The organism is Pseudomonas sp. ASL9 (assembly GCF_056680335.1).
Window position 1 is genome coordinate 865079 of record NZ_CM155277.1, and the last position, 230686, is coordinate 1095764.

193 protein-coding genes, 1 tRNA gene and 7 pseudogenes (1 of these 201 only partly in view) are annotated in these 230686 nt (G+C 56.4%); 101 read left to right on the top strand and 100 right to left on the bottom strand.

Annotated elements, in window-relative coordinates; genetic code table 11:
* The 3 genes from AC1ME2_RS04090 to AC1ME2_RS04100 form a co-directional block, all read right to left on the bottom strand.
* Positions 1-528: the 5' end (the start) of a lipoprotein-releasing ABC transporter permease subunit gene (locus tag AC1ME2_RS04090; RefSeq protein ID WP_480439480.1), read on the bottom strand. Its footprint begins 717 nt before the window's first position; the window shows 528 of its 1245 coding nt (coding positions 1-528); it begins with the start codon at positions 526-528; its stop codon lies off the left edge, out of view.
* A 65-nt stretch (positions 529-593) separates the two neighbouring features.
* The gene (gene lolD, locus AC1ME2_RS04095; RefSeq protein WP_480439481.1) at positions 594-1277 is read right to left on the bottom strand and encodes a lipoprotein-releasing ABC transporter ATP-binding protein LolD; all 684 of its coding nucleotides are present in this window, start codon (positions 1275-1277) and stop codon (positions 594-596) included.
* Positions 1278-1284: 7 nt separating this feature from the next.
* Positions 1285-2535 carry a lipoprotein-releasing ABC transporter permease subunit gene (locus tag AC1ME2_RS04100; RefSeq protein WP_480439482.1) on the bottom strand — a complete coding sequence of 417 codons (1251 nt, stop codon included), beginning with the start codon at positions 2533-2535 and terminating at the stop codon, positions 1285-1287.
* A 93-nt stretch (positions 2536-2628) separates the two neighbouring features.
* Here AC1ME2_RS04100 and AC1ME2_RS04105 point away from each other — a divergent pair, with 93 nt between their 5' ends.
* Positions 2629-3216 (top strand): PilZ domain-containing protein, encoded by a 588-nt coding sequence (locus AC1ME2_RS04105; RefSeq protein WP_480439483.1) that lies wholly within the window; start codon positions 2629-2631, stop codon positions 3214-3216.
* A gap of 95 nt (positions 3217-3311) precedes the next feature.
* The gene (locus tag AC1ME2_RS04110; protein ID WP_480439485.1) at positions 3312-4034 is read left to right on the top strand and encodes a glycerophosphodiester phosphodiesterase; all 723 of its coding nucleotides are present in this window, start codon (positions 3312-3314) and stop codon (positions 4032-4034) included.
* Between the two features lie 42 nt (positions 4035-4076).
* On the opposite strand, the gene sthA is transcribed toward AC1ME2_RS04110, so the two are convergent.
* Both sthA and AC1ME2_RS04120 read right to left on the bottom strand, forming a co-directional pair.
* Positions 4077-5471: a Si-specific NAD(P)(+) transhydrogenase gene (gene sthA, locus AC1ME2_RS04115; protein WP_480439486.1), complete on the bottom strand. Its 1395-nt coding sequence runs from the start codon at positions 5469-5471 to the stop codon at positions 4077-4079.
* Between the two features lie 196 nt (positions 5472-5667).
* Entirely contained in the window at positions 5668-6639 is a 972-nt protein-coding gene (locus AC1ME2_RS04120) for an FAD:protein FMN transferase (RefSeq protein ID WP_480441993.1), read from the bottom strand.
* A gap of 156 nt (positions 6640-6795) precedes the next feature.
* On the opposite strand from AC1ME2_RS04120, the gene AC1ME2_RS04125 reads away from it, so the two are divergent.
* Together AC1ME2_RS04125 and tcuC are read left to right on the top strand one after the other, a co-directional pair.
* Positions 6796-7356: a chalcone isomerase family protein gene (locus AC1ME2_RS04125; RefSeq protein ID WP_480439488.1), complete on the top strand. Its 561-nt coding sequence runs from the start codon at positions 6796-6798 to the stop codon at positions 7354-7356.
* Between the two features lie 134 nt (positions 7357-7490).
* A complete protein-coding gene (tcuC, locus tag AC1ME2_RS04130) occupies positions 7491-8786 on the top strand; it encodes a tricarballylate/proton symporter TcuC (RefSeq protein ID WP_480441995.1) in 1296 nt (431 codons plus the stop codon).
* A gap of 59 nt (positions 8787-8845) precedes the next feature.
* Here tcuC and AC1ME2_RS04135 read toward each other — a convergent pair whose 3' ends face one another.
* A complete protein-coding gene (locus tag AC1ME2_RS04135; protein ID WP_480439490.1) occupies positions 8846-10309 on the bottom strand; it encodes a glyceraldehyde-3-phosphate dehydrogenase in 1464 nt (487 codons plus the stop codon).
* A 169-nt stretch (positions 10310-10478) separates the two neighbouring features.
* On the opposite strand from AC1ME2_RS04135, the gene mfd reads away from it, so the two are divergent.
* From mfd to AC1ME2_RS04150, 3 genes are all read left to right on the top strand, one after another.
* On the top strand, positions 10479-13931 hold the full coding sequence (gene mfd, locus AC1ME2_RS04140; RefSeq protein ID WP_480439491.1) for a transcription-repair coupling factor: 3453 nt from the start codon (positions 10479-10481) through the stop codon (positions 13929-13931).
* A 10-nt stretch (positions 13932-13941) separates the two neighbouring features.
* Positions 13942-14466, top strand: coding sequence for a CsiV family protein (locus AC1ME2_RS04145; RefSeq protein ID WP_480439492.1), 525 nt, complete (start codon positions 13942-13944; stop codon positions 14464-14466).
* A gap of 67 nt (positions 14467-14533) precedes the next feature.
* Positions 14534-17227 (top strand): DEAD/DEAH box helicase, encoded by a 2694-nt coding sequence (locus tag AC1ME2_RS04150; protein WP_480439493.1) that lies wholly within the window; start codon positions 14534-14536, stop codon positions 17225-17227.
* A 336-nt stretch (positions 17228-17563) separates the two neighbouring features.
* Here AC1ME2_RS04150 and AC1ME2_RS04155 read toward each other — a convergent pair whose 3' ends face one another.
* The 3 genes from AC1ME2_RS04155 to AC1ME2_RS04165 all read right to left on the bottom strand — a co-directional run bounded on the left by AC1ME2_RS04155 (position 17564) and on the right by AC1ME2_RS04165 (position 20234).
* A complete protein-coding gene (locus AC1ME2_RS04155; RefSeq protein ID WP_480439494.1) occupies positions 17564-18304 on the bottom strand; it encodes an S-methyl-5'-thioinosine phosphorylase in 741 nt (246 codons plus the stop codon).
* A gap of 11 nt (positions 18305-18315) precedes the next feature.
* Positions 18316-19314: a beta-N-acetylhexosaminidase gene (gene nagZ, locus AC1ME2_RS04160; RefSeq protein ID WP_480441997.1), complete on the bottom strand. Its 999-nt coding sequence runs from the start codon at positions 19312-19314 to the stop codon at positions 18316-18318.
* Positions 19315-19526: 212 nt separating this feature from the next.
* Positions 19527-20234 carry a TetR/AcrR family transcriptional regulator gene (locus AC1ME2_RS04165; RefSeq protein ID WP_480439495.1) on the bottom strand — a complete coding sequence of 236 codons (708 nt, stop codon included), beginning with the start codon at positions 20232-20234 and terminating at the stop codon, positions 19527-19529.
* Between the two features lie 264 nt (positions 20235-20498).
* Here AC1ME2_RS04165 and lexA point away from each other — a divergent pair, with 264 nt between their 5' ends.
* Positions 20499-21107, top strand: a complete 609-nt coding sequence (gene lexA / locus AC1ME2_RS04170) for a transcriptional repressor LexA (protein ID WP_480439497.1) — start codon at positions 20499-20501, stop codon at positions 21105-21107.
* 10 nt (positions 21108-21117) lie between these two features.
* Entirely contained in the window at positions 21118-21588 is a 471-nt protein-coding gene (gene sulA / locus AC1ME2_RS04175; RefSeq protein ID WP_480439498.1) for an SOS-induced cell division inhibitor SulA, read from the top strand.
* Between the two features lie 14 nt (positions 21589-21602).
* Here sulA and AC1ME2_RS04180 read toward each other — a convergent pair whose 3' ends face one another.
* The 7 genes from AC1ME2_RS04180 to AC1ME2_RS04210 form a co-directional block, all read right to left on the bottom strand.
* On the bottom strand, positions 21603-21836 hold the full coding sequence (locus AC1ME2_RS04180) for a hypothetical protein (RefSeq protein ID WP_219063182.1): 234 nt from the start codon (positions 21834-21836) through the stop codon (positions 21603-21605).
* Positions 21837-21958: 122 nt separating this feature from the next.
* A complete protein-coding gene (locus tag AC1ME2_RS04185; protein WP_480439499.1) occupies positions 21959-22480 on the bottom strand; it encodes a DUF6586 family protein in 522 nt (173 codons plus the stop codon).
* A 136-nt stretch (positions 22481-22616) separates the two neighbouring features.
* On the bottom strand, positions 22617-25229 hold the full coding sequence (gene topA, locus AC1ME2_RS04190) for a type I DNA topoisomerase (RefSeq protein ID WP_480439500.1): 2613 nt from the start codon (positions 25227-25229) through the stop codon (positions 22617-22619).
* A gap of 114 nt (positions 25230-25343) precedes the next feature.
* Entirely contained in the window at positions 25344-25580 is a 237-nt protein-coding gene (locus AC1ME2_RS04195; protein ID WP_480439501.1) for a DUF1653 domain-containing protein, read from the bottom strand.
* 105 nt (positions 25581-25685) lie between these two features.
* Complete coding sequence (gene fadA, locus AC1ME2_RS04200; RefSeq protein WP_480439502.1) at positions 25686-26861, bottom strand: acetyl-CoA C-acyltransferase FadA; 1176 nt, start codon at positions 26859-26861, stop codon at positions 25686-25688.
* 24 nt (positions 26862-26885) lie between these two features.
* Positions 26886-29033, bottom strand: a complete 2148-nt coding sequence (gene fadB, locus AC1ME2_RS04205) for a fatty acid oxidation complex subunit alpha FadB (RefSeq protein ID WP_480439503.1) — start codon at positions 29031-29033, stop codon at positions 26886-26888.
* 635 nt (positions 29034-29668) lie between these two features.
* On the bottom strand, positions 29669-30106 hold the full coding sequence (locus AC1ME2_RS04210) for a hypothetical protein (RefSeq protein ID WP_480439505.1): 438 nt from the start codon (positions 30104-30106) through the stop codon (positions 29669-29671).
* A gap of 101 nt (positions 30107-30207) precedes the next feature.
* Here AC1ME2_RS04210 and AC1ME2_RS04215 point away from each other — a divergent pair, with 101 nt between their 5' ends.
* Positions 30208-30648, top strand: a complete 441-nt coding sequence (locus tag AC1ME2_RS04215; protein WP_480439506.1) for a universal stress protein — start codon at positions 30208-30210, stop codon at positions 30646-30648.
* Positions 30649-30755: 107 nt separating this feature from the next.
* Here the strand turns inward: AC1ME2_RS04215 and AC1ME2_RS04220 are convergent, their stop codons facing one another.
* A complete protein-coding gene (locus AC1ME2_RS04220) occupies positions 30756-32666 on the bottom strand; it encodes an ATP-binding cassette domain-containing protein (RefSeq protein ID WP_480439508.1) in 1911 nt (636 codons plus the stop codon).
* 231 nt (positions 32667-32897) lie between these two features.
* On the opposite strand from AC1ME2_RS04220, the gene AC1ME2_RS04225 reads away from it, so the two are divergent.
* Positions 32898-34826 carry a transglycosylase SLT domain-containing protein gene (locus tag AC1ME2_RS04225; protein ID WP_480439509.1) on the top strand — a complete coding sequence of 643 codons (1929 nt, stop codon included), beginning with the start codon at positions 32898-32900 and terminating at the stop codon, positions 34824-34826.
* A 57-nt stretch (positions 34827-34883) separates the two neighbouring features.
* Here the strand turns inward: AC1ME2_RS04225 and AC1ME2_RS04230 are convergent, their stop codons facing one another.
* On the bottom strand, positions 34884-35693 hold the full coding sequence (locus AC1ME2_RS04230; protein ID WP_480439510.1) for an MOSC domain-containing protein: 810 nt from the start codon (positions 35691-35693) through the stop codon (positions 34884-34886).
* A gap of 99 nt (positions 35694-35792) precedes the next feature.
* Positions 35793-36722, bottom strand: a complete 930-nt coding sequence (locus tag AC1ME2_RS04235) for a chemotaxis protein CheV (RefSeq protein ID WP_480439511.1) — start codon at positions 36720-36722, stop codon at positions 35793-35795.
* Between the two features lie 297 nt (positions 36723-37019).
* On the opposite strand from AC1ME2_RS04235, the gene AC1ME2_RS04240 reads away from it, so the two are divergent.
* From AC1ME2_RS04240 to AC1ME2_RS04250, 3 genes are all read left to right on the top strand, one after another.
* Positions 37020-37487 carry a hypothetical protein gene (locus AC1ME2_RS04240; RefSeq protein WP_480439513.1) on the top strand — a complete coding sequence of 156 codons (468 nt, stop codon included), beginning with the start codon at positions 37020-37022 and terminating at the stop codon, positions 37485-37487.
* Between the two features lie 348 nt (positions 37488-37835).
* Positions 37836-39272, top strand: coding sequence for an undecaprenyl-phosphate glucose phosphotransferase (locus tag AC1ME2_RS04245; protein ID WP_480439514.1), 1437 nt, complete (start codon positions 37836-37838; stop codon positions 39270-39272).
* The gene (locus AC1ME2_RS04250) at positions 39272-40729 is read left to right on the top strand and encodes a mannose-1-phosphate guanylyltransferase/mannose-6-phosphate isomerase (RefSeq protein WP_480439516.1); all 1458 of its coding nucleotides are present in this window, start codon (positions 39272-39274) and stop codon (positions 40727-40729) included. The genes AC1ME2_RS04245 and AC1ME2_RS04250 overlap by 1 nt, the downstream gene beginning before the upstream one ends.
* A 61-nt stretch (positions 40730-40790) precedes the next feature.
* Here the strand turns inward: AC1ME2_RS04250 and AC1ME2_RS04255 are convergent, their stop codons facing one another.
* Together AC1ME2_RS04255 and AC1ME2_RS04260 are read right to left on the bottom strand one after the other, a co-directional pair.
* Complete coding sequence (locus AC1ME2_RS04255; RefSeq protein ID WP_480439517.1) at positions 40791-41186, bottom strand: VOC family protein; 396 nt, start codon at positions 41184-41186, stop codon at positions 40791-40793.
* Positions 41187-41222: 36 nt separating this feature from the next.
* Positions 41223-42113: a LysR family transcriptional regulator gene (locus AC1ME2_RS04260; RefSeq protein WP_480439518.1), complete on the bottom strand. Its 891-nt coding sequence runs from the start codon at positions 42111-42113 to the stop codon at positions 41223-41225.
* 120 nt (positions 42114-42233) lie between these two features.
* On the opposite strand from AC1ME2_RS04260, the gene AC1ME2_RS04265 reads away from it, so the two are divergent.
* Both AC1ME2_RS04265 and AC1ME2_RS04270 read left to right on the top strand, forming a co-directional pair.
* Positions 42234-43763 carry an MFS transporter gene (locus AC1ME2_RS04265; protein WP_480439519.1) on the top strand — a complete coding sequence of 510 codons (1530 nt, stop codon included), beginning with the start codon at positions 42234-42236 and terminating at the stop codon, positions 43761-43763.
* Between the two features lie 283 nt (positions 43764-44046).
* On the top strand, positions 44047-44514 hold the full coding sequence (locus tag AC1ME2_RS04270) for an AraC family transcriptional regulator (protein WP_480439521.1): 468 nt from the start codon (positions 44047-44049) through the stop codon (positions 44512-44514).
* 248 nt (positions 44515-44762) lie between these two features.
* On the opposite strand, the gene AC1ME2_RS04275 is transcribed toward AC1ME2_RS04270, so the two are convergent.
* The 3 genes from AC1ME2_RS04275 to AC1ME2_RS04285 all read right to left on the bottom strand — a co-directional run bounded on the left by AC1ME2_RS04275 (position 44763) and on the right by AC1ME2_RS04285 (position 48000).
* Positions 44763-45917, bottom strand: a complete 1155-nt coding sequence (locus AC1ME2_RS04275; RefSeq protein WP_480439523.1) for a glycerate kinase — start codon at positions 45915-45917, stop codon at positions 44763-44765.
* Between the two features lie 119 nt (positions 45918-46036).
* Positions 46037-47140: a sugar diacid recognition domain-containing protein gene (locus tag AC1ME2_RS04280; RefSeq protein ID WP_480439525.1), complete on the bottom strand. Its 1104-nt coding sequence runs from the start codon at positions 47138-47140 to the stop codon at positions 46037-46039.
* A gap of 146 nt (positions 47141-47286) precedes the next feature.
* Positions 47287-48000 carry a FadR/GntR family transcriptional regulator gene (locus AC1ME2_RS04285; protein WP_480439527.1) on the bottom strand — a complete coding sequence of 238 codons (714 nt, stop codon included), beginning with the start codon at positions 47998-48000 and terminating at the stop codon, positions 47287-47289.
* A 338-nt stretch (positions 48001-48338) separates the two neighbouring features.
* Here AC1ME2_RS04285 and AC1ME2_RS04290 point away from each other — a divergent pair, with 338 nt between their 5' ends.
* The 4 genes from AC1ME2_RS04290 (at position 48339) to AC1ME2_RS04305 (ending at position 52955) form a co-directional block, all read left to right on the top strand.
* Positions 48339-49667, top strand: coding sequence for an MFS transporter (locus AC1ME2_RS04290; RefSeq protein ID WP_480441998.1), 1329 nt, complete (start codon positions 48339-48341; stop codon positions 49665-49667).
* A gap of 87 nt (positions 49668-49754) precedes the next feature.
* Positions 49755-51107, top strand: coding sequence for a glucarate dehydratase (gudD, locus tag AC1ME2_RS04295; protein ID WP_480439528.1), 1353 nt, complete (start codon positions 49755-49757; stop codon positions 51105-51107).
* 140 nt (positions 51108-51247) lie between these two features.
* Positions 51248-51901, top strand: coding sequence for a DUF1345 domain-containing protein (locus tag AC1ME2_RS04300; protein WP_480439529.1), 654 nt, complete (start codon positions 51248-51250; stop codon positions 51899-51901).
* 88 nt (positions 51902-51989) lie between these two features.
* On the top strand, positions 51990-52955 hold the full coding sequence (locus AC1ME2_RS04305; protein WP_480439530.1) for a D-2-hydroxyacid dehydrogenase family protein: 966 nt from the start codon (positions 51990-51992) through the stop codon (positions 52953-52955).
* Between the two features lie 31 nt (positions 52956-52986).
* On the opposite strand, the gene AC1ME2_RS04310 is transcribed toward AC1ME2_RS04305, so the two are convergent.
* Positions 52987-53469: an N-acetyltransferase family protein gene (locus AC1ME2_RS04310; RefSeq protein ID WP_480439531.1), complete on the bottom strand. Its 483-nt coding sequence runs from the start codon at positions 53467-53469 to the stop codon at positions 52987-52989.
* Positions 53470-53610: 141 nt separating this feature from the next.
* On the opposite strand from AC1ME2_RS04310, the gene AC1ME2_RS04315 reads away from it, so the two are divergent.
* The 3 genes from AC1ME2_RS04315 (at position 53611) to AC1ME2_RS04325 (ending at position 56738) form a co-directional block, all read left to right on the top strand.
* Positions 53611-54516 carry a formate/nitrite transporter family protein gene (locus tag AC1ME2_RS04315; protein WP_480439532.1) on the top strand — a complete coding sequence of 302 codons (906 nt, stop codon included), beginning with the start codon at positions 53611-53613 and terminating at the stop codon, positions 54514-54516.
* 169 nt (positions 54517-54685) lie between these two features.
* Positions 54686-55369, top strand: a complete 684-nt coding sequence (locus tag AC1ME2_RS04320; RefSeq protein WP_480439533.1) for a response regulator transcription factor — start codon at positions 54686-54688, stop codon at positions 55367-55369.
* Complete coding sequence (locus AC1ME2_RS04325) at positions 55347-56738, top strand: sensor histidine kinase (protein WP_480439534.1); 1392 nt, start codon at positions 55347-55349, stop codon at positions 56736-56738. The genes AC1ME2_RS04320 and AC1ME2_RS04325 overlap by 23 nt, the downstream gene beginning before the upstream one ends.
* Before the next feature lie 104 nt (positions 56739-56842).
* Here the strand turns inward: AC1ME2_RS04325 and AC1ME2_RS04330 are convergent, their stop codons facing one another.
* Positions 56843-57256, bottom strand: coding sequence for a PA0061/PA0062 family lipoprotein (locus AC1ME2_RS04330; protein ID WP_480439535.1), 414 nt, complete (start codon positions 57254-57256; stop codon positions 56843-56845).
* A gap of 207 nt (positions 57257-57463) precedes the next feature.
* Between AC1ME2_RS04330 and AC1ME2_RS04335 the strand changes: the two genes are divergently transcribed.
* From AC1ME2_RS04335 to AC1ME2_RS04345, 3 genes are read left to right on the top strand one after another with little or no spacing between them, the layout of a single operon-like run.
* Positions 57464-60685 (top strand): efflux RND transporter permease subunit, encoded by a 3222-nt coding sequence (locus tag AC1ME2_RS04335; protein WP_480439536.1) that lies wholly within the window; start codon positions 57464-57466, stop codon positions 60683-60685.
* The gene (locus AC1ME2_RS04340; protein WP_480439538.1) at positions 60675-61841 is read left to right on the top strand and encodes an efflux RND transporter periplasmic adaptor subunit; all 1167 of its coding nucleotides are present in this window, start codon (positions 60675-60677) and stop codon (positions 61839-61841) included. The genes AC1ME2_RS04335 and AC1ME2_RS04340 overlap by 11 nt, the downstream gene beginning before the upstream one ends.
* Positions 61825-63252, top strand: coding sequence for an efflux transporter outer membrane subunit (locus AC1ME2_RS04345; RefSeq protein ID WP_480439540.1), 1428 nt, complete (start codon positions 61825-61827; stop codon positions 63250-63252). Before AC1ME2_RS04340 ends, AC1ME2_RS04345 begins: the two co-directional genes overlap by 17 nt.
* A 640-nt stretch (positions 63253-63892) precedes the next feature.
* Here the strand turns inward: AC1ME2_RS04345 and AC1ME2_RS04350 are convergent.
* From AC1ME2_RS04350 to AC1ME2_RS04395, 10 genes are all read right to left on the bottom strand, one after another.
* Positions 63893-64744, bottom strand: a complete 852-nt coding sequence (locus tag AC1ME2_RS04350; protein WP_480439541.1) for an amidohydrolase family protein — start codon at positions 64742-64744, stop codon at positions 63893-63895.
* A 56-nt stretch (positions 64745-64800) separates the two neighbouring features.
* Positions 64801-66093 (bottom strand): MFS transporter, encoded by a 1293-nt coding sequence (locus AC1ME2_RS04355; RefSeq protein WP_480439542.1) that lies wholly within the window; start codon positions 66091-66093, stop codon positions 64801-64803.
* Positions 66094-66141: 48 nt separating this feature from the next.
* Positions 66142-66873, bottom strand: a complete 732-nt coding sequence (locus tag AC1ME2_RS04360) for a GntR family transcriptional regulator (protein ID WP_480439544.1) — start codon at positions 66871-66873, stop codon at positions 66142-66144.
* Between the two features lie 128 nt (positions 66874-67001).
* Positions 67002-68300, bottom strand: coding sequence for an MSMEG_0569 family flavin-dependent oxidoreductase (locus AC1ME2_RS04365; RefSeq protein ID WP_480439545.1), 1299 nt, complete (start codon positions 68298-68300; stop codon positions 67002-67004).
* A gap of 53 nt (positions 68301-68353) precedes the next feature.
* Complete coding sequence (locus AC1ME2_RS04370; protein WP_480439546.1) at positions 68354-68674, bottom strand: MSMEG_0570 family nitrogen starvation response protein; 321 nt, start codon at positions 68672-68674, stop codon at positions 68354-68356.
* A gap of 1 nt (position 68675) precedes the next feature.
* On the bottom strand, positions 68676-69707 hold the full coding sequence (locus AC1ME2_RS04375; protein WP_480439547.1) for a sll0787 family AIR synthase-like protein: 1032 nt from the start codon (positions 69705-69707) through the stop codon (positions 68676-68678).
* Positions 69700-70260, bottom strand: coding sequence for an MSMEG_0567/Sll0786 family nitrogen starvation N-acetyltransferase (locus AC1ME2_RS04380; RefSeq protein WP_480439548.1), 561 nt, complete (start codon positions 70258-70260; stop codon positions 69700-69702). The genes AC1ME2_RS04375 and AC1ME2_RS04380 overlap by 8 nt, the downstream gene beginning before the upstream one ends.
* Before the next feature lie 14 nt (positions 70261-70274).
* Positions 70275-71357, bottom strand: coding sequence for an MSMEG_0568 family radical SAM protein (locus AC1ME2_RS04385; protein ID WP_480439549.1), 1083 nt, complete (start codon positions 71355-71357; stop codon positions 70275-70277).
* On the bottom strand, positions 71344-72324 hold the full coding sequence (locus AC1ME2_RS04390) for a Nit6803 family nitrilase (protein ID WP_480439550.1): 981 nt from the start codon (positions 72322-72324) through the stop codon (positions 71344-71346). The genes AC1ME2_RS04385 and AC1ME2_RS04390 overlap by 14 nt, the downstream gene beginning before the upstream one ends.
* A gap of 144 nt (positions 72325-72468) precedes the next feature.
* Positions 72469-72951, bottom strand: a complete 483-nt coding sequence (locus tag AC1ME2_RS04395; protein WP_397452632.1) for an MSMEG_0572/Sll0783 family nitrogen starvation response protein — start codon at positions 72949-72951, stop codon at positions 72469-72471.
* Positions 72952-73193: 242 nt separating this feature from the next.
* Here AC1ME2_RS04395 and AC1ME2_RS04400 point away from each other — a divergent pair, with 242 nt between their 5' ends.
* On the top strand, positions 73194-75098 hold the full coding sequence (locus AC1ME2_RS04400) for a sigma 54-interacting transcriptional regulator (RefSeq protein WP_480439552.1): 1905 nt from the start codon (positions 73194-73196) through the stop codon (positions 75096-75098).
* 27 nt (positions 75099-75125) lie between these two features.
* Here the strand turns inward: AC1ME2_RS04400 and AC1ME2_RS04405 are convergent, their stop codons facing one another.
* Positions 75126-75767: an HNH endonuclease family protein gene (locus tag AC1ME2_RS04405; protein WP_480439553.1), complete on the bottom strand. Its 642-nt coding sequence runs from the start codon at positions 75765-75767 to the stop codon at positions 75126-75128.
* On the bottom strand, positions 75760-77124 hold the full coding sequence (locus AC1ME2_RS04410; protein WP_480439556.1) for an AAA family ATPase: 1365 nt from the start codon (positions 77122-77124) through the stop codon (positions 75760-75762). The genes AC1ME2_RS04405 and AC1ME2_RS04410 overlap by 8 nt, the downstream gene beginning before the upstream one ends.
* A 263-nt stretch (positions 77125-77387) precedes the next feature.
* On the opposite strand from AC1ME2_RS04410, the gene AC1ME2_RS04415 reads away from it, so the two are divergent.
* Complete coding sequence (locus tag AC1ME2_RS04415) at positions 77388-78599, top strand: MFS transporter (protein ID WP_480439558.1); 1212 nt, start codon at positions 77388-77390, stop codon at positions 78597-78599.
* A gap of 89 nt (positions 78600-78688) precedes the next feature.
* Here the strand turns inward: AC1ME2_RS04415 and lpdA are convergent, their stop codons facing one another.
* Genes lpdA through AC1ME2_RS04435 form a run of 4 tightly spaced genes read right to left on the bottom strand, consistent with a single transcriptional unit; the run spans position 78689 to position 83647 of the window.
* Entirely contained in the window at positions 78689-80080 is a 1392-nt protein-coding gene (lpdA, locus tag AC1ME2_RS04420) for a dihydrolipoyl dehydrogenase (protein WP_480439559.1), read from the bottom strand.
* A 2-nt stretch (positions 80081-80082) separates the two neighbouring features.
* Positions 80083-81354, bottom strand: a complete 1272-nt coding sequence (locus AC1ME2_RS04425; protein WP_480439560.1) for a dihydrolipoamide acetyltransferase family protein — start codon at positions 81352-81354, stop codon at positions 80083-80085.
* A complete protein-coding gene (locus tag AC1ME2_RS04430; RefSeq protein WP_480439561.1) occupies positions 81355-82413 on the bottom strand; it encodes an alpha-ketoacid dehydrogenase subunit beta in 1059 nt (352 codons plus the stop codon).
* 1 nt (position 82414) lies between these two features.
* Positions 82415-83647 (bottom strand): thiamine pyrophosphate-dependent enzyme, encoded by a 1233-nt coding sequence (locus AC1ME2_RS04435; RefSeq protein WP_480439563.1) that lies wholly within the window; start codon positions 83645-83647, stop codon positions 82415-82417.
* Positions 83648-83856: 209 nt separating this feature from the next.
* On the opposite strand from AC1ME2_RS04435, the gene bkdR reads away from it, so the two are divergent.
* The 23 genes from bkdR to AC1ME2_RS04550 all read left to right on the top strand — a co-directional run bounded on the left by bkdR (position 83857) and on the right by AC1ME2_RS04550 (position 105992).
* A complete protein-coding gene (gene bkdR / locus AC1ME2_RS04440; protein ID WP_480439564.1) occupies positions 83857-84345 on the top strand; it encodes a Bkd operon transcriptional regulator BkdR in 489 nt (162 codons plus the stop codon).
* Positions 84346-84484: 139 nt separating this feature from the next.
* Positions 84485-85948, top strand: coding sequence for a sigma-54-dependent transcriptional regulator (locus AC1ME2_RS04445; RefSeq protein ID WP_480439565.1), 1464 nt, complete (start codon positions 84485-84487; stop codon positions 85946-85948).
* The gene (locus tag AC1ME2_RS04450; protein ID WP_480439566.1) at positions 85948-86955 is read left to right on the top strand and encodes an NADH-quinone oxidoreductase subunit B family protein; all 1008 of its coding nucleotides are present in this window, start codon (positions 85948-85950) and stop codon (positions 86953-86955) included. The genes AC1ME2_RS04445 and AC1ME2_RS04450 overlap by 1 nt, the downstream gene beginning before the upstream one ends.
* Before the next feature lie 9 nt (positions 86956-86964).
* Positions 86965-88422 (top strand): nickel-dependent hydrogenase large subunit, encoded by a 1458-nt coding sequence (locus tag AC1ME2_RS04455; protein ID WP_480439568.1) that lies wholly within the window; start codon positions 86965-86967, stop codon positions 88420-88422.
* A 14-nt stretch (positions 88423-88436) separates the two neighbouring features.
* Positions 88437-89762 carry a PAS domain-containing sensor histidine kinase gene (locus AC1ME2_RS04460; RefSeq protein ID WP_480439569.1) on the top strand — a complete coding sequence of 442 codons (1326 nt, stop codon included), beginning with the start codon at positions 88437-88439 and terminating at the stop codon, positions 89760-89762.
* Positions 89763-89942: 180 nt separating this feature from the next.
* Entirely contained in the window at positions 89943-91013 is a 1071-nt protein-coding gene (locus AC1ME2_RS04465; RefSeq protein WP_480439570.1) for a HoxN/HupN/NixA family nickel/cobalt transporter, read from the top strand.
* A 967-nt stretch (positions 91014-91980) separates the two neighbouring features.
* On the top strand, positions 91981-93084 hold the full coding sequence (locus AC1ME2_RS04470) for a hydrogenase small subunit (protein ID WP_480439571.1): 1104 nt from the start codon (positions 91981-91983) through the stop codon (positions 93082-93084).
* Positions 93085-93090: 6 nt separating this feature from the next.
* Positions 93091-94947 (top strand): nickel-dependent hydrogenase large subunit, encoded by a 1857-nt coding sequence (locus AC1ME2_RS04475; protein WP_480439572.1) that lies wholly within the window; start codon positions 93091-93093, stop codon positions 94945-94947.
* A gap of 59 nt (positions 94948-95006) precedes the next feature.
* The gene (cybH, locus tag AC1ME2_RS04480; protein WP_480439573.1) at positions 95007-95690 is read left to right on the top strand and encodes a Ni/Fe-hydrogenase, b-type cytochrome subunit; all 684 of its coding nucleotides are present in this window, start codon (positions 95007-95009) and stop codon (positions 95688-95690) included.
* 20 nt (positions 95691-95710) lie between these two features.
* On the top strand, positions 95711-96346 hold the full coding sequence (locus tag AC1ME2_RS04485; protein ID WP_480439574.1) for a HyaD/HybD family hydrogenase maturation endopeptidase: 636 nt from the start codon (positions 95711-95713) through the stop codon (positions 96344-96346).
* A 1-nt stretch (position 96347) separates the two neighbouring features.
* A complete protein-coding gene (locus AC1ME2_RS04490; protein WP_480439575.1) occupies positions 96348-96707 on the top strand; it encodes a HypC/HybG/HupF family hydrogenase formation chaperone in 360 nt (119 codons plus the stop codon).
* A complete protein-coding gene (locus AC1ME2_RS04495; protein ID WP_480439576.1) occupies positions 96704-97186 on the top strand; it encodes a hydrogenase in 483 nt (160 codons plus the stop codon). The genes AC1ME2_RS04490 and AC1ME2_RS04495 overlap by 4 nt, the downstream gene beginning before the upstream one ends.
* A gap of 14 nt (positions 97187-97200) precedes the next feature.
* On the top strand, positions 97201-98043 hold the full coding sequence (locus AC1ME2_RS04500) for a hydrogenase expression/formation protein (RefSeq protein WP_480439577.1): 843 nt from the start codon (positions 97201-97203) through the stop codon (positions 98041-98043).
* Between the two features lies 1 nt (position 98044).
* Positions 98045-98275, top strand: a complete 231-nt coding sequence (locus AC1ME2_RS04505) for a rubredoxin (RefSeq protein WP_219063226.1) — start codon at positions 98045-98047, stop codon at positions 98273-98275.
* Entirely contained in the window at positions 98262-98768 is a 507-nt protein-coding gene (hybE, locus tag AC1ME2_RS04510) for a [NiFe]-hydrogenase assembly chaperone HybE (RefSeq protein ID WP_480439579.1), read from the top strand. Before AC1ME2_RS04505 ends, hybE begins: the two co-directional genes overlap by 14 nt.
* Positions 98765-99874 (top strand): nickel-dependent hydrogenase large subunit, encoded by a 1110-nt coding sequence (locus AC1ME2_RS04515; protein ID WP_480439581.1) that lies wholly within the window; start codon positions 98765-98767, stop codon positions 99872-99874. The genes hybE and AC1ME2_RS04515 overlap by 4 nt, the downstream gene beginning before the upstream one ends.
* Positions 99867-100214 carry a hydrogenase maturation nickel metallochaperone HypA/HybF gene (locus AC1ME2_RS04520; protein ID WP_480439583.1) on the top strand — a complete coding sequence of 116 codons (348 nt, stop codon included), beginning with the start codon at positions 99867-99869 and terminating at the stop codon, positions 100212-100214. The genes AC1ME2_RS04515 and AC1ME2_RS04520 overlap by 8 nt, the downstream gene beginning before the upstream one ends.
* Before the next feature lie 35 nt (positions 100215-100249).
* Positions 100250-101248: a hydrogenase nickel incorporation protein HypB gene (gene hypB / locus AC1ME2_RS04525; RefSeq protein WP_480439585.1), complete on the top strand. Its 999-nt coding sequence runs from the start codon at positions 100250-100252 to the stop codon at positions 101246-101248.
* Position 101249: 1 nt separating this feature from the next.
* Positions 101250-102413 (top strand): Kae1-like domain-containing protein, encoded by a 1164-nt coding sequence (locus AC1ME2_RS04530; RefSeq protein WP_480439586.1) that lies wholly within the window; start codon positions 101250-101252, stop codon positions 102411-102413.
* The gene (locus AC1ME2_RS04535; protein ID WP_480439587.1) at positions 102404-102637 is read left to right on the top strand and encodes a HypC/HybG/HupF family hydrogenase formation chaperone; all 234 of its coding nucleotides are present in this window, start codon (positions 102404-102406) and stop codon (positions 102635-102637) included. The genes AC1ME2_RS04530 and AC1ME2_RS04535 overlap by 10 nt, the downstream gene beginning before the upstream one ends.
* Positions 102634-103773: a hydrogenase formation protein HypD gene (gene hypD, locus AC1ME2_RS04540; protein WP_480439589.1), complete on the top strand. Its 1140-nt coding sequence runs from the start codon at positions 102634-102636 to the stop codon at positions 103771-103773. The genes AC1ME2_RS04535 and hypD overlap by 4 nt, the downstream gene beginning before the upstream one ends.
* Positions 103770-104837 (top strand): hydrogenase expression/formation protein HypE, encoded by a 1068-nt coding sequence (gene hypE, locus AC1ME2_RS04545; protein ID WP_480439591.1) that lies wholly within the window; start codon positions 103770-103772, stop codon positions 104835-104837. Before hypD ends, hypE begins: the two co-directional genes overlap by 4 nt.
* Before the next feature lie 75 nt (positions 104838-104912).
* Positions 104913-105992, top strand: coding sequence for an FUSC family protein (locus AC1ME2_RS04550; protein ID WP_480439592.1), 1080 nt, complete (start codon positions 104913-104915; stop codon positions 105990-105992).
* Between the two features lie 59 nt (positions 105993-106051).
* On the opposite strand, the pseudogene AC1ME2_RS04555 reads toward AC1ME2_RS04550, so the two are convergent.
* Positions 106052-106192 (bottom strand): annotated as a pseudogene (locus tag AC1ME2_RS04555) (heat-shock protein); the annotation flags it as partial.
* Positions 106193-106418: 226 nt separating this feature from the next.
* On the opposite strand from AC1ME2_RS04555, the gene AC1ME2_RS04560 reads away from it, so the two are divergent.
* The 4 genes from AC1ME2_RS04560 (at position 106419) to AC1ME2_RS04575 (ending at position 110536) form a co-directional block, all read left to right on the top strand.
* Positions 106419-107435 carry an iron ABC transporter substrate-binding protein gene (locus tag AC1ME2_RS04560; protein ID WP_480439593.1) on the top strand — a complete coding sequence of 339 codons (1017 nt, stop codon included), beginning with the start codon at positions 106419-106421 and terminating at the stop codon, positions 107433-107435.
* A 4-nt stretch (positions 107436-107439) separates the two neighbouring features.
* Positions 107440-109074 carry an ABC transporter permease gene (locus tag AC1ME2_RS04565; protein ID WP_480441999.1) on the top strand — a complete coding sequence of 545 codons (1635 nt, stop codon included), beginning with the start codon at positions 107440-107442 and terminating at the stop codon, positions 109072-109074.
* Positions 109071-110156 (top strand): ABC transporter ATP-binding protein, encoded by a 1086-nt coding sequence (locus AC1ME2_RS04570; protein ID WP_480439595.1) that lies wholly within the window; start codon positions 109071-109073, stop codon positions 110154-110156. The genes AC1ME2_RS04565 and AC1ME2_RS04570 overlap by 4 nt, the downstream gene beginning before the upstream one ends.
* Positions 110157-110296: 140 nt before the next feature.
* Positions 110297-110536: a CopG family ribbon-helix-helix protein gene (locus AC1ME2_RS04575; protein ID WP_480439597.1), complete on the top strand. Its 240-nt coding sequence runs from the start codon at positions 110297-110299 to the stop codon at positions 110534-110536.
* Between the two features lie 167 nt (positions 110537-110703).
* Here AC1ME2_RS04575 and betA read toward each other — a convergent pair whose 3' ends face one another.
* From betA to speB, 4 genes are all read right to left on the bottom strand, one after another.
* Positions 110704-112392, bottom strand: coding sequence for a choline dehydrogenase (betA, locus tag AC1ME2_RS04580; protein WP_480439599.1), 1689 nt, complete (start codon positions 112390-112392; stop codon positions 110704-110706).
* A 2-nt stretch (positions 112393-112394) separates the two neighbouring features.
* Positions 112395-113963, bottom strand: a complete 1569-nt coding sequence (locus AC1ME2_RS04585) for a purine-cytosine permease family protein (RefSeq protein WP_480439601.1) — start codon at positions 113961-113963, stop codon at positions 112395-112397.
* 137 nt (positions 113964-114100) lie between these two features.
* Complete coding sequence (locus AC1ME2_RS04590; RefSeq protein ID WP_480439602.1) at positions 114101-115609, bottom strand: aldehyde dehydrogenase family protein; 1509 nt, start codon at positions 115607-115609, stop codon at positions 114101-114103.
* A 98-nt stretch (positions 115610-115707) separates the two neighbouring features.
* On the bottom strand, positions 115708-116685 hold the full coding sequence (speB, locus tag AC1ME2_RS04595; protein WP_480439604.1) for an agmatinase: 978 nt from the start codon (positions 116683-116685) through the stop codon (positions 115708-115710).
* Positions 116686-117124: 439 nt separating this feature from the next.
* On the opposite strand from speB, the gene AC1ME2_RS04600 reads away from it, so the two are divergent.
* The 4 genes from AC1ME2_RS04600 (at position 117125) to glyA (ending at position 121749) form a co-directional block, all read left to right on the top strand.
* A complete protein-coding gene (locus AC1ME2_RS04600) occupies positions 117125-118039 on the top strand; it encodes a LysR family transcriptional regulator (protein ID WP_480439605.1) in 915 nt (304 codons plus the stop codon).
* A 142-nt stretch (positions 118040-118181) separates the two neighbouring features.
* Positions 118182-119717 carry a sigma-54-dependent transcriptional regulator gene (locus tag AC1ME2_RS04605; RefSeq protein ID WP_480439607.1) on the top strand — a complete coding sequence of 512 codons (1536 nt, stop codon included), beginning with the start codon at positions 118182-118184 and terminating at the stop codon, positions 119715-119717.
* Positions 119718-120033: 316 nt separating this feature from the next.
* Positions 120034-120417 (top strand): glycine cleavage system protein GcvH, encoded by a 384-nt coding sequence (gcvH, locus tag AC1ME2_RS04610; RefSeq protein ID WP_480439608.1) that lies wholly within the window; start codon positions 120034-120036, stop codon positions 120415-120417.
* Between the two features lie 75 nt (positions 120418-120492).
* Complete coding sequence (glyA, locus tag AC1ME2_RS04615) at positions 120493-121749, top strand: serine hydroxymethyltransferase (protein ID WP_480439609.1); 1257 nt, start codon at positions 120493-120495, stop codon at positions 121747-121749.
* A 112-nt stretch (positions 121750-121861) separates the two neighbouring features.
* On the opposite strand, the gene AC1ME2_RS04620 is transcribed toward glyA, so the two are convergent.
* Positions 121862-122188 carry a hypothetical protein gene (locus AC1ME2_RS04620; RefSeq protein ID WP_480439610.1) on the bottom strand — a complete coding sequence of 109 codons (327 nt, stop codon included), beginning with the start codon at positions 122186-122188 and terminating at the stop codon, positions 121862-121864.
* Positions 122189-123234: 1046 nt separating this feature from the next.
* Here AC1ME2_RS04620 and AC1ME2_RS04625 point away from each other — a divergent pair.
* From AC1ME2_RS04625 to AC1ME2_RS04645, 5 genes are all read left to right on the top strand, one after another.
* Positions 123235-123942 carry a methyl-accepting chemotaxis protein gene (locus AC1ME2_RS04625; RefSeq protein ID WP_480442000.1) on the top strand — a complete coding sequence of 236 codons (708 nt, stop codon included), beginning with the start codon at positions 123235-123237 and terminating at the stop codon, positions 123940-123942.
* Positions 123939-124358, top strand: a complete 420-nt coding sequence (locus tag AC1ME2_RS04630; protein WP_480439612.1) for a hypothetical protein — start codon at positions 123939-123941, stop codon at positions 124356-124358. Before AC1ME2_RS04625 ends, AC1ME2_RS04630 begins: the two co-directional genes overlap by 4 nt.
* An 82-nt stretch (positions 124359-124440) precedes the next feature.
* Positions 124441-124800: an IS66 family insertion sequence element accessory protein TnpB gene (gene tnpB, locus AC1ME2_RS04635; RefSeq protein ID WP_323569419.1), complete on the top strand. Its 360-nt coding sequence runs from the start codon at positions 124441-124443 to the stop codon at positions 124798-124800.
* Between the two features lie 17 nt (positions 124801-124817).
* Positions 124818-126350 carry an IS66 family transposase gene (tnpC, locus tag AC1ME2_RS04640; RefSeq protein ID WP_480437053.1) on the top strand — a complete coding sequence of 511 codons (1533 nt, stop codon included), beginning with the start codon at positions 124818-124820 and terminating at the stop codon, positions 126348-126350.
* Between the two features lie 84 nt (positions 126351-126434).
* The gene (locus AC1ME2_RS04645) at positions 126435-126635 is read left to right on the top strand and encodes a hypothetical protein (protein ID WP_480439613.1); all 201 of its coding nucleotides are present in this window, start codon (positions 126435-126437) and stop codon (positions 126633-126635) included.
* Positions 126636-126705: 70 nt separating this feature from the next.
* Here the strand turns inward: AC1ME2_RS04645 and AC1ME2_RS04650 are convergent, their stop codons facing one another.
* The 8 genes from AC1ME2_RS04650 to AC1ME2_RS04685 all read right to left on the bottom strand — a co-directional run bounded on the left by AC1ME2_RS04650 (position 126706) and on the right by AC1ME2_RS04685 (position 133941).
* Complete coding sequence (locus AC1ME2_RS04650; protein ID WP_480439614.1) at positions 126706-128202, bottom strand: class I SAM-dependent methyltransferase; 1497 nt, start codon at positions 128200-128202, stop codon at positions 126706-126708.
* 289 nt (positions 128203-128491) lie between these two features.
* A complete protein-coding gene (locus tag AC1ME2_RS04655; protein WP_480439615.1) occupies positions 128492-129475 on the bottom strand; it encodes an IS5 family transposase in 984 nt (327 codons plus the stop codon).
* A gap of 84 nt (positions 129476-129559) precedes the next feature.
* Positions 129560-130051, bottom strand: a complete 492-nt coding sequence (locus AC1ME2_RS04660; protein ID WP_480439616.1) for a hypothetical protein — start codon at positions 130049-130051, stop codon at positions 129560-129562.
* Complete coding sequence (locus AC1ME2_RS04665) at positions 129999-130814, bottom strand: hypothetical protein (protein ID WP_480439618.1); 816 nt, start codon at positions 130812-130814, stop codon at positions 129999-130001. Before AC1ME2_RS04665 ends, AC1ME2_RS04660 begins: the two co-directional genes overlap by 53 nt.
* A gap of 282 nt (positions 130815-131096) precedes the next feature.
* Entirely contained in the window at positions 131097-131714 is a 618-nt protein-coding gene (locus AC1ME2_RS04670; RefSeq protein ID WP_480439620.1) for a hypothetical protein, read from the bottom strand.
* Between the two features lie 53 nt (positions 131715-131767).
* Positions 131768-132049 carry a hypothetical protein gene (locus tag AC1ME2_RS04675; RefSeq protein ID WP_480439622.1) on the bottom strand — a complete coding sequence of 94 codons (282 nt, stop codon included), beginning with the start codon at positions 132047-132049 and terminating at the stop codon, positions 131768-131770.
* A 496-nt stretch (positions 132050-132545) separates the two neighbouring features.
* On the bottom strand, positions 132546-133523 hold the full coding sequence (locus AC1ME2_RS04680) for an IS5 family transposase (protein ID WP_463938938.1): 978 nt from the start codon (positions 133521-133523) through the stop codon (positions 132546-132548).
* Positions 133524-133593: 70 nt separating this feature from the next.
* The gene (locus tag AC1ME2_RS04685; RefSeq protein ID WP_480439624.1) at positions 133594-133941 is read right to left on the bottom strand and encodes a winged helix-turn-helix transcriptional regulator; all 348 of its coding nucleotides are present in this window, start codon (positions 133939-133941) and stop codon (positions 133594-133596) included.
* Between the two features lie 186 nt (positions 133942-134127).
* Between AC1ME2_RS04685 and AC1ME2_RS04690 the strand changes: the two are divergent.
* A pseudogene (locus AC1ME2_RS04690) lies at positions 134128-134652 on the top strand (transposase); the annotation flags it as partial.
* Positions 134653-134663: 11 nt separating this feature from the next.
* Here AC1ME2_RS04690 and AC1ME2_RS04695 read toward each other — a convergent pair.
* The 6 genes from AC1ME2_RS04695 to AC1ME2_RS04720 all read right to left on the bottom strand — a co-directional run bounded on the left by AC1ME2_RS04695 (position 134664) and on the right by AC1ME2_RS04720 (position 137322).
* Complete coding sequence (locus AC1ME2_RS04695) at positions 134664-135104, bottom strand: PRC-barrel domain-containing protein (protein WP_480439626.1); 441 nt, start codon at positions 135102-135104, stop codon at positions 134664-134666.
* Between the two features lie 373 nt (positions 135105-135477).
* Positions 135478-136251, bottom strand: coding sequence for a hypothetical protein (locus AC1ME2_RS04700; protein ID WP_480442421.1), 774 nt, complete (start codon positions 136249-136251; stop codon positions 135478-135480).
* Positions 136214-136462 carry a CRISPR-associated endonuclease Cas3'' gene (locus tag AC1ME2_RS04705; RefSeq protein WP_480439628.1) on the bottom strand — a complete coding sequence of 83 codons (249 nt, stop codon included), beginning with the start codon at positions 136460-136462 and terminating at the stop codon, positions 136214-136216. Before AC1ME2_RS04705 ends, AC1ME2_RS04700 begins: the two co-directional genes overlap by 38 nt.
* 233 nt (positions 136463-136695) lie before the next feature.
* On the bottom strand, positions 136696-136839 hold the full coding sequence (locus tag AC1ME2_RS04710; protein WP_480439630.1) for a hypothetical protein: 144 nt from the start codon (positions 136837-136839) through the stop codon (positions 136696-136698).
* Positions 136833-136982, bottom strand: a complete 150-nt coding sequence (locus AC1ME2_RS04715; RefSeq protein ID WP_480439632.1) for a hypothetical protein — start codon at positions 136980-136982, stop codon at positions 136833-136835. The genes AC1ME2_RS04710 and AC1ME2_RS04715 overlap by 7 nt, the downstream gene beginning before the upstream one ends.
* Positions 136969-137322, bottom strand: a complete 354-nt coding sequence (locus AC1ME2_RS04720) for a TolC family protein (RefSeq protein WP_480439634.1) — start codon at positions 137320-137322, stop codon at positions 136969-136971. The genes AC1ME2_RS04715 and AC1ME2_RS04720 overlap by 14 nt, the downstream gene beginning before the upstream one ends.
* 1355 nt (positions 137323-138677) lie before the next feature.
* On the opposite strand from AC1ME2_RS04720, the gene AC1ME2_RS04725 reads away from it, so the two are divergent.
* From AC1ME2_RS04725 to AC1ME2_RS04760, 8 genes are all read left to right on the top strand, one after another.
* On the top strand, positions 138678-139367 hold the full coding sequence (locus AC1ME2_RS04725; protein ID WP_480439635.1) for a TetR/AcrR family transcriptional regulator: 690 nt from the start codon (positions 138678-138680) through the stop codon (positions 139365-139367).
* Positions 139368-139878: 511 nt separating this feature from the next.
* The gene (locus AC1ME2_RS04730) at positions 139879-141324 is read left to right on the top strand and encodes a tyrosine-type recombinase/integrase (RefSeq protein WP_480439637.1); all 1446 of its coding nucleotides are present in this window, start codon (positions 139879-139881) and stop codon (positions 141322-141324) included.
* Entirely contained in the window at positions 141321-144704 is a 3384-nt protein-coding gene (locus AC1ME2_RS04735; RefSeq protein ID WP_480439639.1) for a hypothetical protein, read from the top strand. Before AC1ME2_RS04730 ends, AC1ME2_RS04735 begins: the two co-directional genes overlap by 4 nt.
* A 17-nt stretch (positions 144705-144721) precedes the next feature.
* A complete protein-coding gene (locus tag AC1ME2_RS04740; RefSeq protein WP_480439641.1) occupies positions 144722-145411 on the top strand; it encodes a hypothetical protein in 690 nt (229 codons plus the stop codon).
* A 1001-nt stretch (positions 145412-146412) separates the two neighbouring features.
* Positions 146413-146742: a hypothetical protein gene (locus AC1ME2_RS04745; protein WP_480439643.1), complete on the top strand. Its 330-nt coding sequence runs from the start codon at positions 146413-146415 to the stop codon at positions 146740-146742.
* Between the two features lie 32 nt (positions 146743-146774).
* A complete protein-coding gene (locus AC1ME2_RS04750; RefSeq protein ID WP_480439645.1) occupies positions 146775-147983 on the top strand; it encodes a PfkB family carbohydrate kinase in 1209 nt (402 codons plus the stop codon).
* Positions 147980-148585 carry a 7-cyano-7-deazaguanine synthase gene (locus AC1ME2_RS04755; protein WP_480439647.1) on the top strand — a complete coding sequence of 202 codons (606 nt, stop codon included), beginning with the start codon at positions 147980-147982 and terminating at the stop codon, positions 148583-148585. The genes AC1ME2_RS04750 and AC1ME2_RS04755 overlap by 4 nt, the downstream gene beginning before the upstream one ends.
* 355 nt (positions 148586-148940) lie before the next feature.
* Positions 148941-149264, top strand: coding sequence for a hypothetical protein (locus tag AC1ME2_RS04760; protein WP_480439649.1), 324 nt, complete (start codon positions 148941-148943; stop codon positions 149262-149264).
* 179 nt (positions 149265-149443) lie between these two features.
* Here AC1ME2_RS04760 and AC1ME2_RS04765 read toward each other — a convergent pair whose 3' ends face one another.
* Together AC1ME2_RS04765 and AC1ME2_RS04770 are read right to left on the bottom strand one after the other, a co-directional pair.
* On the bottom strand, positions 149444-150214 hold the full coding sequence (locus tag AC1ME2_RS04765) for an 8-oxoguanine DNA glycosylase (RefSeq protein ID WP_480442002.1): 771 nt from the start codon (positions 150212-150214) through the stop codon (positions 149444-149446).
* Entirely contained in the window at positions 150214-150894 is a 681-nt protein-coding gene (locus AC1ME2_RS04770; protein ID WP_480439651.1) for a DNA adenine methylase, read from the bottom strand. The genes AC1ME2_RS04765 and AC1ME2_RS04770 overlap by 1 nt, the downstream gene beginning before the upstream one ends.
* A 481-nt stretch (positions 150895-151375) precedes the next feature.
* Between AC1ME2_RS04770 and AC1ME2_RS04775 the strand changes: the two genes are divergently transcribed.
* Positions 151376-151813 (top strand): hypothetical protein, encoded by a 438-nt coding sequence (locus tag AC1ME2_RS04775; protein WP_480439653.1) that lies wholly within the window; start codon positions 151376-151378, stop codon positions 151811-151813.
* A 177-nt stretch (positions 151814-151990) separates the two neighbouring features.
* On the top strand, positions 151991-153118 hold the full coding sequence (locus AC1ME2_RS04780) for a nucleotide-binding protein (protein WP_480439656.1): 1128 nt from the start codon (positions 151991-151993) through the stop codon (positions 153116-153118).
* A 404-nt stretch (positions 153119-153522) separates the two neighbouring features.
* Here AC1ME2_RS04780 and AC1ME2_RS04785 read toward each other — a convergent pair whose 3' ends face one another.
* From AC1ME2_RS04785 to AC1ME2_RS04795, 3 genes are all read right to left on the bottom strand, one after another.
* The gene (locus tag AC1ME2_RS04785; protein WP_480439658.1) at positions 153523-154572 is read right to left on the bottom strand and encodes a hypothetical protein; all 1050 of its coding nucleotides are present in this window, start codon (positions 154570-154572) and stop codon (positions 153523-153525) included.
* A gap of 327 nt (positions 154573-154899) precedes the next feature.
* Positions 154900-155886: an HNH endonuclease gene (locus tag AC1ME2_RS04790; RefSeq protein ID WP_447108071.1), complete on the bottom strand. Its 987-nt coding sequence runs from the start codon at positions 155884-155886 to the stop codon at positions 154900-154902.
* Positions 155887-156074: 188 nt separating this feature from the next.
* Entirely contained in the window at positions 156075-157058 is a 984-nt protein-coding gene (locus tag AC1ME2_RS04795; protein ID WP_447108072.1) for a 5'-nucleotidase, read from the bottom strand.
* A 163-nt stretch (positions 157059-157221) separates the two neighbouring features.
* Here AC1ME2_RS04795 and AC1ME2_RS04800 point away from each other — a divergent pair, with 163 nt between their 5' ends.
* Positions 157222-157521 carry a DUF7693 family protein gene (locus AC1ME2_RS04800; protein ID WP_447108073.1) on the top strand — a complete coding sequence of 100 codons (300 nt, stop codon included), beginning with the start codon at positions 157222-157224 and terminating at the stop codon, positions 157519-157521.
* A gap of 115 nt (positions 157522-157636) precedes the next feature.
* Here AC1ME2_RS04800 and AC1ME2_RS04805 read toward each other — a convergent pair whose 3' ends face one another.
* A complete protein-coding gene (locus AC1ME2_RS04805; protein ID WP_480439661.1) occupies positions 157637-158473 on the bottom strand; it encodes a hypothetical protein in 837 nt (278 codons plus the stop codon).
* A gap of 794 nt (positions 158474-159267) precedes the next feature.
* Here AC1ME2_RS04805 and AC1ME2_RS04810 point away from each other — a divergent pair.
* Both AC1ME2_RS04810 and AC1ME2_RS04815 read left to right on the top strand, forming a co-directional pair.
* A complete protein-coding gene (locus tag AC1ME2_RS04810) occupies positions 159268-159459 on the top strand; it encodes an antitoxin Xre/MbcA/ParS toxin-binding domain-containing protein (protein WP_480439662.1) in 192 nt (63 codons plus the stop codon).
* A gap of 887 nt (positions 159460-160346) precedes the next feature.
* Complete coding sequence (locus AC1ME2_RS04815; protein WP_480439663.1) at positions 160347-161045, top strand: GIY-YIG nuclease family protein; 699 nt, start codon at positions 160347-160349, stop codon at positions 161043-161045.
* Between the two features lie 730 nt (positions 161046-161775).
* Here AC1ME2_RS04815 and AC1ME2_RS04820 read toward each other — a convergent pair.
* Positions 161776-164568: a UvrD-helicase domain-containing protein gene (locus AC1ME2_RS04820; protein WP_480439665.1), complete on the bottom strand. Its 2793-nt coding sequence runs from the start codon at positions 164566-164568 to the stop codon at positions 161776-161778.
* Positions 164569-164880: 312 nt separating this feature from the next.
* Here AC1ME2_RS04820 and AC1ME2_RS04825 point away from each other — a divergent pair.
* Positions 164881-165198 (top strand): annotated as a pseudogene (locus tag AC1ME2_RS04825) (inositol monophosphatase family protein); the annotation flags it as partial.
* 174 nt (positions 165199-165372) lie between these two features.
* Here AC1ME2_RS04825 and AC1ME2_RS04830 read toward each other — a convergent pair.
* The 8 genes and pseudogenes from AC1ME2_RS04830 to AC1ME2_RS04865 all read right to left on the bottom strand — a co-directional run.
* Entirely contained in the window at positions 165373-165576 is a 204-nt protein-coding gene (locus AC1ME2_RS04830; protein ID WP_480439666.1) for a hypothetical protein, read from the bottom strand.
* Positions 165577-165720: 144 nt separating this feature from the next.
* On the bottom strand, positions 165721-166170 hold the full coding sequence (locus AC1ME2_RS04835) for a hypothetical protein (RefSeq protein WP_480439667.1): 450 nt from the start codon (positions 166168-166170) through the stop codon (positions 165721-165723).
* Positions 166171-166425: 255 nt separating this feature from the next.
* The gene (locus AC1ME2_RS04840) at positions 166426-185124 is read right to left on the bottom strand and encodes a calcium-binding protein (protein ID WP_480439668.1); all 18699 of its coding nucleotides are present in this window, start codon (positions 185122-185124) and stop codon (positions 166426-166428) included.
* Between the two features lie 29 nt (positions 185125-185153).
* Positions 185154-185600, bottom strand: coding sequence for a hypothetical protein (locus AC1ME2_RS04845; protein WP_480439669.1), 447 nt, complete (start codon positions 185598-185600; stop codon positions 185154-185156).
* Positions 185601-185827: 227 nt separating this feature from the next.
* Complete coding sequence (locus tag AC1ME2_RS04850) at positions 185828-187249, bottom strand: HlyD family type I secretion periplasmic adaptor subunit (RefSeq protein WP_480439671.1); 1422 nt, start codon at positions 187247-187249, stop codon at positions 185828-185830.
* The gene (locus AC1ME2_RS04855) at positions 187242-189398 is read right to left on the bottom strand and encodes a type I secretion system permease/ATPase (protein ID WP_480439672.1); all 2157 of its coding nucleotides are present in this window, start codon (positions 189396-189398) and stop codon (positions 187242-187244) included. Before AC1ME2_RS04855 ends, AC1ME2_RS04850 begins: the two co-directional genes overlap by 8 nt.
* Positions 189399-189533: 135 nt before the next feature.
* Entirely contained in the window at positions 189534-190934 is a 1401-nt protein-coding gene (locus tag AC1ME2_RS04860) for a TolC family outer membrane protein (RefSeq protein WP_480439673.1), read from the bottom strand.
* A gap of 510 nt (positions 190935-191444) precedes the next feature.
* Positions 191445-191824 (bottom strand): annotated as a pseudogene (locus AC1ME2_RS04865) (restriction endonuclease); the annotation flags it as partial.
* Positions 191825-191839: 15 nt separating this feature from the next.
* Between AC1ME2_RS04865 and AC1ME2_RS04870 the strand changes: the two are divergent.
* The 3 genes from AC1ME2_RS04870 to AC1ME2_RS04880 all read left to right on the top strand — a co-directional run bounded on the left by AC1ME2_RS04870 (position 191840) and on the right by AC1ME2_RS04880 (position 193540).
* On the top strand, positions 191840-191905 hold the full coding sequence (locus AC1ME2_RS04870) for a hypothetical protein (protein ID WP_480442004.1): 66 nt from the start codon (positions 191840-191842) through the stop codon (positions 191903-191905).
* 430 nt (positions 191906-192335) lie between these two features.
* Positions 192336-192932, top strand: coding sequence for a Kelch repeat-containing protein (locus tag AC1ME2_RS04875; protein WP_480442005.1), 597 nt, complete (start codon positions 192336-192338; stop codon positions 192930-192932).
* A gap of 224 nt (positions 192933-193156) precedes the next feature.
* Positions 193157-193540: a hypothetical protein gene (locus tag AC1ME2_RS04880; RefSeq protein WP_480439674.1), complete on the top strand. Its 384-nt coding sequence runs from the start codon at positions 193157-193159 to the stop codon at positions 193538-193540.
* Between the two features lie 106 nt (positions 193541-193646).
* Here AC1ME2_RS04880 and AC1ME2_RS04885 read toward each other — a convergent pair whose 3' ends face one another.
* On the bottom strand, positions 193647-195944 hold the full coding sequence (locus AC1ME2_RS04885) for a hypothetical protein (RefSeq protein WP_480439675.1): 2298 nt from the start codon (positions 195942-195944) through the stop codon (positions 193647-193649).
* Between the two features lie 32 nt (positions 195945-195976).
* Entirely contained in the window at positions 195977-196150 is a 174-nt protein-coding gene (locus AC1ME2_RS04890) for a hypothetical protein (RefSeq protein ID WP_181015772.1), read from the bottom strand.
* An 836-nt stretch (positions 196151-196986) separates the two neighbouring features.
* Here AC1ME2_RS04890 and AC1ME2_RS04895 point away from each other — a divergent pair.
* The 3 genes and pseudogenes from AC1ME2_RS04895 to AC1ME2_RS04905 all read left to right on the top strand — a co-directional run.
* A pseudogene (locus AC1ME2_RS04895) lies at positions 196987-197442 on the top strand (MFS transporter); the annotation flags it as partial.
* A 643-nt stretch (positions 197443-198085) separates the two neighbouring features.
* Positions 198086-198439, top strand: coding sequence for a hypothetical protein (locus tag AC1ME2_RS04900; protein WP_480439676.1), 354 nt, complete (start codon positions 198086-198088; stop codon positions 198437-198439).
* Positions 198440-198748: 309 nt separating this feature from the next.
* Positions 198749-199063, top strand: a pseudogene (locus AC1ME2_RS04905) (transposase family protein); the annotation flags it as partial.
* Positions 199064-199206: 143 nt separating this feature from the next.
* Here AC1ME2_RS04905 and AC1ME2_RS04910 read toward each other — a convergent pair.
* The 8 genes from AC1ME2_RS04910 to AC1ME2_RS04945 all read right to left on the bottom strand — a co-directional run bounded on the left by AC1ME2_RS04910 (position 199207) and on the right by AC1ME2_RS04945 (position 202856).
* Complete coding sequence (locus AC1ME2_RS04910) at positions 199207-199407, bottom strand: hypothetical protein (protein ID WP_480439677.1); 201 nt, start codon at positions 199405-199407, stop codon at positions 199207-199209.
* A 78-nt stretch (positions 199408-199485) separates the two neighbouring features.
* A complete protein-coding gene (locus tag AC1ME2_RS04915) occupies positions 199486-199866 on the bottom strand; it encodes a hypothetical protein (RefSeq protein ID WP_480439678.1) in 381 nt (126 codons plus the stop codon).
* Positions 199867-199929: 63 nt separating this feature from the next.
* Positions 199930-200277 (bottom strand): hypothetical protein, encoded by a 348-nt coding sequence (locus AC1ME2_RS04920; protein WP_480439679.1) that lies wholly within the window; start codon positions 200275-200277, stop codon positions 199930-199932.
* A 66-nt stretch (positions 200278-200343) separates the two neighbouring features.
* Positions 200344-200727: a DUF6957 family protein gene (locus AC1ME2_RS04925; RefSeq protein WP_480442007.1), complete on the bottom strand. Its 384-nt coding sequence runs from the start codon at positions 200725-200727 to the stop codon at positions 200344-200346.
* 119 nt (positions 200728-200846) lie between these two features.
* Positions 200847-201251, bottom strand: a complete 405-nt coding sequence (locus AC1ME2_RS04930) for a DUF6957 family protein (protein ID WP_480439680.1) — start codon at positions 201249-201251, stop codon at positions 200847-200849.
* Positions 201252-201406: 155 nt separating this feature from the next.
* Positions 201407-201751 carry a hypothetical protein gene (locus tag AC1ME2_RS04935; protein ID WP_480439681.1) on the bottom strand — a complete coding sequence of 115 codons (345 nt, stop codon included), beginning with the start codon at positions 201749-201751 and terminating at the stop codon, positions 201407-201409.
* Positions 201751-202128: a hypothetical protein gene (locus tag AC1ME2_RS04940; protein WP_480439683.1), complete on the bottom strand. Its 378-nt coding sequence runs from the start codon at positions 202126-202128 to the stop codon at positions 201751-201753. Before AC1ME2_RS04940 ends, AC1ME2_RS04935 begins: the two co-directional genes overlap by 1 nt.
* Positions 202128-202856, bottom strand: coding sequence for a metallophosphoesterase (locus tag AC1ME2_RS04945; RefSeq protein ID WP_480439685.1), 729 nt, complete (start codon positions 202854-202856; stop codon positions 202128-202130). Before AC1ME2_RS04945 ends, AC1ME2_RS04940 begins: the two co-directional genes overlap by 1 nt.
* Positions 202857-203166: 310 nt before the next feature.
* Here AC1ME2_RS04945 and AC1ME2_RS04950 point away from each other — a divergent pair, with 310 nt between their 5' ends.
* Complete coding sequence (locus tag AC1ME2_RS04950) at positions 203167-203622, top strand: helix-turn-helix domain-containing protein (RefSeq protein ID WP_480439686.1); 456 nt, start codon at positions 203167-203169, stop codon at positions 203620-203622.
* A gap of 93 nt (positions 203623-203715) precedes the next feature.
* Here the strand turns inward: AC1ME2_RS04950 and AC1ME2_RS04955 are convergent, their stop codons facing one another.
* The gene (locus AC1ME2_RS04955) at positions 203716-204204 is read right to left on the bottom strand and encodes a hypothetical protein (RefSeq protein WP_480439688.1); all 489 of its coding nucleotides are present in this window, start codon (positions 204202-204204) and stop codon (positions 203716-203718) included.
* 122 nt (positions 204205-204326) lie between these two features.
* On the opposite strand from AC1ME2_RS04955, the gene AC1ME2_RS04960 reads away from it, so the two are divergent.
* Together AC1ME2_RS04960 and AC1ME2_RS04965 are read left to right on the top strand one after the other, a co-directional pair.
* The gene (locus tag AC1ME2_RS04960; protein ID WP_480439689.1) at positions 204327-204632 is read left to right on the top strand and encodes a helix-turn-helix domain-containing protein; all 306 of its coding nucleotides are present in this window, start codon (positions 204327-204329) and stop codon (positions 204630-204632) included.
* A gap of 656 nt (positions 204633-205288) precedes the next feature.
* A protein-coding gene (locus AC1ME2_RS04965) for an IS3 family transposase (RefSeq protein ID WP_480439690.1) occupies positions 205289-206451 on the top strand; the annotation gives its coding sequence in 2 pieces (ribosomal slippage) (positions 205289-205544 and positions 205544-206451; 1164 coding nt in all).
* Positions 206452-207014: 563 nt separating this feature from the next.
* On the opposite strand, the gene AC1ME2_RS04970 is transcribed toward AC1ME2_RS04965, so the two are convergent.
* The 3 genes from AC1ME2_RS04970 to AC1ME2_RS04980 form a co-directional block, all read right to left on the bottom strand.
* Positions 207015-207671 (bottom strand): Cap15 family cyclic dinucleotide receptor domain-containing protein, encoded by a 657-nt coding sequence (locus AC1ME2_RS04970; protein WP_480439691.1) that lies wholly within the window; start codon positions 207669-207671, stop codon positions 207015-207017.
* Positions 207672-208177: 506 nt separating this feature from the next.
* A complete protein-coding gene (locus AC1ME2_RS04975; RefSeq protein ID WP_480439692.1) occupies positions 208178-208738 on the bottom strand; it encodes a hypothetical protein in 561 nt (186 codons plus the stop codon).
* A 662-nt stretch (positions 208739-209400) separates the two neighbouring features.
* The gene (locus tag AC1ME2_RS04980; protein ID WP_480439693.1) at positions 209401-209745 is read right to left on the bottom strand and encodes a hypothetical protein; all 345 of its coding nucleotides are present in this window, start codon (positions 209743-209745) and stop codon (positions 209401-209403) included.
* A 687-nt stretch (positions 209746-210432) separates the two neighbouring features.
* On the opposite strand from AC1ME2_RS04980, the gene AC1ME2_RS04985 reads away from it, so the two are divergent.
* Complete coding sequence (locus tag AC1ME2_RS04985) at positions 210433-210741, top strand: hypothetical protein (protein ID WP_480439694.1); 309 nt, start codon at positions 210433-210435, stop codon at positions 210739-210741.
* 772 nt (positions 210742-211513) lie between these two features.
* Here the strand turns inward: AC1ME2_RS04985 and AC1ME2_RS04990 are convergent.
* Positions 211514-211604 (bottom strand) — tRNA-Ser (locus AC1ME2_RS04990).
* A 240-nt stretch (positions 211605-211844) separates the two neighbouring features.
* Between AC1ME2_RS04990 and AC1ME2_RS04995 the strand changes: the two genes are divergently transcribed.
* From AC1ME2_RS04995 to AC1ME2_RS05025, 7 genes are all read left to right on the top strand, one after another.
* A complete protein-coding gene (locus AC1ME2_RS04995; RefSeq protein WP_480439695.1) occupies positions 211845-212519 on the top strand; it encodes a Bax inhibitor-1/YccA family protein in 675 nt (224 codons plus the stop codon).
* Positions 212520-212613: 94 nt separating this feature from the next.
* Positions 212614-213006 (top strand): sulfurtransferase complex subunit TusD, encoded by a 393-nt coding sequence (gene tusD, locus AC1ME2_RS05000; RefSeq protein WP_480439696.1) that lies wholly within the window; start codon positions 212614-212616, stop codon positions 213004-213006.
* A gap of 1 nt (position 213007) precedes the next feature.
* A complete protein-coding gene (gene tusC, locus AC1ME2_RS05005) occupies positions 213008-213370 on the top strand; it encodes a sulfurtransferase complex subunit TusC (protein ID WP_480439697.1) in 363 nt (120 codons plus the stop codon).
* Positions 213370-213669, top strand: coding sequence for a sulfurtransferase complex subunit TusB (tusB, locus tag AC1ME2_RS05010; RefSeq protein ID WP_480439698.1), 300 nt, complete (start codon positions 213370-213372; stop codon positions 213667-213669). Before tusC ends, tusB begins: the two co-directional genes overlap by 1 nt.
* Entirely contained in the window at positions 213666-214001 is a 336-nt protein-coding gene (locus AC1ME2_RS05015) for a TusE/DsrC/DsvC family sulfur relay protein (protein WP_480439699.1), read from the top strand. Before tusB ends, AC1ME2_RS05015 begins: the two co-directional genes overlap by 4 nt.
* Complete coding sequence (locus AC1ME2_RS05020; RefSeq protein WP_480439700.1) at positions 213998-214999, top strand: glycosyl transferase family protein; 1002 nt, start codon at positions 213998-214000, stop codon at positions 214997-214999. The genes AC1ME2_RS05015 and AC1ME2_RS05020 overlap by 4 nt, the downstream gene beginning before the upstream one ends.
* Before the next feature lie 88 nt (positions 215000-215087).
* Positions 215088-216095 (top strand): glutathione S-transferase family protein, encoded by a 1008-nt coding sequence (locus AC1ME2_RS05025; RefSeq protein ID WP_480439701.1) that lies wholly within the window; start codon positions 215088-215090, stop codon positions 216093-216095.
* A gap of 72 nt (positions 216096-216167) precedes the next feature.
* Here the strand turns inward: AC1ME2_RS05025 and cysG are convergent, their stop codons facing one another.
* The 6 genes from cysG to ftsK are packed head-to-tail and all read right to left on the bottom strand — an operon-like array spanning position 216168 to position 223687.
* The gene (cysG, locus tag AC1ME2_RS05030; RefSeq protein WP_480439702.1) at positions 216168-217562 is read right to left on the bottom strand and encodes a siroheme synthase CysG; all 1395 of its coding nucleotides are present in this window, start codon (positions 217560-217562) and stop codon (positions 216168-216170) included.
* Positions 217563-218843, bottom strand: a complete 1281-nt coding sequence (gene serS / locus AC1ME2_RS05035; protein ID WP_480439703.1) for a serine--tRNA ligase — start codon at positions 218841-218843, stop codon at positions 217563-217565.
* 16 nt (positions 218844-218859) lie between these two features.
* Complete coding sequence (gene crcB / locus AC1ME2_RS05040) at positions 218860-219234, bottom strand: fluoride efflux transporter CrcB (protein WP_480439704.1); 375 nt, start codon at positions 219232-219234, stop codon at positions 218860-218862.
* Positions 219234-220556 carry a replication-associated recombination protein A gene (locus AC1ME2_RS05045; protein ID WP_480439705.1) on the bottom strand — a complete coding sequence of 441 codons (1323 nt, stop codon included), beginning with the start codon at positions 220554-220556 and terminating at the stop codon, positions 219234-219236. Before AC1ME2_RS05045 ends, crcB begins: the two co-directional genes overlap by 1 nt.
* Before the next feature lie 18 nt (positions 220557-220574).
* A complete protein-coding gene (lolA, locus tag AC1ME2_RS05050; protein ID WP_480439706.1) occupies positions 220575-221198 on the bottom strand; it encodes an outer membrane lipoprotein periplasmic chaperone LolA in 624 nt (207 codons plus the stop codon).
* A 56-nt stretch (positions 221199-221254) separates the two neighbouring features.
* A complete protein-coding gene (ftsK, locus tag AC1ME2_RS05055) occupies positions 221255-223687 on the bottom strand; it encodes a DNA translocase FtsK (protein ID WP_480439707.1) in 2433 nt (810 codons plus the stop codon).
* Positions 223688-223926: 239 nt separating this feature from the next.
* Here ftsK and AC1ME2_RS05060 point away from each other — a divergent pair, with 239 nt between their 5' ends.
* The 5 genes and pseudogenes from AC1ME2_RS05060 to AC1ME2_RS05080 all read left to right on the top strand — a co-directional run bounded on the left by AC1ME2_RS05060 (position 223927) and on the right by AC1ME2_RS05080 (position 227239).
* Positions 223927-224109 (top strand): hypothetical protein, encoded by a 183-nt coding sequence (locus AC1ME2_RS05060; RefSeq protein ID WP_480439708.1) that lies wholly within the window; start codon positions 223927-223929, stop codon positions 224107-224109.
* A 4-nt stretch (positions 224110-224113) separates the two neighbouring features.
* Entirely contained in the window at positions 224114-224806 is a 693-nt protein-coding gene (gene aat / locus AC1ME2_RS05065; RefSeq protein WP_480439709.1) for a leucyl/phenylalanyl-tRNA--protein transferase, read from the top strand.
* A 44-nt stretch (positions 224807-224850) separates the two neighbouring features.
* On the top strand, positions 224851-225558 hold the full coding sequence (locus tag AC1ME2_RS05070; protein WP_480439710.1) for an arginyltransferase: 708 nt from the start codon (positions 224851-224853) through the stop codon (positions 225556-225558).
* 100 nt (positions 225559-225658) lie between these two features.
* Positions 225659-225877, top strand: a complete 219-nt coding sequence (gene infA / locus AC1ME2_RS05075) for a translation initiation factor IF-1 (RefSeq protein WP_219064427.1) — start codon at positions 225659-225661, stop codon at positions 225875-225877.
* Between the two features lie 204 nt (positions 225878-226081).
* A pseudogene (locus tag AC1ME2_RS05080) lies at positions 226082-227239 on the top strand (IS110 family RNA-guided transposase).
* Positions 227240-227919: 680 nt separating this feature from the next.
* Here the strand turns inward: AC1ME2_RS05080 and clpA are convergent.
* Together clpA and clpS are read right to left on the bottom strand one after the other, a co-directional pair.
* Positions 227920-230190, bottom strand: a complete 2271-nt coding sequence (clpA, locus tag AC1ME2_RS05085) for an ATP-dependent Clp protease ATP-binding subunit ClpA (protein WP_480439711.1) — start codon at positions 230188-230190, stop codon at positions 227920-227922.
* Between the two features lie 29 nt (positions 230191-230219).
* Entirely contained in the window at positions 230220-230579 is a 360-nt protein-coding gene (clpS, locus tag AC1ME2_RS05090) for an ATP-dependent Clp protease adapter ClpS (RefSeq protein ID WP_480439712.1), read from the bottom strand.
* Between the last annotated feature and the right edge of the window lie 107 nt (positions 230580-230686).

Consider the following 230686-nt stretch of genomic DNA (forward strand, 5'->3'; position numbering starts at 1 on the left):
CGGCGCACTGCTGACTTCCGGCACGATCAGGGTCAGTTTGTCGCCGACATTGACATGAAAGCGCCGAGCGGTGATCTCACCGATAACCACGCCGAATTCGCCGGCTTTCAGGTCTGTCAGGCGACCCTGGGTGATGTGCTGGGCAACAATCGATACTTCGTGCTCCAGCGCTGGATCAACGCCGCTGATCTGGATCGGCTGCATCAAACCCTTGTAGGAGAACATGCCTTCCATTTCAGTAAACGGAACGGCAGCGGTGACCTCGGGGTTCTTCATCGCCGTAGCGGCCACTGGCTTCCAGTTGTCGAGCGGGGTCACGCCAGCGATGACGGCGTGGGGCACCATGCCGAGAATGCGCGAACTCATTTCACGCTGAAAACCATTCATCACCGACAGCACCACGATCATTGCCAACACGCCCAGCGCGAGGCCAATCATCGAGGTCATCGAAATAAACGAGATGAAGTGATTACGGCGCTTGGCGCGGGTATAGCGCGCGCCAATAAAAATTGATAACGGTCTGAACATTCGCGGAGCACCGTAGAAAAAATAAAAACCCCGACGCAGCGACAACAGGCGCCGGGTTGATTGAATCAATCAGCGACCAAATGACCATCTTCCAGACGCAATACCCGATCCATCTGCCGGGCCAGGGTCATGTCGTGGGTCACCACCAGAAATGCCGTGCGCAATGAGGTGCTGAGCTCCAGCATCAAATCCTGAATGCCTTGTGCCGTGTGATGATCGAGGTTGCCGGTGGGTTCGTCGAGCATCACCAGACCCGGCTGGTTGACCAGCGCCCGGGCAATCGCCACGCGCTGACGCTCGCCGCCGGACAGTTCGGATGGCTTGTGCGCCAGTCTGTGCCCCAGCCCTACCCGCTGCAGCAACGCCGTGGCGCGCTGGCGGGCTTCCGGGATCGCCGTGCGGCCGATCAACAGCGGCATGCAGACGTTCTCCAAGGCGGTGAACTCAGGCAACAGGTGGTGGAATTGATACACAAACCCCAGCGCACGATTGCGTAACAGGCCACGGGCTTTTTCGCCCAACGCCGACAGTTCTTCACCCGCCAGCCACACGCTGCCTTGCGAAGGCGTATCCAGACCGCCAAGCAGATTGAGCAAGGTACTTTTACCGGAACCCGAACTGCCGACAATGGCGACGCGCTCGCCCGGATGCAACTCCAGTTGCAAGCCCGACAGGACCACCACCGACTCTGGGCCTTCCTCGTAGGATTTGCCCAGATTGCGGCAACTCAGTACTGCTTTATTACTCATGCCCGACTCACTCATAACGTAGCGCCTCCGCAGGCTGGGTGCGCGCCGCACGCCAGGCTGGATACAGGGTGGCGAGAAAACTCAGAATCAATGCAGCACCGCAGACCAGCAACACGTCTTCGGCCATCAATTGCGACGGTAGGTAGTCAATGAAGTAAACATCTGCATTGAGAAACTTGTGCCCGATCAGGCCTTCCAGGGCGGAGATCGCCGCGCTGACGTTGAGCGCCGCGAGAATCCCCACCACCGCACCGATCAGCGTCCCGACCACACCGATGACCGTGCCCTGCACCATGAAGATCGCCATGATCTGCCCAGGTGTAGCGCCCAGGGTGCGCAGGATCGCGATATCGCCCTTCTTGTCGTTGACCACCATCACCAGCGTGGAAATGATATTGAAGGCCGCGACCGCAACGATTAGCAACAGCAGCAAGCCGATCATGGCTTTTTCCATACGGATCGCCTGATACAGATTGCCTTGGGTTCGGGTCCAGTCACGGGCATAGAAATTATGATCACCCAACTTCTGGGCAATTTCCCACGCCACGCGTGGCGCCTGGAACAGATCATCGAACTTCAGACGCAGCCCTTGGACCTGGTCCGGTTTCCAGCGATGCAGGCGCGCCAGATCGGTGAGATTGGTCAGACCGAGGTAACCGTCCAGCTCACCGGCGCCGACGTGAAAGATGCCGACAACGGTGAAGCGCTTCATCCGCGGAAATATCCCGGCGGGGGTGACGGTCACTTCCGGGGCAACGAAGGTCAGCTTGTCACCGAGACCGACGCCCAGCTTGGTAGCCGCCTTGTCGCCGATAACGATACCGAAGCTACCAGGCGTCAGATCGTCGAGTTGCCCCTTCAGCATGAAGTTATCGATGATCGAAACCTTGCGCTCCTGCACCGGATCAATGGCATTGAGCAGCACCTTCTGCACCTGGCCGTTGTTGGTCAGTAACCCCTGCATCTGGGTGAATGGCGCAACGGCCACTACCTGAGGGTTGGCCTTGACCTTGTCGCCCAGGCTTTGCCAGTCGCTGATCGGCTGATCGGACTCGATGGTCGCGTGGGGCACCATGCCCAGCACGCGGGTGCGCATCTCATGATCGAAGCCATTCATGACCGATAACACGACAATCATCACGACAACGCCAAGGGCGAGACCGATCATCGACGTCAGGGAAATGAAGGAGACAAAATGATTGCGGCGTTTTGCACGGGTATAACGCGTGCCAATAAATACAAAAAGAGGTCTGAACATGTCGGGGCTTGTTCGGAGGAAAGGGAACGTCCTTGTGGCGGGGTTCAGCGAGCAGCTTTACACTCAGACCACCGCCGCTACCATGGGTTCGCCATGTCGACATTAGATGAAGAAGATCGCCGCGAATACTACCGTATCGAGGACACGATCGCACTGGAAATTAACCACCTGTCCGCCACTGATTCGACCCATCAGGCGCCTGCACAGGATACGTCCACGCTGTTCAACCTGCTCAGCGAACTGCACATCAGCGAGTTCGAGTCTCAGCATCTGCTACGCCAACTGGGTGACCATGACCGCGTGCTAGGCAGTTATCTGAAGACCCTGAACAAGCGCATCGATCTGCTCAGCGAGGTTGTCGCACACACCGTATTGGGCAAGATCGGCGAGCCACAACTGGTGATTCTCTCCGAAGGCGGCGTGCAGTTTCATCATCCGCTGCCGCTTCCTGCCGGCACGCTACTGTCCATCAAAATGGTTCTGATGCCACAAGCGCTGGGCTTGATGGTGAACGCCAAGGTCACTCATTGCGATGCTCGCGAAATCGGAAATTTCGAGATAGGCACCGAATTCGAGGACTTGTCGGATGCCCAGCGACAGTTGCTTGCCCGTTACATCCTGCAACGACAATCTCAGCAACGCCGCCTGGCGAAGGAGCAGAACGACGCCTCAGAGACCTGAGATTGACGAATTCGGCTCTCCCGCCAAAAACCTGCGAACCCAGGTCGCGAGAAGGCTTAAGCAGTAAACGGCGCTAAAACCCAAAAGGATTAAATGTGACCCTTATCTACGGCCACCGCGGCGCCAAAGGCGAAGCACCGGAAAATACCCTGACCAGTTTCCAGGAATGCCTCAAGCACGGCGTTCGCCGCTGCGAGCTGGACCTGCATCTGTCACGTGACGGCGAACTGATGGTGATCCATGACCCAACGCTCAAACGAACCACGGATCGGCGCGGCAAAGTCGTCGAACAGGATGCTGCGGACCTGGCCACCTATGACGCGCGCCAAGGCGGCCCTGGCTGGATCCAGCCTTGCCCGATTCCACGCCTGGAAGCATTGTTCGAGCAATGCGACTTCGATCACTGGCAACTGGAGGTCAAAAGCGCATCACGCACTCGCGCAGCAACCACCGTGCTGGCGATTCGTGAATTAGCCCAGCGCCACGGCCTGCTGGATAAAGTCACCGTTACGTCGAGTTCGCGGGAAGTATTGCGTGCGGCGCTAGACCTTACACCCGACCTGTCACGCGGACTGGTGGCTGAATACGCCTGGCTCGACCCACTGAAGGTCGCGCAAAGTTATGACTGCAAGATTCTGGCGTTGAACTGGACACTGTGCACCCCCGAGCGCTTGCAGAAAGCCCAGCGTCAGGGATTGCACGTGTCTGTCTGGACAGTCAACGAACCCGCGCTGATGCGCAGGCTCGCCGACTTCGGCGTAGATAGCCTGATTACAGACTTTCCCGGTTTGGCCATCGCCACTCTCGGGAATTGCTGAAATCGGTCTCCCCGGCCGGCTCAGGCCACCGGCCGGAGCCGCTCAAAAAAGCCGGTTGAGGCCATCGTAAGCGGCTACCCGATAGGCTTCGGCCATGGTCGGGTAGTTAAAGGTGGTGTTGACGAAGTATTTGAGGGTATTGGCCTCACCCGGCTGGTTCATGATCGCCTGACCGATATGCACGATCTCTGACGCCTGGTCACCGAAGCAATGCACGCCCAGCACTTGCAGCGTGTCGCGGTGGAACAAAATTTTCAGCATGCCGACCGGCTCGCCGGAGATCTGCGCTCGGGCCATGCCCTTGAAGAACGCCTTGCCCACTTCGTACGGTATTTTCGCTTGGGTCAGCTCGTGTTCGTTCTTGCCGATCGAACTGATCTCCGGAATGGTGTAGATCCCGGTCGGCACATCGTTGACGAAGCGCCAACTGCCATTGTCGACGAGGCTGCCCGCGGCTGAACGGCCTTGGTCATAGGCCGCACTGGCCAGGCTAGGCCAGCCGATCACATCGCCGGCACCATAAATGGTCGGGACGCTGGTACGGTAGTTTTCATCGACCTCGATCTGACCACGGCTATTGGCCTTGATCCCAATGTTTTCCAACCCAAGTTTGTCGGTGTTGCCGGTCCGGCCGTTGCACCAGAGCAAGGCGTCTGCCTTGATTTTTTTGCCGGACTTGAGGTGCAGAATCACACCATGATCCAGGCCTTCAACCCGCTCGTAATCTTCGTTGTGGCGAACCATCACGTTGTTGTTGCTGAAGTGATAGCTCAACGCCTGAGAGATTTCCGAGTCAAGGAAGCTCAGCAATTGCTCACGATTGTCCACCAACTCAACCATCACACCCAGGCCGCTGAAAATCGACGCGTATTCGCAACCGATAACACCGGCGCCGTAGATGATCAGCTTGCGCGGGGTATGCCCGAGACTGAGGATGGTGTCGCTATCGTAGATGCGCTGGTGGGTGAAATCGATATCGACCGGGCGATAGGGGCGTGAGCCGGTGGCGATGATGATCTGATTGGCCACCAGCTTTTCCACTGCACCGTTAGGGCATACCACGTCGATGCTGTGCTCATCGGCAAAACTGCCCGTACCGAAAAACACATCGACACGGTTACGAGCGTAATAGCCGGTACGCGATGTCACTTGCTTGGTGATGACTTTTTCAGCGTTTTTCAGTACGTCCGGGAACGAGAACCAACGCGGCTCGCCGATAGACCGGAACATAGGGTTGGTGTTGAAGTGAATGATCTGTTTGACCGAGTGACGCAGCGCCTTGGACGGGATGGTGCCCAGGTGAGTGCAGTTACCGCCGACCTGACGACGGCTATCAACCATCGCTACTTTGCGTCCTGCTTTAGCGGCATTCATCGCCGCGCCTTCTCCAGCTGGGCCTGAACCCAGCACCACTACGTCGTAGTTGTAGACAGCCATGCGTACTCCTTTAGAACAGGCCGAGGCGCCACTCTGGCGTCTCTGGCTAAATCATGCCGCGGCCAGCGGCATGAAGGATCGAAACAGGGGCGCAGTCTAACCAAGCGCGGAAGCGGCGAACATTAACCCTTGGTCGCGTCGTAGGCCAATACTGTCTGCACTACATCACACGCAAGGGCAATAAATCGCTGTCGGACTACAGCAGTTTGCCGGCAAACAGCCTGTCGAACTCCGAATTGCTGCGGATGATAAAGCGCTTATCGGCACGAATCACAAAAAAAGCGGCGATTTTATGCTGTTCTGCGAAAGCCCAGCCCCGTTCCGGTCCGAGAATCAGCAGCAAGGTAGAAAACCCATCGGCCATCAGCGTCGAATGATCAATCACCGTCACCGACGCCAAAGCATGATCAATGGGCGCCCCGGTCAGCGCATCAAAGGTATGGGAATAGCGCCGCCCATCCTGTTCGAAATAATTACGGTAATCGCCAGAGGTGGAAACGCCATAGCCATCGAGTTCGATAATTTTTTCAGCAATCTGCTGATCGTCTCTAGGCGCTTCAAGCGCTACATGCCAAGGTGAACCATCGGCTTTTTTGCCAACGGCCTTGAGCTCACCTGTCGCCTCGACCAAAAAGCTGCGGATACCCAACGCCTGCATCTGCGCACTGAGACGGTCCACTGTGTAACCGGCGGCGATGCTATTGAAGTCCACTTCGACTGCCGCGTCCTTGCATAACTGATCGCCGTCGATACGCAAATGGCCATGGCCCACTCGCTGGAGCACCTGGGCCAATTGCTCGGCCGTCGGTACGTGTTCGACCCGGGCCTGCGGGCCAAAACCCCACAGATCGAGCAACGGTTCAACGGTCAGGTCGTATGAACCTTGGCTATCGATAGACAACTGCTCGCCTACCCGGACCAGCTCCAATACGCCTGCTGGCATCGACTGACAACTATTAGCTGGCAGCATATTGAACCGTTCGATGTCCGAGTCACTGCGGTAGGTCGACATCTGTTGATCAACCTCGGCCAGAATCGCTTCTACCTCCGGCTGGACGTGCGCAACGTCGGGCCCATCGGGGCCGCGTACGTATTTCACCGAATACATGCTACCCATGGTCGGACCGCCGAAACTTTCCAGGCTGTCACCCGAACCGCACCCAGCCATTGCGCCGAACAGCAGCACAGGCGTCAAAACGCGGACCAGACACCTGAGCGTACTCAACCCCCCATCCAATCAAAGCGCATTTGCTGCTCGCAAAGCCCGGCACGGGCCAAAAATTGTCTTAACCTGTAAATAGGCACTCAAAAAGGCGCAGCTATTATGCGACATCTGCTTATCTGTCTATTACTGTTATTAAGCCCGATTGCACAGGCCAATCCAGCAGAGCGGCTTAAGGAGGCAAGCTTCCCCGTCCAATTGAGCGACCGTTCGCCCGTACTGGAACGCAAAAGTCAGGGTGTGTTGACCTATTTATGGGCTGATGTCTACGCGGCAGCCCTGTTCAATGAACCCTCGATCAGCCCCCAGCAAGCCTTTACCGAGCAGCGCGCCCAGTGCCTGGAACTGTATTACTTTCGCAATATCGACCGGACCGATGTGATCAAGGCCGCCAACGTGACCCTTGCTCGCCAGCAAAGCAAAGCCACCCTCACCCGCCTGCAACCAGAACTGAACCAATTGCATGACAGCTTCCAGAACATCCAGCCCGGCGACAGATATGCCCTCTTCTATCAACCCCAACGCGGGCTAAGCCTGGAGCGCAACGGCAAGGTGATTTTCAGTAGTACCAACCCCGAATTGGCGCGGATTTATTTAGGCCTTTGGCTGGCGCCCAACGGACTGTCGCAGAGCCTGCGCAAGTCCTTGATGGATCGTAGTTGACGCCACGTTTTAGTTGTCTTGCCGGCCCATAAAACATATTGTTACAAGACGTGTTGCGTGCAGGCAGGAGCCATATTGCGACAGCGAATAAAAACAATGGATGCTTAGCCAGATAGTTAATGAGAGTACTTGAAATGGCCTTGAATACGGGCAAGGGCAAGGCGATTTTTCGCGTTGTCAGCGGCAACTTTCTGGAAATGTTTGACTTCATGGTTTATGGCTTTTACGCCACAGCCATTGCCAAAACCTTCTTCCCTAGTGACAGCGCTTTCGCTTCGTTGATGTTGTCGCTGGCCACCTTCGGTGCCGGCTTTCTGATGCGTCCGCTGGGTGCGATTTTTCTAGGGGCCTATATCGACCGTCATGGTCGTCGCAAAGGTCTGATTATTACCCTGGCATTGATGGCCATGGGCACTGTATTGATTGCTTGTGTGCCCGGCTATGCGACGCTGGGCGTCGCAGCGCCGCTGCTGGTATTGCTCGGACGTCTGTTGCAGGGCTTCTCTGCCGGCGTGGAATTGGGCGGTGTCTCGGTTTACCTCGCGGAAATTTCTACACCGGGCCGTAAAGGCTTTTTCGTCAGTTGGCAATCGGCTAGCCAACAAGCCGCCGTCGTTTTCGCCGGTTTGCTGGGCGTAGGTCTCAACCACTGGCTGAGCCCGGAGCAAATGGGTGATTGGGGCTGGCGCGTACCATTCCTGATCGGCTGCATGATCGTGCCGGCAATCTTCGTGATTCGTCGCTCGCTGGAGGAAACGCCCGAGTTCGAGGCGCGTAAACATCGCCCCTCTCTGCGCGACGTGACGCGTTCGATCAGTCAGAACTTTGGCCTGGTGCTGGGAGGCATGGCGCTGGTAGTGATGACCACCGTGTCGTTTTACCTGATTACCGCCTACACCCCGACCTTTGGCAAAAATGAACTGCACCTGTCAGATTTCGACAGCCTGCTGGTTACGGTCTGTATCGGGTTGTCGAACTTCTTCTGGCTGCCAGTCATGGGTTCACTTTCCGACCGCATCGGGCGTAAGCCGCTGCTACTGGCGGCGACCATTCTGGCGCTTCTCACAGCCTACCCTTCTCTGTCCTGGCTGGTAGCCAACCCGAGCTTCGAACACTTGCTGATCGTTGAACTGTGGTTGTCGTTCCTCTACGGCTCCTACAACGGCGCCATGGTGGTAGCCCTGACCGAAATCATGCCCGTCGAAGTGCGAACCACTGGCTTCTCACTGGCTTATAGCCTCGCGACGGCCACCTTCGGTGGTTTCACCCCGGCAGCCTGTACTTACCTGATCCATGTGCTGGACAACAAAGCCGCGCCAGGGATCTGGCTCAGCGCTGCAGCCATTCTGGGACTGACCGCTACTCTGGTCCTGTTCCGCAAAGGCAAACACCAGTTGGAAGCGCCTCAGGCAGTACCGATAAACAGCTAATAGCTTAATAGCACCCAAAAAAATGCCCCGAACCAGTCGGGGCATTTTTTATCTATCGCTTAGCGCGGGAAGGCAGGCGGGTTGACCCCTGACATCTCTTCCATCACGCGAACAACCTGGCAGCTATAACCGAATTCGTTGTCGTACCAGACGTACAGAACAACACGGTTGTCATTGCAGATAGTCGCTTCAGCATCCACAACACCGGCGTGACGCGAACCCACGAAGTCGGTGGAAACCACCTCCTGTGAGTGCACGAAATCGATCTGCTTGTGCAGGTCCGAGTGCATGGCCATGTAGCGCAGGTATTCGTTTATTTCTTCGCGGCTGGTTGGCTTCTCAAGGGTCAGGTTGAGGATAGCCATGGACACGTTAGGCGTTGGAACACGGATCGCGTTGCCAGTCAGCTTGCCAGCCAGTTCAGGCAGGGCCTTGGCAGCGGCGGTAGCAGCACCGGTTTCAGTGATGACCATGTTCAACGCAGCGCTACGGCCACGACGATCACCCTTGTGGAAGTTGTCGATCAGGTTCTGGTCGTTGGTGTACGAGTGAACCGTTTCAACGTGACCATTGACGATACCAAACTTGTCATTGACGGCCTTCAACACCGGCACGATGGCGTTGGTGGTGCAGGACGCCGCCGAAACGATCAGGTCTTCAGCCGTGATCTGGTCATGGTTGATGCCATGCACGATATTCTTCAGCTTGCCTTTGCCTGGCGCGGTAAGAACCACACGCTCGATGCCCGGGCAGGTCAAATGCTGGCCGAGGCCTTCGGCATCACGCCATACGCCGGTGTTGTCCACCAGCAACGCATTCTTGATGCCGTACTGGGTGTAATCCACATCAGTCGGATTCTTCGCGTAGATCACTTGAATCATGTTGCCGTTGGCGGTAATGGTGTTGCTGGCTTCATCGATAGTGATGGTGCCATTGAACGGGCCATGTACCGAATCACGACGCAGCAGACTGGCACGTTTGACCAGGTCATTATCGGCGCCTTTGCGCACGACAATGGCACGCAGACGCAGGCCATCGCCGCCGCCGGTTTTCTCGATCAGGATCCGCGCCAGCAGGCGACCGATCCGGCCGAAACCGTACAGCACGACATCCTTGCCTTTACGGGCAGTGGCGCTTTGTTGACCGACGACATCGGCCAGCTCTGCACGCACGAACTGCTCAGCAGTAAGGCCTTGGCCTTCTGCCTTGAATTTCACGGCCAACTTGCCCAGGTCCACCGAAGCGGCACCCAGTTTGAGTTCGCTCATGGCTTTAATAAGCGGGAATGTTTCGTGTACGGACAGCTCGCTGCCATCAGCCTGGCGATGACGAGCAAAGCGATGGGCTTTGAGAATCGCGATGACTGAACGGTTGATCAGGCTGCGGCCATAGATCGAGCTCACCACATTGTTATTGCGGTAGAGCTGACCGATGAGGGGGATCATCGCCTCGGCGAGGGCTTCACGATCGATCCATTCACCAAGACACTGGTCGGGCTTCTGAGTCACGGGAACCTTCCACATGTAGGGGCTGAAAAAAGGGGCTACATTATGCCGCCGCCTTTGTTTATGAGCAATGCACGACGATCAGATTACACAGCGCTACATTTTCCGGCGCGCTGAAAACTGACAGCGCCTGCCTCCGCCCGTTACAATCACCGCCCTTGTTGCAACGCTTGGAGCTCAACCTCCCGTGCCTGTCCTGCGTCTACCGCTACTCCCTGCCGCTGCAGGTAAACAACACTGGGGCAATTTGCCTGGTGCCGCCCTAAGCCTGGCTATTGCCGAGGCCGCCAGCGCCGCCAAGCGCTTCACGCTGCTTTTAACCGCTGACAGCCAAAGTGCCGAACGTCTTGAGCAAGAGCTTAGCTTCTTTGCGCCTACCCTGCCGGTTCTGCATTTCCCGGATTGGGAAACCCTGCCCTACGATTTGTTCTCGCCGCATCAGGACATCATTTCCCAGCGTATCGCCAGCCTTTATCGGTTGCCGGAACTTGCGCATGGCGTTTTGGTAGTCCCTATCACGACGGCGCTACACAGACTGGCACCCACCAAGTTTCTGCTTGGCAGCAGCCTGGTGCTGGACATCGGCCAGAAGCTTGATGTCGAACACATGCGTACCCGGCTTGAAGCCAGCGGCTACCGCTGCGTCGACACAGTGTACGAGCACGGTGAGTTCGCGGTCCGTGGCGCCCTGATCGATCTGTTCCCGATGGGCAGCAAACTGCCGTACCGGATCGACCTGTTCGACGACGAAATCGAAACCCTGCGCACCTTCGACCCGGAAAACCAGCGTTCCATCGACAAGGTCGAATCGGTTCGCCTGCTGCCCGCGCGCGAATTTCCGCTGCAAAAAGATGCTGTCACCCGCTTCAAGGCCCGCTTTCGCGAGCGCTTCGACGTGGACTTCCGTCGCTGCCCGATCTTTCAAGACCTGAGCAGCGGCATCACTCCGGCCGGTATCGAGTACTACCTGCCGTTGTTCTTCGATGAAACCTCAACCCTGTTCGACTACCTGCCCCAGGACACCCAGGTATTCTCGCTGCCCGGCATCGAACAAGCGGCGGAAAATTTCTGGAGCGACGTCCGCAACCGCTATGAAGAGCGGCGCGTCGACCCTGAGCGACCGCTATTACCGCCCAATGAATTGTTCTTGCCGGTAGAAGACTGTTTTGCTCGTTTGAAAAGCTGGCCACGCGTGATTGTCAGCCAACAGGACGTCGAGCCCGGTGCTGGCCGCGAACGCTTCCCGGCGCTGCCGTTGCCGGATCTGGCGATTCAATCCAAGGCCACACAGCCCTTGGCGGCACTGTCGACATTTCTCGAGGGGTTCCCTGGCCGCGTATTGTTCACTGCCGAATCTGCCGGGCGTCGGGAAGTGCTGCTGGAACTGCTCGAACGCCTGAAGCTGCGCCCGAAAACCGTGGACAGCTGGCCGGACTTCGTCAGTGGCAAGGAACGCCTGTCGATCACCATCGCACCACTGGATGAAGGTCTGCTGCTGGAGCATCCGTCCCTGGCGTTGGTGGCCGAAAGCCCGCTGTTCGGTCAGCGGGTCATGCAACGTCGGCGTCGGGAAAAACGCACCGACGGCGGCAACAATGACGCGGTCATCAAAAACCTCACCGAACTGCGCGAAGGCGCACCCGTGGTGCACATCGACCATGGTGTCGGCCGCTACCTGGGTCTGGCCACGCTGGAAGTGGAAAATCAGGTCGCCGAATTCTTGATGCTGGCCTACGCCGAAGACGCCAAGCTGTATGTCCCGGTGGCCAACCTGCACTTGATCGCCCGCTACACCGGCAGCGATGACGCCCTGGCGCCGCTGCACCGACTGGGTTCGGAAATCTGGCAGAAAGCCAAACGCAAAGCCGCCGAGCAAGTGCGTGATGTCGCCGCCGAACTACTGGACATCTATGCCCGCCGTGCCGCCCGCGAAGGGTATGCCTTCGCCGACCCGAAAGCCGACTATGCAACCTTCAGCGCCGGCTTCCCGTTCGAGGAAACCCCAGACCAACAAACCACCATCGATGCCGTACGCGCCGACATGTTGGCACCCAAGCCGATGGACCGACTGGTGTGCGGCGACGTAGGCTTCGGCAAGACCGAAGTGGCGATGCGCGCTGCATTTATTGCCGTGCATGGTGGACGTCAGGTGGCCATTCTGGTGCCTACCACCCTGCTCGCCCAGCAACACTACAACAGCTTTCGCGATCGCTTCGCCGATTGGCCAGTGAGCGTGGAGGTCATGAGCCGCTTCAAGTCCGCCAAAGAAATCAACGCGGCGGTGGCAGACCTGGCAGAAGGCAAGATTGATATCGTCATTGGCACGCACAAGCTGCTGCAGGACGATGTAAAGATCAAAAATCTGGGCTTGGTGATCATCGACGAAGAGCATCGCTTCGGTGTGCGTCAGAAGGAACAACTCAAGGCCCTGCGCAGTGAAGTCGACATCCTCACCCTGACCGCGACCCCGATCCCGCGAACGCTGAACATGGCGGTATCGGGCATGCGCGACTTGTCGATCATTGCCACGCCACCCGCGCGTCGCCTGTCCGTGCGTACCTTCGTCATGGAGGAGAATAAAAGCACGATCAAGGAAGCCCTGCTCCGCGAACTGCTGCGGGGCGGCCAGGTTTACTACCTACATAACGACGTGAAAACCATCGAGAAATGCGCCGCCGATCTGGCCGAACTGGTGCCTGAAGCCCGTATCGGCATCGGCCATGGACAGATGCGCGAACGCGATCTTGAGCAGGTGATGAGCGACTTTTATCACAAGCGCTTCAACGTGCTGATCGCCTCGACCATCATCGAAACCGGCATCGATGTGCCCAGCGCGAACACCATCATCATCGAACGTGCGGACAAGTTCGGCCTGGCACAGCTGCACCAGTTGCGTGGTCGCGTAGGCCGTAGTCACCACCAGGCTTACGCCTACCTGCTGACACCGCCTCGGCAACAAATCACCCCGGACGCAGAAAAGCGCCTGGAAGCCATCGCCAACACTCAAGACCTCGGTGCAGGCTTCGTGCTCGCGACCAACGATCTGGAAATCCGTGGCGCTGGCGAACTGTTGGGCGATGGCCAGAGCGGGCAGATCCAGGCCGTGGGCTTCACGCTCTATATGGAAATGCTCGAACGTGCGGTCAAGTCCATTCGCAAGGGTGAACAACCGAACCTCGACCAGCCCTTGGGTGGCGGGCCGGAAATCAACCTGCGTCTGCCGGCCTTGATCCCCGAAGCCTACCTGCCCGATGTGCATACCCGCCTGATTCTGTACAAACGCATCGCCAACGCTGCCGATGAAGACAGTCTCAAGGACCTGCAAGTGGAGATGATCGACCGCTTCGGCCTGTTGCCCGAACCGACCAAGAACCTGGTACGCCTGACGCTGCTCAAGTTGCAGGCCGAGCAACTGGGCATCAAGAAAGTCGATGCCGGGCCGCAAGGTGGACGAATCGAATTCAGCGCCGATACCCAGGTTGATCCACTGGTGCTGATCAAGCTGATTCAGGGCCAGCCCAACCGGTACAAATTCGAGGGCGCCACGCTGTTCAAGTTCATGGTGCCTATGGAGCGCCCGGAAGAGCGTTTCAATACGTTAGAAGCGCTGTTCGAGCGCCTGACCCCAAAAACAGCTTAAGGATTCACCCATGCGTGTGCTTCGCTCATTGATCCTTCTGCTGACGCTGATCGCACCGGCAGCGTTTGCTGACGGTGTGTATCAGGTCGAAATGATCCTGTTTCGGCAGCTTGGCCAGCCTGCCACGACCAACCAGCCTGCCCCCGAAGCCTGGGCCACTGGAGCCCAGAAAATCAGCGCCGAGAATGAACACAGCCTCGCGCTGACCGAAATGGCCGGTAAACTGGACGCCAGCGGCAACTACAAAGTGCTGCTGCACCGGGCCTGGCAGCAGAACCTGAGCGCTGATCCGAGCAAAATGGCGGTCACCAATGGTCAGGAGCAGTTCGGTCACTTTCCCATTGAGGGCACCGTCACCTTGAGTCTGGCGCGGTTTACCGATATCACGGCAGACTTTTGGGTCAATCAACTCGATACCTATGGTGTGGTGGGCACCAGCGAGCGAATGACCCAGACGACCCGGGTAAAGAATGGCGAATTGACCTACATGGACAATGGCAGTCTAGCCATGCTGATCAAGGTTTCTCCTCTTTAAACATCCAAGGGGCGCGTTGCGTTCCTTGCCCTTTGAGCATCGCTGCGGCGTAGGGCTGTATTGAACTGTGTCGTCCATTCTTGAAAAAATTCTCGCCTCGCCATGGGCACACGCCTTCAAAGCTCAAAGCCTTGAGCGAGGGCGCGACTATGCCCAGCAGCAACGCATCATGTTGCAGCACCTGAGCCCCGAATTGATCCGGACCGTGTGCAGAGGCTCGGGTCTGGAAATCTACACGCAAACCCTCATCCTCAAAGACCCGGACAACCATAAACAATTCGTGGTGTGCAAATGCACCTGCCCCGTGCGCAATAACTGTAAGCATTGCGCCGCCGCTCTTTTCTTCCTGCAAGACCCAGAAAACAAAGCCTCGATCCTCGCCGCGATTGACGTGCCAAACCGCACGACTGCGCCAGTAAGAGCCGAGCCAAAGCCCGCGCTGCCGGAGCGCCTGATTGACACCCAGCCTGTCCCTCGACTGATTCTCGCCAGCTTCGAATTCAGCGCGTACGAACCGCGTAATGGCCGTATGCAACGGCATATTCAGCATCGCGCGGCGTTGGCGTTTGGCTACGGCGAACATTATGCGACAGGAAGTAAAACCACCGACATCCTGGAACACAACGACACTGAAACCCTACGCATCCGCCGCCATCCCGAAGCGGAAAAACGCTTGCGGCAGGTCATTCATGAGTTTGGCTTCAGACTGGCGACCCGACAAAGCAAAGCCTTGCCCGACAGCGCGGGGGACATGTTCGAACTGCCGAGCGACAAAGCATGGCTGAACTTCATGATCAATGACCTGCCGCGACTGCGCGAGCAAGGCTGGGAAATCGATATTGCCGAGGAGTTCGCGTTCGATCTCACTCCCGTAGACGACTGGTACGCAGTCATCGATGAGCCGCCTGAGCGCGACTGGTTCGATCTGGAACTGGGCATCATCGTCAATGGCGAACGCCTGAGTCTGTTACCCATCCTGATCAATCTACTGCGCAGCCATCCCGAATTGATGAGCCCGGCAGGGATCGCTAACCGCCAGGATGACGAGCAACTGTTGGTCCAGCTCAACCATTTCACCCAGCGAGGCGGTGGCCCGGTGCAGGTCGCGCTGCCCTATGGTCGCCTGAAGCCCGTATTGGCGACGCTGGGCGATTTCTATTGGCGCGAAGACGGCAACAACGCACTTCGCCTCAGTAAAGTAGACGCCGCACGCCTGACCCTGCTGGATGATCTGCCACTGACCTGGGAAGGTGGCGAACGCCTGCGTCAGTTTGCCGAGCGCTTGGCGGACATCAAGAACACTTCAGTGGCCGTGCCAGACGGCCTGAATGCGACCCTGCGGCCCTATCAGCTTGAAGGCCTGAGCTGGATGCAATCGCTGCGCGAACTGGAAGTGGGCGGCATCCTGGCCGATGACATGGGTTTGGGCAAAACCTTGCAGACCCTGGCCCACCTGCTGATCGAAAAGCAGGCGGGTCGTCTTGATCGTCCGTCTCTGGCCGTGATGCCCACCAGCCTGATCCCTAACTGGATGGATGAAGCCGAGCGTTTCACCCCTCAACTAAGGGTGTTGGCATTGTATGGGCCGAGCCGGCGCCAGGACTTCGCTAGCCTCCAGGATTACGACCTGATCCTCACCACCTATGCGCTGCTGCCCCGTGACGTCGAGCTGTTGGCGCAGCAACCGCTGCATGTGCTGATCCTCGACGAAGCGCAGTACATCAAGAACCCCAACAGCAAAGCCGCTGAGGCCGCGCGCAGCCTGAACGCTAGGCAGCGCCTGTGCCTCAGTGGCACGCCGCTGGAAAACCATCTGGGCGAGCTATGGTCACTGTTCCACTTTCTGATGCCTGGCTGGCTGGGTGACAGCAAGCAGTTCAACAGCAACTACCGCACCGCCATCGAGAAACACGGCAACGAAGAGCGCTTGCAGCATCTGAATGCGCGGATCAAGCCGTTCCTGCTGCGTCGGACCAAGGAGCAAGTCGCGACCGAACTGCCGCCCAAGACCGAAATCATCCATTGGGTCGAGCTCAACGATGCGCAACGCGACGTGTATGAAACCGTGCGCCTGGCCATGGACAAGAAGGTTCGCGACGAAATCACCCGCAAAGGCGTTGGTCGCAGCCAGATCATTATTCTTGAAGCGCTGCTCAAGTTGCGTCAGGTCTGCTGCGATTTGCGCCTGGTCAACAGCGCCCCCATAACCGGGCGCCATGGCACCTCGGCCAAGCTGCACAGCCTGATGGAAATGCTTGAAGAGCTGCTGGTCGAAGGCCGAAAAATCCTGTTGTTCTCGCAGTTCACCTCAATGCTGACCCTGATCGAAGCCGAACTAAAACAGCGCGGTATCGAATACGCATTGCTTACCGGGACAACCAAGGACCGGCGCACACCGGTGCAGGACTTCCAGAGCGGCAAGCTGCCGATTTTCCTGATCAGCCTCAAAGCAGGTGGCATCGGCCTGAACCTGACCGCCGCCGACACGGTGATCCATTACGATCCCTGGTGGAACCCGGCCGCCGAAAATCAAGCCACCGACCGCGCATACCGCATCGGCCAGGACAAACCGGTGTTCGTCTACAAGATGATCGCGCGAGGCACGGTGGAGGAGAAAATCCAGCGCCTGCAGCAGGAAAAATCAGCACTGGCATCAGGCGTACTGGATGGCCGAACCGCTGGCGACTGGAAGCTGGGAAGCGACGACATCGCCGCCCTGTTCGCGCCTCTGCCCGCGCCGGTCAAAAAGATAAAGCATTGAATCAGACACCCCTGCAGGAGGCCTCGCCGCGTCTTCGACGCCGCGCTGTCGCGCAGCAAACTGGGTCCCTGTAGGAGCTGCCGAAGGCTGCGATAAGGTCGGCACGACCTTCAGCCATCCAGAGTTTACGACTGCTACGGTCGGACGCGACCCCGGACCGATTCGCAGCCTTCGGCAGCTCCTACAGGGGATCAGCATTTTGGCTGAAAATGTAATAAGATTTATTCTTTGTTTTTCAATGCGTTATTTTTTGTTTGATGAGAGCGGGCTTGCCCGCGATGCCAGCATGGCCGACCCAATCGCAGTCTTACGCAGCTCAGGTTATCGATCAACCCTTCAGCCCGCAGCAAGTACCCGCGCCAAGGTGGCTTTCACCTTGCCCATACCGTCATGCAGCGCCTGTTCAATCTCGGCCATGGTAATCACTGCCGACGATTTGCCAGCCGCTGGATTGACCACCAGTGCCAGGCAGGCGTAAGCCACATCCAGCTCGCGGGCCAGCGCTGCTTCAGGCATGCCGGTCATGCCGACGATATCGCAACCGTCACGCTCCAGCCGAATGATCTCCGCCACAGTTTCCAGACGCGGCCCCTGAGTGCAGGCATACACACCGTGGTCGCTGTAAGCACAGCCTTCGGCCGCCAGCGCGGCAATCAGTCGCGTGCGTAACGCTTCGCTGTAGGGATAACTGAAGTCGATATGAGTCACCTGCTCCAGATCATCGGCGAAGTAGGTGTGCTCACGACCGCTGGTGTAGTCGATCAACTGGTGCGGCACGCAGAAATGCCCAGTGCCCATGGCCGGATGAATCCCGCCCACGGCATTCACGGCCAGGATCGCCTCGGCCCCGGCCTGTTTCAATGCCCACAGGTTGGCCCGGTAGTTGACCTGATGCGGCGGAAAACGATGGGGGTGACCGTGGCGCGCCAGAAACAGCACCTCCCGGCCTGCATATTCGCCCACCTGAATCTCACCTGACGGCGCGCCATAAGGCGTATTCATCGGCAGGGACTGACGGATATTCAAGCCATCAAGTTGGGTCAGGCCGGTACCGCCGATAATCGCGTAAACAGTCATTGAAAAATCCTTCAGTCAATCAGTTGGGCGGCACGTAGCGCTTCAAGGGCCGCCAGCCAGCGTGGATGCTGACGATATTCAGTGGTGGCGTACGCTTGGCCGCGCATGCGCGCAATACGTGGCGACGGTTTGACCTTCAGCCGTTGCACGGCACTGAGTGCCAGCTCGGCAGCAGCCCGGTCATTGCACACCAGCCCCATGTCACATCCGGCGGTCAAGGCAGCTTCGATGCGACTCGCCGCATCACCGACCACATGCGCGCCGGCCATGGACAGGTCATCGCTGAAAATCACCCCATCAAACTGCAATTCACCGCGCAGGATGTCCTGCAACCAACGCCGGGAGAAACCAGCAGGCTGGGCATCGACCTGCGGGTAAATGACATGGGCTGGCATCACGGCGGCCAGTTGTTTGCTCAGGCGAGCAAACGGCACAAGGTCCTTGGCGCGGATTTCATCCAGGCTGCGCTCGTCTGTCGGAATCGCGACATGGGAATCCGCTTCAGCCCAGCCATGGCCAGGGAAGTGTTTACCGGTTGCCGCCATGCCAGCGGCGTTCATGCCACGAATGAAGGCACCGGCCAGCAATGCGGCGCGCTCGGGATCACTGTCAAAAGCACGACTGCCGACCACGGCACTGCGCTGATAATCCAGGTCCAGCACCGGAGCGAAACTCAAATCCAGCCCGACCGCCAACACTTCAGTGGCCATCAGCCAACCGCAATGTTCGGCCAGAGATTCGGCATTCAGGTTGTCGGCAATCGCCCGCATCGCTGGCAATCGGACAAAACCCTGACGCAGACGCTGTACCCGACCGCCCTCCTGATCCACCGCCAACAACAGGTCAGGCCGTATCGCACGGATCGCGGCACTGAGCTCACGAACCTGACGTGGATGCTCGATATTACGGGCAAAAATGATCAGACCGCCGACTTCGGGCTGACGCAAAAACTGGCGGTCTTCAGCGGTCAGCCAAGTACCGGCGACATCCACCATCAACGAGCCTTGCAGGCCTGAACTCATATGAAATTCCTTAACTCGACGCAGCCGACACCCTGTTCGGGAATGGCATCAACGCGCAGTGGAGACAGCCAGACGCACAACCCGCTGCCTGTCGGCGGAGCCGGGCAGACGCGAGTTGACGTGGGAGACATGAATAAATCGAGGGTACGCATGGGTGGCTAGCTTAGCCGATGAACGCTGCCGCGCCCACCCATCAACAGTCAAACCTTGGCAACGGTGGCCGTACTTTTGATGCGTGGTTTGAGTTGTGCCGAGACCATGGCGGGGTCGGTCACGCCCGTTTTGGCCCGCATACCGGCTGCGAGGAACGGCACCATCAGACGCATCACCTGCTCGATGGAGGTATTGATGCCGAAATCAGTCTCGGCAATCGCCCGTAACGCCTTGATCCCGGACATGCTGAACGCTGCGGCACCGAGCATGAAATGCACGCGCCAGAACAGTTCAATCGGTGGAATACGTGGGGCCGCTTCATTGACCAGCAGCATGTAACGGCGAAATACCTTGCCGTACATGTCTTCCAGGTAACGACGCAAGTGACCCTGGCTCTGACTGAACGCCAGACCCAACAAGCGCATGAAGATCGAGAGATCGTTACCACTGCGCGGTTGCACAACCAAAGCTTGTTCGACGAGGATTTCCAACAACTCTTCAAGCGTAGGCTTGTGTTCTGGCTTGGCCTGTCGGCGCTCCAGCTCTCGGTCCAGACTGATGCAAAACGGCCCGAGAAAGCGCGAGAAAACCGCCTGAATCAGGGCCTTCTTCGAACCGAAGTGATAGTTCACCGCCGCCAGATTGACGGAGGCTTTGCTGGTGATCAGCCGCAACGAAGTTTCGGCAAAGCCTTTTTCCGCGAATAGCTGCTCAGCAGCATCGAGGATACGTTCAACTGTTTCTGACTGAGCCATGATTCTTCTGCCTGACAAACACTCGTTTGAAACATACGTTTCAACCGGGCCAGTTGTCAAGTCTGCCCGTCCACTTTCTGGCTGACCAGTCATGCATTTAATCATATAAGGCGGGACCTGTAGCCACCGTGCGACTTATCGCCTCGAATCACCGCCCAACCACCCTCTATAGACCGTCCAGCGGCCTGAACAAAAAGGACGATTGCCAAGATGCAATCACTGTATATAATCCCAGTCACTGTACAAAAAGACAGAGCGATCAACATGATAAAACTGACGCCACGCCAAGCTGAAATTCTGAGTTTCATCAAACGCTGCCTTGAAGATAACGGCTACCCGCCAACCCGTGCGGAAATCGCTCAGGAACTGGGCTTCAAGTCGCCCAACGCAGCGGAAGAGCACCTCAAGGCCCTGGCGCGCAAGGGCGCTATCGAAATGACGCCTGGCGCCTCACGGGGCATTCGTATTCCTGGCTTCGAAGCCAAGTCCGAGGACCGCAGCCTGCCGATCATCGGTCGCGTCGCGGCTGGCGCACCTATTCTGGCACAGCAACACGTCGAAGAGTCCTGCAACATCAACCCGTCTTTCTTCCATCCGAGTGCCGACTATTTATTGCGCGTACATGGCATGAGCATGAAGGACGTCGGCATCCTCGATGGCGACTTGATTGCCGTCCACACCTGCCGCGAAGCCCGCAACGGCCAGATCGTCGTGGCGCGAATTGGCGATGAAGTCACGGTTAAACGCTTCAAACGTGAAGGCAGCAAGGTCTGGCTACTCGCCGAGAACCCGGATTTCGCCCCTATTGAAGTGAACCTCAAAGATCAGGAATTGGTGATCGAAGGCTTGAGTGTTGGCGTCATTCGCCGCTAAAGGAGACGTTATGCAGTTCCCCCAAACCCCGCAGCATGCACAACTACCACTGTTCGAGGCATTCATGGCACAGCCCATCGCCCCGCGCCTTCAAAAAGTGGTCGAAACGCCCTGGAACACAGAGCCAGACGTTTTTAGTGAACTGTCATTGCGCGGCGCGGCCGGGAACTGTCTGAACCTTCTGGCGCCGATTTTGCGGGAGTTGAGTCAGGACCAGGGTCGCTGGCTGACATTGATCGCGCCACCCGCGAGCCTGACTCAGGCCTGGTTACGTGATGCGGGGCTTAATCGTGAACGGATTCTTCTGCTGCAACCACGTGGCACGCAAAGCGCGTTGCAATTGACCTGCGAAGCTCTGCGACTGGGTCGCAGCCATACGGTTGTCAGCTGGCTCAACCCGATCAATGCTGGAGCGCGCCAACAGTTAATCAACGCTGCCAGGACGGGTGATGCACAAAGTTTGAATATTCGACTGGGCTAAAGATCAGCCCGCGATCAATGAAGAACGCGCGGACCATCGTGCTTATCAAAGTCACCTTCCGCCAGGCGCCCTGCCATCTGAACGCCGACGCTCAGCATGGCTTTGGCGATTTCTACGTGCTGACCTTGCAAAAAGGCCTTGGCATCAGCAGAAAAGTCCAAGGTAACCAAGGAGCCCTCGTCCTCAGCACGGCGCAGTTCGATACGGCCGTCGGGCAACTCGACAATTTCTAAAAAGGACGTTGGCATAGGGTCTGTTCTCCACGAAAGGTCAGCATTGTATCAGCCAGTCGACTCAGCCCCTAGGGTCTGTTGACGTTTGGTGGCGAACCGCGTTGCCAAACGTCAACAGGCCCTAACCCATCAATCAATCAGCACTCGCTCAGCCCTTCGCGGAAACGAATCGTCAAACTCTTGAGCTGCTGGCGCCAACTTTCCATTTCCTCGCGACTCAACTCTGGCACAGGCTCGTTATCCAGGTTGACGGCAACGATCATCGGCTGAGTAACGTCACCCTTGGCTTTCCTTGGCGCACGCGGCGGCAAGAACAACGCGTTGTAGGCCTCCAGCAACTGCGCTAGCCAGGTTTCACGGTTCTGTGCCAGTTCGATCAGCTCGGCCATTTCCGGGATCGCGATAGCGTCCAGCACCTCCTTGGTCAGCAGCAGCTCTGCGCGCGGTGCACTGGCCTGGGGCAAGCGGTAAAATCCCGCGATCTCATGGCACAAACCGAGCAACGCGCCATACAGGTGAAACAGTGCGGACTCACGTTCAGCCTGAACCAGTGCGATAGAATTCATAGCCCGGCCTTCTTGAGCCTTGGCCAGCGCGTCAAGGGCCAGCCCTGCAAAGTAAATTTTCTGGTTGGTGCGGGTATAGAGTTCGTGGGCCATGGTGGCACCCTCCATCACAAACAAAAAAGAACAGCTCTACTCAAAGCAAATCTGGCTCGCGCAACGCGCTTTGGGCGCACCGGGCGAGCCAGCATCAGACAATTGATGGGCGCCTGACGGGATCAGGCGCAATAGATCAACGCTTGTCTTCGACCTTCCAGGCCTTGCCATCGTAGAACGCACGCCAGCCTGTCGGCTTGCCTTCCACTTCGGTTTGTACATATTGCTCTTTGGTTTTGCGGCTGTAACGAATCACCGCAGGGTGACCGTCTGGATCTTTCTTCGGCGCGTCGCAAAGGAAGTGGTACTTCGGATCGATTTCGTCTTTGTGCGGCACGATCTCGATCACCAGCGGAGCACGAGTCTCGCGATTTTTCGGGAACTGGCTGGCGGCGAGGAACAGCCCGGAAGCACCATCACGCAGAATGTAAGTGTCGGTGACCTTCTCGCATTTGAGTTCGGGCATCTTCACCGGGTCCATCTTCGGTCCCGCCGCTTCGCCGCTTTTCAGCAGTTTCCGGGTGTTCTTGCAGTCAGGGTTAGTGCAACCGAAGAACTTGCCGAAACGACCTGTCTTGAGCTGCATCTCGGAGCCACACTTGTCGCACTCGAGGCTAGGGCCTTCATAACCCTTGATCCGGTAGGTGCCCTCTTCGATCTCATAACCCACGCAATCGGGGTTATTACCGCAGATGTGCAGCTTGTGCTTCTCATCCAGCAAGTAAGCGTCCATGGCCGTGTTGCAAATATGGCAACGGTGCTTGCCACGCAACACCCGCGACTCGGACTCACCCTCATCATCCTCGGCAATTTCGTCGCCGGGCGTGAGGTTGACGGTCGCCTTGCAGCGTTCTTTAGGCGGCAGGCTATACCCGGAGCAACCCAGGAACACCCCGGTCGACGCCGTACGAATCTGCATCGGACGACCGCAGAGCTTGCACGGGATGTCTGTCATCACCGGCTGGTTGGAACGCATGCCGCTGTCGGGTGCTTCGGCTACTTCGAGTTTTTTCTTGAAGTCGCCGTAGAACTCGTCGAGCACGTTTTTCCAGTCACGCTGACCTTGAGCGACATCATCGAGATTCTCTTCCATGCCGGCCGTAAACCCATAGTCCATCAGGTTCGAGAAGCTTTCAGACAAGCGCCCGGTAACGATATCGCCCATTTTTTCGGAGTAGAAACGACGGTTATGCAACGCGACGTAGCCACGATCCTGAATGGTCGAAATAATAGCAGCGTACGTTGACGGACGACCGATCCCACGCTTTTCCATTTCCTTCACCAGGCTCGCTTCGGAGTAACGCGCAGGCGGCTTGGTGAAGTGCTGGCTTGGATCAAGCTTGTTCAGTTTCAGGTTGTCGCCCTGACCCATGTCTGGCAACACATCGTCGTCGCCCGGCTTGGCCATCTGCGGCATGACACGGGTGTAACCGTCGAACTTGAGGATGCGGCCCTTGGCACGCAGCTCAAAGGTGCCAGCAGCGACGCTGACGGTGGTCGACAGGTATTGCGCCGGTGGCATCTGGCACGCGACGAATTGGCGCCAGATCAGCTCGTAGAGGCGCTCAGCGTCACGCTCCATACCCGTCAGCTTGCTCGGGTGGGTGTTGACATCAGACGGACGAATCGCTTCGTGCGCCTCTTGTGCGCCCTCTTTGCTGCTGTAGACGTTTGGCGATTCAGGCAGGTAATTCTTGCCGAACTCGGTTTCGATGTAGCTGCGCGCCATGGTGACCGCGTCAACCGACAGGTTAGTCGAGTCGGTACGCATGTACGTGATGTAGCCCGCCTCATACAAGCGCTGAGCCATCATCATGGTTTTTTTCACGCCAAAGCCCAAGCGGTTGCTGCCCGCCTGCTGCAAAGTCGACGTGATAAACGGCGCAGAAGGTTTGCTGCTGGTCGGCTTGTCTTCACGCTTGACGATGCTGTAGCTGGAAGCTTTGAGCTTCTCCAGCGCAGCCATAGCATGGGTTTCATTCAACGGCTTGAAGGCTTCGCCATTTTCGCGAGCCACTTCGAAGCGTACGTTGGCACCCTTGGTGGTGCCCAGGTCGGCGTGGATTTCCCAATACTCTTCGGGGTTGAACGCACGAATCTCGCGCTCACGCTCCACCACCAGCTTCACGGCAACCGATTGCACACGACCTGCTGACAAGCCACGGGCGACCTTCTGCCAGAGCAGCGGCGACACCATGTAACCCACCACGCGATCGAGGAAGCGACGCGCCTGTTGGGCGTTGACCCGATCAATATCCAGTTCACCTGGCTTGGAGAAAGCTTCCTGAATCGCCTTCTTGGTGATTTCGTTGAACACCACGCGCTTGTAGCGGCTGTCGTCACCACCGATGGCTTCGCGCAGGTGCCAGGCAATGGCTTCCCCCTCGCGATCCAAGTCGGTTGCGAGATAGATGATGTCAGCGTCTTTGGCGAGCCGGCGTAGCTCCTCTACCACCTTCTCTTTGCCAGGAAGGATTTCGTACTTGGCTTTCCAGCCGTGATCAGGATCGACACCCATGCGCGAGACTAGCTGGCGCTTGGCTTTTTCCTTCGGCGTAAGCACGGGCGCGTCACCAACGGCAGCCTTGCCACGCTTGGCAGCAGGCTCTTTGCTGGCGCTAGCGGAACCGCTAGTGGGCAAGTCTCGGATATGGCCGATACTCGACTTCACCACGTATTGGTTACCCAAGTACTTGTTGATGGTCTTGGCCTTAGCCGGGGATTCCACAATGACCAGCGATTTGCCCATGGATCAGAAAATTCCTGAATTCTAGAAATGAAAGGCGGTTGGTGCCTGTCGAGGCCCCGCTATATATAGTGGCAATCAGGTGAGGTCAAGCACAGGCTACTGCGCGATCTCAGCTCAAGGCCTTGAAAACAGACTGGGTTCGACGTGAACCAACGCAAAGCGAGGCACCTGTTCACCGTTAACTTCAACGGATTCGAGGAACATGCTCAAAGGGCGCACCCATAGGCCGTAATCGCCATAGAGCGCTTGATAGAAGACCACTTCCTCTTCGGTTTCAGAGTGCCGGGCAACACTAAATACACGGTACTCAGGGCCCTTGTAATGGCGATAGAGTCCTGGTTGTAGCTGCATGTTGCTACCCTCGCAAAATAAATCCGAAATAAAAAGTTTCAAAAACAATTTTTCAGAAAAACAAAAGCCGGGGCACAAGGCCCCGGCGTCCATCACTCGAACCTTTTAGACGCGTTCGAAGACGGTTGCAATGCCCTGACCGAGGCCAATGCACATGGTAGCAACCCCAAGGTTACCGCCATTTTGCTTCATGACATTCAGTAACGTGCCGGAGATACGCGCACCAGAACACCCAAATGGATGACCCAGAGCAATTGCGCCGCCGTGCAGGTTAACCTTCTCGTTCATCTTGTCGAGAACTTTCAAATCTTTCAACACTGGCAGGGCCTGTGCGGCGAAAGCTTCGTTGAGCTCGAAGAAGTCGATATCGGCAATACTCAGACCGGCACGCTTCAAGGCTTTTTGCGTTGCCGGTACTGGACCGTAGCCCATGATCGCCGGGTCAACACCTGCCACCGCCATGGAGCGGATAACCGCCATAGGCTGGATGCCGAGGTCTTGAGCGCGCTGTGCAGACATGACAATCATGCAGGATGCGCCGTCGGTGATTTGCGAGGAAGTCCCCGCCGTCACGGTGCCGCCTTTCGGGTTGAAAGCAGGCTTCAAGGCGGCGAGGCTTTCCAATGTCGTTTCTGGACGAATGGTCTCGTCGTAGTCGAACATTTTCAGGAAACCGTTCTCGTCATACCCTTGCATCGGGATGATTTCGTCCTTGAACTTGCCTTCAATCGTTGCCTTGTGTGCCAACTGATGCGAACGCACACCGAAAGCGTCTTGCGCTTCACGGGTGATGCCGTGCATTTTTCCGAGCATTTCTGCCGTCAGGCCCATCATGCCGGAAGCCTTGGCAGCGTACAGCGACATATGCGGGTTCGGATCCACGCCATGCATCATGCTGACGTGCCCCATGTGCTCGACACCACCGATCACGAACACATCACCGTTGCCGGTCATGATCGCTTGCGCAGCAGTGTGCAGGGCGCTCATGGACGAACCACATAGGCGACTGACCGTCTGTGCAGCCGCAGTGTGCGGAATCGGCGTCAGCAGCGACACCATGCGAGCGATGTTCCAGCCCTGCTCCAGGGTCTGATTCACACACCCCCAGATCACGTCTTCGACTTCCGCCGGATCGACCTTGACGTTGCGTTCCAGCAACTTGGTGATCAGGTGCGCGGACATATCTTCAGCACGGGTATTGCGGTGCATGCCACCCTTGGAGCGGCCCATCGGGGTGCGACCGAAGTCAACAATCACGACGTCTCTCGGATTCAAGCTCATAAATTCCTCTCAGTCGTTGGGCGCTTAACCGAAGAAGCTCTGGCCATTTTCGGCCATCTCACGCAGCTTCGCGGTGGGGTGGTACAAGGCGCCCAGATCGGCGTATTTGTCAGCCAGCGCGACGAATTCAGCGACACCCATGGAGTCGATGTAACGCAGCGCACCGCCACGGAATGGAGGGAAACCGATGCCGTAGATCAAGCCCATATCAGCTTCAGCGGCAGTATCGACAATGCCATCTTCCAGGCAACGTACGGTTTCCAGGCATAACGGGATCATCAACCAGTTGATGATGTCGTCGTCGGAGACTTCGCGCTGCTCGTACACAATCGGCTTGAGTATCTCAAGCACGGCAGCATCGGCGACTTTCTTCGGCTTGCCCTTTTTGTCCATCTCGTAGGCGTAGAAGCCCTTGCCGTTTTTCTGACCCAGACGATTGGCTTCGTAAAGCACGTCCACAGCCGAACGACGGTCATCCTTCATGCGATCAGGAAAACCTTCAGCCATGACATCGCGACCGTGATGGCCGGTGTCGATGCCGACCACGTCCATCAGGTAGGCCGGCCCCATTGGCCAACCGAACTTTTCCATGACTTTGTCGATGCGAACGAAGTCCACACCGGCACTGACCAACTTGGCAAAACCGCCGAAGTACGGGAACAGGATACGGTTGACCAGGAAGCCCGGGCAGTCATTGACCACGATCGGGTTTTTGCCGATTTTCTTGGCGTAAGCCACTGCCGTCGCAACTGCGACTTCACTGGACTTCTCACCACGAATGACTTCGACCAGCGGCATCATATGCACTGGGTTGAAGAAGTGCATACCGACGAAATCTTCCGGACGCTTGAGGGCCTTGGCCAACAGGCTGATGGAGATGGTCGAGGTGTTGGACGCCAGAATGGTGCCTTCCTTGACCTGCCCTTCGACTTCGGCCAGTACAGCTTGCTTGACCTTAGGGTTTTCAACCACGGCTTCGACGACGAAGTCGACGGTGCCGAAATCGCCATAGGACAGCGTCGGACGGATCGCGTTGAGGGCCACAGCCATCTTGGCCGACGTTAGCCGACCTTTGTCGACACGGTTGCCCAACAGCTTGGCCGCTTCGTTCAGACCCAGTTGAATGGCGTCTTCGCGGATGTCCTTCATCAGGATCGGCGTGCCTTTGACAGCCGATTGATAGGCAATGCCGCCGCCCATGATGCCAGCGCCGAGTACGGCCGCCTGCTTCACGTCTTTAGCGACCTCATCGTAGATCTTGGCCTTTTTCTTCAGTTCCTGATCGTTCAGGAACAAGCCGATCAGGCTATGCGCGGCAGACGTCTTGGCCATTTTGACGAAACCGGCAGCTTCGACTTCCAACGCTTTGTCGCGGCCAAAGTTGGCGGCTTTCTGGATGGTCTTGATCGCTTCGACCGGTGCAGGGTAGTTCGGGCCGGCTTGACCGGCAACGAAGCCCTTGGCGGTTTCGAACGCCATCATCTGCTCAATAGCATTGAGCTTGAGCTTGTCCAGCTTCGGCTGACGCTTGACCTTGAAATCAAACTCGCCGGAAATGGCCCGCTTGATCAGGTCCAGCGCGGCTTCACGCAGCTTGTCAGGAGCAACCACCGCATCGACAGCACCTACTTTCAGGGCATCTTCAGCACGGTTTTCCTTGCCCGAAGCGATCCACTCGATGGCGTTGTCGGCACCGATGATGCGTGGCAGACGCACAGTACCGCCGAAACCTGGGTAGAGGCCCAGTTTGACTTCAGGCAGACCGACCTTAGCGCTGCTGGACATCACGCGGAAATCCGCTGCCAGGCACATCTCGAAGCCACCGCCCAGGGCGACGCCATTGATGGCCACGACGGTTGGAACGCTGAGGTCTTCAAAATCGCTGAAGATTTTGTTGGCTTCAAGGTTACCCGCCACCAGCTCTGCATCCGGCAACTTGAAATTGTCGACGAACTCGGTGATGTCGGCGCCGACGATGAAGACGTCTTTGCCACTGGTGACAATCACGCCCTTGATCGAACCCTCAGCCTTGATGGCATCAACGGCCTGACGCAGGTCGTTGAGGGTTAGACGGTTGAACTTGTTGACGGACTCACCCTTGAGATCGAAATTCAATTCGACGATGCCACTTTCAAGAGCCTTAACCGTGATGGCTTTACCTTCGTAAATCATCAACTGATCTCCACGATATGGAAGCTGAACAATACACGTCGGACGCTAGAAGCCGGCGTGGCGACGACGTTTCCGTCGATGCTAACGCCAAACCGCCAGGCACACCCGCCGACGTGTTAGTCGGGATTCTGTAAGAGCCGTCTGACAATGCAAACGCTCATTTCATACGCCCGTTTGATTTGGGTACGGACACCATCACGGAAATCCCGACAATTGTCAAATCAACAAAACGCCAATAAAAACGGTGAATTATGCAGATGCATGATCATTCATCCGTATCTGTCTCAGGCTTGATACGCGTTTGAGGGGAAAAGATTCATGCACATCATGACGGATAGGCTGATGCAAAGAGACAGGCAAACCCCACACCTGCTTGAGTGTGGCACGGGTTCTTTTCGAATAAAAAAGGGCGCGGCAGCGACAAACGCGTCAGGAGCGACTACATTCAGCGCACTAAATGTTTCAGTGTCCGGTGAAACCGGCTGAAACATTCATTGCACGGCGCTTCCCCAGCCTTGCACCAGGAATTGTTACTGATTATCGGCCTGCCTGGCCAACCCCGGCCCGATGTTGTTGTCGGGCTTTTTATTGCCTGGATGTTGAGGTGTGGCTGATTGCCAGAACCGCCAGAATCATCAAGCCAGCGCTTTAAGCACGGCAACAATACGGTGCAATATTTCGGACTCGCCGCGCTCGGCCCAGTACAAAGCGATCATTTGCTTGCCCGCCTCCACCTTGAATACGTCAGCGGGAAGTGTGCCGAACTGGACCATCAACAGGGCATCCTCGCAGGGTTCACGCCATTGGTTGAGCCAGATACCCGGTGCGGTTTGCCAATAGACCCAGCACGCTGCCTGCTCACTGCGGCGTGATCGGTGATATTGCGCGCAGGGGCTTGGCGGCTCCTCTGGTAGCCAGTGTGGCCACTCCTGAGCCGCCAACTGCATACCAAGGCCAATACGTCGAGCCTCCAGGCGCAGGGCCATTTTCCCGCTCTGGTGGCGCGACGGTCGCAACCATGCCAAAGGGCTCAGGACCAGCGCAAATATTGACAAGACTATCCAGACCGTCATATTTCTTATTTCCAGAAGTAATTATCAATTTGACCACGCACCCAGCCGCGCGTGAAAAGAGCCATACTTAACGCTATCGCAATCCTCAAGAGGGACTCCTTATGCCATACGAACACATTTTGGTCGCTATAGACCTCACTGAAGAGTGCGATCCTGTTATCCGCCGCGCTCGTGAACTCGCTGTCAGTAATGGCGCCAAATTGTCCCTGGTGCATATCGTCGAACCCATGGCGATGGCCTTTGGCGGCGATGTACCGATGGATCTTTCCCAACTGCAACAGCAGCAGTTCGATCAGGCCAAGGAAAAACTCGAAGCCTTGAAGCTGAAATACCCAGAAGTCAGAATCGGCGACAGCCATCTCACTTATGGCCAGCCCCGACAGGAAATCCATCAACTGGCCAAAGTGCAGGGCTGCGATCTGATCGTCGTCGGCAGCCATGGCCGGCACGGCTTGGCACTACTGCTCGGCTCGACCGCCAATGACGTCCTCCACGGCGCGCCGTGCGATGTTCTTGCCGTCCGCCTGAAGCGCCCGGAGTAACCGGGATGTAAATTGAAGGCAGGTGCGACCAGCCTTCAGCAAAAAGCCCAGACCATTTGCTTTAAATGGTCCGGGCTTTCTTATTCAGCTCAGCAAAGCAAAACGCATTACGCGTCCAGCTCGGCCCAACGCTCAAGCAATGCATCGAGTTGCGCTTGCAGGTTTTCCAGTTGCGCCAGCACTGCCGCAGCCTGCTCCGCAGGACGCTGATAGAAACCGGCCTCAGCCATTTCAGCATTCAAGGCCGTCATCTGCGCTTCGACATCGTCGATCAGCCCAGGCAACGCTTCCAGCTCGCGTTGCAGCTTGTAGCTGAGCTTCTTCTTGGCTACCGGCATTTCCTGCGCGGCCACTGGCGCAGCAGCAACAACCGCAGTCGCCAGTTCGGCTTTACCGGATTTATTCTCGGTCACGCCCAACAGACGCGGCGAGCCACCCTGACGCAGCCAGTCCTGATAACCGCCTACATATTCACGAACCTTGCCTTCACCTTCGAACACCAGCGTACTGGTAACGACGTTATCGAGGAATGCCCGGTCGTGACTGACCATCAACACGGTGCCTTTGAAGGTCAACAGCACTTCTTCAAGCAGTTCGAGGGTTTCCACGTCCAGGTCGTTGGTGGGTTCGTCAAGCACCAGCAGGTTGGCTGGCTTGCTGAACAACTTGGCCAGCAACAAACGCGCACGCTCGCCACCGGACAATGCCTTCACTGGCGTACGTGCACGTTGCGGACTGAACAGGAAATCACCCAGATAGCTCAGCACATGCCGGCTCTGACCGTCGATATCGATGAAATCCCGACCTTCGGCCACGTTGTCGATAACGGTTTTTTCCAGATCAAGCTGGTGACGCAACTGATCGAAATAGGCCACCTCCAGACGCGTCCCCACTTCCACGCTACCGCTGGTAGGTTGCAGGTTATCGAGCATCAGCTTGAGCAAGGTGGTCTTGCCGGTACCGTTGGCGCCCAACAGACCGATACGGTCCTCACGCTGCAGGACCATGGAGAAGTCCTTGATCAGGAACGGACCGCCCGGGTGAGCGAAGCTGACGTTGTCCAGTACCATCACTTGTTTGCCGGACTTGTCGGATGTGTCCAGCTGAATGTTGGCTTTGCCGGTGCGCTCACGGCGCTCACCGCGTTCCACACGCAACTCTTTCAAGGCGCGTACGCGGCCTTCGTTACGAGTGCGGCGAGCCTTGATGCCCTGACGAATCCAGACTTCTTCTTGTGCCAGGCGCTTGTCGAACAGCGCGTTGGCGGTCTCTTCAGCAGACAACTGGGCTTCTTTGTGAACCAGGAAGCTGGCGTAATCGCCGTCCCAGTCGATCAGGCCGCCACGGTCCAGCTCAAGAATGCGGGTTGCCAGATTCTGCAGAAAGGACCGGTCATGGGTAATGAACAAAACCGCGCCCTGAAAGCCCATCAAGGCCTCTTCAAGCCAGGCGATCGCACCAATGTCCAAATGGTTGGTTGGTTCGTCGAGCAGCAACAGATCCGGCTCGGAAACCAAGGCCTGTGCCAGCAGAACCCGGCGACGCCAGCCTCCGGACAGCTCGGCCAGGGTTTTGTCGGCCGGCAATTGCAGACGGCTCAAGGTGCTGTCGACTAATTGCTGCAGACGCCAGCCGTCGCGGGACTCAAGGTCGTGCTGGACGTGCATCAGTTTGTCCAGATCCTCAGCGGTGACGATGTTCTGGCTCAGGTGGTGGTACTCGGCGAGCAGTGCGCCGACGCCATCCAGACCTTCAGCAACCACATCGAACACTGTCCGCTCGTCGGCCACCGGCAATTCCTGCGGCAGCTCGCCGATCTTCAGACCGGGAGCACGCCACACAGAGCCGTCGTCAGGCTTCTGTACGCCTTTGACGAGCTTCAACATACTGGATTTGCCAGTGCCGTTGCGGCCGATGATGCACACCCGCTCACCACGGGCGATCTGCCAGGACACCTTGTCCAACAACGGCATAGCGCCGAAAGCAAGGGACACATCGCTGAATTTGAGCAGGGTCATGAGTTTCTCCAAAAACTGGGCGCGCATTCTACCTGAGATACCCGAGGCGATGTTGGCATTCAATGACCACCGGGTGGGCGCCCGGAAAGCAAATCCGCCCTTTACCGCCTAATATGAAAGACAGGGATGAATATTTATGTCACACGGTGCGCAGTTGGCAGTGCTTCCACCCGAAGCTGGCAAAGGGCTAAGCTAGTAGTACTTTTCACGATTAATCTGCACGGAAGTCTCATGCGCAGTCGCTTGTTCAGTCTCTTATCCTGCCTGATTCTCTCTGCTGCCACCGCACAGTCAGTTCAGGCAGTAGATCTCACCCTACAGCGTCAGTATTACGACGAGGCAAAACGCGCACTGGCCAAAGGCGATTCCGGCCCTTACGTGCGTTATAGCCAGGCCCTTGCCGACTACCCGCTGGAGCCGTACCTGGAATATGACGAGCTGACAGCACGACTCAAGACTGCGAGCAATCCGGAGATTGAACGATTCCTCTCGGCTCACGGCGACCTGCCTCAGGCCAACTGGATGAAATTGCGCTGGTTACGCTGGCTGGCTGAACGCGGCGACTGGGAGACGTTCGTTCGGTATTACGACCCCAAGCTCAACTTCACCGAACTCGATTGCCTCTACGGCCAATACCAACTGAGTCATAACCTGCGTGTCGAAGGCTATGCCAACGCCGAAAAGTTATGGATGACTGGCAAGACCCAACCTGCCGCGTGCGATGCATTGTTTGATCGCTGGGCGGCGGAGGGCCAGCTACCTGAACAAAAACGCTGGCAGCGGGCCAAGTTGGCCGCGCACGCGCGCAACTACAACTTGGCCAACACCTTGGTCGACAGCCTCGTAACCCTCGCCCCGCAAGGCAGACTGCTGATCGCGGTCGCGCAAAAACCTGAACTGCTCAACGATCCCTCGCGCTTCACGCCTACCGACGAAGCCATGTCCGACGTGGTCGGCCTTGGGCTGCGTCGCCTGGCCAAGCTAGACCCGCAGAATGCCATGGAAATGCTCGACAGCTATTCGGCGCGGATGCATTTTTCACACGAAGAACAAGTGGAAATCGCTCGGGAGATCGGCCTGACACTGGCCCGCCGTTTCGATGGCCGAGCGCTGGAGGTCATGACTAAATATGACCCGGACTTGCGCGACAACACGGTCACAGAATGGCGTTTGCGCCTGCTGCTGCGTCTGGGCCGTTGGGACGATGCCTATCAACTGACACGCAAACTGCCGCAGGATCTCGCCACTACTAATCGCTGGCGTTACTGGCAAGCACGCTCACTGGAACTGTCCCAGCCCAATAGTCCGCTGGTGCCAACCTTGTATAAAGCAGTCGCCAAGGAGCGGGATTTTTACGGTTTTCTCGCCGCCGATCGCTCGCAGACCGCTTATCAGCTGAACAACAAACCGCTGATGCTCAGCCAGCAAGTCATCAACAAGGTCCGCAATACGCCGGGTATACGCCGGGCGCTGGAATTTCATGATCGCGGCCAGATAGTCGACGGTCGGCGCGAGTGGTATCACGTTAGCCACCTGTTCAGCCGCGATGAAATGGTCGCTCAGGCCAGGCTGGCCTATGATATGCAGTGGTACTTCCCGGCCATTCGCACCATCAGCCAGGCGCAATACTGGGACGATCTGGACATCCGCTTCCCGATGGCCCACCGCGATACGCTGGTACGTGAAGCCAATGTCCGCGGCCTGCACTCAAGTTGGGTATTTGCCATTACGCGCCAGGAAAGTGCCTTCATGGACGACGCTCGATCCGGCGTCGGCGCCAGCGGCTTGATGCAATTGATGCCGGCCACCGCCAAGGAAACCGCACGCAAATTCAGCATCCCTCTGGCGTCGCCTCAGCAAGTGCTCGATCCGGATAAAAACATCGAGCTGGGCGCTGCTTACCTGAGCCAGGTACACAGCCAGTTCAATGGCAATCGCGTGCTCGCATCGGCTGCCTACAACGCCGGCCCCGCCCGTGTTCGCCAGTGGCTCAAAGGCGCTAACCACTTGGCATTCGACGTGTGGGTCGAAAGCATCCCCTTCGACGAAACACGTCAGTACGTGCAGAACGTGCTGTCTTATTCGGTGATCTACGGGGAAAAACTCAACGCCCCGCAACCTTTGGTGGATTGGCACGAACGGTTTTTCGACGATTTTTGAGATCTTCGCTGCCTGACCTATTGCATTCGCAGCGTCCCGCTGCGAATGGCTTGACGCCTACTCCAGAACCGTCACTGGCATGCCTACTTCCAGGGTGCCAGGCCCGTCGCTGACCATGTTCTGCCCGAACCACACCTCCCCTTCGCGCTCGCGATAGGTCTTGAGGGTGGTTAATGGTTCGCGGTCTTCGGTGCGCTCGCCCGTCGCTGGGTCGATGGTCGTGAGAATGCATCGCGAACAGCCCTTGAGCAGGCGAAACTCAATGTCGCCGATGCGGATACGCTTCCAGCCATCCTCGGCGAATGCCTCGCTGCCCTCGACCACCAAATTGGGCCTGAACCGCAGCATCTCCAGCGACCGCCCTACCTTGGCGGACAAGTCATCCAGCGAAGCCTGACCAATCAGCAGTAACGGAAAGCCGTCGGCAAAACCCACCTTGTCTTCGATGGTGCCGTAACCGCTGGGCAACCAGCGAGCACGCTTGTCGGGCACATGAACCATGCGTGTAGGCTTGCCCATGAATTCGCTGAGCCACTGCGCCGCCTCGTCCCCGGCATCTGGCACGCGCAACGTGTCGCGCCATACGGTCACGCCACGCAGCGATGCTTCGGTGTCTTCAGGGAGGGGAACATCGAGTGCCTGGAAGCCGGGCGCATTGAGGGTGACACCGCCACCGGCATTCCACAGCACAGACAACTGGGACATGTGCGGCATGGCGCGCTGAGTGAAAAAGCGCCCTGAGGCCTCCTCCACCAGCATCCAGCGTCGATCTCCAGCCAAACCCAACCCATCAAATCGGGCCTGCTGCAGAGGTTCGGCCCTGCCAGACTTGAGTGGAAATCGATAAAGCGCACTGAGACGCAACATGGCCAGCTCCGTAATGGGCAAAGCGTCAATTTATACGAGTTACCACCCCGTACGACACCCCAAAAACCCGTCACGAAACCAGAAACAGGCGAATATCCGTCAGACCTGATCCAGCATCAGGCGCTCACGCACCACGTCGACCAACTTATCCGGCTGGAACTTGGAAAGGAAGTTGTCGCAGCCGACCTTCTTCACCATCGATTCGTTGAAGCTGCCCGACAACGAGGTGTGCAGAACCACATACAGACTGCGCAAGCGTGGATCGTTGCGGATCTCGGTGGTCAGCCGATATCCGTCCATCTCCGGCATCTCGGCGTCGGTGAACACCATCAACAGCTTGTCAGTCATCACTTCGCCTGTATCAGCCCAGGCCTTGAGCATATTCAATGCCTTGAGACCATCGCGGGCGATGTGCATCTTTACCCCAAGCTGGGACAGGGTTTCGCGCAACTGCGTCAGCGCCACGTTTGAATCGTCCACCAACAGCACTTCGCGACCACGGGCGAGCTCCAGGATCGGGTCCAGCAGTTTTTCGCGGGAAACTTTGGCGTTGTAAGGCACGATTTCAGCGAGGACTTTTTCGACATCGATAATCTCCACCAACTGATCATCGACCTTACTGATAGCAGTCAGGTAATGCTGACGGCCTGCGCTGGCAGGCGGCGGCAGAATAGCTTCCCAGTTCATATTGACGATGCGATCAACTCCCCCGACCAAAAACGCCTGTACCGAGCGGTTGTACTCCGTAACGATGATTGTACTGTTGGGCCCGGGTATCAGCGGACGCATACCAATGGCCTGGGAAAGGTCGATGACCGGCAGCGTCTGACCACGCAGGTTGACCACACCACAGACAAAGGGATGACGTTGTGGCATCAAGGTCAGCTTGGGCAGTTGCAGGACCTCCTGAACCTTGAAGACGTTGATTGCGAACAGCTGTCGACCGGCCAGGCGAAACATCAGAATTTCCAGGCGGTTCTCACCCACCAGCTGCGTGCGTTGATCTACCGTGTCGAGAATGCCGGCCATTGATGACTCCTGGGGGATGGTTCGTATTGATAGCGCTCAACCCGTTATCGGCCGAAGTGAGCTGGACCTTAATTGCAACAAAATGCCATGTAAAGCCCTTGATGTCACATCAGTATCACTGCTTGCGCCATTTGCCAGGCGCGCTGCATAGCAGGTAGGGGCAAAGGATTCGCCGACTGAAACCGAAAATAAACATTCGGAAATGGACTACAGACATCCGTTTGGTTTCAACATTAACTTGAAGCCACTCGCCGAGCGCGACCTACGATCGCTGCCCATGAGTTGCGGAGATAAAGCATGTTGAACAGCAATGAGTGGCAACCTTCGCTTCCTGATTTTCTGATTAAATCGCAGACACTTCTCGCCAAGTCGGAAGAATGCCTGAGTCATCTGGAATTGTTCATCAACGACAACGACGCCATCGAGTGCCTGCTCGATACCCTGTCGACCCTCACCCACGAGGCAGACGCCCTGTCTCTTGAGAGCATCGCTGATTTCTCCCGGCATATTCGTCACCTGCTCGACCTTGCCCACCCCCAGACACGCCTTCAGGGCGATGCGCTGTCCAGCCTCAGGCGCTGCGTCATCCTCCTTGCTTGGCAACTTGAACTGGTCGATACCGACACAGGAATGCTGTTGCTCGATGGCCGCGAACAACAGGAGTTGCTGAACGCATTCGCGACCATCGCCGGACTTGAGGATCAATGTTCACAGCTTATGCCTCACATGCGCGGGTCGACCGCCCTGAATGACTCAATCATCTAAGGCAAGATTGTTGTCGGGCACAACACATGCCCACCTCCGGCCTGCCGATAAATCCATCACCAAACGACACCGCGTGTTTCGTCAGCTTTACTCCAAGCAGTAGATTCAGCAGAGGGAGATTGCGAAGGGTCGCTGAAGCACCAACACATTTTGTAGAAAAAACGCCGCACTGTTGAAAATTGCCATTGAAATGCAATCACCAGACGTGTTTAATTCGAAATTCGACAAAATATTGGCTTAATAGAGAGGCCGCCATGAAAAAGCCATTTTATTGACTTACCTAGTAAGCATCTGTCCCAGTACCGCAGGATTTGGCACTGAGTTCGTGACTTGAGGGGTAGGTAGTTTATGCGCTTACAACCGGTTGACAGTCTTCTGCTTACACATTCCAGCCTGGTCGATTACTTTCTTTTCGGTATTCGCTTGGCGCATGGCGTGACCTGCATCCTGCCAGGATTATTGATTCTGGCATTCTGGCAAAACGACAACCCCGCCGCGCTGAACAGCTATTTGGCCGTGCTGATGTTCTTTGGCTTCATCAGCGTATTGATCTTTCAGGCAATCGGGGTCTATTCAGAGTCCATCTTCAGCAACCTGCTGCGCTTTCGCCTGACTCTGTTCGCCTGGTCTTCGGCGTTTTTCCTGCTGCTATTCATGCACCAGGCATTGTCACTGCTCAACTACATTTCCAATGAGCAACTGGCCCTCTGGTTCTTGACCAGTTTTGTGCTGTTCGGCGTCGAGCGTTTTTTCCTTCTGACGGTGTTCCAGCGCCTGATGCAAAAAGGGGTTTTCCTGCAGAACGCGATCATTCTCGGCGCGACTGAAAACGGTGAACGCCTGGCCGAATACCTGGCTCAGAATCAGGATATTCGCTCCGGGGTTTCCGGTTTTATCGACGACCGCATCGGGCGCATGCCCAAAACAGTAGCCGATCTGCCACTGCTGGGTAATTCCGGCGATCTGGAAAGGCTGATTCGCGAAGAAAAAGTCACGCAAGTGTTGGTCGCACTGCCCTGGACCGCAGAAAACCGCATGGACTATATCATTCGTGAGCTGCGCAGGTTGCCCGTCAACGTCCTGCTGGTGCCGGATATGGTTGCGTTCCGGCATGCTCACAACCGCATTACCGAAGTGGCTAATCTGCCGATGTTCAATGCGTCCGAAGTGCCCTTGAGCGGTTGGTCGCCATTTTTCAAACGGCTAGAGGACATGGTGCTGGCGAGCTTCGCTCTGCTTCTACTGTTACCCGTGATGATATTGGTTGCCGCTGCGATTAAACTCGATTCCCCGGGCCCGGTGCTGTTCCGGCAAAAACGCTACGGCTACAACAACCGGCTGATCGAAGTCTACAAGTTCCGCTCGATGTACCAGCATCAAACCGATGCGACCGCAGATATGCAAACCACTCGAGGTGACGCCAGAATCACCCGGGTCGGCCGCTTTATCCGCAAGACCAGCCTTGATGAGCTGCCACAACTGTTCAACGTCTTCGCCGGCAGTATGTCCATGGTCGGGCCGCGCCCGCATGCCACTGCGACCAAAGCCGCCGGCATTCTTTTTGAAGAAGCGGTCAAGGAGTACACCTCACGTCATCGGGTTAAACCAGGCATTACTGGCCTAGCGCAAATCAACGGCTATCGTGGTGAAACGGACACCTTGGAAAAAATCGAAAAACGCGTCGAATTCGACCTCGAATACATAGAAAACTGGTCGGTCTGGTTCGATCTATACATCCTTTTCCGCACTGTTCCAGCAGTGCTACTCACTCGCGAGGCCTATTGATGAGCACCCTCATTCCTTGCATTATCGCCGGCGGCGCTGGCACCCGACTGTGGCCGGTCTCTCGCGAAGCCATGCCCAAGCCGTTCATGCGTCTTCCCGATGGCGAAAGCCTGCTGCAAAAAACCTTCGTCCGGGCCTCCGCGCTGGCCGACGTCAACCGAATCCTGACGGTGACCAACCGCGACCTGTATTTCCGTACGGTGGACGACTACCGCCTGCTCAATAAGAGCAACGCGAACCTGGACTTCATCCTCGAACCGTTCGGGCGCAATACCGCCCCCGCCATCGCGGCGGCCGCGCTGCATGTCGCTCGTTTGTATGGCGACGATGCGCACCTGTTAATTCTTCCCGCCGATCACTTGATCAAGAACGTGGAAGCGTTTGCTCAAGCGGTCAGCGCGGCCCGAGATCTCGCGGATCAAGGCTGGATGGTGACATTCGGCATCGTGCCGACCAAGGCTGAAACTGGCTTTGGCTATATCGAACAAGGTGATGCTTTGGACCCGACGGCCTATCAAGTGGCCAGATTTATCGAAAAACCGGACGCTGACACCGCTCAGGGTTACCTCGACGGCGGATTGCATCTGTGGAATGCCGGAATGTTCTGCATGCGCGCCGACACCATCCTGCGCGAACTCCAAGAGCACGCGCCGCAGGTATTGGCCTCGGTCAAAGCGTGCCTGGAGCAAAGTCCCAGCAAGGAAGGCAATCACGAATTGCAGCTGGAACTGAACAGTGAGTTGTTCGCCCTAGCCCCGGACATCTCTATCGACTACGCCGTGATGGAACTCTCGCGAAAAGTCGCTGTGGTGCCATGCCAGCTGGGCTGGAGCGACATCGGCTCATGGCAGTCTCTGCGTGAACTGAGCCCTGCAGACGCCAATGGCAACCAATGCAACGGCCAGACCGTTCTGCATGAAGTGACCAACTGCTACATAGACTCACCCCAACGGTTGGTGGGCTGCATCGGCCTGGACGACCTGATCATCATCGACACCCCCGACGCGCTGCTGATCGCCGATGCCAAGCGTTGCCAGGAGGTCCGAATTATCGCCAAGGAACTCAAGCGCCAGGGCCACGATGCTTACCGCCTGCACCGGACCGTCACCCGCCCATGGGGGACCTACACCGTGCTCGAAGAAGGCAAGCGCTTCAAAATCAAACGCATCATGGTTCGCCCCCAAGCGTCACTGTCGCTGCAAATGCACCATCATCGCAGCGAACACTGGATCGTGGTCAGCGGCATGGCAAGGGTGACCAATGGCGACAGTGAGTTTCTGCTCGACACCAACGAATCGACGTTTATCAAACCAGGTCGCACTCACCGCTTGGTCAACCCCGGCGTGATCGATCTGGTGATGATCGAAGTACAGAGCGGCGAATACCTGGGCGAAGACGATATTGTTCGGTTCACCGACATTTATGGCCGTGTGCCCGTGGAGACGCTCAAGTCCTAGAAGGCCGGTAACACCGTCGTGAGAAAAGCAGAATGACAGCAACGGCTGGCCATGATTTTGCTCAGGTGGAGCAACCTGCACAAACCTGCTCGGCTATTTCGATCAGGTTCAGGTCCGGATCGCGCACATAGACCGAGCGAATCGGGCCGGTGGCGCCAGTGCACATGATCGGGCCTTCGACAATCGGCCAATTGGCCTCGGCCAGTCGCACGATCACCTGGTCCAGCGGGATCGAGGCGATAAAGCACAGGTCCAGCGCGCCCGGTACTGGCAGATGCGCCTTGGGCTCGAATTCGTGCCCGCGAATGTGCAGGTTGATTTTCTGATTACCAAACGTGAACGCCATGCGCCCGGCGCCGAAGGTCTCCAGTTGCATGCCCAGCACGCGAATGTAGAAATCCTGGGTGGCGTGGGCATCACTGGCGGTCAGGACCAGATGGTCAAGGTGATCAATCATGGGCTGGGCTCCTTGAGGCGATTGGACGGTGTGGGATCAGGGGTTAGCCACGGACTTCTCGCTGAAATCCTTTACGTGTTCGATGAAGCGCGTCACCGCCGGAGCCTTTTCAAAACGTCGATAGACCAGCGACAAGAATGATGAAGATTGGCAATCATGAATACGTCGGTACACCACATTGGGCAACTTGATGTGGTCCACCACCGACTCCGGCACCACCGCCACGCCCTGCCCGAGGGACACCAGCGCCACCACTGAGACCAATCCACCCGGTTGAGGCCCAAGCGTTGGCGCATAACCGCCTTGCGCGGCGACCTGCAAGGTGCCAGAGATCTGCTCGGGGAGGATGAAGGTTTCATTCTGTAGATGCACTGCGTTGACTTCTTTCAGACGACACAGCCATGAACTGTCTGGCAGCGCCAGCGCGAAGCCTTCTACCAACAGGCTGATGGTGCTCAGGGCTTCGGGCAAATGCATGGGTGAGCGGATGTAACCAACATCCAGCCGCCCTTCCTCGATCAATCCCGGCAACGCCGGCATCAGGTTCTCGCTGATGGCAAACCCGACGTCCGGGTAACGCAGGCGAAAACTGCTGACCTGTTTTTGCAGCACCCCGGAAAACACCGCCGAAGCGACATAACCCAACTCAATGTGGCCAGTCTCTCCACGCCCTGCCCGCTGCGCATTGAGCTGCGCGGCTTCGAACTGACGCACGGTCAGCTCTGCCTCTGTCTGCAAGGCTCTGCCCGCATCCGTCAGGCTGACCTCGCGTTGCAGGCGCAGGAACAAGCGCGTGCCCAAGGCGTTTTCCATGTCCTGAATCTGTCGGGTAAGCGTCGGCGGAGCAATGCCCAGCTGTGCAGCGGCACGGCTGAAATTCCGGTGCTTGGCAACGGCCAGAAAGTAACGAAAGTGACGTATTTCCATGGCTGCATTAGCTCAAAGGTAATGAAATTCTAAAGCCCAGGTAACAAAGGGCCAAAGGCTGCGCGATAAGCTTGCTGGCAACGTTACCCCTAAAGCAATCCTGTATCCGCGAGGTATGACATGAAAACGCCCAGCCCGCGTATGGCTCTGTTGACCGCCTCGGGCGTCTGCTCGCTTATCGTTCTGGACACCAATATTGTCGCCGTGACCTTGCCCAGCATCGCCCGTGACCTGAGCGCCAATTTCGCCGACATCGAATGGGTGGTCAGCGCCTACATGCTGGCCTTCGCCGCACTGCTGTTGCCCGCAGGCAGCATCGCTGATCGTTTTGGCCGAAAAAAGACCCTGCTCTGCGGCCTGGTACTGTTCATTCTGGCCTCACTGGGCTGTGGTGCCGCGCCGAATATTGTATTTCTCGACATTGCCCGAGCGATCAAAGGCGTCGGGGCCGCGCTGTTGTTGACCTCGGCGCTGGCGACTATCGGCCATGCGTTCCATGACGAAACCGAACGGGCCAAGGCCTGGGCATTCTGGGGGGCGTGCATGGGTGTCGCCATGACCGCCGCGCCCACCGTGGGTGGACTGATTGCCTCATTCGTGGGCTGGCGCTGGATCTTCTACCTGAACCTGCCCGTGGGCTTGCTGCTGGTGACCATGGTGTGGCGCAACATCGACGAGTCGCGCAACGAACAATCAGGGCGGCTCGACCCTTGGGGCAGCCTGACGTTCAGCGGCAGCCTGTTGTGCCTTATCTGGGGCTTGATCGAGGCCAATCGCATTGGCTGGGACAATACATTGACCACCCTGCGTTTGCTGGCCGGGGTGCTGCTGATGGTCCTGTTTGTGGTGGTTGAGCGTCTGCTGCACCGACCTATGGTCGATCTGCACTTGTTCAAGCACCCGCGTTTCATTGGTGCTCTCCTGGGCATGTTCGCTTACGCAGGCTGCGCCCAAGTGATGATGACGTTGTTGCCGTTCTACTTGCAGAATGGCCTCGGATTTACGGCCATCGCCTCCGGGCTGGGCATGTTGCCGTTCGCGCTGACCATGCTGACTTTCCCGAAGATCGGCGCGCGGCTGTCTCGCACGCTGTCGCCCGCCAGCATGATGGCCCTCGGACTGACCCTGGTCGGTTGCGGCAACCTGCTCAGCGCCTGGGCCGCGTCGGTGGGCGGCTACCTGAGCTTTGCCTGCGCCATCGCTGTCACCGGGGCAGGCGCCGGATTGCTCAATGGCGATACCCAGAAGAACATCATGGCGTGCGTACCGCGTGACCGCACAGGCATGGCGTCCGGCATGAGCACCACCATGCGCTTCAGCGCGATCATGCTCGCCATCGGGGTATTCGGCGCGTTATTGGCCAGTCACTCGCAACAGGCCTTGACCCATAGCCTGCAACTCAATGCGCCCGGCTGGCTCGCGCAAACCGATCACATCGTGTCCCGCGTGGTGGCTGGTGACATGGTCGCGGCGATGCAGCCGCTGACGGAGAGTGCGCGGCTGATCGTCCAACCGCTGGCGCAGCAGGCATTTGTTTCAGGCTTCAGCACGATCCTCTGGGTGGCCGGGCTGATGGCGCTGTTTGGCGCCCTGCTGGTGGGCACGCTGATGCGCAATCCGATACCGGCGGTTCAGTTGAGCACTGCATAAGCCCTCTTTTTTTGCTCTGCGCTCGGTATTTTTCCGACAACTGCTCCTGTTTCGAGAGCCATCCGCTTTCTATAGTGGAGCATCAGCGGTGCACCCAATGTCGATGGACACGCGCCGTGGATGTCACCGGGGTTTTTCCGCCGGATGAACGATGGGCGACGCCTGCATGAGATTCTCAGGTGTGGTTACATCACGCCTTACCCACGCTGAGTCGCTTATGCCGCCAGCCGACTGAAGCGACCTGATCTATCATCAGCCATCCAGCGAGATGAAGGAGATCACCATGGACATCACGATCAAACAATTACCGTCCGCACGGATCGCCTACCTGCGCCTTACGGCTCCGTACGGCCCGGCTATCGGCGTATTCTGGCGTGAAGTGTTCGGTGTCTGGATGGAGCAGAACGGCCTGTTGCAACGCGTTCGCTATGGCATCGGCCTTGACGATCCCGCCATCACGCCGCCCGCTGAATGCCGCTATGACGCCTGTGTCGAAGTACCTGAAACTTTCGACGCGACCCCACAAGTCCTGGTTCGCACCCTGCCCGGCGGTCAGTTTGCCTGTGCAAGATTCGTCGGCACCGGCGCGGAAATCGGTGAGGCCTGGAACCGACTCTTCCGTGAACTGCCTACCCTCGACATACGAGCGGACGGTGGCCCTTATTTCGAACGCTACGCGCAAGACTCCCGCTACGATCCACTGACCGGGGTAATGGACTGTGAGCTGTGCATTCCGGTCAAGCCGCTGTAGTTCATGTTGGCGTTACACAGAATCCCTGTAGGAGACAGCCGCGCTGTCGCGCAGCAAACGGGGTGTTTGGTTCACTCTGAATTCCCGTGGGAGGCTTGCAACTACGCATTCCGCTGCGAAAGCGTTGGATCAGGCTCAAATATTCAGCAAGTCAGGACGCTCTTCTTTACACGACGGGCCTCTTCGCAGGCAAGCCTGCTCCCACAGTTGATCTATTGCGTCATAAAAAATTATTTAAAATCAATTACTTAAATATTATTTGAGGAGCGCGACGCCGCCAACTGCCAAACCCGCGCCAGATCACGGGCTCGATCACGCAGCAAACTCGCCGCATGGCGACAGGCATAACCGAGCGTCATTGGGCCACTGGTCAACGCAAACGCCGCACTGATGCCATGCGCGTACAGGTCGGCATAGCCCTCGCCCAACGTCCCGGCCAGCACGATCACCGGCACACCTTTGTGCCGGGCAATGCGGGCAACACCGAACGGGGTTTTGCCACGCAACGTCTGGGCATCAAAACAGCCTTCGCCGGTGATCACCAAATCGGCACCGTCAAGCGCTTCGGCAAGACCGACCAGATCGGCCACCACTTCCACTCCCGGGCGAAAGGTCGCGTTCAGGTACGCCTTGGCAGCGAAGCCCATGCCCCCCGCCGCACCGCAGCCTGGGTGGTCACGCAGGTCTCGCCCCAGCACCCGCGCCGAATGATCAGCGAAATGCCCCAGCGCAGCATCCAGTTCCAGGATTTGCTGTGGTGACGCGCCCTTCTGCGGACCAAAAATATGTGAAGCACCATGAGCACCGCACAAGGGATTATCGACATCGGCGGCGACCTCGAAGCGCACATCGCGTAAACGTGCATCAAGACCGTCCAGTTCGATCCGCTGCACCTGCGCCAAGGCCAGACCGCCCGGCGACAAAGGTTGACCGTTGCCATCGAAAAAACGCGCACCCAACGCAGAAAGCATGCCGCTGCCGGCATCATTGGTCGCACTGCCGCCAATCGCCAGGATGATGCGTTGTGCGCCAGCATCCAGCGCCGCATGAATCAATTCACCCGTGCCTTGCGTACTGCTCAGGCAAGCGTCCCGTTGCTCAAGGGTCAATAACTGCAAGCCGCTGGCCATGGCCATTTCGATAATCGCTGTCCGGGTCTGCTCGAGCCAGCCCCACTGCGCCTCGACGGCAACGCCCAATGGCCCACTGACGCTGGCGCTCATCCACTGCCCATCACACGCGGCAAGAATGGCTTCGATAGTGCCCTCGCCGCCATCGGCCATTGGGCGTTGGACCAATTCGGCGTCGGGCCAGACTTCAGCCAAGCCCTCGGCGATGGCATTGGCGACACCCTGAGCAGTCAGGCTGTCCTTGAAAGAGTCGGGCGCGATAACGATTTTCATGGGGGTCTTCCTGTCCGTAATGGAGGAATGTTCTCACCTTGACTGACGTTTGCCGCCTGACCTTCGCACAACGAACGTCGGCGGTTATTGGTCATTGGACCAAAACGGCGCGGGCGGTTTTAGTCGATGGCGACGCGCGGCGTCATTTGCACGCCCAAGTACAGGCGCAACAAGTCGTCGGTTTTGTAAGGATCGCAGCCACTGAGTTCAGCGACCTTTTCCAGTCGATAGCGCAGGCTGTTGCGGTGAATACCCAGCGCGTCGGCACAGACCTGGCTTTCGCCACTGTAATCGAACCAGCTGCGCAGGGTTTCCAGCAACTGCCCGCTGTTACTTTCTTGCAACCGGGTGATCGGGTCGGCCACGCTCTGGGCGAGCCAATCACTGCGATAGCGCCAGAACAGCACCGCCAGACGGTAGACCGCCAGACGCAACAGCCGCCGCTGCGGATGAACATGGCGGGCGTAGTCGAGCAAATCACGCCCCGCAGCACAGGCCTGACGCAACGTCACAAGATCGGCCGATGGCTCAACCGTGACCATCCGCACCACTGGCCAGCCCTGTTCGTCAAACTGCTCCAGCAGCAACGCATCATCACGCTCCTTGCCTGAAGCACGGCACCAGAGCAACAAAGTCGGCTCCCGCGCCACACACCAACCGTGGGCATATCGGGCGTTCAACCAGGCGGCAACCTGACTGGCCGCGGGCGTTAACGCGGGTAGCTCGATCAACACCGCCTGACGTGGTAATTGCGGTTGCAGCCCCAAGTGTTCGGCTTCATCGACCAGGCTGTCAGGGCAATCAACCAACAACAACCGCGACAACAGATCCTCACTGCGCTGATGTCGCCACTGTTGATCCGCCTGCTGACGACGGTGCTCCATCAGCATCTCGGCGGTCATCTTCACCAACTCGCCATAGACCCGCACCTCCTCCGGCTCACCCGTGATGCCCAGTACGCCGACCAGTTTTTGGTCGAGCATCAACGGCAGATTGACACCCGGACGCACGCCATTCAGATGCTTGGCCGTCTGCGAATCGATCTCCACCACCCGGCGGTTAGCCAACACCAACTGCGCGCCTTCATGCCGGGTATACAACCGATCAGCCTCGCCACTGCCGATGATGATGCCCAGATAGTCCATCACATTGACGTTGCACGGCAGAATCGCCATGGCACGGTCAACAATGTCCTGCGCAAGGTCGTGATCAAGAGCAAACATGGTGGGCTCCGGGGAGAGTGGGTTGCAGTGAGTTTGCCTGATATGCCGCATTCGCGAATAAATTTGCTTGGGTATTGCGCGAATCTTGTGCAGGCTGTGTGGAGCGAGTTTATTCGCGAATGGGGCTACACGACATCTGACCCTGCCTACTCAATCGGCGCCAAGCGTTCGCGACTATTGGTCAAATGGGTCCACATGGCGGCGCGGGCGGCGTCTGGGTCCTGGCGGCGGATCGCGCTCAGTAGCGCTTCGTGTTCGAGGTTGGCCAGGTAACCGTGGTGAGCGAGGTTATTACCGGCCCGTTCGCTCGACGCAATACGGCTGCGCGGAATCATGGCGCTGCCCAGGTGCTGCATGATTTCAATGAAGCACGGATTACCGGTCGCTTCGGCGATCAACAGATGAAAACGCCTGTCCGCCTCCACGCAGCTGTCGTCCTTGGCCAGCAGGTCCTGATAATCATCCAGCGCCTGACGCATGGCCGCCAGTTGCTCATCGGTACGTCGCCGGGCAGCCAGCGCCACGGCCTGAGTTTCCAGGCCGATGCGCAGTTCGATGATGTCACGCACGCTGGCGGCGGTTTCCACCTTCAGGCGCAAACCGGTCTGACCTTGATGCTCAAGCACAAAGGTGCCGATGCCATGACGGGTTTCAACCAGCCCTGACGCCTGCAACTTGGAAATCGCTTCGCGAACCACGGTGCGACTGACGCCGTGCTCGCGCACGATTTCGTTTTCTGACGGCAGTTTTTCCCCGGGATTGATCTTGCCCAGCAAGATTCGCTGGCTCAATTGCGTGACCAGATCAGTGGCCAGGTTATGCGGACGTCGTTTGGGGGCGGCACGGGTTAGGTCTTGCATGCGAAAGATGTCCAGATAAAACGTTAAAACCTGCGATAGCCGGATCATACCACCTGTTTATGGGGGCAATAACCTGCAACACAAAGCAGCGATCCACGGAATACCTCTCCGCACCATCTTGTATGACAACTTAAAAGTAACACCTCAAACCACATGAAACCGTTCAGCAAAAATTCGATAAAAGACACTGTAAACGGACAATAACGACCAAAAACCCCCTTGTGCTGCAAATTATTACTTGTATGATGACTGTCAACGAGGCGCATAGCCTTGGTGCAACTCAACCCGCATAAAAATAACGAGTGGGAGATTCAACTGTGACTGCATCCAATTCCAGGGTGAACGATGGCGCGAGCTCAGCGCTGCTTTCGGCCGTGTCGAAAGTGAAGCGTCGTGTGCTGCCGCTGTTCGTCATCATGTTCATCGTCAACTACATCGACCGAGTCAACATCGGCTTCGTTCGAACCTACATGGAACACGACCTGGGCATCGGCGCTGCCGCCTACGGTCTGGGCGCCGGTCTGTTCTTCATTGGCTATGCGCTGTTTGAAGTCCCTTCCAACATCCTGCTGCAAAAAGTCGGCGCGCGAATCTGGCTGACCCGCATCATGCTGACCTGGGGCCTGGTGGCTGCCGGGATGGCGTTTATCCAGAACGAAACCCACTTCTACATATTGCGCTTTCTGCTGGGGGTCGCTGAAGCTGGCTTCTTCCCTGGCGTCATCTACTACTTCACTCGCTGGCTGCCGGGGGTCGAGCGTGGCAAGGCCATTGCTATTTTCCTCAGCGGCTCGGCGCTTGCGTCTCTGATCTCTGGCCCGCTGTCGGGTGCGCTGCTACACGTCAGTGGCTTGGGTTTGCATGGTTGGCAGTGGATGTACTTCATTGAAGGCATGGTCTCGGTCTGCCTGTGCTTCTTCGTCTGGTTCTGGCTGGACGCCAAGCCCCACGATGCAAAATGGCTGAACCGCGATGAGCAAGACGCACTGGTCAATGCCATCGACGCCGAGCAACTGGAGCGCGAAGCCGCCACACCGATCAAACCGTCGCTGACCACCCTGCTCAAGGATCGGCAGATCATCCTTTTCTGTGTGATCTACTTCTTTATCCAACTGACCATCTACGCCGCCACCTTCTGGCTGCCCAGCATCATCAAGAAAATGGGCGACCTCAGTGACATGCAGGTGGGACTGTTCAACTCCATTCCGTGGTTGCTGTCGATTGTCGGCATGTACGCCTTCGCCTCGTTTTCAGCGAAATGGAAACACCAGCAGGCATGGGTCGCCGTAGCGCTGCTGATCGCCGCTGCCGGGATGTTCATGTCCACCACCGGCGGGCCGGTCTTCGCTTTCGTCGCGATCTGCTTTGCGGCACTGGGTTTCAAATCGGCATCGTCGTTGTTCTGGCCCATTCCGCAGGCCTATCTGGATGCGCGGATCGCTGCCGGGGTCATCGCACTGATCAACTCGGTCGGCAACCTCGGCGGGTTCGTCGCGCCGACAACCTTCGGCTGGCTTGAAGAACACACAGGCTCAATTCAGGGCGGTCTGTACGGCCTGGCCGGGACCTCGATCATTGCCGCGATCATCGTTTTCGCCGCGCGCAATAAACCCAAGGGGGCATCCGCCGCCGCGATGGCAGGAAAAACGGCGCCGACCCACCCCTGATGCTAATGGCAGCGCGTCGAGACTGATCGACTCAATGCTCGGCGCCGTCCCGAAACGACCGAATACCTATTTTTACAGGACCACACCATGACCACCTTGAACTCCGAAGTTGTGGGCAAAGCCCCCGTTATCACCAGCATGCAGATCGTCCCCGTGGCCGGTCACGACGGAATGCTCCTGAACCTGAGCGGCGCTCATGGGCCGTTTTTTACCCGCAACATCGTCATTCTCAAGGACAACGCCGGGCATACGGGCGTGGGTGAAGTGCCGGGCGGCGAACGCATCCGCCAGACCCTGGAAGACGCCCGCTCGTTGGTCGTCGGCAACCCGATCGGCACGTACCAGAAGATCCTCAATCAGGTGCGCCAGGCATTCGCCGAGCGTGATTCGGGCGGCCGAGGCCTGCAAACCTTCGACTTGCGCATCACCATCCATGCCGTCACTGGCCTGGAAGCCGCCATGCTGGACTTGCTCGGCCAGCACTTGGACGTGCCCGTCGCGGCCCTGCTCGGTGAAGGCCAGCAGCGCGACGAAGTGAAGATGCTTGGTTATCTGTTCTACGTCGGCGACCGCACCAAGACCGACCTGGCCTACCGCAGCGAACCCGATGCCGACAACGACTGGTTTCGCGTGCGCCATGAACCAGCCATGACTGCCGAAGCGGTGGTGCGACTGGCTGAAGCGGCCCACACAAAATATGGTTTCAAGGACTTCAAACTCAAGGGCGGCGTGTTGCGCGGCGAAGAGGAAATCGAAGCAGTCACGGCCCTCGCCGAACGCTTCCCGGACGCACGCATCACCCTGGACCCCAACGGCGCCTGGTCACTGAAAGAGGCGATCCGCCTGTGCCGTGATCAGCACCATGTCCTGGCTTACGCTGAAGACCCCTGCGGTGCCGAAAACGGTTTTTCCGGTAGGGAAGTCATGGCTGAGTTCCGTCGCGCCACAGGCATGAAGACCGCCACCAACATGATTGCCACCGACTGGCGTGAAATGGGCCATGCTATCCAGTTGCAGTCCGTTGATATCCCGTTGGCCGACCCGCATTTCTGGACCATGCAAGGTTCTGTCCGCGTGGCGCAGATGTGCCATGAATGGGGCCTGACCTGGGGCTCGCATTCGAACAACCACTTCGACATCTCCCTGGCGATGTTCACCCACGTCGCGGCTGCGGCACCGGGCGATATCACCGCCATCGACACCCACTGGATCTGGCAGGACGGGCAACGGCTGACCAAAGCCCCATTGCAGATCGTCAACGGCTGCGTGCAAGTGCCGAAAAAACCGGGGCTGGGCGTTGAACTGGACATGGACCAGGTGGCCAAGGCTCACGAGCTGTACCAGGGCATGGGGCTGGGCGCGAGGGATGACAGCGTGGCCATGCAATTTCTGATTCCGGGCTGGTCGTTCAATAACAAGCTTCCGTGCCTTGTTCGGTAAGTTGCAGGGGCGATAAGTTGCACGTGCAGTAAGGCTATTGCCAACGTGGCGTACGGCGCAGAATCACTTCTGCGCCGTTTTTTCTTCTGGCACAGAGGCCGTGCTAAGGTTCGCGCAGACCCTGACCGCGATGCCTTCCGATGCCCCATCTCGTCCATACCCACCCTCGCCTGACCGCCGCCGCACTGCTCGGTTGCGTCGGTGGTTTTCTTTCCAGCTACGTTGTTCCCGATCTCGCGCCCACCACCCAAATATTAATTGGCTGGAACGTTGGGGTGTGGACCTACCTGATCCTGATGATCTGGCTGACGTTTCGCGCACAAGCCGAGGACGTCAAACGCTTCGCTATGATCGAGGACGAAAATGCCGGACTGGTGTTGGCGACGGTATGCGTGGCGGCGATTGCCAGCCTTGCAGCGATCACACTGGAACTGGCTGGCAGTAAAGACCTGAGCGCCCACATCAGGCTGCTGCATTACGGTTTTACTGGCCTGACCATTGTCGGTTCCTGGCTGCTCACCGGTGTAATATTCAGCCTGCATTACGCGCGCCTGTTCTACACCGCCACCACCAGGAAACCGCCTCTGCGCTTCGCCGATGGCGAGAAGAGCCCGAACTATTGGGACTTTCTTTACTTCTCCTTCACCATCAGCGTCGCCGTACAAACAGCCGACGTAGGGGTCGCAAGCAGAGACATGCGCAAAACCGTGCTGGCTCAGTCACTGATTGGCTTTGTGTTCAACACCGCTATCCTGGGGTTCTCGATCAACATCGCCGCGGGGCTGTTTGGTTGAGCGGGACGCTGTTTCGCTCGAGGCCCCTCTGGCGGTACTGTTGGGCCCCACGAATAATTTCACTGTGTTTTTGGCGAGGAAAACCACAATGACTAAATATTCCCTTTTACGGATTGCAGTACTCGATGACTGGCAATCAGTGGCGAGTGCCGTGGTGGATTGGACCGTTCTCGACGCCATCGGCGAGGTCAGTTTCCTGCATGAATTCCCGACAGATACCGCCAGCATGGTCGCGCGGCTGGGAGCGTTTGATGTGATTTGTGTCATGCGCGAGCGCACCCTCTTCAACGAAGCTTTATTGAGCCAGTTGCCGCGCCTGAAATTGTTGGTCACTGGTGGCATGCGCAATGCCGCAATCGACCTTCCGGCGGCTGCACGGCTGGGCATTCAGGTGTGCGGCACTGACAGCTACAAGAACGCCGCCCCGGAAATGACCTGGGCCCTGATCATGGGGATTACCCGCAACCTGGTGGGCGAAGCCAATTCTTTGCGCGACGGCGGCTGGCAAATCGGTTTGGGCAGTGACCTGTATGGCAAGACCTTGGGGATTCTCGGTCTGGGCAGCATAGGTAAGTGGATTGCACGCTACGGCCAGGCCTTTGGCATGCGGGTGATCGCCTGGAGCGAAAACCTCACGGCCGAACGCGCAGCGGAAACGGGGGTGACGTACGTCAGCAAGCAAGCACTGTTCGAACAGGCGGACGTGTTGTCCGTCCATCTGGTACTCAGCGACCGCAGTCGCGGCATGGTCGATGCGCAGGCGCTGAGTTGGATGAAGCCCTCCGCGTACCTGATCAACACTGCACGCGGCCCTATCATCGACGAAGCGGCATTGATCAACGCGCTGCAACAACGCCGAATCGCCGGGGCGGCTCTGGATGTGTACGAACCTGAACCCCTGCCCGCCGACCATCCGTTCCGGCACATGGACAACGTGCTGGCGACCCCACACATCGGTTATGTCACCGAGAACAACTACCGGACATTCTTCAGTCAAATGATCGAAGACATCCAGGCCTGGCACGGTGGCAAACCGATTCGGGTGTTTGGCTGATCATGACCGGATGGGCGAGCGTGCGCAGCACCTACTCGCCCAACGCAAAGCGCTTCAGGGTTTCGCCGTCCAGTCGGTAGCGCACCCATTCATCCTGCGGGGCGGCGCCGATGGCTTTGTAAAAATCGATGGCCGGCGTGTTCCAGTCCAGCACGCTCCATTCGAAACGACCGCAACCGCTGTCGTACGCCAGCTTCGCCAGATGCCGGAGCATTTTTTTGCCCGCCCCGCCCCCGCGATGACTGGCCGAGATGTACAAGTCTTCCAGGTACAAGCCCTTGCGCCCTTGCCAGGTGGAATAGCTCAGGAAGTACACGGCGAAACCAATCGGCTCATCATTCAGCAGGCAGATCAGGGCCCGTGCTGGCGATGGCTCGTCGAACAGGCTGCGCTCTATATCCGCCACGCTGGCCAATACAGCGTGCTCGGCCTTTTCGTAGATTGCCAGTTCGGTGATAAACCCCAAAATGACGTCGGCATCGGCTCTGGTGGCTTCGCGGATGTGGATGCTCACGGTAATGCTCCTTACGGGTTGAGGTGCCCGCGCTCGCTGCAACGAACGCTCAGCAACGGATTGTGTCTTAACCCTCAGTACCGTGCAGCATTCGATGCAAACCCGCGTGACGTGTGCGCTGAACTTGACCCGAGGACTTTTATGAACAGCAAAGAAAATGGCAAGACCCCAGGTCTGTCCGCTGAAGAAGAAAAAGACGTCGAAAAAAGCCAACCCCCGCGTGCCGCCGTGCTACACGAAACCATTCGCCTCCAGGGGGATCAGGAGCTGGAGCGCAGCATCGCTGCCCTTTGGTGGTCGGCCCTCGCTGCCGGTCTGACCATGGGCTTATCGCTGATGGCCATGGGCCTGCTAGACGCTCGACTGCCCGAAGGCGATACCAGCAAAGTGATTGCCAGTCTGGGGTATTCGGCAGGGTTTCTTGCGGTGATTCTGGCGCGTCAGCAGTTGTTCACCGAAAACACCCTGACCGCCGTGCTCCCGGTGATGACCAAACCAACGCTGGGCAATTTCGGTCGGTTGTTGCGTTTGTGGGGCGTAGTGCTGGTGGGTAACCTGACCGGCACCCTGCTGGTGGCCTACGTCATGCTGCACTTGCCGATTTTCGATGCAAAAACCGATGCGGCGTTTCTCGATATTGGCCACAAAGTCATGGAAAACAGCGCCAGCCAGATGTTTTCCAAAGGCATCATTTCCGGCTGGATGATTGCCACCATGGTCTGGATGATCCCGTCCATGGAGAGCGCAAAAATCTGGATCATCACCCTCATCACCTACCTGATGGCCTTGGGCGATTTCACCCACATCGTGGTCGGCTCGGCCGAGGTCTCGTACCTGGTGTTTGCCGGCCAACTGCCATGGAAGGACTTTTGGCTGACCTTTGCCGGGCCGACCCTGGCGGGCAACATTATCGGCGGCAGTTTTATTTTCGCCCTGATCAGCCATGCACAAATCCGCAGCGAAATTATCCCGCCAGACAAGAAAAAAAGCGGTGACAGCACCCCTGACAAACAGCAAAGGGCTGCCCCTGAGCGGTTGAATAAGTGATTGCCTGTTGGTTTTGCAATGCCGAGTGGCCGCTGTGCGAGGGTGTCTGGGCCGCGCGTTTTTTTAAAAACGCACAACCCACCCGCCAACATAAATTTTTTTTTAAAAAGTGACGAATCATTTAGGGGCAAAATACGGCCTTCAGCCGTAACCCCCTCAGGCAGACACTATGACCCGAATTCTGACCATCGAGGACGATGCCGTAACGGCGAAGGAAATCGTCGCCGAATTGACTAGCCACGGACTGGAGGTGGACTGGGTCAACAACGGCCGCGAGGGCCTGGTACGGGCGGTCAGCGGTGGTTACGACCTGATCACCCTGGACCGAATGCTTCCCGAAGTGAACGGTTTGGCCATCGTCACAACGTTGCGCGCCCTGAGCATTGCCACGCCGATTCTGATGATCAGCGCACTGTCTGACGTCGACGAGCGAGTGCGTGGCCTGCGCGCGGGGGGCGACGACTACCTGTCCAAACCCTTCGCCTCCGACGAAATGGCCGCCCGGGTCGAGGTGCTGCTGCGCCGTCGCAATCCGGTGAGCGAGTCCGATACCGTTCTGCGCGTGGCCGACCTTGAACTCAACCTGATTAGCCGCGAAGCCAAACGTGGCGAGCAACCCCTGAACCTGCTGCCCACCGAATATAAATTGCTGGAGTTCATGATGCGTAACAGCGGGCAAATCATTACCCGGATGATGATTTTCGAGGAAGTGTGGGGCTACCACTTCGACCCCGGCACCAACCTGATCGACGTGCATATCGGGCGTTTGCGCAAAAAAATAGACGCTCAGGGCGTGACACCACTGATTCGAACCGTGCGAGGCTCGGGCTATGTCATTGCTGAACCCCTCTAAGGGCTGGCGCTCTTCGACCAGCCGCCTGTTGGCGTTGTACAGTTTTCTATTCGTCGCCTGGAGCGGCATTTTAATGGGTGTACTTTATGCGGAGGTGACGAGTTACCTGAGCAACCTCTCCCGCCATTCACTGATACAACGTCAGCACCTTTTTTCCCGTTTCCAGGGCGACCAGTTGGTCGATGCGCTGGCCACCAGCATCACCTTCGACATCCGCGCCGTGGACGCCTACGGCCTGTTTGACGCGCACCACAAACCGCTCATCGGCCAGATCCACAGTATTCCGGACAACCTGCCGCTGGATGGCCAGATTCATCCGCTGAGCACCTGCATTGATTCCGATGACCCCGCACTGCCACCCGACAGCTGCGACGCGGTCGCCACACAGACCCACGACGGTCGCTGGCTGGTGCTGGTGCGCGACAACGGTTCGCTGTTCGCCGTGAACACTATCATTCTGCATGCCCTGCTGTGGGCCATATCCCTGACCATCATTCCCGGTGTCGCTGGTTGGCACTTGCTGCGACGCCGACCCTTGCGGCGCATTCGCGGGATCCAGGCCAGCGCCGAGGCCATCGTCGCCGGTGATCTGACCCGGCGTCTGCCGGTGTCGGACCGGCGCGACGAGCTGGACATGCTGGCGGTCATCGTCAACGCCATGCTGGATCGTATCGAGAAGCTGATGAATGAGGTCAAAGGCGTCTGCGACAACATCGCGCATGATTTACGCACACCCCTGACCCGCCTGCGGGCGCAGCTCTATCGCATTCAGCAACAATCACCGGAGGATTCGCAGCAAGCCGCGCAGATGGGCCAGGTCATCGCCGAAGCCGACATGTTGATGGCACGCTTTCGAGGCCTGTTACGCATCTCCGAACTGGAAGACCATCAGCGACGCTCAGGCTTCGTCGAGCTGGATCCGCAACCGTTGTTGCAAGAGCTTCACGACTTCTATCTGCCTCTGGCAGAGGAAGGTGGCCTGAACCTGCGCTTGCAACTCGCGCCATCCCTGCCGAAATTGATCGGAGACCGAGCGCTACTATTCGAAGCGCTGGCCAACCTACTGAGCAACTCGATCAAATTCACCCCCGTCGGCGGCACTGTCATCCTCAGCGCGCAATCGGATGGCGACAGCACCCGCATCGAAGTCCAGGATTCCGGCCCAGGCATCCCTATCACCGAACGAGAGGCAGTGTTCCAGCGCTTCTACCGTTGCGATGGCGGCAGCCAGCAAAACGGCTTCGGCCTGGGCCTCTCCATCGTCGCCGCCATCGTCAGTTTGCACGGCTTCAAACTGAGGATCGGCGCCAGCCCTTCAGGTGGAGCCAGCTTGACTCTGGAGTGTCGGCAAGGGATTGAGCGGGTGTAAAGAGCTCCTGGCTATGGCGATGTGCCTATCACAGAACCCACGAAAAAAAAGCCCATGGAAACTACCATGGGCCCAACGAAAACCGTTGAAAGGAGCGTTCGGGTTCAGCCGGCCATGCACGTGAAGTCCTGGGTTTTGCTCACTTGCTTGCCATGGGAGTCGACCAAGCTGGCGCGGTATTCCTGACCGAGGCTCGACTCCACCAGTGTGTAATGCTCACCGGCCTTGAACTGGTCGAAGTTGACCCGCGCACGGCAGTCTTCCTGATTGGAATCACCCGGCCCCCCGGCGACGAACAGGGTCATATCCAACTTGTGGGCGCCGGGAGTGACTTCGAAATAGCGGCCATCGTTGAGGCGTTTGCCGTCAACATCTTCAGCCAATAACGTCCCTTGAGGCTCTTCCTGAAAGCTGATCCAAGCCTCGCTCGGGTCAGCTTTGGGCATCGGCCCGGCGCAGGCACTCAGTAGAGCAACCAGGCTCAGCATCGGTATCAACAGCAGTGATTTGGATGACATCAAGGTATACCTCGGCAGTAGGAATCCGTCCCCTGAAACGTCAGGGCTTTCGATGGAGGTAAGCTTGGCGAGGTCCAGGGCTGCAAACAAATGAATCCACATGAAAGGAATTTAAAGCGCTGATTAACTATTTATTCATGTAGCTGAAAGCATCCTGTTAAGCACTCGAGACAAGACTGCCGGGATTCCAAACTGGAGGTTCCTGGCATGCTCGGGCTGGTAAAGACCGCACTGCTCAAGCCCTACACGTTCATCGTGTTGGCGATATTCATCTGCATTGTCGGGCCCATGGCGGCCTTGCGAACCCCAACCGATGTGTTTCCCGACATTGGCATCCCCGTGGTGGCCGTGGTCTGGCAGTACAACGGTCTGTCACCCGACGCCATGGCCGGCCGAGTGATCTACACCTACGAACGCTCCCTGAGTACCACGGTCAACGATATCGAACACATTGAGTCGCAATCGCTGCCCGGCATGGGCATCGTCAAGATTTTCTTCCAGCCTGGTGTCGATATCCGCACCGCCAACGCCCAGGTCACCGCCGTATCACAGACGGTGCTAAAACAAATGCCACCGGGTATCACGCCGCCGCAGATCCTCAACTACAGCGCCTCGACCGTCCCTATCCTGCAGATGGCGTTTTCCAGCCCGACCCTTTCGGAAGCGCGGATTCGCGATCTCGTGCAGAACAACATTCGTCTGCCATTGACGTCAGTACCCGGCCTGGCCCTGCCGACGCCCATGGGCGGCAAGCAACGCCAGGTCACGCTCGACCTAGACCCCCAGGCGTTGGCAGCCAAGGGGCTGTCGGCGCAGGACGTGGCCAATGCCCTGGCTGCGCAGAACCAGATGATTCCGGTAGGTACAGCGAAACTCGGCGGCAGCGAATACACCGTATTGCTCAACAACAGCCCTCAAGCAATCAATGAACTCAACGACCTGCCGATCAAGACCGTCAACGGTGCGCTGATCACCATCGGCCAAGTGGCCCACGTGCGTGATGGCTCGCCGCCACAGACCAATATTGTGCGGGTCGACGGGCGGCGTGCAGTGCTGATGCCTGCACTGAAGAACGGCAGTATTTCCACCCTGTCCATCGTCGACGGCGTCCGCGCTATGCTGCCGTTGATCAATGAAACCCTTCCGCCAGAACTTAAAACTTCGCTGCTGGATGACGCCTCGGTATTCGTCAAACAATCAGTGGGCAGCGTCGCCCGTGAAGGCATCATCGCCGCGCTGCTGACCAGCGTGATGATCCTGCTGTTTCTTGGCAGTTGGCGCTCGACGCTGATCATCACTGCATCGATTCCGTTGGCCGTGTTGTCGGCCATCGCCTTGCTGGCGGTGAGCGGTCAGACCCTGAACGTCATGACCCTTGGCGGGCTGGCCCTGGCGGTGGGGATTCTGGTGGATGACGCCACGGTAACCATCGAGAACATCAACTGGCATCTGGAACAGGGTAAGGCGGTCAAGGACGCGATCCTCGACGGTGCCCGGCAGATCGTCGGGCCGGCGTTCGTCTCACTGCTGTGCATCTGCATCGTGTTCGTGCCGATGTTTATGTTGCAGGGCATCGCCGGTTTTCTGTTTCGACCAATGGCGCTGGCGGTAATTTTCGCCATGGCCAGCTCGTTCCTGCTGTCGCGCACCTTGGTACCAACCCTGGCGATGTTTTTGCTCAAGCCGCATGCCGTGGAGGAAGGCCTGGGCCATCACCCCGAAGACGGCTTCATCAATCATCACGAAGGTGAGCAACATCCCCGCCAGCGACATGTGTTTCTGCGGGGGTTGCTGAATTTCCAGCAGGGTTTCGAGCGTGGGTTCTCAGCAATACGCGACGTGTATCACGGCCTGTTGGGGTTGGCACTGGAACACCGCCCAGTTTTTTTGATCGGGTTCATGGCCTGTGTGCTGGCCAGCTTTGCGTTACTGCCGAGCCTGGGCCAGGACTTCTTCCCTGCCACTGACGCCGGAGCGCTGTCCCTGCATGTGCGTCTGCCGCTGGGCACGAGAATTGAAGAAAGTGCGGCCGCCTTTGACCGCATAGAAACCCGCATCCGCGAAATCATTCCGGCCGAACAACTGGACACCGTCATCGACAATATCGGCATCCCCTTGAGCGGTATCGATATGGCCTATAGCAGCAGCGGCACGATTGGGCCGCAAGACGGCGATATTCAGGTGTCCTTAAAGCCGGGTCACACACCGACGGCCGATTACGTCAAACGCCTGCGTGAAGCCCTGCCACAAAGCTTTCCCGGCAGTCATTTCGCCTTTATGCCCGCCGACATCAGCAGCCAGATTCTCAACTTTGGCGCTCCGGCCCCACTGGATGTGAAAATCTCCGGCCCCGATAGCGTCGCCAACCGTGCGTACGCGCTTGAGCTGCAACGGCGCTTGGTGCAGGTGCCCGGCATCGCCGATTTACGTATCCAGCAGTCCACCGGTTATCCATCGCTGCAAGTGGACGTCGATCGGCTACGCGCCAAACAACTGGGCATCACCGAACACGATGTGACCACCAGCCTCGGCGCGTCATTGGCCGGAACCTCACAAGTAGCGCCCACGTACTGGCTCAATCCGAAGAACGGCGTGTCTTACCCCGTGGTTGCCGCGACACCGCAATACCGTCTCGACAGCCTGCCGACCCTGGAAGCGTTACCGATCACCGGCAGCGATGGCCAGTCGCAGATCCTTGGCGGGCTGGCGACCATCAAACGTGTCGAGAGCCCGGCCGTGGTAACGCACTACAACATCGAGCCGACGCTGGACCTTTACGCCAACGTGCAGGGCCGTGACCTCGGCGGTGTGGCTGGCGACATACAGAAAGTCCTCGACGGTGCCGAACACCTGCGCCCCAAAGGCACGACAGTCAGTCTGCATGGCCAGATTGATGCGCTGCATGAAGCGTTCAACGGCCTAAGCCTGGGCCTATTGGGCGCGGTGGTGCTGATTTACTTGCTGATCGTGGTCAACTTCCAGTCGTGGGTCGATCCATTTGTGATCATCACCGCCCTGCCCGCCGCCTTGGCCGGGATCGTCTGGATGCTGTTCCTGAGCAACACATCGTTGTCGGTGCCCGCATTGACCGGGGCTATTTTGTGCATGGGTGTGGCCACCGCCAACTCCATCCTTGTGGTGAGCTTCTGTCGCGAACGGCTGGCCGAGCATGGCGATGCGCTCAAGGCAGCTCTCGAAGCCGGTTACACCCGTTTCCGTCCGGTCTGCATGACGGCCCTGGCCATGATCATCGGCATGTTGCCGCTGGCCCTGTCCGAAGAGCAGAACGCGCCCCTCGGGCGCGCTGTGATCGGCGGTCTGATCCTGGCCACTACCGCCACGCTGCTCTTCGTCCCGGTGGTCTTCAGTCTGGTGCACCGTCGCTCAACCTCTCGCGTTGTTGTTGGAGAAACTCCCCATGCCGTCTGAACACGCCCCTTCACGCAAACGCCTGATGCTGGCCGGTATCGGCGGGCTGACCCTAGCGGCACTGCTGGTCGCCAATGGTCTTGCCGCACGTACCCGCCATGAAAAATCAGTGGTCAACTGGACCCAAGCCCAGGCGCTGCCGGTGGTCACTGTGTTCAAGCCCACCCATAACGCTCAGGGCGACACGCTGCGCCTGCCCTCGCATCTGGAAGCCTGGAGCAAGGCCCCCATCAATGCCCGGGTCAGCGGTTACCTGAAAAACTGGGAAACCGATATCGGCAGTCAGGTCAAGGCAGGTCAAGTGCTGGCCGAAATCGACAGCCCGGAGCTGGATGAACAGATGGCCCAGACCCGCGCCCATCTGGCGCAAGTACAGGCCAATGCCCGTCTCGCGGAAACCACGTCCAGTCGCTGGCAGAATTTGCTGGCAACGCACTCGGTATCGCGCCAGGAAGTCGACGAGAAAATCTCCAACGCTGCTGCGGCCAAGGCCGATGTGCAGGCCGCCGCCGCTGACTATGCGCGGCTGTCGGACCTTGAAGCGTATAAAACCATTCGCGCGCCGTTCGCGGGAACGATCACCGCGCGCAACACCGACGTCGGTCAGTTGATCAAGGCCGATTCCGCTGGTGACGTCGCGCTGTTCAACATCGCCGATACCCACCGCTTGCGCCTGTACGTACCGGTGCCACAAACCTACGCCAGCATCATCCGTCCTGGCATGCAGATCGAACTGACCGTGCCCGAACATCCCGGCCAGCAGTTCAGCGCCCACTTGATGGGTGACTCTACCGCCGTGGATCCGCGCTCCGGAACGCTGTTGGCGCAATTCGTCGCTGATAACCCGGACGGCGCGCTGATGCCCGGCGACTACGCCGAAGCGACAATCCATGTGGCAGCCGATACCCACGGCGTGAGCATCCCGGCCAGCGCCTTGATCTTCCGCGCCCAAGGTACCCAAGTCGCGGTGCTGGACAGTACCAACCATGTGCATTTGCGCGACATTCACATCGGCCTGGATTTGGGCGACCGACTGGTCATTGATCAAGGCCTGTCCCCTGCCGACCACGTCGTCGACAACCCGCCGGACGCTCTGCGCGAAAACGACCCCGTTCAACTGGCCGAGGCAGGAGTTTCACATGCGCCCAAGGCTTGACTGTACCGCTCTGGTTTTAGCACTGGGGCTCGCATTCTCCCTGCAAGGGTGTTCGTTGGCGCCCACTTACAAAATACCGCCGATGACCTTGCCGGATCATTACCGTGAGCAGACCAGTGACGGCCCGTGGCACACGGCGCAGCCCGCAGATCAGGTCCAGGCGCAGTGGTGGCAGCTCTACCGCGATGCACGCCTGAACGAGTTGCAGCAACAGCTGCTCAAGGCCAACCCCGATCTGGCCGCCGCCCTGGCACATTTTGATGGCGCTCAGGCCTTTGCCAGCCAATTGCATGCCGGATTGTTTCCGCAAATCAGCGCCAGTGCCCAGCCCTTACGCCAGCGTCAGTCCGATACCAAGCCTTTGCGCGGGGCCACGCAACCCGCAGTCTATAACAGTGACACGTTGGGATTGAGCCTGAGCTTCGACCCCGACCTGTGGGGCCGGATTCGCAATCAGGTAGCCGCCGGCGACGCACAGGCTGATGCATCTGCCGACGATCTGGCAGTGGCGCGACTCAGCCTGCAACAGCAACTGGCGACGCTTTACATTCAACTGCGCGGGCTCGATGCGCAGGGCTCGATACTCACCCAGTCGCTAGACGATTACACCCAAGCCCTGCAACTGACGCGCAACCGCTATCAAGGCCAGATCGCCTCGGAACTCGACCTGACCCGCGCCCAGAGCCAACTGGCCGAGGCTCGCGCGCAACTTGACGACGTACACGCCCAGCGTAACCTGCGCGAACACGCCATCGCGGAACTGGTCGGCGCCCTGCCCAGTGATTTTCGTCTGGCCGACAACCAGCAGGCTCTGCACCTTCCCACGACGCCCGAAGCCCTGCCCAGCACCCTGCTGCAGCGCCGTCCGGACATCGCCGCCGCCGAGCGTCGAGTGTTTGCCGCCAACGCCAATATTGGCGTGGCACGGGCGGCCTGGTACCCCGACTTCAGCTTGACCGGCTTGCTTGGCGGGCAAACCTCCGGCAGCGGCAATCTGCTGGGAGCGGCCAATCGGTATTGGGCGCTGGGCCCACTGATCAACCTGCCGATTTTCGATGGCGGACGCCTCAGTGCCAACGAACGTCAGGCCCACGCCGAGTTTGAAGAGGCCGCCGCGCACTATCGCAGTCAAGTGTTGCGTGCCGTACGTGAAGTCGAAGACAACCTCGGTCAATTGCGTGATTTGCAGCAGGAAGCCGAGGATGAGCACGCTACCGTCAGTGCTGCGCAAAGTGCCGAACACATCGCCATGGACAGCTACCAGGCAGGCGCGATGAGCTACCTCGATGTGGTGACCGCGCAGACCACTGCATTGCAAGCGCAGCGCCGATTGCAGGTGCTGGACACAAGCCGTTTACAGGCCAGTGTGGGTTTGGCTGTGGCATTGGGGGGTGGGTGGAAAACCGAGTAAGCCTAAATACGCCGCCATCGCGGGCAAGCCCACGCCTACATTTGCGTTGACACTTGTAGGAGGTTTCGCCCCGTCTTCGACGCCGCGCTGTCGCGCAGCAAACTGGGTTGCGATTTATGTGTTGTGATTGGTGGCGGCGTGTCAGGTACGCCGCCTTCGCGAATGAATTCGCTCCTACAGAGATTTTGATTTGCCTTTGGGATTTTGTGTGAATTGACTACCCAATTACGGTCAGGCCCATTTTCCAGGAGGCCGAGCGCAGGCGTTGCGCAGGGGGGTACGAGGCAAGGATGCCGAGTAAGCCGCACGGGGCCAGGATGCCGAGTAAGCCGCACGGGGCCAGGGACGGCCCCTTGCGGCGACCCCCGGAGCAACGCCGGAGCGAGGGAAATCCGAGCCTAAGCGAGGATCCGTATGGAGGGGCAAAGCGTTTTGGTTACTTTTTGATGGTCCGGCATTCCGGCGTCTGAAAAAGTGACACGCTGTAAGAGCGGAACCGCAATTCCAGCACACGCCAATGCCGGATATACACCCAAGATACAGCGCCAACCATTTGTTTTTGAAAGATTAAAAAGCAGTTTTATGGGAGTGGACTTGCCCGCGATCGACCGCGCAGCGGTCGCAAAAACAGCAAGCATCGTCAGTCAGTCACAAACCCAAACAACGCCTGTGGCGCCTCCACCAGCATCGCGCGTTCAATATCCGCCGAACAACCGAGCTGCCGCAATTGCTCGACCGCCGTGCCGTAGGTCATCTGACGTTCATACTGGGTGTGTGGCCAGTCGCTGCCCCACACCAGACGCTGCTTGCCAAAAGCCTGCGTCAACAACGGCATGGCCTCGCGAGCGAAGGTCATGTTCTGCTCCGGGCTGGCGCCCAAACGGTAAATACCAGAAATCTTCATCCACACCCGACCGCTCAGCCCCAGCTCCAGCAATTGTGCAAACGCCGGTTGCTCGACGCCCAGCAACGCGTCCGGGCGGCCGAAATGGTCGATGACGATCTTGCAGTCATAAGGCATCAAGGCGCTGATCAACGCGGGCAAGTCTTCGACCTCGCGGTGCACCTCGACATGCAGGCCAAGGGCCGCAACCTGCGTCAACAGGCGCTTCCACGTGTCGTCGGCAAGGTCCGGCAATGCTTGCCCGACAAGGTTCAGACGAATACCGACGATGCCCTGCCCGGCCATCTGCTCCAGCGCTGCGTAGCTGATTTGCGGATCAACCACAGCCACACCGCGCAACTGCCCCGGTGCCTGTTGCAACGCCGACAGCAGGTACTGATTGTCGATGCCCAGAAAACTTGGCTGCACCAGCACCCCATGGCTCAGGCCGTGTTCGCGTAAATGCGCCAGATACTGTTCAAGCGGGGCGTCATAGTCGGGGCTGTAGCGTCGGGCCGAGGCCCGCTCCAGCTCGCGACTGAACACATGGGCATGAGCATCTATGCCGAGGATCGGCGAAGTACAGGGAGCGGAGCGGATATCGGGCATGGCACTCATCTATGAAATGAGCGCGGCGAAAGACGCCGCGCGGTTAACGAACTGAATCAAGCCTGATGCGCGGTTTCGGCTTTTTTCGCGGTTCCCTGGGTCGCTGCGGGAGTGGCGTCGAGGGTACGCCCTCTAGTTTCCGGCAACGCCATGGCCGCGATGACCGCCACGCCGTAGGCAATCCCTGCGTCGATGCCGATGGCCGAACCCAGTGACATCGACTCGCTCATATGGCCGACCATGAACGGAAACACCGAGGACACCACGCGACCGAAGTTGTAGCAGAAGCCCACGCCGGCCCCACGCACATCCGCCGGGTACAACTCGTTGAACAAAGCGCCCAGGCTCGCCGGAATACCGGCCGCGAAGAAACCCAACGGGAAACCGAGGAACAACATCTGCGTGTTAGTCAGCGGCAGGAACAGGTAGCACTGCACCGTCACCACGCAGCACAGCGCGAACAGGATGATGTTCTTACGCCGACCGATACGATCAATCAACAAACCGCTGACGATGCAGCCGCACCAGAACGCGACAATGATCACTGCCAGATAACCGCCGGAACTCAGCACCGAAAGATTGCGCTCGGTCTTGAGGAACGTCGGCAGCCAGGTCATTACCGCGTGGTATCCGCCATGAGCCCCCAGCCCCAGCAGTCCGCCGAGCAATGTCACACGCAACAATTGCGGACGGAAAATACCCGCCATGGACGTGAAGAAGCCCTGCGGTTTGGTTTTTTCTTTTTGCTGACGCTGAAAGCTGTCCGGTTCTTCGACGTTGCGTCGTACCCAAATAATCAGCAAAGCAGGCAGCAGACCGACCAGGAACATCACGCGCCAGGCCATGGCTTCCGGCACAAAGGAATAAATCAGGGCGAAGGTCCCGACCGCCACGGCCCAACCCACCGCCCAGGCACTTTGCACGGTACCCATCACCTTGCCGCGAAATTTTGGCTGGATGGTTTCAGCCATCAACACCGCACCCGCAGCCCACTCGCCACCGATACCGAAGCCTTGCAGGGCCTTGACGATCAGCAACTGATTGAAGCCGGTGGCGAACGCGGAGACAAACGTGAACAACGAAAACCAGAGGATCATCCATTGCAAGGTACGCACCCGGCCATAACGGTCGGAGAGTGTCCCGCCCAGCCAGCCGCCCAAGGCCGAGGTGATCAGCGTCACGCCGCTGATCAACCCGGCATCACCCTTGCTCAAGGCGAACGCGGCGATCAGCGCCGGAATCGCCAGACCGAACATCTGCACTTCCAGGGCGTCCAGCGACCAGCCGCCGAAACAGGCCCAGAACGTCTTGCGCTCCCGAGGAGTGACTTCGCGATACCACTTAAACATGATTATTGTCCTTATAGGTGTACGTGCAGCGATGTGAATGGTGAACTGTCAGCGGATCTCGACGCTGTAACGAAAGTGCCTGGCGTGCCCGCGCGAACGACGCCACTCCAGCGGTTCCCCGGCGTAATTGCGCGCCAGACGCTCGATCACCACCACCGGGCTGTTGGGCGGAATCTGCAGCAGCCGGGCGTGAATCTCGCTGACCGAGTCGGCGGTCAGGGTTTCTTCGGCAGAGGCCACCACTTGGCCGCACAGCGCCTCGTAAATCGGATAAAGCAAAGGCCCTTGCTGATCCAGATCGGTGTCCAGAAGCGGCTGAAAAAGCGTCCGCGGCAGCCAGATTTCTTCTGCCAGCACCGGTTTCGCATCCAGCAAACGCAAACGCGACAAGCGGATGACGGGGGAATCCGGGGCAAGTCCCAAGGCCTCGCTGACCGCCGAGGGTGCGCTCATCGGTTCGATGGACAGGATGCGGCTCTCGGGAACCTGACGTTCACCGGCGGCGGTCTGGAAGCGGAAGAAGCGAAACAGGGAGGATTGAAACTGCGGACGGCGAATAAACGTACCCCGGCCTTGTTGGCGCTCAAGGACGTTTTCACCGACCAGCATGTCGATGGCCTTGCGCACGGTGCCGGTGGACAAACCGTACTCGGACGACAGCGCTGCTTCGGTGGGAATAGCTTCGCCGGGGCGCCAGCGGTTATTGGCGATCTGCTCGGCCAATTGATCGCGCAGACGTTGGTAAAGCGGCAGGCGCTCGTCACTCGATAGTCTATTCATTGTTGTAGTTATCTAGTCATCTATATGAATGTTGAGCGCAGTATTCTCCCGTTACAAAATCTCGTCAAGGGTTGTGTTTTGCCTGATTCATCCCATTCGCAGCATCCCGCTGCGAATGGCGCATCGCCTTATCTGGACATGGAACGCCGTGCCTCGACCTTCGATTCAGCCAGTTCTGCTATGTGCTCAACCATGTACTGCGCATCCCGTGCTATCCCGGAAAAACGTCCCGAACCCCAGGTGTACAACCAAGGCAGCCCCAGAAAGTACAAACCGGACTGCGCCGTGATCCCGCGCTCATGCCCGGGATGGCCGCGACCGTTGAACACCGGCGCTTCGACCCAGGTGAAATCCGGGGTGAAACCGATGCACCAGATGATGCTGGTAATGCCCTGCGCTTCCAGGTCCAGCTCGCTGCGTTCCTGTTCTGGCGCCCAGACCGGCTCGTAACGCTCACCCGCCGGAGCGTCGATGCTGTGCTGTTCGATGTAGGTGTCGATGGACGTGTTGATCCGGTTGTAGACCGCATCGGCGCTGTCCAGGCTCTCGCCCAGGTTGCTGGCGAACTGCAGTTTGCTGCCTTGCAGGCCGTCCAGACGTCCGAACAGCTCCATGCCTTCGCGGGCGAAGGTGCGCAGGTCGATATCGCGCCCACCGTCACGCCCGGTGACGTAATGGTTGGTGTTGTCGCGGACACCTTCACGCAATGGGTGAGTGTCGACGCCGATGTCGTAGTAGCCCATCTCCGCCAGCCAGTCGACCACGTCCTTGCCCCGATAAAAGCGTGCACAACGCGGTGCATCACCGACCGCCAGATAGACCTTGCGCCCTGCGAGGTGCAAGTCTTCGGCGATCTGCGCACCCGATTGACCGGAGCCGACCACCAACACGTTGCCAGCGGGCAAGACCTGCGGATTGCGGTATTGCTCGGAGTGAAGCTGATGGATGCTTACAGGCAGACGCTCGGCCAGACGCGGGATGATCGGTGTGTGATAACCGCCCGATGCGACGATGACTTGATCGGCAGTGAACTCACCCTGTGACGTGTGGACCTCGAAACCGCCGCTGGTACGAGGCACCACTCGCTGCACAGTAATGCCCACCCGAGCTGGCGCGTTGACCGATTGAGCGAAGCCAGCGAGGTACGCGTTGATCTCGTCCTTCTTCATGAAGCCGTGGGGATCGTTGCCGTTGAAATTGTCGTTGTAGGTATAGCCCGGCAGCGCGCATTGCCAGTTGGGCGTCACCAAGCTGAACGCATCCCAGCGCTGGTTGCGCCAGGCATGGGTCAGGCTGTGCTTTTCCAGCACCAGGTGATCGATGTCCTGCTGTTGCAGGTAATAGCTCGCAGATAACCCCGCCTGGCCGCCGCCGACGATAATGACGCTGTGGTGAGGAGGTTTGACTGAAGTGAGGTGGCTGGCCATGAGGGCTCTCCGGTACTGAGTGACAATAGGGTTAGAAGGGAAAAACCAGTGCCTCAGAACGAACCCCAGCCAGCTGCGGTCACCCGACCGCCGCCTTCAGTGCGCATGCTGAGGATTTCCACCGGTCCGTCGTCCAGATAGCTGGCCTGGCCCTTGAGCGAACTCAAGGTGTCCATGGCTGAACTGCAATAGAAGCCCTTGACCTGCTTCACCCGCTCAGAGGCATTGTTCAGTGCAGTCTCGATGCGCTGCAGAAAGTCGGCCAACGGGTAACTGGCGCCTTCCTGCAAGTGGTCGTAAATCACCGTAGACGGCGAATAACCTGTCGCTTCCTTGCCGTTGGGCCAGCGGATATTGAAGTTGACGGCGGGCATGTCAGTGCTCCTGTTCGGTGAGTGTCAAAGGGCTGAGATCGAGATGGGGATAGCTGAAGCCGGTAAACGTCTGCTCGCGCAGGTTCCAGAATTCGCCGCGTTGCTCGCCGGCTTGCACGCTCAGCGAGCCGCTGGTGTTGACATGGCCGATGCGCTCGCAACTCAGTCCTTCGAACGCGAAAGCAGCCTGGACATGGGCCCAGTCACCCTCCTCCAGCGTCATCAAAAACCCGTAACTGGGGAACGCTTGCAACCAGCGACCGAGGTCCGCTTCGGGCGGGCATGGCAGTGCGTGCAGATCGACCGTCGCGCCACAGCCGGTGGTTTCCAGCAGCATCAACAGGCTGCCCAACACCCCGGCGTTACTGATGTCTTTGGCCGCGTGCAGCAGATTGGCTTCGGCCAGACGTGGCAACACGTCGAGCTTGCTGCGCAGGCGCTCGGCCGGGACGCCTTCGAAAGCTTTCCAGTAAGTGCTCTCGGCGTGCCAACGACCGTCCAGATCCACCGCCATGGCGATGACCTGGCCGGGGGCCACATGCAAGGTCGACAACAACTTGTGGGCGATACCGGTAATCGCCACCGCCAGTGCAGCAGGGTTACCTGCGGCGAGGCTGGTGTGCCCGCCGACCAACAGCAAACCGTAGGCTTCACAGGCGGCGCGGATGCCGGCCAACACCTGTTGCGCAGCGGCGTGTTCGTGATGCCAATAGGCGTTGACCACCGCCGTGGCGCGACCACCCATGGCCGTGATGTCGCTGACATTGGCCATCACCGCCGACCAACCGGCGAACCACGGTGCCGCCTGAACGAACGCCGGCAACATGCCTTCGATGGCCAGTAACTGGAAATGATCGCCGCAGGCAATCGCTGCCGTGTCATCGCCGGGCAAGGCGTAAAGCTGCTCGCGGGTCAGCGCCTGATTTGCGCTACCGATGACGGAGGCGGGCTGCTGGATCGCCTGTTTCGCCAGCATCGCCGGGGTGCTGCGCAGCGTGTCGAGCAGCGCTGCCAGATCAAAAGTCTCAGTCATGACGGGGCACCTTCAGCGCACGCAACGACACCTGGCGTGGCATCAAGGGGTAGCTCGGTAACTCCGCCTGCATCAAGCAATGAGGCTGGCCGAGCAACACCAAGTGATCGAGGGTTTGCCAGTGCAGGCCATGAAAATACCCTTCGTTCTGCGCCTGCACCGTGGCGCGAAACACCTCGCACCCCAGTTCCTTGGCCCGCGACACTGCCTCATTGACCAATGCCTTGCCGATCATGCTGTGCCGCCGATACGCTTGAGCCACGCACAACCGCCCGCCAAACCACAGACCCGGCTCCGGCTGATAGATGCGTACCGCGCCCACTACTTGATCGGACATCCCGCAGTTACCGGCCAGGGCGACGATGGCAATCGCCTGAAAGTCGTGGCCGTCCTTGTCCTGCGCCAGCAGTTGTTGCTCGTCGGAGAACACTGAGCGACGCAGGGCGAAATAGGCCTGTTTCTCCCAGTTTTCCGTAGCCGGTTTGACCACCAGATCGCCCGCACGAAACGGCTCGAAGGTGCTGTCGACCAAAGCAAAGGCGAGGTTATGCATGAGGGCTCTCCGCGTTATTCGTAGCTTTTCAGGGCCGAGCACGCACCACATTTGGCGCAGCCGGCGTTGATCTGATCGGAATGCAGCCCATGGCGACGCAGGCTCGCGCCGATCTGCGGGTACAGCCGGGCCATCATTGCGCTGTCGGGTTTCGGGTGATGAGCCAGCGGCGTGCCGTCGATGGGCACGAACGGCACCACGAACGGGTACACGCCCAGCGCGCATAAACGCTCACTCATCTCACTGATCGCCGCTTCGCTGTCACCCAGCCCCGCCAGAATGTAGGTGCTGACCTGCCCCCGACCGAACACCTCGACCGCCGCGCCGAACGCTTCGAAATAGCGACTCAGCGGCACCTCGGCCTTGCCCGGCATGATCCGCTGGCGGACTTCATCGGTGACCGCTTCCAGGTGCATGCCCAACGACACCACACCGCTGTCGGCAAGACGTTGAAACCAGCGGTCGTCGTCCGGTGGCTCGCATTGAGCCTGGATCGGCAGATCGACGGCAGCCGTCACCGCAGCAGCGGACTCACACAGAATCGCCGCGCCACGGTCCGGAGTCTGCGGGGTGCCGGTGGTCATCACCATGTGCTTGACGCCATCCAGTTCGACCGCTGCTTTCGCCACTTCAGCCAATTGTTGCGGGCGTTTGCGGGCGATGGTTTTACCGGCGGCCAGCGACTGGCCAATGGCGCAAAACTGGCAGGAGGTGCCGCGATCATTGAACCGAATGCAGTGCTGCAACACCGTGGTAGCGAGCACATCACTGCTGTGCAGGGTGGCGATCTTCCAGTACGGAATTCCCTCGGCAGTACTCAAGCCATAGAATTTCGGCACGCCAGGCATTTGTACCTGACCAACCTGCAACCCTTCGCGAAAGATCAGCGCCTGGCTGCCATTGGCGCTGGGCTGGGCCCGATAGGGCGAATCCTGCGACGCCTGGTTGAGGATCGGCACCATCATGGTCCGGCTGCCGAAACTCAGCGCCTTATGGTCCGACGGCCCCGCCCCGCCCTGCCGCGACAGCCCATTTTGCGCCGCAGGCCAGCGCACGCCATGGCATTGCAACTCGGCGAGCAATTCATTGGTTTGCATGATTGAGTTCCTCAAAACCGACACCGACGGGCACGCCGCTGGAGCGTTCATGCACATGGGCCGTGGGCGTGCGGTCGATCAACAGGCTGAGCAGTTCCGGGCGGCTGTAATGCCCGACCGAGTCCATCATTCGTTTACGTTTGTCGATCAACGCCAAATCAAGGTCGGCAATCACCACGCCCTCGCCGGAGCGCAGCGGCTCGCCGAGCAACTTGCCTTCCGGGGAAACGATGGCGGTAAAGCAGCCACCCGAGATCGGGCCGAGGCCACACCCGGTGTCCTGCATGATCTGGCCCTGCTGATCCGCATCCAGCCAGGCGGTGGCGTTGACCACGAAACAGCCGGCTTCCAGGGCGTGATGGCGGATGGTGACCTCAATCTGCTCAGCGAAGATGTCGCCCACCAGTGAACCGGGAAACATCGCCGCGTGGATCTGCTCGCCGTCGGCCATCAAGGCGTAACGGGCCAGCGGGTTGTAATGCTCCCAGCAGGCCAGCGAGCCGATGCGCCCGACCGCGCTGTCGATGGCCCGCAGCCCGGAACCGTCGCCCTGCCCCCAGACCATGCGCTCGTGGTAAGTCGGGGTGATTTTGCGTCGATGCTGAATCAGGCTGCCGTCGGCATCGAAGAGTAATTGCGCGTTGTAAATCGTGCCGCCATCGCGTTCGTTAACGCCGATGGACACCACCATCCCCGCTTGCTTGCAGGCGTCGCCGATGGCCAAGGTGGTGGCGGATGGCACGGTGACGGACTGATCGAGGAGTCGCAGGTGCTCCTTGCCCATCGCAAAAGGCGGCTGCACGAAAGAAAAGTACGGGTAATAAGGCACCACCGTTTCCGGGAAGACGGCGAACTGCACGCCTTGCTGGCCGAGGGCGATGATCTGTTGGCAGACCTTGTCCACAGTGCCTTCGCGGCTATAAAGCACCGGGCTGATCTGTACGGCGGCTGCGCGAATGATGGGCATGATGGATCCTGATTGTGTGGTGATTGAATGATCGCTATCGCGGGCAAGCCCGCTCCTACAAAGTTCCTGTGACCGCCGCCCATCTCTTGTAAGAGCTGGCTTGTCTGCGATACGGCCGACACGATTTATGCAGGAGCAGTGAGATCACGCCGTCCAGGTATCGATGATCATTGCGCCTTCACGGCGCATCAGCAGGCGCAGGTCCATCACGTCCAGCGGGTTGATCGGGCGGATGCCTTCGATCAGGGCTTTTTCGGTCTGGCCGTACAGGGCCTGCAAGGCGAAGCGGCAGGCGTAGACTTCGCCGCCCTCTTCCATGAACTGAATGATTTGCTTGTTCACCGCCAAGTGACCGGGGAACGCTTCGGCACCCAGGGTCGGGAAACCACGCTGCACACCTAGTTGCACGCCAGGTCCGTAGAGTAGAATCTTGGTTTCGAAGCCCTTGCGCAGCAGGCGCTTGGCCTGAAGCATATTGACCAGGCCGATGGAGCCTTCGAACGCGATGGTGTGGAAGGTGATCAGGACTTTTTCGCCGGGTTCTGCTTTGACGTCCTCGAAGACTTTCTCTTCGTAATTGACCAGGAAGTCACCGTCTTTGTAATGAGGAATGTCCACGGTTGGCATATCGTCGCTCTCCAGTTTCTTCGTGTTTTAACGGCGGCCTGAGTTGGCTGCCGGGTTGCAAGACATAGAGCGAAGGCCGTGCCAGGAAATTAAAATATTTTTCGCACCCACCCAAGTGATTGATTACGCAGCAAATACCCATCTGATATGGTTTTTTATAACCTATCTGATGCTATCGGCGAATCACGCACTCACGTAGAAATACGAATATTCGTAGCGGAAAATCACGAGATTTCGTACTCATGACCGAAACAGACTCTCTCAGCGGCTGGGCCGACCTGGCATATTCCTCGCGGCACATGGTGTTCGAGCATTGCGCCGAGGCCATTGCCCTGCTCAATCCCTTTTCGGACCGCTTCGGTGACCTGAATATCGCCACCTGCAAGCTGCTCGGCTATCCACGTCAGGAGTTGCTGGCGCTGCCGGTGAGTAAACTGTTCGGCCACCAACTCGCGGACCTGATCGTGTTTACCCAGGCAGTGATGGACAAAGGCCGTGGCTGGACCCAAGAGCTGAGCTGCAACTGCAAGAGCGGCGAACGCATCGAGCTGGAAATCTCCGCCACCACCTTGCAGATCAAGGGCGAGCAGCACCTTATTTTGGTACTACGCGAGCTGAGCCATGAGAAATACCAGCGTGACCAGGCCCACACCGAACGCACCATGCGCGGCGGGCTGATCGAGTGGCGCAACATTCTCAATCTGTTTCAGGAAAGCGAGCGCGACAACCAGTTGTTGCTCAGCTCGGTGGGCGATGGCATCTACAGCATCAACAGCGACGGCCTGGCCACTTTCGTCAACCCGGCTGGGGCACGGATGCTCGGCTGGGAGCCCGAAGACATGATCGGCAAGAACATCCATCGCATTCACCACCACACCCATGCCGATGGCAGTCACTACCCGGTTGAGGATTGTCCGATTTATAAGGCTGTGCGTGATGGCGTGGTCCACGAAGGGCGTCAGGAAGTGTTCTGGCGCCGCGACGGCAGTTGGTTCCCCGTGGAATTCACCAGCACGCCGGTGATTTCCGAGGGGCGTATCGCTGGCGCCGTGGTGGTGTTTCGTGACATTACCGAGCGGCGCAACACCGAGAACCAGCTGCAAACCGCCCTCGAAGAATTGAAAGTCCTCAAACAGCGTCTGGAAGAGCAGAACGCTTACTTGCAGGAAGAAATCCACATCGAGCATAACTTCCGCGAAATCGTCGGCCAGAGTGAGCCGATCCTGAAGATCATCAAACAGATCGACGTGGTCGCGCCCACCGACGCCAGCGTGTTGATCAATGGTGAGTCCGGCACCGGCAAAGAATTGATCGCCCGCGCCATCCATCAGGCCAGCCGCCGCAGCGCCAGCCCGCTGATTCGGGTCAACTGCGCGGCGATTCCGACTGAGTTGTTCGAAAGCGAGTTCTTCGGCCATATCCGCGGCGCGTTCACCGGCGCGATTCGTGATCGCGTCGGGCGCTTCGAACTGGCCGACGGCGGCACCCTGTTTCTCGACGAAATCGGCGAAATCCCCCTGGAACTGCAAAGCAAACTGCTGCGGGTGTTACAGGAAGGTCAGTTCGAACGGATCGGTGAAGAACGTACACGCAAGGTCGACGTGCGGATCATCGCCGCCACCAATCGCGACCTGCGCCAGGAGGTTGCGGCCAAGCGTTTTCGCGAGGACCTGTATTTTCGCCTCAACGTCTTCCCGATCCAGTCCCCGGCCCTGCGCGAACGGACCATGGACATCGCACCATTGGCCGCACACTTCCTCAAGCAGACCAGTAACCGCCTGAACATGCCCGGTCGCCGCCTGCGCAACAGCGACATCGAGCGCCTGCAACGCTACTCCTGGCCAGGCAACATCCGCGAACTGCAAAACGTCATCGAACGCGCGCTGATCACTTCCCACGGCGCCGACCTGACCATGGACCTGCCGGACGAACCGAAAACCAGCCAGAACGCCGCAGCGCTGCCACCCCCCTCCTCCGGGGTCATGACCGACGCACAATTGCGCGAGCTGGAACGCAGCAACATGCACGCCGCGCTTAAAGCCACTAACGGAAAATTGTTCGGCAAAGGCGGCGCAGCCGAGCTACTAGGACTTAAACCGACGACCCTGGCTTCAAGGTTGAAGCGGTTGGATATTGAGTTGGAGTGACTGGTTTTCTGGTGCGTTTTCCGACCTTCAAGGACGCATGTGACGGATTACGTTGACCAGTACTGGAGAGAACGGCTGCAATTTCTGCTCAGAGTTGGGTTGCAGCAAGTCATTCAATAAAATATCCAGAAACTCATCATCTTCAAGACGAAGCGCCTCAGGAGCCACTGCATTGGAGTAGAGCAATGCATCTACCATCACCTTTCGAGCACCAATCAGGCCGCGATTACTGTGATGAGTGTCGCCAAGATTGAGGACTTTGATACTGGTTCGTGCCCGCGCAGTCAGCCCTCGAACCTTGCCCGACAACTCAAACATCAATTCGCTTTCGCATTCATCCATCAACGGTGTCAAGGGCAGTAATTGACTACCGTGCGCATCCCCGCACTGACTTTTTTGATTGCAGCTGGCAACGATATTTGAAAAGTCCAAGGTACGGTGCAGAGCACGAGCCTGAGCTTCCACATGTTCATTATGAGAATTGAACTTCTCAGACGAGACGTCCTGACAGCAATAAGCGCAGAGCCCATATTGTTCAGAAACACATGCCTCGCGAATAGAGTCCTTCACGTCTTTGTTACCGGCCAGATCTTGATAGCGCTTGCCTGGGTTCGCTCGCTTCCATGCCGTCAACTCTACCGTTTCACCTCCTTTTACAATTTTACGCACGACGAATCCCCAACTTTCGAATCAGTAACGCGGCCTTTGCCAACTCAATATGTCCTGTCGGAAGCTCGCCCGATAATGACTCATAGAGAGACTTGGCCTCCTCCAACTTGCCGTCCTGCAATAATCCTTGCAGATCATCCAGCTGTTGTTGCACATCGCTGTTGCGAATATCGGTATCCATCACGCTTAGGAGGACCTGATTGGCGTCGAGGCCATACAAACCTGTCTGCTCCTGCAACTCACCGTCATCCATCACGTAGCACAACACATCCTTGGCATCGCTGATGACCAGCGGGGAATGTGTCGTCAGCAAGAACTGTACGTTAGGGAACGTCGTAATCAGCTGTCGTATCAAGCTGCGCTGCCACTTGGGGTGCAAATGCAGGTCCACTTCATCGATCAATACGATGCCGTCGCCGTGCAGAGGATTTTCCAGAGACAGGTTCATCATGGCCAAACGTCGAGCGATATCACCAACCAACGCCATCATTGATTTCTCGCCCTGCGACAGCTGCAAGACGTTCAGCGTGACCCCCTCTTTGTCGATAGCCATGTGCAAACGAGGTTTGCGTTGAACACGCAGATTGCTGAACCCGGGCATGAACGCGGCGATGGCAGATCGGACGGCAGACAGTTGGCGATCGCGAGAGGACGCATTGACCTGAGAAAGCGCTTTCCATAATTCGCTGTGCTGGCCGAACTTTTGGGAAATTTCGGCCAGTACCGTGGCAGAAACGCCTGTCTCGTTTTCGCTATCTTCACGTTCTCTGAACCATTCAAAAAAGCGTCGAAAGTCCACGCCTCTGTCCAGTGAGTTCTCATAGCCGTCCAATTGATCGAAGGGCAACCGTGACTTGGTTCTCAACGGAACTTTCAGTACCGAGCGCTCAACCGGATAGTAGGCAATCAGGGGTAACGACGCCTTTTCGACGGTGCTCAACAGTGTTCGATAACCTTCCGCCAAGCGGCTGACGTCCGTTAGCACGCTGGACGAATCTGCCTTGCGCCCTTTACGGGCGGCGGCGACCGACCATTCGTAATGTGTTTGTACGGGATTAGAAGCGGAGTCTACTTGCGGAACACAGAAATCGCGGACCGTTACGGTAATGGCGGCTGAAGCGGCACCATTGAGAATGGAGTCTTCGTCAATCCGTTTACCGCTACCCCTCTCCGAGCCGATCCGGGCCACCAACCAGCTAAGCGAGAGGGCAACAGACTTGAGCAACGTCGTCTTCCCTGCACCATTGTTACCCACCAGAACCGTCACATTGGAGGAATACTGACGGGTCGGAGCCAGCACGACCTCAAGGTCGACAAAGCGGCCGACGTTGCTGAGGTTGAATTTCTTGATTTCCATCCAAATACCCTTGTGGGGTTGTCCGATTGAAGCAGCAAGGTCGCATTATGTCATTCCTTGCCCGACATTGAACGGCTGACTTGAGGTCTCTGAGCGTTATGGAAAAGCCATCATTTTTTTCAGAAATAGTCACTATCACTCTCACACCCCTTCTTACTTTGCGGCAGAACAATTAGCCTGCGCTCACTCTATTACCAGACAGCCCTTCGCGCGCGTGTTGCAGGCGTGTTTGACTCACTTGTCCGCCCGAGAACGCTTTTCTTATGAGTACCACGACCCAAACCCGTCACGCCGAGGCCCCCACGATGACGCGAGGCATGGTGATGCTGTTCGCGTTCTGCTGCGGCGCTATTGTCGGCAATATCTATTACGCCCAGCCGATTATCGAGTTGATTGCGCCGGACATCGGCCTGTCCAGCACCATGGCCAGCGTGATCGTGTCGCTGACCCAGATCGGCTACGCGCTGGGGCTGTTCTTCCTGGTGCCGTTGGGCGACTTGCTGGAGAACCGACGGCTGATGATCATGACCTCGCTGTTGGCCATTATCAGCTTGCTGGGCGCAGCGTTCAGTCAACAGCCGAATGTGTTTTTGCTCGCGTCGTTGCTGGTGGGTTTCAGTTCAGTGTCGGTACAGATCCTGATTCCGCTGGCAGCGCATCTGGCACCGGAGGAATCTCGAGGCCGGGTCGTTGGCGGGATCATGGGCGGATTACTGCTGGGCATTCTGCTGGCACGGCCGCTGTCCAGCCTGATCGCCGACCACTTCGGCTGGCGCGCAGTGTTTGCCTCGGCATCGGTGCTGATGATGTTCATCAGCGTGGTACTCGCCACCACCATGCCTAAACGCCAACCTGCCCATAGCGCCTCGTACGGGCAACTGCTGTTTTCGCTGTGGACCTTGCTGCGCACGCAACCGGTATTGCGTCAACGTGCGTTCTACCAAGGGTGCATGTTCGCTGCGTTCAGCCTGTTCTGGACCGCCGTACCCGTCGAGCTGGCGCGCAACCATGGCCTGTCGCAGACGCAGATCGCCCTGTTCGCACTGGTCGGGGCCATCGGCGCGATCGCAGCGCCCATCAGTGGGCGTCTGGCCGATGCCGGGCACACCCGCGTTGCCAGCCTCGGGGCATTGGTCCTGGCGGCGTTGAGTTTCCTACCAGCGCTTATTCACCCGATTTACAGCGTGATCGGGCTGGCCGTCACCGGTGTGGTCCTGGACTTCTGCGTGCAGATGAACATGGTGTTGGGGCAGCGTGCGGTCTACGCCCTGGATGCAACCAGCCGCAGCCGTCTGAATGCGCTGTACATGACCAGTATTTTCATTGGAGGAGCCTTCGGATCGGCGATTGCCAGCGTGCTGTATGACCACGGCGGCTGGCTATGGATCGTCATTGCCGGCAGCGCCTTTCCAGTGGTTGCGCTGCTCAGCTTTCTGATAAACGCAGCGGGTGCTGCGCCGGTCGAAGCGTTTTAGATTGAAACCGAGTCGGCCCGTTCGCATCGGGACGCGTAGTTGCAAGCGTGCTACGCGTCCCGCTGCGAATGGCGGCTTATTGCGGTCTATCAGAGATGCAACGCATGCCCCAGCGCACGCAACGCCGCTTCCTGGACCGCTTCGCCGAGTGTCGGGTGGGCGTGGATGGTGCCTGCGATGTCTTCCAGACGAGCGCCCATTTCCAGGGATTGAGCAAAGGCCGTAGACAGTTCTGACACGCCGACCCCGACCGCTTGCCAGCCGACGATCAAGTGATTGTCACTGCGCGCGACCACCCGTACGAAACCGCTTTTCGATTCCAGGGTCATCGCCCGGCCATTGGCCGCGAACGGGAAGTTGGCGACTAGCACGTCCAGCCCTTCGGCCTTTGCCTCCTGAGGTGTCTTGCCGACCACCACCAGTTCTGGATCGGTGAAGCACACGGCTGCAATCGCCACCGGATTGAATTCGCGCTGTTTGCCTGCGACCAGCTCTGCGACCATTTCGCCCTGAGCCATGGCGCGGTGAGCGAGCATCGGCTCTCCCGCCAGATCGCCGATGGCCCAGACATTGCGCATGCTGGTCTGGCAACGCTCGTCGATCTTGATCGCCGCGCCGTTCATGTCCAACGCCAGGGCTTCGAGGTTCCAGCCTTGGGTGTGCGGACGACGACCGACAGCGACCAATACCTGATCAGCTTCCAGCGCAAGCGTCTCGCCTTCTGGATTACGCACCTGCAGCGTTTGCGTGGCGGGGTCGAAACCTTCGACGCTGTGTTGCAGGTACAGCTTCACACCGAGGGTTTTCAGGGTCTCGGCAATCGGCTGGGTCAGTTCCTGATCGTAAGCCGGCAAGATTCGGTCACGGGCCTCGACCACGCTGACATCGGCGCCCAACTTGCTGTAGGCGATGCCCAGTTCCAGACCAATATAACCGGCACCGACTACGATCAAACGCTTGGGGATGGCGCTGGGTGTCAGCGCTTCAGTGGACGAAATGATCGGCCCGCCGAGGGGCAGCATCGGCAGATTGACCGAGGTCGATCCGGTGGCCAGCAGCAGGTGCTCGCACTGAATACGCATGCCAGCGCCTTCAACCTCGACGGTCTTGCCATCAATGATGCGCGCCCAGCCGTGAATGACCTGGACCTTGTTTTTCTTCAGCAAGGCCGCGACGCCCGAGGTCAAGCGGTCGACGATGCCGTTCTTCCAGTTCACGCTCTGGCCGATGTCCAGTGTGGGCGGCTGGACACTGATGCCCAGCGCCGAGCCTTGGCTAAAGCGCGTGGTCTGATGGAACTGTTCAGCGACGTGGATCAGCGCCTTGGACGGTATGCAGCCGACGTTCAGGCAGGTGCCACCCAGTGTCTGGCCCTCGATCAAAATAGTCGGTATGCCCAACTGCCCGGCACGAATCGCCGCGACATAACCGCCGGGGCCGCCGCCGATGATCAGCAAGGTGGTGCTAAGAGTCTGTTGCATGATTACTCCACAAACAGGGTGGCGGGTTGTTCGAGCAAGCCGCGAATGGCCTGGATGAATTGCGCCGCGTCCATGCCATCGACCACGCGATGGTCGAAGGAGCTGGAGAGGTTCATCATTTTTCGAATCACGATCTGGCCTTTAATCACCATCGGCCGCTCGACAATGCGGTTGACGCCAACGATGGCCACTTCCGGCAGATTGAGCACCGGCGTACTGACGATGCCGCCCAGTGCGCCAAGGCTGGTCAAGGTAATGGTGGAACCGGACATCTCGTCACGACTGGCTTTGCCCGTGCGTGCAGCGCTGGCGAGTCGGGAGATTTCCTCAGCGTTGGCCCACAGGCTGCGGGCTTCGGCGTGACGGACCACGGGCACCATCAGGCCGTTATCGCTTTGGGTAGCGACCCCCACATGCACCGCGCCGTGACGGGTGATTATTTGCGCTTCATCGTCGTAGCGGGCGTTGATCTGCGGGAAGTCGCGCAGGGCCACCACCATGGCTCGCACAAGGAACGGCAACAACGTCAGTTTGCCGCGACTGGCGCCCCATTTTTCGTTGAGGTGGACACGCAGTTCTTCAAGTGCGGTGACGTCCACTTCTTCGACATAACTGAAGTGCGCCGCGCGGCGGGTGGCGTCTTGCATGCGTTGGGCAATTTTGCGTCGCAGGCCGATCACCGGGATCTGCTGTTCATCATGACGTTCGGCGTAAGCGGCCACGGGGGCAGCGCTGGTCTGATGGCTTTCTTCTATATAGGCGTCCAGGTCTTCATGCCGAATGATGCCAGCCGGACCACTGCCCTGCACGAAACGCAATTCGATACCCGCATCCAGAGCCCGCTTACGCACGGCTGGCGAGGCTAACGGACGGTCATCGGCCTGACGAGTAGACCGCGCTTCAAGCGAGCGTTTTACACCGGGGACAGGCGCGGCTTTGACCTCGACCTTGGGCTGTGCGACGGGCATTGGCACGGGCTCATGGGCGGACTCGGCCACGACAACCGGGGCGGTCTCCTTGAAGTTACCGGCGCCTTCGACTTCGATCCGAATCAGCTCACTGCCCACGGCCATGACTTCACCGGGCTGCCCACCGAGGGCAATCACCTTGCCGTGTACCGGGGACGGGATATCGACCATGGCCTTGTCGGTCATGACATCGGCCAGCACCTGGTCTTCAACGACCATATCGCCGACCTTGACGTGCCACTGAGCCAATTCAACTTCTGCAATGCCTTCACCAATGTCCGGCATTTTAATAACGTGCGTGCCCATTCAGACCTCCATGACCCGTTTCAAAGCCGCACCCACTCGGGATGGACCGGGGAAATACGCCCACTCTTGTGCGTGAGGATAAGGGGTATCCCAACCGGTGACGCGCTCGATAGGCGCTTCCAGATGGTGGAAGCAGTGTTCTTGCACCAGCGCCACCAGTTCGGCGCCAAAGCCGCAGGTGCGCGTGGCTTCGTGAACCACCACACAGCGACCGGTCTTCTTCACCGAATTGACGATGGTTTCCAGGTCCAGCGGCCAGAGGCTGCGCAGGTCGATGACTTCAGCGTCGACGCCGGTTTCTTCTGCGGCAACCTGCGACACGTACACCGTGGTGCCGTAGGTCAGTACCGTAACATCGTTGCCGGGACGGGCAATTGCCGCCACGTCCAGCGGCACTTTGTAATAACCCTCAGGCACGGCACTCGCCGGGTGTTTCGACCATGGTGTCACCGGGCGGTCGTGGTGGCCATCGAATGGGCCGTTGTACAGGCGCTTGGGTTCAAGAAAGATCACCGGGTCATCGCACTCGATGGAGGCAATCAACAGGCCCTTGGCGTCATACGGATTGGACGGCATTACCGTGCGCAAACCGCAGACCTGGGTGAACATTGCCTCAATGCTTTGGCTGTGAGTCTGACCGCCATAAATGCCGCCACCGCAGGGCATGCGCAGGGTCAATGGGGCGGTGAACTCGCCGGCCGAGCGGTAGCGCAAACGTGCGGCTTCAGAAATGATCTGATCCGACGCCGGGTAGACGTAATCGGCGAACTGAATCTCGACCACTGGCCGCAATCCGTAAGCCCCCATGCCAACCGCGACGCCGACGATCCCGCTTTCCGAGATCGGCGCGTCGAACACCCGCGAGGTGCCGTATTTGTTTTGCAGCCCTTCGGTGCAGCGAAAAACGCCGCCGAAATAGCCCACGTCCTGACCGAATACCACCACGTCATTGTCGCGTTCGAGCATCACGTCCATGGCCGAGCGCAGCGCCTGGATCATGGTCATGTTGGTGGTGGTCATGGCGGTGTCCAACTGGATGTCGTTGTTGAAATCGTTCATGTCAAATCCCCAGTTCCTGACGTTGGCGACGGAGGTGCTCGGGCATCTCTTTGTAAACATCGTCGAACATCGTTGCGGCGCTAGGTGTTTGCCCACCCGCCAGGGTGCCGTAGCGTTCAGCTTCTTTTTGCGCGGCGATGATTTCGGCTTCGAGCTCGGCGCTGGTGGCCGCGTGTTCCTCTTCGGACCATTGGCCGATGCGGATCAGGTGTTGCTTGAGGCGCACAATCGGGTCGCCCAACGGGAAGTGACTCCAGTCATCGGCAGGACGGTATTTGGATGGATCATCGGACGTCGAGTGCGGGCCGGCGCGGTAGGTCACCCACTCGATCAGGGTCGGGCCGAGGTTGCGCCGGGCACGCTCAGCGGCCCAGGCCGACGCCGCGTAGACCGCGATGAAATCGTTGCCATCCACCCGCAGCGAGGCGATCCCGCAGCCCACACCGCGACCGGCAAACGTCGTTGCTTCGCCGCCAGCAATGGCCTGGAAGGTGGAGATTGCCCATTGATTGTTGACCACGTTGAGGATCACTGGCGCACGGTAGACGTGGGCAAACGTGAGGGCGGTGTGGAAATCCGATTCGGCGGTGGCGCCATCGCCGATCCAGGCCGACGCGATTTTGGTGTCGCCCTTGATCGCCGACGCCATGCCCCAACCGACCGCTTGGACGAATTGGGTGGCCAGGTTGCCGGAGATGGTGAAAAACCCGAAGTCACGTACTGAGTACATGATCGGCAGTTGCCGTCCCTTGAGGGGATCGCGTTCGTTGGACAGCAGTTGGCAAATCAGATCCACCAGCGGCACTTCGCGGGCCATCAAGATGCTTTGCTGACGATAGGTCGGAAAGCACATGTCGGTCACGTTCAACGCCAGGGCCTGGGCGCTGCCAATGGCTTCTTCGCCAAGGCTCTGCATGTAGAACGACATTTTTTTCTGACGCTGGGCAACAACCATGCGATTGTCGAAAATCCGCGTCTTGAGCATGGCGCGCATGCCTTTACGCAGGATCTCGACGGGCACGCCTTCAGCCCATGGACCCAGTGCCTGACCTTGATCGTCGAGCACCCGAATCAGCCCTTTGGCGAGGTCGGCGGTATCGGCGGGTTCAACATCGATGGGCGGCTTGCGAACCAGACCTGCATCATTCAAACGCAGGTAGGTGAAATCGGTTTTACAGCCTGGACGGCCAGAAGGTTCAGGAACGTGCAGGCGCAGGGGTTCGTATTCGTTCATAGGCTTTCTCTACGCTCGCTTTTGTCATGTGTTTTTGTTGGGCGCTGGAGCTTGTTAAATCATTGGACGCCGATTTTCCCTTCGGAAAGTTTTGTCCTGCACAAATCATAGGCCTGAGCGTGGAGAATATTTTTCTCAAGTTCATTGCGTACGGAGCCATTTAAAGATATTTATTCTGAATAAATAGAATAAACAGGCGTATTTGTCTCATGAGAAAGCTTGATCGTACCGACATAGGGATTCTCAACAGTCTTCAGGAGAATGCCCGGATCACCAATGCCGACCTCGCACGCTCCGTCAACCTCTCCCCTACCCCGTGCTTCAATCGGGTCAAGGCGATGGAAGACCTGGGGCTCATCCGGCAACAAGTCACCCTGCTGGACGCGGATCTGTTGGGGCTGCACGTCAACGTTTTCATTCATGTCAGCCTGGAGAAACAGGTCGAGGAAGCCTTGCAGGAGTTCGAAGAGGCCATCGCCAATCGCCCTGAGGTGATGGAATGCTATTTGATGGCTGGCGACCCGGATTACTTGATCCGGGTGCTGGTACCGACCATTCAGGCACTGGAACGGTTCCTACTCGATTTCCTGACCAAAGTGCCGGGAGTGGCGAACATTCGCTCCAACTTCGCGCTCAAACAGGTGCGCTATAAAACCGCGCTGCCGTTGCCCGCGAATGGGATGAGCCTGGAGCGATAGTGAGCCAGGTACAGACGACTGCCAGCGCCTGCCCCGCTGCAAACGGGCCGCCCGTCAGCCATCGCCGTGCTACTATCGCCGCTCATTCGCAGCCGTCTGGCATCGTCGTGAAACCTCCTCTTCTCCTCTTTGTTCGCCCATGACCTCGACCTCCGACACCCACCCCGACTTGCCGACAGTGCTTGTGGTAGATGACGAGTTGCGCTCGCGAGAGTCACTGTGTCGGGTGCTGAATCAAGAGTTTGAAGTGCTACTGGCCGACTCGGCGATCGAGGCGCGTGCACTGCTCGAACAGCACCCGGTCTCGGTGATTATTTGCGACCAGCGCATGCCTGGCATGAGCGGTATCGAGTTCCTCAAGGAAGCTCGCGAACGCTGGCCAGAAACCGTGCGTATCGTTCTTTCCGGCTACACCGATTCGGAAGACATCATCAACGGCATCAACCTGGCCGGGATCTATCAGTATCTGCTCAAGCCTTGGTTACCGGAGCACTTACTGAGCACGGTGCGCAACGCGGTAGAAAGCCAGGCGCTGCAAGGTCACATGCAGCGACTTGATCTGGAGCTGCGCGCTGGCACGCCGGTGTTACGACGGCGCAACCAGGAGACCCTCTCCCGGGTTCGCGATACCTTCGACTTTTCACGCATTGTCCGCGCCGTTGGCGGACCGCTGGATGCGCTGTGTGAAATGGCCGCGCGCGTTGCCCGTTATGACCTCTCAGTGCTGCTGCTTGGCGAGTCGGGCACGGGCAAGGAACTGCTTGCTCGCGGGATTCACTATGCCAGCCCGCGAGCGGCCAACGCGTTTGTCATGGAGAACTGCGCGGCGCTGCCCGACACCTTGCTTGAGTCCGAGCTGTTCGGTCACAAGCGTGGCGCCTTCACCGGCGCCCACCAGGATCACATCGGCCTGTTCCAGCGGGCAAACGGCGGCACCCTGCTGCTCGACGAGATCGGCGATACCTCACCGGCGTTTCAGGTCAAGTTATTGCGGGTTCTGCAAGAAGGCGAGCTGCGCCCGGTCGGCGCGTCCAGCACCGTGCGAGTGGACGTGCGGGTCATCGCCTCGACCCACCGCGACCTCGAAGAAGACGTGCGCGCCGGGCGCTTTCGCAGTGACCTCTATTACCGGCTGGCAGGTGTCAGCCTGGCGCTGCCGCCCCTGCGCGAACGCAGCGCTGACGTATTACCGATTGCCCACAAGTTGCTGGACGACGCCCGTCAAGAACTCGAGCTGCCCGAATTGAACTTCGCCAAGGATGCCTTGGCCAGCCTGATCGGTTACTCCTGGCCCGGCAATATCCGCGAACTGCGCAACGAGATCTACCGCGCAGCCGCCTTGTCCGACGGCGCGCAAATCAACGCGCGGGCCTTCTCCTGGCGCGTATTGCAAGGCCAGGCCAGACTTGCCCTGTCCACCAGTACGCCAACCTCAAGCCCGACCGGCACGCTGCAGGAGCAACTCGACGCCATCGAGGCAACCCTGTTAAAAGAGTCGTTGTTGCGTCATCGCTGGAACAAGACCCACGCCGCCCGTGAGTTGGGCCTGTCTCGCGTAGGCTTGCGGCAGAAACTGCGCCGCTTCGGCTTGGAGGAGTCCTGATGAAAGACAACACGTTCAACGTGCTTTGGCTGCAATCCGGTGGTTGTGGCGGCTGCACGATGTCCCTGCTGTGCGCCGATACTCAGGACTTCGCCGGTATGTGGCGCAGTGCCGGGATCGAACTGCTCTGGCACCCGTCGCTGTCGCTGGAAACCGGCGACGAAATGCTGGACATCCTCAACGACTGCTTGCAGGGCCGCACCCGCCTCGACGCCTTGTGCGTCGAAGGCTCTATGCTCCGCGGCCCCAATGGCACCGGGCGCTTTCACATGTTGGCCGGTACGGGTCGGGCAATGATCGACTGGGTTCGGGACCTGGCCGGAGTGGCCGAGTACACCCTGGGCATCGGGACCTGCGCCGCTTATGGCGGTATCACCGCTGCCGGCAACAACCCGACTGACGCCTGCGGCTTGCAATACGATGGCCATCGCGTAGGCGGCCTGCTCGGTGCCGATTACCGTTCACGTCGCGGCCTGCCGGTGATCAACGTCGCCGGATGCCCGACTCACCCGGGCTGGGTCACCGACACCCTCATGTCACTGGCCGCCGGGCTGTTCGCCGCGTCTGATCTGGACGTTCTCGGGCGGCCGCGCTTCTACGCCGACCAGTTGGTTCATCACGGCTGCACGCGTAACGAGTTCTACGAATACAAGGCCAGCGCCGAGAAACCTTCGGACCTTGGCTGCATGATGGAAAACCTCGGCTGCAAGGGCACCCAGGCCCACGCTGATTGCAACACACGCCTGTGGAACGGCGAAGGTTCCTGCACCCGTGGCGGCTATGCCTGCATCAACTGCACAGCCCCTGGCTTCGAAGAACCGGGGCATGCGTTCAACCTCACGCCCAAGGTGGCAGGCATTCCCATCGGCCTGCCAACCGACATGCCCAAAGCCTGGTTTGTCGCCCTGTCAGCGCTGTCCAAATCGGCAACCCCCAAGCGGGTCAAACAGAACGCCACGTCCGACCATCAACTCATCGCGCCCGTTGTGCTTATCCCACGGCGTTAGGAAAGCCTTATGTCCCGTCTGGTGGTGGGTCCTTTCAATCGTGTCGAAGGTGACCTCGAAGTGCAGCTTGAGGTGGAGGATGGCCGCGTTCGTTCGGCACAGGTCAACGCCACGATGTTTCGCGGCTTCGAGCAGATACTGCTGCAGCACACGCCACTTGATGCGCTGGTCTATGCCCCACGCATCTGCGGTATTTGCTCGGTATCACAGTCGATTGCCGCCGCCCGCGCGCTGGCCTCATTGGCCGGCGTGCAACCGCCTGACAACGGCCTGCTGACGATTAATCTCATGGCCGCGACGGAAAACCTCGCTGACCATCTGAGTCATTTTTATTTGTTTTTCATGCCTGACTTCGTGCGCCCGGTGTACGCCGACCGACCGTGGTACGCCGCAGCCCAAGCGCGCTTTACCCCAGGCCAGGGCAGCCAGCAACGTCTGGCCCTGTCCGCGCGTAAACGCTTGCTGGATCTGATCGGCACCTTGGGCGGAAAGTGGCCACACACCGGCTCCATCCAGCCCGGCGGATCGACCCGGGCCATTGATGCGGCCGAACGCCTGCGCTTGCTGACACGGGTTCGCGAGTTCCGTCATTTTCTCGAAACGGAACTGTTCGCTACCCCGCTGGAGCGCATTGTCGGGCTTGGCAGCGAAAGCGAACTCTGGGCCTGGCAGACAGAAGCACCGGGCCAAGGCGATCTGCGCCAGTTCCTCGACATCGCGCTGGACAGCGGGCTGGAACATCTCGGGCCGGGGCCAGGGCTCTATCTTTCTTATGGCGCCTATCCGCAGCCCGACGGGCACATGGTGTTCCCGCAGGGCCTGTGGAACGCTGCCACGCAGCAGGTCGAACGCCTGGAGCTGGCTGATATCAGCGAGGACGCCGCCCACGCTTGGCTGGATGACAGCGGCGGCCCACTGCATCCGGCGCAAGGCCAAACCGAACCGCTGGCAGAAAAACCTGCCGCCTATACCTGGAATAAAGCCCCCCGCCTGGCGGGCGCGGTACTCGAAACCGGCGCCGTGGCCCGTCAACTAATCGCTGGCCAGCCGTTGCTGCGTGACGCCGTCGCTCGCTGCGGGGCAACCGTCTACACCCGCGTGCTGGCTCGGCTGATGGAACTGGCCCGCGTGGTGCCGCTGATGGAGCAGTGGCTGATGGCCCTGCGCCCCGGCGAACCCTACTATCGCGCCGCCGAGCTGCCTGACAACGGCAGCGCCGTGGGCCTCACTGAAGCGGCGCGCGGCGCCCTCGGCCATTGGCTTCGGGTCGAGCGCGGACACATTGTCAGCTACCAGATCATCGCACCGACCACCTGGAATTTTTCCCCGCGTGACGCCCAGGGTCGGCCTGGTGCTTTGGAGCAAGCGCTGGAGGGCGCGCCGGTGCTGCCCGGCGAGAAAACCCCGGTGGCGGTGCAGCATATCGTTCGTTCATTCGACCCGTGCATGGTTTGCACGGTGCATTGAATCTGGAGAACGACATGGCGCGCAAAACACCGCCCAGCAAACTTGACGAGGACGCCTGGCTGGAAGTGATCGGCAAGATGGACGAGGTCTATTCGCAGCTGGTGCAGGACGAAATCGCTCTGGAAGAAAAAAACGCCGAGCTGGAACAGTCGCAGCAGTTCATCGCCGGGCTGTTGTCTTCCATGTCCGACGTGCTGCTGGCCTGCGATCCGGAGGGGCGGATAGAAGAATCCAACCATGCCCTGCGCACGCTGGTGGGCCGTGACGAACAGGCGCTGCTCGGCAGCCCGATCTACGCCTTGCTGGCCGACGGTCAAAGTGGCGAGCAACTGCGCAAGACCCTGGCCGGGCTGCGCCGACCCAATACCAGCGCCAGCCTCGAACTGAGCTTCAAGGACGCCCTCGGCGCGCCCGTGCCGGTAGATATCAGCTGCACCGTGCGTAGCTTAGGCACTGGACGCTGCATGGGTCATCTGCTGGTTGGCCGCCCGTTGGGTGAACTGAAGCACGCCTACCGCCAGTTGCACGAAGCCCATGAAGCCCTCAAGCGCACCCAGCAGCAACTGCTGCATGCGGAAAAAATGGCCTCCCTGGGTCGCTTGGTGGCCGGAGTCGCCCACGAGCTGAACAACCCGATCAGCTTCGTGCTCGCCAACGCCCATGTTCTGGGGGGTTACCGGGAGCGCCTTGAGCGGTATCTGCAGGCGGTCAACGCCGACGAACCACGGGAGGTACGCGAAACCCTGCGCCGACAGTTGCGCATCGACCCACTGCTGGCCGACCTGCCGTCACTGATCGAGGGCACCCTTGAAGGCGCGCAACGGACTGCCGACATTGTCAGCGCGTTGAAACGCTTTTCGGCAGTGGATCGCGAGACGCTGGGCGAGGTGGCGCTGAACGAAGTGGTCGAGCGCGCCATCCACTGGATCACCCGCGGTATCGCACCGGACCTGCGCGTGCACTGGCATCCCGACAGTGCTCCCTGTGTACACGGCAACAGTGGACAGTTGCTGCAAGTGCTGATGAACCTGATGCAAAACGCCTACGACGCCGCCCAGGCCGCCGAGCGCGAAACAGCAGAGTTGTGGATAAGCGTCGAGCAAGAGCCCGGCTGGGTCACCCTGCGCCTGCACGATAACGGCAGCGGCATCGCCGCAGAGCATCTGTCGCAGGTGTTCGATCCCTTTTTCAGCACCAAGCCGGTCGGCAAGGGCACAGGTCTGGGATTATCGATCAGCTACAGCATTGTCGAACGCTGCGGCGGCCGCCTGATCGCGGGCAATCATCCCCAAGGGGGTGCCGAGTTCACCCTGATCATCCCCAGTCATACCGCTGGTTGAATACGGACGCGCCGACCTCCACTGCAAAGTGAGTGTCCGTTTACCCACAAACAGTGCAAGAACACTGTCCAGCGCACGCCACACGAACATGGCTGCAGCCCAGCCGAACGGGACTGGCACAGGGTTTGTATGACGTTCTCTTTGATTTCCAGCCTGCCCCCCCTTCCTTGCGGAGTACCCATGCCTGTATCCAATGCCGCCGGAACCGCCAAAAGCGCGGCGCCGTTGATCTTCAAGCGTCACGTGGTGATGATTTTCGGCGGCCTGCTCGCCGTCAATCTTATGGCCTGGCTCTGGGCCTTCATTGCCTTTCGTGACTACCCATTACTGCTCGGCACCGCGTTCCTCGCCTACAGTTTTGGTCTGCGCCATGCCGTGGATGCGGACCATATCGCTGCCATTGATAACGTCACTCGCAAGCTGATTCAGGAGGGTCAACAGACCGCCACCGTGGGCCTGTTCTTTTCCCTCGGGCACAGTACCATCGTGATCCTCGCCACCTTGGTCATCGCCCTGACCGCCTCGACGTTCAAGGCGGACATCGAGACGTTCCACGGTATCGGTGGTCTTATTGGCACCTCGGTTTCCGCCGCCTTCCTTCTGCTGGTGGCGCTGATCAACCTGATCATTCTGCGCTCGGTGTACCTCGCTTTTCGCCGGGTTCGACGCGGCGAGCGGGTCGGCGAACAAGAGATGAACACACTGCTTGCGGGCGGCGGCCTGATTGCGCGACTGGTACGCCCGCTGTTTGGCCTCATCAGCCGCAGTTGGCACCTTTACCCGCTGGGCTTTCTGTTTGGCCTGGGTTTCGACACCGCGACGGAAATCGGTCTGCTGGGTATTTCAGCGGCACAGGCTTCGCAGAGTCTGCCTATCTGGTCGATTCTGGTCTTCCCCGCGCTGTTCACCGCTGGCATGGCGCTGGTCGATACCGCCGACAGCGTGATGATGACCGGCGCCTACCACTGGGCGCTGATCAAACCTGCACGCAAGCTCTACTACAACCTGACCATCACTTCGGTCTCGGTGTTGGTGGCGCTGCTGGTGGGTGGCCTGGAAGTGTTGAACCTGATTGCCTCGCGCCTGAGTCTGGAAGGTGGCGCATGGGACGTTATCGCGTCCCTGAACGACGACTTCGGCATGATCGGCTACCTGATCATCGGGCTCTTCGTCCTAACGTGGGCCCTCTCGCTGCTGTTCTACCGCTTTAAAGGCTACGACCGGCTGGACCTGGATTACCCCGCCGCGTAAACCCGCCGCCCCCCGTCTTCGACGCCGCGCTGTCGCGCAGCAGTCTGGGTCTATGTAGGAGCGAATTTATTCGCGAAGAGGCCAGCACATCCAACATCATCGGTGCCTGACCCAACACCTTCGCGAATAAATTCGCTCCCACCGGGGTCTTGATTTGCCTTTGGTTTTTAGAGGGCCCCGCCGCGTCTTCGACGCCGCGCTGGCGCGCAGCAGACTGGGTCTATGTAGGAGCGAATTTATTCGCGAAGAGGCCAGCACATCCAACACCATCGGTGCCCGACCCAACGCCTTCGCGAATAAATTCGCTCCCACCGGGGCTTGATTTGCCTTCGGTTTTTAGAGGGCTCCACCGCGTCTTCGACGCCGCGCTGGCGCGCAGCAGACTGGGTTTATGTAGGAGCGAATTTATTCGCGAAGAGGCCAGCACATCCAACATCATCGGTGCCTGACCCAACACCTTCGCGAATAAATTCGCTCCCACCGGGGTCTTGATTTGCCTTTGGTTTTTAGAGGGCCCCGCCGCGTCTTCGACGCTGCGCTGGCGCGCAGCAGACTGGGTCTATGTAGGAGCGAATTTATTCGCGAAGAGGCCAGCACATCCAACACCATCGGTGCCCGACCCAACGCCTTCGCGAATAAATTCGCTCCCATCGGGGTCTTGATTTGCCTTCGGTTTTTGAGTGAATTGACTGCCGAATTACGGTCAGCCCCCCCGCTTTTTACCGATCAGTCCGTTACCAGTAAAGAAGACCAGTGGACGCCAAGTATCCACTTACTTGCGTTCAACGCTAAAGCACCACGCCTGAACAATATTAAAAACTACTTAAAAAACAACCAGATACATGAAAGTAACAACTGCCTGGCAAGACCGCGACGAAATGGCACAGGTCTTGTAGTTACCAGGTATTACTTTCAGTACGCGGCGTGCAACCCCACTCGAAGAATATTCCTGGGGAGGAGAAAACAGGTGGTTGAAACATTTTATGAAGTGATGCGCAGACAGGGCATCTCACGTCGGAGCTTTCTCAAGTTCTGTTCGCTCACCGCGACGTCACTGGGGCTCGGCCCTGCGTTCATGCCAAAAATCGCCTGGGCGATGGAGAACAAGCCCCGCACTCCGGTGCTCTGGCTGCATGGCCTGGAGTGCACCTGTTGTTCCGAGTCGTTCATCCGCTCCGCGCACCCGCTGGCCAAGGACGTGGTGCTGTCGATGATCTCGCTCGATTATGACGACACCTTGATGGCCGCTGCCGGGCACCAGGCCGAAGCCATCCTCGACGAGGTCATGACCAAATACAAAGGCAACTACATCCTCGCCGTTGAAGGCAACCCGCCGCTGAATCAGGACGGTATGAGCTGCATCATTGGTGGCAAGCCGTTCATTGAGCAGTTGAAGCGCGTCTCCCGCGACGCCAAGGCCATCATCTCCTGGGGCTCCTGCGCGAGCTGGGGTTGTGTACAAGCGGCCAAGCCCAACCCGACCCAGGCGGTGCCGATCCACAAGGTCATCACCGACAAACCGATTATCAAAGTGCCGGGCTGCCCGCCGATTGCCGAAGTCATGACCGGGGTGATCACCTACATGCTGACCTTCGACCGTTTGCCTGAGCTGGATCGTCAGGGCCGGCCGAAAATGTTCTACAGCCAGCGTATCCACGACAAATGCTATCGCCGCCCTAACTTCGACGCCGGTCAGTTCGTCGAGGCCTGGGACGATGACGCCGCACGCAAGGGCTATTGCCTTTACAAAGTCGGCTGCAAGGGCCCGACCACTTACAACGCCTGTTCGACCGTACGCTGGAACGGCGGCACCAGCTTCCCGATCCAGTCCGGCCACGGCTGTATTGGCTGTTCAGAGGAAGGTTTCTGGGACAAAGGCTCGTTCTACCAGCACCTGACCGATGTCAACGCTTTTGGTGTCGAGGCCAATGCCGATCAGATCGGTCTTGCCGCTGGCGTCACGGTCGGCGCAGCAGCCACCGCGCATGCCGCAGTGACTGCCCTCAAACGCGCCAGCAATGGCAAGGCGCCCACTGCGCCGCATGACGCCCCAGCGACAAGACAGGAATAACCATCGATGAGCAATTATTCGACCCAGGGTTTCGACCTGAACAGCACTGGCCGACGCATCGTCGTTGACCCTGTGACCCGCATCGAAGGCCACATGCGCGTAGAGGTCAACCTCGACGCCAACAACATCATTCGCAACGCGGTCTCCACCGGCACCATGTGGCGCGGCCTCGAAGTCATCCTCAAGGGCCGCGACCCGCGTGACGCCTGGGCGTTCGTCGAGCGCATCTGCGGCGTGTGCACCGGCTGCCACGCCCTGGCCTCGGTCCGTTCGGTCGAAGATGCGCTGGGCATCCGCATTCCGCCGAATGCTCACCTGATCCGCGAGATGATGGCCAAGACCCTGCAGATCCATGACCACGCGGTGCACTTCTATCACCTGCATGCGCTGGACTGGGTTGACGTAGTGTCGGCGCTCAAGGCCGACCCCAAGCGCACCTCCGAATTGCAGCAACAGGTCTCACCGTCCCACCCGTTGTCGTCGCCCGGCTATTTCCGCGACGTGCAGAACCGTCTGAAGAAGTTTTTCGAAAGCGGCCAGCTCGGGCCGTTCATGAATGGTTACTGGGGCAACCCTGCCTACCAGTTGCCGCCTGAAGCCAACCTGATGGCGGTCACCCATTACCTCGAAGCCCTCGACCTGCAAAAAGAATGGGTGAAGATCCACACTATTTTCGGTGGCAAGAACCCGCACCCGAACTACCTGGTGGGCGGCGTGCCCTGCGCCATCAACATCGATGGCGACCTGGCCGCAGGGGCCCCGCTGAACATGGAGCGGCTGAACTTCGTCCGCTCCCTCATCGATCAGGCGCTGACCTTCTGCCGCAACGTTTATGTACCTGACGTGCTGGCTATTGGCACCATCTACAAGCAAAAAGGCTGGCTGCATGGCGGCGGTCTGTCAGCGACCAACGTGATGGACTATGGCACTTACGCCAAGGTCAATTACGACGACAGCACCAACCAACTGCCGGGCGGCGCGATTCTCAATGGCAACTGGGACGAGATCCTTCCGGTTGATCCTCGCGATCCTGAACAAGTGCAGGAATTCGTCACCCACTCTTGGTACAACTACCCGGACAACGATAAAGGCCTGCACCCGTGGGACGGCATCACCGAGGCCAATTACGAGCTGGGGGCGAAGACCAAGGGCACCCGTACCGCCATCGAAGAAGTCGACGAAAGCGCCAAATATTCCTGGGTCAAGTCGCCTCGCTGGCGCGGGCATGCCATGGAGGTGGGGCCACTGGCGCGCTACATCCTGGGTTATGCCCATGCCCTCAAAGGCAACCCGCACTGCCAACGGGTCAAAGAGCAGCTTGAAGGTGCGTTGCAGGCGGTCAACCACGACCTGCCCAAGACCCTCGGCATGCCTGAGACGAACTACGGCGCCAAGATACTGCTGCCGAGCACCATTGGCCGCACCCTGACCCGTGCGCTGGAGGCCGAATACTGCGCGGAGATGATGGTCGACGACTGGAACGAGCTGATGACCAACATCCGCAACGGCGACCGTTCCACGGCCAACGTCGAAAAATGGGACCCTGCCACCTGGCCGTCCGAAGCCAAAGGCGTCGGCATCGTTGCCGCACCACGGGGCGCGTTGGGCCATTGGATACGCATCAAAGACGGGCGTATCGAAAACTACCAGTGTGTCGTGCCAAGCACCTGGAACGGCAGCCCGCGTGACGCCAAGGGACAGATCGGGGCTTTCGAAGCTGCATTGATGAACACCCCCGTGGCCATCCCTGATCAGCCGGTGGAGATCCTGCGCACCCTGCACTCCTTCGACCCCTGCATGGCCTGCGCCACCCACGTGATGAGCGAGGACGGCGCAGAGCTGAGCACCGTCAAGGTTAGCTGAGTAAGCAACCCTGGCATCCGGCAGGTGCGACAAGCACCTGCCCTTCCAAAGGTGAAGATATGACCCTCCAGACCGAAACCCCCATGGGCCTGCCGGAGTACGTTTACGAGGCACCGGTGCGCCTGTGGCATTGGATCAACGCCGCCTGCATTGTGGTGCTGGCGATAACCGGGTATTTGATCGGCTCCCCATTGGCCACCCAGCCAGGCGAGGCCAGCGCGCACTTCCTGATGGGCTACATCCGCTTCGCGCACTTCAGCGCAGGGTATGTGTTTGCCATTGGCCTGCTGGGCCGCGCCTATTGGGCACTGGTGGGCAACCATCATGCCCGCGAGCTGTTCTCGGTTCCGGTACTGAGCAAAGCCTACTGGACCGACTTCCTCAGTTGGTTGCGCTACTACCTGTTCATCGGGCCTACCCCGGAGCCGACATTCGGGCACAACCCGCTGTCGCGTTTCGCCATGTTTTTCGTTTTTCTGCTGAGCTCGCTGTTCATGGTGCTGACCGGATTCGCCCTGTACGGCGAAGGCTCGCAAATGGGTTCATGGCAGGAACGGATGTTCGGCTGGGTCCTGCCGCTGCTCGGGCAATCCCAACAAGTCCACACCCTGCATCACTTTGGCATGTGGGTCATCGTGGCCTTCATCCTCCTGCACGTGTACGCCGCTGTGCGCGAAGAAATCAACGGTCGACTCAGCCTGATCGGCGCGATGATCTCCGGCTACAAGACCTTCAAAAAATGAACACACCGGCAGAGTCGAAAATGAAAACATCCGAATCGCCCCGTCCGCGTATCACCGTGTTGGGCATTGGCAACCTGTTGTGGGCCGACGAAGGCTTCGGCGTACGCTGTGTCGAAGCCTTGCAACAACGCTATGAGTTCGCCGACAACGTCGCGCTGATCGATGGCGGCACCCAGGGTCTGTACCTGATCCAGCATGTTCAAGAAGCCGATTACCTGCTGATTTTCGACGCCGTAGACTACAACCTCGCCCCCGGCGAATTGAAGTTCATCACCGATGACGAAGTACCCAAGTTTCTCGGGATCAAGAAGCTCAGCCTGCACCAGACCGGTTTTCAGGAGGTGCTGATGCTCGCCCAACTGACCGCCCACTACCCTCGACGGGTACTGCTGATTGGTTGCCAGCCGGAGCAGATGATGGATTACGGCGGCAGCCTGCGGCCGAGCGTCAAGGCGGCCATGGAGGGTGCGCTGACCGAAGCGGTGCGGGTACTTGAAACCTGGGGTGCCGAGCCGCGCAAGCGCGCTTCGCCGCTGACTGGGGAGGACGCGGTGACCCTGCCGCATCTGGAATTGCAACGCTACGAAAGCGAACGCCCGTCTGCACAGACCGCCTGCCGGATCGGTGACGAACGCATCCTCGCCAGGCGCACCTGATATGTGCATCGGACTGCCTATGCAAGTGGTTGCCGTCAACCCTGGCTCCGCGGTGTGCCGTGACCGCCACGGCCAGGAACGGCTCATCGATACGGTGCTGGTCGACACCTGCACCGTCGGTGACTGGTTGCTGATATTCCTCGACGCGGCGCGCGAACGCCTCGATGCACAACGGGCGGCGGAAATCGACTCGACCCTGGCCATGCTCGAAGCCGCGTTGTACGGCACCCCGCCAGCGCCCGACAGCGTGCCCGGTTTCAGGCTGCCCTCCGCGATGAGCACCGAACAGCTCGCCACCCTGCTGGGCCAGATGCCCCCCGCTGCTGCGCCCACGCGGCCTAACCTCAAGGAACCCACATGAGTGAATCCGCCGCCTTTATGGCGCCCATTCCCGTCTCCCCCACTGTCCCGCCACTGATCACCCGGCTGGTAGAGCAGTTCGATGCCACCTGGATTGGCACTGACAACCTCGACGCCTGGCTCGCTGAAGGCGGCGACTGCCTGTTACTGCTGTGCGGTGACCCGGTGCGCCACCCTGAATCGCTGGATGTGGCGGTGGTGTTGCCCGAACTGCGCCAGGAAGTTGCCCGGCGCCATGGCTGCACCCTGCGGTTGGGCGTCGTCCATCGCGCCGAAGAAGAAGCCATCGCCGCACGCTTCGCCCTGCGCCGCTGGCCAACCCTGGTCTGGCTGCGCGACGGTGGCTACGTCACCACTATCGACGGCATGCACGACTGGGACGAATACCTGAGCCTGGCCGACAAGGCCTTGAACTTGAGCAACGCCCGCATCCCCTTGTTCGCCGAAACGCCCAGCGGCGCTACCGGCGGCTGCCAGTGAACCGAGGAGCGCCCATGGCCCCGCAACTGTACATCCCAGTGGTCGATCTCGGCCCCGGCTCCCAAGTGGAAGACGAGGTCCTCGAATACATCAGCATGCCGCAAGGTATGTACACCCACAGCGCCCCGATACTGCCCGAACCGGAAGAACTGGACACGCTGCCCGGCGCCCGTCAGGCCTTGCAGGACCTGCTGCAAATACTCCACGCCTGCAATCGCGGCGAAGTGACCCAGAGCCTTGACCTTAGCGGGCTGGAAAGCGGCGACCGTACGTTGCTCGATCAACTGCTCGGTGAGGGCGAAGTCAGCATACGCGTGGTCGTGCAGCCCCCGTTGCGCATCCAGGAATCGATCTTCGCCGGGGTCTGGCGAATATACGGTGAGGGCCACGACCATGTCGAAGTCGGTGCCGCCCCCGTACTGCTGCGCACAACCGCCCGCGCTGCGGCCCAACCCGCGGCCTTCAACCTGCCGCCACAACTGCCGCCTGGCGTGATGAACGCCCCGGCGATTCTCACTGAGGTGGAGGATCAGACCCAGCGCTGGCAACCCGGCACCCCGGCGCACGTGATCAACCTGACGCTGCTACCGCTGTCCGAGCAGGACATTGCCTTCCTCGACACTTATTTGCCGGTCGGCCCAGTGCGGGCATTGGCTCGCGGTTACGGTAACTGCCGGATCAGCAGCACCCTTGTGCACCATTGCTGGCGCGTTACCTACTTCAACTCCCAGGACGCGCAAATCCTCGACACCATCGAGATCACCGACCTGCCGGAAGTGATCTGTGCCGCGCCGGAAGACCTCAGCGATTCGCTGGAGCGCTTCGAGGATGTCATCCAATGGTTCGAAGGACAGTGACATGAGCGACAGACCCAGCTTCGAAGGCAGCTACAGGGGCGATTCTGCCCGTATCAGCGATGCCACCCGTCTGGAATGCAAAATCTGCTGGTGGGTGTATGACCCGAGCGAAGGCGACCCTGTCTGGCAAATTGAACCCGGCACACCGTTTTCCGCGTTGCCGGACCATTGGTGCTGCCCGAATTGCGATGGCGCCGCCGAGCAGTTCATGGTGCTCAATGACGCGGTCTGAATCGCCAACCACCCCGATGCTGCAAGGCGCGGCGCTGGCTACCCACTTCCAGGCTATCGCCGACACGCGCATGCGTGGCCTGCCCTTTCTCAATCTAAAGCTGGACGTCGAGGCGGTCGGCTTCGCCGTGCAGGTTGCCGGTGAAGAGGCGACCTCTGGCGTACTCGGCATCCTGATCACGCCCTGGTTCATGAACCTGATGTGGCTGGCGCCGGCCTTGAGTGCACCGCTGGCCCAAGGGGCCTCCCGCGAACATCTATTCGGTGACCAGCGCCTGACATTCATTGGCGCAATAGACGAAGCGGTCGGTGCCTACCAAAGCTGCTCGTTGTTCTCCCCGATGTTCGAGTTCGCCGATCAGGCCGCGGCACGCGCCACGGCAGAACAGGTGCTCGCCCTGTTGCGCGATCCACCCCAGGAGGAAGCGCCGCAACACCCGGCGCTCAGTCGCCGCGCCCTGCTGTTCGGGCGCCCGGCCGGTGCCCCGGAATGACCGCCTCAAACAGTCTGTCGCGACTTGGCGGATCGCTGCGGGTGCATCCCGGTCAGCAACCCGCCATCGTCGGCAGTCGGCCTGTGCTGGCAGCCCGGCTGTTGCGAGGCCAGCCACCCGAGGCCGCCGCGCAACGCCTACCCCTGCTCTACAGCCTGTGCGGGCAGGCCCATCGTTTGACTGCACAATTGGCCGTCAGCGCAGCACTGCACGGCGAGACTCAAGCGACGATGGCCGCCAGCCAGGCGTTGCTGGCCGAAACTCGCCGTGAGCACTTGCGGCGTGTCTTACTGGACTGGCCGCTGTTGCTCGACCCCAACGCTCCGCGTCCCTCTTCGGGTGAACTACGCGCCTGGGATCAGGCGCCCGAAACAACCATGAACTTCTGGCTTGGCGGCCCGGTACGCGTATGGCTACAGCAATGGGAAGACAATCCCCATCACGCATTGCTGGAATGGACCCAGCGCAACGAACACTGGGTGAGCCGCCTGCTTGCCAACTGCCGCAAATACGCCGACGCCCTGCAATTGCCGGTGCATGCGCTGCAACTGGTCACCGACACCTCAGCGCTGCACGCCATGGCCGAAAACCTGCGTCGTTGCGCCGACTTTGCCCAGCGCCCCGAGCTGAATGGCCAACCCTGCGAAACCGGCAGTTGGACCCGGCTCGGCGAAACACACCCCGAACGGTACACCAGCGCCTGGCTAAGACTGGGAGCGCGGATCGCCGAACTGGCGCGACTGTCGTTGCCCGGTGCCCGCCCCCCAGCCCTTGGAGTATTGGCGTTGGGTCAGGACGAAGCCCTGGCCTGGAGCGAAACCGCTCGCGGTCTGTTGCTGCATCGGGTATGTCTGGAACGCAACGACGGCACCGTGCAGATAGCCGACTATCAAATCGTTGCGCCCACCGAGTGGAACCTTCATCCGCAGGGCGTTCTGGCCCAAGCGCTGTCATCACTGCCGAGCGCCGATCCACGCAGCACGCGGCAGGCCGAATTGTTGATGGCGGCCTTCGATCCCTGCATCGCTTTTACGCTGGAAACAGGCCCGGAAACGGGGCTGGATACAGACAAAGACAACCACCAAGGACCATCAAGCCATGCATGAACTGAGCCTGGCAGGCGGCATTCTCAGCGCCGTGGAAGCAGCGGCTGCCGCTGATCCGTTCGTGCGCGTCAGCCGTTTGCGCCTGGAAGCCGGAAAGTTGGCAGGGGTCGAGGTACACGCGTTGCGTTTCGCCCTGGAAGCCTTGGCACCGGGCACCTTGCTGGCCGGTACGCACATCGACATTGAAGAACCGCACGGTCAGGCCTGGTGCCTGGACTGCGCCGCCACGGTGCCGCTGGTCGAACGCGGCGCACCCTGCCCGACCTGTGGCGGCTTCTGGCTGCAACCCACTGGCGGCACTGAATTACGCATCCTCGACCTACAGGTCGAGGATCACTGACATTTGATTTCTGATTTGAAATCTGGAGAAACGCCATGTGCGTCGTCTGCGGCTGCGGTACCGGCCATTCACACGAGCAACACCCGAACAACGAGTCAGCCACCGATAGCGACGTGCGCGTCGACGCCACGGGTGACCTGCATTACGGCGCGGGCGAAGCGCGGGTCTCAGTGCCCGGCTTGAGCCAGGCAAGGACGATCCGCATCGAGCAAGATGTGCTCGGCGAGAACGACCGCCACGCCGCACGCAACCGGGAGAACTTCACCGCCCATGGTGTGCTGGCGCTCAATCTGGTTTCCAGCCCCGGCTCCGGCAAGACCACCCTGCTGTGTGCCACCCTCCTCGCCCTGCGCAAGCGCCGCGCCGGGCTACCCATCGCGGTGATTGAAGGTGACCAACAGACCCGCAACGACGCCGAGCGCATCCGCGCTACGGGGGTTCCGGCGATCCAGATCAACACCGGCAAGGGTTGCCACCTGGACGCCCGGATGATCACCGAAGCCTACGCGCGCCTGCCGCTGCACGACGCGCTGCATGCCGCAGGGCACGCGCATCTTCACCCCAAGGCCCCGCTGCTCGCCCACCACCACCCTCACCACGCCGCCCACGATCATCATGCACACGGCGCAGGCGAACCTGCGGGCATTCTGTTTATCGAGAACGTCGGCAACCTGGTCTGCCCGGCGCTTTGGGACCTTGGCGAGGCAGGCAAAGTGGCGATCCTGTCGGTCACCGAGGGCGAGGATAAACCGCTCAAGTACCCGGACATGTTCGCCGCCGCACGGCTGATGATCCTCAACAAGATAGACCTGCTGCCTCATCTGGATTTCGACGTGCAGCGCTGCCTGGACTATGCCCATCAGGTCAATCCGCAGTTGCAGATCATTCAGCTCAGCGCCCGGGACGGCACCGGCCTGGACGCCTGGCTCGACTGGCTGCTGGCCGGTGCGCCGCAAAAAGATCGCCGAGCTGCCCGCATCGCCGCGCTGGAAGCCGAACTGGCAGCGCTTAAAGCGCCGGCCGAGGGCGCCTGACATGCGTAGCCAGAAACTCCCCAACGCTAACGTCTGGCCGCCCGTGCTGGCCTGCGGTGCCTGGCTGAAAAACGCCGCCTGTCTGCTGCAACGCGATCAAGTGCTGTGGTCCCCGGTGCACGGCGATTTGGGCAACCCGCAAAGTTGTCTGGACCTCGACGCGTCGCTGGAGCGCTTGCTGGCGCATGCCGACGCCACCCCCCAGGTTATCGCCCATGACCTGCACCCGGATTTCTACAGTTCACAACTGGCGGTAAGCCTGGCGGCTCGACTGGGCGTGCCGGCACTGGCGGTCCAGCATCACCACGCTCATATCGGTGCGTTAATGGCCGAACATGGGCTCGACGGGCCCGTGCTGGGTCTGGCGCTGGACGGCGTCGGCCTCGGCAGTGACGGCGCCGCCTGGGGTGGCGAGTTGCTGTGGGTCGCGCCCCACGCGTGGCACCGACTCGGGTCTCTGCTGCCATTGCCCCTGCCGGGCGGCGACATCGCTGCCCGTGAGCCTTGGCGTCTGGCCGCAGCCGCACTGCATCTACTGGATCGCGATGAGGAAATCGTCCCACGCCTCGGCGCGCTGGTCGGCGAGCAGAGCGCGGCTACCGTTGCGGGCATGCTCCGCCGCGACCTTAACTGTCCACCCAGCAGTGGCGCAGGACGCTGGTTCGATGCCGCCGCCGGTATTCTCGGGATCAGTGTGCGCCAGCAGGCCGAGGCAGAAGCCGCCATCGCTCTGGAGCGTCTGGCCAGCGACTATCTGGCGGAAAATGCCGAGCCAGCGGTCAAAGGCCTGTGGCGCATCCGGGCTGATGGCGTGCTTGATCTGCGCCCGCTGCTCACGCGCCTATTCGATCTCGCCGATCATGGTCGCAGCGCCGAAGGTGCCGCACTGTTCCACCTGACACTGGCGGCGGCCCTGACCGACTGGGTGCTGCAACAGCCCGTAAAACTGCCGGTACTGCTCGGCGGTGGTTGCTTCGCCAACCGCCTGCTCAGTGCGCGCCTCAGCCATCTGCTCGGCACCCATGGCGTGCAGGTCTTCAGCGCACAGAGCGTGTCCTGCGGCGATGCCGGTCTCGCCCTCGGCCAAGGCTGGATTGCTGCCCACTGGCCCAACCTTGACAGCCAAGCGGCCTTGCCGCTGGAGGAGTCCCCACCATGTGCCTAGCCATTCCTGCCCGCGTGGTTGAACTGCGCAGTGGCGACACCGCGATGGTCGATCTCGGCGGCATCCGCAAAGAAATCTCTCTGGCGCTGGTGCCCGAGGCACAGGTCGGCGACTACGTGATTATCCATGTCGGCTATGCCCTGGGCCTGATCGACCCCGAGGAAGCCCAGCGCACGCTGGACATGTTCGACGAGTTGAACCGCGCTCATCTGGAAGCCTCATGAAGTACATCGACGAATACCGCGACGGCGAGCTGGCTCAACGCATCGCTGCACGCATCCGCGAAGAAGCACATCCCGACCGGGCCTACCGTTTCATGGAATTCTGCGGCGGCCATACCCACGCGATTTCCCGCTACGGGGTCAGCGAGCTGCTGCCCGATAACGTGCGCATGATCCACGGCCCCGGCTGCCCGGTCTGCGTGCTGCCCATTGGGCGCATCGACCTGGCGATCAAACTGGCCCTGGAGCACGGGGCAATCCTGTGCAGCTACGGCGACACCCTGCGCGTACCCGCGTCCGAAGGGCTTTCATTGCTCCGTGCCAAAGCGCATGGCGCCGATATCCGCATGATCTATTCGCCGCTCGACGCACTGAAAATCGCCGAAGCAAACCCGACGCGGCAGGTGGTGTTCTTCGCCATCGGTTTCGAGACCACGACACCGCCCACGGCGTTGATTATTCGCGAAGCGGCGGCACGCGGTCTGGAGAACTTCAGTGTGCTCTGCTGCCATGTCCTGACGCCCGCAGCCATTTCACACATCCTCGCCGCGCCGCAGCAGGACGCCGCTTCGGCGGTGGAACTGGACGGCTTTATCGGCCCGGCGCATGTCAGCATCGTCATCGGCTCGGCCCCTTATGAAGGCTTCGCCCTTCTATACCGCAAGCCGGTGGTCATCGCCGGGTTCGAGCCGCTGGACGTGATGCAAGCGATCTTGATGCTGGTGCGCCAGGTAAACGAGGGCCGGGCCGAAGTCGAGAACGAGTTCATTCGCGCAGTCGGACGCCACGGCAACACAGGCGCCCAGGCGCTGATGGACGAGGTTTTCGAGTTGCGCCCTAGCTTTGAATGGCGCGGGCTCGGTGAAGTGCCCCTCAGCGCCCTGCGCATTCGTCCGGCCTTCGCCCGCTACGACGCCGAAGTGCGCTTTGATTTGGAGTACCAGGCCGTGCCTGATAACAAGGCCTGCGAATGTGGCGCCATTCTTCGCGGGCAGAAAAAGCCCACGGATTGCCGCCTGTTCGGCACCGTGTGTACGCCGGAGAATCCAATGGGCTCGTGCATGGTTTCCAACGAAGGCGCCTGCGCCGCGCATTACGCCTACGGGCGCTACAAGGACATTGAGGTAGTGGCTTTATGAACGCAGGTTCCCCCGTCAAACGCGGCTATGTCCGCCCCCTGAACGTGCGCGACGGGCGCATCGACATGAGCCACGGCGCTGGCGGTCGCGCTTCGGCGCAATTGATCGAAGAACTGTTCATTGCCGCCTTCGACAACGCTTGGCTGCGCGAAGGCAACGACGGTGCGGTCTTCACACCCGAACTCGCCCCCGGCGAACGCATGGTCATGGCGACCGACGCCCATGTGGTTTCGCCGCTGTTCTTCCCCGGCGGCGACATCGGCAGCCTGTCCGTGCATGGCACCGTCAACGACGTCGCCATGACCGGTGCTCGGCCGCTGTACCTGGCCGCCAGTTTCATCATCGAGGAAGGTTTTCCCCTTGCCGACTTGAAACGCATCGTCGAGTCCATGGCCCGCGCCTCCCGCGAGGCAGGCGTACCCATCGTCACGGGCGACACCAAGGTGGTCGAGCGCGGCAAGGGCGACGGCGTGTTTATCAGTACCACCGGGATTGGCGTGGTCGCCGCTGGCATCAATACCGGCGGCCATCGTGCTCGCCCTGGCGATGCTATTTTGCTGTCCGGCAGCATTGGCGAACACGGCGTGGCAATCATGTCCAAGCGCGAGGCGCTGGAATTCGACACCGAAATCCTCTCCGACAGCATTGCCCTGCACGAACTGGTCGCCCAGATGCTCGCGACCGCCCCTGGTTTGCGCGTGCTCCGCGACCCGACACGTGGCGGCCTGGCGACAACACTGAACGAGATTGCCGGTCAATCCGGGGTTGGCATGCTCCTCGACGAAGCCATGATCCCGGTTCTGCCACAGGTCGAAGCCGCGTGCGAACTGCTCGGCCTCGACCCGCTGTACATCGCTAACGAAGGCAAGTTGGTCGCCATCTGCGCCGAGGCAGACGCTGAACCGCTGCTGCACGCCATGCGCCAACACCCCTTGGGGAAAGACGCGGTACGCATCGGCACCGTGTTGGATGACTCGCACGGTTTCGTGCAAATGCAAACCCGCTTCGGTGGGCGCAGGATAGTAGACTGGCTGACCGGAGAGCAGTTGCCTAGAATCTGTTGATCATAGGGTTCGAGCTGCCGGCACAGCCCATAACTGAACGGCCTCGACCCACAGACCAAGAGCGTCATTGAACCGATGTATGACCTTCGATCATCGCGACTCCCTCCGCTTTTACGCAAACTCCTGCGACCGCTGCTGGATCCCTATCGACGCTACCGCAACGCCAGGCTTATCCACGCCGTGCGCGTGTCGCTGGGGTTGCTCGCGTCGATATTGTTGACCACCGGCATCAACCTGCCCCACGGTGAATGGGCCTCGGTCACCATGCTGGTGGTGATCGGCGGGCTGCAACACCACGGCAATATCGGTAAAAAAGCGGCCGAGCGAGCCTATGGCACGCTGATCGGTGCCGCCGTTGGCCTGTTGCTGGTCGCCCAGCAAGCGTACTTGGGCATACCGTTGCTCACATACCTGGGCATGTCTGCGGTGTGCGGCTTTTTTGCTTATCACGCGATCGGCAAAGGCGGCTACACGGCGCTGCTGTCGGCGATCACCGTGTTCATCGTCGCCGGTCATGGCGATAACCCGATATCCGATGGCCTTTGGCGTACCGTCGACATCCTCATCGGCATCGTATTGGCCTTGGCGTTCTCCTTCGCCCTGCCGCTGTATGCGGTGTTCTCCTGGCGCTACAACCTGGCGAGCGCACTGCGTGACTGTGCCGCGATCCACAGCCGAATCATCAGTGGCCAATCGGTCAGCGACGACGAGTACCTCAAGCTGATGAACCGTCTGACCGGCGCCATGGTGCAACTGCGCTCGTTGATGCCCTCGGTGTCCAAAGAGGTGCGGATATCACTCAATAAACTCGACGCCATCCAGCGCAATCTGCGGCTGTGTATCAGCACCCTGGAGATCCTCGCCAACACCCGGCCCGCCGCCAGTGACGAACAGGCCATGGGCCAGCTGCAACTGTCTCTGAAAGCTGAAAACAGACAGATACGCGTACAGCTGATTGCGATGGCGCGCGCACTGCAAACCGGAGCCTCGGAGCGGCTCGAACGGCCCGCCGTCGGCGCGGAAAAAGACCCGGCATCGAACACGCCGGTCTACTCAGCGCTGGACGGCTATCGGCTGCTGACCCTGCAACTGGCTGCCAACATCGACGATATGCGCCAGCAACTGGCGAAGACCGCAAGGAAATGGAAGATCTGACTGCGGGTCATCGATCTGAAAGAAGGGCGCCTCACGGCGCCCCTCTCTATACCCTTGCATTACTGCAGGGCCGCTTGCTCCAGGACGGATCGTTCTGACCCGCCGATTGGAATGCGTTTGGCCTTGGCCTCTTCGGGGATGATTCGCAGTAAATCAATACTGAGCAGGCCATCGGTCAAAGATGCGGTCCTAACCTCTATGCCTGCTTCACGCCCTGAGGCAGTCCCCAATCCTCACAGCAACGGGTCGGAGGAGCTTCCCCTGATGTCGCAAAGGGAAGTATATTCAGTACCCTGGCGCGTAGTGATAGGGCAGTTATTAATGCAAACAATTCGTATTGTTATGTATGATCGCAACAACCGGTCACAAAGACGTCTGTGACCGGCTCCAGCTAATTCTTCCAACATCTTTGGAGCTGCCCTCAGGATGACTTCTCGTACCCCTTCTTTTGCCAAAGTTACATTGCTTGCCATGGCTCTTATGGGCGCAAGCAGTGTTTATGCTGCCCCCAGCGCTGACGGTATCGTTGTCTACAACGCCCAGCACGAAAGCCTGACTAAATCCTGGGTAGACGGTTTCACCCGTGAAACCGGGATCAAGGTCACGGTGCGTAACGGTGATGACAGCGAAATTGGCAACCAGATCGTCCAGGAAGGTGCAGCCTCCCCAGCCGACGTTTTCCTGACTGAGAACTCGCCTGCCATGGTCATGGTAGACAACGCCGGCCTGTTCGCACCGGTGGCTCCAACCACGCTGTCGCAGGTGAATTCGGCCTATCGCCCGGCCCACGGCAAGTGGGTCGGCATCGCTGCACGTTCGACCGTCTTCGTTTACAACAAGGACAAGCTCTCTGCGGCAGACATGCCGAAGTCTCTGCTTGATCTGGCTAACCCGAACTGGAAAGGCCGCTGGGCTGCCTCGCCGAACGGTGCAGATTTCCAGGCCATTGTCAGCGCTCTGCTTGAGCTCAAAGGCGAAGCGGCAACCCTGGACTGGCTGAAAGCGATGAAAACCAACTTCGTCGCCTACCGCGGCAACGGCTCTGTGCTGAAAGCGGTCAATGCTGGTCAGGTCGATAGCGGTGTGATCTACCACTACTACAGCCTGGTGGATCAATCCAAAACGGGCGAGAACAGCAAAAATACCGGTCTGTACTACTTCAAGCACAAAGACCCGGGCGCATTCGTCAGCATTTCCGGTGGCGGCGTTCTGGCTTCCAGCAAACACAAGGAAGAAGCTCAGGCCTTCCTGAAGTATGTGACTAGCAAAGAAGGCCAGGGAATCCTGAAGACCGGCAACTCGTTCGAATATGCCGTGGGCCAGGATGCACCCTCCAACCCGAAACTGACTCCGCTCGCAGAACTGGATGCGCCTATCGTGGACGCCTCCAAGCTCAACAGCAAAAAAGCGGTCGAACTGATGACTCAAGCGGGGCTGCTATAACGTGATGGCGGAGCAAACTTCCAGTGCCCGTGCGACAGTCGAGGCACACGAACCTGCTGGAACAACCTACGCGGTGATTCCAGCCTCCGCCCTCAAAGGACGGTCCCGCTCACCCGGCGGCCGTCCTGCTACATGGGTTGTTGTGACGTCCGTTCTGATTTCGTTATTGGCACTCTTGCCACTAGGATTCGTCGTCGGCATTTCTGTCCAGACCGGTTGGGCCACTATCGTGGAACTGGTCTTCCGGCCCAAGGTCGGGGAATTGCTGACCAATACCGTGCTGCTCGTCGTGCTCACGGTGCCCCTATGCGTTGCACTCGGCGTGGCGCTGGCCTGGCTGACCGAGCGAACCGACCTGCCCTTGCGACGCCTGTGGTCAGTGCTCGCTACGGCTCCCCTTGCGATACCCGCTTTCGTGCACAGCTATGCATGGGTCAGCCTGGTGCCACCCATTCATGGACTGTTTGCCGGGGTACTGGTATCGGTCATTGCCTATTTCCCCTTCCTCTATTTGCCGGCAGCCGCAGCATTGCGGCGCCTTGATCCCGGCATTGAGGATGTGGCGGAGTCTCTGGGTTTGAAGCCATGGGCGGTATTTTTCCGCGTCGTGCTCCCCCAGTTGCGCCTGGCGATATGGGGCGGCTCCTTGCTGGTCGGGCTGCACCTGTTGGCCGAATACGGCCTGTATGCAATGGTCCGTTTCGACACCTTTACCACCGCGATTTTTGACCAGTTCCAGTCCTCCTATAACGGCCCTGCGGCCAACATGTTGGCTGGCGTGCTGGCGCTCTGCTGTCTGGCGATGCTGACATTCGAATCGGCCACACGTGGCAAAGCCCGTTATGCACGCGTCGGCTCCGGCAGCGCGCGCCAACAGCGAACCTGCCGGCTGGGCCGCAAGACCACCCTCATGGCCCTGCTGCTGCCCATACTCGCAACCGCATTGGCGCTGGGCGTGCCGCTGATCACCCTCTCCAAATGGCTGATCGCAGGCGGAGCTGACGTCTGGCGCATGGACACCCTCCTCCCGGCACTGGAGCAGACGCTGATTCTGGCCAGCACCGGCGCGATCATCACGACACTGGCCGCTGTCCCCATCGCCTGGCTGTCGGTCCGCTCGCCGGGGCGCCTCCATCGCCTCCTGGAAAGCTGCAATTACATCGCCAGCTCGTTGCCAGGCATTGTCGTGGCGCTGGCGCTGGTGACTATCACCATTAAATTTGCCCGCCCGATTTACCAGACCACCCTCACGGTGCTGCTGGCCTACATGCTGATGTTCTTGCCCAGAGCGCTGGTCAACTTGCGGGCAGGCATTGCCCAAGCGCCTGTGGAACTGGAAAACATGGCCCGCAGCCTTGGCCGCTCGCCCGGCCAGGCACTCTGGCTCATTACCCTGCGCCTGGCTGCACCGGGCGCGGCCGCAGGTGTCGCACTGGTCTTCCTCGGCATCACCAATGAACTGACCGCCACGTTGCTGCTCGCCCCCAGCGGTACGCGCACGCTGGCAGCCGGCTTCTGGGCCATGACCAGCGAGATCGACTATGCCGCAGCCGCGCCTTATGCATTGATCATGGTTGTTCTTTCGCTTCCGTTGACATGGCTTCTTTACTATCAATCCAAACGCACGGCAGGCCGATGAGTTCTCTTGAATTAAATGCTATCTTCAAATCCTTTGGTGCACTGCCTGCCGTAGATAACGTCAACCTGTCGGTACCTGCGGGCAGCCGAACGGCCATTGTCGGTCCTTCCGGCTCGGGTAAAACTACCTTGCTGCGGATGATTGCCGGCTTTGAGTTTCCCGACTCAGGCAGCATTACGCTGAATGGCACAACCCTGGTCGACGGGTCTACTGAGGTCCCGGCACACCAGCGGCTGATTGGCTATGTTCCGCAGGATGGCGCGCTGTTCCCACACATGACGGTGGCCGCCAATATCGGTTTTGGACTTCCAGGCAACGCGGCCTCGAAGCAGCACCGGATCGAGGAACTGATGGAGATGGTCGTGCTGGACAGACGCATGCTCCCGCGTTGGCCTCACGAGCTTTCTGGCGGTCAGCAGCAACGGGTAGCGCTGGCCCGAGCGTTGGCCCAACGCCCCAAGCTGATGCTGCTCGACGAACCGTTCTCTGCGCTCGACACCGGCCTGCGCGCCTCCATGCGCAAAGCCGTGGCGCAACTGTTGGCCGACGCGGGTGTCACCACCATTCTGGTGACTCACGATCAGGCTGAAGCCCTGTCCTTTGCCAATCAACTGGCCGTCATGCGTCAAGGCAAGCTGATTCAGGTGGGCGCTCCCATGGACCTTTACCTTCGCCCCCGTGACGAAGAAACGGCACTCTTCCTGGGCGATGCGGTAGTCATACCCGCCGTGGTCGAAGCCGGCTGGGCCACCTGCGAACTGGGGCGCATCCCCGTTGGTGATAACACGCACCACGGAGCAACCCAGATCATGCTGCGCCCGGAGCAGATCCAGCTGTCCAGCCAACTGCCTTCTCAAGAGCGGCCGGATGGATGCCTGGGCGTCGTTACAGAAAGCGATTTTGGCGGGAACGCCTGCATGATGACGGTAAAACTGAAAGCAGCGTCTCAATCGGCGAATGGTCAGCCAACGAACCGATCCCTACTGGTTCGCTGCCCCAGCATCCATGCCCCGGCAGTCGGGAACACAGTGCTCATTTCCGTTGCTGGGTGTGCGCATGTGTTGGGTAATGGGGCGCGGTGATGGAAGAGGTGCTTGCGCGGGAGCGTGAGGACCACCGGTAGCATTGCCGACATGGACACGATCCGTGACAGCCCGCTCGCCCATCTGGACGTATGACGCCGTGGTGTGATGCACTACAAGTCACTACAAAGGAGGTGCACATGTCTGTTATGTCTTTGCGTCTACCCGACGAAATATCAGACACCCTGGACACCCTTGCCAAGGCGACTGGACGCAGCAAATCCTTCCTGGCCATCGCCGCCCTGCGCGAATATCTCGCCAGAGAGGCTGGGCAGATTGCGGAAATTCAGCGAGCGCTGGAAGAAGCTGACGCGTGCGACTTTGCCAGCGAGGCCGAAGTAAGCGCAGTCATGGAAAAGTGGACAGGCAATGCGCGTTGAGTGACTAAAAACCGCCCTCCCTGCGAATTTTCCATACACGCCGCTTGCCTCCTGCCTTTTGGTAACCATCCCCCTTTTTTATTTCGCCTCAGTCTCACGTTTAGATGCCGCGCCAGTCTCCATGGACCTGCGCGGCATCGATCATCCGCTACCCGCGCGCCGTTGAATCAAACGCTGACAGTGCGTACCGGCGACGATGGGCGCTGACGGGTTTCCCATGCGTGGGCCAGGCCGACGACTGCATCGGAGGCGGGCAACATCGTGCGTCCGCGAACCAGGTCAGCCGCGCGTTCGGCGAGCATGATGGTCGGGGCGTTGAGATTACCGTTCGGTTCGGTCGGAAACACCGACGAGTCGATCACCCGTAACCCTTTGAGACCTCGAACGCGCAGTTCCGAGTCGACGACGGCCATGTCGTCCTCGCCCATGCGGCACGAGCCGCAGGGGTGGTAGGTACTCTCCAGGTTTTCGCGGACGAAGGCATCGATCTCCTCGTCGCTGGTTACCTGTGGTCCCGGCGCAATCTCTGCTTCGCGGAAGCGATCCATCGCCGGCTGGCCGATGATTTCCCGGGTCAGACGCACGCAACGGCGAAAGCCCTCGCGGTCCTCTTCGCGTTGCAGGTAGTTGAAGAGAATCTCCGGATGTTCGTAGGGATCAGCCGAACGAATCCGCACATAACCTCGGCTCTTGGGTTTGTTCGGCCCGGTGAGCACCATGAAGCCATGCCCCTTGATCGGCTTTTTACCGTCGTAACGCATCGCAGCCGGCAGAAAGTGAAACTGGGTGTCGGGCCAGCGCAAGCCCTGTTCGGAGCGAATGAAACCACCGGCCTCGAAGTGATTGGTAGCACCGAGTCCGTCCTTGTACAGCAGCCAGCGCAAACCGATCATCAGCTTGCTCAGCGGGTCCATTTTGCTGTTGAGCGTGACGGGTTCCTTGCAGGCGAACTGGATGTAGATCTCCGAGTGGTCCTGCAGGTTTTCGCCTACGCCCGGGAGGTCATGCCTGACGTCCACTCCGGCGTTCTTGAGCACTGCTGCTGGCCCGATACCGGAGCGTTGCAGCAAATGAGGTGAACCGATAGGGCCCGCCGAGATCAATACTTCCCGGGTGCAATGGACGGTGTGGGTTTGGCCTTCACGGTCATAAACGACCCCCACTGCCCGCTTGCCGTCGAGGATGATGTGACGTGTCATCGCCTTGGTGATCACCGTCAGATTGGGGCGTTCCATGGCGGGTCGCAGATAAGCGTTTGCGGTGGAACAGCGGACGCCATTCTTCACCGTCATGTGCATGGCGCCGAAACCTTCCTGCATAAAGCCGTTGCAGTCGTCGGTCTTGAGGTAGCCCGCCTCGGCGCCCGCATCGATCCACGCCCCGTACAGCGGGTTTTTCATGTTGTTGCCGTTGCTGGTGTGCAAGGGGCCAGAGCCGCCTCGGTAATCGTCACCGCCCGCCTCGCAGCTCTCGGCGCGTTTGAAATACGGCAGGCAATTACGGTAACCCCAACCGTTGGCGCCCAGTGACTCCCACTCGTCAAAGTCGAAGGCATGACCGCGAATGTAGACCAGGCCATTGATCGACGACGAGCCACCCAGGACCTTGCCCCGTGGGCAGTGGATGCGGCGGCCGTTGAGGTAGGGCTCCGGCTCGGTCTCGTAGCGCCAGTTGTATTTCGTGGTGTTCATCGGGATCGAAAAAGCACTGGGCATCTGGATCACCACACTGCGATCGCTGCCACCGTATTCCAGCACCAGAACACGGGTGTCGGCATCTTCAGTCAGGCGGTTGGCCAACACGCACCCGGCGGAGCCTGCGCCGATGATGATGTAGTCGTATTGTTGGGTCGTCATGGTTATCTCCCGAAGGTCGTTTCGCTGAGCATCGGCGCTGGACGCGAGGTCTTTTTGTCCCCGGTGGAGTAATGCGGGCTCTCATTCTCGATGTGCTGTATCACCGCTTCTTCGTGCTTCAAATCGATAGAGCGGCTGAGCCAGTAGTACGCCATCCCCGACACGATCAACCCGACCAGCCAGGCGACGTCGATGTTGCCGAGTGCTCTGGCGAGCGGGCCGACATAGACTTCCTTCTGCGCCACGCCGTCGAAGATGTAGAAGAACGGGATCATCGCGACGAAGCCGATGGCATACGAGGCGATTCCGCGCATGCCCCAGCTGCCATAGAGCGTGTTGTGCGGTGTGAAAAAATGCGGAATGGCGTAGCGACCCCGGCGAACAAAGAAGTAGTCAGTCAGGTTGACGGCGGTCCAGGGCACGAGGAAGTACAGCATCACCACCAGGTAGATCCCCAGTACCGACAGCCCTGTGTCCGAACCTTGAATGCTCAGTGCCACGCCCAGTTGCAGCAGGATCACGAAACCAATCGCGAGGATGCGTGCCTTGCGTGTCGGCTCGATGTGTTTGATCGAGTCGACGCAGGTCAGGGTGGTCAGCTTCGCGCTGTAGATGTTCATAGCGATGACCGGCAAGAACGCGAGGATCGTCACGGCCACCACGACGGTGCCAACGATCGGCGACAGGGTGCTGCCCACTTGGTTGAGCGCGACCAGCACGTCGGTTGCATGCAGGTGATCAGCCAGCCAGCCGCCCACGGCAATCATCCATGCGCCAGACAGTGAGGCGCCAAGAAAGACCACAGCGATCAACTTCCCACTCGACGTGTTCTTCGGCAGGTAGCGCGAATAGTCGGAAACATAAGGCGCGTAGGCGATGTTGTAACTCGCGGCGGCGGCGAATTGAGTGATAAAGCCGGTCCAGTTGAACCCAAGTGGCGCCGGGGTGGCTTCGCCTGCGGCCAGTAGCGGCATCGGCGCATCGGGCACCCAGTGCATCAGCACCGCCAACGTCACCAGGCCATACAGTGGAATCGACAGGTACAACGCCCATTTGAAGCTGCGGTGCATCCAGTCATGGCCGAGGATCGCCAACACCGTCGCGGGCACCGTCACGACCAGCGCCACCACCATCGGGTTGAAACCGAAGAGCGTGTGCAGGCCCTGCATCATCAACACAAGGTTGACGATATTGAAACCGGCGAAAACAAACAGCGTCGCCAGCAACACCAGAATCACTCCGCGATAGCCGAACTGCGCCCGCGACTGGATCATCTGCGGCAGCCCCAGGTGGGGACCCTGCGAACCGTGGAACGCCATGAACAACGTACCGAACATGATGCCCAGCGTGCCAGCCAGGGTGGTCCATAACGCGCTCAAACCAACACTCGGACCGACGAAGCCAATTGTCATGGTAAAGAAGGTGAAGTTGCCGAGGAACCAGAACGGTCCCTGACTCGCCACTTTGTCGGTGCGTTCGCTTTCGGGGATAAAGTCGATCGAATGTCCTTCGACCGCCAGCTTGTCACCGCGAGGAGGAGCACTGATTGCAACCTTGGATTGTGTGTTCATGATGTACTCTTATTGTTAGTGAAGATCATGACGAGACAACTGCAATTGTTTGGGTGAACGACGCCCCGGCGCATCCTTGTGGTTCCCGATTACAGAGGTGCAGCTCGCGCCGCACGTGATCTGACTTCAATCGATACTCAGGGCAACGTGATCCACACGGCCTTGGTTTCCAGCAGGAATTCGAGCTGTTCAGCCCCCAGATCCTTGCCGAATCCAGAGTGTTTGTAGCCACCAAACGGCATCGAAGGGTCGATGGTGCTGTGAGCGTTGACGTAGACCGTGCCTGCACGTAAGCGTGGAATCAGGCTGTGTACGCGGCCAAGGTCGTTGGAGTAGAGGGCGGCGGCCAGCCCATAGGGCGAGTCGTTGGCCAAGGCCAGGGCCTCTTCCTCATCGTCGAAGGGCGCGGTGACCAGCACCGGACCAAAAATTTCCTCCTGAACGATCCGCATGTCACTGCGGCAATGGGCGAAGATGGTGGGCTCGACGAAGTAGCCGGGGCCCGCGACAGGCTGGCCGCCGTAAACCAGCTCGGCACCTTCGCGTTTACCAATGTCGATGTACTCCGTCACTCGCGCCTTCTGCAACGCCGACACCAGTGGGCTGATAAAGCAGTCGGGATCAAGTCCCGGGGCCATCTTCAACGTCCGGGTGTAGGCGATCAGTTCACGCAGGAATTCGTCGTAAATGCTCCGATGGATGTAGGCGCGGGTGCCGGCGTCGCAGACCTGGCCGGAGTTGAAGAACACCCCATTGGCGATCGCTTTGGCGGCAGCCGGTACGTCAGCATCGGCGAGCACGATAACCGGGGATTTTCCTCCGAGTTCGAGGGTTAGTCGCTTCATTTCATCCAGCGCGGCCCGCCCGACAGTGCGGCCGACCGGCGTCGAACCGGTGAAGGTCAGCTTGTCGATGCCGGGGTGTGTCGCCATCGCCGCACCGACCACGCTGCCGCGCCCGGTTACGATGTTGATTACGCCGGCGGGGATGCCCGCTTCCTCTACCAACTCGGCAAAACGCAAGGCCGACAGCGAGGTCAGTTCGGCCGGTTTGACCACCACGGTACAACCGGTTGCCAAGGCGGCGCCGAGTTTCCAGGCCATGGTTTGCAGCGGAAAGTTCCACGGCACGATGGCACCCACCACGCCCACGGGTTCTTTACGGGTGTAGGCCAGATAGTTGCCCGGCAGGGACGGCTCAACGGTGCGCCCGTGGATCTTCGTCGCCCAACCGGCGAAATAGCGCAGGGTGTCGACCGTGCCCTGGATATCGACATCCCGCGCCTGGGCGGCTGACTTGCCGACGTCGATGGATTCGATTTCAGCCAGTTCGGCGGCGTTGATTTCAATCAGGTCGGCTAAGCGATGCATCATCCGTTCGCGCTCGAGGGGCTTGGCCTGGCGCCAGGTACCACCGTCAAACTGTGCGCGGGCCGCCTGCACCGCCCGATCCAGATCGTCGGCAGTGCCCATAGGAATACGGGTAATCAGACCCTCGGTCGACGGCTCGATAACATCGGAAGTCTGTCCATCACTGGCCTCGACCCAGGCGCCGCCGATGAACATCTTCTGGGCCTTGCCAAGGAAGGTTTGGGTGGCTTCAGAGACGCCGAATTTCTGTAGGTAATGCTTAACGATCGTGTCCATTATTGTTCTCTCTGGCTGACGGTCGCGGTCACGTCGGGCCACTGTGGTTCGATGATCGACCCGAGCGCGCACTGATGAGCCCGGGGATGATTCTTCAGTTACATGGCGCGTGCTTTAGCCCGCTCGTGGTAGATAAAGCCGATGCTGTTCAGCAGCAATTGAGCGGCAAGAATCGAGGTCACCCCGGCGGGGTCATAGACGGGCGCAACCTCGACCAGATCCATGCCGATGATGTTGCCTTTACTGCGCTTGGCCAGCGCCTGAATGATTTCCAGCACTTCGTAATACAAGAAGCCGCCATGACTGGGCGTGCCCGTACCGGGGGCGATGGACGGGTCGAAGCCGTCGATGTCGATCGTGATGTAGTAGTTGAGCCCTTGCGGGATCAGCTCCATCACGCCCTCGGTGCCGAGACGACGAACATCGCGCACCGAAAGGATTTTCGAACCGGCGGCGTGGGCAGCTTCATAGTCATCGCGATTGGACGACGACACATTGCGAATGCCCATCTGGGTCATGCCGACGATGTGGTCCATTTCCGATGCGCGGCGCAACGGGTTGCCGTGGCCGTAGCGAACGCCATGCCGTTCATCGACAAAATCCAGGTGTGCATCGAAGTGCACGATATGGATCGGTCCACGGCCCTCGAACGCCTTGATCACCGGGGCGTGAACCGAGTGGTCGCCGCCGAGAACAACGGGCATCGCGCCGGCATCGAGAATCTTGCGCACCGCGTATTCGATGTTGTCGTTGCTGGCGTTCATGTCGGTATGGACGATATCGGCATCGCCCACATCCACCATGCTCACGTCATCCGCCGTCAGGTAGAGCACGTCATCTTCATGGTCGTAGGCACCGGCATGACCGAAGGAGAACAAGGTCGATGCCTCACGAATGCCGCGTGGACCAAAGCGAGCACCCGAACGCCACTGAGTCCCCATGTCGTTAGGCGCACCTAGGATGGCCACGTCTGCATCCAGCGCATCCCAATCGGTGCAGACCGGGGACTTGGCAAAGGTGCAGTGGCCTACGAATGGCAGGTTCAAGCGACCGGATTCATAACCGTGTTTAGACATGGTGCTGCATCTCCGTTTTTATTTTTGAAGAGGTTGTCTTAGCGAGGGCGAAGCTGGTAAGTAATCGCTGTTGGAGTGACTATGAGCGCGGGATTTCATAAAAAAAATGCTAAACATCCGATACTCACATCGGCATTTCCGATGCATAGACAGGCAGGAGATGCCGCGCTGTCGTGCAGCAAACTGGGTCCTGTACAGGCTGTGTGAAAACCCTCGCCAAAAAATGAACTGCGCGCTCTCACGTGAATTCTGAAAAAGCTCGTCTGGTATACAGACCTAGAATTCACGTAGGGGCGCGATTTTTAGTACGTTTTTTAGCCAGCCACTCGGTCTCCGAGGTTTTCACACAGCCTGTGTAGGAGCTGCGTTTAGCTGAAAATATAACGACATTTATGCTTTATTTTTCAATAAGTTATCTGTTGTTTGATAGGAGGTCGGGGTGAACCAGCTACACGATGTGGACCTGAAACTGCTCAGGGTCTTCGCCGCCATCGTCAAATGTGGAGGCTTTTCAGCCGCGCAGGCGGCCTTGAATGTCGGCCAGTCGACCATCAGCGAACAGATGACTCATCTGGAAACCCGGCTTGGCGTGAAGCTCTGCCAGCGTGGCCGCAGCGGCTTTCGTCTGACCGAACAAGGCGTGGCTATTTTCGAGTCCACCCAGCGCCTGTTATCGGCCGTCGATAATTTTTGCCTGGATGCCGATGTGCTCAAGCAACACATCACCGGCATGCTCAATCTGGGCATCATCGACTCGACCATCACTGACCCTGACTCGCCACTGCCCAGAACCACTCAGCGCTTCGTTTCCAGAGGGCACGACGTCCACCTCAACGTGTACGTCGGCGCCCCTGCCGAGCTGGAGGAACGGGTGCTCGACGGCCGCTTGCACCTGGCCATCGGGCACTTTCCCAACCCTGTTCCCGGCCTCGAATATTTACCGCTTTACCACGAGGCCCTCGGGGTTTACTGCGGTCGGCGCCATCCGCTGTTTGGCTGCAAAGCCGAAAGTGCGGAGCTGCTTGAGGAGATCGGCGCAAGCCGTATCGTCGCCCGGGGTTACATGCAGCAATACGACCTTGAGCACCTGGGCGTCAGCAAGGCGGCGGCCACCGTGGACAACATCGAGGCGCTGGCCATTCTCATCATCTCCGGGGCCTATCTCGGCTTTCTGCCCATCCATTTCGCCGCCCAGTGGGTCAAAACCGGCGAAATGCAGCAACTGGGGCCGGTGAGCATGCGCCTGATGTCGCCGTTCGATCTGATCACTCGGCGCGGCGTGGCCCCACCGCCGATTCTGCGGGTCTTCCTCGAAGACCTGGCGGCCACTGCACGCAACGAAGCCCATGCCTGAGCATCGGTGGCTCCCGGTTCTGGCAGCCAGGTTTTAATACCCTGGCTCCGCCTCCCGGTGACAACCCCCTCGCCACACTCGAACAAGGCCCGGCATACTCGGTCACATCAATGATCCCGTTTGCACTCTCTTCAGGCCCACTATGCGCATCCACGTCACGTTCATCGACCGCGTCGGCATCACCCAGGAAGTACTCGCCCTGCTCGGCGGGCGCAGCCTCAATCTGGATGCGGTCGAGATGGTGCCGCCGAACGTGTATATCGACGCGCCGACCCTCGGCGCCGATGTCCTGGAAGAACTGCGCGACGCCTTTCTGCGGGTGCAAGGGGTGCAATCCGTAACGGTGGTCGACATCCTCCCCGGCCAGCGTCGACGCCTGCAACTGGACGCCTTGCTGGCGGCCATGGCCGACCCGGTATTGGCGGTGGATGGCCGCGGTCACGTGCTGCTGGCGAACCCTGCATTGATCGCCCTGTGCGGCCGCGAACCCACCGGCGAGCCATTGACGGCGCTGTTCGACGATCAAACCCTGCAACGCACATTGATCGATCACGGTTATCGCCTGCCGATGCGTGAAGTGACCCTCAACGGCCAGACCTTACTGCTCGATGCGATGCCGATCAGCGAAGCGAGCGACCCGAGCAGTCAGCCGCTGGCGGGCGGCCTGCTGACGTTGTACTTGCCAAACCGTATCGGCGAACGTCTGGCTGCGCTGCATCACGACCACGCCGAAGGCTTCGATGCGTTACTCGGCGACTCGCTGCCGGTGCAAGCCCTGAAGACCCGCGCCCAGCGTGTTGCCGCGCTCGACGCACCGCTGCTGATCCAGGGCGAAACCGGCACCGGTAAAGAATTGGTGGCGCGTGCCTGCCACGCGATCAGTACACGGCGTGACGCGCCGTTCCTCGCCCTGAACTGCGCGGCACTCCCGGAGAGCCTGGCCGAGAGTGAGCTATTCGGCTATGCCCCTGGCGCCTTCACCGGCGCCCAGCGCGGCGGCAAACTGGGTCTGCTCGAGCTGGCCAACCACGGCACGGTGTTCCTCGACGAAATCGGTGAAATGTCACCCTACCTGCAAGCCAAACTGCTGCGCTTTTTGAGCGATGGCTGCTTTCGCCGGGTCGGCGGTGATCGCGAAGTAAAGGTCAACGTGCGCATCCTCAGTGCCACCCACCGCAATCTGGACAACATGGTCAGCGAAGGCAGTTTTCGTGAGGACCTGTTCTACCGGCTGAATGTGCTCAATCTGGAAGTGCCACCGCTGCGCGAACGCGGCCACGACATCCTGTTGTTGGCCCGGCACTTCCTGGAGCAAGCCTGTACCCAGATTCAACGTCCCACCTGTCGGCTGGCTCCCGGCACATACCCCGCGCTGCTCAGCAACCGCTGGCCAGGCAATGTGCGCCAATTGCAGAACATCATTTTCCGCGCTGCGGCGATGTGCGAAAGCCCGCTGGTGGGTATCGACGACCTGGACATCGCCAGTACGGCGGTAGCGTGGCAACAGGATGGCGAAGTCAGCAGCCTGGAAGAAGCAGTCGAAGGTTTCGAAAAAAACCTGCTGCAACAGCTCTACGACAGTCACCCCTCCTGCCGACTGTTGGCCGCACGGCTACACACCTCCCACAGCGCCATCGCCCACCGGTTGCGCAAGTACGGCATTCCCGGCAAAGGCTGAGCCGTTGACCGATCCCGCACACGCTGTAGCGAAATCGCGACAGCGTATGGAATTCAATACAGTCCCGCGTCGTACGCCCCCTTCGCCGCCCTGCCCCCGCTACGCTCTCGTTGACCCATAAAACCGTATTGAATTCGCTACACACGTAGGCGAACGACGTGTTTAAAAAACACATAACCTATTGATTTAAAACAACTAACTATAACTGGCACCTGACTTGCTAAAGAACCCTCTCAGTAACGCTCGCTGCTTGCACGAGCCTGAACATTGTCATCCGCCACCCGCAGCGGATGAGTCTGACCACTGAGGAGTTCACATGAGCGAATTGCGTTTTACTGCCGACCACGAATGGCTGCGTTTGGACAGCGATGGTCTGGTGACGGTCGGCATCACCGATTACGCCCAGTCGGCGCTGGGTGACGTGGTGTTTGTGCAACTGCCTGAATTACGCACCTACAGCGCTGGCGAAGAAGTGGCCGTGCTGGAATCGGTGAAAGCCGCCAGCAACATCAGCATGCCGGTGGATGGCGAAGTGGTCGATGTGAACGCGGCACTGCAAGACACACCCGAGCAGGTCAACGAAGACGCTTTTGGCGGCGGCTGGTTCTTCCGTTTGCGTCCTAGCGACCCGGGCGTAATGGCCAATCTGCTCGACGAAGCTGCTTACCAGCGTCTGACCAAAGACAGCGCCGAAGCCTGAGCGACAGGCTCCCCAATGCCCTTGCTTCCGTCATGAACGGCGGCGGTATCCAACAAAAACACAGAGGATTGCGCCATGTTCAGCAAGCACGACCAAATCAAAGGCTACGACGACACACTGTTGGCAGCAATGAACGCCGAGGAAGCCCGGCAAGAGCATCACATCGAGCTGATCGCGTCGGAAAACTACACCAGCAAGCGCGTGATGGAAGCCCAGGGCAGCGGGCTGACCAACAAGTACGCTGAAGGTTATCCAGGCAAGCGCTACTACGGTGGTTGCGAGCACGTCGACGTGGTCGAACAGTTAGCCATCGATCGTGCCAAACAGCTGTTCGGTGCCGACTACGCCAACGTTCAGCCGCACTCCGGCAGCCAGGCCAACGCGGCGGTCTATCTGGCCTTGCTGCAAGCCGGCGACACCGTGTTGGGCATGAGCCTGGCGCACGGCGGCCACCTGACTCACGGCGCCAAAGTCAGTTTTTCCGGCAAGCTGTATAACGCCGTGCAATACGGTATCGACACCGCCACCGGCCTGATCGATTACGACGAAGTCGAACGTCTGGCCGTCGAGCACAAACCCAAAATGATCATCGCGGGTTTCTCTGCCTACTCCAAGACCCTGGACTTCCCACGCTTCCGTGAAATTGCCGACAAAGTGGGCGCTTATCTGTTTGTTGATATGGCCCATGTCGCAGGGCTGGTCGCCGCAGGACTGTACCCGAACCCGCTGCCGTACGCTGACGTCGTGACCACCACGACCCACAAAACCCTGCGCGGTCCACGGGGTGGTTTGATTCTGGCCAAGGCCAATCCGGATCTGGAGAAAAAGCTCCAGTCGGCGGTATTCCCCGGCGGCCAAGGTGGCCCGTTGATGCACGTGATCGCTGCCAAGGCCGTGTGTTTCAAGGAAGCGCTGGAGGCGGGCTTCAAGGTCTATCAGCAACAAGTGATCCGCAACGCCCAGGCGATGGCCAAGGTCTTTATCGAGCGTGGCTACGACGTGGTCTCCGACGGTACCGACAATCACCTGTTCCTGGTCAGCCTGATCCGCCAGGGCCTGACCGGCAAAGAAGCCGATGCTGCCCTGGGGCGTGCCGGTATCACCGTGAACAAGAACGCAGTCCCCAACGACCCGCAATCGCCGTTCGTGACCTCTGGCCTGCGGATCGGCACGCCGGCGATCACCACCCGAGGTTTCAAGGAAGCTCAGAGTATCGAGCTTACCGGCTGGATCTGCGACATCCTCGATCACCTCGGCGATGCCGATGTCGAGGCGCACGTCGCCAGGCAAGCGGCGGCGTTGTGCGCTGATTTCCCTGTCTACCGCGACTGATCCGCCAGTAAGAAAAGTACTCGCTGTCATGCAGCGCGTGGGTGAGCATGACATCGACATGCTCACCCACGCAGGCCTACTGGTGCGCTCGTCGTACCCTGACGACGGCTTATTACTGAGCGTCTTTTAAATAGTCCTTGAGTGCAGTCAACGGGGCATCAAGCGCCTCCATCGTCTCAGCGCCATTAAAGTCAGCTGACAGCTTATGAAGCTCCCGCCCTAGCGGTGTATCGACGCCTAAAGCGTTCAACGCCAGCCCCAGGCACTCATCGATTTTAAGCTGGATAGCATGGACATCACCCCTACGCACCAGCAAGCCGAACACGTCCTTCTGATAATCACTCATTACCGTGTCTTTACGCAAAATCGGACTGGCGCCTTCCTTCTCATAAGCCAGCTTGAGGGAGAACAGGGCAACCGTTTCCAGTGGCGACTCCATAACGTGAATCCTTGTAATGTCTTGCCGGACCTAGACCGGTTTTGGCAGGCAGTCTACAGCGTGCGCAGATACCTAGACGGATTCCGCTGCAGTGTAATGCACTGCCCATGGCCATTGTGTCTAGCCGACGAATATCAGACACCCTGGCAAAATTGCAGTGGATTCGAACCAGAACAGAGCATTGCGGCTCGGTAATTCCCGCGACTGGTGCGTTGATCGTCTTTTCCGTCGTCTCCGTAAATATCAGGATCAAGCCTGAAGAAAAAATAAGTAAGCCTGTTGCTCTTCTTGTCTGGTTGTTACTACCCGCGCGTTCCGCGCCAAGCCCATCGCTCATCGAGGGCAATCGAATGGAACTGCCCTTTTCGCTGCGCGGGCGACACGCTTGCTTGCCGCCGACGGCAACGGCTGGCAAGCAATTTGCTTGTTCTCATCACACTTGAGCCATCAACGGCGATGGCTTCACACACATTACGGGCAACGGCGTCCGCTCCCTTCCGCATTGCGGAAGGTGAGCGTGCGCCGTTTTTGCGTTCATCCGGGCATAAAAGGAAATCCTCATGTCTGCTCAAGGAATACTCCCCCCGGGTCATGCCACCGCAGCGCTGCACAGGGATGCCGGCAAGCCCAACCCTGTAGGCAGCTCACTTGGCAAAGCATTATTCAAACCAGGCATGGCCCTATTGGAACGCAGCGGGATCGGCCTCTGGTTTCCGCTAGGACTGGCCCTCGTCGCCTGTGCTCTCGCGCTAGCCGAACAGCCCGCCAGCGCACTACCCCTCATCCCTTGCGTTCTCTACCTAGGCTGTGCCTGGCAATTGCGCGAGCGCGATGAACGCCGGCTACAGACATTCTGGAACACCGAACTGGCACGCCTACTGCGCAGTTCACGGGATGCCGACCCCGCGATGCTGCTGGTGACCACAAGCACTTCACTGCGCAAAAGCGAACGCATGCGCAGCGAAGTACAGTTCGCCAGCCGCGCCTTGGAGCAGATGGCCCAGCAGGCCAGCGACCAAGGTGAGGAACAGAGCCAACGAATCGCCATGATCGCTGCTGCCAGCGAGCAGATCGACCAGACCCTGCACAGCATCGACGCCTTGGCCCAGGATGCGCTGACGGCCTTTGCCGACGCTCATGCCCGAAGCGACGCAGGTTGCCTGGAGGCGCGTGCCGTGGGCGGCAGCATGCTCGCCATCCAGCACAGCCTGGGCAATACCGCGCAGGCCGTGGAAGCGTTGCTGCTGCGCACCGCAGCCGTCGAAAAAACGGTGAATAGCATCCAGGCGCTGGCCAAGCAGACCCAGTTGCTGGCACTCAATGCATCCATCGAGGCCGCCCGGGCGGGTGAGCACGGGCGTGGTTTCGCCGTGGTCGCAGATGAAGTCCGCAGCCTGGCCCAAGCCACCGACCAGGCGACCCACGAAATCACAAAGGCCGCGACGGCGATCGCCATGGCAGTGCGCCAAGTGGATGGCGAGGTCAAAGAACACCGCCATCTGCTGGAAGCCGGCAACCAGCAGAGCGAGTTCCTCGCTACCAACCTCGACGACCTGGCCCACCGGAGCCAGACCAATCTGCAACAACTCGGCGCCATGCAACACGCGCTCAGCGAGCACCAACAAGCCAACCATGCTCTCAGCGAACAACTGCAGCAGGTCAATGAGGCCGTGCAGGTGCAGAGCACACAGACTCATGCATTGCACGATCTAACCCGCTATCTCAACCAGCTCACCGTCGGAAGCCGCACATGAACCCACAATTCGCCGCGCCATTCGATGATGGGCAATCGCCACGAATGCAGCCGCCGCAGAGCGGCCCGGCACTACGACGAGCACTGTTGCAGGGCCTCGACTTGCTGCAAGGTTTGCAGCAGCATCGCGGTCTTGGCGGACAGACCACCAGCGACGCACGACAGCGCTGCCAAGCGCTGGGCGCCTCACTGGACCACCGCTGGAAGGAGTGGCCGTATGCGGCACAGCGGCAGAACTGGCAAACATTACGCCGCGAATCTGCGGATTTCGATGGTCATTGCCGTTTGCTGCAAGACCTGCTGGGCACAATCCAGCACCTTGAGCTGCATCGTTGCGCAATCAATCTGCAGCCCCCAAGCATCGCCGAGCGCTGTTGGGAGCTGGAAGACCTGGGACGGCTGCGCGGTCTGTCGTAAGCGCGCCATAAAGCACACATTCCAAGCCGTCGGCTAATGCCTGACGCTGTGCTCCCGATCTCTCTCTGGAGCCAGCACCGTCATGATGCGACCCGACGCCAAAGTTGAAAAAGTGTATCTCTACCCCAAGCCGGTGGACTTTCGAAAGTCAATCGACGGCCTGGCCGCTCTGGTCGAACTGGATATCAAAGTCGCAGTGTTCGACCCTGTACTCTTCGTCTTCCTGAATCGCCCCCGTAATCGAGTGAAAATACTCTACTGGGAGCGCAACGGTTTTTGCCTCTGGCTTAAGCGCCTGGAGTCCGAACGTTTCAAAACATCGCCCGACATCACTGACGAGGCCATCGTGCTGACCGTTCAAGAACTGAACTGGTTGCTGGATGGTTTTGACCTCTGGCGCAACCGCCCACATCAAGTTTTAACCCCTCGATTCGTCGCCTGATCGGATATAATCCGGGCATGAATTTGATGCCTGATAACCTTCCTGATGATCCGGTTCTGCTCAAGCAAATGCTTGTGCAGATGCTCGGTGAGCGTCAAGTAGACAAGGGCCAGATCGTCGATCTGAAAGAGCAGATCAAGTTGTTGCGCGACCGATTATTCGGTCGCAAGTCCGAGCAAACAGTCGATCCGCAGACGCCGCAACTCGCGCTCTTTAATGAGCCCGAAAGCATCGTGATTCCGGTCAGTGAAGAGTCTGACGAAGAAGTCGTTGCCCCCACCAAACGTCGTGGCAAACGCAAACCACTGCCTGCCGACCTGCCGCGCATTGAAGTCATCCACGAGCTGCCCGAACACGAACTGACCTGTGCCTGCGGTTGCCGCAAACACACCATCGGTGAAGAAACCAGCGAACAGCTGGAGATCGTGCCGATGCAGATCCGCGTCATCAAACACATCCGCAAAATTTACGGGTGCCGTGGCTGTGAAACCGCCCCGGTCACCGCTGACAAACCGGCGCAGTTGATTGAAAAGAGCATGGCCAGCCCCAGTGTCCTCGCGATGCTGCTGACCACCAAGTATGTCGACGGACTGCCGCTGCATCGCTTCGAAACAGTACTCAGCCGCCACGGCGTGGATATCCCGCGCCAGACATTGGCGCGCTGGGTTATCCAGTGCGGCGAACACTTGCAGCCTCTGCTGAATTTAATGCGGGACCGATTGCTGGAAAGCCCCGTCGTCCACTGCGATGAAACTCGGGTGCAAGTCCTGAAAGAGCCGGGTCGAGACCCGACCAGCCAATCCTGGATGTGGGTGCAGGCCAGCGGGCCGCCGGATCGAAAAGTAGTGCTGTTTGACTACACGACCAGCCGTGCGCAGGAGGTGCCGCTGCGCCTGCTTGAAGGTTATCGGGGTTACCTGATGACCGACGATTACGCCGGCTATAACGCCTTGGGTGTGCAACCGGGCGTTACGCGACTGGCTTGCCTGGCGCACGTTCGACGCAAGTTCGTCGAAGCGCAAAAAGTGCAACCCAAGGGCAAAACTGGCCGTGCCGATATAGCCCTGACGATGATTAACAAGCTGTACGGTATCGAGCGTGAACTGAAAGACGTAAGCGATGAACAACGTTTTGTCGGTCGGCAGGAAAAGAGTTTGCCGGTCTTGGCGCAACTGAAAAGCTGGCTAGAGAAAACACATCCGCAGATTACGCCGCAGAGCGTGCTCGGCCGAGCCGTCAGTTACCTGGCCAGCAACTGGAGCAAGCTTGAGCGCTACACAGAGGCTGGCTTTTTACCCATCGACAACAACGTCGCCGAAAGAGCAGTAAAGCCGTTTGTGATAGGTCGCAAGGCATGGCTGTTCAGCGACACACCCAAGGGCGCCACCGCCAGTGCCCAGATCTACAGCCTGGTCGAAACTGCCAAAGCCAACGGCCAGGAGCCCTATACGTGGCTGCGCCACGTACTTGAACGCCTGCCACAAGCCTCGTCGGTAGAAGACTTCGAAGCCTTGCTGCCTTGGAACTGCTCGCCAGAGATGCCAAGGTAAACGTAAACCCCATCTAACGGTACGTGGGGTTTATGGGTCGCTTACGGTCTGTCGGTGCGCGCAGCCGCCCATCGGAGCTGCCCATTGGAAATGCTTATCCAGTTGCAGTACCTGCACGAGCGCTTACTCAGACATGCCCCCCGCTCGCTGCGCGATGCGCTTGAGCGGCTGCAACGCTGCCTCATCGGCACCGCCACAGTGTCCATCACCCCTGCGGAGTGCTACGCCCTGCTCACCCCATTGCTCGACGAACGACTCGACGCCATTCGCCGGGACCTGGACTAAGGCGTAGCGTTTGCTTGTAGTGAAATCCGGGCGACGCACTCTCTGGCTCGCCCAATACAACCCCGTCGTTCTAGGCGATCTGCAAAGCCCTCAGGATTGGCAGTGACGTACTTTCGAAGTCGTTGGCGTAAGCCGTTAATTCGAAAAGATTCTCTTCAGCAGTTTCCAACGTTCTTCCATTTTTATTGACCCCCTGCCCTTTTGAGGCCATCACCTGCCACGCTGATTCTGCCCATTCAACAGGTTTACTCTTGCCGTTTTTAAGTGCAAGCAGGAATAACTGATGAAAAGCCTCCACCGCCACCCCACCCCCTGTCACCGGACTAGCAAGGTACTTTACTTGCCCTCCGCGCTTGGTCATGTTCATCAGGTAAAGGTTGATACTTTCTGAGTGGTTACGGACTTTTTCGATAACTGAATCATCTTGCACGGTTGATAAGAAATTATGAGCGCTTAGGCATATAACAGCTTCTACCAATTGAGAAAAATCTATACCTTTAGGTTTGAGAGCCTCCTCCAACTGCCCCAGCGTTTTAGGTCGATGGTCAGCCAATAACTCGACAACAAAATGCACATTAATCAGACCCTGAGCAGTCGTATACCCAGCCGGTATTTTTTTATAGGAAGTAGTCAGAATAAAACTTAATGATCTCAAGGCATTTTTTTGCGTAATTTCGTCTATTTTTCTTGGCCCTTTGACCCAATAGTCTTGCCTGAATTGCTGATCAACCATGAAGTCAAAGAGAGACTGGTGGAGCACAGGGTCTGAAATCGTTTTCAAAAACGACTGTTGTTCAGCTGTCAATTTCGCCGATTCGATATTATCTAAATAACGTGCTGAGCATGCATAGTGCAACTTCGCAGGCGCAAGCCACTTCGCAAAGGTATCGAAGTGCATAGGATGCCAATCAGAGTTAAAAAACTCATGCGCAACGTACTGAAGGGGCTGCTCCTTCATTTTCTTTATGCGATCAACCACTTGAGGATTTTTTAATGCATAAGCAGGATTGGTGGCGAGAAATTGAGTGGCGAACTCAAGCGCCTCACGAATCCGAGTTTCAATGCCTTGCCCCGGGGCGCTCATGACATCCAGGTATTGGCTTAGCAACTGGCGCATGGGCGTAAATGAAGACCACCCTGGCTGAGTGTTATAACTTATATAAACGACGCCGCCAACCTTGAGCTTTCGACGAATAAAATCAACTATCACATCGCGATTTTTATCGGATATCCAGCTCCAAATACCATGCAGCCCTATGAAGTCAAAATCAGGCAGATCCGTTCGACTGGCAAACTCTGCGAAGGCATCATCGTAGAATCTCGCCCCGCTTCCCGACGTCGCAGCCAATTCTTGGGCAAAACCAGCCTGCGTGGGATTAAAGTCAGTACCACACCACTCAGTGACAGAGGCCGCCGCATGTAAATTAGCAGTGACCCCCTGTCCAAAGCCAAGCTCACAGGCAGTCCCAATAAACGGCACCGCCAATCCGACATTTAAAAAAGCCAAGGAAATCCGCTGGGGGTTTAGCTCGTTGCAATACCCAAACACATAATCAACCTCACTCACATACCCCTCAGCCCAGTTCCCCATTCCATCCCCCTATCGCATGATCAAATTCTTCGTAAACTATCATAGTTATCATGGGCGGCCGCAAAAGCTGAGTGCAACCCAGCCGAAGAGCTGAAAACCTTCAAGGGAATGGGCCGCCCCCCTAGGGAAGGTCTGAAGTAACGCCTCTTTTTTCCAGCAAATCGGGCGTCAGGTGCCCAAAAAGAAAGCACCTCGCTGAAGTTTTGAAAATGTCGACTTTTTCAATGAATAAGCCGGGTTTTGGCACTTTTTATCCTTAATTTCCTTATTGCGGACGCACCTGTCCTACAGGGTCCATCAAATGTCGGCGCGCCATCCACAGGTTCGACAATGCAAACAGTGTCACCAACTGCGCTGTGTTTTTTACCAGTCCGCGAAACCGCACCTTGGTGTAACCAAATTGACGCTTGATGACTCGAAACGGGTGCTCGACCTTGGCCCGGGTTTGCGATTTGGCGTATTCAATCTTGCGCAACGCGCGGCCAATGATGCTTTTTTCCCCATGCTTGCGTCGGCTGCTGGGTCTGGCCGAGATCGACCAGATCATCTCGCGACCCTCGTGCTCAGCCCGCTTTTCCACGCCGGTGTAGCCCGCGTCGCCACAGACATGGGTCTCTTCGCGATGCAGCAACTGATCGACCTGGGTAACGTCCGCGACATTGGCAGCGGTGCCCACCACGCTGTGCGTCAGGCCCGTATCAGCGTCCACTCCGATGTGCGCTTTCATCCCGAAAAAATACTGATTTCCTTTCTTGGTCTGATGCATTTCCGGGTCGCGTTTACCCTCTTTATTCTTGGTCGACGTCGGCGCATGAATGATCGTGGCGTCAACAATAGCGCCCTGACGAAGCATCAAACCTCGGTCCCCCAGATAGCCATTAATGACCTCTAGGATGCCCCCGGCAAGATGGTTTTTCTCCAGCAGGCGGCGGAAGTTGAGAATCGTGGTTTCGTCGGGAATGCGTTCCAGATTCAACCCCGCGAACTGGCGCAGAATCGTGGTTTCATAAAGCGACTCTTCCATTGCTGGATCGCTATAGCCGAACCAGTTCTGCATCAGGTGCACACGCAACATGGCCATCAACGGATACGCCGGGCGGCCCCCTTCGCCTTTTGGATAATGCGGCTCGATCAAAGCGATCAACCCCTTCCATGGCACAACCTTGTCCATCTCGCTCAAGAAAATCTCACGGCGGGTTCGCTTACGTTTACCTGCGTACTCAGCATCGGCGAAGGAAATCTGCTTCATGGGGGGCTTAACCGTTCAGCTCGTGTGATGGAGGACATTTCACCAGATTTGGAAACCTTTTTCAGAGTTTCCCTAGGACTCACACTAGCGAATAATATTTATTTGATGATTATTTAGAAACTGACCAAAGGGGCACTGGTTGTCTTCGGAAATTTTACGTATAATATTATCTACACAGTCAGGGTTCATAATATCAGGATTCGAGCTTTCGCAAAAATGACACATCGGGCAGGTTTGATTCGTGTGAGTAAGAAACCCATTGAACTTAAAGGATGCGTAAAACTGTATAAAGCTATCTTTGTTATATTTTTCTGGCAGCAAGGAAACATGCTCTTCCATAGAGTTGAATACTAGTGGAACGCCAAGCGCCTCCATCAACTTGTCTATCTCAACTAGAAAACCTTCTTTATTCTTGTGGTAGAGTTCAGAAAAATAAAATCTGCCTTTGAGGTTGTCGGAAACGTAAGCTATCACATCTCCAATCCAGCCACTAATATCTCGAAAATGTTCGACTGGATACTTTCTATCTAGATAATCTTGTATGGTCGAAAGCCTGCGCTGAGCTTTTGTATGCATCGTTTCCTCGAATCCGCCTCGCGCCCCCCCATAAAATCCGTTGAAGTACATATTCAAGAAAGTCGAAATGAAAAAAACATTGCTCGACTCCTTGAAGGCCGAGACTGCCATTTTGAATTGAGTTTACTATTTGAAATAGATGGTGCACCGGGTTATCGTTGTGCAAGCAGAATTCAACTAATGCTATCTTACACATTTCCGGAATATTGCCAAGTCCAAGATTTTCAAAAACCATATCCATGATTCTGTAAGGTATATCTGGCTGATCTGTCAACCAGTGCTTCGACTCTATCTTGTGCGCTATATACTCCAGCATATCCTTTGCGCCAATCGGGTGCTTAATATCTCCCCCCATTAATGCTGTGTATTTAAAAACGCGCGCTTGAGTCTCCTTTATCACATACTCATCACGTTCGTAACCAGTTATTTTTAAGGCACTCTTTACAGGTTTCGAATACCCCCAGGTTTGCTTGTGTTGTCGCTCTATGCATAGTAGCTCAGGGCTCCAATCATCAAAAGGCCTTAATATTGGTTCTTTTTTTGTTTTATCCGTGATATAGACAAATCGATAAACCTCATTAACATTGTTTCGCACGCAATAAGGAAGAAAAATATCTTGAATAAAGTGAATGTACTCATGAATAAACGTCTGGCTATGCCTGTCTATATTGCTGTCTAGCTTTTCTGCGGTCTCGATCCTCATGAAAAAATAGGAAGGCTCATAGGCGCCTTCCATCCCATCTTTGGTAGTTCTTAATTTCATTTATTTCTCACAAGTTGGTAGTCGACGCGTACGGTATTAGCTGTCAAAAAAGAAGTAAATTTTTATTCTAGCATCAAGAAATTGGCCAAGTCCTATCGTATGGTAGAAGCACTGAGTCACTCTTTTGCCGGGATTGCCTATCACCGTGGTATGCATCCGGCCAAACAAGACGCCTGGATCGAATACTTACTTGCTAGCTAGCGGTCACGGGAGCGCAACAAGGCTGCGCTTTGGAACTGCGCCCATACGGCACGCTAGGACTTATTGACAAGGGATGTAGTCTTACTCAAGAACTTTTCGTCCCGCACGGATAAGTGCTTGATGAGTCTCGACTATTTGACCCGCTGTCTCATGCAATTTGTTGACGACGTCAAAGAACATCTTTGGGTTTTTCTCTTCCCATTCCGGCGGCACAGTTTGACGTTCCGGATTATTTGCAGGAAAAGTATTCGTTGCAATTTGACCCAAATAGTCACCAATTAGTGAATGCAGTTTTTCTCTGAGCAATTCTAATTCGTTATCTAAAAACTCATGCTCCGCATCATTCCACTCGTAGTAGAATTTTTCTAGATCATGCAGTTCCTTTGCAGGCCAAGAAAAACCGGCCATATTTTGCTCATCAATGAAGCTAATAGTTCCCTTTGAAGGGATAATATTTTTAAACTCTTCAAAAAGAGATTTATCTGATTCTCTTGCCGGTTGACCCGGTTGCTGTTTGGCCTCATTTTTAATTGATCCATGGTTTTCAAAAACAGCCTTTAATGCTGCCGTGATAGTTTTCATCAAGGCATTTCTGACCGGTGCTTTTTCCTCTGCTTCAGACGCCACATTGTAAGTTAGCACACGTTTTGAACGAAGATCAAAGGGTAGGTCTTCCGGCGTTCCAAAATGGCTATTCATGACCATTATTACTCTGTGCCAACCGAGGGATTTCACAGCATAACCCAGCTCTATCAGAACATTCGGATTCGGCGTGGGCCTGCGCCTCCACCACCATTAATAATCGATACATCGCAGATGAATATAGATGCTTCGTCAATTTTTGAAAATATGGATTGGCTAATATCTGGTGAGCCGGCCAAACCAAGGGTATCTCTATCGATCACAGGATCGATAGTAGTTGATTCTTCTTTCTTTAAGGACTCAATCGCTTTTTCAATCGCAGTAAGAATTAAACTACGATTGGTGTTAGATGGGCAGTCTGACTGCCAGGAGTAAAAAATTCGATCAGGCATGTGAACGTCTTCTGGATTTAATTATGAGTAAATTACAGCGTTAGCATAATATTAAAATCTGTGTCTGGCTTCAACATGTTTCGGAGTCAGTAGCAGCGTATCCATGATCTGCTTTAGCCCATTACCGACTAATGCAGCTAAGTAAGTCCTAGCGCCAGGTTCTGCCGATTGGATATTAGTAGTACATAAATGGTACGAATTCAACCTGGCGCTGCATGAGGCTACACTAGTCGGATTACTCAAGGGCTCATGACAGATCTTTTCGGCCAATTTCTGTCGATGCTGATCGGCAGCTATGGGTCGTTAGCTGCCTGTCACGACTGGCCGGTTTCGACCCATTGATTGGGCCTAAGGAAGGTCTGAAGTAAGCAGCCGTTTTTAACGGCCTCGCTGTCTGAGGTTCAAAAAACACCGACTTAATCGAAAATCAGACCTTTCCTCCTGTCAGTTCACTATTTTTTGCGGAAGAGCACCTTTTCAGGGCTCATTGTCCACATCACAGGCGCACCTCGCCTGCATTCAATAGTCGTTTTCGCATCATCCAAAGGTTCGATAAGGCAAACAGTGTGGTCTGCTGCGCGGTGTTTTTCACCAAGCCTCGGAAGCGGACTTTCGTATAACCAAACTGGCGCTTGATCACCCGGAAGGGATGCTCAACCTTGGCCCGGACTTGAGCTTTCGCGTATTCGATTTTGCGGCGCATGCGACCGATCAGGCTCTTTTTTGCATGCTTCTTATAGCTGCTGGGTCGCGCTGCGATCGACCAGATCATCTGGCGATGTTGATGCTCCGCACGCTTCTCCACGCCGGTGTAACCGGCATCGCCAGAGACGTAAGTTTCCTCGCCATGCAGCAACTGATCGACCTGAGTCACGTCGGCCACATTCGCCGCCGTACCCACTACGCTATGCACCAGACCGGATTCAGCATCGACACCGATGTGCGATTTCATCCCGAAATAGTACTGATTTCCTTTCTTTGTCTGGTGCATTTCGGGGTCGCGTTTACCGTCCTTGTTCTTGGTCGAACTGGGCGCATGAATGATCGTCGCATCGACCACAGTTCCTTGACGTAGCAGCAAACCTCGGTCGCCCAAATAGCCGTTGATGACCTGCAAAATCCCACCGGCCAGCTCATGTTTTTCCAACAGCCGGCGGAAGTTGAGGATCGTGGTTTCATCCGGAATCCGATCCAAATGCAGCCCGGCAAACTGGCGCAGAATCGTGGTTTCGTAGAGGGACTCTTCCATCGCCGGGTCGCTGTAGCCGAACCAGTTTTGCATCAGATGAACCCGCAGCATGGCCATCAACGGATACGCCGGACGACCGCCTTCACCCTTCGGATAATGCGGCTCGATCAACGTAATCAGGCCTTTCCAGGGCACGACCTGATCCATCTCAATCAGGAAACGCTCACGGCGGGTCTGCTTACGTTTGCCTGCGTACTCGGCATCAGCGAAAGACATTTGCTTCATCGGGGCTCAACCGTTCAGTTCGTGGGACAGGCGTATTTCACCAGATTTGGAAGTCTTTTTCAGAGTTTCCCTAACTCTCTTGGTCTGACGGTATAAGGGTTTTCCCGCTTTGCTTCAGCCACAAACCAAAGTCCTGCATTACGCTGACGACGGGCTTCAACCGGTTGCCTTCCTCGGTTAGCTCGTATTCCACTTTGACAGGGACTGTCGGGAACACCGTGCGCTTCACCAAGCCGACTTCCTCAAGTGCCCGTAGGTCGAGGGTCAGCATCCGCTGCGAGATTCCCGGGACATCACGCCGCAGCTCATTGAAGCGCTTAGGCCCGTCGAGAAGATACGACACCAGCAGGAGACGCCAGCGACCACCTAACAGGCGCATGACTTCCTCCACTGAGCAGCCAGTCACATTCTTTTTCATAGTCTTCCTCGTGCTTCATTAAGGTATATTTTTTGTACCTAGATGATAAAAAAGCGCCTTCTTCCTTTTATATACTGGATCCCTAAAATAATCATCCGTCACTTTCTCGGTGGAAGTGACATATTCGACCTATTAGGAGATCGCTCGTGAAGCTTTACTACATCGCTGGCAGTTGCTCCCTTTCTGATGTGCTTCTGGAGCAACTTGCCCGACACCATCAGTGCCGAGCAGATCGCCGATTTATACCGCCGTCGCTGGAGTATAGAAGGGATGTTCCAGCGTCTTGAATCAGTACTGGACAGTGAAATCGAAAGCCTCGGCTCCCCACGGGCGGCCTTGCTGGGCTTTGCTTCGGCGATCTTGGCCTACAACGTTTTGGCGGTTCTCAAACGTAGTGTGGAGCAGGCTCACTGCGAGACGCAGCCAGAGGGATGGGAGGCATCGACCTTCCATCTGGCCGTGCAAGTGCGCAGCGGTTATGAGGGCATGCAGATCGCGCTGCCCTCGGATTACCTATCACTTCAAACGACCTCAGAAACTCTGGCACAGCGCCTGTTGGCGCCGGCCAGGAATATCAAGCCCAAGCAGGTTGCCAAGAGCATACGCGGACCGAAAATCGCCAAACCCAAGGAGTGGCTGGAGGGCAGAGCTGCGAATGCGCATGTATCGACGGATCGGGTGCTCAAGGCCCATAAAAGGAAAACACCTTGAAAGGGCTGGTCCTAAAACCGGTCATCCGCATTCGCCGTCGTGCCGTAGTAAGCATGGATTTCCTTACTCCAGGTCGGGTCCTGCATATCAGGCCACTTGTCCTTGTCGAATCCAGGCGCATCGGCGAGGCGCTCTTTGTCGACGCTCAGCACGAAGCGTTTATTCACCGTATCGAGCGTCAATGCGCTCCACGGCACGGCAAACAGCTTCTCGCCCATGCCGAGAAAGCCACCGAAGGACAGTACCGCATAGGCCACCCGACCGCTGCGCAAGTCCAGCATGATCTCCTTGATGTCACCCAGATCTTCGTCCTTATGGTTGTAGACGTCATTTCCGATAAGGGTGTCTGCACCCATCAACCGAGGTCCGGGTCCCGGACTCATGTTGGGATCGGTCGCCACGCCGGCGGTGACCTTGTACATGCCATAGGTGTCGCGTTCTTCATAGTTCATGTTCAGCTCCTGGCAATAACCACGGGGTTAATCGAGCGCAGCGTCAATCCAAGGTTTCGGCGCTGCGTGTGTTCATGCTGTACGCAAAGCCGGGGGCGGTCTGTGCGCCAGGACACGTTGCGAATGAGGAAAGGAGCTATGTGTGTTATCGAACGGAATTGCGAGCAAAGGTGCCGTACCTTGTATTTGCAACACCCTGGTTTCGCAATCCTATTCAGGTTGAGAGGTGGATTTCATGAACAACATCGTCTACATCGTCGGAGCAGTTGTGATCGTCCTGGTTATCCTGTCGTTCCTCGGGCTTCGATAGGTTAGAAGACCGTCTTTATTCATCGTTTGTGTTCGATTTCCCCTGACGTGGACGTCCGTCTCATCACCATTCCTTCGACGGTGGCACGGGCGTCACCCGCCACACGACGTTGCCGACATCGTCCGCAACCAGCAGGGCTCCCGCACGATCGACCGCACCACCCAATGCGCCGAGAGCTTGTCGAAAAACCGCAGCGTTCTGCTCCACAATGCTGGTGAAGGGAATAACAAAAATAATCCGGCGCAGGCCGTGGGTGATGGCATGGTCCAGGGCGAACGCCAGGGATGCCAGGGTCTTGCCACCCCCGGTGGGGACCGTCAGCGAGAACAACCCAGGGGCAAGCGGCGCCCGACCGCGCACCTCGCTGAGAATTTCTGCGCGTAACTGGTTGACCGGGGAGTCCGCCTTGAAGCGCCCAAGGTAGCCATCTAGCTGAGTACGCAACTGCATCAAGCTTGGCTGTGGCTCACCGCGCAGCACTTTGCGCTTCTCAATCCGGTTGTAGAAGTTCTCCGTATCGAGAAAGTCGGCATCCACCAGACAGGAAAAAATCATCCGCCCAAGGAATGCCAACTGGAACTGGGTGCGCCCTCGAATACCGCGAAAGCCTGCGGGTGCCGGCAGCGCGCTTTGCGCAGGTAACTCGATTTCATCAAGCCAAGCGGGCAACAAACGGGGTAATTCGGCACGCAGTCGGTCGCTCAGCGCGGTGCGCTCACCAGGGTCACGGCCATTAGCCAAGCCCGCATGGTGCCCGGCGATGCCGAAGGCCAGCAATCTACCCAGGGGCCCGTAACGTTCACAGGCAATACGTGCGCCAAGTGGAGTGATCAACACGCCCGTAGTCACCGCTCAGGCGTAACTGAAACTCTGTGCTGTACTTGCCCAGGTCATGCAGCAGGCCCGCTACCCGTGCCAATTCTGTAGCGGAGAAAAAAACGGCGAAGCTCGCCGCGAGAGATCCGACCGATTCAAGATGCTCGGCCAACAACTGCCAATCCGAGTGATCAGCATGATCCCCAGAGTGAGCATAGAACGAAGACTGCATGCGAATAATCCTTTTTCCGCTTCCGTACCTACATCTGGCCTTGGCTAACCGCTCGCGAATACCAATATGCCATCAGCCTAACCCATTCAATCTCCGTGCGAACGCTTTAAATCCACCGCTGAGGCTCGAAGATCATCGGCCTTCAGGTCCAAGACTCTGGACTCGTGCCCACCCGTGATGGTGTAAACCACCCTGCTGCCCCCCCTCAAACACGCAGGCCTGAAAGGGCCTGTTCACTGTTTGGACAAGGTCTTTTCATTCTGCTGCCAGCCGCCTCCCAGGCTTTGTATCAGCGCCACGCTGCCCTGGCTGAGTAGCCCTTGGGTATCGCGCAGGTTCTGTTCGGTCTGGAGCAAGATCAGCTGTTGGGTCAGCACCCTTGCTCGCTGACGGTGCCGCCCTTTTGCTGGGCCTCTTGGCTGCCGAATAATTGCTGATTGCGCTGGTAGATCTGCTGGAAAGCATCGGCCTGTTGTTGCAGGTGATTGATTGCGGACAGGTTGTCCTCAACGTCCTGCAAGGCACCCAGCACCGTGCCTCTGTAGCTGGCCGTGTCCTAATCGTAGCTGGCCCGAGCCTGCTGCACGGCTGCCTCGCGCGCGCCCGTCGAAAATCGTCTCGGCCAGTGCAGGACCCGGGGTCCAGATTCGATTCGGCAGGGCGAATAAGCCGCCAAGGGCGCTGCTGCGATAACCGAGCTCGGCACTCAGGTCCTGGGTGGGGAAGAACGCTGGCTGGGCGAGGCCGATCCGTGCGTTGGCGGCGGCGGCACGTTCGGCGGCCACCACATCGGGCCGACGTTGTAACAGCGTCGATGGCAGGCTCTGCTTCGGCACCCTTACCGAGATCGACGAAACCAAGCCCCGTGCTCGCGTTAAAACTGGAAAATTACTCACAGGCTGGCTGCCGTGGTTAGCCCTACACACTGGGGAAGCTCTCACGCCACTGAAAGCATCCACTCCTCCAAGCCGTAGCCACATACCCGACACTGTCATTTCGCTGAACAGATCACCAAATCCCAGAAACGACAACGGGGAGCCTCTTGTTCAGAGGTCTCCCCGTTTCGTGGGTTCCCGTTTTGCTCCCGAGTCATCTCCAGAACGTGTTCGGTCTTGGAAAAAACCCTTTGGGAACAAGGGATTGTATGGCGGAGGCGATGGGATTCGAACCCTTATCTAAGGTTCACCCCTTTATACCTAATTGCGTGGCTGGTTGAGCCATCCCCTTTGAAGGCCAAAGCATAACAAATCTGGGCCCTCAAGCAAACCCACTCATAATCCACAAGCATGCAGCCGGTTGCGTGCTTGCGAACGACGCATGAGATACGGCAGCGTCATCAGCCGTCTGAGAGATGAGCGTCAAGAGTGCAAACTGGCTCTGATAATAAAACCCTAGGGCGGCTGCCGTCGCGTCATGAACAGCGTTTGAGTCAATGTTATCCGTCACGCTTCTCAGAGCCTCCCGCTGCAGCATGTGATTCAATTTTTGAAATTGAAAAAATGATACCAGAGTGCCATCCAAAGAGAGCGCGCAGGTTGTAGCTAACGAGATTTGTCGGCTGAAAGATGAGGAGCCTATTGGCCAATATTCTAGAAACTCGTGTCCCTTGGATCGCTAACAGGACTGCCAGTCGCATGCGGCCTTTCTTCCATTTTTGGGGTCAGCTCCCAACCCAAGCGTTGCGGTGCACGGTGCACGGTGCACGGTGCACAGTCGAGGTTTCGTGTGGTTACTTGCGTTTACTGGGTTTTATCAGGGTGAACGGACTACACGGATACACGTTTTTGAGAAAATGTCCGGTAAGGGTTCAACTTCATGCGTGACGGGTTTGCCGCACTGTTCGCATACGGCATTTTCGAGCTTGGCCCCCTCTTGGCAGGGAGGAAACATTGGATGGCTAGGGTTAAACTCGTCGTTGACAGCGTCGAAGCCGGAGGCCAAACCCTCATGAAAGGCTTGGGTGAGTACCTGCTACCTATCACCACCCCATCGGGACTTTGATACATCTGCATTTTCACAATGCCATAGCATTTTTTGATGAGACGGCCGAAGCCATAACCGCCATCGATCGAGAGCAACGCGCATTGGACGGCGCCCAGGTAGTCGCCACCAACTGATACCCAATTGCCGACGACAACACCCAGCACGTATCATCCCCGTCCCTCCAGCCCACCGCCCAGCTTAGGCGTTCAAGGTAGTAGTAGATCTCTCGCCTATGAAAAGCCCCATCTCCAAGCAGTCATACCTCGCAGCCCGTATCATCGTAGCAACGGCGAATATCATTTCAGAAGGAGGTATTGCCGCCGCAACCGTGCGCGCCGTTTCTGAAAAAGCCGAAGCCTCACCACCTCAGATTTACCGGCATTTCGGCAATATGGATGGGCTGCTGGATGCGGTGGCCATAACCTTATGGGTACAGCATCTAGTAGGCGCCGAAAAGGAGTCTGACGACCCGGTGAATGACCTTTATCGTGCGATTGAGTTGCTGATTATATTTGGCCTGGAAAATCATGGCCTCTACCTCCACATTACGATGCCCCGAGGCGACGCCGTGTCTGACCTATGGGAACTTCAGTTGGAGTTTCTCAAAGCACGAGTCAAAAGAGTCGCTATGACAGGTCGCCTACGCGTTGGCGAGCAACAGGCTGTTGAGTTCATCCATCCGTTCTGTGCCGGCATGATCTTCACCACCCTGCACAATACTAGCCGCCCAACAGACGGAAGTTGGGTAGCCCTGCAAGCCGTGCGCCCGTTACTTCATCGCGAACAACCTGGGACGGACGCCAATTGGGAAGCGCCAACACTGGCGCTAGGGCTGGCAGCTAATCTGGACGATGTCTCGGTTCTCACTCTCGGGGAAAGGACACTCCTGAAGGAGCTTTTGATGCGTATCGCGTCGATTTGACCTCGAACCAAGGCGGCCTCTCCCGAGCAATTCGTGCGAGTGCGAGCGCAGTCCACTCCGCTACCCGCTATGCCGCCCCATTCCACAAAAAAACCTGAATTCGGTCGAACAGGATGGGGCTCATCTGCCTTCCTCCCACTTTTGTCGAGCTCCGAACCGGCTCAAAGTCGTCTGAGTGCGCAACTCAACAAACATTTTTTATTTTTCCACATCACTTGACTCGCAGGCCACTTACTGAACCAAAATACTCAACCTCACAGCCACCAATCATTTCCTATCGGTGCAAGCAATAACACAATGCAGATACTCCATAGAACCTCGCATACAGCCTGCACCATTAGACATGACAGGAGATAAATTAAATAGCGCTGTTAATTAAAATTAATTAACAGCGCTAACAATATATACTTGGTATACATACGCCACCTCCTAAGCATGCAATAGCAGGCAGTTGCATGCTTGGAATCTCTCATGTAACTATTTGGCTATCCCTGCAGTACTGGAGCCAGATATGAAACTTCATCCACCTGAAAAGGCGCTGAGCCTGCCCCCGCCAATTACACTCATTCCCACCGAGAGGAATGGTCGGCAGAGTTACAGGCTCATTTCGAGTGATCAGTTACAGGACGATTTCTTTGACAGCTGGTCTCATCAGCTGAGTAAAAAAAGATCTAAACGAACCACGAAGATCTATTCTGAATACAACAAGGTATTTCTAGAGCTCCTCCAACAAATTACCTATCAGGAGAAAGGGCTCACGCCTATCCTTCTTGCGCAGACCATTGATAGCTACGAAAGCTTTCTGGTGTTCGGAACCGACAGTGATATTCCAATGATTCAAAAAGCAGCCTACGTACTGGGAGATCGACACCTTTCGGGAAGTTCAGTCGGTGTTGCACTTGCAGCACTCAATCATTTTATTGATGCCAGCGAACGCTTGCGCCTGGGTTTGATTGAGCTGGAAATTCAAGGGTACATCGCGTCCAAGTCGTTATCAGGGTTTTCCTTAGCCCAGACCGTCAGTATCGAATCACCAAAAAATGTCCGCGCTGCGATCAAAGCGAACAGTTGGCTGGCAGGGTGTCTGGCGGGTGGTGCGCGCCGGGTGAAACGCAAGGGGCTCTCTTCGATATCCAAGCCTTCGTCGCTCGCCAATACGGACATGTACGGGGGCGATGAGTTTGCCTTCCCAATCGACAAGTGCATGGAGCTTATCCAGAGCACGACGTGCCGCCGGGACAGAATGCTGTGGAGCTTGTTGGCTGCTTGCGGAGCGCGTGTTTCAGAAGCGCTCACCATGCTTTGGAAGGATATCAAACCTGAGGTGGAGTCAGAATTTAACCGGGTTCTGATCGTTGATCCGACCACTCGACACAACGTGCTGATCAAATACTTGTCCGAGAGCGAAATCAACTCACTCCCGCATAAAGGCCGCGCCCACCCTGAGACTTTCTTGATAGAGCCCTTCGCGTCCATGTTTTGGATCGCACTGGAGGAATACAAAACTGGGCTGCGCAAACAGCACTATCTTGCCCCCGTTACGCATGACTTTCTCGTCAGAAATTTGAAAAATGGCGACCCCATGCATAATAGCTACCAGGCTCTCTATGAGCGTTTTCGCAAAGCTGCATTGCGGGTGACAGGAAAAGCCTATGGGTTCCATAGTCTGCGGCATATGTACGGTTATTACCTGACTAACCATTGCCCCAATCCTAATCCCCATAGTAACCGACGATACGGACTCGACCTGCACACCGTCCAGAAACTGATGGGACACAAGCTCAGTAAAACCACTAAACGTTACGCCCGCCAAGACGCTCACTTGCTCCAAGCAACATTAGCAGCCGCAAACCTTGCACGCCTTACAGGCGGGCCGAAATCCGTTCTTGAAGCGCGCATCGCGTTTCATCAACAAGAAATCAAACAACTTCAGCAACTCGCCTTGGAGGCCGCATGATCAATCCATCTCACACCGACCCCATGTGGCTCATTCCAAAGAAGAAAGTCGGCCCTGCGTTTGACTTGGCTATGATCGATGTCAGGCACCGGTTCTGGAGGCTTCATAACAGCGTTAGCGGTGGTCGGCACCGGGAAGCCCTTCTTGCACTCAACGACCTGGGCTCTCGGCCCTTCCTTGGAGTGCACAGACTCCAAGTAGAAAAGCTACTGACGTGTTGCTTTTCAGCAAATGATCAGAGGGAAGCTATTGTAAAAGAGATTATTCCAAGCTTCCCGAAGGCAAGAATCCCCCAGCTCTGCTCCATAATGAAAATCGCTTTCCTGCGTCTCTGGATAGAAAAACAGATAATTCTGCCACTTGGGTGGTCGAGTCCGATCAACTGTGATTTGATTGTAGATGAAATGATTCGGGAACAGGCCGAAACATGCCCTCTCCTTGTACAAGTCCGTGCTATTAACCCGGTATCGTCGCTCGGATATACCGGCGCTATGACTGAGAAAAATCGTGACCTGAGGGCCACCTACTGGCTCAGGATACTCCTAGCATCAAATCTATATAACACTCAAAACTTTAATGCAGAAACGGTGCGCGACCTGAAGCTTAGAAGCTTTGGCTATAAGTCTGAACTAGCACGATACTATACTGATGACTTCTCACTGTTTGTGGCAGAAACTTCAAACGATCCATTAATGCGGGATACTGTCCATAATATCCTTGAAGATAGCCGTGCGCAGCTCTTGCAAGCCCGCAAACTCAACGACCCAGTTTTCAAGAGTAAAAAGTCCTCAACGGCTCGCGACAAGATGACTGACAAAACTCTTGAATACTTAGAGGGAGACATTCACAGCATCGCAAGCTTTGCGAACATATTTAATGATGCACGCGACATGAACAAAGCATTCAAGATCGATGGCGATGATGCACTACCAGGCGGATTAACGCTTTTGCCGGATAAGGTTATTAACTTTTGTAAAATGATTTCCTCTACCTATCAAGCATTTCTGAGATCAAGGCGCCTTGAAAACGTCAAAAACCACAAATCATCTCTTTATTTTCTGATCGCCTACTGCGGCCCATATCTTTATAAGTTCTTCATGAATCGAGATGGACATCTTGAACAATACCCCACCACGTTCAATGATTTCACTTGCGCACTGTATATCACCGCAGATCATGATTTATTAAAGGATCTAGCTGTATTTGAAAAAGAGCCTCCCGAAACGTTACTTCATCTGATTGAGACTTTGGTGGACTTAAATCAATGGACATCTGATACGCATTACCAACGAATCTATCCTATTGAGGGGTTTTTCGACTATATCATCTCTCAGTCAGAGCTAATCCCCAACTGCGATCGGGTACGCAACAGCTTTTCTCCGGATTCTTATCCGAAACTACAGAAACGCTGGGGCACCATTAAAAAACCGATCCCACGACCCTACTTTTCTACCTTCGTGAGTATGCTGGATTCTCTGGAGTACCTGACGATGCACTTGAACGATATGGCAGACGGCACCACGAATGGAGTTGTTGCGGGAGTCTTGAAGTGTCCCAATATAAGTGAGCTCAGTCACAGCTCTGACTGGGCTGGCCTGTGGGGCATTGAAGGTATGAACTGCGCTTGCCTGGATTTTTCGGCGTTGAATTATTCTCCCATTTTCTACTACGAGGGAAAACCACGGCCATTCAAATATATCCCGCGATTCTACCGAATCTCGGACATTGAGATTAACGGCAAGGTAGAGCCGCGTATCATCATGAATGACGTTCGCGTGACTCAGCTTATGTGCGAAACCGGCATTCGACAGCAGCACCTTCTTTGGCTGGACGTAGATCGCTACGGTAACTACGTGGAGCGCCCGGTACGCAGACCACTTGCGCCTCTATTGATTAGTAGCGATAAGGCTCATGGCGAATGGACTGCTATCGTATCAAGTAGGGTAATAGCTCTTTTAGACAGGCAGTATGCGTGGTATCGCCGCTGCACTTCATCCGATTATAAACAAAAGATTTGGTACAATTTAAATAAAGGATCAAAATTTGGCCAATACAGGCCACTCTTCAGACTCCCACTCACTCCAAGCAGTTGGGCCAATTACGACGCATATCGTCTGCTCTTGCTGTGCCTACAGTACTTCATCAAGTCTGAACTGGGTGACCAAAATGTGCCCGATCTTGTCTGGACAAAATCGCTGCCAGGCGAGCCGGACGAACCCGTTTACATCACTGACAACTCGATTGCCGGACTCACTTCAGTCACTGCAAGTATGCTGACGAGTGATTATACCCCTCACGGCTTAAGGGCGGGATTTGTCTCAGAGGCTATCAAGTTCCTTCCGCCCAGCATCGTTGGCCAGTGGTTGACCGGGCAGACGGAGGCATTGGTCTCTTACTATTCGGTGTTCGACGAAAATGACTTAGGTATGACACACCAGCAAATGCTCTGCAGTGCCCTTATGAGCAACCAAGACAAGCTCACTGCGGGCGATTTTCCTGAACTGGCGCAAGCGATTGCGAAGATCAATCGAACGCTGCACGACGACATTGCGCAAAACCCGTTAGCGGCAATCAGCAAGCACCGTTTGATGAGTCTGTCGAACGCCAAGCGGGAGATGGACACAGGGCTGGATCGCATCATCGCTCAGGAAGTTAGCGAGCTCGCTTTCAATCACACGCACATTTGCCCGTTCAACAACACGTGTCCAAAGGAAGTGATCGATCTTTTCGGTGAGGTCAACTGTTGCTCAGCTTGTCCGTACGCCATAAGGGGTGTCGCTCACCTCCCCGCTGTTTCAGCCAGAAAAGACAAGTACAAAGAGCTAATGGTGGGCAGCTTGAAAGTCATTGAAAGATACTTGACCCGCAAACCTGAAGCCCGAACACGAACCGAGCTTGAACAACTGGAACAGGAAAATGACCGTTTCGCTCGAGAAGCCTGTCTCCTGGAGGCGATTGAACATCAGCTCGTCCAGATGTACGAAAGCGGGCTGGAACAAGAGCTGATGGTGAAAAACAAGGAGGAAATTGTCGTGCACTACAACAAGCTGGATTTGCCCGGTGAAGAGCGATTGCTTAAGCGGCTGATTGATGTCCAGAACTTTCCCGACACCAGTAGCGAAGATTTAAACATTCGCCTTTCCCACCTGCGCCACGCGTTACTAATGAGAGAAGGAAATCTTTCAGCCCTGCTAGGCATTGGTGAAGACAACTCATTACCCTTGGCATCGAAAGTCGCCCTGCAGATTTCCAGCATGGTGAAATCTGGAGCTATCGATGTATTCGAGCTCTATGCAGCAAGCACTGGAGAACACGAAGCGATCAAGCGGCTGGCGACAGTCGCTAACGATGCTCCCAAACTGATCCAGATGGTCGCCTGAGGCTGGTTGGCAGATAAATGAAAAATAAATCCAATGTGCCCCGTCCCAGGAAACCTTCGACGTTTGATCGATACGTTGCCGAACGATCTGCGCATATCGAAAAGATCATCGAGCACACGTTGCGCGTCGTTGATGCCACAAAGTACAGCAACCTGACCGACTACTGTAGGGCAGTGGCTAATGTCGTCAGCGAGATCCGTGCTGCGAAGGCAGGTGACCCCAATTCCCCGTTCTATAACAAGGCCGTCCGCGCCTTCAGCTATGTGACGCTGCTGCGCAACGAAAGCTACAGACGTCTTGTAGAAGGGGTGTTTGATCACAGCAGGGTTAAGCTTGAACAACCTGAGATTATTTCTGAAGATGCACTCCTTAAGATCGCAAGCCTTCATGCTCAGATAAACCTGCTGAAAGATAGGCTGAGCGGTATCAAGACAGGCTCAAGTTCTAACGCGCTGGCTGATGCCGGCGCACAGGAAAGTATTACAAAACTTAGAGAGTTTCTGACCCTTACAATTCAGGTCTATACCAAAATGCGTGACGATTTCTCAGGTCTGCTCAGGGTAGTCACCAAACCCACTGAAAAATACACGATCACGGGTTTATATAGCTCCTACGGACTTGTCACAGAAATTGAAACGCTACAGAAAATTGAGGAGGGTCGAAAATTTCTGGAACACTTGTCGAAGGCGATGGCGCCGGTCGATTGACCAATAAGCAATTGACCTCCAACAACGCGGATTGCTAGGTCTTTCATGACGTCGAGCTCAACATGCCACCCTTCTCACGAATGCCTCACCTACTCACCTCCAAAAGGCTATATGAACGAGCATCCACCCCGCCAACCCTCTCGCCCCTGGCCCCGATCGCATGGACAGGAACCCGGGGATGAAGACTCTCAATGCTCGCAGCCAGGCGATTTTGAGGTCGAAGATGTAGAGCTGATATGGTGGACGCTCGCCTCGCGAATGAGCAAAAAGGAGATTAGGGCCTGGGCGAAAAGCATCGTGAGCGGGAGCCTTGCTCGATTCGACGGATTTATATTTGTACCGCTGAGCGATAGCAGCGGACGAGGTCGCTATCCTCGCGGAGTGGTGAAGGTACTCAGGCAGGTATTGAGACCGCTACGACTCATGCCCGGTTTTTCTGGTGAGGGCGCGCAATACATCGAACAACAGGTCTGGCACCTTTTGACATTGGCGGCCCTGCGACGCTGCCCTCCAGACTGGCTTCCTGAGTATCTATGGGAAAGCAAACTGGGAGGCGAGCTCGGCTTGTAAGCGTACAGTTTTGCACGCAAGCACATCATGAGAGCATTCGAACATTCGCTCTGCTAGCACGCTTGGGATTGGGTGGTTCCCTCCCCATCGCCAAACGCTGGAGCATAACAACAGCTCGGATGCTGTCAGCGACTCGCCAAAACGGCCCGTCGCCGAACGTATGACCATCCGACTGAACCCAACCTCCCCCGCTGCCCTGCAGGTGGCTGCGGCCTCAATATGCATTTTGCCTGACATAAGTGCCAAGCGACCTTGGTCGTAAGACGCTCGTACATTTCCCGCTGGAGTTTAATATCCCAACTCCGCTATCTTGCATGTCAATTTGCAATCATGTGAATTAGCGCGAACAGATTTTGCGCGAGAGACGCATCCGTTGGCGAAACAGGGAAGTCACCTGGAAGATCTGAAGGCAAGCGGCCGTAGGAGAAGTTATGTCAGGCAGTAGTGAACGTTCATACACAGGATTCTCAACCCGCGAAAGCTCTTGCGACACCTTGAAATTCGAAACGCAACTGGCGTCCCCCAAAGAGCAGATCGTTGCTCAGATGAAGATAGGCGACATCCTCGACGTTCACCTCGATCAGTTGGGAAGCTTGAGCGTCGTCCAAGTGTTGTGGAATGGACATATCGCGGGCGGTATTGCCTCCCCCCAAGTCCAGCGCCTGCTGACCTGCCTGCGCGAGGGCAGCACCTATGTCGCAGAGGTCATCAGTATCTTAGGTGGCCAGGTGAAGGTTCGTATTCTTCCGCGCGTTAGATGAGACCGCGCATCAACTGAGACAAGGATTAGCTCATGATCACTATCGTTGGCGGAGTTTACTACGAGCATTGCATGGCGCCGACTTGGCAAGAGATTTATGGATCAGCAGGCAGGGCTGCGACGGCCATCGTACGAGCAGGCGGCGAAGTCGATCTTCATGCGTATCTTGATTCCGCTTCAAAAGACGTCATCGAGCTTCGAGCGGTCTACGAGGGCTTCCAGGTACATCCGACCCTAGTGGGCGAGAGCGCTGCGTTTTCTTACGTCCATGGACTCTCGACACCGGAAATCCATATCCCCCTTTCCCAGCTTGATCCGATACAGGTTACGGCCGACAAGGTCATTCGTTTCGGCATCCTGGAGGGTGACGCCGTGGTGCATGCCGATTACGTCGTGTATGACCCACAAAATCCTGGCGTACCTCACTCTTTCAAAGCCAACGGCTCGACGGCTAATCATTTAGCGTTGATTCTGAACCGCTCCGAAGCTCAGGCCATGTGCGGATCGGCCAAGCTCTCTACCGAGGAGATGGCCAAGGCTATCGCAGTGGCCGATGGCGCTGAGGTGGTGGTCATCAAGATGGGCCCGATGGGCGCCTTGGTCTACGCAGACAACTCGTTCTCCCAAGTGCCTGCCTATTCGACGGATCGGGTTTGGAAACTCGGGTCTGGCGACAATTTCGTTGCGCATTTTGCCTTGGCTTGGCTCGAAAGAGGACTCTCTGCGCATGAAGCCGCCGATGTGGCTTCTCGGGCAACAGCCTACTATTGCGAACATCAGGGGTTTGCCACTCAATCCAGCATCGCTGCCTACACCCCTGCCCCATTGGCCGTCTCAACCCGCGTCCTGGAAGGATTTCGCCCCAAACTCTACTTGGCTGGCCCGTTCTTCTCGCTAGCGCAATTGTGGCTGGTCGAAGAGGCACGCAGAACGTTCTTGTCGATGGGCATCGACGTATTCTCGCCTTATCACGATGTCGGCCCCGGCCCAGCGGAAGTTGTCGTCCAGAAGGACATCGACGCAATTCATGACTGCGACCTGATGTTCGCCATCGGCGATGGACTGGATTCAGGCACCCTTTACGAAATTGGTTACGCCCGCGCGCTGAACAAGCCAGTGATCTTGTACGTTGAGAATGAGTCCGAAGAGGACAAGAAAATGATGGAAGGGTCACACTGCATCCTGTGCGATGACTTCGTAACAGCCGTCTACAAGACTGTCTGGACTGCGGTGGCGTTATGAAGACCGGGTTGCTGTTTTCCGGTGGCATGGACTCGCTGGCATTGGCCTGGTGGAAACGACCGGATACCGCGTTCACATTGAATTACGGTCAGCTAGCCGCAGAGGCCGAGATTGCTGCTGCAACTGCTGTTTGCAGGCGGCTGGGCATAGAACAGCATGTGATCAACATCGATTGCCGATCACTGGGTTCCGGTGATATGGCGGGATCCAGTGCCGATGCCCTGGCTCCCGAGTCTGATTGGTGGCCCTACCGCAACCAGATGCTGATCACTCTTGCTGCCATGAAGGCCATCGGCGTGGGCGTCACCGAGCTTTGGCTGGGGACGGTCAGCTCCGATGGCTCTCACAAGGATGGAACCCCGGCCTTCGTGGAAGCTATGAATATATTGATGAGCCTTCAGGAGGGCAGCATGAAGATCCTCGCCCCCGCCATCACACTGAGCACAGAAGAACTGGTGCGGCAATCAGGCGTTCCTGCCGATCTACTGGCGTGGGCTCATAGCTGTCATACCGCGAACGTCCCCTGCGGGCGTTGTCGAGGGTGTAACAAGTACTTCGCCGTCTTGGACAAGGTGGGCCATGACCTGGATCGAACTCGGTAATCCGATACCCCACAGTATTGTTCACCCCTCTGCTCAACCGGCGCTTTATCACCCGTATGTATGGCCAGCAGGCGAAACCAAGACACTCGACCCGCCTGCTGCGAGCGATGGGCCAGCCTTGTTTAATGTACTGGATGGCCGCAGGAGCAGGCGCGAGATTGCGCGACTCAGCCACAGAGATCTGTCAGCGTTACTGTGGCACACCTCGCGCTCACAGGGCTCCATGACGTCGGCGCTGGGATTTGATCTTGAGCAACGCCCAACCCCTTCGGCCGGCGCTATTCATCCTATCCACATAGTCATTCGAGGGCCCAAAGAAAGCAACGGCTGGAGATACGACTCCCGAGCACACTCGTTGATCGAAATCCCAGGCAGCATGGCGACGTTTGAAGGGCTAGCCCAGCATTGCAATCAACTCGTCCCAGCTCCCGAGGCAACCCAAGTTTTTTTGATCGCAGAACCGGGCAAGACGCTTGCGAAATACCAGGACGGTTGCAGCTTGATATGGCGGGATGCGGGGGTGATCTTGGGGGTGATGGCTATTGTGGCTGAAGGTCTTGGGCTGGGCTTCTGCCCTCTTGGGATTACTGGCGAACCATGGGCAGGTGATCTTGCGCCGAAGGGCATTTTGGCAGGGGTGGGCATTGCGCTTGTCGGAACCACCAATCGGGCCAACTGAGACAACCGCGTCGCAAAGAGCAAGGGCGTATCCACAGCCTGAGTAAATACATTTTCACTGGCGCCAACGGTGATTTTCGACAAGGGAAATCAACTCATGCGCCAGGCTGACTGTACGGAAATCGAAAGCGCGTATCACCCTACAGCAACAGAAGCTCGTAATTTTGTAGCGCACCGTATTCAGGCGGCCTTTGCCGAGAATTGCCCCAGCAGTCCATGAATGATGCTCGGCGATGACATCATTTGTAACCACATCAGCGCATCCAGTTCAGACGCTCTAACGCCCAACCCGCGACTGAACGCCAAGAACTCCTGCTCCAACTTTAGGTAGTGCTTCTCAACAGTCAGTCCCGGTGTAAAAAATCCACCTAGCTGACCGGCTCGAAGGATATGTATGTCCAGAATAGCTACGTCGTCAGCGCCCAAGTGATTGCGGGCGACCCAAGAAGCCGTCTTGTAGCCCACGCCAGGAATCACGAGCAACCAGTCCCTGAGGGCGCGCCCCGAGTGAAGCGGTGGATGCTGCGTATTTAACAGCATCATCGCGGCGGTCAGGTAGCGGGCTTTCTGGCGAGCAAAGCGATACTTCACTGATCGCCCATCGACCGTCAGGGGCTCGGACAGCAACGTGTACAGATCCTCCTCTGAAACGTCGGTGCTTTCGAATACGCCGTTGTCGCGAAGGTGAGCAAATGCGGCAAGCCCTACGCTGGCAGGAATGCCATGCCCACCCAGAAGACATGCGCCCACCTCCTCCCGCAGAGTGACGCCCAGCTTGTAGATGATGGGATCTGCGAAATAGGCGTTTGCCCACGACTGATAGGCCCAATAGGCAGGTGACGGGAATGCTTCTATCAGCCCCCACTGAACGCCTGGTAAAACTTCTGTTTCAGGAGCTGGAAACTCCGCACTGTGAAAGATCGAATCAAGTACCACCACACCCGTCTGCATCACGCCATCTCCCTGGATTGACCATAGGTCTGTGCCATCCAGCGGACGAGGTCATTGCGCTCCACAGGATCCATCGAATCAATACGAGCACGCAGGCGCTCCTGTCGACGAGCTATCGTCTGTCGATCTCGGAAGGTGTGCCCCAGGTATCTGGTGTCGTGTAATTGCTGCGGTTCCGGGAAGTTCATCCAGACGCACTCCTGGCGAACCTCAACATGAGTTTTGGCCGAAAAAGTAGTCTTGCGCCACCCAACAAGCAACTCATCGTAGATTGAGCTCTGGTATCCCGAGACCATCACGTTGCAAGGCAACCCCCTAAGCACCATGAGCAAGCGGCGATGATCGCTTTCTGAATAGTCGAACCGATAAACCTTGTCTCTGTGGCGGGTAGATGCCAGATACGGCGGGTCTGCGTAGATGAGCTCATCACCCGCAAAGTCAAAGCTGGCCAGATACTCGACAGCATCCGCGTTGATCCGATCAAACTCAGGTGCGTCCTGCTCACGGCTCCAGAGGTCGTGAACCTTCGGGTCTAAATCGATACCGATTGTGCGCTGTGCCGGTTTCTTGTTGCGCAGCACAGCGCCCGAGCCCAGATGTGACTCTATGTAGGTCTGATGCACAGGCATCAAATTGATCAAGCGCTGATAGCACTTGCCCTTCCCGCCGGGATATCTCATGCCTCCATCATCGTCAGAATTGACGATGATGTCAATCGTAGAAGCTCTATTCGATAAGGGTATCCCTGCTTTGCGGCGGGCTTTAAAAGTCCAACGTCAAAGACACCAATCTACCAGGCGTAGTGTCAGCACAGGCGTTTCCCAAACCATTGCGAACAGCTCTTATGGCGTAAAGCCTTTGATGATGCACATCATCGACCCCCACAGATCACGTTGTGAAAAAAAATTGGTAACAAGTAGCCCAGGTCAGGGGCGACGGCCTGAGCACCGAGGTTTCATCATCGAGCACAAAAATTGAGATTTGGCTGGCCTCTGCTTAGGACTAATGTCCTCGATTTTTTGTATCCCTATCCGCTACAAAAGTGGATCGGCCGAGGGAAATTCGCAGAGGGTGTTTGAACTTCTGTAGCTGCTGATGTGTGCAACACTCAGCCAGTGATCGCTCGATCGCAAGCGATTCCACCCACAATCTGGAAACCTCATGACATCAAGAACGCTGCGCAACGAAAAGCTACACAACGAATACCCCGCCCTCACCTCTTCCAGGACGATGGCGCTTTTCATCCTGCTTCTGGTCGTAATGGTCGGAACAGCCTTAGTCAAAGCCCCGGAACCTATTTACGCTCTCGCGCGCGCCAGCGGCCCAATCGACGTTGCTTGCAAAATTTTGCTGCTGGCTTTTTGTTTCAAATATCTCGGCAAAGCCCTTAAATACACTCGAAGGTTCCAAGTGCCGCTTCTGCGCCAATTGCGACGCTCCCACGGCTACAGCCCTGAGGTCATGAGCCTTAAGCTGACCTACAAGACGGCGCAGCTTGCGGGGAAGATCTTGACCGGCGCTGCCGTTGTGCTTCAGTTCGCGATGAGTGATACAGCAGCTTGGCTCTACCACTGGGTCATTGGGCTGGTTGCAGGCTGATAATGACGTCAGACTAAGTTCAGAGGTACAAAAATCAGGCATTACGGCCTGCTCTGTTGTTCCTCCAGCACAGCCACTGCTGCCGACATCCTGGCGAACTCTGACCATGAACTTTGTTCATGGTTTTTTGACATTTTATACTTCGTTAATCTCCGCCGCTTGACGGAGGAAAAAACGATGGACAACGAGCTACGTAAGCAGTTGAAGATGCTGCGTGTCAACGCCAAGATAAGCGCCAGTAAAGCCGGCAGATGGGCCGGTGTTGATGAGAGAACATGGCGTTCCTGGGAAGCATCAGACAAGAACAACTTTTACAGATCCCCTTCAAAAAGTGCCTTGTGGTGCTTTTTCTACCGTTGTGGAGTGAAGATACCTCCTGAGTTCAAAACGTACCTGAACCTGACTCCATTAGGTCGATGCCTCAGCATCACGAGCTACAAAGGAGGTGTTGGTAAATCACCCATCACCGTTAATGTCGGCGCATGCCTGACTCAACAAGGTTACAGCGTCGCGATCGTGAGCGATGACGGGGTCTTTCGAGGTATGCGTGATGACAACCAGAAACCTGCGCAAGGAAGCCTGGTGAGCCGCATCGATTTTTACGACGAGCGCGACCTCATCACATTCCCTTCTGAAATCAAAAAACTTGAAAAAGAAATCCGGGACAATGTGGACAATGCTCCGCCCCAGGAAAGGGAAATGCTCACGTTCATCTATGGCGGAAGCATCGCAAGGCTGGATCGAAAAAAGCGCACAACCAAGAAACTAAGTGAGCTGATCACTCGGTATGACTATGTGCTGTTGGATATCAACAGGAACATCGAGGTCACTCCACAGAACGCAGAGCTTGTTGCCATCATTCTTGACAGTGATTGTTCGATGTCAGTCGATAGCGCCGCCAAATTCATCGTCGACCTGAGAAGCTTCAGGTGTAAAAAAGCACCTCCGGCGTACTTTGGACTCGTCACACAGTGCGACATCGGCGGGGTCAGCAGAGAGCTGGTGGAGTTCTTGGGTGATGCCCAGGGTGTCAGCGAAGAAGAGCGAGAGAAGCTATGGATAGCCAAACGAGGTCACTACCTGCGTCGTGAACACATTCTCAAGCAGATCAGGTCACTTGACTTCCCACTCCTGGCTACGCAAATGACATCCGCGCATAAAATCGCCATCGAGATCTATAACTACGATCGCCCGTTTATGGACGGCTATTGTTACTTCCATTCTCTCCTGGACATTGCTCCAGACTCCCCTGCTGCTGATGAGATATGTCGACTCACGGAGGAACTCGTCAATTGCCGTATGTAGCAGGGCGCGGTGGTCAAACCGGTATCTCACCAGGGGCAGTTGAACGTGTTGGTAACCATTGCTTTAGGTGTTCGCTGAAAAGCTTTCCAATGCCAGCCGGTGCTTTCTGCTCAAGCATCTGTATGCGCAGCGTTCTGTGGAGTTTGAAGCAATGAAAAATGGCAGTTGCAGCTATTTCTCTGGCTTTATCGATTTTTCCATCGAACAAAACGAATTGCCCTCAGTACATGATCAGCGATCGCTGGTTGTAAATAATGGGCTAGAAAAGATGTTCACTTAAGTAGGTGCGATGAGGCGTTGACTGCCGCGAGGACAAGCAGAGCCGTAATTAAACTGCTGTTTACAGACAGCTGCCTCGGCAATCACGGCCCCTTCCCGCGCCTCACTCTATTCGTTTAGGGGGGTCAGGACTCCTCGGATTCCTTGTCCCCCATATCTATCACCTGCTCAACCAGCTCCCCCCGGGTGATGAGGATTTCTTTCGGGGTGCCTGAACGACTGGCAGATGGCTCGTCAGAGATCAATATCGGCAGGTAGTAGATGCAACGCCCGCCAATCATCACAAAGTCGAGGCCGTCTCGCCGATCAAGCTCCAGTGCAATTCGATTGGACGTCGCAATGAAGGTGACCAAGAAGCCCGAGGGTTCAGAGAAATCGTTGCAATAGCGTGCGACCTGATGCAACCCGGACGCGATCTTGCGTACCACCGAGCTTCGAGTTGAGCTGGCCGCAATGTATTTGGCATCAATAACCAGCTTACGGCCGTCGCTGTTAGTCAATACCAGATCAACCTCGCCGCTGGCAGAGGCCTGCTCCACAACGAAGTCGACGCCTTGTCCAAGGATGTAGTCGTAGAGGTCAACGGCAAGCGCCCGCTCACCGGTCTTCCCTTCCAATCCGTTTTCCGCATAGTCCCGCAGGCGCTGATTGTAGAACCACTCGCAGCGCTGCTTGTACTTGAGCAGCACTGCGTATATTGCGGAATCGGAGTCCAGTCGCTCATCCAGATACTCAAACAAACCATCCAGTGCTACGTTCCGAATAGCTTCGATGGAGTCGTCGATGTTTTGGACTTGCTCGCGGAGCACAAAGCCTGCAAGGAGACCAAGTCCCCGCTGAATCGCCCGATAATCTAATTCAGTTAACGCTGCTACCGCCTGCACGATGTGAAGGCATATGGCGGCGTGCCCCTCGAACGTTGTGGCGTCGTAGCCACGCTCGACTTCCTCGACTGGTTCTCGGCGCAGGACTTTAAAAATGTCCTCGACCTCAACTCCCGCACTCGTTTCGACGTCTCGCAATCGGCTTAGGTGCATCGAGGTCAACGCATGGTTCTGCAACCAGCCAAGCAGCTGATGACAAGCCTCAGGCATGAGGTTAGCCGGGCAGGTCTGAGGCCAACGAAAACGACTTTTGAGCACGTAGCGGGTTCTTTGAACGAGTAGAGGATCCATCTCAGCGCTCCAGGCTCTTTAGCATACGGATGATTTTCTTCTGAGCTCTATGAACGGAGCTCATATGATCCAAAAGATGAATGGTGCAGTAGCATCCACGGCAGACAACGTAATCCCTGCGACGGATTTCACCGAGCTTCACGGTGGTTTGCAAGTGGCAACGCGGGCACGGAATGGACGTCCTGATTCGATCAAGATTGGGTATGTTCACCTTGATGGAAATCGTCAGCATACTCAGCGCACTCCGTTATCGTTTATGGAAAAGAAGCTCCGACGGACAGCCATCTTTCCCGACGGGTAAGGCGGTCAAAACAGAGCGCACTGAACTCACTGAGAGGGCCTTAGCAAGGCAGGCTCGCCAACAGAGCCCTCGGGCTCTCTTGTCTCATATCTGATATGCAAATCCACCACCTCCCCGACAACCCGCTCGCCAGACAAAAAATTCTTTTCTTGGTAATCGGATGGCCCGTACTGCAGAAAATGTTTTTCCGGCAAAAGGAGTGGCGCATAAACGAAATCCTTTTTTTGCCCGCTCTCCTCACTCAAGGGGATGACGAGCTGATATTGAAAGTTTCCATACTGGAAGATCAATTGGTACTGGAATACGGCCTCCCGATAGCGCTCCTTTGCTCGCGCGAGTAAGCACATGATCCTGTTTGGGTTGACGGGCCCGCTGATCATCCACTCGATGACGGGTACAGCACCGCTAAACGCCGGAGCGTGGTCTTTGCTCAGCAACCATTCTTTCAGCCCTGCAAATTTGGCATGGTCGGCAGCAGGCATCACCGCCAAGGCTATTTTCACCAAGGACTTATGAATCGCGGTTGGGTAATAAGGCTGTCGCGCCAAGGGTAATTTAAGCCGATTTTCTCCCTCTACCTTCAGGGCGTTCAAACCCTCCTTGCCCTGCGACCAGATTTTTAAGTTGGACTGGTCGGAAGCGGAAACCCGGAAATCTTTGTCTTTATAAACTGGAATCCCGCTCCTCCCCCTCGTTCTCTGGAATGAACGGTGAGGATGCGTGTAGTTTGCAAAGCTGTTTTCAAAATGGTCACCAAAATGGTGATTACAGCGATCGCATTCCAGCAAATCTATGACGGTTTTGTTCCCGAGAAATATCGGGATAGCATGCGACTGCTCCTTGAAGGTCGTTGAGGACGCGTCTTCCCCACAGTACCTGCAGATCCTAGGCTGCCCCTGCCCCAAGTAAATTTTGTCCTGTGTAGGCGAGACTATGCTGACCACCCGGAACTCATACCTTTGCGAAAACGCCTGTAATCTATTCCTGTTGAGGCCTAAAAACTTTTCTATCATCCGCCAACCCCACGCTTGCAATCGCTATTCAAGATTTTAACCTCCCCGAGGCGCATCCCTCTGGAATTTAAAAGTCACGAACCTCGCTCTAGTACTGCGCTCGATTGGAGCTCGAACGGTCTCAACCAAGCCCTAGATCTCTCATACAGGTTTAGTAGGAGACGGTGACCAAGCGCATCGCCCGGAGCTCAAACGGCTTTCACTGCACGATCGACTTCGGCACCTGACGTAGGCTCGACCGCCCGTTGATTTGTGATACCGAAAGGGATGTGAACGGAGGGTGCAACTGCGCTCGCAGACTTGAGATGGCCTGACTGGTCATCAAAGAAAATGTGTGGCTTCAGCACACCAAGAATCTTGCCTTTGTCGATGCCTCCGAGGAAAAACGCATCGTTGGCCATGACACCCCAACTCTTCAAGGTGTTCAACGCGCGTTCGTGCGAGGGGGCATTGCGGGCAGTGACGATGGAGACACGGATCCGGTTCTTGTAATCGGGATTTAGTTTCTTATGCGCCTCCTCCACAGATTGAATTTTCGACATGCGCACCATGAACTCTTTCAGCGGCCCGGGGTTATGAGGCTCCATGACGTTCTTTACTTCGTAGGCGTGAAACTCCGTCAACCCGGAAGATTGCATGACGGTCTCAGCCTCATCGCCTGCGAGCACGCCGTCAAAGTCGAACGCGATCCGAAGTGTCTTGTCCGCTTCGTCATCGTTGAACTTCGAGTCCAACACCTGGCCGGCTGGATGTCCCGCTTTTATAGCGGCCTCAACATCGGATTTGTTACCCGACAAAAATAACGCGATGTTCAGAGCGGGGATGTACTCATGCGGCGATTTGCCCTGCATGAAAATGGCGCGCGTCATCCCAAGTCCATAGTGCTCGATGGTCTTCATCACCCGCATCCCGGTGTCGGGGTCATTTCTGGAAAGAAGCACCACCTCAACAAGTGGATCGGATGGGTCTGCGCTTAGATCATTGAGTGAGAGCAAGCGCTTAATGAATGGATAGGCGATTCCCTTGGCAAGCGGATTATCAAGGTTCTTCTCTTGAAATTTTCGGTATTCTTCTTCCCCTTGGCTCTTGAAAACAGCGTCCGATTCGAGCAGATCAAAAACGGCGCTGGAAGCGACGCCGATTACCAAGCGGTTGTCTAACTCATACGGCATTCAACATATCCTTTAATATCCGGCGGGCGTGAATGAGACCCCAAGCATCCTGCGCGAGGAAAGGCCTTTTCACAACTATGCGATAGTCGTCATTGCTACCCTGCCCCATGATGCCTTCTGACTGGCATGACGGTATGGTGCGGTATCTAATCAAGGATGAACCATGGCCACTCCCATCACCAATCACATTCAGAAACATCTGGCGGTACTGATCGATGCAGATAACGCGCCTGCAGCGATCGTCGAAGGCTTGTTCGAGGAGATTGCCAAATACGGTGTAGCCAGCGTCAAGAGAATCTATGGTGACTGGACTGTAGTGGTTTTTGGTGTATACGGTTGGGTAATTACGCTGTTCAACGACTGCGACTCTCTTGACTACTGCGCAGCGCCGGATGGACGCAGTGGGAGCTTTGAGAGCTGGAGTAGATTCGGCACAGATCCAGTCAGCTCTCTGAGTGTTTGAGAGTATCAGCAGCTACAAGGGTTAGTCGCGACGCTCTAAACACCACTAGGCAGGCAGCTAACCGCGTCTAAAGTACCAGCGCCCTATACTATGTCGGAAACACAATCATGGAGGATTAAAGCGCCGGAGGCTCCCAGCCATTGAAGTGCTTCAACGCGTCCAAGTCCCCGATCAACTCCTTCGCTTGAGTCAACCGCTCCATGACGACAATCCGCTCCTCACAGCCGAGCTTTTGCGCGGATCGCTCAATATCGTCAAAGAAGGCCCTAATGCTGTTCACCTTTGCCCAAGTCTGAATCACAGTCTCTAGCCGATCGCGGCTATCCTGGATCAACTTGAGTCGACGTTTTTCCTCTTCTTGTCTCTGCCTCGCCTCCATTTCCAGCTTGTGCCTCTGCCACTCGAGCTCCCTCCTCTCCCGCTCAATTTCGACTTTATTGGCAAGTACGGGGGTCTCGGCAATCAAGAGCTTTACGATTCCGGGAATTTTGCTGACCAAATCGCCAGGCTGGTCTTCGCTCCAGCGGTGAATCCACTCCGCTCGGTAGTAAGGGGAATAAACCTGAAGGCAGAGGCGGCCGCTGGGCATGTCAGCACTCATTACCCACCCTTTGGGATAGGGAGAGCGACGTTGGCTGGCTGGAAGCGAACTCAGCCGAACGTACTCCTTGTCTGCATGCTTGACCTGCACGTACTCACTGATCTCGTAGATGGTCAATCCAAAAACTATGGTTCCAATGTAAACCACCGTGGGACGTTGCGGCTGCCAGAGTGCGGGGTGAATGTACCTCGTTGAAGCCTTTTCGCGATTATCAACTGACTCGCGATTCATATGTGTGGCAGGATCAGACAGCGCCACAGCAAGCCCTTCTTTCATCAGCGCCAAATACAACTGATTGGCAAAGTCGACGGCATGGTCGAGACCCGTGCGACTGACAATCACATCAGCCATGGCGCGCTTTGTCGGCCTTAGATAGCCGTTCTCACTTTCCCGTACTTTCCTAAAATGTTCCTCGACGCTCAGTAGCAGTGGGTGTCGGCGAGGCAGTGCCGCACTGGTCAAAGCCACCTTACGGCTCGTTTTCTGAGGTTCCTTTGGCAAAGACCGGAAACCCTTAATGGGCGCGCCATTGCGACTCCAGGCAATGAGCGCACCGGGTCGAGTTTCAGGCAACACCGGGGGAGTTTTACCCTTTCCTACCGCGACCTGAGCCCAGTACCCCACCGGCGGACGAGGGATATCCAAGTGAGTAAACACTCGAGCAAGGTAGCTCGAAGACACCCCATATCGCTCCGCAATTTTGGTCATGGGTTTCGACCAGGCTTGCTCGTACAGCGACTCTCTTGTCACGACGTCTTCGGACGAATCATCGGGGTGGGTGTCTGGTATATATTCCATGGGTTAGCGCTTAAAGAAAGGTGGCTTTGACTAAACACCCTAGCTCAAGCGGTATGACGATCCAGGGTTGAGACCGTGCTGGATCATCATGGATGACCGTACCCCACTGGCCATTTATCTCATCCAACACCGTCACGACCTTTTCCGTAGCTGGCAAAGGTTAAGCAGGAGCACCTCAGCTTTGCTGTATTTGAATCCTAACCGGAAAACCCGACCCACCTCACCCACGCTGTTTTTGTCATCAAACCCATGTCATCCCTTGGGTGCAAGCAACTGGCGTTACATAGACGCTAGAATCCGAGCATCAAGCAAAGCGTGTACACCCACGCATCCCACGAGAGCCAGGCATGAATTACATAGAGCTGATACAGCATCAAGCCGAGCAGATCTTTGGCAACAAAAATAAAGCAAACGCATGGCTGAATCAGCCGAAAACAACTCTGGGTGACCGATCGCCTTTGGAGCTCGCTCACGATGAAGCAGGATATCTACTGATCATGGATGCGCTTGAGCGAATCAACCACGGGTACTCCGCCTAATGATCGCCTTTGACCTCAATCAAAACGACAGCGAAGCCCTTCGCCACCACGTTGAATCGTTCAACCGCAACTCAGGCGACGCTCGCGAGGACGCTCGATTGCGGGATGCTTTGCTCGAATTGCGCACTGCTCTGGCGGCGCACCTCGAAGATTCCGGTGCTCCAGGATTCGTGGCATCAGTACCACATGCATCCAATTCTGTTCGGATACTTATCGTCGTCGGCGATAGGTGGCCGCCGCAGTTATGGAGAGCGTGCCACCTCTTATCCGTCTAAATGTCGCCATGGTGCTAATCACAGTGGAATAGCAGGAAATAAGGAGAAAAATAGATCACGCCTGATCATCTCCCCCACATTAAAAATGTTACTCGCAAAGCCTGTAAAACCGTCCAGCTAGTTGGGCAACAGTCCGACTATGGTTTTGGGCACAGAGGCAGATGGCAGTCAATGAGTACCATCCTCACCGAGGTTGTAATTGCCTTTTGATATTATTCAATGAACATGACGCCAGCAGCTTAATGGTGCTGCTTGTTCACAGCTCTGGGAAAGGCAGTATGGTGATCCTCCACCCTAGTCCTGCGATCAGCCCAGCACTAAGCCATAGGTGATACCTCAGAAGTATTGCGGGCGTGACCAAGCGATCGGGAATGTGCAATGCCAGCAAGCAGACGGACATCTCAAATGGTTGCGCGGAAGCACTTTGATCGTTACCAGGCTGTGGCTGGCGCTACCGGGACGACGACTAAAAACTGCTAGGGCACCGATCGGTATATCTTGGGACTCCTGGCTTACCTTCCAGCAGATCTCAATAACCGGTACGCTGGAAACAGTAATTTTCTCAAACGCGGCAAAGCGGTTTCTGACGCTTCTCTCAGCATGGATGCATTAATGAAATTCTATCGAGTAGATCCTGTCCTAGCCATTGCTCCTACTTTGGCTGAAACAATCTCTGATTTTTCGTTACCCGGGCTGACTGAAAAACTTCGACCACAGGACTGCTTGGTAAGCGCCCGATGGGACGCCACCTCTCAAGTTGGACGTGTCGAAGCATTGGGCGTGGTAATGGGATTGGCCGCTGATCGAAGCTCGGCAAAAGTGCGTTGGCGCGCAGCAGAGATTACACTCAGACCAAATCCTGGCGGCAGGCAATTCTGGAAAAAAGAAAAGGGTTGGTTCTGTTTTGCAGCCGATGTCGTGATTCGCTATGCGCTACCCGATTTGCATGCCGAATATTTTCCTGACTTGAGCGGGTTCAATTTCCCGGCACCTCCGGCACCCATGGCACGAATGGCGACACCGTCCACCGTTGCGACGCCTGGTTTTGTTTACGTGATCCGCTCAGACCACGGGTTCAAGATCGGCAAAACCGTAAACATGAAAAACCGCACTCGCCTTTTTGAAGTCAAACTGCCCTTCCCCATCAGTATCGAGCATTACGCCTGGTTCGATGACTACAGCCACGCTGAGCGAAGCTTTCACTCGACGTATCACGCCAAGCGGCTTGAAGGTGAATGGTTTGATCTCAGTCCCGCAGATCTCGCGCACATCAAAACCCAAGGCCAAGCCGTGTCTGTGGCTGGCTTGTAAAACCCCATGACGAAAGATTTTAGGTTGTCTCGCTCATATCTTGCGTTTGAACACGGAATCACGCCAAGACTCAGCTCTTTCGGTAGTTGCTCAATCGCAATGAGCGCGCCGTTGTCAGAGATGATCCTGTTGTCGTTCAGCACCGCATAGGACGGAAACTAGATGAGAGCCTCCTTATCAAATTCGTAAATCAGGGTTCGCGCTGGCATTTCCCGTGAGTGCAGGTTTTCAATCAACTGCGCCGCTTGGGCGGCCTCCTTGGACAATGCATCGCAAGCCGCGTAGTGCGGCTTCGTTCCCTTTCCTCGAATCAGAAACGGCACCTGACAACCTCTTTGATGCGATTGAATATCGATAATGGGATCGCGTCGGTCAGCAAGCGGTCGACGCGATGCTAGGACTGACCGTCAGGCTCAAAGCGGCCGGCTTGAAAACTGAGGGAATGGAGGACCATATCGAAAAATCTGCGTTCATTATTTCCAGAGAACTGGCTATTTTGTTAGACGGCCAGTCGAGTATCACTGTTAATGAAAAAACAATCTCTGCGAGTATTGAACAAAACCGAGCGATGCTCGAGTCGACGATGCCTCCTCTCCCAGAGAAGTCAGCATTAGATGTCTCGAATGGGACAACACCGACCGATCAATAGACAGTTACCTCAACTCCTTAGCTGAACGCTTGCTGGTAGACATGCCCACGAAGGAGGAAACACTTCGCCTCCCTGCCCGACCTACCAAGGGCCTCTGGACACGTATCCCCTACCCGGAGTCTTTTTCGAGGGTTTGTAATCGCATTTGGGGAACAGTGAACAGGACTGGAATCGACCGTAGCGCCCTGGGCGCCATATGATCACACCCTGCTTGCATCCTGGGCATATCGGCCCCTGAGCAGCGGGCGCCGCAGGAGGTTTCTCCAGGGACTTACCGTCACTGTCCAATACCCTGAGCGCCCCATACTCCAAAAGCTCATCAAGAAAAGGCGATCGCTTTCCCCTCACGGTAAACATGGCGACCGATCGGCGTGCACGGGTCAGCGCGACATAGAACAACCGTCGCTCTTCACTCAGAAGGTAAGAGTCACCCTGGGGCATGACCAGGCCAAAAAGTGGATCATCGACCTTCTGGTTTGGGAAGCCGCGCAAGACCATGCCTGGAAGGATCACATAGTCCGCCTCGTCTCCCTTGGACGTATGCACCGTCTTGAACCTTAATGATATGCGATCCCCGAACCTGCGATGCCACTCCTCGGGCAAGTACTTGGAATCAGCTCTGTAACGCCCCAGGATGAAGACGTTTACTTTCCCACCCCGCCCTGAGGGCACTTCACCCAGCGCTATCTGCTGGTAGAGTCGTTCAATATATTTCCCGATGGCAGCAGCTACCTCATACCTGCTGGCAGCCTCAAATGCTTCAAGTGATGGGCCAATTGGCTCGGTGACCGACGTGACGTTTTTCGATAATTGCGCGGGGTTTTTGGAAACAAATTGGCTCGACACGTCGCATATTCGCTGCGGGCACCGGAAGGTGGTCTCCAGTCGTAAAACCTGACCATGGCCGTACCAATCTTCAAAGCCGGTCATGACAGATACGTCTGCGCCGGCAAATCGATTGATGGATTGCCAATCATCTCCGACGGCGAACAGATGCCGGCCAGGCTTTGCGACCAGCGCTCGGCATAACCTAGCGCGGGCTCGTGATGCATCCTGGTACTCATCCGCCATGACCAACTCATAGGGTGAATCATGGCCTTTCTCAAGGCACGCAGCGGCCTGATTGATCATGTCCTCGAAGTCGATTCCTCCCGCCTCCACCAGGGCCGCGTTCCAGCCACTGATGACCGGCATCACAAGATCGATGAACATGCTGTAACGGATTCTGAAAGCGTTTACCGGCAAACTGCTTACACGCTCGCGCAAATCGGCTTCAGTCGAGCAATTGCTCTTGAAGTGGTTGATGAAAGTACGCATCAACCCGATCAAATCACTCTGTTTGATCGGCTCAAGCCCCGTAAGCGGGATAGGTCGATCAGGGTTAGGGTCTAGGACAACACCCCGAGAAGTTAGCTCTTTTGCCAGATGCTCGAATACCTCACTCGAACTCATCTGGTGGGATTGGGTTTCGATTAGCGCCGTCTTCTTTGCGCTATGGATAGCACGCTTCCAAGCGACGCCACTGAGGTAGTCCTTAAATTCAGCAGGGGGCTGACCATCTGCATTCAAAGCGAAATGTTCGTGGTAGAGGCTAATCTCCGGATAATAAAAATCGGGGAAATACTGGCGATGCTCTGCAGTTGCAGTGGGGTGTTCATACTCGCGCTCATAGCGATACTCGACCCCATTGTAGAAAAGCCAATTGGCGATGACGCATTCTTCCTGGCTGGCGACTTCCTCACCCATCAGCGTAATCAGCCTACCTTCGCCCTCCTCGTTTCTGGTGTCGAAGAGCCTATCGACACCTTTGGATGGAATGTCTCGTCCAAACACTAAGCGAAATAGATCCCACCGAGTGCGGTAAGCCTTCGACTGATCTTTGAGGTCGTCGACAATCTGCGAAAGCTTTTCTATGGCCAGCTTTTCTTTCCTAGCCCACGCGGGAACATGCGGCACACGCCCGGTCGCTGCGCCGATAATCTTCAGACCCAACGCATGAAAAGTCATTGCGGGGATTTCTACCTTCGCTTGGCCCAGCCGCTCAAGCGAGGCGTTAGCGCGAGCCTGCAACTCCGCTGCGGCATCTTTGTTGAATGCCAACATGATGATCGACTCGGGCGCAATGAGATTTCGATGCATCGCATAAATTGCCTTGGCGACCATTGTGGACGTTTTTCCAGAACCCGCAGAGGCGATCACCTGAACCCGGTTATCAAAGCATACAACCGCGCGGGATTGTTCTAAGGTCAAAGGCTTGCTCTCCACGTTGCCAAGCAGCTCCTGACAGCTCTCAATCTCCGACGCCATGTGAAGCTGGTTGCGCTGTCGCCACGTCTCAAGCCAGTTCGATGCCCACCGAACAATATCCTCCTCGACCGCGCTGACCACGTCACCAAGATGTGAGCGTACTTCAGGGGTATGCAGCAACTGAGTCAACTCATCGACCTCAATGCTCAATTCAGGCTTGGAGCGTAGGAGGTATTGTTGGTTTTCATGGGTTAACCACCGATATGCCTGATCTGCCGACGCCACCGTACTGTCGACAAGCGCAAGCCACTGACTGATCTTGGCGTAGTAGCTCTCGAAACGTTGACAGCGAGAGATCTTGAGGAGGTCGCTCACCGTCTGCTTTAGATCGAGCCGGCGCGAATTAGGCAGCCCCCCTACTCGGAGGTCTTGGTCAGCGAGCAAGACCAGCTCAGACCAGAACACGCCTCGTTTTATTTTTACTCGCGGTAGATCCTCGGGGTAGATCTCCAAGCGACGTCCTGGCGCGGTCAGCACCAGTCGGTTGTCTGCGTCCAGGTGCAACATCCAAGCTGAGGATCGGGTCACTAACCGTCCCAATAATGATGGCGTCCACTCCTTGGTCATAAGCGCTCCTGTACGGCAAATCAGGGCATTCTAACGCAGGGCGCTATCTGTATCTCCAGGAGCTTACTCTTAGGAAAGAAATTTCCTACGAGTAACGCTCCTCCATCCCATACGCACAGTAACTGTCGAGCCTAACTCTTAGAACCTGAGTACCAACCGATCGCTTCAGCGCAGTGCCTTCCAATCGATGCGCGAGGAATTGATCGCAAACACCAGCCTGCGATTGAATATCCCCACCCATGAGTAACTGGGCGAAAGGCAGCATCGGTGAGCGTAGTGAGCTGCGTAGCAAGGTGGCTCTGGCTGTATGGGCTAGACGTCGAAATCGAGCTTCTACTCCGTGTTGAGTTGCTCAAAATTCTGCCGTGCGATTGGTGAGGTAAAGAGACCGGCCATGTGCTTTCCGGCAACCCCTTTTGCTGGGTCGTTGACCCGAACGACGGCACCAGTGACTTCTTGAAAGGCCTTAAAGACTCGGCCATATCTGTCGGCTTGCTCCGTGACAGCCAACCTGTGCTCGGTGTGGTGCATGTACCGGTCACACCTTCAGGTATCTCAGACTGTGTAACCTGGGCCGAAGGTATGGATCACCTGCTAAGAAATGGCGACTGCATCGTCGTAGACCTCTCATTCCCGGCGTTGCGTGACCGTCTTGTATCAATTGGCGTTGGAGTTGGAGTTGGTACCTCAAGTGTCACCGAAGGCGCAGTCGTATCTGCAGATACCCCGCCTCCACTACGTTAAGCTGAGTGAATTCATAGTCCAAAAACAGCTTCACTGTATGCACTCTTCTGCGTTTGTCACTTAGCTCTCGAAATCCCGGGCTTTGCCATCTGCCAGAGGGTTCTCGTCGTATGCTGCGCTAGCAAGATCTAACAGAATCGACCTAGCGTGGTGAGTTATGGCATTCATTTCCGTTGCTGCCGTGATGTAGCCTATGACAGCGGCAAAACGATAAAGGGCTTCGGCTGCAGTCTTGGCGGTGCTGATCGAGTCAATACGAATCATCGCTCGATTCATTGCTTCCAAGCATCTCGATTGTGTCCATGTACATTACTTTGGCTTAGGTTCGAGGAGAGTTTTTTATCAGAAGTAACGCTAGCAGCTATCATATCCAGAATAAGGTTCAGCATTTCGTCCAGTCCAAATAGGTTACTTTTCTCGCGGCCTAGTCATACCGAGGGCACTACGAATAAATTCATCAGTTGAAGATCCTAGCACTTCACCAACATACCAGCAGCCCTTAACCTGCCTAAAAGAAATCCACAATCCTACAACAGCCCCATCATCTCTCTCTAGCAAATAAGAACGATTGTCATATATTTCACCCTTAACCTCTTTAGTACCCAAATGCACCTTGTACATCGGCTTCCCATCGAGCCACTTCACATAAGCTGCTTCACTATTGGTCAGAAGACGAGCCTCCCCCTCTGCCCAAGGGATAGAATGCCCAGAAAACGTTTGTACCCAGCATCCATTAGCAAAACCTGACTGCATGCACCTGACGTACTCCGCCTCAAACTTATCCTTATTTTCGATCAACTCAGTCGCTTGACAAAAATTTGAAAATACCGCAATCGCCCATAAGACAATTTTTTTCACAATCACACCTCAAAAATATAAAAACTCAACCATTCAACAAGCTCAAGCCATCATTAAAAGCCCATCGGGAAAAATAGAACCAATTAACCACACCTTAATTACACACCAAACTAGTTAGTATCGGCAACGCAATAAAGTTTCGCCAATGGATATTCTCATGAGTTTACCCTATTGGAGAACGAATGTCTGAAGTCGACCCAGTAGTTGCTCATATTAGCGCCCCGATACATCAGGACGCTAATATGCGCGCTCTTGTTATTTCCAGCTAGCCACCAAAACCGTGTCGAGCTGAGCATGCTGAGAAGATGTGAGGCTGGTTTCTGCACCCGCATCCACACCGAACGACGCCATGCTGTCGACCAAGCTTTGAACTTGGCTATCAAGCATCGTTCTTCCGTCAGCCGTTTTGAACTGATCTACGTGGTAGTCGTTAGACGCGTACCAGTTGTTGATTACGACTTTGTCGGCAGTATTGATAATGCTGACCTCAAGATTACTGCCAGCACGACGAAACCAAAGATCCTCAAGACTGACGCCAACGCCAAACTGTACCGTATCTGTACTGGTGCCACTGTCGTAGTTATTAATGACGTCCAAACCGCCTCTGACGTTAAACACATAAGTGTCACTACCGTCGCCGCCATTTAAAGTATCGTCACCAACACCTCCGTCGAGCAGGTCGTTCCCTGCGCCACCGTTGAGCGTATCGTTACCGGAATCACCAAACAGACTGTCATGCCCCTCGTCGCCGTACAGGGTATCTACACCGGCTCCCCCAGATAGAACGTCGTTGCCGGCCGCGCCATACACCAGGTCATCACCCAGCCCTGCACTGATAACGTCATCGGTGCCAAATCCCTGCAGCGTTTCCTCTGAAGTTGTGCCACGTATCACGTTCGACTTGATCGCGCTTTGATCCCACACGCTTCCGTCTGCGAACTGAATGCGGTCGATCTGATAACCGCCAGCGGCATCGCCATAAAAGTGCGACATAACGCGCAGGCTATCCGAGCTACCAATAACGCGGATCACTAAGTCATTACTTTCGCGGTTGATGACCACATCAGCAATATTCAGATCAGTAAGCTTGACGGTGTCGGATTTGCCAACACGCTGTTCGTTAGCGTAGTAGATGGTGTCTTGGCCGGCACCTCTGCCGAACACATAGGTGTCATCGCCATCACCACCATCCAGTTGATCGTTACCCGATCCGCCATCAAGAATGTCATTGCCTTTTCCGCCATAGAGTCTGTCATTTCCGGTTTCGCCCAACAGAGAGTCGTCACCATCTTCCCCATAGAGAACATCAACTCCAGATCCCCCCATCAGTTTGTCGTTGCCGCCAGCACCGCTGATTGTGTCATCGCCAGCGCCTGCGTAGATCTGATCATTAGCACCAGTGCCTGAGAGAATATCGTCAACATCAGAGCCTTGAAGAACCTGATATTTGATCGCATCCAGATCCCAAAAACTCCCATCCACAAACTGCAGGCGATCAACCTGATAACCCGCGGTTGAATCGCTCATGAAGTGATAACTAACTCGCAGACTATCAGTGCTTCCATTAACCCGAATAACAAGATCAGAACCATCGCGCTTCACGCTGACGTCGGAAGCATTCAAGTCCGTTAACCGGATGGTGTCGACTTTGCCTGTACGGCTTTCGTTGGAGAAAATTGTGTCCTGCCCTGACCCTCGTCCAAAGAAGTAGATGTCGTCGCCGTCACCTCCATCCAAACGATCATTTCCAGACCCACCATCCAGGGTGTCATTACCAGTGCCACCACTCAAACTGTCGTTGCCGGCACCACCTTTAAGCAGATCATTACCCGCGTCACCATTGAGCGTATCTGCTCCGGTGTTGCCCAAGAGAGTGTCGTTACCCGCGCCACCGTTGACGATATCGTCACCCGATCCTGCATCGATGAGGTCGTCACTCCCGGTACCAGACAATGTTTCATCTGCTCCAGTACCTTGAAGAACCTGCGATTTGATGAGGCTCTGATCCATGGAGGTGCCGTCTGCAAACTCTATGCGATCTATCTGATAACCAGCGGTAGCATCATTGAAGAAGTGATACATCACACGCAAGCTGTCCGTCGCGCCAATAACTTGAATTACCAAGTCATTTCCTTCTCGCCGAATATTAACGTCAGACGCATTCAGATCTTTAAGCTTTACGGTATCAATCTTGTCTACACGAGTTTCGTTAGCGTAGTAGATGGTGTCTTGGCCAGAACCTTTACCAAACAGATAAGTGTCATCTCCATTCCCACCATCCAGTCGATCATTACCTGCGCCGCCATCGAGAATATCATTACCGTTGCCGCCATTTAACGTGTCGTTGCCGGCCCCGCCCTTCAGCAAATCATTACCATCCTCTCCATTGAGAACATCGGCACCACTGTTACCCAGGACAGTGTCGTTACCACCGCCTCCATTCACGGTGTCGTCACCAACCCCAGCGTCTATGAAGTCGTCGCTGCCGGTTCCGGACAATATGTCATCAGCATCCGTTCCTTGTAATACCTGTGACTTGATCGCCGCTTGATCCCAGAAGCTTCCGTCAGCGAACAGGATACGATCGATTTGATATCCGCCACTTGCGTCCGCCTGGAAATGGTAAGCCACTCGCAGGCTATCAGTCGCGCCCTTGACTCGAATGACGAGATCCATGCCGTCACGGATTACGCTTACGTCTGATGCGTTTAGGTCAGTTAGTTTGACGGTGTCAAGCTTGCCTACGCGCACCTCATTGGCATAATAAATCGTGTCTTGTCCGGCACCTCTGCCGAAAATATAAGTGTCGTCGCCCTCACCGCCGTCTAGACGGTCATTGCCAGCTCCGCCATCCAGCACATCGTTGCCAGCTCCGCCATAGAGGGTGTCGTTGCCTGTCCCGCCCTGAAGAAGGTCATTCCCCTCGTTGCCATTCACAATGTCGGAGCCTGCACTGCCAAATAGTGTGTCATTGCCCGCTCCTCCATTGACAGTATCGTCCCCTGCTCCCGCATTTATGTTGTCGTCGCCCGAGGTACCTGAAAGAGTTTCGTCCGCATCGGTACCTTGCAGAACCTGCGTTTTGATTACCGACTGATCCCAAAAGCTACCATCTGCAAATTGAATACGATCAATCTGATACCCAGCGGTAGCGTCGCCCAAGAAGTGATAAACAACTCTAAAGGTGTCGGTTGTTCCGATCACCCGGATAACCAGGTCATAGCCATCGCGCGCCAAGCTGATGTCAGAGGCGTTCAGATCTACCAGCTTAACCGTATCGACTTTTCCTTCACGGGCTTCGTTGGCGTAATAGATGCTGTCCTGCCCTGACCCCTTCCTGAACAAGTAAGTGTCGTCGCCAGCGCCACCGTCGAGACGATCATTACCGGCGCCGCCGTCCAAAACATCGTTACCGGATCCCCCATAGAGCGTGTCATTACCTACGCCACCTTGGAGAGCATCATTGCCGTCTTCACCATTAAGTGAGTCCGCGCCGCTACCGCCCATTAAAATGTCATCACCAGAACCACCATTAACGGTGTCGTCACCCGCCTCGCCAGACAAAATATCATTACCGCCGGCTCCATTAATGGAGTCATCGCCCGCACCCGCATTAATTACATCGTCAGAGCTGTAGCCGACCAACGGCTGATTGGCGTCTGTGCCCAGCAGCACCTGAGACTTGATGGACGTCTGATCCCAGAAGCTACCATCAGCGAACTGAATGCGGTCTATCTGATAGCCCCCAGCGGCATCCGACATGAAGTGATACATCACGCGCAGGCTGTCAGTCGAGCCGTTTGACCTAATAACCAGGTCGTAGCCTTCTTGAGCAATCGTAACGTCACTAACGTTCAGCCCGATGAGCTTCACGGTATCGAGTTTGCCCAGGCGGGATTCATTGGCGTAGTAAATCGTGTCCTGGCCAGAACCTTTTCCAAAAAGGTACGTGTCGTCGCCTGCACCGCCATCGAGGCGATCATTACCAGTGCCACCATCTAGGATATCGCTGCCTGCGCCGCCAAGAAGGGTGTCGTTGCCCGAGCCGCCGTTGAGCTGATCGTCGCCTTCGTCACCATTCAGGGTATCTGACCCAATTCCACCAGAAATCATGTCATTACCTGTACCACCGTACACCGTGTCATCGCCGGCGCCAGCATCGATAACATCGTCACCGCCGTATCCCGTCAGGTACTCATCCGCATCGGAACTCCGCAGTACCTGCGTTTTAATGGCGGCTTGATCCCAAAACGTACCGTCGCCGAACTGGATGCGGTCTATCTGATAGCCAGAAGTCGCATCCCCCATAAAGTGGTAGAGCACGCGCATAGTGTCGATAGTACCGACGACACGGATCACGAGGTCGTAACCATCACGGGTGACCGTGATGTCCGATGCGTTCAAGTCGATCAATTTGACGGTATCGACTTTGCCTGGACGCGTTTCATTAGCGTAATAAATCGTATCTTGGCCAGAGCCTTTGCCAAATACATAGGTATCGTCGCCAGCACCGCCGTCCATGCGGTCATTACCTGCACCACCGTCAAGGGTGTCATTTCCAGAGCCACCGTTGAGAATGTCGTTTCCGATGCCACCCTGTAAAAAGTCATTGCCCTCATCACCGGTCAGGGTGTCAGCACCATTTCCGCCAGAAAGGACATCGTTCCCGGCCCCCCCACTCACCGTATCGTCCCCGTCCCCGCCTAGTAGGGTGTCATTACCTCCGCCACCGCTAACGGCATCATCACCGGCTCCGGCATTGATCACATCGTCCGTACTGTAGCCCGTCAATGATTGGTTCGCGTCAGTGCCCAACAGCACGAGAGATTTAATAGCTGTCTGATCCCAGAAGCTGCCATCAGCAAATAGAATTCGGTCGATTTGGTATCCACCTGCCGCATCACTCTGGAAGTGATATGTAACCCTGAGGCTATCGCTCGTTCCATTAATTCGAATGAGTAAGTCAATGCCGTCTTGTGAAATTGTGACTTCAGACGCGTCGAGGTCAGTCAACTTGACTGTGTCAACCTTGCCGATTCTAACTTCGTTGGCATAATAGATAGTGTCCTGGCCTGATCCTTTGCCAAACAGGTAAGTATCATCACCCGCACCTCCATCCAAGCGGTCATTTCCGGCCCCTCCGTCAAGAACATCGTCGCCAGCACCACCACTTAAAATGTCATTGCCACTGCCGCCTTGCAGAAGGTCAGCACCCTCATCGCCATTTAGGGTGTCCGCCCCGCTACCCCCAGTGAGCGTATCGTTTCCCTCACCGCCATAAACTACATCGTCACCAGTGCCCGCATTGATTTGATCATCTGTCTTATAGCCATACAGATATTGATCCGCATCTGTGCCACGAAGTGCTTCGAGTTTGATTGCGGTCTGATCCCAAAATGTACCGTCGGCGAACTGGATGCGATCAATCTGATAACCAGAGGTTGCTTCACCCAAGAAGTGATACATCACGCGCAAACTGTCAGTCGTGCCGTTAATGCGGATGACAAGGTCATACCCATCGTGCACCAAACTGATTTCGGATGCCTTCAGATCAATCAACTTGACGGTGTCGAGCTTACCGGCACGAGTCTCGTAGGCGTAATTGATCGTGTCCTGGCCTGAGTCTCTTCCGAATAGATAGGTATCGTCACCTTCGCCACCGTTCAGGCGATCGGATCCCGCACCGCCGCTCAAAACATCATCGCCAGCTCCACCCATGAGAATGTCGTCACCCGCGCCACCACTAATAACGTCATTCCCGCTCGTGCCGACTAGATTAAGAGACTCAAATGAGCCGGAGGAAAACAAATTGGCAACGATGTCAGCTTTACCCCAAACGATGCCATTCTCAAACTGAAGTTGATCAATGGCATATCCCGAAAGGGTGCTTGGGTTGAAGTGATAAAGGATTCTAAGCGTGTCACCGGTGCCCTTGATTTGCACAATCAAGTCGTCCGACTCTCTTCGCAACACCACATCTGCCGCGGTCAGTCCAACCAGCTTTACACTGTCCAACTTGTTAACTGTAGTGTCGTTATAGAAATAGTTGTTGACGGTATCCTGTCCAGATCCCCTGCGGAAAATGTACGTATCTGAACCCGCGCCGCCACTGAGCGAATCGTTGCCCGCACCGCCATCCAACGTGTCCGACCCCTCTTCACCATTGAGGATGTCTTTGCCTTCACCGCCTTGAAGGATGTCATCCCCTCCACGGCCACTCAAAATGTCGTTACCAGCGAGCCCAATCAAAACATCTGACGAGTCATAACCAATGAGGTTGTCATCCCCATCAGCGCCATTTAACAGGGCCGCCCTGATCTGGGCATTTGTCAGAATCGCCCCATCAGAAAACTGCAGTTGGTCGACAGCATATCCATAGAGAAGGCTAGAGCTGAAGTGCGAGCTGATCCGCAGGATGTCTCCGGTGCCTTTGATCTGGATTATTAAATCGTCATACTCTCGCCGCATCGCAATATCCGCGATAGACATCCCTTCCAGTCTGATGACATCCAACTTATCAGGTGTGGTGTCGTTGTATGCAAAATTATTTATAGTATCCTGACCGGAACCCTTGCGGAAAATGTATGTATCAGACCCATAACCCCCATCAAGGGAGTCGTTACCAGCACCACCGTCCAGGAGATCACTCCCGTAGCCACCGGATAGCGTATCGTTGCCATTACCTCCAAACAGAATGTCGTTACCCTCTTCACCACTGAGGGTATCTTTGCCGTCTCCCCCCTCAAGCGTATCGTCACCGGAGCGACCGCTGAGTAAGTCGTTACCGGCAGACCCACTTAGCAAATCGGCGGTGTCATAGCCAATGATGCTGTCATCCCCCTGAGTTCCTTGCAGCAACGCCGACTTGATCTGCGAGTTGCCCATGATTGTCCCATCAGCAAACTGGAGCTGATCAATGGCATACCCATAGAGCGCACTGGAACTGAAATGAGAGCTGACCTTAAGACTCTCACCGGTTTCCCTGATCTGTATGATCAGGTCATCAGAATCACGGCGAAGCAACACATCTTCCAGATTTAGGCCATCAAACCGGACGACATCGAGTTTGCCCACAGTGGTGTCGTTATAGGCATAGTTATTGATCGTGTCCTGACCTGAGCCTTTGCGGAACACATAGACATCCGAACCATATCCGCCATCCAGAGAGTCGTTACCTGCACCGCCGTCGAGAATGTCGTTTCCATAGCCGCCAGTCAGCGTATCATTGCCAGCACCGCCCAATAAAGTGTCATTGCCCTCTTCACCATTGAGCGTGTCCTTCCCGTCTCCACCATCCAGCATGTCATCGCCGGCCCGGCCATTGAGCGTGTCATTGCCGAGCAAACCAGTGAGGACATCAGCCGACTCATAACCGGTCAGGACATCATCTCCTTGCGTGCCATTGAGCAAGGCCGCTTTTATCTGAGCAACGTTCAACGTCAAACCATCGGCAAACAGCAGTTGGTCTATCGCATAGCCATAGATCAAACTCGAGTTGAAGTGCGAGTTAATGCGCAGCGTCTCTCCAGTGTCACGAATCTGAACAATCAGATCATCCGACTCGCGACGCAATATCACATCAGCCTGATTCAGGCCTTCAAGGCGTACAACATCGAGTTTATTGACAGTTGTATCGTTGTAAGCTGAATTGCTGATGGTGTCTTGGCCGGATCCTCGACGGAATACGTAAACATCCGAGCCATAGCCACCATCTAAACTGTCATTGCCAGTACCACCGTCCAGAATGTCGTATCCGTAACCTCCGGAAAGGTTATCGTTATCCGTGCCACCGCTTAGCGTGTCATTACCATTCCCGCCTGAAAGTGAGTCATTCCCGGAGCCACCGATAAGAACATCATCGCCGTCATCTCCATAGAGGATATCTTTACCGTCACCTCCATCAATCTTGTCATTGCCAGAGCCACCGCCGAGGGTATCGTTGCCACCTTCTCCCGTAATGACATCGTCTGTGCCGTAACCCGTCAGGTTGTCATCACTGACAGTACCGAAAAGCAGCGCAGCTTTTATTTGGGTGTTATCTAGAACGGTGCCATCAGCAAATTGAAGCTGATCGATAGCATAGCCATAGGTCGTGCTTGAGCTGAAATGCGAGCTGACCCGCAAGGTCTCACCCGACTCTTTAATCTGAATCACAAGATCGTCCGACTCTCGTCGAATAATGACATCTGAAACCGTCAGTCCCTCAAGACGTATGACATCAAGCTTGTTTACAGTAACGTCGTTGTACGCAAAGTTGCTGATGATGTCCTGGCCCGAGCCTCGACGAAAAATATAAGTGTCAGAACCAAACCCACCGTCCAGGGAGTCATTCCCGATGCCACCATCGAGCACATCATCGCCGTAGCCACCCACTAGCGAATCGTTGCCCGCGCCACCCAGAAGGGTGTCGTTACCTTCTTCGCCGTATAAGGAATCTTTACCGTCACCGCCATCCAACGTATCGTTACCGGAACGTCCGCTTAAACTGTCGTTACCCATCCCGCCTATAAGATTGTCCGAAGTTTCATAGCCAATAATAGTGTCGTCAGACTCTGTACCTATCAGTAAGGCCGCAGTAATTTGCGCGTTTTGCCAGACAGTCCCGTCGGCGAACTGCAATTGATCGATTGCGTACCCTGCATGAACGTCAACTGCGAAGTGTGAGCTAATCCGAAGAACTTCGCCTGTTGACCTTATCTGGATAAGCAGATCATCAGACTCTCGACGAATACTGATATCTAAGGCGTTCAGCCCCTCAAGTCGCACGATATCCAGCTTGTTCGAAGTTTTGTCATCGTATGCATAATTTCGAATAACGTCTTGGCCGGATCCCTTCCGGAAGATATAGGTATCAGAACCGAACCCACCCTCCAGGGAATCATTGCCTGCGCCACCATCGAGGATATCGTTACCTGCGCCGCCTGTGAGAGAGTCGTTATCTGCGCCTCCTAGAAGAGTGTCATCTCCTTCTTCGCCGTTCAGCGTATCCTTCCCATCGCCACCGTCCAGAACGTCGTTTCCTGCGCGCCCCATCAACGTGTCGTTACCAGCCATGCCAACGAGTCTGTCCGCGGTTTCGTAGCCTTGAATAGTGTCGCTCTCGTCAGTGCCAATCAGTAATGCAGCAGTGATTTGGGCTTTATCCCAAACAACCCCATCGCTGAATTGCAACTGATCCACGGCGTACCCGTAGATCAGACTAGAGCTAAAGTGCGAACTGACACGCAACAACTCACCCGTCTCGCGGATCTGTATCAACAGGTCGTCACCTTCCCGGCGGATGCTTACGTCCGCAGCGACCAAGCCCTCAAGACGAATAACATCCAGCTTAGCGACAGTGGTGTCGTTATAAACCCCATTGCTTATTGTGTCCTGCCCAGAGCCTTTGCGGAAAAGGTAGACATCAGAGCCTTTACCTCCGTCTAACGAGTCGTTACCGGCCCCGCCATCTAGTATGTCGTTACCGTCGCCTCCATTCAGAGTGTCGTTTCCTGCTCCACCTAAAAGAGTATCGTTGCCGTCTTCACCGTAAAGACTATCTTTGCCGTCGCCACCATCAAGAATATCGTTGCCTGCGCGTCCACTGATTGTGTCGTTACCTGCCAATCCCGTCAGCTTATCGTCGGAACTGTAACCGGTGATCGCGTCATCCCCAGCAGTCCCCACTAAAAGTGCTGCTGTAATCTGTGATTTATCCCAAACAGTGCCATCACTAAATTGCAACTGGTCAATGGCGTACCCATACAGTGGGTCGTTGTTGAAGTGCGACGAAATCCGAAGAGTTTCACCCGTCTCGATGATCTGGATAATAAGATCATCTGAGTATCGGCTGATGCTGACTTGCGAAGCAGTAAGTCCTTCGAGACGCACCACATCAAGCTTATCTTGCGTCGCATCCCGGTACGCATAATTTGAGATGGTGTCCTGACCGGATCCTTTTTTGAAAATATAGGTGTCGGAGCCATAATCACCGCTTAGTGTGTCATTTCCCGAACCGCCATCCAGAACATCATCACCATACCCGCCAGAAAGCGTGTCGTTACCAGCACCTCCAAGCAGCGTGTCATTCCCTTCCTCGCCATTTAGCGTATCGCGTCCATCTCCACCGTCCAGGACATCGTCCCCGGCTCGACCGCTGAGAGTGTCATTGCCAGCAAAGCCGCTCATCCTATCGGATGTCTCGTAGCCGGTAAGGGTGTCCTCACCGGCGGAACCGCTTAAAAGTGCCGCTTTGATGAAGGCCTTGTCCCAAATAGATCCATCGCTGAACAACACTTGATCAATTGCGTAACCATAAGCAACATTTAAGCTGAAATGCCCGCTTACACGAAGCGATTCACCGGTGTCCTTGATTTGGATTACAAGGTCATCATATTCACGTCGAATCAGGACGTCTTCAGGTCTTAGTCCTTCGAGCAGGATGACATCCTGCTTTCCTGAGAGAGCATCGTCGTAAACACCATTATTGATCGTGTCTTGGCCTGAGCCTCGACGGAACAGGTAGGTGTCAGAGCCATGGCCACCGTCAAGAGAATCATTACCCGATCCCCCGTCGAAAACGTCGTTACCCTCTCCACCACTTAAGACATCGTTGTCGGCGCCACCCAGAAGAGTGTCGTTGCCATCCTCTCCGTTGAGAGTGTCCCTTCCCGCTCCGCCGTCGAGGACATCATCTCCACCACGACCGCTGAGTGTGTCACTGCCAGCAAGGCCGAACAGGTGATCAGCGGTTTGATATCCGATGATCGTCTCAGCGTTTTCAGAAGCCTTGACCACTTCTGCTTTTAGTCTATTACCATCCCAAACCGAACCGTCGGAGAACTGGACTTGATCGATTGCGTAGGCACTGTTGCCGTCCTGGCTAAAATGAGAACGAACGCGTATGGAGTCACCGGTTGATTTGATTTGGATGATCAGATCATCAGATTGACGCCAAACACTAATATCTGCTTCGCTCAAGCCATCCAGCTTGATCACATCGACCTTGTTGGTAGTTGTATCTCCCGAAGTATAGTTATAAATGGAGTCCTGCCCGGCGCCTTTGCGGAACAAGTAGACATCGGAGCCTATCCCTCCTTCGAGAGCGTCGTTACCCGAGCCGCCATCTAAAATGTCGTCGCCGGCCCCACCATACAGATTGTCATTTCCAGCATCGCCCGCCAGAGCATCCTTGCCATCATCACCGTAAAGCAGATCAACGCCTGATCCTCCACTTAGGAGATCGTCTCCGACATCGCCATGCAGAGTATCGTTACCCTCATCCCCGGACAGCACGTCGTTGCCTGCTCGACCATCAATCGTGTCGTCGCCAAGACCACCGCTAATTTGGTCATCGGATGCATACCCCGTCAAGGTATCGTTGCCATCAGTACTCTTGAAGGCGGCCATGGCTTTGATCTGATCCATCTTCCAGATTGTGCTATCGGCAAAACGGATTTCATCTACCTTGTATGGGCTGTCACCATCGTTACTGAAGTAGCTGGATACGGTGATCTTGTCGGCGCTCCCGCTCAGCGCTAGAACCAGATCTGCTCCTGATCTTGTGACAACAATGTCTCGAACTGCGATATCAGTACCGAATACAATTGCGTCGATTTTTCCCGTATCAGAGTCATAGTTACTAACAGTGTCTTGACCCCATCCTCGGTTAAATAGGTAAGTGTCTGAGCCAGAACCACCATTCAGCGAATCATTGCCGATCCCGCCGTCCAGTACGTCGTTGCCACTTTCGCCGGTGAGGTAATCATCACCGCTGCCGCCTTGCAGCACATCCGCACCGGCGCCACCGTATATATAGTCTCGTCCCTCGCCACCGGCGAGCATGTCGTCGCCGTCTTCACCGCTCAGGTAGTCATTGCCGTCACCGCCTGATAGCGTGTCATTACCAGTGCCACCACTCAGAGTATCGTCACCGGCATCGCCGTTAAGTACGTCGGCACCGCCCAGACCATAGAGAGAATCGTCGCCTTGGCCCCCACTGATTGCGTCATTCGTGGCGTAACCCCAGATGGCATCATTGCCATCGGACGTTTGCACCGCCATTGACTTGATCTGATCCAGAGACCAGTTGGTACCGTCGCCGAACTTGATGGATTCGACCAGGTAGGGATTCAAGCCGTCGTTGCTGAAATAACCTGACACCGTGATACGGTCACTGGTGCCGCGCAGAGTCAGAACCAGATCACTAGACGACCGGGTGACCACAATATCGCTCGCCGAAATGTCGGCCGCGAACTCGATGCTGTCCGATTTATTCAGGCTGCTGTCGTAGTTGTTGATCGAATCCTGGCCCCAGCCGCGGCTGAAGCGATAGACGTCAGAACCTTCACCACCATTCAGCGAGTCATTACCGATCCCACCGTCCAGCACGTCGTTGCCGCTGTCACCGGTGAGGTAATCATCACCGCTGCCGCCTTGCAGCACATCCGCACCGGCGCCACCGTATATATAGTCTCGTCCCTCGCCACCGGCGAGCATGTCGTCGCCGTCTTCACCGCTCAGGTAGTCATTGCCGTCACCGCCTGATAGCGTGTCATTACCAGTGCCACCACTCAGAGTATCGTCACCGGCATCGCCGTTAAGTACGTCGGCACCGCCCAGACCATAGAGAGAATCGTCGCCTTGGCCCCCACTGATTGCGTCATTCGTGGCGTAACCCCAGATGGCATCATTGCCATCGGACGTTTGCACCGCCATTGACTTGATCTGATCCAGAGACCAGTTGGTACCGTCGCCGAACTTGATGGATTCGACCAGGTAGGGATTCAAGCCGTCGTTGCTGAAATAACCTGACACCGTGATACGGTCACTGGTGCCGCGCAGAGTCAGAACCAGATCACTAGACGACCGGGTGACCACAATATCGCTCGCCGAAATGTCGGCCGCGAACTCGATGCTGTCCGATTTATTCAGGCTGCTGTCGTAGTTGTTGATCGAATCCTGGCCCCAGCCGCGGCTGAAGCGATAGACGTCAGAACCTTCACCACCATTCAGCGAGTCATTACCGATCCCACCGTCCAGCACGTCGTTGCCGCTGTCACCGGTGAGGTAATCATCACCGCTGCCGCCTTGCAGCACATCCGCACCGGCGCCACCGTATATATAGTCTCGTCCCTCGCCACCGGCGAGCATGTCGTCGCCGTCTTCACCGCTCAGGTAGTCATTGCCGTCACCGCCTGATAGCGTGTCATTACCAGTGCCACCACTCAGAGTATCGTCACCGGCATCGCCGTTAAGTACGTCGGCACCGCCCAGACCATAGAGAGAATCGTCGCCTTGGCCCCCACTGATTGCGTCATTCGTGGCGTAACCCCAGATGGCATCATTGCCATCGGACGTTTGCACCGCCATTGACTTGATCTGATCCAGAGACCAGTTGGTACCGTCGCCGAACTTGATGGATTCGACCAGGTAGGGATTCAAGCCGTCGTTGCTGAAATAACCTGACACCGTGATACGGTCACTGGTGCCGCGCAGAGTCAGAACCAGATCACTAGACGACCGGGTGACCACAATATCGCTCGCCGAAATGTCGGCCGCGAACTCGATGCTGTCCGATTTATTCAGGCTGCTGTCGTAGTTGTTGATCGAATCCTGGCCCCAGCCGCGGCTGAAGCGATAGACGTCAGAACCTTCACCACCATTCAGCGAGTCATTACCGATCCCACCGTCCAGCACGTCGTTGCCGCTGTCACCGGTGAGGTAATCATCACCGCTGCCGCCTTGCAGCACATCTGCACCGGCGCCACCGTAGATATAGTCTCGTCCCTCGCCACCGACGAGTGTATCGTCGCCGTCTTCACCGCTCAGGGAGTCATTGCCTTGACCACCTGACAGCGTGTCATTCCCTGTGCCACCACTCAAAGTGTCGTCACCGGCATCGCCGTTAAGTACGTCGTTACCGCCCTGGCCGTAAAGTGAATCGCTACCAAGACCACCGCTAATGGTGTCGTCAGTAGCGTAACCCCAGATGGCGTCATTACCATCGGACGCTTGCACCGCCATTGACTTGATCTGATCCAGAGACCAGTTGGTACCGTCGCCGAACTTGATGGATTCGACCAGGTAGGGATTCAAGCCGTCGTTGCTGAAATAACCTGACACCGTGATACGGTCACTGGTGCCGCGCAGAGTCAGAACCAGATCACTAGACGACCGGGTGACCACAATATCGCTCGCCGAAATGTCGGCCGCGAACTCGATGGTGTCCGATTTGTTCAAGCTGCTGTCGTAGCTATAGATAGTGTCCTGGCCCCAGCCGCGGCTGAAACGATAGACGTCAGAACCTTCACCACCATTCAGCGAGTCATTACCGATCCCACCGTCCAGCACGTCGTTGCCGCTGTCACCGGTGAGGTAATCATCACCGCTGCCGCCTTGCAGCACATCCGCACCGGCGCCACCGTAGATATAGTCTCGTCCCTCGCCACCGACGAGTGTATCGTCGCCGTCTTCACCGCTCAGGGAGTCATTGCCTTGACCACCTGACAGCGTGTCATTCCCTGTGCCACCACTCAAAGTGTCGTCACCGGCATCGCCGTTAAGTACGTCGTTACCGCCCTGGCCGTAAAGTGAATCGCTACCAAGACCACCGCTAATGGTGTCGTCAGTAGCGTAACCCCAGATGGCATCATTGCCATCGGACGCTTGCACCGCCATTGACTTGATCTGATCCAGAGACCAGTTGGTACCGTCGCCGAACTTGATGGATTCGACCAGGTAGGGATTCAAGCCGTCGTTGCTGAAGTAACCCGACACCGTGATACGGTCACTGGTGCCGCGCAGAGTCAGAACCAGATCACTAGACGACCGGGTGACCACAATATCGCTTGCCGAAATGTCGGACGCGAACTCGATGGTGTCCGATTTGTTCAAGCTGCTGTCGTAGCTATAGATAGTGTCCTGGCCCCAGCCGCGGCTGAAACGATAGACGTCAGAACCTTCACCACCATTCAGCGAGTCATTACCGATCCCACCGTCCAGTACGTCGTTGCCGCTGTCGCCGGTGAGGTAATCATCACCGCTGCCGCCTTGCAGCACGTCAGCACCTGCGCCTCCGTAGATATAATCTCGTCCTTCGCCACCAGCGAGCAAATCGTCGCCGTCTTCACCGCTCAGGGAGTCATTGCCGTCACCGCCAGACAGCGTGTCATTGCCTGCACCACCGCTCAGCGAGTCATTACCGGCATCGCCGTTGAGTACGTCGGCACCGCCCAGACCATAGAGAGAATCGCTACCAAGACCACCGCTAATGGTGTCGTCAGTAGCGTAACCCCAGATGGCATCATTGCCATCGGACGCTTGCACCGCCATTGACTTGATCTGATCCAGAGACCAGTTGGTACCGTCGCCGAACTTGATGGATTCGACCAGGTAGGGATTCAAGCCGTCGTTGCTGAAGTAACCCGACACCGTGATACGGTCACTGGTGCCGCGCAGAGTCAGAACCAGATCACTAGACGACCGGGTGACCACAATATCGCTCGCCAAAATGTCGGGAGCGAACTCGATGGTGTCCGATTTATTCTGGCTGCTGTCGTAGTTATTGATCGAATCCTGGCCCCAGCCGCGGCTGAAGCGATAGACGTCGGAACCTTCACCGCCATTCAGGGAATCATTGCCGATCCCGCCGTCGAGGACGTCGTTGCCGCTGTCGCCGGTGAGGTAATCATCACCGCTGCCGCCTTGCAGCACGTCAGCACCTGCGCCTCCGTAGATATAATCTCGTCCTTCGCCACCAGCGAGCAAATCGTCGCCGTCTTCACCGCTCAGGGAGTCATTGCCGTCACCGCCAGACAGCGTGTCATTGCCTGTGCCACCGCTCATCGAGTCATTACCGGCATCGCCGTTGAGTAAGTCGTTACCGCCCTGACCGTAAAGTGTATCGTCGCCAAGACCACCACTGATGATGTCGTCAGCGATATATCCCCAGATGGAGTCGTTGCCGTCAGAAGCTTGGAGGGCCATTAACTTGACCTGATCCAGAGACCAACTGGTACCGTCGCCAAACCTGATGGACTCAACCAGGTAGGGATTCAAGCCGTCGTTGCTAAAATAACCCGACACCGTAATCCGATCGCTGGTGCCACGCAATGTCAAAACTAAATCACTGGAAGACCGAGTAACTACAATGTCGCTTGCCAAAATGCCCGAAGCGAATTCAATGCTGTCGGATTTGTTCAGACTGTTGTCGTAATTATTGATGGAATCCTGGCCCCAGCCCCGGTTAAAACGATAAACGTCGGAACCGTCACCGCCACTCAATGAGTCGTTTCCGATTCCTCCATCTAAAATGTCATTGCCCGCTTCTCCATCTAGCAAGTCGGATCCTGCACCACCGAAGAGATGGTCGGAACCATCATTCCCGTGAATAACATCATCGCCATCACCGCCATCCAGTACATCGTTGCCACTTTGACCAAATAAGATATCGTCACCTTTCCCCCCAGAAAGATTATCGTCACCGGCGAACCCCCATATCTGGTCGTTGCCATCCGTACTTTTTACGACTATCGAATCTATCTCATCTATCGCCCAATAACTTCCGTCATCGAATTGAATTTTGTCGACGGCATATCCATTATTCGAAACTGTGACGTCATCAAAATAGCTTTGAATTGTTACACTGTCAGAGGTACCACGGATCTGCAAAATTAGATCGTAATAATTTCGCTTTACGAGTATGTCGGCAGCCGTAATACCTTTACCAAATATGAGAGTATCAAGTTGACTGCCAGCGACGTCTGTATCCGAATTGAATATTGTATCTTGCCCATCTCCAATATTAAAATGATAGGTGTCTGCACCATCCCCACCCGCTAGATAGTCATTACCCTCACCACCTATGAGCGTGTCATTTCCCTGCCCACCATAGATACGATCATTACCGCCCAAGCCATTTAAATAATCATTGGCGACGCTTCCGTTCAGGATATCGCTGCCTAGCGAACCTACAGTAGTATTCCAACCCAAACCAGAAAGCAACGTATGGAAATTGTCGGTACCAGACTTTCCTTCTATACGTAAAAGATCCAAAAGCTGTTGACCAAAAGCGCCATCACCTGTCAGACCTCTACCCAGTTCAGATATGATTAATATTCCATTTTCAGAATCAGCGTCGTATTCGGCTTTGAGCCTATCTACAAGAGTAGTGATATTCCATTGAATACCATTCTCGTCGAACGTCACGCTTAAACCATCGAACATCCCTACGAAATGCGTCTGCAGCATCAATTTGTCATAGATAACTGATGCAAAATTATCAAACGCTTGAAGTAATATTGTCGCCGCTGGCCCATGCGGATTAGGGTCGCGAGTCCCCCAGCACCACGTTCCCAAATAGCCCTCCCCTAGAAAAGCTTCAAGCGTTGCAAGTTTTCGCGCATCACCGATGACATTTCCGTAAATTTGTGTGGCCGCCCGGCTATCCGGGTCGATATCCTGAACGCCCGCCCAATGATAGATAATATCCAACAACAAATTTTGCCTGACAGCTACATCCTCTTCTAGGGAAAACTGCTCTACCAGACGTTCTAGCTGCCCTGTCGAATCCAGTGCCATAGCGCGCTGCAAATCATGGACATTCCCAAAACCTTTAATATCGGGTAGCAGTAAAATCTCATCACTAACAGAGACAACACTAAGATCTACAGTTTGAGCTGTGTTAACGGAAAACCAAACGTCATCCATAGCACCAACAGCACCATCAGTCTTAGTATAGCTACCTACTTGCCGATGTTGGTTTCCGTTTATATCTACAACGCTTGAAGCCACGTTACCATTCGCATCGACGACACCGGGTTCTGAATAGCCAGTACTTAGCGATTTCACGCCTGCCGCGTTTAAGCCCAGCAGTTCCCCGTCCTGTATTACACCATCACTGTTTCTGTCTACCCAAACGCGCAACTCGTTGAAGACACCGTCGCTCTCATCAATGACGCCATCATGATTCTGATCTACGTCAGCGAGTGCCAGAAAGCCATTAATGGCTTTAGACCCAGAAGTGGTAACTGTGCTATTCCCAAAGAGCTCTCTACCATTATCAATAGAACCGTCGTGGTCTTTATCCCACACCAATAAACCGTCATCCTTACCAACCCAACCACTTTTTTCAGCAAAACCATTACTATCGTGGTCAAAATACACGCCATCTACCGAGGATAGCGTCTCGACACCATCTCCATCTAAATCAAGAACTAACGGGCTGCGTGTAATCTCAGCCAATCCAAAAGCCTTCAACAAACTTCCGATTACTGCGCCTGAAATATTTGTCAAATTCTTTAGACTAGCCTTCAAAATATCTATATCTTTTGAAAAACCGTCCATCAGAGCATTTAATTCCGAGACAATAATATCCGGAATTCTATTAGCGCTATCAAATGTTTCATTCGCGAATTCAACACCTGCCTTAGTAGACACTACATTATCTGGATTATTCCAGAATTGACCATCTGTGTTTATCTTATCATTGTCCCACCCATTTTTATAATTATATATCCCTCCTGCAAGCACGGCCACCCCACCCGAAACACCGAGCACGGAAGCGACTAAACCGTAATTAAATGAAGCTGCATTGGCAAAATCTGCGACAAATCGATTATATTCTGTTCCAGTTTCACCATTATAGTTTCGCTGAATATCTATTTCGCCACCATGACGAGCATCAGTGTACAGCTTTGCATACACCTCACCCTTCAGAGACTCTACTGGTGAGTCTGGAAATTTTTGGTTAACTACCTGTGCTTCCGACTCCAGCCAGGCCTTATAATTAGCCGCCACTTTATTGACATCATAATCTTTTGGGACGATATATGGAGAACCATTTTTTGACAATGGGTCTATGATATAATTTCCAGAGCCGTCCTCCAACCATTTAGCATCAACTTCGGTTCCATCATTTCGTGTAGCTGTAAGCTTTTCACCGAACTGACCAGTATTCACAACCTTAATAACCATAACACTCCCATCCCTGCGAATTTAATTTGCTAATTATTGACAATGGTATATTTAATGCGCACCTTACCTGACAAATCCAAACTCTGTATCTCGACTCGATCCCTAGAAATTGTACGCTGTGACTTCAGGGATACAGACAAAGTTTCAGAGTCGACCCAAGCAACTGACGAAGCTAAGAGCAACGAGCACGGCGCGCTAGTTACCAGCGTATTTTTATACTCTTTTGGGTTGGCTGGTTCTTTACCAACCGTATATACATAGACATTTGTGAAACAATAAGACCACGCTGCCCCACCCCCATCTAAGGATACAACCTTGGCTATATTCTTACCATCGGGAGATTGAATATGGGTGGTCAACTCTTCTTGGTCACTTGGGATTTTTCCTTGGAAATACCAAATCGCGAAATGCACTATAAAACCGACGACCCCTAAACAAATCAGTAACGATCTGACGACTTTTAATAACAAATTCATTATCCATCTCCGGCTTCGGTTAAAAATCGTAATAAATCTAAAATTATTTAATAATAACCCTATCAGCTTTTTTTCAAAACGTCGGAAACATCTTGAAGTCTATTAACAAAATGATATCTATCTGTATAAAAACCCGCAATAAAACCATTTTGTTTTTTCATGAGCCATCCAATTCGAGAGTCCGTAGAAACTAAGAATCGCTCGCCGCATTATGATTAGGTAAACACTCACCGTTCCCTAACGCTTTCGCTGAGATGCTGTTGTAGCGGACTGAGAAAGTATTCAATTACTCTACGAGTATCTGTTTTTACTTCTGCACTCACGCTCATGCCCGGTGTAAGAGACACTGATTTACCGTCAACAACCAGATGGTCTGTGTCTAGCGTTATTTTACTGCTATAGATCAGTCCGCGTTTTTCATCTTCAATGGCATCAGTCGAAACGCTTTTTACTTTGCCTTCAACGGCGCCGTATTTTGTGAATGTAAAGGTCTCGACTTTTACCGTGACGCTCTGCCCTGCGTGTACAAAGCCCACATCTTTGTTTTCAAACATGGCTTCAACTTCGACAGGCTGACTATCAGGAACCAGATACATCAACGGCTGCGCTGGTGTGACGACTCCACCTATAGTGTGGGTACTCAACTGCTGCACGGTGCCATCCACAGGCGCCTCGACCGTAGTTAAATCCTCCTGATAGCGGGCCTTGGCTAATTCTTGGCCTAGGGACGCTACTTTCTGATCAGCTTGCTGTAGTAGATCCAGCATCGCCCGCCGCGCCTGCGCTATGACCCCATCTCTACGTCGCTCTGCTTCGCGTCGAGCCGCACCCGATTGCAGAATGCTAACTTGTTGAACGGAAAGCTGCCGTTCGATATCAAGTCTTGCTTGTTCTTTTTCCAGGTAGGCATGACGAGCGATGTATTGCTTCTGCAGAAGATGTTCATAATCAGTGGCCAGCTTGATAGCAATCGGCAGTGTTTTTTGCAGGTTGTCTACCTGAGCACGCGCAGCCTGAATATCAGCCTGACGCTGCTGAATTTCAGCTTCAGCCTGGTCGAGACTACTGCGGAACTCTTGGTACTGTCCTCGAAGCCATCTTTCCGCCGCTAAGAGGTGAACAGGATCTACGTCGGTAATGGTGCCTGTTAGAGAGGCCGGAGCGTGACTTCCATTTATCGCCCCCAACATAGCTTCTGCCCTAGCGCTGTCGACACGGGCAGCTAGCAGATCACTTTTGATTCGACCAACATCAGCATCCGCCGAAGTTGAATCCAGCTCCAAAAGCAACTGTCCCGCCTTCACTGCCTGGCCGTCCGTAACGTGGATAGCTTTGACTACGGCTGTTTCGCTGCTCTGAATAACCTTCGTTTTCCCACTCGGAATAATTTTTCCGGTCGCGGTAGCAACAACATCGATTTTTCCAATACATGCCCAGATTAACGCGACAGCGGTAAAGGCCATGATCGTCCACATGAAAACTCGTGGTGCCGGATGAACAGGTTTGTCCTGAAGCTCAAGCACAGCGGGCAAAAACTCAACTTCGTGGGTCAGACGTTTTGGAACGTCCATTTCCTTTCTGCGCCGCCATGAGTCACGCCAAGCTCGGCGATATCGATGACCCAATCCTGATTTTTCGGCGTTAGACATGATCACTCCCCTGCTGCAAGCGGTGAAGGCGAGAGTAGTGACCAGCTTGATGAGACAGCAGTTCGGAATGAGTGCCTTGCTCTACTATCTGTCCACGATCAACAACTACAATGCGATTCGCATTCCGCACAGCCGACAGTCGGTGCGCGATGATGATCACTGACCGACCTTTGCAAATCGACTGCATGTTCTGCTGAACGATTCGTTCTGACTCATAATCGAGGGCGCTGGTCGCTTCGTCGAAAATTAGAATGCGGGGGTTTCCCATCAACGCCCTAGCTATGGCAATGCGCTGTCGTTGCCCACCAGAGAGCGACGCACCATGTTCACCAACCATGGTGTCGTAGCCTTCCGGTAACTCAAGGATGAAATCGTGGGCGCCCGCAAGTTTGGCCACGTTAATAACCGCGTCCAGCGGCGCACCAGCGTCACTCAGTGCGATGTTTTCGCGAATGCTGCGGTTGAACAACATGCTGTCCTGAAGGACTACACCGATCTGCCGTCGGAGTGAGGATACATCTGCCAGGGCTAGATCCATCCCGTCCACTAGCACCCGTCCACGCTCTGGGACATATAGGCGTTGAAGCAACCTTGTTAGCGTGCTTTTGCCTGAACCGGATCGTCCAACCACACCAATAACTTGCCCTGCCTCGATGATGAGATTGACGCCACGAAGAATTTCCGAGCCGTCCGGACGGTAACGAAAGTGCACCTCATCGAATTCAATATGGCCCTTGATTGGTGGCAGAGCGCTTCGGGTCGCTTGTGATAGTTCAGTTCGCGTATTCAGGATGTCGCCTAGCCTTTGTACCGAGACGCCGGTCTGCTGGAAGTTTGTCCACAACTGAGCAAGTCGCATGATTGGTTGCGACACCCTACCGGCTAGCATGTTAAAGGCCACGAGTTGACCAACGGATAGCTGCCCATCTATCACTAGCCTGGCGCCGACCCAAAGCGTAACTACGGTTACCAATTTACCAATGAGTGAGACGCTCTCGTTCGCGATCGTGGACAATGTCTGAGTCTTGAATCCTGCAGCGACGTAACCCGCCAACTGGTTATCCCATTTACGAATCGCCTGAGGCTCAACAGCCATCGACTTCAACGTATCGATACCGTTAACCGTCTCTACCAGGAAAGCTTGGTTTTCCGCGCCTTTGGCAAAACTGTCGTTAAGCCGCGCCCGTAACACGGGCGTAATCAATACCGAAACAAGGATGTAGAGCGGCAGGGAGATCACTACAACCAACGTGAGCCAACCGCTGTAGCAAAACATTACGGCAATGAACACCACCGAAAATAGAACGTCCAGCAGCAACGTGATTGCATTTCCCGTGATAAAGCTGCGGATATGCTCAAGCTCTCTTACTCGCGCGACCGAATCACCTACGCGTCGAGCCTGAAAATAGGAAAGTGGCAAAGTAATCAAATGCCTGAAAAGCTTGGAGCCCAGCTCTACATCGATACGACTGGCGGTGTGGGCAAAAACATAGCTTCGCAACCCAGACAATCCCGACTCAAACAACATCACTCCAGCGAGACCAACCGCGATTACATCAAGCGTTGTCAGGCCATGATGGACAAGCACCTTGTCCATCACGACTTGGAAGAAGAGCGGCGTGACCAGCGAGAAAAGCTGCAGTACGAATGAGACGAGCAGCACCTCTCCGAGGAGCTTTCTATATTTGACTACCGCAGGAATAAACCACGTGAAATCGAACCGAGATGTCTCACCAGGCTTGCCGGCGCCGGATCTGACTAGCAGGAGTTGACCAGTCCATCGAGCAGCCAAACTTTCGATAGTAATGATTTCAGGGCGCTGTGACCTTGGGTCATGAATCAAAACCTTACCTTGGTCAAGCCGGGCGACTATGAAGTAGTCGCCATTGACGTCCTGAGCAATTGAGGGCAACGGCGTGCGATCGAGTCGGTCGATACCTATCTTGGTAATTCTGGCCTTGAGGCCGAGCTTGCGTGCGGCCAACAAAAGCTCATCGTTTTGCAACCGCTCTCCACCAGCGAATTCATGGGCCAGTTGCTCAGCTGAGGCTGCCACCTGATGGAAACGAGCGAGCATTACCAACGAGGCTAAGCCGGTGTCCAAAAATGGTGGGATTTCAGGCAGAGCGCCGGTATCCGTGGCGTGCATGAGGCTTCCTTGCGTTACAGCGTTAGATGGAGCTATGCCGCACTAGCGTAGGGGCAATTAGTTGGCGCAAATGTATCTAAAGCACGCCGACTTTGATACACATATTTTTCTAGAAGTACGCGTCGCTAGTTAACTTTAGAGATCTAAGGGTAAAAAATCTCGGCTTGGCTCATAGTCCTGCTTTAGATAGCTAGATAGCGCTCTAAGGTCGTCAGGGCTCAGCGTGCCAGCGGCCTGCTTCAGCTTTAGGCTATCCATTATGTAATCGTAGCGAGCATCGTTGTAGTCACGGACTGCAGCGTAGAGCAACCGCTCAGCGTTGAGCACATCTACAACATTTCTAGACCCCAGATCGACACCGACCTTGTTGGCATCTACCGACTTCCGCCCAGATCGGATGCTCTGGCGCCTTGACGTAATCTGATCGACATCCGTGTTAATACCATGAAAGGCATTGCGCGTATTGAGTACCACCTCCCGACGGCGGTCTTCCCTCTCATCCTGGCTTTGGTAAAGGCGCTCCGTAGACTCTCGAACTTGAGAGTTGACCATCCCGCCAGAGTACAATGGAATATTCAGCTCGATCCCAATACTGCTCTGGGAAACGTTACCTCGATAACCATCACTCCCAAAATCTGTCGGATTGCTGTATCCAAAACTATCATTATCACCCTTGCGATACGACGCCACAGCGTCAACTGTTGGTGCATGGCCAGCCTTGCGTTGGCTAAGGGTTTGCTCGGCTACGCCCACTGATTGTTCAGAAGCCTGAAGCTGGAGGTTTTGCTTAACCGCTGCCTCAACCCAAGACTTGGAATCATTAGGCAAAGGAGGAGCAATCGGCAATTGATGCCCCATCCCCGCAATAGAGGTGTAAGGCTCGTTGGTTAAGCGTGATAAGGCTTCGTAAGCTTCGTCCACCTTGCGCTTGATCAACTGTCGATTAGCACGCGCGTTGTCGTACGCAGCCTGAGCGTCGTAGACATCCGTAATGCTTGATGCACCGTCCTCAAGCCGACCTTGAGCCTGATCGCGCTGACGCAGGAGCGCTGCTTCCTCCGCTTCAATGGCCGCGAGCGAGTCGAGTTGTCGAAGCGTTTCGAAGTAAGCTTGCGCTGCGTTTAATACAAGCTCCTGCTCCTTGGCTGATAGCTCAAGCGCTGCTTGGGACACGGAAAGCTTCGCAGCTTTCAATTGATACCAGCGATCGATCCGAAAAAGAGGCTGACTGAGGTTTGCTCGAAATGTAGTTCCGCTGCGCTCCCGCGAGAGCGCAGGTTGATCCCGCTCAAGGCGAGTGCTTTCAGAAGTAGCGCCAGCTGTGAGGTTCGGTAATAAACCAGAGCGGGCTTGGGGAACAGCCTCAAGCTGTGCCTGGAAAGCATGACGCGCAGCGGAGAGCTTGGCATCGTTGATGGCCGCGGATTGGTAGACGCCTAGTAGATCAGCATGCTGATCACTAGTTGCTTGAACAACCGCACTACATGAAGAGATGAAGCACAGAATAAATGCAGGTAGGAATGGGTAAGATTTCATCAACGTTCCATGTATGACGGGCAACTAGATGCTAGCTAGAGATCTATATCGGCCTGAAAGGAAAACTCTTTAACTATTTCCTGCACTAGTAAAATTTACCGTAAGGCTTATCGCCCGCAGATCACTCCGCGTAAAAACAACACCCAATAATCGGAAAATCAGAATGCTGCCCCCCTGAATCAGGTTAGTAAAATAAACCAAGTCCTCTACTGAATCAATTTGTGGGGATCGGACTCGACCCCCTCCCCCGCTCCGACGTACAACATCGATGGTCTGACAAACGCTTATCAAACCAATCGGCCTTCGGTCGCGCTCAAGACTAGGCTCATCGCGTCACACGGCGAATAACCTAGAAGTCCAATCGCTCTTAGCCATACGGCATTTTCAAATGCCAACCTCACCAAATCGCCAGAATCGATGATGGAGCTTCTGAGCTTTGACCTTTTGCCGAGCGCTTGCACGACGGCGACGGCGATTGCATAGGCCAAGCCCTGCATCTGGAGTCAGAGCAATCTGCCGCTTAAGCTCCCTCGAAAACCGAGGTGAACTGAGTTGAAGGCAGTGAGTGGTCTGGAGCAGCTTGTCTAAGAGAGACGGAAGGCCTTCAAGCTCGTCAAACCCCTTGCGGATCAAGACTTCTCTGAACAGCTCTCGCTCCGTGTAGACACCATCCAATCTCGGGCCTGGTACGCCAGCATCATCGCCATTGGCGATCTCACGCGTGGCATGAATGAAGTTTGTGAAGTACGGCTGCTTAAGCTCGGAATACTTCCTCAGGACGTTGTTCAGGAGGTCATTGAGCTGAGCCTGCTCCTTTTTTTGCCCAGAAAATCTTTGATAAGGCCTTTGGATCTGTACTGGAAATCAGGGTAGAAGGATGGGGCTAGCGGAGGCGCTGGTGCTCCATGGCCACGTGTGGGAATCGAGCTAAGGCGCAGCGGCATTACCAGGCGAAAGCGACAGCTGAGTGATCTACGAATGCACAACGATCAAACGCGCCCGATGCGAATACGTAAATGCCCCCCGCTCCGCTTTCTCAAAGCCCTAAGTCCCGCGCCATCCGATCCTCCAGCACCGCGTCGCAAGAGTATCCAGACTCGATCAGTCTTCGCTCTAACTGCTCGTAAAGATGCCGGCGTAAGGGAGCTCTCACAACACAAAATTCGACGCGGCGAGACCGTATACTTGCTCCACGGGCTGCTCAAGGGCGGTGCGTAGCGCTAAGACACCTTGAGCCCCGATAGTCGATGCATATATTCGCTCCACGTCAAGATACCCAGGTCGCCGCTTGTATATCTTGGCCACGTCGACGATCAGTTCAGCAAAATTCCTGAGGAAGAACCCCTTAAGGACGTTCTGGTCTACGACCCGTCTGTTGATTAGTGGCAAACAGGGGCTGCAATCCCGGAAGCTAGACGCCGTGGGGCCAGCGGTGTGGTGGCAGAAAACGGGATGATCTATGTCATTGGCGGCAATACGCGAGGCCACAACAGCGGCTTTGTACCGTGGCTGGATGCGTATGATCCAAAGTCCGGCTCGTGGATAGCCCTGGAAGACGCCCCTAACGCTCGTGACCACTTTCAGGCAGTGCTTATAGACGGGCGAATTTACGCGGCGGGCGGTCGCCGATCATCTTATGACACAGGCAACCCCCTCTCCCTGACCGTCGCGCAAGTGGACGTGTACAACATCGATGAGCGCAGATGGCGCACGCTTGATCGGCCTATCCCAACTCAGCGCGCTGGAACGGCTTCGGTCGGCAGCGCGGGCAAGTTGATCGTATTGGGCGGTGAAAGCGATCGGCAGGTCTCGGCACATTCAGAGGTCGAAGCGCTCGATCTGGAATCTGGCGACTGGGAAACACTGCCAGCAATGCCTGTAGCTCGGCATGGCACTCAAGCTGTCCTGTATGGTTCAGGTTTACACATCGTCGCAGGTAGCAAAAATCGAGGTGGTGGCCCAGAGTTGGGTGATCATGTTGTTCTTGAAGGACTATGACTGAGGCTGAGTGACCTTAGCAGCTCCAGCCTTCATCCAATGGTGCTGACTGTCCCTGAGGCGTTGGGGGCAAATGAGTGCATATCATGACGTTTACATGACGATATCTACTCGTTGCCGCTCCGAAATCCTTGGTATATAACTGATCGTCCCTCGGGATGCTCGCCTTGGCCAATAGCCTCGCCTACCTCCTGAATTCTCCCCATGAGCTTAAGGTGAATTCCATGCGTGAAGACGATCTGAATCAGCACCCAGAACAGCCGAGCAATCAGGAAGGAGCCCATAACCCGGGACTCGGGCAAAACATGGCTAATGGTGTCGGGACATACACAGATGCTGCTATTGATGCATACGACGCCTCCCTCGCTCTGGTTTCTGGCATCGGTGGGGATCCCGAAAAGACTCGCAAGGTTGCGAGGTATCTTGCCAAGCAAGGGATGCGCGATCTTATACAAGAGAACATGGCGCACTTGAATGCGAGCGGGCAGACCAGCCATCTCGCAAGCTTTGCTCCACTGCGGCCACTGGAAGACCCGAATGGGGATCGTTCCGGCGAACATCCGACTATCAACAAGCTGCTCGACAATCTCGGTAAAGACGACGAGTGATCCATATCAGTCAACAAAAATGGGAGCCTTGGCTCCCATTTTTGGGTCAGCTTATCCATCTGATTCGCCAGCCGGGTCAAGCCTGTATCTAAGCGCGCCGCCGAGACTAACCATTGACCTTGATGCCAGCTTTCCAGGCAACCGAAGCTAAATGTCGGGATTTGGGAGGTAGCGCCTCCAAATCGAAGGTGTCGAGGGGAAAGAACAGCCTGAACTTTTCCAGGGAGTTGTCCATGAATTTGATCGCTTCGTCGTAATCACCGCTGTAGCGCCCTGACATGGGATTGATGACCCAGCCGCCATCCACCTTCCACAACTCACCCGCAATCCGGGCAGGCCTGAACTTGGTGATGGATGGATGGCCACACGGCTCTTCTACACCACCGATCTCCAAGTATATTTCCTCACCAATGAGCAGCGCTCCGTCGTGGGCTATTGCCCAGATAAGGTAGATGACCCTTTCTTCAGCAAACCGCTCGTGAAGCTCCGCAAGCCTCCTACGCTGGGGATCACGCAGCACCTGCCGGGTAGGATTGGTTGAAATCTTGCCGTCCAGGAACTCTTGCTCTTTCAGCTTGATCGGTGCTCGAAGCGGGCCATAGGTATCGTCGAGGTAATCCTCCAGCGTTTCTTCACGATCGCGCAGCCGCGCCAGGAATGACTGATAAAAGTGAACAGGAGCCGCCCGCTCTTCAACGTATGAGCCATGTGTCGCAAATATCGTCAGAAGGGGCGTGCTTAGGAAAATATTGTCGACGTAGATGGACGAGACGGCGTTGCCCTGTGGGATATCGCTTGCGTCGATGAAAACGCGGAATGCCTCTACCGAGCCGTAGAAAAACTGCACCTCCCACTGCAGGCGGGCGAAGCTGGAAGTAAGGAATGTGATCTTGTCCCGCTGCCATGAACCCAGCTCATCGGTGCCGATCTGGAAAGAAACCCCTGTTGAGGGATCGATATGCTCGGTTGGAGCAACCTGCGTCCTGATCTCCTGTCGAATTTCGGAGATCGAACGCAATTTCACCCCATAGGTGATCTCTTCAAATGTCTGGGCCTGAATCTTTGGCTCCGTCGAGGAGACGGCCAAAGGACTGACCAAATCTGCGAATGCCGAGGCAATTTTCTGGCCGGTGTAATGAGCGTAGAAAAATGGCAGCCGAGCCTTGGTGTCGGTAGGCATTGCAAGAAACTCTGGAACAATCAGCTCGTGAGGCTCCATCCATTGATCGGTGTCCTCGATCATCCGCTGCAGCCCTAGCGCCCAGTCATCTGCACTCGCATTCGGATCATACTGCTTAAGCTTGACCAACTTCGCGCGCGCGTAGGGCCCTAGGCGGTCGTCGTGGACATAGACAACGCTGTCGCTGTCCACTTTATAGCCCAAGATGCACACCGCATGACCGGCATCGTAGTCCTCCAGCGTCCCCTCGTCGGTGACCTTGGACACCGACCCCATCACAAGCAAAGGAAGATGGCTATCAATATGCCCCATGACGGTAGCCAGAAAGTCCTCTTCGGACAGTTTTTGCTTTATCAGATCCTCGGAGTGATGGCGAAGACCCTCGACGTCAAGGCAGCGTAAAATCTGCTTGTTGGTCAATTCCTTGTTGGGGAAGCTGTTGGAGGAACCGTCAATGTGGTTGATCGCATTGAGCGTGATCTCGCTACAGGAATGGATAGCCCGTACATCGCGCCATTTCAACGAGTGCAGCGATGACCAGATCGCCGTCGAAGCGCAGGCCGACACCACCTTGTCTTGCTCTTGGAAAGCGATAGATCGAACACTCAGCTCAATACCGAACAGATCCACCTTGTATTCACGGGACAACCGGCATTTACGCTTACCGACCTGGCCGGTCTGGCCAATCTCGATATCTGGTTCGTGAACCTGGGGCTGTGATTCAACCGCTGTGCTATCCACGTCCACATTGGCAACTGGGTCGACAACGCGGGGGGCATCCACATCAGACATGACCTTCAAGCATGTTTTGCCAATGAAAGTCTTGGGCAATGGTTTGATCACCATGAATCCCAGGTAGCTCTCATTTAGCTCAAGGGCCAGCTCTTCCGCGCCTGCCTCGGCCTTGAGAATGGTGTTGATGAGCCGGTGATCCACGGGCTTGGTGAAAAAATGCATCCGCGCGCATTGGTGCCCGGCGTTCCCGAACCGCTTCACATAGTAGCGAGAGAAGTCTTCCAGATAGTCCTTGTCGACGTAATTGCGCTCAAGCAGCACCGACACGGCCTTCATTTCCTTCAGGTAGCTGAAGATGTAAGTCACCTGGGGCTTTTGAAGGATGTCAGGGAAATCGGAGCCGAAGCAGTGCGTCACCAGATTGCTCAGGGTCTGCTTCTCGAATCTGGAAACCAGGAAAGAATTCATTGGCATAAAAAAAGCAGCCATCAGGCTGCTTTTCCTTACATAAAAGTGGAGAGTTAAAGGCTGCAGGTCTTCGCGAGCAGCGCGTGGCCGACTGCCTTGTTGGCAACCTGCTTCTCAATCTTGCGGTCGTAGTCACGCTGACGCTGGCGAGCTTGCTCAAGCCGGTCGCTACCTTCGCGACTAAGATCGCGAATACGTGAAAGGTCAATCAGTGCCTGTAAGCTCATGGATTATCTCGCTGAAAATGCACGTTGATTCAAATTAGCATGCGCGAACACAAGCGCACAACCATCAAACCATGGCCAAATGCAAACGAATCGTTGCAGAAAAGCACGTGCTAGCGTCAAAAAACGAAGGTCGCGCATTCTATAGGTGAACGATCTGACCCGAAAGCTATTTCGCAACAGCCTTACGAATGGCGCGTTGAAATCAATCGCGATGTTGAAGCGTATGTCGCATGCATTCGTTCGACTGCTACGTCCCGCTGATGTTCCTTTTCCGTCCACGTTAGCGGCCGAACCATCCGCAGTCTCATGCAAGCTAACGTAAGATTGTATCGACCCGGTTCTCTTGAACTTGAGCGATACCGCGAATCAAGCGGATGAATCCGCCACCCTGCTCAGGGTTCTGAGACACACCCAGCCCTCCCTGAAAGACCTCCGGATCCGGCTCGATGCGGAGCTGTGGGAGCTGAAGCTGCCAGCCCGCTTGAGTGAACCAGGGCTTGAATTGGCTTCAGAAGCTATCAGCAGTCCCATCAACGTGCTCCGACATCAGGGGGCCGTTTGCAATCAACTTCAAACTGGGATGCTGCTCACCAACTGCTGATCTGCGGGTGATTATGGCGGCGCCACGCAGGCCACGGCACTGCATCTCTGGGCGATTTGGGCATCCGATGCTGCCTGATCCCCCTTAGAAATGATCGAACATGTTCGCGTACGTCAGCCACAGCTCACTGAACTGTGGCCAATCGGTTGCGCCACTCGGTTCCACCCATTCCAGGGTCGTACCTGGAATGACCTTGGGTCTGCTGAAAAGAACTGACTCAGGGCGCTTACTGCGAATGTTCACGGCATACACCTACTTGGCGGACATCCTTCAGACGCTGGGAGCCGTGCCGGCCCATCAAGTCGGTTGGTGGCTCATGGGGTTTGGTGCGGTAGGCATGATCGGTAACCAATGGGGTGGAGCGCTGGTTGATCGCAGCCCGCTCGGAGCGATGGCTGCCGCTCCCTTGGCCAGTAACAATACGCTGCTGATCGGCGCACTGATTCTGTGGGGCGTCGCCTACACGGCGCTTTTCCCCGTGTGCCAAGTTCGGGTAATGAATGCCGGCGCGAAGGCTCAAGCACTCGCGGCGACGATGAACATCTCGGCAGCCAACGCTGGGATTGGCTTGGGAGCTATCTTTGGTGGCTTGGGCATTGGGCAGTTCGGATTAGGAGCATTGGGCTGGATCGCCACAGCAATCGCAGCACTGGCAATCATCGTTGCAATGCTCATGATGCGTAAGCAATGACCCTCGCAGGCATCTGAGAAACCCAGGATGCCTATGGTCGGGGGAGATCAACGTCTTACGAACGCCGCCAGAGCAGCTTAGGTAAAGCGGGTGATCCAGAAGACTCACTGGATTCACCCGACTCCCAGAACCAACGCCTCGCGAAATAGACCCGTCAGATCCGGTGGGCAATCAGCTTCGTTACCCCCCTACCAATGACGCCCAATACCTCACTGCCCCGCATCCGTCGAACCTCCGTCACAAAAATCGCGATGCTGGGGACGGCGTAGTCGCTATCGTTGTTGCTCCCTCTCTTTCCGTACTGCGCCTAAGCCTGCACAGGCCCTGTCACCAGTCGTACAGCCCGGTTTTCTCCAGCGACGCGAAAATGTAGACTTGGTAGGTCGTGATGACTTTTGGAAATTACTCAACTTTGGTTAGGGACAATCGATGAGCACTAGAAAAAGAACAGAAGAAGACAACAGTAGAACCACAGGGGCAGTAGTCGGGGGGGCGCTATTAGGCGCGTCGCTAGGCGGCCCTGCTGGAGCCGTTGTTGGAGGTTTTTTGGGGGCGCTTCTAGGAGAGTCAGTCAACGACAAAAATAGAAAAGGCAGCCCGCCCAAAAAACCGACTGCAAATGATGCCACAGAGGACAAGTCCCATGGATAAGGTTGTGCTCTTGCCGTCGTTAGCTCTTGGCTTGATATTTGTTTGCATCTACCTCTTTCGGTGCTGGAAAAATAACGCAGAATTCAATGTTGGGATAATGATAAACGCTACATTCCAAGCAAGCGGAGTGATTTGCGGTTTATTCTTGATAGTCGGAATTTTCTCTGAAGATCTCCGTGCGTTAATGACTGGAATTGATATTTATATATTTGTCAGCGGATTGGCAGTGCTTGCAGTTTCCATGCAAGCTTTTCATAAGGATGCCATTAAAGGAACAGCTGCTAGCGAGAGTCAGCCAGCATCGCCTCGCATTGACGTCGCCGCCGGTGAAGGCGCCTCCAAATAAAGCCTGGGTTAGCTCCAAAGCGGCCCTCATGACCGACTATTTTCGACCCGAAGCTGCCTTTCGCGTAAGGCAGCAATCGGACAGGAGCGGACGTGCAGCTTCGGTCTTCTCTCGGCATGAAAATTAAGTGAGTAGCCGGTTAAACTCAGGGAGTTGCTCTCCCAATCTAGGCTCTGTACGAAGTCCCGAGAAACCCAATCGCCGCACTTCGGAAGCTGAGATTTTGTAGGTTTTCCGGCCATCGAAGGTGAGGAATTCTGTGATGGCAAAGCGTTACGAATTCTTGGATAAGGCCTGGAATGTGGCGATCAAGTCAGTGACATCAGCTATACCCAACCACTGTTGGATGAGGTCAGCACTCCATCGAGCCAACGTGGTCGTCCGCGTAAACGCCGCAAATGGTTGCTTGCCGATAAGGGCTACGACGCCGAAGCACTACGCCGTTACTGCGACCAATATCGAATGCAACCCGACATCCCGCTGGGCTTGATGTAGCGCAAACCCAAGTACCGACAGTGCAACATCATCGAGTACATGTTTGGCTGACTGAAAGAGAACCGCCGGAACGTGACACGCTTCGACAAGCTAGCGAAGAGCTATGCCGCCATGGTTTCGCTGGCTTGATCCATTCGGTGTATATGAAATCTCTCTTCATGCTGAGCCTAGATGCCAATCCCCATGCGCCAAGAACGACTTTCACAGTAATAATTGCTATCTAGGCCCAGACCTGCACAACTAGGGCGGCTCTCGCTCAGGGCCCGTAACAGTTACCGCAGGCCGCCTCCGTTTGACACAAAACCACGTGCACCGATCAGTCCGTACTGTTCCAGCAAATCGGCAGCAGCATCGAGCACTTCTGTCGGCACAACGTCGGTCGAGCGGATTAGCTCAGTGACATCACCAGCAGCGTGCTGCACTGCTGGCATCGCTGAAAGGATTTGTTCAATACGGTGTCGCAGGTCGTCCATGACGCCTCCTTAGGTGCTGAAAACCGATGTGCAAGCAGTTCGAATAACAACCTTTTACGCAGTATGCCAATCTCGTGATCACTCACCTATACACCCCGCTGCCGACCAGTTCGTATGCTCATCACAACGGACGCTGACCCAGCGCGTTCCTACCAATTGCCCAGGCATTCCACAGACCTCACAAACCGACAAAGATACCTCTTGCGCGTTGTCGACCGCTGCGCGGCACCTGCCGTCACCGCCTTCATAGTAGAAACGCAATCCGCCAAATTTCTCCTTGATCTGTCGTACTATTACCGGAGGAACATCAGGGTTCTCATTGAGGTAATTCGTGAGGCTTCGACAGAGCTCATCAAGCAACTCTAACCATCCCGGATAACACGCAATTTCACGCATATGCTCGCCAGAAAACATCTCGGGATAGCGCCTTCGTAATAACGGCAGCAAATCATCTGTCATCAGCCTCCACTCCCATTGCTCGACGAATATGTGGATCTCTCAGCGCGGCTAACTCAGGCATGCTCATAAGCTTTCTGGCACCTCGGCTGAGGAGTGTATACAGCGTGTTTTTGCTTTCAAAACAGGAGCCGTTGACCAGGTGACGTGAGCTGGGCAGCGCACGCTATACCGTCGCTTACCAATACGCTTCCCCTTGCCACCACATATCTCGTAAATCGTCAGATAAGCCTCCATAGCTTCGTCCACCATTTCCCAGCAGACCTCGTCGCCACCTCGATAGTAAATCCGCAGCCCGCCCCACTTTTCTTTTACCCGTACGATGATTATCGCTGGAACTTCAGGATGCACATCAAGGTAGCCTTGGAGCGTCTGGCAAGTTTGTCCAGCAACGTCCACCAGCCGGGCATACATGCGATTTCACGTATGACCAGATCATCAAGAATCAGACGATGTCGGGCAGGCAAAACCACCAGGAAATCATCGTCTATCGTCGACCCGGAATCCGCCTCCGCACTGCTCTGATAACGCGAATACTGCGGGTACCTCAGCAGACTTGCGAGAGCCTCTACCCGCAAGCACGAAGAGCATGTCCTCAGATGCAAAAAAACAGTCTTCGTATCGATACTGAAAGCCAGACAACACGCCTTGTGGCAGATCCCCCGTGGCATTCGCGCTAACGATTTTGTTCGCATAAAGCAGCGTAGGCTGCAGTCCATTAGCCTTTACCAATCGGTCATGGCGACCGGTCAACTTGACGTCGATAAGCATCCAGTTCCTGACGATACAGACAGCCTGGGCCCCGAAGGTTTCGTGCGTGGCCTCCAATAGGTTTTCGTCTGAGAGCCTTGATCCGTACAACACGCGAGCTGGGCCGTAGAGAAGATCACCCAGTATTTCAATGTCCAAAAAAATCTGCCTTACCTAGTCAATAATGCGGGAGCACACTCTCGTGGCCCCTCGTGTTGCTCACGGTTTTAGTCTCAGCTAACGATTGCCAAGATCGCTTCAATGCTCGCCTTTTTCCGAAGGCCCGGGCCCATCAACAGATAGGTCGTATTTTTCGTTTCAAACAAGAAGCCTTGAGTGAATGAGCGCTGAAATGTGCTCCGCACCCAATCACCTGGTCGACGCTTGCCACCGCTGTGCAGAACAACATCCGAGGCATAGAGCACGTAAGGCGATAATCCATCTGTTGCTAGCGAGACCTTATAATCTTCAGAGACATCAACTTCGATGATGCTCCAGCCTCGAACGAGACAATACGGACGGCCACCGAAGCTCATAATCGCCTCGACTTCCGCTTCGACTTGTCCCTCGTCAAACCCTTCTGCAGGCTCGCCTTTATCATCTAGCAAAGCTGCAACCTCCGCCAAAATATCAGTCATACGAACGCTCTCTAATGCTCAGTACTTCAGTCAATCTATAGTCTGATCGGAACCCATTTCTGCGTAACGGGATTGCCTACTCGTCGAGGCTCATGGGCGTCGCTCTCCGGTACCAAAATTCATACCTGCTACTTTCCTGCTCATCACAGAGCGGGTCAGTGCAACTGGCCCGTGAAACGAAGGCCAGATTCGTCATGAGCCCAGCTGCAAATGACATAAAGACTGTTGAGCGTCTCAACAAGGACATACCCTTTCACCACAGCTTGGCTCAGGACGCTCGACGTGTGGATACCCTTGCCGTTCTCAAACCTGCCGAACAAATCTCCGAAAATGATGCCAATTGCGTAGTTTCTCTCAAAAGCCGCGCAGCATAGATACCCTGTGATTAGAGTCCCAAAATCAACCTTTAGGGCTTCCGTCACGACGCTCGGAATTCCAACAGGATCATCTGCATTTGTGATTACACGACTGGCAAGCAGCCTCCTTCTGTTTTTCATCATCAATGCACTTTATGAAATGGGCCTAATGCGCCGTTTTGGTGATACCAGTGAGCAACGACATACAGGCCTCCTCCCTCTACTTGAACGATGAGATAACCATCGCGGTAATACCGTTTCACTATTGGGGGCGTATGCGCAGGAAGACCCTCAGGAAATCGCTTACGACGATCGCAAAACATCAACCCCGTCATCTGCGGTGGGCGTTCCAATGCACAAGCGAGGAATCCCGCAACCTCCTCGTCGGGGATTGCTTCCCGAGCTTGTTGAATGACTCTTGGAAGCCGAAAAAATTGGAGGTCGGCGAGCGTCGCTCCGAAGGTTTTTATCCAGTAACTGGCATGCGTGGAGCCGTTCCGATTCGCCTTAGAAGAGATCATCAGATCTGCACCTCAAAACCTGGCTGAAAACCAGTCTCTTCACTTGGATAACCTCTCGGATTTGAAACCACTCGACACCCAGCAAGCTCTTCATCCACGCAACGATGCGTGTGCCCAAATACCCAAAGATCCGCTTTCTCGATCAGCTCGGGCCAATGATTGGTGTACGCTGCAGACAGATGTCCTTCCTGCTTATCACCCAAAACGTGAGGTGTTGGGGCATGGTGAGTGACGACTACTGTTTTCCCCAGAAATGGCTTATCAAGCTCTTGAGACAACCACCTTCTAGCCACCCTATTTTTATCGGCGACATCATCTGGCCGAAGACGACGGTAAGAAGTATCTGCTCGAATGACTCGGAAATCGTTCATCCACTCCCCAGCCATTCGGGTTGCCGCTACAACGTCGCCGCTCGACGTGAAGTCAGTCCAGGCTGTGGTGCCGAGGAAACGGATTTGCTGCCAAACGAAAACCTTGTTTTCAAGAATGTGAACGTGAGGAGCAGCGGCTTCTCTCATCTTTTTAAGCGTACGGTCGATGTGCCCTCCGTAAAATTCGTGGTTGCCAAAAATGTAAATCACAGGACAACGGAACGTGTCATTAGCCCACTTCAACCCTTTCACTTTTGTACCAATGTCGCCCGCCAGAATGACAAGGTCGGCGTCAGTTTTTTGTGGTGAAAATTCGCAAAATTCAAGGTGTAGATCTGAGTAAATCTGAATTTTCATCGTGCTACATCAACTCGATTTAGCGGGTTATTAATCTGCTTCACTACGCACAGAACCATGGCTATCAGCGCCGCTCGACCCATGAACCATGGCTCTCACTCGATTTAGCGATATATTGGCGAGTGGATAAATTTTCGAAAAGGCCAGCAGATGTCGCCCCGACAGCAAGTGACCAAGGCATCTACTCCGACAGCCTCCGGTGGCCCGATCATGCGTGGTCAAATCCGCATGTTCCGCATCGATGACTATAAGCATTTGTGCGGAACAACGCAAACGCGGCATACCGTTTTGTTTTACGGGAACGTCTAGAATGTCGCTTCGCAATGCCTTCGCAGCAGCCCTGCAATTCGTGCGGGCACACCAAGGTTTATCTCAGCGAGCCGTCGCCAGTACGATGGATCAGTCGCATGTGAGCCGGCTGGAGGGGGCAACAAGATCGGTATCGCTGGAGGTAAGCGAGGAACTGGCCGAAGCATTACAGCTTCATCCGATGTCATTGCTGACGCTGGTATACGCAGCCCAGAGTGGGCAGTCGCCGCAAACCATTTTGCAACGCACCCATGACGACCTTGAATCCTTAGCGCTTTTAAATGCTGTTGTGCCAGCAGCCCCCACCAGGCCTGATCATCCGAGAGTGGTCGAGGCAGCTGAACTAGGTCGCCAAGTGAGCGATCTTTTAGCTGAAGGAAATTCACAAGCCGAGGTTGCTCGATTGCTTGGGGTGTCGAGGTCGACGATCACCAGGCATGTGCAGAGAAAGAGCTGAGGTCTCAGCTAGGAGAGGATTCGATCTGATTGGCCGTCGGTGGCGACCAATCAAGGACAACGTGCCACGAGAGTGACAGTTACCCCTTTCTGCTCAGTTGCTAAATCCAAGCTGATTGAGTTGCCCTTTGAGGAAGCTTTCCTTCAATACTCTCGGGAAAGACACCGCAAGCTTCCACATCACGTAGATGAATCCTACAGGGACAATAATGCCCAGCCATCCACCCATCAGCAGCCCCACAAAGCTCAGCGGAATAAAGAGCAGGGCCAGCATACCGGCGCTCAACCGCATCTTGCCGATCCACGTCTTGAATCCATTCTCCTCATAGATTTTCTGGCCATCTGACTTTTTGATTGCAAAAAGAATGTAGCCCAGCCGACCAAGTTTCACGAAGTAAAAATCACCCTCAATGCCCGGTCGCATGTACGACTCGATGAGCTGCCCTACTCCGACTTTTTTGACGAGCTTGGTGCTGCCGTCTTTTTCGGCAATGCGCAGATAGGTGTATTCGCTGCCATCTGGCTTGTTTGACGATGGGCCGACCACTTCCAGCTTACCGCTGACTACAGTTACTTCTGACATCACACGCATCCTTGGCTATTAACTTTTGGCCTCAAAACGCCATCACAAGCAAAATACTAAGTAAGTCTTAGCATATGGTCAATGTGAATCTAAGAATCTCTTAGCCTTTGGGCGCGAGAGAAATGACGATTTTTAGTAAGCGTCTTAAACAGGCTAGGAAAGCGGTTGGCCTATCTCAGGAGAGATTGGGGATTCTGGCCGGGATCGAGGAAGCTTCTGCCAGCGCGAGGATGAATCAGTATGAGAAAGGTGTTCACGAGCCTGGCGAGGGGACAGTCAGGCAGATAGCTGGGGTTTGTGGGCTACCCGTTGCGTATTTTTATTGTGAGGGGGATGACGAGGCTGAGCTGCTTGCCTTATTTCATAAATTGAAAAAGGGACAGCGTCGGGAGGTGCTTTCCGTAGCTCAGGCTCTGGTGAGTGAATAAACTCGCTATTGTTAAATTGGCTTGCACGTCGTCGTTAAACATCTCCGGTAGGATCACCTGAGTCAAAGGTTCGAACATATCGATGCTTGCCGCCTGATGACGAATCCGATGAAATAGATGGTAGCCTCCTCGCGTGCTGACATTTACCTCTAGGCCCATGGACTCTGGAACCCGCCCTCACGCGCCGACAGCCTTACTAGCCGCAAATCACCGACTCAAGCTGCCCCACCTGAGTGTTTCTGTCTAGGCAGGTGGTTGACACTCGGCTAGCTCATCAGTAATCTAGGACTGTACGTGTCTGATGACAACCCTCTTCGGAGGAAAGACCTCTTTAGCGGTAACTCAAAACCCGCCGCAAAGAATTAGATACCCCGAACGCTGCACCTAAAAAACCACCTTTTTGGTGGTTTTTTTCTGTCAAAAATATTTATGTCCACCACCAGCAACGTTTCTAGAGTTGTGAAGGTCTTGCTTGCCAACGACCTAGGTCAGTGAATCCACTGTCTTGGGCTGAGCGACTACGGACTATCACTGATTACCGAGCGGATACAGTCTCATGCGATGCTTGCCATTGGTGACCGTGACCAGAGTATGTAGTGGTCTAATGAAACCGGACACCCATTTAGGCGAGAATGCTCGCCAGATCGAGGTGTCAGATGACCAAACAGCGCCGTACCTTTTCTGCTGAATTCAAACGCGAGGCTGCCGACCTCGTGCTCAAACAAGACTACAGCTACATCGAAGCCAGCCGTTCACTCGGCGTCGGCGAGTCGGCACTACGCCGCTGGGTCACTCAGGTTCAGCAGGAGCGCCAAGGCGTTACCCCGCAGAGCAAAGCGCTGACACCGGAACAGCAAAAAATCCAGGAGCTTGAAGCCCGGATCGCCCGCCTTGAACGGGAAAAAACGATATTAAAAAAGGCTACCGCGCTCTTGATGTCGGAAGATCACGAGCGTACGCGCTGATCACTCAGCTGAGCGTCCATGAGCCGGTTGATTGGCTGTGTAAAGTGTTTGAAATCAACCGCTCAAGCTACTACGCCCACCGTCTCAAGCGCCGAACGCCTGATGTCGAACGGCTTCGATTGCGCAGCCGAGTGAGCGAGTTGTTTTCACAAAGTCGCAGTGCTGCCGGCAGCCGTAGCATCCTCACATTGATGCGTGACGATGGCGAGCAACTCGGTCGGTTCAAAGTGCGCAGCTTGATGCGTGAGCTTGACCTCGTGAGCAAACAGCCAGGTTCACATGCCTATAAACGAGCGACGGTTGAACGGTTAGATATCCCGAACATCTTGAATCGGGAGTTCGATGTCCCGGCACCCAACCAGGTGTGGTGCGGCGACATCACCTACATTTGGGCCCAGGGGAAATGGCACTATCTGGCTGTCGTGCTGGATCTTTGCGCACGCCGAGTGGTGGGCTGGGCGTTGTCAGAAAAGCCGGACGCCGATCTGGTTATCAAGGCGCTGGATATGGCTTACGAGCAACGAGGAAGGCCTCAGGGCCTGCTGTTTCACTCGGATCAAGGGTCGCAGTATGCGAGTCGTTTATTTCGCCAGCGGCTGTGGCGTTATCGAATACGCCAGAGCATGAGTCGCCGGGGAAATTGCTGGGACAACGCGCCAATGGAGCGCGTGTTCCGCAGCTTGAAAACTGAATGGATACCGACTCCGGGTTACAGAACCGCCCAAGAAGCCCAGCGTGATATCAGCCTTTTCTTGATGCATCGGTACAACTGGATTCGACCCCATCAATTCAACGGTGGGATGGCGCCAGCTCGGGCCGAAGAAAAACTTAACGTCGTGTCCGGGATTAGTTGACCACTACAGATGATCGACAACGGTTAAGCTGTCGTCCTTTTGATCTTTCGTGGTGTACAGCAGCGGACTTAGGTTAAGCATAAGACGTCTCCAGTCGATGGCTAATGCGCATCGTGCCTGTCTTGATACTGATCCTTGCATTGGGAGTTTTTCTCAACAGGAACCCTTTTCCCAACTGCCTAAAACTATCAGTTCGTAGGCGAAATGCGCGCATCGGTAACGGATCGGACACAAGCTGGATCCAATACTGGCATCACCCTACATATTGTGCAATAGACGAAATATTTGGCCTAAAAACACAACATATAGTGCTCACCTCACTGAAGAAGCACTGAAAAACTGAAAAACTGAAAACAAGGTGCACGCATTTTGACGGCATTACAGACAGCGGAGGTAGATGACCGTACCCCAGGAAAACCGTCAACTACGCCAACAGCCCACCGCAGAGGTTTGAGCTTGGATTGGCATTGCCGTCACACGATCCGCGCGGAAGGTCAGAATCGACCGAAACGAGCTGCTCGATAGAATGGGTTGGTGACCGTGGGGACTCTCTGATTGCTGATTTACTCTTCGTTCACTCGCTCAAACGAAATTAGCCCCGCGGTGTTCAGTCCCTTGCTCCAGTTTCGATTTGTCCAATACTCCCCATCTAGCGATAGCCCGTCTCTCTCGTCGTGAATCTCAACGCGTGCAGAGCCGTAATGACATCCGCTATCGGTCGCCTCAGGATTTCGCGTCACGTTATGGTATGAATAATTCAGCTCGACTGAGCCGTGCTCGGGATCACGTCGAACACCTACGATTGTCGTGCTCGATTTTGAATACTTATCGTCCGACTGAAATTTCATTCGCACACTGAATAAGCGAGAAGTAATCGTGATTTTCCCTTGCTTGGTAAACAGAACCTCGCCTAATGGAAACCCTGCCAGCTGCCCCACTACGCTCCAGTTCGATCGAATGGTGACCTGCCAATTGCCGTCTATAGGAGGAAAGTATTTCCGCACCAAGGGCAGCATACAAATCACCGGAAACACTGGGGTTTGACCCAGGAGGAGCACGCCCAACGTTGCAACGGTGACCGCCATTTTGGCTACAGACCAGAACGCACCAACGTCACTAAAAACTTCAGTGACACGCCAGGAACTCAGCACGCCGAAAACGATGAGGCATAGCAGTGCGAAGAACGCAGTGCATTTTTGAACCCCTAGCACCTGATACATTGGAACTCCTCTGCTAAAAAATCACCTCTTACAGTAACCTTAATGCCTAGCACGCGCACGCTCAGGTAATTCCGAAGCAAAGGCCAAAGCTCCAAGGGTTGGGGTTTCATTTGGAAGTCGTCATAAACGTACCCGTGACGTGAGTGAGAACTCTGGTCGAAATCTGGTGATTACCAGCGCCGCTGAAGAGCAGGAACAGGTACCTTGTGAGGTTGAACGTAACCGCCAATATTCGTGATTTGTCTCTTCACTCCACAGTGGGTGCCCGCTACACCAACCCCGCGAGCCATAAACTCTGACGCCTCGCTGCTGAGCTTAACCACATGATTGGGCGGTTCAAGATCCAGGGTGTTGCTCAGGTCATCTCGCAATGGAAGCCGCCGGCATCGCCTTTCAAGCAGAAAAGGTAGGGAGTCGATGCCGAACAAGTATTCAAAGGCCATTTAGGCTTGATTGCGATTGCAAGCTCACCCCACCTCATAAACATGGAAGTGAGGCGGGCGTTGTCAATCGTGCGGTGACCAGTGTTGTTCGATCATCCACATTGGGCGGCCGACCAAGAACAACTCCATGGCCTTGATGTGTGCGATATAGTCATCACGGCCAAAGGCCGTCCAGCTGGAGCAGTTCTTCTGGGCAGCCATAAGCGCGGCATACGCGCCGTCAGCCTTATTGGCCCGGAAGAGCGGTTTAAGCGTTTTGATTAACTGCAGGTCAAGCGGTGGGTGAAGCTGACTAACCCTGGGGTGATCCACGTGCCCACCGCAGACAAGTGTGGTCTTCAGATAAATATTGACCAACTTCTGGGCGCGGCCAAACGTGATGCCCTCGATACCCTGATTTTTCGCGTAGTCAACAATACCCTGCATCTTGTCGAGCAGCCATGCGTTCACATCATCATCCAGGTCGTCAGGCGTCACCACCTCGTGGAGCGATACCGCGTCGATCAGCTCTCGGGCCTGCCGGTTTCCGCCACCAGTGAGTTTGCGTCCGTAAGCGCGCGCTGCTGTCCAGCAAGCATAGGTATGCTTGTGTTGATTGATTCCGTACTCAATATGATCCGTCATGCCAGTTCCTGTTGCTGGTTGCTGCGGCCTGCAACAACGCGAGGGCAGCTCAGCGTTTTTTCATCACGGTTGCCAGGCTCCTTAGGACTCAGAACTGCGGTGCCGGCAAGCGCCAGATCGTCAACGTCACGGCTCCGTGAGGATCCGCAACATCAGGACACAGCAGTTGGTAGTGGCAAGCAGTCGATCTGCGCCACACTGCACTTCAGATATCTCGCTGTTTATGCTGATCCAGATACCCGCTGCCTGGCTCACCTATCTCGCTCGTAAACATCGTGCCTCGATCACTGGAAGATTTCGACCAGTGTCTTGAACAATGCATCGGTGAGAGGACGATCATCTACCGATACGATGAACTCGACCGAACGCAACGCCCCCACTCCTCTGTCTCTAAAATCAAACAGGAGGCTTTCCGAGTCCTACATCAAGCCCGATGCGACGAGCCGATTCCGGCTGCACAATTCGACCAGAGAACCAGGTACCCCCTTGACTTAGTCCCTACTAACAGGCGTGACCAACGAAAAGTGCTCCCGACTCGGTAACGAGACCATAGGTTCCTTTCCATCAAATGAATACCGGCTCTCGAAAGCCCCCGCCGAAACGACGCCGTGTTCTGCCGATCATTTCAAACTTTGCAGTTTGCGCCCCGAGTCGCGCTCCGGCTAAGCCTTTTTTGGTTTCAACTCCTTGAACTTTTCCTTCAGTTTCCACCAGTTTTCGTTGACCCACTCGGTCACTTTGCCGCGACCAGGAGAGGTGGATTCGAAGTGCTCTTTGAGCATCCATTCCACATACAGGCGATCAGTCTTGTTCAAATCCCCTCCCTCGTCGTAAACCACCTTCTTTTTGTCAGCAGACAAGCCGAGATTGTTGAGGTAGCTGAGCATTTCATAGCCTTCCTTGCGGCTAAGATGTTTTGCATCCTCGTGGATCAGGTGAGGGTTATCACCTGGAGTCGTTTTCCAACTGTAGTCGTAACGTAGTTCGCTTTTGTCGAGCTTTGGCATGGCCGTGCTTCTCGTTGTACCCGATAATGGGTAATGGCGATATGGTGGCTAATGCTTGATTATCAAGATGTACCAAGCAGGAAATTATCGACACCAGTGGCGATTGGGGTGTCACCTCCCCCCCTATATGGTGCTTCTTAGCTGCCACTGGGCTCACGACGGCAGGCACACACTTGTGCTGGAGCAGATATCAGACTGCATAGGGCCGAGGGGGATGACTGCTGGCGTTGCCCGCGCCTAACCGAGTGGACTTACAGTGAGCCGGCTCCACTTACCCTCCGATGTCAGGAGCCGGGCGCATCAAACCACGGTAGAACGAGCTCTTTTCACGCTACTCTTTAATTAGTACAGCCTCAGGAATTCCATTCCCTACGTCTGCGTCAGCATGGTCGAGCACGATGATCTGAAGACAAGCCTCCGAGTAACTTATTGCAGCCCCCTCCAGGCCCGCGCCTCCTGAGCAGTATCGCAATAATCGCCAGTACAGCTTTCGCCTCAGCAAGCGAATCACCATCACGGACGGCCCAATCCTCATTTAGCAGACAGGTGGCAGGAGGACTCAGCGGTCAACAATCCGCCGTCGGCTATCGTGATATTTGTACTAGTACGCTTATCACGGAGAAACCGATGAGAATCAGACGCTACCGTTCACCAGTCCCTGTCTCCACAGCCCCTGAGGTGGCAGCAATGGTCGCCACTATGCATGGAGATCCAAAGATCGCTCGGTTTGACTTGCAGGTAGATAAAGCCAAAGGACTGATTAGGTGCGTCACTCGCGGGTTTGATGGTCGCACCACAACGCGCACATTGCTTGGCCCAGGCCTTCAGGAACTCACTCAGTACGACCCTACTGAACTGAGCTCTTTTCAGCGCGATCAGAATATTTTAAACCTGCTAAAACGCGGACTCACCCAGGTAGAGGTCGCTACGACGCTGGGGATCTCACAGTCGCTGGTGTCGAAGGTCTATCGCGCCAGGCGGCACAATCATTACTGACACACTTGCATTACTGATGGACTCGCATGCCTGGGGGATTTGATCGTTTACGAATAAGGACAGTGAAAACTCGCTTCTAACTGTCCGGGTGCATGGGTTCGCAGTTTCGCGGCTTTCGGGTAATTTTTTTAGGTTTTCAGATTGGGATTTGAAAGGGCCTGCTAACTCTGGTTGGGCAGTTGCATCCCCGCCTGCAAAGCTTGCCGTGACGAGGTCATCGGGCCTGAAAGCAGCGATTTTGAAAGTGTAAACAGAGGGTCAGAACTGAGGCTCATTTTTACATTTTTTACGGGATATCGGCCGGAATTGGTCGGCTTTGCTTGGGGCCTGCGATCGTTTCACTCGCTCACGCCTAAAATCCGGGAATCCGGGAATCCGGGAATCCGGGAATCCGGGAGCTTGCAGGGTTTAGTTGAATATTGCTTGGGCCAAGAAGATAGGGGTGTCCGTTATTGCTTGACCAGTCCAGCGTCCTTCCCTGATTCGGATTACTCCAGCGTTCGAGCCAAAGGCGTCTTCAAAAATGTCCATGGGGTGAACTCTGGGAGGGAGCACCGCAGCCCGGGTCTACCGGGAGATCGGGAGGGTTTAAAGCATGCAACTAGAGACCTCAAGGTCGACAAGCATGCAACAACACGCAACAGGTCGCATTTGAACGGATGCACGCTTTGATCGCGAGGACTACGAGAAGTTTTTCGGCGGGCCCGCCCACTAATGGACAGGCATAAAAAAAGGGCGAAGATTGCTCTAAGCCCTTGATTTACTTGATTCGTGGCGGGAAACCAGGGATTCGAACCCTGGGAACGCTATTAACGTTCGCCGGTTTTCAAGACCGGTGCATTCAACCACTCTGCCAATTTCCCGTTCTTCATGTCGTGCGTCGCAAGGATGCAGCTGAGAAGTACCTGAGATAAGAACTCATGGACCTGTTACAGTCGGCAGTTTTCAAGACTGCTGCCTTAAACCACTCGGCCACACCTCCGTTGCGTTGCGGGCGCCATAATACCCGAATGAAACACACTGTCAAACTCTCTTCACAGCTAGCGGCAAAGCGTCTGTTATGATCTTTGCGTCTGAACATTTCAACCATCAGGAGTTGCGCCATGCGCGAACAGGATTACGCAGTGAAAAACGGCGTGCAGGCCGAGCAGCTAGAGGTTAGCCGCGTCCTGCGCAATACATATGGTCTTCTGGCTATCACCCTTGCTTTCAGCGGCTTGATGGCTTTTATCGCTCAGCAGAATCACGTTCCTTACCCGAACGTATTCGTCGTGCTGATCGGCTTTTATGGCCTTTTCTTTCTCACTAACAAATTACGCGACTCGGCGTGGGGTCTGGTTTCGACCTTCGCACTGACCGGTTTCATGGGTTACCTGCTGGGCCCGATCCTCAACCGTTACCTGGGTATGCAGGGCGGTGCTGAAGTTGTCAGTTCGGCGTTTGCGATGACCGCGCTGGTATTCGGTGGTTTGTCCGCCTACGTGCTGATCACTCGCAAGGACATGAGCTTCCTCGGTGGCTTCATCACCGCTGGCTTCTTCGTCCTGCTGGGCGCGGTGCTGGTCAGCATGTTCTTCCACATCAGCGGGCTGCAATTGGCGATCAGCGCAGGTTTCGTGCTGTTCTCCTCCGTTTGCATCCTGTTCCAGACCAGCGCAATCATCCAGGGCGGCGAACGCAACTACATCATGGCGACCATCAGCCTGTATGTATCGATCTACAACCTGTTCATCAGCCTGTTGCAGTTGTTTGGCCTGATGGGTGGCAGCAGAAACTGATTCGCTGTCGAGCTTCAACAAAAAGCCCGCTTAGCGGGCTTTTTGCTGTCTGACTCTATTATCATTGCTCAATGATTCGTTGACTGAGCCGACCATGAAGTTCGCCATTGCCCTTTTTTCTGCGGCCCATGAGCCCTCCTCCCGCCGCGCCTTGCTGTTTGCGCAGGCGGTGTTGGCTGGCGGCCATGAGATTGTCCGGCTGTTTTTCTATCAGGAAGGCGTGCATATCGCGTCGGGCAATATTGTCACGCCTCAGGATGAGCAAGACCTGCCACGCCAATGGCGCGAGTTTGTCACCCTCCACCAGCTCGATGGCGTGGTGTGCATCGCCGCCGCCTTGCGACGCGGTGTATTGAATGAGGAAGAAGCTCAACGCTATCAGCGACCAGCAGCCAATGTGTCAGCACCGTGGGAGTTGTCCGGGCTCGGCCAGTTGCATGATGCGGTGCAGGCCGCCGACCGACTGATCTGCTTCGGAGGGCCTTGATATGTCAAAATCATTATTGATTATCAGCCGTCAGGCCCCGTGGTCTGGCCCCGGCGCACGGGAAGCACTGGATATAGTGTTGGCCGGCGGCGCGTTCGATTTGCCTATTGGCTTACTGTTTCTCGATGACGGGGTGTTTCAACTTTTGCCTGAGCAAAAGGCCGCTCAAGTACAGCAGAAGGACCTGACAGCCAACTTGAAAGCCTTGTCGCTGTTCGGCGTCGAAGATATTTTTGCCTGTCGCGACAGCCTGGCAGAACGCGGAATTTCCTCTGCCGGATTGAATGTGGATACGCTGCAACTGCTGCAAACGTCAGAAATCCCCATGATTATTGACCGCTACGACCAAGTGATAACGCTCTGATGTCGACTTTGCATGTTTTGTCTCACTCCCCTTTCGCGGACAGCCGTCTGACCAGCTGCCTGCGCGTGCTCGGCCCGAAAGACGCCATTTTGCTCTGCGGCGACGCTACGTATGCTTTGCGTCCCGGTTGCGCACCGCTTCGTGCACTGGAGGCGCAACTAGCGTCGTTCGAGCTGTTTGTACTTGAAGAGGACATCCTGGCGCGTCATCTTGAGATTCCGCACGGGGTCCAGAGCGTCGATTATGCGGGCTTCGTCGCGTTGTCGATCCGCTTCGACAAGGTCAACACCTGGTTATGAAACAGCTGACGATTGCTGAGCACCGCATTGCGCTGGACAAGGATGGTTTCCTCGAAGACCTGAACGACTGGTCTGTCGAGGTTGCAACCGCCCTGGCGTCGCGGGAAGACATTACCCTCGGCCCGGAACACTGGGAGATTCTGCAACTGCTGCGGGCTTTTTACGCCGAGTTCCAGTTATCGCCCGCCACTCGGCCGCTGATCAAATACACCGCGTTGAAGCTGGGCCCTGAAAAGGGTAACAGCATGCACCTCAATCGCCTGTTCAATGGCACCCCCGCCAAACTCGCCGCCAAGCTGGCGGGCCTGCCCAAACCGACGAATTGCATATGACCGATTTTGCCCCGCTGATCACTGAAACCCCTGCCGAGCACCCGTTCGCCCAGTTCGTACGCATCCTGGGCAAGGGCAAGCGCGGAGCGCGTGACCTGACCCGTGAAGAAGCCCGGGAAGCCATGGGCATGCTGCTCGACGAAAAAGTCGAAGACACTCAGCTAGGCGCCTTTCTGATGCTGTTGCGGCACAAGGAAGAGAGTGCAGAGGAGCTGGCAGGTTTCACCGAGGCAGTACGCGAACGCTTGCACGCTCCGGCGTTGCAGGTGGACATCGACTGGCCGACTTACGCGGGCAAAAAGCGCCATCTACCGTGGTACTTGCTCGCGGCCAAGTGCCTGGCACAAAACGGTGTGCGCGTGCTGATGCATGGTGGTGGCGCACATACCGCTGGCCGCCTGTACAGCGAGCAATTGCTCGATCTGCTGGGTATCCCGCTGTGCCGTAACTGGCAAGCGGTCGGTACGGCGCTCGAACAACACAACCTGGCGTTCATCCCGCTGGGCGATTGGGCGCCGCAGTTGCAGCGAATGATCGACCTGCGCAACATCTTGGGCCTGCGCTCGCCTATTCATTCACTGGCACGGGCGCTGAACCCCCTAGGCGCTCGCTGCGGTCTGCAAAGCATCTTCCATCCCGGTTACCAGGGCATGCACCGTGAAGCCAGCGGCTTGCTGGGTGACAACGCCATCGTGATCAAGGGCGATGGCGGTGAAGTCGAAATAAACCCGGACACCATCAGCCACCTTTACGGCACTACAGCCGGGCAAAGCTGGGATGAGGAGTGGCCTGCGCTGGCCCCAAGACGCCATGTCAAACCGGCCACGCTCGATCCGGCACAATTAACGGCGCTGTGGCGTGGCGAAGTAGAAGACAGCTACCCGCAGCTGGCCCTGATTTCGACCATTGCCCTGGCCTTGCGCGGCCTTGGAACACCGCGCGATGCCGCCTTCGAATTGGCTCAGCAGTACTGGGATAATCGCGACCGATCTATTTAACCGATCATAACCGCCCATGCTTTGCGCTATTTGTTCGAACCAATGCAATTAGACTGACCTCCAACGCAAAAGAGCTTAGGAGTCAGACATGGGCCTTCTGGTCGACGGACGCTGGCATGATCAGTGGTACGAAAGCAGCAAAGACGGCGCCTTCCAGCGTGAAAACGCGCAACGCCGTCACTGGATCACCGCTGACGGCCAACCCGGCCCCAGCGGTGAAGGTGGCTTTGCCGCGCAAGCTGGCCGCTATCACCTCTACGTTTCCCTCGCCTGCCCATGGGCTCACCGCACGCTGATCCTGCGCAAACTCAAAGGCCTGGAAAGCTTGATCGACGTCTCCGTGGTCAGTTGGCTGATGCTGGAAAATGGCTGGACCTTCGATAAACAAAAGGGCTCCAGCGGTGACAAACTCGACACTCTGGACTTTCTTTATCAGCGCTATACCGCCGATGACGCCACCTACACCGGGCGCGTGACGGTGCCGTTGCTGTGGGATAAACAGCAGCAACGTATCGTGAGCAATGAGTCGTCGGAGATCATCCGCATGCTCAACTCGGCATTCGACGGCCTGACGGGCAATCGCCTGGACCTCTACCCCGAACCGCTGCAACAGCCGATTGATCAACTAAATGACCGGATTTACCCCGCCGTCAATAATGGCGTTTACCGCGCAGGCTTTGCCACTTCGCAAGGTGCTTACGAGCAAGCATTCGATGGGTTGTTTGCAGAACTGGATTGGCTGGAAGTGCTGCTCGGCGAGAACCGTTACCTGGCCGGTGAGTACCTGACCGAGGCCGATGTGCGCCTGTTTACCACCCTCGTTCGCTTCGACGCGGTGTATTACAGCCACTTCAAATGCAACCTGCGTCGCATTGCCGATTACCCGAACCTGAGCAACTGGTTGCGCGAGGTGTATCAGTGGCCGGGAATTGCTGAGACGGTGGATTTTGAGCACATCAAGGGTCACTACTATGCGAGCCACCGGACTATCAATCCGACCGGGATCGTACCAAAAGGACCGGCGCTGCACCTAGACACCCGTCATGACCGCGAACGGCTTACCGGCCGTGGGATCTGGCACAAAACGGGCGTTTGAGAGTAAGGCCTGAAGTGCAGCCTTGATCGTCCGCAAACGCGGATCATCAAGGCTGCACTTAAAGCTGAAGCGCTAGAGCTGCCCTTGAGCGCCTTCGAACCACGCCAGTTTTTCCCGCAACTTGACCACTTCACCGACAATCACCAGCGTAGGCGCATGCACTTCATGCTCCGCGACCAGTTGGGGCAAGTTGGCCAATGTGCCGGTGAACACCCGTTGATTCGATGTGGTGCCTTGCTGAATCAGCGCCGCAGGCGTGTCCGGGGAACGGCCATGCTTGATCAACTGTTCGCAGATGATCGGCAAGCCGACCAGGCCCATGTAAAACACCAGGGTCTGCGCGGGTGAGACCAAGTCGTTCCAGGGCAGGTCCGTGGTGCCATCTTTCAAATGCCCGGTGACGAAGCGCACTGATTGCGCATAGTCACGGTGGGTCAGCGGAATACCGGCATAGGCTGCGCAACCGCTGGCAGCGGTAATGCCCGGCACCACCTGAAACGGAATGCCGTGGGCCGCCAGTTCTTCGATCTCTTCGCCGCCACGCCCGAAAATGAACGGATCGCCCCCTTTCAGACGCAGAACGCGCTTGCCTTGCTTGGCCAGATCAACCAACTGCTGATTGATCTGATCCTGCGGCAAGGCGTGATCGGCACGCTGCTTACCGACATAGATCCGCTCGGCATCGCGTCGGCAGAGTTCCAGTATCGCAGGCGCCACCAAGCGGTCGTAAAGCACCACATCGGCTTGCTGCATCAGCCGTAAGGCACGGAAAGTCAGCAAATCCGGATCGCCCGGCCCTGCGCCCACCAGATACACCTCGCCGGGTGCGCTGGGCGCCTCACCGTTGATTTTGGCAATCAGCAGACGTTCGGCTTCAGCGCCCTGTCCGGCCAGTTGGCGGTCAGCGACAGGCCCCTGAAACACTTCTTCCCAAAATGCCCGACGCTGCTGAACATCAGGGAACAGGTTTTTGACCTGGCTGCGGAATCGCGCCGCCAGGCCGGCCAATTGGCCATACGTCGAGGGAATCCAGGTTTCAAGCTTGGCGCGAATCAACCGCGCCAGCACCGGCGCATCACCGCCACTGGAAACCGCAATCACCAACGGTGAACGGTCAACGATGGCCGGGAATATCACGCTGCACAGCGCAGGTGAATCCACCACATTGACCGGCACACAACGCTGCCGGGCATCTTGCGACACCTGCGCATTGAGCGGTTCGTCATCGGTGGCGGCGATGATCAGCACGCACCCCTCAAGATCGCCCTGGGCATAGCCACGTAAAATCAGTTCGCCGCCGCTGCGCTCCACCAACTCGCACAATTGCGCTTCTATCTCGGGTGCAACCACCCGCAATAACGCGCCGGCATCAGCGAGCAAGCGTGATTTGCGCAAGGCAATTTCACCCCCACCGACCACCAGCACGCGACTACCACGCAGGTTATGGAACAGCGGCAGGAATTCCATTTAACCGATGACCTCAAGACCACCCATGTAGGGTTTCAGTGCCTCAGGAACACGGATCGAACCATCGGCCTGCTGATAGTTTTCCAGCACGGCGACCAACGCCCGACCTACCGCCAGACCGGAACCGTTCAGGGTGTGAACCAATTCTGGTTTGCCGGTTTCCGGGTTACGCCAGCGCGCCTGCATGCGTCGCGCCTGGAAATCGCCGCAGTTGGAGCACGAGGAAATTTCGCGGTATTTGTCCTGGCTCGGGATCCAGACTTCAAGGTCGTAGGTCTTGACCGCACTGAAGCCCATATCACCGGTGCACAAGGCCAGTACGCGGTAAGGCAGCTCCAGCAGCTGCAAAACGCGCTCAGCGTTGCCGGTGAGGGTTTCCAGGGCCGCTTGCGACTGGCCAGGCTCTACGATCTGAACCATCTCGACTTTGTCGAACTGATGCTGACGAATCATCCCGCGTGTATCGCGGCCCGATGCACCGGCCTCACTGCGAAAGCACGGGGTATGCGCGACAAACTTCAGCGGCAATTGCTTTGGATCGAGAATTTCGCCAGCGACGATATTGGTCAGCGACACTTCAGCAGTCGGGATCAAGTACAGATCTGCTTCACCTTCGCGGGTGATCTTGAACAGGTCTTCCTCGAATTTCGGCAACTGGCCAGTGCCCTGCAACGCAGGCGCCTGCACCAGGTACGGGGTGTAAGCCTCTTCGTAGCCGTGCTCGGTGACGTGCAGGTTGATCATGAACTGCGCCAGTGCACGGTGCATGCGAGCGATGGGGCCCCGCAGCAGCGCGAAGCGGGCGCCGGACAACTTGGCAGCGGTTTCAAAATCCAGCCAGCCGTACTTTTCGCCGAGCTCGACGTGGTCTTTGACCTCGAAGTCGAACGCAGTCGGTGTGCCCCAACGACGGACTTCAACGTTGTCGTCTTCATCAGCGCCAACCGGAACCGATTCGTGTGGCAGGTTCGGCATGCTCAGCAGCATCCCGTCCAGCTCGGCCTGGATGTTGTCCAGCTCGACTTTACCGGTGCTCAGTTCGTCAGCCATACGCTCGACGTCTGCCATCAACGGCGCGATGTCTTCGCCGCGCTGTTTGGCCTGACCGATGGATTTGGAGCGGGCATTACGCTCGGCCTGCAACTGTTCAGTGCGGGTCTGGACGGTCTTGCGCTGGTTTTCCAGCGCTTCGATGCGGGCCACGTCCAGGGTAAAACCACGGGAAGCCAGGCGATCCGCTACGTCCTGAAGTTGGGTACGTAACAGTTTGGAATCGAGCATATCGTTCTCTCGTCTATCAAAGTTTGGTCAAGGACAGGCCAGCCCAGGTCGCGAGCAGCCCGCCGAATACGGTGATTGCCGCGTAGCCCAGTGCCAGCGGCACCTGCCCGCTTTCCAGCAAGCGCAGCGTATCCAGTGAAAAAGATGAAAATGTCGTCAGGCCACCCAGAAAACCTACCATCAGGCCTGCACGAAGCTCGATTGGCACGTCGGGACGCAACAGAAACAGTCCGTACAGGTAACCAATCAGCAAGCAGCCGACGATGTTAACGGCCAACGTTGCGGTATAGAAGTGGCGCGGCCAGTTCGCCGAGATCCAACTGGCGGTGGCGAAGCGCAATAATGTACCAACGAGCCCCCCGGCGGATACTGCAAGAATCAATCGAATCACTACTTTCTCCGCTTACGTGGGCTTGCCTTGTCCAGTGCCGCCAGATGATTAAGCTTTTCCCCGATCTTCAGCTCAAGGCCACGCGGTACCGGTCGGTAGTACTGACGCGGCTCAAGCGCGTCGGGAAAATAGTCTTCGCCAGCGGCGTAGGCGTCGGGCTCATCGTGTGCGTAACGGTACTCTTCGCCATAGCCCAGTTGTTTCATGAGCTTGGTCGGGGCATTGCGCAGGTGCAGCGGAACCTCCAGCGAACCATGTTCGGTCGCCTCCTGCATCGCCGCCTTGAAGCCCATGTACACGGCGTTACTTTTTGGCGCGCAGGCCAGATAAACGATGGCCTGCGCCACAGCCAATTCACCTTCGGGGCTGCCCAGGCGCTCCTGCACATCCCACGCTGACAGGCATAACGTGAGCGCTCGGGGGTCGGCATTGCCGATGTCTTCACTGGCCATGCGTACAACGCGGCGCGCCAGGTACAGCGGATCGCAACCGCCATCAATCATCCGCGCGAACCAGTACAACGCAGCGTCGGGGTTGGAGCCGCGAATCGATTTATGCAGCGCGGAAATCTGATCGTAAAACGCTTCGCCGCCTTTATCGAACCGACGACGACTGTCGCCAAGCAGGCTTTGCAGCAACTCGACACTGATCTCGGTGCCATCTTCGGCGAGGTCGGAAGCGTTTTCCAGCAGGTTGAGCAAACGCCGGCCGTCACCATCAGCAGCGGCCAGGAGCATTTTGAAACCTTCGTCACTCAGGCTCAGTCGATGCTTGCCCAAGCCACGCTCTTCCGTCAGCGCACGCTGCACCAACTTGTGCAGCGCCGCTTCGTCGAGACTTTTCAGGACGTAGACCCGCGCACGGGAAAGCAAGGCGTTGTTCAGTTCAAAGGACGGGTTTTCAGTGGTTGCACCAATAAAAATCAGGGTACCGTCTTCCACGTAAGGCAGAAAGGCGTCCTGCTGCGACTTATTGAAACGATGCACTTCGTCGACGAACAGAATGGTTCGACGACCGTATTGCCCTGCCTGTTGCTTGGCAATTTCGACGGCTTGACGGATTTCCTTGACCCCGGCCAATACCGCCGAGACCGTTTCGAAATGCGCATCGGAGACTTTTGCCAACAGCCGTGCCAGCGTGGTTTTACCCACGCCCGGCGGGCCCCAGAAAATCATCGAATGCAGAGCACCCTGCTCCAGCGCCTCACGCAGAGGCTTGCCGTGAGCGAGCAGGTGTTCCTGACCGACGTACTCGTCCAGATTGGCCGCACGCAGGCGTGCGGCCAAGGGTTGAGCTATCGGATCGCTACGAAACAAGTCCATGGGTCGCGGTTAAACCTCTTATTCCTGAATGACATCAGCGCCTTTCGGGATATTGAATTTGAATTTGCTCGGGACGATTGGCTCGTTGGCTTTCACACCCGTGAACAGAATATTGGTGCGCTGACCCACGCTGTCGATCAATTGCATGTCATTGATGATGCCATTGCGAAACGACAGGCGCAGGCTGTCGAACAGCGTGTCCTTGGTCTTGGGCTTGAGCACGAAGTCGATCACGCCGCCTGCTTCCTTGGCACTAATGTCGAAACTTTCGCTGATCTTGGACACATCACCGGACAGCAGCAACGCAGGCGTCTGGGTCAGACGCTGGTCGAGGGTCTTGATCGTCACCTGTTCCAGGTCCGGGTCCCACAACGAGACTTTTTTCCCGTCGGAAACCATCAACTGCTCCTGAGGAGCGTCCGTGTGCCAATAGAACAGGCCAGGCCGCTGCAACGCCATGTCACCGGCCGTTTCCTGCAATTGGGTGCCGCTGCCGTCCAGTGTCAGTTGAGAAAACCTGGCGGTCAGGGTTTGCGATTTTTCAAGCAATTGGGTGAGTCGCGCGACATCTTTGCTATCGGCATGGGCCGGGATAGCGGAAAAAGCCAGTGCAGATACCAACAGCATGCGGATGAGTCGCATGGGAGTCCTCATTGAATTCAGTGGAGTCCAGACAGCGCGTTGTCGCGCTGTAGGGATTAGTCGCGCATTGGGCTCGGCGCGATGACCTCACGCGAGCCATTGGTGTTCATGGACGTCACGACGCCCGCCATTTCCATCGCTTCGATCATTCGGGCGGCGCGGTTGTAACCAATCTTCAGCTTGCGCTGTACCGCAGAAATAGATGCGCGACGGCTTTCCAGGACAAAACGTACTGCTTCGTCATACAGCGCATCGTTTTCGGTGTCGTCAGACCCTTCGCTGCCGCCGTCAAAGCCACTGCCGGGCTCTTCAACGCCCGCAAGGATGTCTTCGTTGTAGTCAGGCGAGCCACGCAGTTTCCACGCCTCTACGACGCGGTGGACCTCGTCATCGGACACAAAAGCGCCGTGGACACGAATCGGCAGACTGGTGCCCGGCGGCATGTATAGCATGTCACCGTGGCCGAGCAGTTGTTCGGCACCGCCCTGATCAATGATGGTCCGCGAATCGATCTTGCTCGATACCTGAAACGCCATGCGGGTCGGAATGTTGGCCTTGATCAGACCGGTGATCACGTCCACCGATGGCCGCTGGGTCGCGAGAATCAAGTGAATACCGGCCGCCCGGGCTTTTTGAGCGATTCGGGCGATCAGTTCTTCGACCTTTTTGCCGACGATCATCATCATGTCGGCGAACTCGTCGACCACGACGACGATGGTCGGCAACTTGGTCAGCAGCGGCGCTATGTCGTGCATGTTTTCGCGTTTGTACAACGGATCTTCGAGCGGTGTACCGGCGTCTTGAGCTTCTTTGACCTTGTGGTTGAAGCCCGACAGGTTACGTACACCCATCTTCGCCATCAGCTTGTAACGCCGCTCCATTTCGGCAACGCTCCAGCGCAGGGCATTGGCCGCGTCTTTCATGTCGGTGACAACCGGGCACAGCAGGTGCGGAATACCTTCGTAGATCGACAGTTCGAGCATTTTCGGGTCGATCATGATCAGTTTGGCGTCTTCCGGGCCGGACTTGAACAGGATCGACAGGATCATCGCGTTCACGCCCACCGACTTACCGGAACCTGTAGTACCGGCCACCAGCAGGTGCGGCATCTTCGCCAGATCGGTAATCACCGGCCTGCCGCCAATGTCATGCCCCAGGGCCAGAGTGACCGGGGACTTGGCATCATCGAATTCCGGAGTGGACAACACTTCGGAGAAGCGCACGATTTGTCGGTCTTCGTTCGGGATCTCGATACCGACCGTGGTCTTGCCAGGAATGACCTCAACCACACGCACACTGGTCACGGCCAGCGAACGCGCCAGATCCTTGGCCAGGTTGGAGATTCGACTGACCTTGACCCCGGCTGCGGGCTGAATTTCGTAGCGGGTGATCACGGGCCCCGGATGAATGGAGTCGACCGTGACTTCCACGCCAAACTCTTTGAGTTTGATTTCCAGAAGATGACCGACGGCCGCCAACGATTCCGGGGAGTAGTTGAGCTTTTTCTTCTCTGCCGGGTCCAGAATCGAAATCGGAGGCAAGGTGCCTTCCACGGCGCTATCGATGAACAAGGGCGCCTGTTTCTCTTTCTGCACCCGCTTGCTTGGCTCTACCACTTTGGCCGGGGCAGGAGCAATCACCGCAGGTATGTGTTTTTCGCGCTCGCTCATGTGCTTGCTGAGGGCTTGTTCGCGCTCGACCAAACGCTCTTTGGCCTTGGCCTGTTCCCGGCGGTCCGGCGTAATAGGCGCCACCACGTCACTGACGCGAGTATCGACTTCACGCAGTTGAGCAACCATCTGCTTGCGCTCGCTACGGGCCGTCCACCAGCGATTGGCAGCATTCTGGAACAACTCGAACAAGTCGAGCGTGATCTTGCCGGTGACGTCCATCACCTTGAACCAGGAAAGGTCGGTGAATACCGTCAGGCCAAACAGAAACAGCGCAATGAACATCAGGGTGCTGCCCTGGATATTCAGCGCATTTTTTGCCAGATTGCCCAGGCTTTCGCCCAGTGCACCACCGGCCGATGCCGGCAGGCCGGCCGTGAAGTGAAAGTGAATATGGGCCAGGGCTGCACCCGACAGCACCAAAAACACCAGACCGATCAGGCGCCAGGAGAACAGCCAGCCGCTCCACTGCCACGGTTCATGACGCTGGCGAAAGATTTGAAACGTCTTGATCGCCAACAACAACGGGAAGATGTAAGCGAAATAGCCCAACACCATGAACAATATGTCGGCCGAGAATGCGCCAGCACGGCCCGCAGCATTCTGTACCTGCTGGGCGTTACCGGTATGGCTCCAGCCGGGATCGCCCTGATCGTAGGTTAACAACGCCATCATCAGGTACAGGCACAGTGCGCCAATAGCGATCAGCGCACCTTCCTTGAGCCGGTAGTGCAAATGCTGCCGCCAGAGCGGAACGGGACTGGGTGCTACTGTGGATTTCTTCAAAACGCTTCTATTCCTGCGCCTGAGCGCGAACATCTGATGATTGACTGCGAAATACTATTTTCTAGCGTTCGGTAAAGATGAAACAAATAGCAACCTTTACTTACAACCTGGCTAATCACTTGAAAAAAAACCAATAAGGTTGGCATTGTACGGGTTTGTACCGCCGTTGCCACGCTAGTCTGGCTTGGGTGTAGCATATCTTCAAGCGCCGAACGAACAGCTCAATTTGAGCATGCATTGTCTTTTGTGACAAAGGCTTATGGGGTGTTTTTATGAGCAACATCAAACATCCGGCGGCTGTTGTGTCACACGTTCAAGCCATTGATTACAACGATTACAACGTTTTGCTACATAAATCCGCTTCAGGTTTCGTCAACGGGATCGTCTACGACCACATCGACGCCGTAGAGTTGCAACAGTCGATTGTCCCGCCCTCCCCTTTTGATAAGTCTTGATGCCATGCTGACCTGGTTACAACGCAACACCCTGACATTTCCGCCCCTGGAAAAAGCCATGCGCGAGCCAAATGGCTTGCTGGCCGCAGGCGGGGATCTGTCCGCCGACCGCTTGATCCAGGCCTATCGTCATGGTTGCTTTCCGTGGTTTCAGGAGGGGCAGCCGATCCTGTGGTGGTCACCAGACCCGCGCACAGTGCTTTTTCCTGAAGAACTGCACATTTCGCGCAGTCTGGGCAAAATAGTGCGCCAGGAACGTTATCAGGTGACCTTCGACCAGGATTTCGCGGCCGTCATTCAAGCTTGCGCAGCACCACGCACTTACGCCGATGGCACCTGGATTACCGACTCGATGCAGTTAGCCTACCTTGAACTGCATCGTCGCGGTCACGCCCACAGCGTGGAAGTCTGGGAGCAAGGCAACTTGGTCGGAGGCCTTTATGGCTTGGCCATAGGCCAGTTGTTTTTTGGCGAATCCATGTTCAGCCGGGCGGACAACGCCTCGAAAGTCGGCTTTGCAACGCTGGTCGAGCGACTGACAGCGTGGGGGTTCGTGCTGATTGACTGCCAAATGCCTACCCAGCACTTGCACAGCTTCGGCGCCAGAGCTATTGAACGCGCTACCTTCGCCGACTACCTTCGCCAACACCTCGATCAACCCAATATCGCCGACTGGCTGCCTAGGCGAGTTTCATAGCCTGACATACACTCTTACTAAAGATGTTTATCCGAGGGTTGATCATGACAGAGCTGGCGCGGCTTAAGTTTTATGCCACTCAACCCCATGCCTGCAGCTATTTGCCTGAGGAACAAGCGACGACGCTGTTTCTGGACCCTAGCCAGCCAATGGATGTTCAGGTGTATGCCGATCTTTCCGACATGGGCTTTCGCCGCAGCGGGGACCATCTTTATCGGCCGCACTGTCAGAATTGCAGCGCGTGCGTTCCTGCTCGCATCCCTGTAGAGCTGTTCGTGCCAGACCGTCAGCAAAAACGCATTTTCAAGCGCAATGCCGACCTTCACGTGAGTGCGACCCAGCCACGATTCAGCGAAGAGCACTTCGATCTGTATCAGCGCTATATCGAACAACGGCATGCTGATGGCGACATGTACCCCCCTAGCCGTGATCAGTTTTCAACTTTTCTGGTGCGCGACCTGCCCTTCTCGAAATTCTACGAATTCCGCCTCGGCGAACGTCTTCTGGCAGTCGCTGTGACTGACCTTCTGCCCAACGGTCTTTCAGCGGTTTATACCTTCTACGAACCCAGCGAAGAGCGCCGCAGTCTGGGCCGCTACGCGATTCTCTGGCAGATTGGCGAAGCTGCCAGACTGCAGCTCCATGCGGTCTATCTGGGCTACTGGATAAAGAACTGCAAAAAAATGAATTATAAAACCCAATATCGTCCGATTGAGCTGCTTACAAACCAGAGATGGGTCACTCTTTATTGAAGCGCTTGGCTTAACCCCTACTTTTCGGGCACAATGCACGCCGCTTTTGCCTGGCGCAGTTGCACCGGGCCATTCTTTGGTTACCGAGGGCTTTTACTGCATGTCGAAAGAAGACAGCTTGGAAATGGAAGGCACTGTCGTCGACACCCTGCCCAACACCATGTTCCGTGTGGAGTTGGAAAATGGGCACATCGTCACCGCGCATATCTCCGGCAAAATGCGCAAGAACTACATCCGTATTCTTACCGGTGACAAGGTGCGCGTCGAAATGACGCCGTACGACTTGAGCAAAGGGCGCATTACTTACCGCGCCCGCTAACAGGTCTTAACAAAAACGCCCGGCTTATGCCGGGCGTTTTTGTGCGGGCGGGATTTGATGACTGCGGGAGATCCCGCCGCGCTGTCGCGCAGCAACTGGGCCCTGATTCTGCCCGGAGGCCGTAATTGAATGGACTCGCCCAAGCCGAGGCGTCTATGCGCCACGGTGGCAGTCTAAGAAGCCAACGACAGCGAGGGCGAGTCCATGAAAAAGAATACGACGATTAATCAGTCCCTGTCTTCTGCCGATCTATCGGCGTGTACGACAGTGGCCGTCGATCTTGCCAAACGAGTATTCCAGGTCGCCGGGGAAGATGCTCTTGGCCAGGTGCTTTACGAAGAGCGGATCAAGTCGCGTGAGGCGTTTTATACTTTCCTGTGTCAACTGCCGCCAGATGTAGTGGTGCTGGTGGAAACCGGCCCAGGCGCGCAGGCATGGGCGCGGCAGCTACAGGATCAGGGCAACCTGGCGCGGATTCTTCCAGCCAGGCTGGTGGCTAATCATCGCAGCGGTGCCAAGAATGATCGCAACGATGCGCTTGCGATATTGCGTGCGGGCCGCGACAGCAACATTGCGGCAGTGCCCATCAAAAGTGCCGCAGCGCTGGCCATGCAGGCATTGCATCGTGCCCGGCAGGGTTACGTACGCCGCCGCACAGCGATCAGTAATCAGTAATCAGTAATCAGTAATCAGTAATCAGTAGTAATCAGATGCGGGGTTTACTGCTGGAGCATGGCGTTGCTCTGGCGCAGGGCGATGTTGCTATCAGCCAAACAATCCCCCGAATACTGGAAGACGCTACCCAGCCGCTGCCCGATATGCTGCGCGAACTGATCGACGAATTACTGGGTGAATGGCGCCACATGGGCGAACGCATCAACGTCTTGACCGGCCGTCTGGAGGCCGCCGCGAGCGACGACAAAACGGCCAAACGGCCAAACGGCCAAACGGCTGATGACAGTACGCGGTATCGGTCCGATTATCGCCACGGCACTGCTGGCCAAACAGACTGAGCCTGAGCGCTTCCCCAATGCGCGCAAGTTTGCCGCCTACTTTGGCATGGTGCCTGAGCAGAACAGCAGCGGGGAGCGGATTCGCTTGGGCAGGATGACCAAACGAGGTGATGGCTATATACGCAGCTTGATGATTCAGGGCGCTCACTCGGTGTTGAGGCAACTGCGACCTGATTCGCAGCAGCCGGATGACCTGCGTCTGCTACGTTGGTTAGGGCGTCTGGGTCGCAAGGAGGCGGCGGTACGGTTAGCGAACCATAACCTGCGCATCGTCTGGGTGCTGCTACAGAATGAACAGACTTATCGCCGCCAACCGGCCAATGGCCAGCCAACTGCGATGAGCCACTGATCCAAAGAGCTCTGCCATCGGGGCGCCAAGCCGCTCCGACCCTTGCTAAAAAACATTGACCCCAGGTCAGACCGTCGCGGATTGATGCCTTAGCTCCTACCGGCCTTCGAGGCCTGAATGTAATTGGCATACCGCGAGCTGAACCAATGTTGACCAGAAGCCGGAGTCGGCTTCCTCGAATAGGCCTTATACATAGATGCAACCGGGTAGCAGTGTTTAAAAGCGGGTAGACAGTGGAGGCGAGTCCATACATAGGAGCTGGCTTGCCAGCGATAGGCCGGGGTCGCGTCCGACACAGAGGACCTTCATGCGGTGGCAAACTCAGCCATTTTGCGACTGCTTCGCAGACAAGTCAGCCCCTATCAAACAACCTGTAAGTTATTGGAAAATAAAGAATAAATGTCGTTATATTTTCAGCTAAACGCAGATTCGTAGGAGCTGCCGAAGGCTGCGATAGGCCGGGGTCGCGGGCGACCGGCACGACCTTCAGCGGTCTCAAGAAAGCGACCGGTTCCGTCGGACGCGCCCCCGGGGCGATCGCAGCCTTCGGCAGCTCCTACAGTTTGCTGCGCGACAGCGCGGCGTCGAAGACGCGGCGAGGCCTCCTATCAAACATAGGTGCATGCAAAAAAAGCCCCGCATTCCACATCTCAGTGGAATGCGGGGCCTTTTGTTTTGGCTTAAGCCATTTCTGCCGTGGTTTCGAAGTCGAAGGTCATTTCCCCGTCCTTGACGTCGATATGCACCACCCCGCCGTGCTCGGCCAACTCACCGAAGAGGATCTCTTCAGCCAGCGGACGCTTGATCTTGTCCTGGATCAAACGAGCCATTGGTCTTGCACCCATCTGCGCATCGTAGCCACTTTCAGCCAACCAGGTTCTGGCGGCGTCAGTCACCTCAAGCAGCACACGCTTGTCTTCCAGCTGCGCCTGCAGTTCGGTAAGGAACTTGTCCACCACACTTTTGATGACCTCATGAGTGAGGCGCCCAAACTGGATAATGGTGTCCAGACGGTTGCGGAACTCTGGCGTGAAGCTCTTTTTGATTACTTCCATTGCATCGGAAGAGTGGTCCTGATGCGTAAAGCCTATCGATGCCCGTGCAGCGCTTTCCGCGCCAGCGTTGGTGGTCATGATCACAATCACGTTGCGGAAGTCCGCCTTGCGCCCGTTGTTATCGGTCAGCGTGCCGTGATCCATTACCTGCAGCAGCAAGTTGAAGACTTCTGGGTGCGCCTTCTCGATTTCATCGAGCAGTAATACGCAATACGGTTGCTTGGTGATTGCTTCAGTCAGCAACCCGCCTTGGTCGAATCCAACATAACCTGGCGGCGCACCGATCAAGCGCGAAACGGTATGACGCTCCATGTACTCGGACATATCGAACCGCAGTAGCTCAACGCCCAATGCCTTGGCCAACTGGCGAGCCGCTTCGGTTTTGCCGACCCCGGTTGGACCTGCGAACAGGAACGAACCGACGGGTTTATCCGGCGACTTCAGACCTGCACGCGACAATTTGATCGCCGTAGACAACGAGTCGATCGCTGCATCCTGACCAAACACCGTCAACTTGAGGTCGCGCTCAAGATTACGCAGCAGTTCCTTGTCGGAGCTGTTGACATGCTTAGGCGGAATACGCGCGATCTTGGCAACAATATCTTCGACCTGGGCCACTTCGATACGCTTAACGCGTTTCTCGATGGGTTGCAGACGCTGATAAGCCCCGGCCTCATCGATCACGTCGATGGCTTTGTCAGGCATGTGCCTATCGTTGATGTAGCGCGATGCCAGCTCAGCAGCGGCGCGCAATGCCTCATCGCTGTACTCGATACCATGATGCTGCTCAAAACGCCCCTTGAGGCCTCTCAGGATGCCAATGGTGTCTTCCACCGATGGCTCAGATACGTCGACTTTCTGGAAACGCCGCGCCAACGCCCGATCTTTTTCGAAGATGCCGCGAAATTCCTGGAAGGTCGTCGAGCCGATGCAGCGAATATCACCCGAAGACAACAGCGGCTTGAGCAGATTCGACGCGTCCATCACGCCACCAGAAGCCGCGCCTGCACCGATGATGGTGTGGATTTCATCGATGAACAGAATCGCCTGCGGACGTTTTTTCAGCTCGTTGAGTAACGCCTTGAAGCGCTTCTCGAAGTCACCGCGATATTTGGTTCCCGCCAGCAAAGCACCCAAGTCGAGGGAATACACCACGCTGTTTGCGAGCAGATCAGGCACCTGGTTGTCGACAATGCGCTTGGCCAGACCTTCGGCAATGGCGGTTTTACCCACCCCGGCCTCACCCACAAGCAGCGGATTGTTTTTGCGCCGACGCGCCAGAATCTGCGCCACGCGCTCGACTTCCATCTCGCGCCCGACCAATGGATCGATACGGCCCTGACGAGCCAATTCATTCAGGTTGCTGGCATAGGCATCCAGAGGATTGCCTGAAGAGGAAGACTCACCGCCCTCGTCGTCCTGCATATCTTGCTCACCCTCTGAGTGATCGCCATGCCCTGGCACTTTGGAAATACCATGAGCGATGTAATTGACGACATCGATCCGCGCAACGCTCTGCTGTTTAAGCAGAAACACTGCCTGGCTTTCTTGCTCGCTGAAAATGGCGACCAGTACGTTAGCGCCAGTAACTTCGCGCTTGCCTGAGCTCTGTACGTGGAAGACAGCACGCTGCAGTACCCGCTGAAAGCCCAGGGTTGGCTGGGTTTCTCGATCCTCGTCATGGACGGGGATCAGGGGCGTTGTGGAGTCAATGAACTCCTGCAGATCATGCTTGAGTTTGTCGAGGTTTGCGCCACAAGCGCGCAAGACGGTCGCGGCAGCCTCGTTATCCAAAAGGGCCAGCAGGAGGTGCTCAACCGTCATGAATTCATGACGCTTCGAACGTGCCTCCTTGAAGGCAAGATTGAGGGTGACTTCGAGCTCACGGTTTAACATAGCTTCACCTCATACCCAAGTGGTCGGCGTTAACCGTCCTTCTCGATCTCACAGAGTAGCGGATGCTGGCTTTCCCTGGCGTATTGGTTGACCTGCATTGCCTTGGTCTCGGCGATATCGCGGGTAAACAATCCACATACTGCCCGTCCCTCTGTATGGACGGCCAGCATGACCTTGGTCGCCAGCTCACGATTCAGGTTGAAAAAAATCTCGAGCACTTCGACGACGAAATCCATCGGTGTGTAGTCATCATTAAATAAAACCACCTTGTACATCGGTGGAGCCTGCAGCGCTGGCTTGGCCTCCTGTAGCACCACTCCAGCAGCACCATCCTCGTGTGTCGGACGATCCTGATTGAATGTTAGTCGAATCTGGCTGAATGCATGCATGGAAAGAAAGGTTCGTAGGTGGGCGGGTTCAGTAATTAGTCGCAGTCTGACCGGTTTTCAAATGGAACGCCGCATGACCTTGACTATCGGCAAAACGGTGTTACAAA

Bases quoted from the DNA above. Each gene is read 5' to 3' on its own strand.
- AC1ME2_RS04815 (WP_480439663.1), top strand. From the start codon at position 160,347: ATGAAATTCTATCGAGTAGATCCTGTCCTAGCCATTGCTCCTACTTTG.
- AC1ME2_RS04230 (WP_480439510.1), bottom strand. From the start codon at position 35,693: ATGTTGCGTCTCAGTGCGCTTTATCGATTTCCACTCAAGTCTGGCAGG.
- AC1ME2_RS04385 (WP_480439549.1), bottom strand. From the start codon at position 71,357: ATGCAAACCAATGAATTGCTCGCCGAGTTGCAATGCCATGGCGTGCGC.
- AC1ME2_RS04475 (WP_480439572.1), top strand. From the start codon at position 93,091: ATGAGCAATTATTCGACCCAGGGTTTCGACCTGAACAGCACTGGCCGA.
- AC1ME2_RS04735 (WP_480439639.1), top strand. From the start codon at position 141,321: ATGATCAATCCATCTCACACCGACCCCATGTGGCTCATTCCAAAGAAG.
- AC1ME2_RS04460 (WP_480439569.1), top strand. From the start codon at position 88,437: ATGGCGCGCAAAACACCGCCCAGCAAACTTGACGAGGACGCCTGGCTG.
- AC1ME2_RS04980 (WP_480439693.1), bottom strand. From the start codon at position 209,745: ATGCCAAAGCTCGACAAAAGCGAACTACGTTACGACTACAGTTGGAAA.
- AC1ME2_RS04445 (WP_480439565.1), top strand. From the start codon at position 84,485: ATGACCTCGACCTCCGACACCCACCCCGACTTGCCGACAGTGCTTGTG.
- AC1ME2_RS04485 (WP_480439574.1), top strand. From the start codon at position 95,711: ATGAAAACATCCGAATCGCCCCGTCCGCGTATCACCGTGTTGGGCATT.
- hybE (WP_480439579.1), top strand. From the start codon at position 98,262: ATGACGCGGTCTGAATCGCCAACCACCCCGATGCTGCAAGGCGCGGCG.
- AC1ME2_RS04910 (WP_480439677.1), bottom strand. From the start codon at position 199,407: ATGGACGACCTGCGACACCGTATTGAACAAATCCTTTCAGCGATGCCA.
- AC1ME2_RS04260 (WP_480439518.1), bottom strand. From the start codon at position 42,113: ATGGAAATACGTCACTTTCGTTACTTTCTGGCCGTTGCCAAGCACCGG.
- AC1ME2_RS04780 (WP_480439656.1), top strand. From the start codon at position 151,991: ATGGACAACGAGCTACGTAAGCAGTTGAAGATGCTGCGTGTCAACGCC.
- AC1ME2_RS04935 (WP_480439681.1), bottom strand. From the start codon at position 201,751: ATGATGAAAAACAGAAGGAGGCTGCTTGCCAGTCGTGTAATCACAAAT.
- tusB (WP_480439698.1), top strand. From the start codon at position 213,370: ATGTCGACTTTGCATGTTTTGTCTCACTCCCCTTTCGCGGACAGCCGT.
- serS (WP_480439703.1), bottom strand. From the start codon at position 218,843: ATGCTCGATTCCAAACTGTTACGTACCCAACTTCAGGACGTAGCGGAT.
- fadB (WP_480439503.1), bottom strand. From the start codon at position 29,033: ATGATTTACGAAGGTAAAGCCATCACGGTTAAGGCTCTTGAAAGTGGC.
- AC1ME2_RS04785 (WP_480439658.1), bottom strand. From the start codon at position 154,572: ATGGATCCTCTACTCGTTCAAAGAACCCGCTACGTGCTCAAAAGTCGT.
- AC1ME2_RS04795 (WP_447108072.1), bottom strand. From the start codon at position 157,058: ATGCCGTATGAGTTAGACAACCGCTTGGTAATCGGCGTCGCTTCCAGC.
- AC1ME2_RS04425 (WP_480439560.1), bottom strand. From the start codon at position 81,354: ATGGGCACGCACGTTATTAAAATGCCGGACATTGGTGAAGGCATTGCA.
- AC1ME2_RS04800 (WP_447108073.1), top strand. From the start codon at position 157,222: ATGGCCACTCCCATCACCAATCACATTCAGAAACATCTGGCGGTACTG.
- AC1ME2_RS04900 (WP_480439676.1), top strand. From the start codon at position 198,086: ATGGATAAGGTTGTGCTCTTGCCGTCGTTAGCTCTTGGCTTGATATTT.
- AC1ME2_RS04455 (WP_480439568.1), top strand. From the start codon at position 86,965: ATGTCCCGTCTGGTGGTGGGTCCTTTCAATCGTGTCGAAGGTGACCTC.
- AC1ME2_RS04465 (WP_480439570.1), top strand. From the start codon at position 89,943: ATGCCTGTATCCAATGCCGCCGGAACCGCCAAAAGCGCGGCGCCGTTG.
- AC1ME2_RS04315 (WP_480439532.1), top strand. From the start codon at position 53,611: ATGAACAGCAAAGAAAATGGCAAGACCCCAGGTCTGTCCGCTGAAGAA.
- hypD (WP_480439589.1), top strand. From the start codon at position 102,634: ATGAAGTACATCGACGAATACCGCGACGGCGAGCTGGCTCAACGCATC.
- AC1ME2_RS04655 (WP_480439615.1), bottom strand. From the start codon at position 129,475: ATGAAGCAGATTTCCTTCGCCGATGCTGAGTACGCAGGTAAACGTAAG.
- AC1ME2_RS04630 (WP_480439612.1), top strand. From the start codon at position 123,939: ATGAACCCACAATTCGCCGCGCCATTCGATGATGGGCAATCGCCACGA.
- lpdA (WP_480439559.1), bottom strand. From the start codon at position 80,080: ATGCAACAGACTCTTAGCACCACCTTGCTGATCATCGGCGGCGGCCCC.
- AC1ME2_RS04665 (WP_480439618.1), bottom strand. From the start codon at position 130,814: ATGAAATTAAGAACTACCAAAGATGGGATGGAAGGCGCCTATGAGCCT.
- AC1ME2_RS04930 (WP_480439680.1), bottom strand. From the start codon at position 201,251: ATGACTGATATTTTGGCGGAGGTTGCAGCTTTGCTAGATGATAAAGGC.
- AC1ME2_RS04885 (WP_480439675.1), bottom strand. From the start codon at position 195,944: ATGGCTGCTTTTTTTATGCCAATGAATTCTTTCCTGGTTTCCAGATTC.
- AC1ME2_RS04340 (WP_480439538.1), top strand. From the start codon at position 60,675: ATGCCGTCTGAACACGCCCCTTCACGCAAACGCCTGATGCTGGCCGGT.
- AC1ME2_RS04135 (WP_480439490.1), bottom strand. From the start codon at position 10,309: ATGTGGAAGGTTCCCGTGACTCAGAAGCCCGACCAGTGTCTTGGTGAA.
- AC1ME2_RS04370 (WP_480439546.1), bottom strand. From the start codon at position 68,674: ATGCCCGCCGTCAACTTCAATATCCGCTGGCCCAACGGCAAGGAAGCG.
- AC1ME2_RS04225 (WP_480439509.1), top strand. From the start codon at position 32,898: ATGCGCAGTCGCTTGTTCAGTCTCTTATCCTGCCTGATTCTCTCTGCT.
- AC1ME2_RS04810 (WP_480439662.1), top strand. From the start codon at position 159,268: ATGAATTACATAGAGCTGATACAGCATCAAGCCGAGCAGATCTTTGGC.
- AC1ME2_RS04680 (WP_463938938.1), bottom strand. From the start codon at position 133,523: ATGAAGCAAATGTCTTTCGCTGATGCCGAGTACGCAGGCAAACGTAAG.
- AC1ME2_RS04550 (WP_480439592.1), top strand. From the start codon at position 104,913: ATGTATGACCTTCGATCATCGCGACTCCCTCCGCTTTTACGCAAACTC.
- AC1ME2_RS04660 (WP_480439616.1), bottom strand. From the start codon at position 130,051: ATGCATACAAAAGCTCAGCGCAGGCTTTCGACCATACAAGATTATCTA.
- hypE (WP_480439591.1), top strand. From the start codon at position 103,770: ATGAACGCAGGTTCCCCCGTCAAACGCGGCTATGTCCGCCCCCTGAAC.
- AC1ME2_RS04605 (WP_480439607.1), top strand. From the start codon at position 118,182: ATGCGCATCCACGTCACGTTCATCGACCGCGTCGGCATCACCCAGGAA.
- AC1ME2_RS04775 (WP_480439653.1), top strand. From the start codon at position 151,376: ATGACATCAAGAACGCTGCGCAACGAAAAGCTACACAACGAATACCCC.
- AC1ME2_RS04770 (WP_480439651.1), bottom strand. From the start codon at position 150,894: ATGAGATATCCCGGCGGGAAGGGCAAGTGCTATCAGCGCTTGATCAAT.
- AC1ME2_RS04675 (WP_480439622.1), bottom strand. From the start codon at position 132,049: ATGCCTGATCGAATTTTTTACTCCTGGCAGTCAGACTGCCCATCTAAC.
- AC1ME2_RS04100 (WP_480439482.1), bottom strand. From the start codon at position 2,535: ATGTTCAGACCTCTTTTTGTATTTATTGGCACGCGTTATACCCGTGCA.
- AC1ME2_RS04155 (WP_480439494.1), bottom strand. From the start codon at position 18,304: ATGACTGTTTACGCGATTATCGGCGGTACCGGCCTGACCCAACTTGAT.
- tusC (WP_480439697.1), top strand. From the start codon at position 213,008: ATGTCAAAATCATTATTGATTATCAGCCGTCAGGCCCCGTGGTCTGGC.
- AC1ME2_RS04955 (WP_480439688.1), bottom strand. From the start codon at position 204,204: ATGTCAGAAGTAACTGTAGTCAGCGGTAAGCTGGAAGTGGTCGGCCCA.
- AC1ME2_RS04585 (WP_480439601.1), bottom strand. From the start codon at position 113,963: ATGAACACACAATCCAAGGTTGCAATCAGTGCTCCTCCTCGCGGTGAC.
- AC1ME2_RS04705 (WP_480439628.1), bottom strand. From the start codon at position 136,462: ATGCAGTCTTCGTTCTATGCTCACTCTGGGGATCATGCTGATCACTCG.
- AC1ME2_RS04940 (WP_480439683.1), bottom strand. From the start codon at position 202,128: ATGATCTCTTCTAAGGCGAATCGGAACGGCTCCACGCATGCCAGTTAC.
- ftsK (WP_480439707.1), bottom strand. From the start codon at position 223,687: ATGTTCGCGCTCAGGCGCAGGAATAGAAGCGTTTTGAAGAAATCCACA.
- tnpB (WP_323569419.1), top strand. From the start codon at position 124,441: ATGATGCGACCCGACGCCAAAGTTGAAAAAGTGTATCTCTACCCCAAG.
- AC1ME2_RS05070 (WP_480439710.1), top strand. From the start codon at position 224,851: ATGACAGAGCTGGCGCGGCTTAAGTTTTATGCCACTCAACCCCATGCC.
- gudD (WP_480439528.1), top strand. From the start codon at position 49,755: ATGACCACCTTGAACTCCGAAGTTGTGGGCAAAGCCCCCGTTATCACC.
- lolA (WP_480439706.1), bottom strand. From the start codon at position 221,198: ATGCGACTCATCCGCATGCTGTTGGTATCTGCACTGGCTTTTTCCGCT.
- AC1ME2_RS04355 (WP_480439542.1), bottom strand. From the start codon at position 66,093: ATGTTTAAGTGGTATCGCGAAGTCACTCCTCGGGAGCGCAAGACGTTC.
- hypB (WP_480439585.1), top strand. From the start codon at position 100,250: ATGTGCGTCGTCTGCGGCTGCGGTACCGGCCATTCACACGAGCAACAC.
- AC1ME2_RS05060 (WP_480439708.1), top strand. From the start codon at position 223,927: ATGAGCAACATCAAACATCCGGCGGCTGTTGTGTCACACGTTCAAGCC.
- AC1ME2_RS04685 (WP_480439624.1), bottom strand. From the start codon at position 133,941: ATGAAAAAGAATGTGACTGGCTGCTCAGTGGAGGAAGTCATGCGCCTG.
- AC1ME2_RS04400 (WP_480439552.1), top strand. From the start codon at position 73,194: ATGACCGAAACAGACTCTCTCAGCGGCTGGGCCGACCTGGCATATTCC.
- AC1ME2_RS04215 (WP_480439506.1), top strand. From the start codon at position 30,208: ATGCCATACGAACACATTTTGGTCGCTATAGACCTCACTGAAGAGTGC.
- AC1ME2_RS04365 (WP_480439545.1), bottom strand. From the start codon at position 68,300: ATGGCCAGCCACCTCACTTCAGTCAAACCTCCTCACCACAGCGTCATT.
- AC1ME2_RS04570 (WP_480439595.1), top strand. From the start codon at position 109,071: ATGAGTTCTCTTGAATTAAATGCTATCTTCAAATCCTTTGGTGCACTG.
- clpA (WP_480439711.1), bottom strand. From the start codon at position 230,190: ATGTTAAACCGTGAGCTCGAAGTCACCCTCAATCTTGCCTTCAAGGAG.
- AC1ME2_RS04845 (WP_480439669.1), bottom strand. From the start codon at position 185,600: ATGAATTTGTTATTAAAAGTCGTCAGATCGTTACTGATTTGTTTAGGG.
- AC1ME2_RS04350 (WP_480439541.1), bottom strand. From the start codon at position 64,744: ATGCCCGATATCCGCTCCGCTCCCTGTACTTCGCCGATCCTCGGCATA.
- AC1ME2_RS04285 (WP_480439527.1), bottom strand. From the start codon at position 48,000: ATGCAAGACCTAACCCGTGCCGCCCCCAAACGACGTCCGCATAACCTG.
- AC1ME2_RS05020 (WP_480439700.1), top strand. From the start codon at position 213,998: ATGACCGATTTTGCCCCGCTGATCACTGAAACCCCTGCCGAGCACCCG.
- AC1ME2_RS04755 (WP_480439647.1), top strand. From the start codon at position 147,980: ATGAAGACCGGGTTGCTGTTTTCCGGTGGCATGGACTCGCTGGCATTG.
- AC1ME2_RS04740 (WP_480439641.1), top strand. From the start codon at position 144,722: ATGAAAAATAAATCCAATGTGCCCCGTCCCAGGAAACCTTCGACGTTT.
- AC1ME2_RS04620 (WP_480439610.1), bottom strand. From the start codon at position 122,188: ATGGAGTCGCCACTGGAAACGGTTGCCCTGTTCTCCCTCAAGCTGGCT.
- AC1ME2_RS04390 (WP_480439550.1), bottom strand. From the start codon at position 72,324: ATGCCCATCATTCGCGCAGCCGCCGTACAGATCAGCCCGGTGCTTTAT.
- AC1ME2_RS04490 (WP_480439575.1), top strand. From the start codon at position 96,348: ATGTGCATCGGACTGCCTATGCAAGTGGTTGCCGTCAACCCTGGCTCC.
- AC1ME2_RS04415 (WP_480439558.1), top strand. From the start codon at position 77,388: ATGAGTACCACGACCCAAACCCGTCACGCCGAGGCCCCCACGATGACG.
- AC1ME2_RS04945 (WP_480439685.1), bottom strand. From the start codon at position 202,856: ATGAAAATTCAGATTTACTCAGATCTACACCTTGAATTTTGCGAATTT.
- AC1ME2_RS04410 (WP_480439556.1), bottom strand. From the start codon at position 77,124: ATGGAAATCAAGAAATTCAACCTCAGCAACGTCGGCCGCTTTGTCGAC.
- AC1ME2_RS04565 (WP_480441999.1), top strand. From the start codon at position 107,440: ATGGCGGAGCAAACTTCCAGTGCCCGTGCGACAGTCGAGGCACACGAA.
- AC1ME2_RS05045 (WP_480439705.1), bottom strand. From the start codon at position 220,556: ATGGACTTGTTTCGTAGCGATCCGATAGCTCAACCCTTGGCCGCACGC.
- gcvH (WP_480439608.1), top strand. From the start codon at position 120,034: ATGAGCGAATTGCGTTTTACTGCCGACCACGAATGGCTGCGTTTGGAC.
- AC1ME2_RS04435 (WP_480439563.1), bottom strand. From the start codon at position 83,647: ATGAACGAATACGAACCCCTGCGCCTGCACGTTCCTGAACCTTCTGGC.
- AC1ME2_RS04265 (WP_480439519.1), top strand. From the start codon at position 42,234: ATGAAAACGCCCAGCCCGCGTATGGCTCTGTTGACCGCCTCGGGCGTC.
- AC1ME2_RS04345 (WP_480439540.1), top strand. From the start codon at position 61,825: ATGCGCCCAAGGCTTGACTGTACCGCTCTGGTTTTAGCACTGGGGCTC.
- AC1ME2_RS04890 (WP_181015772.1), bottom strand. From the start codon at position 196,150: ATGAGCTTACAGGCACTGATTGACCTTTCACGTATTCGCGATCTTAGT.
- AC1ME2_RS04145 (WP_480439492.1), top strand. From the start codon at position 13,942: ATGCGTGTGCTTCGCTCATTGATCCTTCTGCTGACGCTGATCGCACCG.
- AC1ME2_RS04950 (WP_480439686.1), top strand. From the start codon at position 203,167: ATGTCGCTTCGCAATGCCTTCGCAGCAGCCCTGCAATTCGTGCGGGCA.
- AC1ME2_RS04830 (WP_480439666.1), bottom strand. From the start codon at position 165,576: ATGATTCGTATTGACTCGATCAGCACCGCCAAGACTGCAGCCGAAGCC.
- AC1ME2_RS04535 (WP_480439587.1), top strand. From the start codon at position 102,404: ATGTGCCTAGCCATTCCTGCCCGCGTGGTTGAACTGCGCAGTGGCGAC.
- AC1ME2_RS04255 (WP_480439517.1), bottom strand. From the start codon at position 41,186: ATGATTGATCACCTTGACCATCTGGTCCTGACCGCCAGTGATGCCCAC.
- glyA (WP_480439609.1), top strand. From the start codon at position 120,493: ATGTTCAGCAAGCACGACCAAATCAAAGGCTACGACGACACACTGTTG.
- AC1ME2_RS04245 (WP_480439514.1), top strand. From the start codon at position 37,836: ATGCGCTTACAACCGGTTGACAGTCTTCTGCTTACACATTCCAGCCTG.
- AC1ME2_RS04855 (WP_480439672.1), bottom strand. From the start codon at position 189,398: ATGCACGCCACGGATACCGGCGCTCTGCCTGAAATCCCACCATTTTTG.
- AC1ME2_RS05015 (WP_480439699.1), top strand. From the start codon at position 213,666: ATGAAACAGCTGACGATTGCTGAGCACCGCATTGCGCTGGACAAGGAT.
- AC1ME2_RS04670 (WP_480439620.1), bottom strand. From the start codon at position 131,714: ATGAATAGCCATTTTGGAACGCCGGAAGACCTACCCTTTGATCTTCGT.
- AC1ME2_RS04395 (WP_397452632.1), bottom strand. From the start codon at position 72,951: ATGCCAACCGTGGACATTCCTCATTACAAAGACGGTGACTTCCTGGTC.
- AC1ME2_RS04695 (WP_480439626.1), bottom strand. From the start codon at position 135,104: ATGAACTATGAAGAACGCGACACCTATGGCATGTACAAGGTCACCGCC.
- AC1ME2_RS04360 (WP_480439544.1), bottom strand. From the start codon at position 66,873: ATGAATAGACTATCGAGTGACGAGCGCCTGCCGCTTTACCAACGTCTG.
- AC1ME2_RS04500 (WP_480439577.1), top strand. From the start codon at position 97,201: ATGGCCCCGCAACTGTACATCCCAGTGGTCGATCTCGGCCCCGGCTCC.
- AC1ME2_RS04520 (WP_480439583.1), top strand. From the start codon at position 99,867: ATGCATGAACTGAGCCTGGCAGGCGGCATTCTCAGCGCCGTGGAAGCA.
- AC1ME2_RS04300 (WP_480439529.1), top strand. From the start codon at position 51,248: ATGCCCCATCTCGTCCATACCCACCCTCGCCTGACCGCCGCCGCACTG.
- cybH (WP_480439573.1), top strand. From the start codon at position 95,007: ATGACCCTCCAGACCGAAACCCCCATGGGCCTGCCGGAGTACGTTTAC.
- AC1ME2_RS04495 (WP_480439576.1), top strand. From the start codon at position 96,704: ATGAGTGAATCCGCCGCCTTTATGGCGCCCATTCCCGTCTCCCCCACT.
- AC1ME2_RS04920 (WP_480439679.1), bottom strand. From the start codon at position 200,277: ATGTATGCCCGGCTGGTGGACGTTGCTGGACAAACTTGCCAGACGCTC.
- AC1ME2_RS04960 (WP_480439689.1), top strand. From the start codon at position 204,327: ATGACGATTTTTAGTAAGCGTCTTAAACAGGCTAGGAAAGCGGTTGGC.
- AC1ME2_RS04320 (WP_480439533.1), top strand. From the start codon at position 54,686: ATGACCCGAATTCTGACCATCGAGGACGATGCCGTAACGGCGAAGGAA.
- AC1ME2_RS04750 (WP_480439645.1), top strand. From the start codon at position 146,775: ATGATCACTATCGTTGGCGGAGTTTACTACGAGCATTGCATGGCGCCG.
- AC1ME2_RS04280 (WP_480439525.1), bottom strand. From the start codon at position 47,140: ATGTTTGCTCTTGATCACGACCTTGCGCAGGACATTGTTGACCGTGCC.
- lexA (WP_480439497.1), top strand. From the start codon at position 20,499: ATGATAAAACTGACGCCACGCCAAGCTGAAATTCTGAGTTTCATCAAA.
- AC1ME2_RS04765 (WP_480442002.1), bottom strand. From the start codon at position 150,214: ATGCAGACGGGTGTGGTGGTACTTGATTCGATCTTTCACAGTGCGGAG.
- AC1ME2_RS04515 (WP_480439581.1), top strand. From the start codon at position 98,765: ATGACCGCCTCAAACAGTCTGTCGCGACTTGGCGGATCGCTGCGGGTG.
- AC1ME2_RS04880 (WP_480439674.1), top strand. From the start codon at position 193,157: ATGCGTGAAGACGATCTGAATCAGCACCCAGAACAGCCGAGCAATCAG.
- tnpC (WP_480437053.1), top strand. From the start codon at position 124,818: ATGAATTTGATGCCTGATAACCTTCCTGATGATCCGGTTCTGCTCAAG.
- tusD (WP_480439696.1), top strand. From the start codon at position 212,614: ATGAAGTTCGCCATTGCCCTTTTTTCTGCGGCCCATGAGCCCTCCTCC.
- infA (WP_219064427.1), top strand. From the start codon at position 225,659: ATGTCGAAAGAAGACAGCTTGGAAATGGAAGGCACTGTCGTCGACACC.
- sthA (WP_480439486.1), bottom strand. From the start codon at position 5,471: ATGGCTGTCTACAACTACGACGTAGTGGTGCTGGGTTCAGGCCCAGCT.
- AC1ME2_RS04430 (WP_480439561.1), bottom strand. From the start codon at position 82,413: ATGAACGATTTCAACAACGACATCCAGTTGGACACCGCCATGACCACC.
- AC1ME2_RS04335 (WP_480439536.1), top strand. From the start codon at position 57,464: ATGCTCGGGCTGGTAAAGACCGCACTGCTCAAGCCCTACACGTTCATC.
- AC1ME2_RS04995 (WP_480439695.1), top strand. From the start codon at position 211,845: ATGCGCGAACAGGATTACGCAGTGAAAAACGGCGTGCAGGCCGAGCAG.
- sulA (WP_480439498.1), top strand. From the start codon at position 21,118: ATGCAGTTCCCCCAAACCCCGCAGCATGCACAACTACCACTGTTCGAG.
- AC1ME2_RS04590 (WP_480439602.1), bottom strand. From the start codon at position 115,609: ATGGACACGATCGTTAAGCATTACCTACAGAAATTCGGCGTCTCTGAA.
- fadA (WP_480439502.1), bottom strand. From the start codon at position 26,861: ATGAGCTTGAATCCGAGAGACGTCGTGATTGTTGACTTCGGTCGCACC.
- speB (WP_480439604.1), bottom strand. From the start codon at position 116,685: ATGTCTAAACACGGTTATGAATCCGGTCGCTTGAACCTGCCATTCGTA.
- bkdR (WP_480439564.1), top strand. From the start codon at position 83,857: ATGAGAAAGCTTGATCGTACCGACATAGGGATTCTCAACAGTCTTCAG.
- AC1ME2_RS04975 (WP_480439692.1), bottom strand. From the start codon at position 208,738: ATGACGGATCATATTGAGTACGGAATCAATCAACACAAGCATACCTAT.
- AC1ME2_RS04530 (WP_480439586.1), top strand. From the start codon at position 101,250: ATGCGTAGCCAGAAACTCCCCAACGCTAACGTCTGGCCGCCCGTGCTG.
- AC1ME2_RS04850 (WP_480439671.1), bottom strand. From the start codon at position 187,249: ATGTCTAACGCCGAAAAATCAGGATTGGGTCATCGATATCGCCGAGCT.
- AC1ME2_RS04625 (WP_480442000.1), top strand. From the start codon at position 123,235: ATGATCGCTGCTGCCAGCGAGCAGATCGACCAGACCCTGCACAGCATC.
- AC1ME2_RS04330 (WP_480439535.1), bottom strand. From the start codon at position 57,256: ATGTCATCCAAATCACTGCTGTTGATACCGATGCTGAGCCTGGTTGCT.
- AC1ME2_RS04505 (WP_219063226.1), top strand. From the start codon at position 98,045: ATGAGCGACAGACCCAGCTTCGAAGGCAGCTACAGGGGCGATTCTGCC.
- AC1ME2_RS04120 (WP_480441993.1), bottom strand. From the start codon at position 6,639: ATGGCTGGGTGCGGTTCGGGTGACAGCCTGGAAAGTTTCGGCGGTCCG.
- tcuC (WP_480441995.1), top strand. From the start codon at position 7,491: ATGGCCTTGAATACGGGCAAGGGCAAGGCGATTTTTCGCGTTGTCAGC.
- AC1ME2_RS04970 (WP_480439691.1), bottom strand. From the start codon at position 207,671: ATGTATCAGGTGCTAGGGGTTCAAAAATGCACTGCGTTCTTCGCACTG.
- AC1ME2_RS04240 (WP_480439513.1), top strand. From the start codon at position 37,020: ATGTTGAACAGCAATGAGTGGCAACCTTCGCTTCCTGATTTTCTGATT.
- cysG (WP_480439702.1), bottom strand. From the start codon at position 217,562: ATGGAATTCCTGCCGCTGTTCCATAACCTGCGTGGTAGTCGCGTGCTG.
- AC1ME2_RS04325 (WP_480439534.1), top strand. From the start codon at position 55,347: ATGTCATTGCTGAACCCCTCTAAGGGCTGGCGCTCTTCGACCAGCCGC.
- AC1ME2_RS04270 (WP_480439521.1), top strand. From the start codon at position 44,047: ATGGACATCACGATCAAACAATTACCGTCCGCACGGATCGCCTACCTG.
- AC1ME2_RS04180 (WP_219063182.1), bottom strand. From the start codon at position 21,836: ATGCCAACGTCCTTTTTAGAAATTGTCGAGTTGCCCGACGGCCGTATC.
- AC1ME2_RS04820 (WP_480439665.1), bottom strand. From the start codon at position 164,568: ATGACCAAGGAGTGGACGCCATCATTATTGGGACGGTTAGTGACCCGA.
- AC1ME2_RS04560 (WP_480439593.1), top strand. From the start codon at position 106,419: ATGACTTCTCGTACCCCTTCTTTTGCCAAAGTTACATTGCTTGCCATG.
- AC1ME2_RS04790 (WP_447108071.1), bottom strand. From the start codon at position 155,886: ATGATAGAAAAGTTTTTAGGCCTCAACAGGAATAGATTACAGGCGTTT.
- AC1ME2_RS04195 (WP_480439501.1), bottom strand. From the start codon at position 25,580: ATGCAGCTACAACCAGGACTCTATCGCCATTACAAGGGCCCTGAGTAC.
- AC1ME2_RS05025 (WP_480439701.1), top strand. From the start codon at position 215,088: ATGGGCCTTCTGGTCGACGGACGCTGGCATGATCAGTGGTACGAAAGC.
- AC1ME2_RS04210 (WP_480439505.1), bottom strand. From the start codon at position 30,106: ATGACGGTCTGGATAGTCTTGTCAATATTTGCGCTGGTCCTGAGCCCT.
- AC1ME2_RS04235 (WP_480439511.1), bottom strand. From the start codon at position 36,722: ATGGCCGGCATTCTCGACACGGTAGATCAACGCACGCAGCTGGTGGGT.
- AC1ME2_RS04915 (WP_480439678.1), bottom strand. From the start codon at position 199,866: ATGACAGATGATTTGCTGCCGTTATTACGAAGGCGCTATCCCGAGATG.
- AC1ME2_RS04165 (WP_480439495.1), bottom strand. From the start codon at position 20,234: ATGGCTCAGTCAGAAACAGTTGAACGTATCCTCGATGCTGCTGAGCAG.
- AC1ME2_RS04380 (WP_480439548.1), bottom strand. From the start codon at position 70,260: ATGCATAACCTCGCCTTTGCTTTGGTCGACAGCACCTTCGAGCCGTTT.
- AC1ME2_RS04860 (WP_480439673.1), bottom strand. From the start codon at position 190,934: ATGAAATCTTACCCATTCCTACCTGCATTTATTCTGTGCTTCATCTCT.
- AC1ME2_RS04305 (WP_480439530.1), top strand. From the start codon at position 51,990: ATGACTAAATATTCCCTTTTACGGATTGCAGTACTCGATGACTGGCAA.
- AC1ME2_RS04725 (WP_480439635.1), top strand. From the start codon at position 138,678: ATGAAAAGCCCCATCTCCAAGCAGTCATACCTCGCAGCCCGTATCATC.
- AC1ME2_RS04275 (WP_480439523.1), bottom strand. From the start codon at position 45,917: ATGAAAATCGTTATCGCGCCCGACTCTTTCAAGGACAGCCTGACTGCT.
- betA (WP_480439599.1), bottom strand. From the start codon at position 112,392: ATGACGACCCAACAATACGACTACATCATCATCGGCGCAGGCTCCGCC.
- AC1ME2_RS04105 (WP_480439483.1), top strand. From the start codon at position 2,629: ATGTCGACATTAGATGAAGAAGATCGCCGCGAATACTACCGTATCGAG.
- AC1ME2_RS04220 (WP_480439508.1), bottom strand. From the start codon at position 32,666: ATGACCCTGCTCAAATTCAGCGATGTGTCCCTTGCTTTCGGCGCTATG.
- AC1ME2_RS04125 (WP_480439488.1), top strand. From the start codon at position 6,796: ATGCGACATCTGCTTATCTGTCTATTACTGTTATTAAGCCCGATTGCA.
- AC1ME2_RS04840 (WP_480439668.1), bottom strand. From the start codon at position 185,124: ATGGTTATTAAGGTTGTGAATACTGGTCAGTTCGGTGAAAAGCTTACA.
- AC1ME2_RS04375 (WP_480439547.1), bottom strand. From the start codon at position 69,707: ATGACTGAGACTTTTGATCTGGCAGCGCTGCTCGACACGCTGCGCAGC.
- lolD (WP_480439481.1), bottom strand. From the start codon at position 1,277: ATGAGTAATAAAGCAGTACTGAGTTGCCGCAATCTGGGCAAATCCTAC.
- AC1ME2_RS04730 (WP_480439637.1), top strand. From the start codon at position 139,879: ATGAAACTTCATCCACCTGAAAAGGCGCTGAGCCTGCCCCCGCCAATT.
- AC1ME2_RS04575 (WP_480439597.1), top strand. From the start codon at position 110,297: ATGTCTGTTATGTCTTTGCGTCTACCCGACGAAATATCAGACACCCTG.
- AC1ME2_RS04805 (WP_480439661.1), bottom strand. From the start codon at position 158,473: ATGGCTGATGTGATTGTCAGTCGCACGGGTCTCGACCATGCCGTCGAC.
- topA (WP_480439500.1), bottom strand. From the start codon at position 25,229: ATGGGCAAATCGCTGGTCATTGTGGAATCCCCGGCTAAGGCCAAGACC.
- aat (WP_480439709.1), top strand. From the start codon at position 224,114: ATGCTGACCTGGTTACAACGCAACACCCTGACATTTCCGCCCCTGGAA.
- AC1ME2_RS04250 (WP_480439516.1), top strand. From the start codon at position 39,272: ATGAGCACCCTCATTCCTTGCATTATCGCCGGCGGCGCTGGCACCCGA.
- clpS (WP_480439712.1), bottom strand. From the start codon at position 230,579: ATGCATGCATTCAGCCAGATTCGACTAACATTCAATCAGGATCGTCCG.
- AC1ME2_RS04745 (WP_480439643.1), top strand. From the start codon at position 146,413: ATGTCAGGCAGTAGTGAACGTTCATACACAGGATTCTCAACCCGCGAA.
- AC1ME2_RS04450 (WP_480439566.1), top strand. From the start codon at position 85,948: ATGAAAGACAACACGTTCAACGTGCTTTGGCTGCAATCCGGTGGTTGT.
- AC1ME2_RS04185 (WP_480439499.1), bottom strand. From the start codon at position 22,480: ATGGCCCACGAACTCTATACCCGCACCAACCAGAAAATTTACTTTGCA.
- AC1ME2_RS04985 (WP_480439694.1), top strand. From the start codon at position 210,433: ATGGTCGCCACTATGCATGGAGATCCAAAGATCGCTCGGTTTGACTTG.